Source organism: Pseudomonas sp. 3JA (assembly GCF_036961705.1).
GTDB classification, from domain to species: Bacteria; Pseudomonadota; Gammaproteobacteria; order Pseudomonadales; family Pseudomonadaceae; genus Aquipseudomonas; species Aquipseudomonas fluorescens_Q.
Genome location: NZ_JBAMDJ010000003.1, coordinates 1 through 228834, shown reverse-complemented (window position 1 = coordinate 228834; position 228834 = coordinate 1). Strand labels below are relative to the sequence as shown.

The following is a 228834-nucleotide window of genomic DNA, read 5'->3' as shown; positions in this document are numbered from 1 at the left end:
TGCAACCGCGCCTGGATGTCCTTGCCCAGCACGAAGAAGGTGCCATTGACGTTCGCCTTACGCAGGTATTCGGTTAGCCACGCAGTGTTGTCCGGCACCACGTTGGCGGCGCTGTCGAAGGTCAGCAGGAACAGGCGGTCGTTCATGTCTTCGCCGTTACGTTCGTAATCGCCGAAACGTTCGATTTCGCTGCTGGTTTGCGGAAAAAGCGCGGCTTTACGCAGCAGTTCGTCGCGGTATTGGGTATGAAAGATCTGGCTCGGCGCGGCCCACTTGATGTAGTAGGAATCGTCATCCAGATGAAACCTGCGCGCTTCTTCGCGCAGGGTCGCCATGTCCTCGACCAGGTAACAGAAGGAAGCGTCCTGATCGCAACTGCGTTGGGCAAAGTTGTAGCTGGCCAACAACCGCTGCCACAGCCGGGCGCGAAGCGCATCGATCGCAACCATGTTGACCGAGCGCAGCCCCAAGTACTGCTTGAGTGCGATTTCGTCCATGGCATCGACGTCCAGCAGGACCCGGGCGAACATCAGGATCTCGGCCCGCGAGGCCACGTCGAACAGCGTCGGGCTGGTGAGTTGTTCCGGCCAGGTGCTGCGGTCCAGGGTCGCGACATCATTGGGCGCGGGCGCGGCAATGGCACCCAGGCTCAACAGCCAGGCCGATAACACAAGAGCGATACGCAAAAGGGATGTCTCCATAACGAAACCCGCGCGGCATCATAGCCGATCCTGATGCAATACCCGCCGGCGAACGCCTCATGGCAAAGCGGCTTCTGCGGTTGGAGGATTTTGTGGTGGAAGTGCTTTTTGTGGCGAGGGAGCTTGCTCCCGCTGGGCTGCGAAGCGGCCCCCAAAATTTTGCGGTCGCTGCGCAACCGAGCGGGAGCAAGCTCCCTCGCCACAAAAGCATCACCACCGATCACCTATCACCCCAATAGCTGGAGTCCACCCGGACAACCCCCTAGAATCGCCGCACCCTCAAGGAGACGATTTCATGCTGATGGTGATTTCCCCCGCCAAGACCCTCGATTACGAAACACCGCCGGCCACCGAGCGTTTTACCCAGCCACAGTACCTGGATCATTCCCAGGAACTGATCGAGCAACTGCGCGAACTCTCCCCGGCACAGATCAGCGAGCTGATGCATGTCTCCGACAAGATCGGCGGCCTCAATGCCGCGCGATTCGGCAGTTGGACACCGGCGTTCACTCTGGCCAATGCCAAGCAGGCGCTGCTGGCCTTCAAGGGCGACGTGTATACGGGCCTCGATGCGCAAAGCTTTGGTGACGCCGACTTCGACTACGCCCAGCAACACCTGCGCATGCTCTCTGGCCTCTATGGCCTGCTACGGCCACTGGACCTGATGCAACCCTATCGCCTGGAAATGGGCACGAAGCTGGCCAATGCCCGGGGCAAGGACCTTTATGCTTTCTGGGGCACACGCATCAGCGAATGGCTGAACGAAGCCCTCGCCGACCAGGGCGACGACGTTCTGCTGAACCTGGCTTCCAATGAATACTTCTCGGCGGTCAAGCGCAGCGCACTGAAAGCGCGCGTCATCGATACCGAATTCCGCGACCTGAAAAATGGCCAGTACAAAATCATCAGCTTCTACGCCAAGAAAGCCCGGGGCCTGATGAGTCGTTTCGTGATTCAGGAACGGATCAGCGACCCTGCGGCACTCAGCCAGTTCGATGTACAGGGCTACCGCTTCAACGCCCAACAATCGAGCCGGGACAAACTGGTTTTCCTGCGCGATCACGCCCCCGAATAAGGCATGACCCTATACCGCCCCCTGATCGGGGGCTTCGATCATCTGCCTATTTGTCATCTTAGTTCATCGCCCACTTCGCCAGTTTCATGGCGCCAATAAATCGCCCCACTCCTGCGCTAACTTTTCTTTCACTCGACACTCGTCAGTTTTTTGCGTAGTGGCACCGATTTTTTTCATCGGTAGTGGCACAAAACTATCTACCCCTCCTAACTCCCCATTAATAAAGGGCAAAACGGCAAGTGCCATCATATTGAGGCCAGTGCCATCTTCGATAATATTTCGAAAAATTTCGAAAATCGCGATGAGCGGATCGGAACTATGTCAAATTGCATGGCTCATACCATCCGTAACGATTCTCGGCGAGCGTGTACGAGATAACTTACAAAGGACGTCGAACGGATTAACCAAGTTGTCACGACAACTTAGCGAAACGGTCGTCTAATTGGATCCACCCTTAAAGGATGGGAGATAAAGCACCATTACTATCCCCTACAAGGCCAAGGCTGCGCCCCTATAACGTGCTCACCCGAGCACACAAACTTTTGATTTTGTGGGCTTTTTGCCAGGGATCGGAAGTGAAGGACCTTTGCACGAGCGTCCCCGATAACGAGGACTGGCTGCATAACAGGGCAGGTCATAACAACTAGGCCACATTGCGCACAACTTGAGTGCATTTATTTAGACACTCGGAACTTAGTATGCCTGCACACGGCATTGTGGCGCCTGCATTCCACACTTCCGAGTGCACTATGACCGCTGAACACTATTAACTCCGGCCATTTAATGGCGTGAAAAACAGAGGGAAATGCGATGCGCATTAGCATATTTGGTTTGGGTTACGTCGGTGCAGTATGTGCCGGTTGCCTGTCTGCACGGGGCCATGATGTAGTTGGCGTAGATGTCGCCAAAGACAAAATCGACATGATCAACGCTGGCAAATCGCCAATCGTTGAACCTGGTCTTGGTGAGCTATTGGCGCAAGGCATTCAAACTGGTCGACTGCGCGGCACGACCAACTTCGCCGAAGCAATTCGCGATACTGACCTGTCGATGATCTGCGTCGGTACACCGAGCAAAAAGAACGGCGACCTGGAACTGAACTACATCGAAGCGGTGTGCCGCGAGATTGGTTTTGTCCTGCGTGACAAGACCACCCGCCACACTATCGTAGTTCGCAGCACCGTATTGCCGGGCACAGTGGCAAACGTTGTGATCCCAATCCTGGAAGACTGCTCTGGCAAGAAAGCCGGCGTCGATTTCGGTGTCGCGGTCAACCCTGAATTCCTGCGTGAAAGCACCGCGATCAAGGACTACGACCAGCCGCCGATGACCGTTATCGGTGAGTTCGACACCGCCTCCGGTGACGTTCTGCAGTCGCTGTACGAAGAGCTCGATGCGCCGATCATCCGCAAGGACATCGCCGTCGCCGAGATGATCAAGTACACCTGCAACGTGTGGCACGCCACCAAGGTGACCTTCGCCAACGAGATCGGCAACATCGCCAAGGCCGTCGGCGTCGATGGCCGTGAAGTGATGGATGTGGTCTGCCAGGACAAGACCCTGAACCTGTCCCAGTACTACATGCGCCCAGGCTTCGCCTTCGGCGGCTCCTGCCTGCCCAAGGACGTTCGCGCCCTGACCTACCGCGCCGGTTCCCTGGACGTGGAAGCGCCGCTGCTCAACTCGCTGATGCGCAGCAACGAATCCCAGGTGCAGAACGCCTTCGACATCGTTTCCAGCCACGACAAGCGCAAAGTCGCCCTGCTGGGCCTGAGCTTCAAGGCCGGTACCGACGACCTGCGCGAAAGCCCACTGGTAGAACTGGCGGAAATGCTGATCGGCAAGGGCTTCGACCTGAAGATCTACGACAGCAACGTCGAATACGCCCGCGTCCACGGTGCGAACAAGGATTACATCGAGTCGAAGATCCCTCACGTCTCGTCCTTGCTCAACGCCGACTTCGACTCGGTGATCGACAGCTCCGACATCATCATCCTGGGCAACCGCGACGAGAAGTTCCGCGCGCTGACCGAGAACGTACCGGAAGGCAAGCAGGTCATCGACCTGGTCGGCTTCATGTCCAAGGCCACCAACCCGAGTGGCCGGACCGAAGGCATCTGCTGGTAAGTCTGTTTGCCGGCCGGGGCATGCTCCGGCCGGCCTTTCGCCTGCCTTAACCCATCGGGCCGCCCACAAGGCCCGCCCGAGATAGAGACGGATGCAGATTATGCACAGGCTAAAGCACGGCCTGCTTCAGGCCGCCGGTTGGCTGTTTTACTTGAGTTTATTGATGGGCATCGCCATGGCGCTGCCCACGTCCACGTTCGACTCCGAATCCAAGGACTTCATCTTCCTGATCGGCGCCGTGGGCATCTGGCGTTACTCCATGGGAGCAACGCATTTCGTGCGCGGCATGATCTTCCTGTACATCGTCTACCCGCACCTGCGCCGCAAGGTACGCAAGCTGGGCAAGGCGGCGGATCCGTCCCATGTGTACCTGATGGTCACCAGCTTCCGGATCGATGCGCTGACCACCGCCCAGGTGTACGGCTCGGTGATTCGCGAGGCCATCGAATGCGGGCTGCCCACCACCGTGGTCTGCTCCATCGTGGAAATGTCCGACGAACTGCTGGTCAAGAGCCTCTGGGCCCGCATGAACCCGCCAGCGCGGGTCAAGCTGGACTTCGTGCGTATCCCTGGCACCGGCAAGCGCGACGGCCTGGCCTACGGTTTCCGCGCCATCTCCCGCCACTTGCCGGATGACCGCGCCGTCGTAGCGGTGATCGATGGCGACACCGTGCTCGCCGAAGGCGTCGTGCGCAAGACCGTGCCGTGGTTCCAGCTGTTCGGCAACGTCGGCGGCCTGACCACCAACGAGTTCTGCGAAGTGCGCGGCGGCTACATCATGAGCGAATGGCACAAGCTGCGTTTCGCCCAGCGGCACATCAACATGTGTTCCATGGCCTTGTCCAAGCGCGTGCTGACCATGACCGGCCGCATGTCGGTGTTCCGCGCCACCGTGGTCACCAACCCGGACTTCATCGCCGACGTGGAAAGCGACTCGCTGCAACACTGGCGCCTGGGTCGCTTCAAGTTCCTGACCGGCGATGACAAGTCGAGCTGGTTCAGCCTGATGCGCCTGGGCTACGACACGTTCTATGTGCCCGATGCGGCGATCAACACCGTTGAACACCCGCCGGAGAAGAGCTTCATCAAGGCCAGCCGCAAATTGATGTTCCGCTGGTACGGCAACAACCTGCGGCAGAACTCCCGGGCACTGGGCCTGGGTCTGCGCCGTCTGGGCCTGTTCACCTCGGTGGTGCTGCTCGACCAGCGTGTGTCGATGTGGACGTCGCTGCTGGGCCTGACCGTGGCACTGATCGCCAGCTTCAAGTACGGCACCGCGTTCATCCTGGTGTACCTGCTGTGGATCGGCATCACCCGGTTGCTGCTGACCCTGTTGCTGTCGTGCTCCGGACACAAGATCGGCCCTGCCTACCCGGCGATTCTCTATTACAACCAGATCGTCGGTGCCCTGGTGAAGATCTATGTGTTCTTCCGCCTCGACCAGCAGTCCTGGACCCGCCAGCCCACCTCACTGACCCGTGATCTCGCCAGCTTTCAACGTTGGTTCAACACTTGGTCGTCTCGGACCATGACCTTCTCCGCCGGCAGCATCTTTGTCGCCGTGCTGCTGACGATGGTCTGACCGGACTTGAATGAATTAACTAGGAAATCGCCCCTATGAACACCGCCGTGAATGTCAACGTAGTGCATGAATCCGAAGCCCAGCGCCAACACGCCCGGGTCAAAATCCCGGCCAAGCTGCGCTTCTTCGGCCCTGACCGTACGCCGATGGAAGTCAAGGTCCTGGACTTGTCCGCCGGCGGCCTGAGCTTCAACGCCGGCCAGATGCCCCTCAAGACCGGGGAGTCCTACAAAGGTCGCCTGCAGTTCGTCATCGACAACCTTGGCCTGGCCATGGACGTGGAGTTGCAGATCCGTTCCTACGACCGCCAGACCGGCCGCACCGGTTGCCAGTTCCAGAACCTGGAGCCGCGGGACATCTCGACACTGCGTCACATCATCACCTCGCACCTGGCCGGCGACATCGTCGGTGTCGGTGACGTGCTGGCGACCCTGCAGCGCGACAACTTCACCAAGGCCCGCAAGCAGAAAGACGAAAACGGCGGCATGAGTGCCATGGGTCGCCTACGCGCCGTGACCTTCAGCCTGGGGGTCTTCGCCGTTGGCCTGGCGGCGTTCGGTTTCATCTTCAAGTCGGTGTACGGCATGTACTTTGTCAGCCACGCCCAGGCCGGCCTGGTGAACGTGCCGGGCATGGCCATTACCATGCCGCGCGACGGCACCGTGCAGAGCCTGGTCAAGGCCGACGGCGTGGCTGCCAAAGGCGCCCCGCTGGCGACCTTCAGCACCAGCATGCTCGACGTGCTCAAAGGTCACCTGGACGACAACCAGTTGCAGCCGGCCAAGGTCGAGGAGCTGTTCGGCAAGCAAATGACTGGCACCCTGACGTCGCCGTGCGACTGCATCGTGTCCCAGCAACTGGTCGCCAACGGCCAGTACGCCAGCAAGGGTGACGTGATCTTCCAACTGGTCCCACGGGGCACCGAAGCCAACGTCGAAGCCCGTTTCTCCTATCGCCAGTTCGGCGACGTGCGCCCAGGTACGCCAGTCAACTTCCAGGTCGCCGGCGAAGACACCACCCGTACCGGCAAGATCGTCAGCAGCACCAGCCTGAAAAGTGCCGACCTGTCCTCCGATATCCGTGTGCTGATCCAACCTGACGAACCCCTGGACAGCTCGCTGGCCGGCCGGCCGGTAGAAGTCACCAGCGACCGTGGTCCGAACCTGAACTGGCTGATCGACAAAGCCATGGCCGTCGGTATTTAAGTCGAGGATATGCCCGTGACCATTATAAAAATCCTGAACACCCCACAGACTCTGTGGGAGCGAGCTTGCTCGCGAAAGGATCAACGCGGTCAGGATGCTATGCCGCAAACTCGTTCCCACATGGGAACACTGTGTGCCCTGGCGCTGGCCGTCAGCCTGGCCGGTTGTGCCGGCCTGCCCGACCAGCGCCTGGCCAACGAAGCCCTCAAGCGCGGCGACACGGCGCTGGCGCAGCAGAACTATCAGCAACTGGCAGACCTGGGCTACAGCGAAGCCCAGGTCGGCCTGGCCGATATCCAGGTGGACAGCCGCGACCCCGAGCAGATGAGAAAAGCCGAGGCGACTTACCGCGCCGCCGCCGATATCTCGCCACGGGCCCAGGCTCGCCTGGGTCGCCTGCTGGTGGCCAAGCCCGGTTCCACTGAAGCGGAAAAACACGAAGCCGAAGGCCTGTTGAAGAAAGCCTTCGCCAACGGGGAAGGCAACACCCTGATCCCGCTGGCGATGCTGTACCTGCAATATCCCCACAGCTTCCCGAACGTCAACGCCCAGCAGCAGATCAGCCAATGGCGCAGCGCCGGTTACCCGGAAGCGGGCCTGGCGCAGATTCTGCTCTACCGCACCCAGGGCACCTACGACCAGCACCTGGATGAAGTCGAGAAGGTCTGCAAGGCCGCGCTGGCGACCACGGACATCTGCTACGTCGAACTCGCCACGGTCTATCAGAAACGCGGCCAGCCGGAACAGCAGGCCGCATTGCTCAAGCAGATGCAGGACGGTCACGCCCGTGGCGTCGTATCCGCCCAGCGCGTGGACAGCGTCGCCCGTGTCCTGGCCGACGCCAGCCTGGGCAAGACCGATGAAAAGACCGCCCAGTCGTTGCTCGAAGGCATCGCTCCTGGCTACCCCGCTGCCTGGGTCAGCCTGGCGCAACTGCTCTACGACTTCCCGGAACTGGGTGACGTCGACAAGATGATGCAATACCTGGAAAACGGCCGCGCCGCCGACCAGCCTCGTGCCGAGCTGTTGCTGGGCAAGCTGTACTACGAAGGCAAGTGGGTTCCGGCCGATGCCAAGGCCGCCGAGGCGCATTTCCAGAAAGCCGTTGGCCGCGAAGTGGCTGCCGATTACTACCTCGGCCAGATCTATCGCCGCGGTTATCTGGGCCAGGTGTACTCGCAAAAAGCCCTGGACCACCTGCTCAAGGCCGCCCGCAACGGCCAGAACAGCGCCGACTTCGCCATTGCCCAGCTGTTCTCCCAGGGCAAGGGCACCAAGCCCAACCCGGTCAACGCGTATGTGTTCAGCCAGTTGGCCAAGGCGCAGAACACCCCGCAAGCCATCGAGCTTGCCCAAACCCTCGAAGCACAATTACCGCCGGAACAACTTGCACAAGCCCAACGCCTGCTACAACAAGAGCAGGCCATTCGCGGCGCAATGAGCCCCGATACGCTGGAACTGCAAGCCCTAAAAGAAGATGACGGCGAGGAACCTCTATGAAGCTTTTGAAGCTCAACCCTTTTGTGCAGGCTGGTATTGGCCTGTCGTTTGCCCTGCTGTGGTCCTGTCCGACCCTGGCGGCACTGACCGATAGCAAGAATTTCGGCCTGGAAGTGAAGATCACCGGGCAGTCCGAAGATGACCGTGATCTCGGCACCCAGAGCGGTGGCGACGTCAACGGTGTCGGCCTGGACCTGCGTCCATGGGTCTACGGTGAAAGTGAAAGCGGCGCCTGGAGCGCCTACGCCATGGCCCAGGCCGTGACGTCCAGCGACATCATCGAGACCGACACCCTGCAACAGTCCGATGGCAGCACCCAGCAAACCGACAGCGGTGACCGCGAAGCCAAGAAAAGCTACCTGGCCATGCGCGAGTTCTGGATTGGCTACCGTGGCCTGACCCCCTACCCGGGCGAGCAGTTGAAGTTCGGTCGCCAGCGCCTGCGCAACGACGACGGCCAATGGCGCGACACCAACATCGAAGCCCTGAACTGGACCTTCGACACCACCTTGCTGCGGGCCAACCTCGGCGTGGCCGAACGGTTCAGCGAATACCGCACCGACCTCAAGGAATTGTCCCCCAAGGACAAGGACCGCATGCACGTCTACGGCGACGTGGGTTACCAGTGGATGCCAGGCCAATGGGCCGGTATCCGTGCCCACCACTCCCATGACAACGGCAGCCTCGACTACCCGACCCCGGGCGAGCCCACCGATACCCTGGACAAGACCGAGAACGGTGACTTGACCTGGCTCGGCCTGGAAGCCAACAGCGACGCCTACAACTGGCGCAACACCAACACCGTCAACTACTGGGCGAGCCTCACGGGCATGACCGGTGACCGCGACACCGTCAACCCGCTCAATGCCGACGGCACCCGCCCGACAGAAGCCAAGCACAGCGATGATGTGGACGGCTGGGCCACTGACCTGGGTATCCGCCTGCGCCTTGACCCGCAATGGCAAGTCGGTGCGGCCTATGCTCGCGCCAGCGAGGACTACGAACAGAACGGCCTGCAAAGCAACCGTTCGAACTTCACCGGCACCCGTTCGCGCGTCCACCGTTTCGGCGAAGCATTCCGTGGCGAAATGGCCAACACCCAGAGCGCCAGCCTGTTCGGTTCCTGGCAACTGCGTGACGAATACGACGCCAGCCTTGTGTATCACAAGTTCTGGCGCGTGGACGGCAACAAGCCAGTGGGCAGCAACGGTATCAATGCCGTGGAAAACAACACCGACGACGTGACCGGCGCAATCCTGTCCACCTCGACCCTGCCGCTGCGTGATGGCGACAAGGACCTGGGCCAGGAAGTCGATCTGGTCGTCACCAAGTACTTCAAGCAAGGCCTGCTGCCGGCCGCGCTGAGTCAGTCAATTGATGAGCCGTCGGCGCTGGTGCGCTTTCGTGGCGGCGTGTTCAAGCCAGGCGACGCCTACGGCAAAGAGGTCGATTCGTACATGCATCGCGCCTTTGTCGACGTGATCTGGCGCTTCTGATGCGAATGGCCATGGGAGTGCCCGAAATGAACCGCTACCTCAGGAACAGCCAGGCGATGAAAGGTTCGATCAGCCTGTTGGTCGCAGCGATGCTGCTGGCCGGCTCGCCGGCGTTCGCCAACGTTGAACCGGTGGTCAAGCCGGGCAACGTGGCCAAGGAACTGCAACGAGCCAAGACCTATACCGTCAGCAGCGCGCCGACCGCACCGCTGGAACTGGCCAAGCCGACCTTGCCCGACCTCAAAGGCTATACCGCCGAAGCGGTCGCGGCCAAGATCGTGCGCACCAAGCCCGGCAAGGTCAGCGTGCGCCGGATGATGCAGGAAAACGCCTTGAAGGACTTCATCGGCGGCGACAACAAGATGGCCGAGTGGGTCGTGCGTCAGCACGGTATCCCACAGGCCATCTTCCTCGACGATGGCTACATGAACCTCAAGGACCTGGCCAAGAAACAGCCCAAGTACCTCATCGAAACTTCGCCAGGTGTCTACCTGGCGAAGATTCCGATCGTGGTTGGCCAGAAAGGCATCCTGGAAATCGACAAACAGACCCAGGAACTGCGCCTGTCCCAAGAGGGCGGCTCATTCCTGGTCAACGATGGCCAGATGTTCATCCGCGACACCAAGGTCACCGGCTGGCGCGAAAAGGACAACGGCCCTGCCACGTTCCGCTCGCCCAAGGAGTTCCGTCCGTTCCTGCTGTCGTGGGGCGGTACCGAGACCTACATCGTCAACACCAAGATGGCCAGCTTCGGCTACGCCAACAGTAAGTCGTACGGGGTGAGTATTTCCCAGTACACGCCGAACATGGCCAAGGTCCTCAAGCGCCCGGAACCGACCGGCTGGATCATCGGTTCCGAGTTCTCGGACATGTGGTACGGCTTCTACTGCTACGAGACCCGCGACTTTGTCATCAAGGGCAATACCTACAAAGACAACATCGTCTACGGCATCGACCCCCACGACCGTTCCCATCGGCTGATCATCGCCGACAACACCGTCTACGGGACCAAGAAGAAGCACGGGATCATTATTTCCCGTGAGGTCAACGACAGCTTCATTTTCAACAATCGCAGCTACGACAACAAACTCTCGGGCCTGGTGATCGACCGTAACAGCGTCAACAACCTGATCGCCTACAACGAGATCTACAAGAACCACACAGACGGCATCACGCTTTACGAGAGTGGTGACAACCTGCTGTGGGGCAACAAAGTGATCAGCAACCGCCGCCACGGTATCCGGGTTCGTAACAGCGTGAACATTCGCCTCTACGAAAACGTATCCATGGCCAACGGCCTGACCGGTCTCTACGGTCACATCAAGGACCTGTCCGACACCGACCGGGACATCAAGCTCGACCCGTTCGACGCCGAGGTCTCGCTGATCGTGGTCGGCGGCGAACTGGCTGCCAACGGCAGCGGTCCGCTGTCCATCGACTCGCCGTTGAGCGTCGAGCTGTACCGCGTGTCCATGCTCGCGCCGACCAAATCCAGCGGCATCAGCTTCACGGGAATCCTTGGCGAGCGCCAGGATGAAATTCTCGACCTGCTGGTGCGCCAGCAGAAAGCCGTGCTGATCGACCCTGTCGAACGCCAGACCGAAATGCGGGACTGAGGATGACCTTTATGAACCCACAGATGATCAAACTCCTGGGCCTGTCTGCCCTGACTGCCGGCATTCTCGCCGCTGCAAGCGGCGCCCGCGCCGATGAAATCAAGGCCCCGAGCTTCACTGCCGAGCCCTGCTGCAACCTGTGCCCGGCGGCCCATGATGCGAAGAACTACACCACGCGCTACCAGCAGAACTTCACCACGCTGGTACAAGCCCAGGGTGACTGGCTGTTCCGGACCCAGGAAGACCTGCGTACCGAATTCAACACCACCCCGGCCGGCTACAAGCGCCTGCAGCAGTTGCACGATGCGTTCAAGGCAAAAGGCGTCGAGTTGGTGCTCGTCTACCAGCCGACCCGGGGCCTGGTGAACCGCAACAAGCTCAACCCACAGGAAAAGGCCGCTTTCGACTATGAGAAAGCCCTGACCAACTACAAATCCATGCTCGGGCGTTTCGCCCAGATGGGTTACGTGGTGCCGGACCTGTCGCCGCTGACCAACGAAAACCTGCCCGAAACCCTGCCGGCCCACGATTTCTATTTCCGTGGCGACCAACACTGGACACCTTACGGCGCCCAGCGCACCGCCAAGATCGTCGCCGAGAAGGTCAAGCAGCTCCCGGCCTTCGCCGACATCCCCAAGCGTGAGTTCGAGACCAAGAAGTCCGGCCGCATGGGCAAGACCGGCACCCTGCACAACATGGCCGGGCAGCTGTGCGGCACCAGCTATGCGATCCAGTACATGGACCAATTCACCACCGAGCCCAAGGGCGAGGCGGGTGACGGTGATCTGTTCGGCGATTCCGGGAACCCGCAGATCACCCTGGTGGGCACCAGTCACAGCGGCAAGAACTACAACTTCGCCGGCTTCCTTGAAGAAGCCATCGGCGCCGACATCCTCAACGTAGCCTTCCCCGGCGGCGGTTTCGAGGGCGCGATGATCCAGTACCTGGGCAGCGAAGAGTTCCAGAAGAGCCCGCCGAAAATCCTCATCTGGGAATTCTCGCCGCTGTATCGCCTGGACCAGGAAACCATCTATCGCCAGATGATGGCGCTGCTGGACAACAACGGTTGCGAAGGCAAGCCGGCATTGATGAGCAGCAAGACCGCGCTCAAGCCGGGCAAGAACGAATTGATGGTCAATAGCAAGAACATGGATCTGCGTAACGGCAGCCACCAGGTCGACATCCGCTTCGCCGACACCTCGGTGAAAACCTTGCAAGCCACCCTCTGGTACATGAATGGGCGCCACGAGGATATCAAGATCGAAAAACCGGATACCTCCGAAACCGACGGACGTTTCGCCTTCCAGCTGCGCACCGACGAGGACTGGGCTTCGCAAAACCTTCTGGCTGTCGAAGTCCAGGGACCTGAAGCCGGTAAAGAGCCGCAGCAGATCGAAGCGAAAATCTGTAAACGCAACGCATCTCCGCAAGCCGAACAAACGGCTCAAATCGGACAATGAGGTCTCGTCTCATGACCAGTACCACGCGCACCCGAACGTTGAAAACGCTGCTGGCGCCCTCCCTGCTGACCCTGGCAATGTTCGCCGGGGCCACGCAGGCCGCGGCCCCGCTGCGCCCGCCACAGGGTTACTTCGCACCGATCGAAAAGGTCAAGGCCGGCGAAGCGGCCCAAGGCTGCGACGCCACGCCGACGCCCTACACTGGCTCCCTGCAATTTCGCAGCAAGTACGAGGGCTCCGACAAGGCCCGTGCGACCCTGAACGTGCAGTCGGAAAAAGCCTTCCGCGACAGCACCGCCGACATCACCAAGATCGAGCGTGGCGTCAGCAAACAAGTGATGCAATTCATGCGTGACGGCCGTCCCGAACAATTGGAATGCACCCTCAACTGGCTGACCGCGTGGGCCCAGGCCGATGCGCTGATGTCCAAGGACTTCAACCACACTGGCAAGTCCATGCGCAAATGGGCATTGGGCAGCATGGCTTCGGCCTATGTGCGCCTGAAGTTCTCCGAGTCCCGCCCACTGGCCAATCACCCGGAGCAGGCGCAACTGATCGAAAGCTGGTTCAGCCGGATGGCCGACCAGGTGGTCAGCGACTGGGACAACCTGCCGCTGGACAAGACCAACAACCACTCCTACTGGGCCGCCTGGTCGGTGATGGCCACCTCCGTGGCAACCAATCGCCGCGACCTGTTCGATTGGGCCGTCAAGGAATACAAGGTCGGCGTCAACCAGATCGATGCCGACGGTTTCCTGCCCAACGAACTCAAGCGCAAGCAACGCGCCCTGTCCTACCACAACTATGCCCTGCCGCCGTTGGCGATGATCGCCAGTTTCGCCCAGGTCAATGGTGTGGACCTGCGCCAGGAAAACAACGGCGCCCTCAAGCGACTGGGTGATCGGGTGCTGGCCGGGGTGGAAGACCCGGACATCTTCGAAGAGAAGAACGGCGACAAACAGGACATGAAGGACCTGAAGATCGATTCGAAATTCGCCTGGCTCGAACCGTTCTGCAGCCTCTACACCTGCAGCGAGGATGTGCTGGAACGCAAGCATGAGATGCAACCGTTCAAGACCTTCCGCCTCGGCGGTGACTTGACCCGGGTGTACGACCCTTCGCGGGAGAAAGGTGAAAAAGGAAGCTGATTCACAACACATTTCCTGTGGCGAGGGAGCTTGCTCCCGCTGGGGTGCGTAGCGCCCCCAAGCCTGACGATGCGACTGCTTCGCAGCCGAGCGGGAGCAAGCTCCCTCGCCACAGGTAAGTGTCGGAAATGTAATCAACCACCCGGTTTTCATGGGGGGGTTTGGGGGGGCTCTGGCCCTTGACTGTTGATTCAACATGGAGAGATCGGGATGGTATTTTCATCCAATGTGTTCCTGTTTCTGTTCTTGCCGATCTTTCTCGGCTTGTACTACTTGAGCGGGCAACGCTATCGCAACCTGCTGCTGCTGATCGCCAGCTACGTGTTCTATGCCTGGTGGCGGGTGGACTTCCTGGCGCTGTTCGCCGGCGTCACCTTGTGGAACTACTGGATCGGCCTGAAAGTCGGTGCCGCCGGTGTGCGGACCAAACCGGCCCAACGCTGGCTGTTGCTCGGCGTGGGCGTGGATTTGGCCATCCTGGGCTACTTCAAGTACGCCAACTTCGGCGTGGACAGCCTCAATGCAATCATCACCAGCTTTGGCCTCAACCCGTTCATCCTGACCCATGTGCTGTTGCCGATCGGGATCTCGTTCTACATCTTCGAGTCCATCAGCTACATCATCGACGTCTATCGCGGTGACACCCCGGCGACCCGCAACCTGATCGACTTCGCAGCGTTCGTGGCGATTTTCCCGCACCTGATCGCCGGCCCTGTGTTGCGTTTCCGCGACCTGGCCGACCAGTTCAACAACCGTACCCACACGCTGGACAAGTTCTCCGAAGGCTGCACCCGCTTCATGCAGGGCTTCATCAAGAAAGTGTTCATCGCCGACACCCTGGCGGTGGTGGCCGACCATTGCTTCGCCTTGCAGAACCCGACCACGGGCGATGCCTGGCTCGGCGCCCTGGCCTACACCGCGCAGCTGTACTTCGACTTCTCCGGCTACAGCGACATGGCCATCGGCCTGGGCCTGATGATGGGTTTCCGTTTCATGGAAAACTTCAAGCAGCCCTACATCAGCCAGTCGATCACCGAGTTCTGGCGCCGCTGGCACATCAGCTTGTCCACCTGGCTGCGCGACTACCTCTACATCACCCTGGGCGGTAACCGCAAAGGCACGCTGATGACCTATCGCAACCTGTTCCTGACCATGCTGCTCGGTGGTCTGTGGCACGGCGCGAACATCACCTACGTGATCTGGGGTGCCTGGCACGGCATGTGGCTGGCCATCGAGAAAGCGGTGGGCATCAACACCACGCCACGCAGCATCAACCCGATCCGCTGGGCGCTGACCTTCCTGCTGGTGGTGATGGGCTGGGTGATCTTCCGGGCCGAGAACCTGCACGTGGCCGGTCGCATGTACGCTGCCATGTTCAGCTTCGGCGACTGGTCGCTGTCGGAACTGACCCGCGCCAACCTCACCGGCCTGCAGATCGCCACGCTGGTGGTGGCCTACATCACCCTCGCCTTCTTCGGCCTGCGGGACTTCTACACCAACCGTCCGCCGGTCAAGACCAAGCCTGAGGTCAATACCGAGGCCAACGGCCCGGCCACCGCACAACCGGGGATGATCAAGGCCGTACCGGGTGACAACCCATCGACGATCCATGAGCCGGGCTACACCGTGGGTGTCGAAGCCCAGGTGCAACCGGCCTACTGGACCGTGGACTGGTCACGCTACGTGATGCGCGCCCTGGTGCTGCTGCTGTTCATCGCTTCGATTCTCAAACTCTCGGCGCAAAGCTTCTCGCCGTTCCTTTACTTCCAGTTCTGAGGGATCTGAACATGACCCGCTCATTACGCATCTTTTACATCGCACTGTTCATGCTGATCCTGACAGCGCTGGGCCTGTGGTCGATGCGCAGTTTCTTCGGCTTCAGCACCAACCCCGACGCCACCGTGCTCAACGGGCGCTGGGCCAAGGCCGTGGAAACGCACTACGACGACGAGTTCCCGATCAAGCGCCTGGGCACCAACATCTGGGCGGCGCTGGACTACAAGCTGTTCAACGAAGGCCGCAAGGGCGTGGTCCTGGGCCGTGACCAATGGCTGTACAGCGACGAAGAGTTCAACCCGATCGTCAACGAAGAGCTGAACCTGCAAGGCAACTACGCGCTGGTCGAAGGCGTGCGCCAGAAGCTCAAGGAACAAGGCATCACCCTGGTCATGGCGATCCTGCCGGCCAAGGCGCGGCTGTACCCCGAGCATCTGGGTGACGTGAAGCCATCGAGCATTCACGCCAATCTCTACCAGGATTTCCATGCTCGCGTGGCGGCCGACAAGATCCTCGCGCCTGACCTGCTCGGCCCGCTGCAACAGGCCAAGCAAGGCGGCCAGCAAGTGTTCCTGCGCACCGACACCCACTGGACCCCGGAAGGTGCCCAGGTCGCTGCCGAGAACCTGGCCAAGGCCATCGCGGAGAAGGCGCCGCTCAATGGCGAACCACAGCGCTTCGTCACTGAGCCTGCGGAAAAAATCACCCACAAGGGTGACCTGCGCCAGTTCCTGCCCCTGGACCCGCTGTTCGAAAACCTGATGCCCGCCCAGGAGCCGCTGGTCAAGCGCAACACCCGCGAAGCCGACGACCAGCCAGCCGGCGACGACGCGCTGTTCGCCGACGCCCAGGTGCCCGTGGCCCTGATCGGCACGAGCTACAGCGCCAACCCCAACTGGAACTTCGTCGGTGCACTCAAGCAAGCCCTGCACAGCGACGTCATCAACTACGCCGAGGACGGCCATGGCCCGATTCTGCCGATGCTCAGCTACCTCAAGAGTGATGCCTTCAAGAACAGCCCGCCACAGGTGCTGATCTGGGAGTTCCCTGAACGTTATCTGCCCGTGAACAACGAAATCGGCGACGCCGACCCACAGTGGGTCGCAGAGCTCAAGCAAGCCGGCGCGCGCCAACAGAACGTAGCCGCCAACACCCCATCCGAGACGCCCGACCGGGCGCAAAACTGAAAGAGAGGTCCACCATGACTTTCAACACTACTCCTCGCCGTCTCGCTGCTCGCTCCTTCAAGGCCGTTGCCCTCGTCGCCAGCATGAGCGCCCTCTCATTGTCCGCCTTTGCCGGTGACTCGGCCCTGTACGGTCCGGTCGCGCCAAAAGGCTCGAGCTTCGTACGTATCTACAACGCCAGCAACGCCGAAGTCAGCGCCACCGTCGGCAGCACCAACCTCAACGAAGTGGCCCCACTGGCCAGCAGCGACTTCAGCTTCATGCCGGGCGGTGACTACAACGCCAAGGTCGGCAGCCAGACCGTCCCGGTCAAACTGGCCCCCGATCACTACTACACCCTGGTCAACAACGCCACCGGCCAGCCTCAGTTGATCGAAGAACCGCCGTTCAAGAACAAGCAGAAGTCCCTGGTCCGCGTGCAGAACCTCACCGACAAGGCCCTGACCCTCAAGACCGCCGATGGCAAGACCGAAGTGGTACCGAATGTCGCGGCCAAGGGCCGTGGCGAGCGTGAAATCAACCCGGTGAAAGTGACCCTGGCACTGTTCGAAGGCGACAAGAAAGTCGGCGACCTCAAGCCTGTGGCCCTGGAGCGCGGCGAAGCGGCCGTACTGTACGTCACAGGCTCAGGCAGCAGCCTGTCGCCAGTGTGGGTGAAACGCCCGGTGTCGACACGATAAGAGCAGCGGCGAGCTTCTAGCTTCAAGCGGCAAGCTTTTACTTGCAGCTTGAAGCTTGAGGCTCGCCACTGCCGCAGGAACAACAACAAGAGAGTGAAACGACAGAACGCAGTAGCTCTAACAACCATTTCGCTTCAAGGAGTAACAAACATGATTCCGGTGATCTTGTCAGGTGGTAGTGGCTCACGTCTTTGGCCGCTTTCGCGCAAGCAATTCCCTAAACAGTTCCTGGCCCTGACCGGTGAACACACCCTGTTCCAGCAGACCCTCGAGCGCCTGGTGTTCGAAGGCATGGACACGCCGATCGTGGTCTGCAACAAAGACCACCGCTTCATCGTCAACGAACAGTTGAGCAACCGTAAGCTCGAAGCCCAGCGCATCCTGATGGAACCGTTCGGGCGTAACACCGCACCGGCCGTGGCGCTGACCGCGATGATGCTGGTCAACGAAGGTCGCGACGAGCTGATGCTGGTGCTGCCGGCCGACCACGTGATCGAAGACCAGAAAGCCCTGCAACGCGCCCTGGCCCTCGCTACCGTGGCTGCCGAGCGTGGCGAGATGGTGCTGTTCGGCATTCCGCCAACCAAGCCGGAAACCGGCTATGGCTACATCAAGTCGACCAACGATGCGCTGCTGCCTGAAGGTGTGAGCCGGGTTTCGCACTTCGTCGAAAAACCCGACGCCAAGCGCGCCACCGAGTTCCTGGAGGCCGGCGGTTATTTCTGGAACAGCGGCATGTTCCTGTTCCGCGCCAGCCGCTTCCTCGAAGAGCTGAAAAAACACGATCCGGACATCTACGACACCTGCCTGCTGACTCTGGAGCGCAGTGAGCAGACGGCCGACACCATTACCTTCGACGAAGCCACCTTCGCCTGCTGCCCGGACAACTCCATCGACTACGCCGTGATGGAAAAAACCCAGCGCGCCTGCGTGGTTCCCCTGGCCGCCGGCTGGAGTGATGTCGGTTGCTGGGCGTCGCTGTGGGAAGTCAACGAAAAGGACACCAACGGCAACGTCACCAAGGGCGACGTGGTGATCCAGGACAGCCGCAACTGCATGATCCACGGCAACGGCAAGCTGGTGTCGGTGATCGGCCTGGAAAACATCGTGGTGGTCGAAACCAAGGACGCCATGATGATTGCCCACAAGGACAAGGTCCAAGGCGTCAAGCAGATGGTCAACACCCTCAACGCCCAGGGCCGCACCGAGACCCAGAACCACTGCGAGGTCTATCGTCCGTGGGGTTCCTATGACTCGGTGGACATGGGCGGTCGCTTCCAGGTCAAGCACATCTCGGTCAAGCCGGGCGCGTGCCTGTCCCTGCAGATGCACCACCACCGTGCCGAACACTGGATCGTGGTCAGCGGCACCGCCGAAGTGACCTGCGACGAGAACGTGTTCCTGCTCTGCGAAAACCAGTCGACCTACATCCCGATCGCGTCGGTCCACCGCCTGCGCAACCCGGGCAAGATCCCACTGGAAATCATCGAAGTGCAGTCCGGCAGCTACCTGGGCGAAGACGACATCGAGCGTTTCGAAGACATCTACGGTCGCTCCACCCCGATCGAACGTGGCGTCTCGGTGAAGACCATCGCACAGTAACCAGCTACAACGATCAACTGTACAAGAAGCCCCCATCCAGCCCACTGCGTCCCTATCCGCAGTGAGTTGGGTGGGGGCTTTTTTTGCAGTCGGTGATGGGCAGGCATCATTGCTTCAACATTGCCCGCCCCCTTCGGTAGGATGTGCCTACGGTAACGGAGGCTTCCACCATGCTTATCGGCGTCTTGCTGGTCATCACCTGGCTCATCCTGCTGTTGCGCTACCCGGCCAAGGCCTTGCCGGTCTCCCTGGCGGCGTTCATCGGTCTCGGGCTGGTCGCTGCGTGGGTGCTCTGGCAGGAAAACCGCGAGACCCGGCAATTGGAGCGCCTGGAAATGCGCATTACCTATACCCCCGGACAATGCCCCGCCGACCGTCCGCTGTCGCTGAACCTGAAAAACACCAATGACGTGCCGCTGATCGAACTGCGCTGGCAGGTCGCGGCCTATGCGCCTGGCGACACCATCAACCTGGCCGACACCCCCTACGACGCACCGCGCTACCGGGGCCCCGGCCAATTGCAGGCCGGCGCTGACTGGCAAGACTGCCTGCCCCTGCCACCCTTGCGTCCGGGTTATCGCCCGCAGACCCTGGAGTTTCGCGCCGAGCGATTGCACGGCAGCTTTTCCAACTGATTGCTCCCCCCACTTTTTGCACAAGGAATGCGCCATGCCTGTTGCGCTGATTACCGGATGTTCCAGCGGCATTGGCCGCGCCCTCGCCGACGCCTTCAAGACTGCGGGTTATCAAGTCTGGGCCACGGCGCGCAAGGTTGAAGACGTAGCGACGCTCAGCGCTGCCGGGTTCACCGCTGTGCAACTGGACGTCAACGGCGGCCAGGCCCTGGAACAACTCAACGAACGGATCAACCAGCAGCATGGCGGCCTGGATGTGCTGGTCAACAATGCCGGCTACGGCGCCATGGGCCCTCTTCTGGACGGTGGCGTGCCGGCCATGCAGCGTCAGTTCGAAACCAACGTGTTCGCCATCGTCGGGGTCACCCGCGCGCTGTTCCCGGTGTTGCGTCGGGCCAAGGGGCTGGTGGTGAACATCGGCAGCGTTTCCGGGGTGCTGGTCACGCCGTTTGCAGGGGCCTACTGCGCCTCGAAGGCCGCGGTGCATGCCTTGAGCGATGCCTTGCGCATGGAACTGGCGCCGTTCGGCATCCGCGTGATGGAGGTCCAACCCGGCGCCATCGCCTCCAGCTTCGCCAAGAATGCCGGCCACGAAGCCGAACAGCTGATCAGCGAACAATCGCCCTGGTGGCCGCTGCGCGACAGCATCCGCGCCCGGGCCAAGGCGTCCCAGGACAAACCAACCCCGGCCAGCGAGTTCGCCGCCGGGCTGCTCAAGGCCGTGCAACAACCCCGGCCGCCCCGCCTGCTGCGCCTGGGCAATGGCAGCCGGGCATTGCCGTTGATGGCGAGCTGGCTGCCCAAGGGGTTGCTGGAGAAGGGGTTGATGAAGCGGTTTGGGTTGGGTGGACTGCTGTAACCATCAAGGGCTGGCGAGCTTTGCTGTTGTGGCGAGGGAGCTTGCTCCCGCTGGGTGGCGAAGCCGCCCCCAACCAGGCATTGCGGTGCGGCAGATCAAGGGTGGCGTCCAGGATACGACTGCTGCGCAGCCGAACGGGAGCAAGCTCCCTCGCCACAGGAATAGGGGTGACAAGCCTCTTTGTCCCCCTGCCAGCGTCGCCTCAGCGCTCGGTTTGGGGCTCGACCACCACCGTGCAAGTCATCCCCGCCGCCAGCAACACCCCGTCGGGTACTTCATCGAGATGAATGCGCACCGGCACCCGCTGGGCCAGGCGAACCCAGTTGAAGGTCGGGTTCACGTCGGCGATCAGTTCGCGGCTTTCGGGGTTGTCCCGATCGTAGATGCCGCGGGAGATGCTTTCCACATGCCCCTTGAGCATCTCACCGCTCATCAACTGCAACTGCGCTGAATCGCCGACCCGCACCTTGGGCAACTTGGTCTCTTCGAAGAAGCCATAGACCCAGAACGAATTCATGTCCACCACGGCCATCTTCGCCTCGCCGATGCGGGCGTAGTCGCCACGGTGCACATTGAGGTTGGTGACGTAGCCGTCCACCGCCGCACGGACTTCGGTGCGCGACAGGTTCAGCTCAGCGGCTTCCAATTGCGCCTGGGCCTGCTGGTAATCGGCCAGGGCCGAGTCGGCGATGTTGCTGGCGTCGTCGCGGTTTTCCCGGGAGATCACCAGGCTGTCCAGGTCGGCACGCCGATGGGCGTTGACCTTGCGCATCTCCCAGGTGGCCTTGCGCGACGCCACCAGGGAGCGCGCCTGCTTCACGGCGATTCGGTAATGCTCAGGATCGATGCGCATCAACAGGTCGCCCTTTTTCACCGATTGGTTGTCGCGCACCGGCACTTCGACCACCTCGCCACTGACATCGGCGGCCACATTGATGATGTCGGCCCGCACCCGCCCATCGCGGGTCCAGGGTTCGTTCATGTAATGGACCCATAACGTACGGCCGATCCACAGCGCCAGGGCCAGAACCAACAGCGTCGCCAGCAGGCTGAAAAACTTTCTCATCGCATCGATCTCAACGGTAGACCGTCAGCGCCAGCGCGCCGAACAGACAGGTAAATAGACTCAGGCGCAACAACGCCGGGTGCCAGAAGAAGCGGTACAGGTCCAGCCCCGACAGGAAGCGGTCCAAGGCCCAGGCCAGGCCGGCGGCGATGAAAAACATCAAGGTCATGGTGGGCATGTACACACCATGGAAGGCGATCTCACGGGGCATGTTCAGGTTCCTGGGGAAGCGGTGTGGCAGGCGGCATGGCAGGCGGTATGACATAGCCGGCCAAGGGCGATTGCGGGTCGAGCAACGAGGTGCGGATGAAATGCAGGTAGCTTTTCACGCGGCGCAGCGCCGAGGTGTCGAAATGCGGGGCGAAGGGTTCGTCGGTGGCCTGCACGCGGCCGATGGCATGGTCCACCGCCACCAGGGCACGTTCCAGATTGCTCTGGCTCGGTTGGCGGAACAACCGCACCAGCGCCCGCCCCATCACACGAATCGCCTGGCGCCACGGTTGGCGTTCGGCATACGCCGGATGCACCGGTAAAATCGCCTGTTCCTTGCGCAACTCGATAATCGCGTGGCCGACCTCCAGCACCACAAACATCCAGCGCAGCAAGTCCCGTTGCACCCGCGGCTGCCCCGCCGCCAGCCCGTAGGCCTGATGCAGCAAGTCGCGGGTACCACTTTCGAAGCTCGATGCCAGGCCCTTGAGCTTGCCACTGATGGCAAACACCACTTGCTCGCGCAAATCCTGTTCGAGCCGGCGCCACAACCAGCGACTGTTGGGCGGCAGGATGATTGCCCCGGCCGCGGCACACACCAGCATGCCGAGGATCATCGCGATGTAATCGTTGATGAAGGCGTAGGGGTTGTAGACCGTCAGGTTGTCCGGCACCGAACCGGTGCTGAAAAAGATCAGCAGCCCCAGCCCGACCCCGGCGTATTTCGGCCGCGAGCTGAGGAACGAACCGAGCATGATCACCGGCGCCAACATCACGCAGAGCAAAGGGAAGCCGTCGATCAGCGGGAAGATGAAGAACATCTCGACAAAGCCGATCAACGCCCCGAACAACGTGCCGCAGGCCATCTGGAAAGCCATGCGCTTGGGGTTCGGCGTCGCGGCCGACAAGCCCACGGTGGCGGCGGCGATCATCGTCATGGTCGCGCCGCTCGGCCAGGCCGTGGCGACCCAGTAACTGCCCAGCACCAACAGGATGAAGGCGGCGCGAACACCCGATGCCGTGGCGGCCAGCCAGTTGGTCTGCGGCACGAATGGTTCGTCCCAGCGCTCACGTTCGTGGCGATGATCGGCCAGCGAGGCGTGGGTCAGGGCATAGCCGTGCAAGTCGTCGACGAAGCGATAAAGCAGCTCGTAGGCGGTATGGAAATCCAGTTGCTGCCCATCACTGGGCGCCGTGTCCTGGAACAACGCCCGCAGCCTTCGCACCTGGGCCGGCAGCTCGGCCTTGTACTCAGCCAGCGCCGCCGCCAGACGGGCCGCATCGGCATCGGTCAGGGCGCGGCCACTGAAACCGTCGAGCAGTTCGGCCAACGTTTGCAAGCCCGGCTTGATGGCGTCTACCACATGATCCGCGGCGCTGCCGCGCAAGCGCTCCAGCAATTGGTGCAAGGCGTTGAAGCGGGTGGTGATGCCCATGAATTCGCTGTTCAAGCGACTGAGCCGGCCGTTGCGCCGACGCATGTGCGGGTCTTCGAACACGGTCACGCTGCGCAGGCTTTCCAGGCCCACCGCCTCGGCAATGAAGCCCACGTTGCGCGCTTCGAAGGTCTCGCGCTTGCTGCGCCCACGCAGGCCATCGGTGACAAACAGGGCAAATACCCCAAAGCGCTGGTACAAGGCATTGCGCATGGCGGCACTGGCGGTTTGCGGCAGGATCGCGGCGCTGACCAGGGTGGAGCAGAGAATGCCCAGGGAAATCTCCAGCACCCGCCAGACCGCGGCCATGAACGCGCCTTCCGGATGGGCCAGGGCCGGCAGGCCGATCATCGCCGCGGTGTAGCCGGCCAGCACAAAACCATAGGCCCGGAAATTGCGATATCGCGCCGCCCCTGCCGAACAAAGGCCAACCCAGGCCGCCAGGCAAGCGAGGAACGGCTCGGTGTTCTGGGCAAACAAGGCGATCAGCGCCACCATCACCGCCGAGCCGGCCAGGGTGCCAAGGAAGCGGTAGAAACTCTTGGCGAACACCTGCCCGCTCTGGGGCTGCATGACAATGAACACGGTGATCATGGCCGTGCGCGGTTGCGGCAACTCCAGGCGCATCGCCAACCACAAGGTCAGGAACGCGGCAAACAGGACCTTGAAGATATAGACCCAGGTCACCCCGTCGCTGCGGGCCCAGTCGAAGAAACCCCGGCGCCATTCAAGACGGTACAGCCAGCGTGCGAGGGCAAGTAAAGACGTCACAGGACTCAGCATCGTGGCGAGGGAGCTTGCGCCCGCTTGGGCGCGCAGCACCCACTTGAGGGGACTGCCGCGCAGTCCAGCGGGAGCAAGCTCCCTTGCCACAGGGCATGGCTCAAGTCAGGGCTGTCGTTGCCGGCTTCAAGCCCGCCGCCCAGCGCCGTCACCAGGTCGGCATGGGCGCTCAAGCGCGCCGCCTGCACTTGCTGTTGCACCTGTTGCTGCTTGAACAACAGGCTTTGGGCGTTGAGCACGTTGAGGTAGTCAGTGAGCCCGCGCTGGAACGCCACCATTGCGATGTCGTAGGTGCGCTGGGCTGCGGCCACCGATTCGGCAGCGAAAGCCTGCTGCTTGTCCATCGATTGGCGGCGGATCAGTTGGTCTGAAATGCCCTTGAGGGCGTTCACCAGTGTCTGGTTGTAGTGCGCCACGGCGATGTCATAACCGGCCGCCGCCTCACCCAGCTGCGAACGCAAGCGGCCGCCGTCGAAGATCGGCAACGTGATCGCCGGCCCGACGTTGTAGGTGAGCTTCTTGCCCGTCAAAAACTCCAGCGCCCCACCGCCAGTGGCCATGTAGCCGAGGCTACCCACCAGGTCGACATTGGGATAGAAGCCGGCCCGGGCCACATCGATACCCCGGGCCTGGGCCGCTACTTGCCAACGCCCGGCAACCACATCCGGACGCTGGCCGAGCAGTTCGGCGGGCAAGGCCGACGGCAACTTCAAGGGCGCGCCGAGGGCCAGGGTCGGACGTTGCAATTGCGCGCCCTCTCCCGGCCCCTTGCCGGCCAGGGCCGCCAACTGATTACGGCTCAAGGCGATGGCTTCGTCCAGCGCGTCGAGTTGGCGATGGCTCTCGGGCACCGGTGCCTGGGCCTGGCTGACTTCGAAATGGGTGCCGATGCCGCCGTCCAGGCGTTTCTGCGCAAGGTCGAGAATCTGCTCTTGTTGGTGGAGAGTCGCGGCGACGATATCGCGCTGGGCGTAGTGCAGCGAAAACTGGATGTAGGCACGCACGATGTTGCTTTGCAGTTCCAGTTGCGCCTGGCGCGCCTCTGCGACACTGACATGGGCCAGGTCAACCGCCCGTTCGCTGGCATTGCGCTCGCGGCCCCACAGGTCCAGGGCGTAGCTCAAGCCCAGGGCGGCATTGTTGTCCCAGGTCGTGGTGTCGGCCAGCTCGCCCGGGCCATAGAACTGATCGGTGGGCCAGTTATGGCGCTTGAGGGTCGCCTCGCCATTGATCTGCAGCGACTCGGCGGCCTCGGCAACACCGGCCATGGCCTTGGCCTGGCGCACCCGCGCGGCGGCCATGGCCAGGCTCGGGCTGTCCTGCATGGCCAGGTCGACCCAGCGATCCAGCTGCCGATCGCCATAGGCTTGCCACCACTGGCGGGTGGGCCAGCGGGCGTCGCGAGCCGCCTCGCGGATGGCGGCATCGGTCGCCAGTTGATTGGCCGGCAGTACCTGGCTTTGCGGCCCAATCCCGCCTGTCCCGATGCACCCGCTGATGGTTAATGTCAGAACCCAAACACTGAGAGTCTTCAGCTCTCTGCTGATGCAACGCGGCACTTGCGCAAAATTCCTAGGAGAGAGAGACGAAAACCTGTAGGAGCACCCTGTGGGAGCGGGCTTGCCCGCGAAGGCGGTTACCCTGGCAACATCACCGCCAACTGACCCACCGCTTTCGCGAGCAAGCCCGCTCCCACAGGTACTGCATCAGACAGCAGGGCCAGACCAGCGCCACAGTGCCGGCAATTCTAGGCATCCCCCTCCCCGCCGATAAGCCGACCTTTCTGTGAATCTTTGTTACCGTTAACGCGATAATCCATTAGTCGGGTCCCGCTGCTCTGTAACTTCGTGTCACAATTTGCCACCTCCCAAGAGAGCCCTCCATGGACACCTTGCAAAACATGCGCGCGTTCAGTTGTGTTGCCGAAGCTGGCAGTTTCACCGCTGCCGCCGCGCAACTGGACACCACGACGGCCAACATCTCGCGCGCGGTTTCCAACCTGGAAGCCCATCTGCAAACCCGCCTGCTCAACCGCACCACTCGCCGCATTGCCCTGACCGAGGCAGGTAAACGCTACTTGTTGCGTTGCGAGCAGATCCTGGCTTATGTCGAAGAAGCGGAAGCCGAGGCCAGCGACGCCCATGCCCGACCGGCCGGGCAGTTGAAGGTCCACACGATGACCGGCATCGGCCAGCATTTCGTGATCGACGCCATCGCCCGTTATCGCAAGACCCATCCGGATGTGACCTTCGACCTGACCCTGGCCAACCGCGTGCCGGACATCCTCGACGAGGGCTACGACGTCTCCATCGTGCTCGCCAGCGAGTTGCCGGATTCGGGCTTCGTCTCCCAGCGCCTGGGGATCACCTACAGCATCGTCTGCGCATCGCCCGCCTATGTGAAAGCCAGCGGCTGCCCGCAAAAACCCGGCGACCTGCTCAACCACGCCTGCCTGCGCCTGGTCAGCCCGGTCATTCCGCTGGAAAAATGGGTGTTCGACGGCCCGGAAGGCCAGGAGATGGTCACCATCCACAGCTCACCGTTCCTGGTGAATTCCGCCGATGCGATGAAAACCGCGATCACCAGCGGCATGGGCGTGGGGGTGTTGCCGGTGTACGCCGCCATCGAAGGCCTGCGCAACGGCACGCTGGTGCGGGTCATGCCCAACTACCGCTCCCAGGAACTGAACCTCTATGCCATCTACCCGTCGCGCCAATACCTGGATGCGAAGATCAAGACCTGGGTCGAGTACCTGCGAGGCTCGTTGCCTGAAATCCTCGCGGCGCACCAGTCTGAGCTGGCGGCTTACGAATTGAGTGGAAGCCTGGCAGGCGCACGGGTCGCGAACTGAAGTCGCCCCCGTGCGTGAAGGATGATGTCAGCGCTTGCCCATCGAACGACGCGTGCCGGGAGGCGCGGCGCCCGGGGTCTTGGTATGGCCATTCTTCGCGCCGTTCTTGTACCACGGCTGCTGGCCGGCGCCCTTGGCCGCAGCCAGTTCACCGGGTTTGAACGGGAATTTGAAGGCAGGGATCGCCGCTTTGGCGTCCTCGGTGCAGGAAACATCGCTGTCGGACAAATCGGCCTGTTCGCCGCCGGGGAGTTCATCCGCAGGCGAAGGTGTCGGGGAAGTCATGTGAGGCTCCGGGTCATGCATGCAAGTCGGGCCCAAAGGGCGAGCCGCGAAAGGCGGCAGTATACCTGCCCGATATCACCGCGCGCAGGGCAGTTTCATCTGGCACGACCATTCATCTGACGGCAAGCCAGGACAAAACTGACAAGCCTGTCAGTTAGCCGTCACCTTCCTGACCGGCTCGTAACGCTATATAAGAAAGCTCAAACTCCTGTGTCCCGAACCGGCCCTTCATATCCATGCACACCCAGAAGAAAACCGTCCTGCTCGTCGTGCTGTTGGTCGCCCTGGCGGCCCTTGTCCTCTGGTTCGTGTTCAGGCCCGTGACCGCCAAGCCCAGCGCTCCCGCCGCCGTTCCGGTGCGGGTCGTCAGCGTGGTGCAAAAGGATGTGCCGCGCTTTGCCAGCGGCATCGGTACGGTCCTGTCGCTGCACAGCGTGGTCATCCGGCCGCAGATCGACGGCATCCTCACCCGGCTGCTGGTCAAGGAAGGGCAACTGGTCAAGAAAGGTGACCTGCTGGCGACCATCGACGATCGTTCGATCCGCGCCAGCCTCGACCAGGCCCGGGCCCAACTCGGCGAGAGCCAGGCGCAGCTGGCGGTGGCCCAGGTCAATCTCAAGCGCTACAAATTGCTGAGCGTCGATGACGGCGTCTCGAAGCAGACCTACGACCAGCAGCAGGCGCTGGTCAACCAGCTCAAGGCCACCGCCCAGGGTAACCAGGCGGCCATCGACTCGGCTCAGGTGCAACTGTCCTACACCCAGATCCGCTCCCCGGTGAGCGGTCGCGTCGGCATTCGCAATGTGGATGAAGGCAACTTCCTGCGCACCAGCGACGCCGAAGGCCTGTTCACGGTGACCCAGATCGACCCGATCGCCGTGGAGTTCTCCCTGCCCCAGCAAATGCTGCCCACCTTGCAACGCTTGATCGCGGCGCCCGAGCAAGCCTTGGTCAAGGCCTATCTCGGTGCCGATGGCGCTAGCGGGGAACTGCTCGGCGAGGGGCGCCTGAGCCTCATCGACAACCAGATCAACGCCAACACCGGAACCCTGCGGGCCAAGGCTGAATTCGACAACGCCGCGCAACGGCTGTGGCCCGGGCAACTGGTGACGCTGAAGATCCAGACCGCCCTCGACAAGGACGCCCTGGTGGTGCCTCCCTCCGTGGTCCAGCGCGGGCTGGAGCAACACTTCGTGTACCGGATCAAGGGCGACAAGGTCGAGAGCGTGCCGGTGGTCATGGTTTACCAGGACAGCGACATACACATCATCAAAGGGGTGAACGCTGGCGATCAACTGGTGAGCGATGGTCAGTCACGGCTCAAGCCGGGCAGCCACATCCAGGTGCTCAGTGCCCCGCCCGCCCTGGCCAAGACCGCGGAGCCGCAACCGTGAAGGGCCGCGGCTCGGTTTCAGCGTGGTGCATCGACCACCCCATCGCCACGGTGCTGCTGACGTTTGCCCTGGTACTGCTGGGCGTGATCGCGTTTCCTCGCCTGCCCGTCGCGCCGTTGCCGGAAGCCGAATTCCCGACCATCCAGGTCAACGCCCAGTTGCCCGGGGCCAGCCCCGAAACCATGGCCTCGTCAGTGGCGACGCCGCTGGAAGTGCAATTCAGTGCCATCCCCGGCATCACCCAGATGACCTCCAGCAGCGCCCTGGGCTCGACCAACCTGATCCTGCAATTCAGCCTCGATAAAAGCATCGACACCGCCGCCCAGGAAGTGCAGGCGGCGATCAACACCGCCGCCGGCAAACTGCCCAACGACATGCCGAACCTGCCGACCTGGCGCAAGGTCAATCCCGCTGACAGCCCGGTGTTGATCCTCAGCATCAGCTCCTCCCTGATGCCCGGCACCGAGCTGAGCGACTACGTCGAAACCCTGCTCTCGCGCCAGATCAGCCAGATCGACGGCGTAGGACAAATCTACATCACCGGCCAGCAGCGTCCGGCGATCCGGGTCCAGGCCTCGGCTGATCGACTCGCCGCCATCGGCCTGACCCTGGCGGACATCCGCCTGGCGCTCCAGCAGGCCAGCCTCAACCTGGCCAAGGGCGCCCTGTACGGCGATTCGAGCATTTCCACCCTGTCCACCAACGACCAGCTGTTCCAGCCTGAGGAGTACGGTGAGCTGATTGTGTCCTACAAGGACGGCGCACCGGTTCACCTCAAGGACATCGCCAAGGTCATCAACGGCTCGGAAAACGCTTACGTCCAGGCCTGGTCCGACAGCGAACCAGGGGTCAACCTGGTGATCTTCCGGCAACCGGGGGCGAACATCGTCGAAACCGTCGACCGCATCCAAGCGGCCCTGCCCACCCTGCAAGCCATGCTGCCCGCTGCCATACAGGTCAAGGTACTGATCGACCGCACCCAGACTATCCGCGCCTCGTTGCACGAAGTGGAGATCACCTTGCTGATCGCGGTGCTGTTGGTCGTCGCGGTGATGGCGCTGTTCCTGCGCCAGCTCTCGGCAACCCTGATTGTCTCGGCGGTGCTGGGGGTGTCGCTGACCGCCAGTTTCGCCCTGATGTACGTGATGGGCTTCAGCCTGAACAACCTGACCCTGGTGGCAATCGTCATCTCGGTCGGGTTCGTGGTGGACGATGCGATTGTGGTGGTGGAGAACATCCACCGGCATCTGGAGGCCGGCGACGGCATGCGCGAAGCGGCGATCAAGGGAGCGGGTGAGATCGGCTTCACCGTGGTCTCCATCAGCTTCTCGCTGGTAGCGGCATTCATCCCGCTGCTGTTCATGGGCGGTGTGGTCGGGCGCCTGTTCAAGGAATTTGCCCTGACCGCCACCTCGACCATTCTGATTTCGGTGGTGGTGTCGCTCACCCTGGCACCGACCCTGGCCGCGCTGTTCATGCGTGCCCCGGTACATCATGCCCACAGCAAGATGGGATTCGGCGAGCGTCTGCTGGGCTGGTACGAGCACGGCCTGCGTCGGGCCCTGGCCCATCAAAAACTGATGATAGGCGTGTTCGGCCTGACCCTGGCACTGGCGGTGGTGGGCTACGTGTTCATCCCCAAGGGGTTCTTTCCGGTACAGGACACCGGCCTGGTACTGGGCACCAGCGAAGCCGCCGCCGATGTGTCGTTCCCGGACATGGTCGCCAAACACAAGGCCCTGGCCGACATCGTCGCCGCCGACCCGGCGGTGCAGACCTTCTCCCATTCCGTCGGTGTTTCGGGCAATAACCAGACCATCGCCAACGGCCGTTTCTGGATCGCCCTCAAGCCCCGGAGCGAGCGTGACGTGTCGGCCAGCGGCTTCATCGACCGAATCCGCCCGCAATTGCTGAAAATCCCCGGTGTAGTGCTGTACCTCAGGGCCGGGCAGGACATCAACCTCAGCTCCGGCCCCAGTCGCGCCCAATATCAATACGTGCTCAAGAGCAACGACGGGCCGAGCCTCAACGCCTGGACGCAAAAACTCACCGACAAGCTGCGCGGCAACCCGGCGTTCCGTGACATCTCCAACGACCTGCAACTGGGCGGCAGCATCACCCACATCAACATCGACCGCAGCGCGGCAGCGCGCTTCGGCCTCACCGCCACCGATGTCGACCAAGCCCTGTACGACGCCTTCGGCCAACGGCAGATCAATGAATTCCAGACCGAGACCAACCAGTACAACGTGATCCTGGAACTCGATACCGCGCAGCGGGGCAAGGCCGAAAGCCTGGCGTATTTCTACCTGCGTTCCCCCCTGAGTGGGGAAATGGTGCCGCTCTCGGCCCTGGCCCGCTTCGATGCGCCGAGCAACGGCCCGCTGTCGATTGCCCACGACGGCATGTTCCCGGCCGCCAACCTGTCGTTCAACCTGGCGCCCGGCGTCGCCCTGGGAGACGCGGTGCGCCTGCTCGACCAGGCGAAGAACGAAATCGGCATGCCCGCCGCCATCACCGGTAATTTCCAGGGCGCGGCCCAGGCCTTCCAGAGCTCGCTGGCGAGCCAGCCATGGCTGATCCTCGCCGCGCTGGTGGCCGTGTACATCATCCTCGGCGTGCTCTACGAGAGCTTCGTGCACCCGTTGACGATCATCTCCACCCTGCCCTCGGCCGGCCTCGGCGCGCTGATCATGCTCTGGCTGCTGGGCCAGGATTTTTCGATCATGGCGCTGATCGGGCTGGTGCTGCTGATCGGGATCGTCAAGAAGAACGGCATCCTGATGATCGACTTCGCCCTCGACGCCCAGCGCAACAAAGGGTTGGCGCCCCAGGAGGCGATTTTCCAGGCGTGCCTGACACGCTTCCGGCCGATCATGATGACCACCCTGGCCGCCCTGCTCGGCGCCTTGCCGCTGATGCTCGGCTATGGCCCCGGCGCGGAGCTGCGCCAGCCCCTGGGCATCGCGGTGGTGGGCGGCCTGCTGGTGAGCCAGGCGCTGACGCTGTTCACCACGCCGGTCATATACTTGTGGCTGGAGCGACTGTTCCATCGGCCCGCCCACCAGCCAGGGTCGGCGCCGACGGCGGCGCTGGCGAGCACAGACCACTGAGGCAGGGCCATGCGCGTTCTGATTATCGAAGACGAAGAAAAAACCGCGGACTACCTGCACCGCGGCCTGACCGAACAGGGCTATACCGTGGACGTGGCGCCGGACGGCATCGAGGGGCTGCACCTGGCCCTGGAAACCGACTATGCGGTGATCGTGCTCGACGTGATGCTGCCGGGCCTGGACGGCTTCGGCGTACTGCGGGCCCTGCGCGCCCGCAAGCAGACACCGGTGATCATGCTCACCGCCCGGGAACGGGTCGAGGACCGCATCAAGGGCTTGCGCGACGGCGCCGATGACTACCTGGGCAAACCTTTCTCCTTCCTCGAACTGGTGGCCCGCCTGCAAGCCCTGACCCGCCGCAGCGGCGGCCATGAACCGGTGCAGGTGAGCATCGCCGACCTGTGGATCGACCTGATCAGCCGCAAGGCCACACGGGCCGGCCAGCGCCTGGACCTGACGGCCAAGGAGTTCTCCCTGCTCAGCGTCCTGGCCCGCCGCCAGGGTGAAATCCTCTCGAAAACCGCCATTGCCGAAATGGTCTGGGACATCAACTTCGACAGTGACGCCAACGTGGTGGAAGTGGCGATCAAACGCTTGCGGGCCAAACTCGACGGGCCATTCGAACAGAAGTTGCTGCACACCATTCGCGGCATGGGTTATGTGCTGGAGAGTCGCAGCGATGACCGTCCCTGACAGCATCGCCCTGCGCCTGAGCGGCATGTTCACGCTGGTGGCGGCGCTGGTGTTCCTGTTGATCGGTGGCGCTTTATACCAGCAGGTCGGCAAGGGCCTGGGCCTGTTGCCCGAAGCCGAGCTCGATGCCCGCTACAGTGTCCTGGAGTCCACCGTTGGCCGCTACGGCACGCCTGAACACTGGGTGAAGATCAACAACAAGCTGCGACTGCTCGGTGAAGAAGACAAACGCATCCATTTCTGGATCGTCAGCGACGATCCGCGCTTTGAATACGGCGCTCCCGATGCACAGATCCGTGCCTTTGCCCAAGGCGCCCTGGGGAAGCGCGACCTGACCTTGCCCCATCGGGACTACCCGATGAAAGTATTGGTGAGCCAATTCCCGGCCAAGGACCAACGCCCGCCGCTGCGCTTCATGATCGGCATCGACACCCAGACCTTCTACCAGACCCAGCATCGCCTGCTGGTGGCGCTGGTGAGCCTGGCGATTGTCGGTGTGCTCCTCGCTTCGTTGCTGGGCTACTGGGTCGCGCGCATCGGCCTCAAACCGCTGATCAAGCTGTCCGATGAAGCCCGACGCCTGGCCCCGCCCCGCCTGTCCGGGCGCTTGCAACTGTCGCCCTTGCCGCCGGAGCTGAGCCAGTTCGTCAGTTCCTTCAACGCCACCCTCGACCGGGTCGAACAGGCTTACTCGCGGCTGGAATCGTTCAACGCCGACGTCGCCCATGAATTGCGCTCGCCCCTGACCAACCTGATCGGCCAGACCCAGGTTGCGTTGACCCGTGGACGCTCGGCCGAACACTACTTCGAAGTGCTGCAATCGAATCTCGAGGAGTTGGAGCGGCTGCGTTCGATCATCAACGACATGCTGTTCCTGGCCAGCGCCGACCAAGGCAGCAAGGCCACCAAGTTGACCAGCGCATCCCTGGCCGGCGAAGTGGCGACCACCCTCGATTACCTGGACTTCATCCTGGAAGATGCCCAGGTCCAGGTCCGGGTCAGCGGCGATGCCCAGGCCAACATCGAGATCGCCCACTTGCGACGGGCGCTGATCAACCTGCTGAGCAACGCCGTACAACACACCGCGCCCGGGCAAGTGATCGACGTGCACATCGAAGCCCTTGGCGACCAGATCACCCTCGCGGTCACCAACCCCGGCGAACCGATCGCCGGCGAGCACCTGCCACGCCTATTCGAACGTTTCTATCGCGTCGATGCCTCGCGCAGCAACAGTGGCGCCAACCATGGACTGGGGCTGGCCATCGTCAAGGCCATTGCACTGATGCACGGTGGCGATGTGTTCGTGCGCAGCGACCAGGGTGCCAACACGTTCGGGATCCGCTTGCCAGCCTGAGGCCTTCACAAGGTTCGATCTTTCCAGCATTGAATGCTGGGCGAAAGCCAACTCGATCAAAATCGACAGATCGCAGCCTTCGGCAGCTCCTACCCAGTTATTGCGCAAACACTGATTGCCCACTCTCATTGATCCAAGCACAATCAGCAAAAGGCCAGCATCTGGTTCATTGCCGGTTTGCAACCCTTTGGGACGGACCCCAGCCACATGACAATGCAGACATCGGAACCATGAGCGCGCGCAGTGCGACACCCGGCAACACCCCGCTTTCGAGACGTTCGGAACGGGTATTCGTACTGGCCAGCTCACTGGTTGTCATTGCCATCCTGAGCATCGTGACGTTTCTGTTGATCCGCGAACATGCCGCCGCACAAGAGGCGGCGACCCGTGCGGCGACCAATATCGTGCAATTGATTGACGCCGATGTGCTGCGTAACGTGGAGCTCTACGATCTGTCGCTGCAAGGTTTGGCCGCCGCCGCCAAACGCGACGACCTGAAAGACGTTTCGCCGGCGATTCGCCATCTGGCGCTGTTCGACCGCGCCACCGCCGCCCCCTACAAAGGCGACATCCTGCTGCTCGACAAGCGTGGCGATGTAATCGCCGACTCCGCCTCGCTCGAACCGCGCAAAGGCAATTACGCCGACCGGGAATATTTCCAGTCCCATGTCCAGGACCCGAGTCTGGGCATGATGATCAGTCGCCCGTTCCGCTCCAGGAGTGCCGCCCACGATTGGCGCATCAGTTTCAGCTATCGACTGAGCGACGAGCGGGGTGAGTTCATGGGCGTGGCCGAGGCCGCAATGCGCCTGAACTACTTCAGCCAGTTGTTCAAAAGCCTGAACATCGGCCACGGGACGGTCAACCTGATCAGCCGCGATGGGATTCTGTTGGCCCAGGAACCGCCCCTGGCCGACGACATGATCGGCAAGGACTTCAGCAACCGACCGAACTTCGTACGCATCCTGCGAGAAGGTAACGGCAGTTTTACCGGCATCTCCAGTGTTGATCAGACACAGCGGCTCTACACCTTTTCCCAGGTGGGCGACCTGCCATTGATTGTCGTGGTCGCGCTCTCCTACCAAGAGGTCTTCGCCTCATGGCAACGCACGGCGTTGTTGGTCAGCGGCGCCACCGGCGCGCTGTGCATCGGTTTGCTCTGGCTTACCTGGCTGCTACGCCGCGAATTGCGACGCCGCTACAGAGCTGAACGGGAACTGGCCCAATTGGCGTCCATCGACGCCCTCACAGGACTGGCCAATCGACGAACACTGGACGAGACGTTGCAACAGGAATGGCTGCGCGCCCAACGTTCGGGCCAACCGTTGTCTGTGCTGATGATCGATGCCGATCATTTCAAGGCGTTCAATGATCGCCATGGTCATCAACAGGGGGACGAGGCCCTGCGCACCTTGGCGCAATTGATCGGCCAGCATGTCCGACGCCCCGCCGACCTGGCGGCGCGCTATGGCGGTGAGGAGTTCTCGGTGGTGCTGCCGGAGACCACCACCGCTGGCGCCTTCACCATGGCCCAGCATATTCGCGACGCGGTCGAACAACTGCCACCTGTGTCCGAGGGAGGAGCGCCCATGACGGTCAGTATCGGCATCGCCACTTGGACTCAGGGACCGTACAGCGAACTCAAACAACTCTTGTTCGCTGCGGACAAGGCGCTTTACCAGGCCAAGGCCAGTGGGCGTAATCGTGTGGTTTGCGCGATGTGACACCGGAGCATCCAAAGGCGATGGGCATGACGCCCTCTGTGCATGAACATGGTGCTCTCTGTGGCGAGGGAGCTTGCTCCCGCTGGGCTGCGCAGCAGCCCCCAAGGCAGTCAACTCAATTTACCTGACACACCGGGTTGTCAGGTTCTGGGGCCGCTGCGCGCCCCAGCGGGAGCAAGCTCCCTCGCCACAGGTTCCCGCATCGCTCCCGAAGAAACACCCGACCATAAAAAAAGGCCACCCAAAGGCAGCCTTCAAAAACTAGAGAGGTTTTTTGCCTACACGGCCGCAACAGGGCGCATGTAAGAGATTGGTGCGGTGCTGGCGTCTTCGAACGTCACGACTTCCCAAGCATCTTTCTGCTCAATCAACTTGCGCAGCAGCTGGTTGTTCAGTGCATGGCCGGACTTGAAGCCCTTGAACTCACCAATCAGGCTATTGCCCAGCAGGTAGAGGTCGCCGATTGCATCGAGGATCTTGTGCTTGACGAATTCGTCTTCATAACGAAGGCCGTCTTCGTTCAATACACCATCGGAATCGACCACGATCGCGTTTTCAACACTGCCACCGAGTGCGAGGTTGTGCTTGCGCAGGTACTCGATGTCACTCATGAAACCAAAGGTACGGGCGCGGCTGACTTCTTTTACGAACGAAGTGCTGGAAAAATCCACGCTTGCACTCTGGGTGCGGTCACGGAAAACCGGGTGATCGAAATCGATCTCGAAGCTCACCTTGAAACCTTCGAAAGGGACGAAAGTGGCGCGCTTGTCGCCGTCTTCCACGGTCACTTCCCGCAGGATGCGGATGAACTTCTTGGCTGCGTCCTGCTCTTCCAGGCCAGCCGATTGAATCAGGAATACGAAGGGTCCGGCACTGCCATCCATGATCGGGACTTCGGACGCGGAGAGCTCGACGTAGGCGTTATCGATGCCCAGGCCAGCCATGGCCGAGAGCAAATGCTCCACCGTATCCACTTTGGTGTCACCGTTGACCAGAGTGGTCGACATAGTGGTTTCACCAACGTTTTCCGCGCGAGCAGGAATCTGCACCACAGGGTCGAGGTCGGCACGACAAAACACAATGCCAGTATCGACAGGCGCGGGTTTGAGGGTCAGGTAGACCTTCTCGCCGGAGTGCAAGCCGACACCTGTGGCACGGATAATATTCTTCAGGGTGCGTTGTTTAATCATGGCATGGGCCGCTTCAGCGCAAATTGCGAACTGGTATCAACAAAGGCTGGCGATGATAGCAGACCAGACCTTTGCTGAACACCAATCACCCGTATCCCCCTGATACATTTCATCAATCGGCCTGACGACGCAGGAAAGCCGGGATGTCCAGGTAATCCAGATCGTCTTGCGGATTCATCTTCGCGGCAGTCGCAGTACCGGCCTGGGCCTGGTTGCGCATGACGGTCGGACGGTCCAGGTCACGGTAGTTCACCGCAGGCGCTTCCTGACGGGCAGACACTTGTTGTTGCGGTTGCGAAGCCATGGAAGTGTGAACGGTGTTGTCGATGACCTTCACAGGCTTCTCGATTTTGGCGCCCAGACCGGTGGCAACCACGGTGACGTGCAGCTCGTCGCGCATGTCCGGATCGATAACGGTACCGACCTTGACCATCGCGTGCTCGGAAGCGAAGGCTTCGATGATGCTACCCACGTCGGAGTACTCACCCAGGGACAGGTCAGGACCGGCGGTGATGTTCACCAGGATGCCACGCGCACCTTGCAGGTTCACGTCTTCGAGCAACGGGTTGCGAATGGCCGCTTCGGTGGCCTCGCGTGCACGGTTCGGACCGCTGGCGCAGCCAGTGCCCATCATCGCCATGCCCATTTCGCTCATGACCGTCCGTACGTCGGCAAAGTCGACGTTGATCATGCCCGGACGCTTGATGATGTCGGAGATACCGCGAACGGCACCGGCCAGTACATCGTCAGCCTTGGCGAAAGCCGACAGCAGGCTGGCGTCTTTACCGAGGATGGTCAGCAGCTTCTCGTTGGGGATGGTGATCAACGAGTCGACGCTTTCAGACAGCAGACGGATACCTTCGTCGGCGATCTGCATGCGCTTGCGGCCTTCGAACGGGAACGGACGAGTCACCACCGCAACGGTGAGGATCCCCATTTCCTTGGCCACTTCGGCAATGATTGGCGCCGCACCGGTACCGGTACCGCCACCCATGCCCGTGGTGATGAACACCATGTTGGTGCCTTGCAGGACTTCAGCGATACGCTCACGGTCTTCGAGAGCGGCCTGACGACCGACTTCAGGGTTGGCGCCGGCGCCCAGGCCTTTGGTCACGCCAGTGCCCAGTTGCAGGATGGTCCGCGCGCCGATGGATTTCAGCGCCTGGGCATCAGTGTTGGCGCAGATGAATTCAACGCCTTCAATGTTGCTCTTGACCATGTGGTTGACAGCGTTGCCGCCGCCACCGCCGACACCGATTACTTTGATAACCGGGCTAGCGGGGATGTTGTCTACGAGTTCGAACATTTTCCCTCTCCTTTCATTCTCTAGTTTTTTCGCCTACTGCGTTTGCTGCGTCTTCCAGCGCCAAGCCTGAAACCTGCCGCTTGAAGCTTTGAAACTGTTTAAAAGTTGCCTTTGACCCAAGCCTGGAGCCGCTCGAACAGCGGAGCCTTCGGCTCGTCGCTGCTATAGCTGTCGCGGCTGCCGATGCCTGAGAACGAAATCCCGTCGGACTGCTTCTGCAGGCCGTACATCAACAGGCCCACGCCAGTGGAATAGATCGGATTGCGGACCACGTCATCCAGGCCCTTGACGCCATGGGGCACGCCCAGGCGCACCGGCATGTGGAAAATCTCTTCGGCCAGCTCGACCGCGCCTTCCATCTTCGACGTACCGCCGGTCAGCACGATGCCGGCCGGGATCAGGTCTTCGTAGCCGCTGCGACGCAGTTCGGCCTGGATCAGCGTGAACAGCTCGTCGTAGCGCGGCTCGACCACTTCGGCCAGGGCCTGGCGCGACAGTTCGCGCGGTGGACGGTCGCCGACACTCGGCACCTTGATGGTTTCACCGGCACCCGCCAGCTTCGCCAAGGCACAGGCGTAACGGATCTTGATTTCCTCGGCGTATTGGGTCGGGGTACGCAACGCCATGGCGATGTCGTTGGTCACCTGGTCACCGGCAATCGGGATCACCGCCGTGTGGCGAATGGCGCCTTCGGTGAAGATCGCGATGTCGGTGGTGCCGCCGCCGATGTCCACCAGACACACGCCCAGTTCTTTCTCGTCGTCGGTCAGCACCGAGTAGGCCGAGGCCAGTTGCTCGAGGATGATGTCGTCGATTTCCAGGCCGCAGCGGCGCACGCATTTCTCGATGTTCTGCGCCGCGTTCACTGCACAGGTCACCACGTGGACCTTGGCTTCCAGGCGCACGCCGGACATGCCCAGGGGCTCACGCACGCCTTCCTGGTTATCGATCACGTAATCCTGCGGCAGGGTGTGCAACACACGCTGGTCCGCCGGGATCGCCACGGCCTGGGCCGCGTCGAGCACGCGCTCAAGGTCGGCGGAGCTGACTTCGCGATCACGAATCGCCACGATGCCGTGGGAGTTCAGGCTGCGGATGTGATTGCCCGCCACGCCGACGAACGCCGAGTGGATCCGGCAACCGGCCATCAGCTGCGCCTCTTCGATGGCGCGCTGGATCGATTGCACGGTGGACTCGATGTTCACCACCACGCCTTTTTTCAAGCCACGGGACGGGTGTGTACCGATCCCGACGATGACCAGCGTGCCGTCGTCCGCGACTTCGCCTACCAGCGCCACCACCTTGGAAGTGCCGATATCAAGACCGACGATCATTTTCCCGCTTTGCACGTTTGCCATGGGTCCTGCCTCTTCTTAATTCTTCGCGACGGCGGGTTCGGCCGTCGTCGGCGCTACAGGTTCCCGCCAGCCAACGGCCAGGCCGTTGGCATAGCGCAGATCGATGCGCGCAATGTTCGTAATCTGTTCTTTGAGCGTCTTGTCATAGATGGCGATGAAGCGGCGCATCTTTTCCACCAGGTTGCCGCGCCCGAGCAACAGCTCGATGCCCGGGCCCGAGCTGCCCGCGCCAGTGGTCAGAAACCAACTGCCGCGCTCACGCAATTCCAGGCGCGCGATGGAGAAGCCCAATGGCCGCAACATCTGGCTCAACACCTGGTACTGCTGCATCACTTGCTGCTGGGCCCGCTGTGGACCGAACAGTTGTGGCAAATGTTCATAGTTGGCCAGTTCCCGCGGCGTAAACGCCTGGCCCTGGTTGTTCAACAACGACTCGTCGCCCCAACGGGCCACTGGCAATTGCTCTTCCAGGCGGATCGACACCTGGTCGGGCCACACCCGGCGGACTTCGGCGTGGGCGATCCAAGGCATCTGCTCCAGTTCCTTGCGCATGCCCGCCAGGTCGATGGTGAAGAAACTCGACGCGACGTACGGAGCGATCCGCTGCTGCACGGCCTGCTGACTGATGTAGCTCAGGTCGCCCTGGACGTTGATCCGGGCGATCGGCCGGTCGGCATAAGGCAGCAACCGTTGCGCGCCTTCATACGTACCGAACCCCAACGCCACCAGCAGCACCGGCCAGAACAAGCTCTTGAGAAAACCAAAATTGGCTTTCGGCAAGCGCGCCGACATCGGCTCTTTGGCCACCATTCGGCTGGCACCCCGCGGCACCGGCTTGCGACCGGGTGCGGATGGCTGATGACGAAGCGATGCGCCTTGCATGGCTTAACCTCTTGACTCTTGATTGCCGACACTGGCAGCCAGGATCGACAGCACCAGTTGCTGGAAATCCAGGCCGGCGGCACGGGCCGCCATCGGTACCAGACTGTGATCGGTCATGCCGGGCGCGGTGTTGACTTCCAGGAACCAGAACTGCCCATCGGCGTCCTGCATCACGTCCGCCCGGCCCCAACCGGCAATACCCAGCGCCTCACAGGCCTTGGCCGTGAGGTCCATCAGTTGTTTTTCCTTGGCGGCGTCCAGCCCGCAGGGAATGCGGTACTGGGTATCGTTGGCGACGTACTTGGCGTCGTAGTCGTAGAACGTGTGCGGGGTGCCCAGCGCAATCGGCGGTAACACCTGGTCACGCAGGGTGGCGATGGTGAACTCGGGACCGGTGATCCACTGCTCGACCAACACTTGCGAATCGTAGGAACTGGCGTCTTTCCATGCCACGGTCAACTCAGGCAGCGAAGTCACTTTCGCCATGCCAATACTTGAACCTTCATGGGCCGGTTTGACGATCAAAGGGAAGCCCAGTTCCGTGGCCGCCGAAATACAATCGGCCTCGGACGCCAGCACGGCGTGGCGCGGCGTCGGAATGCCGAGGCTGTGCCAGACCTGCTTGGTGCGCAGCTTGTCCATCGCCAGGGCGGAAGCCAGGATGCCGCTGCCGGTGTAAGGAATGCCCAGGCACTCGAGCAAGCCTTGCATGCTGCCGTCTTCACCGCCACGGCCGTGAAGAATGATGAACGCGCGGTCGATCTTTTCGTTCAGAAGGCGTTGCAGGAAATCGTCGCCCACGTCGATGCCGAAAGCGTCGACACCGGCGCTTTGCAGGGCTTGCAGCACGGCATTGCCGGACTTGAGGGATACCTCGCGCTCGGCGCTCTTGCCGCCGAACAATACGGCAACGCGGCCGAAGGCTTTCGGCTCGAGGGTCGAGACCAGGTTGGCGTAGGCAGCAGTCATTTCAGTTTCCCCTCGCTGGAAGCCACGATTGCCCCGGCGAATAACGGACTTTTCAACAGTTTCGGGGCCAGGCCACCGATGTCACCGGCACCCTGGCACAGCAGGATGTCGCCAGCGCGCAGCAGTGGCTTGACCAGCGGCGCGAGATCCACGCCGCGCTCGATGTAGATCGGGTCCAGCTGGCCGCGCTGGCGAATGCTGTGGCACAGCTGACGGCTGTCGGCGCCGGGAATCGGCTCTTCACCGGCCGGATAGACTTCCATCAACAGCAACACGTTGGCGTCGGCCAACACCTGGACGAAATCGTCATACAGGTCGCGCGTACGGCTGTAGCGGTGCGGTTGGTAGACCATCACCAGGCGGCGCTCCGGCCAGCCACCGCGCACGGCCTTGATCACCGCCGCGACTTCGGTCGGATGGTGGCCGTAGTCGTCCACCAGCATCACGTTGCCGCCGTCCACCGGCAGTTCGCCGTAAACCTGGAAACGTCGGCCCACGCCCTGGAACCCGGACAGGCCCTGGACGATGGCTTCATCGCTGACGCCTTCGTCGGTGGCGATGCAGATGGTGGCCAAGGCATTGAGTACGTTGTGGTTGCCGGGCATGTTCACCGACACATCCAACGGCTCGCGATCGGGGCGCAGTACGGTGAAGAACGTCTGCATGCCCTGCTGGCGCACGTTGATGGCGCGCACGTCGACGTCTTCGCCGAAACCGTAGGTCACGGTCGGACGCTTGATCAGCGGCAAAATCTCGCGCACCACCGGATCGTCCAGGCACACCACCGCCAAACCGTAGAACGGCAGGTTGTGCAGGAATTCGACGAAGGTTTTCTTCAGCTTGTTGAAGTCGCCGTCGTAGGTCGCCATGTGGTCGGCGTCAATGTTGGTGACCACGGCCACCAGCGGTTGCAGGTGCAGGAAGCTCGCATCGCTCTCGTCGGCTTCGGCGATCAGGTAGCGGCTGGTGCCCAGCTGGGCATTGGTGCCCGCGGCGTTCAGGCGACCGCCGATCACAAAGGTCGGGTCCAGGCCACCGGCCGCGAACACCGAAGCGATCAGGCTGGTAGTGGTGGTCTTGCCGTGGGTACCGGCGACGGCGATGCCGTGGCGATAGCGCATCAGCTCGGCCAGCATCTCGGCCCGTGGTACCACGGGGATACGGCGCTCCAGGGCGGTGGCGACTTCCGGGTTGGACGTGTTCACGGCACTGGAAACCACCAGCACGTCGGCATTGGCGGCGTTCTCGGCACGGTGGCCGATAAATATCTGGGCGCCGAAGGATTCCAGGCGCTCGGTGACCGGGGAGGCTTTCAGGTCGGAACCGGAAACCTGATAACCCAGGTTCAGCAGCACTTCGGCAATCCCGCACATGCCCACGCCGCCGATACCGACGAAGTGGATGCGACGGATACGGCGCATTTCCGGTTGCGGCATGGCTTTGCGATTCTCAACCATGGGCCACCTCCAGGCAGGTATCGACCACTTGGCTCGTGGCATCGGGTTTGGCCAGGCGGCGTGCGGCGCGGGCCATGTCTTCAAGTCGTTGCGGCTGCATCAAAACCTCTGTCAGGCGGGCGGCAAGATCCGCGGCGCCAGTCGTTCTTTGCGGCATCAGGAAGGCAGCGCCTTCACGGGCCAAATAATCGGCGTTACGGGTCTGGTGATCGTCGATGGCGTGGGGCAAAGGCACCAGCATCGAGGGCAGACCGGCGGCAGCCAGTTCACTGATGGTCAGCGCGCCTGCGCGGCAGACCACCAGGTCGGCCCAGCCATAGGCTTGGGCCATGTCGTTGATGAAAGGCTGTACTTGCGCCTCGACGCCGGCCGCGCGATAGCGCTCGGCGGTCACTTCATCGTGGTTTTTGCCAGCCTGGTGAAACACTTCCGGCCGCAGCTCGGGGGCAACCTGCGACAAGGCTTCGGGCAGCAATTTGTTCAACGGTTCGGCCCCCAGGCTTCCGCCCAGGACCAGCAAACGTGCCTTGCGTCCAGCCAGGGCCGGGCGCGGCGCATCAAAAAACAGCTCGGTACGCACCGGATTACCGGTGGTGCGGCGGCTGCCCGACAGGGTAAAGGTGTCGGGAAAGGCTTCACAGACCCGGGCGGCCAACGGCACCAGTAACCGATTGGCGGTACCGGCCACGGCGTTCTGTTCGTGAACGATCACCGGCACACCGGCCAATTTCGCCGCTACACCGCCAGGACCGGTCACATAACCGCCAAACCCGACCACGCACACCGGGCGCAACCGACGGATGATCGCCCGCGCCTGCCAGACCGACTTGAGCAGCATCAGCGGCGCCTTGAGCAACGACAACTTGCCCTTGCCCCGCAGGCCGCTGGCGTCGATCCGGTGCAGCTCAAGGCCGGCAGTTGGCACCAGTTCGTTCTCGATGCCCCGTGGCGTGCCCAGCCAGTGCACGGTGTAGCCGCGCGCCTGGAACTCCCGGGCACAGGCCAGTGCCGGGAATACGTGCCCGCCGGTACCACCCGCCATGATCAGCACGTTAGCGCCCATGAATCGGCTCCTCGGCGAAGTCGCTCTCCTGGAATTCCATCTCTTCGCTGCCCAGGTGGGTTCGGCTCTCCCATTCGATGCGCAGCAACAGGCCGAGACAGGCACAGCAGATCACCAGGGAACTGCCGCCATAACTGAGGAACGGCAGCGTCAGGCCCTTGGTCGGCAACAGGCCGACGTTCACGCCGATGTTGATCAGGAACTGGCCGATCCACAGGAACGACAAGCCATACGCCACGTAAGCGGCAAAAAACTGCTTGGCCTTTTCAGCCCACAAGCCGATGTACATGCCGCGTACGCAGACGAACACGAACAGGGCGACAGTGCACAGGGAGCCGACCATGCCCAGCTCTTCGGCCAGTACCGAGAACACGAAGTCGGTGTGGGCTTCCGGCAGGTAGAACTGCTTCTGCACGCTGTTGCCCAGGCCCACGCCCAGCCATTCGCCGCGACCGAAGGCAATCAAGGCCTGGGTCAATTGATAGCCGGAGCCGAACTGGTCGGCCCACGGGTCGGTAAAGGTGATCAAACGCGCCATCCGGTACGGTTGCGCCTGGACCAGCACGGTCACGGCCGCCACCGCCAACGCCACCATCAGGATGAAACGAAACAGCCCGACCCCACCGAGGAACAGCATCGCCGCCGCGGCGCCCATCATCACCACCGTGGCGCCGAAGTCCGGCTCCATCAGCAGCAGGCCCGCCATCGGCAGCAAGACGATGAACGGCTTGAAGAACCCCATCCAGCTCTCGCGCACTTCTTTTTGGCGACGCACCAGGTAACCGGCCAGGAAAATCACCACGAAGACCTTGGCGATCTCCGAAGGCTGAACGTTGAAGAAACTGAAGCCAATCCAGCGCATCGAGCCGTTAACCTCGCGGCCGATACCCGGCACCAGCACCATCACCAACAGGCCGAAGGCACCGAGCAGCATCATCCAGCCCAGGCGCTGCCAGGTAGCGATTGGCACCATCATGGTGACGATGCATGCGCCCAGGCCGATCACCAGGTAAATCAGGTGGCGGATCATGTGATAAAGCGTGTTGCCCGACTGCACGGCGGCCACTTCCGACGAGGCGGACGTGATCATCACCAGGCCCAGGCCCAGCAAGGCCAGGCAACCGGCAAGCATCGGGAAATCCAGGTCGATGCCGCGCCCGGTGATCAGCGGCGACGGGTACGGCTTGATGATGTTCATCAGGCTCATGCCAAGTCCTCCGCGGCCCGGGCGAACAGCTGCCCGCGCTCTTCATAGTTCTTGAACATGTCGAAACTGGCGCAGGCCGGCGACAACAGCACCGCATCGCCTGGTTGCGCAAGGGCGCGGCACTGTTGCACCGCCTCGTCCAGCGAACCGACCCGAACCAGCGGCACGGCATCGCCGAGCGCCTGGGCGATCAATTCACGGTCGCGGCCCATCAGCACCACGGCACGGCAGTTGGCCGCCACCGGGTCGCGCAGGTCCTTGAAGTCGGCGCCCTTGCCGTCGCCGCCGGCGATCAGCACGAGCTTGCCTGCGATGTCCGCCCCCAGCCCTTCGATGGCCGCCAGCGCGGCACCGACATTGGTGGCCTTGGAGTCGTTGTACCAGGCCACGCCATCGAGGTCGCGCACCCACTGGCAGCGGTGTTCGAGACCGGCAAACGTGCGCAGGGCCGAGAGCATGGCATCGAACGGCAGGCCGACCGCATGTCCCAGGGCCAACGCGGCCAAGGCATTGGCCTGGTTGTGGGCGCCACGAATCTTCAGTTCGCGCACCGGCATCAGGTTCTGGAATTCGAAGGCCAGGTATTTTTCGCCATTCTCTTCGCGCAGCCCGAAGCCTTTGAAGTCCGGCACGCCCAGGCCGAAGGACCAGCACGGCATGCCCTCGCCCAACAATGGACGAGTCAGGGCATCCTGGCGGTTGAACACCACTTGCCGGGCACCACGGAAGATCCGGTGCTTGGCCAGGTGATAAGCCGGCAGGCCGCTGTAGCGGTCCATGTGGTCTTCGCTGATGTTGAGCACGGTCGCCACTTCGGCGCCCAGGTGGTCGGTGGTTTCGAGCTGGAAGCTCGACAACTCCATCACGTACAGCTCGACGTCGTCGCTGAGCAGGTCCAGCGCCGGGGTACCCAGGTTGCCGCCCACGGCGACGCGCTTGCCGGCCGCCGCAGCCATCTCACCCACCAGGGTGGTGACGGTGCTCTTGGCATTGGAACCGCTGATGGCGATGATCGGCGCCTTGGCGTTGCGCGCGAACAGCTCGATGTCGCCGGACAATTTCACGCCACGGGCAGCGGCCGCCTGCAGGGCCGGAGTCGCCAGGGCCAGGCCGGGGCTCACGTAGAGCTCGTCGGCGCGGCACAGGAATTCGACGTCCAGCTCGCCACAACGCACGTCCACCTGCGGATAGTCACGGCGCAGCGTGGCCAGCTCAGGTGGATTTTCCCGCGTATCGGCGACGGCAAACGACACGCCCCGGCTCGCCAGGAAGCGAACCAGGGACATGCCGCTCTTGCCGAGGCCGACAACGATGCGGAAGTGGTCAGAAGCGATCAGGGACACTCGTTCTACCTCAGCTTCAGGGTGGCAAGGCCGATCAGCACCAGAATCACGGTGATGATCCAGAAACGGACGATCACACGTGGCTCGGGCCAGCCCTTGAGTTCAAAGTGGTGGTGGATCGGCGCCATGCGGAATACGCGGCGGCCGGTCAATTTAAAGGAAGCAACCTGAATGACGACTGACAGGGTCTCCATCACGAACACACCGCCCATGATGAACAGGACGATTTCCTGGCGAACGATGACCGCGATGGTGCCCAGGGCCGCGCCCAGCGCCAGTGCGCCGACGTCACCCATGAAGACTTGTGCCGGGTAGGTGTTGAACCACAGGAAGCCCAGGCCGGCACCGATCAGCGCGCCGCAGAACACGATCAGTTCACCCGCCCCCGGTACATAAGGGATCAGCAGGTATTCAGCGAATTTCACGTTACCCGACAGGTAGCAGAAGATCCCCAGGGCGCCGCCGACCATGACCGTGGGCATGATCGCCAGGCCATCGAGGCCGTCGGTGAGGTTGACCGCGTTGCTCGAACCGACGATCACCAAGTAGGTCAGCACGATGAAACCTGCGCCCAGTGGAATGCTGTAGTCCTTGAGCATCGGCAGGATCAGGGTGGTCTCCACCGGCGAAGCAGCGGTTTTATAAAGGAAGATCGCCGCGCCGAGGCCGAACACCGACTGCCAGAAATACTTCCAGCGGCTTGGCAGCCCACGGGAGTTCTTCTCGATGACCTTGCGGTAGTCGTCGACCCAGCCGATGGCCCCGAAGAACAAGGTCACCAACAGCACGACCCAGACATACCGGTTCGCCAGGTCGGCCCAGAGCAGGGTGCTGATGCCGATGGACGACAGGATCAGCGCGCCGCCCATGGTCGGGGTGCCGGATTTGGACAGGTGCGATTGCGGGCCATCGTTACGAACCGACTGGCCGATTTGCAGGTTCTGCAGAGTGCGGATCATCCAGGGGCCCAGGAACAGCGACAACGACAGCGCGGTCAGCACACCCAGGATCCCGCGCAGGGTCAGGTACTGGAAGACCGCGAAGCCTTTGTGGAACTGTTGCAGGTACTCCGCTAGCAGCAGCAGCATTAATGTTTCTCCGTGGAGGCGCCGCACAGCGCCGCGACGATGTTTTCCATCGCTGCGCTGCGTGAGCCCTTGATCAATAAGGTGGTGTTCGGATCCCGCTCGGCGCCCAGGGCCTGGATCAGCTCGGCCTGAGTGGTGAAATGCCGTGCGTGCTCGCCAAACGCGGCGACCGCATGGGCCATCATCGGACCGACCGCATACAGTGCGTCGACCTTGCCGCGCGCATAGGCACCGACATCGTGATGCCCCTGTTGCGCCCACTCGCCCAGCTCACCGATATCCCCCAGCACCAATACGGTACGGCCGGAGAAACCGGCGAGGATATCCACGGCTGCGCACATGGACGACGGGTTGGCGTTATAGGTGTCGTCGATCACGCGCATGCCATTACTGGCCAGTTGCGCAACAGAGCGCCCCTTGACCGGCTGCACGGCGTTCAGCCCGGCGACAATGCCCGGCAGCGACACGCCCAGCGCATGGGCGGCAGCCGCCGCGGCCAGGGCGTTGGCCACGTTATGCGTGCCGAGCAGGTTCAATTGCACCCGCTCGGCGCCATCCGGGCTGTGCAGGTTGAAGGCCGGGCAACCGCGGGCATCGCGGTCCAGGTCGCTGGCGTAGAAATTCGCGGCGAGGTTGCTCAGGGCAAAAGTCAGCACCTTGCGCTCGCCCGCCCGGGTCTTCCAGATTTCGAAGGCCTTGTCGTCGAGATTCAGCACAGCGACGCCATCGGCATCCAGCCCTTCGATGATCTCGCCCTTGGCCTCGACGATTTTTTCCGGGCCGCCGAACTCGCCGACGTGAGCAGTCCCGGCGTTGTTGAGCACCGCCACATGAGGCTTGGTCATGGCCACGGTGTAGGCAATCTCGCCGAGCCGCGAAGCCCCCAGCTCGATGACAGCGGCGCTGTGTTCCGGCGCCAGTTCCAGCAAGGTCAGTGGCACGCCGAGGTCATTGTTCAGGTTGCCACGGGTCGCCAGCACCAGACCGCGCGTGCGCAGGATGCTGGCGAGCATTTCCTTGACGGTGGTCTTGCCGCTGGAGCCGGTGATGGCCGCCACCGGCTTGTCAAACCCGGCGCGGTTCAACGCGCCCAGTTGGCCCAGGGCCTGACGGGTGTCAGCGACCAGCAACTGCGGCAGCGTACTGTTGGTCACTTCCCGCTCGACCAGTGCCGCGACCGCGCCTTTGGCGGCGACTTCGTTCAAGTAATCGTGGCCGTCGAAACGCGGTCCGGCCAGGGCAACGAACAGTTGACCCGGGGCAATGGCCCGGCTGTCGATGCTGACGCCATCGAAGCTGGCGTCCGCCGCGATGAGGCGCCCGTTCAGGGCGCTGGTCAGTTCGCTGAGCTTCAGCGCCTTAAGCATGAGCCACCTCCCACGCAGTCAGGGCATGATCGGCTTCCACCAGGTCGGAGAACGCATGGCGTTCGCCGTTGATTTCCTGATAATCCTCATGGCCCTTGCCGGCCAGGACGATGACATCGTCCGCCGAGGCGCTGGCGATCAACTGGGCAATGGCCTGACCGCGGCCGGCGACGAAGGTGACGTTATCCACAGCCGTAAAACCGGCGCGGATGTCGTCGAAAATCCGCTGCGGATCTTCGGTACGAGGGTTGTCGTCGGTGACCAGCACGCCGTCTGCCAACCGCTCCACGACTTCAGCCATCAGTGGGCGTTTGCCGCGGTCACGATCGCCACCGCAGCCGAACAGGCACAGCAACCTGCCCTTGGCGTGAGGACGCAGGGCCGTGAGAACTTTTTCCAACGCGTCAGGCGTATGGGCGTAATCGACCACAACCAGTGGTTGAGTCCCACCGCCCAAACGCTGCATGCGACCGGCCGGGCCCTCGAGCTTCGGCAAGACCTTGAGAACTTCGTCCAGCGCGTAGTCCAGGCCGAGCAAGGCGCCGATGGCCGCCAATACGTTGCTCAGGTTGAAGCGGCCAAGCAAAGTGCTGCGCAAGTGGTGCTCGCCCTGGGGCGTGACCAGCGTGGCGCGCACGCCTTCGTCATTGAATTGCGCCTGGCGTACATAAAGGTAGGCACTGGCATCTTCCAGGCTGTAGGTAATCAATCGCGACTCGCGCTTTTCGGCAGCCAGTTGCCGACCGAATTCGTCATCGAGGTTGATGACCCGGCACTTCAGGTCATTCCAGGCAAACAGCTTGGCCTTGGCTTCGCCATAGGCCTGCATGGTGCCGTGATAATCCAGGTGATCCCGGGACAGGTTGGTCAACACCGCGACATCGAACGCCAGCGCGGTTACACGGCCCTGGTCCAGACCGTGGGAAGAAACTTCCATCGCAACGGCCTTGGCACCGGCCTTCTTCAGGTCCGCCAGGGTCGCTTGCACGGCAATCGGGTTCGGCGTGGTGTGCAGGCCGCTTTCCAGCGCGCCATGGAAGCCGTTGCCCAGGGTCCCGACGATGCCGCAATGCTGGCCGAGCAGGTCCAGGGCCTGGGCCACCAGTTGGGTCACGCTGGTCTTGCCGTTGGTACCGGTCACGCCCACCAGGTTCAGGTGACGGCTCGGGTCGCCATAGAAACGCCCAGCGATGTCCGACAACTGGGCCGCCAGGCCCTTGACCGGAATCAGCGGAACGTCGGTGATCGGCAGCACGGTCGCCCCGGCCACTTCATACGCCACGGCAGCCGCGCCACGCTTCAAGGCATCGGCGATGTGGGCACGGCCATCGAAACGGGCACCCGGCACCGCCAGGAACAAGTCCCCGGCGCGGACATTGCGGCTGTCCAGGGCCAGTTCGCGAATCAGCAGATCGTGACCGGCGTGGGCGAAAATCTTGTTCAGGCTCAGGGACATCAGCCACGCCCTCCTTCGGCTTTCAAGGGCACGACCGGTGCGGTATTGGCTTGCTGGGTCGGCGGCAGGTTATCCGGGGTAATGTTCATCAGGCGCAGGGTGCCGGACATCACTTTGCTGAACACCGGTGCCGAGACCAGGCCACCGAAGTAGCCCGCCTTGCTCGGCTCATCGATGACCACAACGATGGCGTAGCGCGGGTCGCTCATCGGGCCGAAGCCGGCAAACAGCGAACGGTAGGAATTCTCGGCGTAGCCTTTAGTGCCCACGGAGGTTTTACGGGCGGTACCCGATTTACCTGCCACGTGATAGGCCGGCACCTGGGCGCGATAGACTCCGCGCGGGGCCTCGATCACCTGTTGCAGCATGCCCTGCATGGTCTTGGCGACGTTCTCCGGGATCACCTGGGTGGTCTGCGGCGCCTTGTCGGTCTTGATCAGGGTCAGCGGGGCGATACGCCCGTTGTTCGCCAACGCGGAGAACGCGTGGACCAGTTGGATCGCGGTCACGGAAACACCGTAGCCATAGGACAACGTAGCGGTTTCAGCCTTGCGCCAGTCCCGGTAGTTCGGCAGGTTGCCGACACGCTCGCCCGGGAAGCCCAGGCCGGTGTCCTGGCCGAGGCCGATTTTCTGGGCCAGGCGATAAATCGTCTCGCCGCCGATATCGAAGGCGATCTTGCTCATGCCCACGTTACTGGAATTGATCAGGATGCCGGTCAGGTCGAGCACCGGGCCTTCGGTCTTGGACACGTCACGAATGGTGTACTTGCCGATCTGCAGGGTGCCCGGGTACACCTCGACGGTGTCGCTTGGTTTCCAGCGCCCGGTTTCCAGGGCGGCGGCCATGGACACGGCTTTCATGGTCGAACCGGGCTCGAACACGTCGATCATCGCCCGGTTGCGCATCATCGCCGGTTGCAGGTTGCGACGGTTGTTCGGGTTGTAGGTCGGCTGGTTGACCATCGCCAGGATCTCGCCGGTCTTCACGTCCATGATCACCAGGCTGCCGGCCTTGGCACCGTTCTCGACGATGGCGTTGCGCAGTTCACGGTTGGCCAGGTATTGCAGGCGCAGGTCAATGGACAACGCCAAGGGCTTGCCGGCCTTGGCGTTTTTGGTGACTTGGACATCCTTGATCAGCCTGCCGCGCCGATCCTTGATGACTTGGCGCTTGCCGGCGACCCCGGCGAGCCATTCGTCATAGGCCAGTTCGACACCTTCGCGCCCTCGGTCATCAATGTCGGTAAACCCGACCATATGGGCCGTGACTTCACCGGCCGGATAGAAACGCCGGAACTCTTCGATGCCGTAGACACCAGGTACTTTCAGATCGAGCACGCTCTGGCCCTGTTCGGGGGTCAAGCCGCGCACCAGATAAATGAATTCCTTGTTGGCCTGGGCTTCGAGGCGCTCGGCCAGGGCCTTGGGATCCTGCCCGAGGGCAGCGGCCAATGCCGGCCATTTTTCCTTGGCCAACTGCATTTCCTTGGCGTTGGCCCACAAGGTGGTCACCGGGGTGCTCACGGCCAGGGGTTCGCCATTGCGGTCGGTGATCAAGCCACGGTGAGCCGGGATCGGAATATGCCGCACGCTGCGCGCATCGCCCTGCCCCTTGAGGAAATCACGGTCGACGACTTGCAGGTCGATGATGCGCCACGAAATCGCCGCCACCATGATCCCGAGCAAGCCCAGGACCAGACGAAACCGCCACGGGAACAGCGCCCCTTCGAGCTTCATCATGGCGCCACCATCTGCACTTCGGCGGCGCCGGGAATGCGCATTTTCAGCTGTTCGGTGGCCAACACTTCGATACGGCTATGGGCAGTCCAGGTGCTCTGCTCCAGGATCAACCGGCCCCACTCGGCCTGCGCCTTGTCACGCACGCTCAGCTCGTTGTAAAGGGAATTGAGAAGCTGCCGGTTCCAGTGCGCACTATAGGACACGGCGATGGCCGACACGAGCACGCCGATAAACAGCAGCAGCATGAAAAAGCTGCCGCCGGGCAGAGGCTTGGCGAAGAGCTTGCTCACCGCAACTTCTCCGCGACGCGCATGACGGCGCTACGGGCACGTGGGTTGGCCTTGAGTTCAGCCTCGGAGGCGAACTGCGCTTTGCCATGGATCTTGATTTTTGGCACGAAGGCTTCGAAACGCACCGGCAGGTTGCGCGGCAGGTTATCGGCTTCACCCTTGGTGAGTTTGCGCATGAACAACTTGACGATGCGGTCTTCCAAGGAATGGAAGCTGATCACCACCAGCCGACCGCCGATCTCCAGCGCTTCAAGCGCCGCTTCGAGACCGACTTCCAGATCGCCCAACTCGTTATTGACGTGGATGCGCAATCCCTGGAACGCACGGGTCGCCGGGTTCTTGCCCTTTTCCCAGGCCGGGTTGGCAACTTTCAGCACCTCGGCCAGGTCGCCGGTGCGCTCGAATGGCTTGATGTCGCGGCGTTCGACCACGGCGCGGGCCATGCGGCCGGAGAAACGCTCTTCGCCGTATTCCTTGAAGACACGGGCGATTTCTTCCACCGGGGCGGTATTGACGAATTCGGCGGCACTGATGCCACGGGACGGATCCATGCGCATGTCCAGCGGGCCGTCATTGAGGAAACTGAAGCCGCGCTCCGGGTCGTCCAGTTGGGGCGAAGACACGCCCAGGTCGAGCAGCACGCCACTGACCTTGCCGGCCAGGCCACGCTCGGCGACTTCCGAAGCCAGCTCGGCAAAACTGCGTTGCACAATGACAAAGCGGCCGTCTTCGGCCGCCAGCGCTTGCCCGGTGGCAATCGCTTGAGGATCCTTGTCGAACCCCAGCAACCGGCCACCCGGGCCGAGCTTGCTGAGAATCAACCGGCTGTGTCCGCCACGCCCGAATGTGCCGTCCAGATAGCAACCATCAGGACGTACGGCGAGAGCCTCGACGGCTTCGTCAAGCAGTACGGTGATGTGGTTAAAGCCGCTATCAATAGTCACAGGATCAAATCACGCAGTTCATCAGGCATGGCGCCCGGTTGTTGAATAGCAGCGAGGTCGGCGGCAGAAACCGCATTCCAGGCATCTTCGTCCCACAGCTGGAACTTGTTCAGTTGGCCTACCAGCATCGCGCGCTTGTCCAGCTTGGCGTATTCGCGCAGGCGCGGCGGAACCAGGAAACGACCGCTGCCATCGAGTTCGAGGTCGACGGCATTGCCGATCAGCAAACGTTGCAAACGGCGGTTTTCTTCACGCAACGAGGGCAGTGCGCGCAGTTTGGTTTCGATGATTTCCCACTCATCAAGAGGGTAAACACACAAACATGGGTCAACGGCATCGATCGTGACGATTAACTGCCCCGAACTTCGCGAAACGAGCTCGTCACGATACCGGCTCGGCATGGCGAGACGGCCTTTTGCATCGAGACTGATAGCGTTAGCTCCGCGAAACACGTCTGCGTTTCTCCACTTTTTGGCGTTTTACCTTCAAAAAAACCCACTTCATGCCACTTTCCGCCACTTGCGCACACTATAGGAATGCGCCCACCGCACCGTCAAGGCGCGGATTGAAGGAAAAGCCTTATAGATCGGAGATTTAGGAGCGTTTCAGGAGGGGTAACAAGAATCTGACGTAGGAAATTTCACCTCAACCCGAGGAAGCACAGGAGGCTGCGCGCACAAGTTAAAGTGATTTGTTAAGAGTAAGATTTTTTTGGTATTAGGAACTGCGTCTGCCAGTGATTCCAGCAGGAAGGGAAAAGGTGGAGAGTCGATCTGTAAGCCGGGTTCTGTCTTGAACAGTCATTCGTCTACGATGGCCATCACTGGACATCTTTAGCAACCTACCCGGTCCCAGCGCGGGCCACGCCTTGGGACCCTATTTGGTCTTGCTCCAAGTGGGGTTTACCTAGCCACGAACTGTTGCCAGCCGTGCGGTGCGCTCTTACCGCACCTTTTCACCCTTACCGGCGCCGAAGCGCTTAGGCGGTTATTTTCTGTGGCACTTTCCGTAGGCTCACGCCTCCCAGGCATTACCTGGCACTTCGCCCTATGGAGCCCGGACTTTCCTCCCCCCCCTAATTCTCATAGAGGGCAGCGACTGTCCGATCGACTCTCCGCCGCGAAGGTTAACGGTAGAGCGCTTGAAGAACAAGCGCTAAAAGCCTTGGGCCAGACCCACGCCTTGGTTTCACTGGCCTTTCTGTTTTTCCAGTGCGACCTGGTACAGCACATTCTTGCGCTCGCCAGTGATTTGCGCCGCAAGGGCCGCGGCACGCTTGAGCGGCATTTCCTCGAGTAGCAGGTTCAGGACGCGCATCGCTTCGCTGCTGACAGCGTCTTCACTTTCCGGGGCTGTCCACCCGGCCACCAGCACGACACACTCGCCGCGCTGCTGGTTGCTGTCGCTTTCGACGAAGGCTCGCAGCTGCGCCAACGGCAACCCCTTGAGGGTTTCGAAGGTCTTGGTCAACTCGCGAGCCAGCAGCGCCGGGCGCTCGGCGCCGAACACCAGCTCCATGTCTTGCAGGCACTCCAGAATGCGGTGCGGCGCCTCATAAAAGATCAGCGTGCGCGGCTCTTCCTTTATAGCTTCCAGGCGCGCCCGACGCCCCACCGCCTTGGCCGGCAGGAAACCTTCGAAGATGAAACGGTCCGAGGGCAGGCCCGCCGCCGACAGCGCCGCGATCAGTGCACAAGCCCCCGGCACCGGCACCACGCTGATGCCCGCCGCCCGAGCCTGACGCACCAGATGATAGCCGGGGTCGGAAATCAGCGGCGTACCGGCATCGGAAATCAGCGCGACGTTATCGCCCGCCAACAGCCGGGTAATGAAACGACTGCCTTCATCCCGCTCATTGTGTTCATGACAGGCCGCCAACGGCGTGGAAATGCCGAAATGCTGCAGCAGGCGCTGGGAATGACGGGTGTCTTCGGCTGCGATAAGGGCAACCTCTTGCAGGATTTTCAGCGCACGGGCACTGATATCGTCCAGGTTGCCGATGGGCGTCGCCACCACATAAAGCGCGCCGGCAGCGGAATTCAAAGCACCTGGAGCAGTCAAGACACATACCTCATGATCGGTAAAAACCGCCATTGTAGCGTGTGCAGGCCGTCTCGGCTGTTCACATCAGCCATTGTGGCGAGGGAGCCTGCTCCCGCTCGGCTGCGCAGCAGCCGTAAAATCTGCCAGCCGCCCCCCCCCGGATATACCGTGTTGAATGGGTTTGGGGCTGCTGCGCAGCCCAGCGGGAGCAAGCTCCCTCGCCACGGAGGGCAGTGCCTTTGTGCTGTGCCGCACTCTCTGCAATACCTAAATTGATCGATTCACACCACTAACATCGCGCCCCGGCCAGCGCTTGGGTACAATTCGACGCTAATTTGATCTCGTATCAGGAACACTTACATGATCGCTTGCCTGCGGCTGCTCTCCGCCCTCTGCCTCGCTGCCCTCCTGGCGGCCTGCGCCAGCTCGCCCTCGTCCAGCCTTGGCGAACTTCCACGCACCCCGGATGCCAGTATCGAGCAGTTGCTCGAACAGGCCACCCAAAGCAAAAATCCGGAAAAAGCCGCCCTGCTGCGCCTGAGCGCTGCCGACCTGGCCTACCGCCAGGGCAATGCCGGCCAGTCCGCACAGATCCTGCAACAAGTGCCGATGGAACAACTCAAGCCCGGCCAGCAGATTTTCGCCAGCACGCTGTCGGCTGAACTGGCGATGACCCGCAACCAGCCCAAGGCGGCACTGACCGCCCTGGCCCACCCAAGCCTGCAACACCTGAGCGAAATGCCGGTGGAGCAGCAGGTCCGTACCGGTACCGTCCGCGCCCGCGCCCTGGAGGCCGATGGCCAGACCCTGGCCGCCGCCAAGGAGCGCATTTTCATCGCGCCCCTGCTGGAAAACGACGCTGCGGCAAAAAACCACGAATCCATCTGGTCGTTGATCGCCTCGCTGCCCACCGACCAGTTGCAGCCAAGCTCCAACGACGACCTTGGCGGCTGGCTGAGCCTGGCCCAGGCCGTCAAGACCGCCGGCACCCTGGAACAACAGCAGGCGGCGATCGACCACTGGCGCGAACAGAACCCGAAGCACCCCGCCGCCCTGCAACTGCCGATACCACTGGTCAAGCTCAAGGAACTGGCGAGCCAGCCGCTGAGCAAGATTGCCCTGCTGCTGCCACAAAATGGCCCGCTGGCTGCGGTTGCCAAGGCCTTGCGTGAGGGCTTCATGGCCGCGCACTACCAGGCCCAACAGGCCGGCCAGAAGCCGCCAAGCATCCAGTTCTATGACAGTTCCAGCCTGACCTCCATGGACGAGTTCTATCGCAAGGCCCAGGCCGACGGCGTGCAACTGGTAGTCGGACCGCTGGAAAAACCACTGGTCAAGCAGATCAGCACCCGCCCGCAACTGCCGATCACCACCCTGGCGCTGAACTACAGCGAAGGTGAACAAGGGCCACCGCAACTGTTCCAGTTCGGCCTGGCACCCGAGGATGAAGCCCGCGAAGTCTCCCGTCGCGCCCGCGCCGACGGCCTGCATCGTGCCGCCGCCATGGTACCGAAGGGTGAATGGGGCGATCGCGTCCTGAAAGCCTTCAGCCAGGACTGGCAGGCCAATGGCGGCACCATCATCGCAATCGAACGAGTCGACCAGCCGGTCCAACTGGCCCAGCAGATCGCCGACATGTTCCAGCTGCGCCAGAGCGAAGGTCGCGCCAAGAGCCTGCAAAGCACCGTTGGCACCACGGTCGCAGCCCAGCCGTCCCGTCGCCAGGACATCGAGTTCATCTTCCTGGCCTCGACGCCGCAACAGGCCCAGCAGATCAAGCCCACCCTGAACTTCCAGTACGCAGGTGATGTGCCGGTCTACGCCACTTCTTCAGTGTTCAGCGCCAGCGGCGACCAGAACCAGTACAACGACATGAGCGGCATCCGCTTCTGCGAAACCCCGTGGCTGCTCGACGCCAATGACCCGCTGCGCAAGCAGGTCACCGCCCAGTGGCCCCAGGCAGGCGGCAGCCTGGGGCGGCTGTACGCGATGGGCGCGGATGCCTATCGCCTGGCACCGCGCCTGGGCCAGCTCAAGACGCTGCCGGACAGCCGCATCGAGGGCTTGTCGGGCAGCCTGGCCGTGTCTGCTACCCAGCGCGTACAGCGTCAACTGCCTTGGGCCGAGTTCGTCAACGGCCAGGTGCAGCGCCTGCCGGATACCCAGCGCTGATGCCCGACCGATCACGCCAGCAAAGCGGACGGGATGCCGAGGGCCAAGCCCTCGCGCATCTCCAGCAACACGGCCTGCGGCTGGTGGCGCAGAACTGGTTGTGTAGACGCGGCGAGCTTGATCTGGTCATGCTTGACGGCGATACAGTAGTATTCGTCGAAGTCCGCTACAGAAAAAATACTCAATGGGGTGGCGCGCTCGACAGCATTGACGAGCGCAAGCGCCAGAAGCTGGTTTTGGCCGCACAGTATTTTCTGCAAAGCGAGCCTCGCTGGGCCGATCATCCCTGCCGCTTCGACGTGGTTGCCATCGACAGCAACGCCGCCCAGCTGAACTGGCTGCAGAACGCCTTCGACAGTTGAGCGCCCATGCCGAGCCGGACACCTTCACCTAACTTTTTTGCTCTTTGCTTTGCGCGCCGCACATGTTTGTGCCGATAAGCCGCGCTACTTAAGGTCACACAGATGGACATGCAATCGCGAATTCGCCAGCTTTTTCAGGCCAGTATCGACACCAAGCAACAGGCGATGGACGTACTTGCACCGCACATCGAGCAAGCCAGCCAAGTGATGGTCAACGCCTTGCTCAACGAGGGCAAGATGCTTTCGTGCGGCAATGGCGGCTCGGCCGGCGACGCCCAGCACTTCTCTTCGGAACTGCTCAACCGCTTCGAACGCGAACGCCCGAGCCTGCCGGCGATCGCCCTGACCACCGACAGCTCGACGATCACCTCGATCGCCAACGACTACAGCTACAACGAGGTATTCTCCAAACAGATCCGCGCCCTGGGCCAACCCGGCGATGTGCTGCTGGCGATTTCCACCAGCGGCAACTCGGCCAATATTATTCAAGCGATCCAGGCCGCACATGATCGCGAAATGATTGTCGTAGCATTGACCGGTCGTGACGGCGGCGGCATGGCATCGCTGCTATTGCCAGAAGACGTCGAGATCCGCGTACCGGCCAATGTCACCGCACGTATCCAGGAAGTCCACCTGCTGGCGATCCACTGCCTTTGCGACTTGATCGACAGCCAACTGTTCGGGAGTGAAGAATGACCCCTAATCGCCTAGGCCTTCTGGCCCTGACCCTGTGCCTCGGCATCAGCGGCTGCACATCGGTGGTTAACGCCAGCCGGGAAAAGCCGATTGAAGATGACCGCGGCACCCGCACCTTCGGCAGCAAGATCGACGACTCCCTGATTGAAACCAAGGTCGGCGTGAACATTGCCAAGGCCGACCCGGACCTGGACAACAACTCGCACATCGTCGTCACCAGCTTCAACGGTGTCGTGCTACTCGCCGGCCAAACCCCGCGCGCCGACCTCAAGGCCAAGGCCGAACAGGAAGCCAGCGCCGTACAGCGGGTCAAGACCGTGCATAACGAGTTGCAAGTCCTGCAGCCCTCCTCGCTGCTGGCGCGCCAGAACGATGCGTGGCTGACCACCAAGATCAAGACCCAGATGCTCACCGACGCCAGCATTCCTGGCTCGCGCATCAAGGTTGTGACCGAGAATGGCATCGTTTATCTGCTGGGCTTGCTGACCAAGAAAGAGGCCGCCCAGGCGACCAACCTGGTGCAGGGTGTTTCCGGGGTGCAGAAGATCGTCAAGTTGTTTGAATACATCGACTAAGGGGTGGTTCGGTTGCGGGCTTTGTGAGACGCAGCTTGTTGGTCATGTTGATCATTTAAAAAAACGGCGCTTCTTCCAGGGTGGGAAGGCGCCGTTTTTTTATGGGCGGGATTTTCAGGTTTTGGGGGTATATCCGTTGCTGCGGTAACGGCCACTTAGGGTTCCGCCCTGACGGCGGGTCACTTTCGAAAAAAGCGCGAAAGTAACCAAAGCGCTCCTGCCCCACCACTCGGCACCTCGCTTAGGCTCGGTGTGCCCTCACTCCGGCATTGCTCCGTGGGCCGCCGCGAAGGGCCATCCATGGCCCAGCGCGGCTAACCCGGCATCCATGCCGGGTTGCCCACAGCGCAATGCCTGCGTTCGGCCAGCGTGGTTAATGGGGCGCCGAGATCAACGTCCACTGCGAGGCGGCCTGATAGCCGACCTGGTTCTTGATGGGGATCGCGCTCCCCCAGGTGTTTGTGTCGTGTGTAGCTGCTGTGAACACCCACAACCCCATGTGGGAGCGAGCTTGCTCGCGATAGCGATGGCCCAGCCACATAGATGCTGGATATATCCCCGCCCTTGCTTTGCTTTAGATCTTGATCTTGATCTTGATCTTGATCTTGATCTTGATCTAGGCGCCCCGTTAAACCACGCTGGCCGAACGCAGGCATTGCGCAGTGGGCATCCCGGCATGGATGCCGGGATAGCCGCGCTGGGCCATGGATGGCCCTTCGCGGCGGCCCACGGAGCAATGCCTGCGTTCGGGCATGCCGAGCCTAGGCGAGGCACCGAGTGGTGGGGCAAGAGCGTTTTGCTTACTTTTGCGCTTTTCAAAAGTGAGCCGCTGTAAGAGCGGAACCATAAGTAGCCGTTACCGCAGCAACGGATATTCACACCAATCCACCAATAAATGCAGCCAAAAAAAATGCCCACATCTCACGACACAGGCATTTTCCTCAGCGAACAGCGAACAGCGAACAGATCACCCGCTCCGCTACTTCACCACCTTAAGACTAGGCCTACCGCTAGGCCGCGGCGGCTCGTCATCCGGTGGTGGCAGGTCGTCATCCGGCTCGAACTCTTCTTCACCGTCCAACGGCGCTTCCAGCTCAAACACCATGCCCTGGCCATTCTCCCGGGCATAAATCCCCAGAATCGCAGCAACTGGCACGTACAGGGTGTGCGGCACACCACCGAAGCGCCCTTCAAAGCTGACGGCGTCATTATCCATGTGCAGGTGACGCACAGCGGCTGGCGACACGTTCAGGACAATCTGCCCATCATTGGCAAAACCCTGCGGCACCTGCACCGACGGAAATTCGGCATTGACCAGCATGTGCGGGGTGCAATCATTGTCCACAATCCACTCGTAGAGCGCGCGGACCAGATAAGGTCGACTGGAGTTCATAGCGGCTCCCTAAGCCTTAGCGCATGTCACGTTCGACACCAGACAGACTCGCCTGGAAAGCCTCACGCGCGAATTGGCGCTCCATATAATCAAGCAGCGGCTTGGCAGGCCGCGGCAGTTCGATACCCAGAATCGGCAAACGCCAGAGTATGGGCAATAGGCAGCAATCCACCAGACTTTGTTCCTCACTGAGGAAAAACGGCTTATCGACGAATAGCGGCGATACGCCAGTCAGGCTTTCACGCAATTCCTTGCGTGCCACGACCCGCGCCGGCTCCTTGGTCCGGGAATCCAGGATCAGATCCACCAACCCGCACCAGTCACGCTGGATGCGATGGATCAGCAAACGGCTATTGGCACGCGCGACAGGGTACACCGGCAGCAAAGGCGGATGCGGATAACGCTCATCCAGATATTCCATCACCACGGTCGACTCCCACAATGCCAGGTCACGATCGACCAGCGTAGGCAGGCTGCCGTAAGGGTTCACCTCGATCAGCTTCGGCGGCTGACGGCCCGCTTCGACGTAAATGATCTCGGCGCTGACACCCTTCTCTGCCAGTACGATGCGTACCCGGTGGGAATAGTGGTCGGCGGGGTCGGAGTAACAGGCCAACCGATTGGTCACGCCCATGGCGATCCTCCTCGCTTGTTGAAATTATCGAAAAACGGAAAAACGAGCGCGCCCAGAGGGCGTCTCCCGTAACACCTGGCTGGCCAGGCTCGTTACATTAGAGACGCCCTTGGGCGCGCACGATTAACAGCAACGGCTTACAGCTTTATCAATGCACGTCTTTCCAGTATTCACGCTTGAGCAGGTACGCGAATACGAAGAAGAACGCCAGGTACAGCAATACATAGGTACCGATGCGCTGATGCTCCAGCTTCACCGGATTGGCCGAGTAGGCCAGGAAGGTCACCAGGTTCTTGACCTTCTCGTCGAACTGCTCCGGCGTCAGGCTGCCGGTGTTCGGCAATACAGTCAGCTGGTCGCAGGCTTCATGAGTCAAAGCAGTGCCGGTCAGCGGGTCGAATTGCTTTTTACCGCCCTCAACGATCTGAACCTGTTTGCAGCCTACCACCTGGCGCCCCTGGAGGCCGACCAGTACGTTAGGCATGCCGACGTTCGGGAAGACCTTGTTGTTCACGCCCCATGGACGCGCAGGATCTTCGTAGAACGAACGCAGGTAACCATAAAGCCAGTCAGTCCCACGCACACGGGCGACAAGGGTCAGGTCCGGCGGCGCGGCGCCGAACCAGGTCTTGGCATCCGCAGGCTGCATGCCGATGGTCATGTGATCGCCCAGCTTGGCACCGGTGAACACCAGTTTCTCGAGCATCATTTCATGAGGAATGCCCAGGTCATCGGCAACACGCTCGTAGCGCTGGAACTTGGCACTGTGGCAACCCATGCAGTAGTTGGCGAACGTACGCGCGCCGTCCTGCATGGCAGCTTTGTCGGAAACGTCGATGTCGACCTTTTCCAGCTCTGGACCACCGTGTTCAGCCGCGAAGGACAATACAGGCATGGCAGCAAGAATCAGTACAGCAAATAGCTTTTTCATCAGCCAGTCACCCTTTCCGGAACCGGTTTGGTCTTCTCGAGCCTTGTGTAGAACGGCATCAGAATGAAGTAGGCGAAGTACAGGAAGGTGCAGACCTGCGACAGCAGCGTCCGACCCGGCGTTGGCGCCAGCACACCCAACACACCCAGGATCACGAACGAGATGCAGAACACCACCAGCCAGATCTTGCTCAGCCAGCCTTTGTAGCGCATCGATTTGACAGGGCTGCGGTCCAGCCACGGCAGGACGAACAGCACTGCGATGGCCGCGCCCATGGCGATAACGCCCATCAGCTTGTCCGGGATCGCCCGCAAAATCGCGTAGAACGGCGTGAAGTACCAGACCGGGGCAATGTGCTCAGGGGTCTTGAACGCGTTCGCCTGCTCGAAGTTCGGCTTCTCGAGGAAGTAACCACCCATTTCCGGGAAGAAGAACACGATGGAGCAGAAGATGAACAGGAAGACCACCACGCCGACGATATCTTTCACGGTGTAGTACGGATGGAAGGCGATGCCATCCAGCGGTACGCCGTTCTCGTCCTTGTGCTTCTTGATGTCCACGCCATCGGGGTTGTTCGAGCCGACTTCGTGCAAGGCCAGGATGTGCAGCACCACCAGGCCGAGGATCACGATCGGCAGGGCGACCACGTGCAGGGCAAAGAAGCGGTTCAGGGTAATGCCCGAGATCAGGTAGTCACCGCGAATCCACTGGGTCAGGTCGTCACCGATGACCGGGATCGCACCGAACAGCGAGATGATCACCTGGGCACCCCAGTAGGACATCTGGCCCCACGGCAGCAGGTAGCCCATGAAGGCCTCGGCCATCAGCGCCAGGTAGATCAGCATGCCGAAGACCCACACCAGCTCGCGAGGCTTCTGGTACGAACCGTAGAGCAAGCCACGGAACATGTGCAGGTAGACCACGATGAAGAACGCCGAAGCGCCGGTGGAGTGCAGCAGACGCAGGATCGAGCCGTACTCGACGTCGCGCATGATGTATTCGACGGAGGCAAACGCTTCTTCCGCCGACGGGGTGTAGCTCATGGTCAGCCAGACACCGGTGACGATCTGGTTGACCAGAACGAGCAGCGCCAGGGAGCCAAAGAAGTAGAAGAAGTTGAAGTTCTTCGGAGCGTAATACTTGCTGAGATGGTCTTCCCACATTTTGGTCGCGGGAAAGCGCGCATCAACCCAATCCATGAATTTGCTCATCACGCTTTCTCCGTATCGACGCCGATGACAATGATGTCGTCGGTCTCATAGGAATGCGGGGGAACTGGCAGGTTCAGAGGCGCAGGCTGCGACTTGTAGACGCGACCAGCCAGGTCGTAGTGGGAGCCGTGGCAAGGGCAGAAATAACCACCGACCCAGTCCTTGCCCAGGTCGGCAGGTGCCACTTCAGGGCGGAACGTTGGCGAGCAACCCAGGTGCGTACAGATCCCGATCAACAGCAAAACCTCTGGCTTGATCGAACGCGTTTCAGGATTGACGTATTCCGGTTGGACCGAGTTCTTGGAGGACGGGTCGGACAACTGACCCTCGATCTTTTTCAGATTCCCCAGGATTTCCTCTGTACGGCGGACGATGAACACCGGCTGGCCGCGCCACTCAGCAATCATCTGCTGGCCTGGCTCGATCTTGCTGACATTCACTTTCACCGGTGCACCTGCGGCTTTCGCCTTGGCACTGGGAAACCATGACCCCACGAACGGGACCGCAGCCCCCACCGCTCCTGCAGCACCCACCACGGATGTGGCTGCTACCAGGAAGCGACGCCGGCCTGCATTCACGCCGTCATTGCTCATTCAGTCCTCTCCCATCAGCTTTGTGGCCTGTTAGATCAGGCGTCTACTAAGTAAAAATCTGAACTTATAAAAATTTTGCCGAATGGTAATGAAAAGCCCCAATTCTGACAAGGTAATTACCAAGCGGCCAAACCGCCAAGCCTTGTAGTATAGGGGCTCTACGAATGTGGCAAGTTGTCACAGAGCAATTCTTTTGCCCATAAAAAAACGCCCAGCTCCGTGAGGAACTGGGCGCCTTTTGAAAGCGGAAGCGAAATTAACGCTTCGAGTACTGCGGACGCTTACGCGCTTTACGCAGACCGACTTTCTTACGTTCAACTTCGCGAGCATCGCGAGTTACGAAGCCGGCTTTGCGCAGAGCACTACGCAGAGTCTCGTCGTAATCCATCAGGGCGCGAGTGATGCCGTGGCGGATTGCGCCAGCTTGACCACTTACACCACCACCGATAACGGTGACGTAGATGTCGAATTTTTCGACGGTCTCGGTCAGTTCCAGCGGCTGACGAACTACCATGCGGGCAGTTTCGCGGCCGAAGAAGTTATCCAGGGAGCGGTTGTTGATGGAGATATTACCAGTGCCCGGACGCAGGAAAACGCGTGCGGTTGCAGTCTTGCGACGGCCAGTGCCGTAATTTTGAGTCGCCGACATAATGAACTATTCCGTTAAAACTTCAGTTCTTGGGGCTGCTGAGCAGTATGAGGGTGAGCAGCGCCCGCATAAACCTTCAGCTTACGATACATGTCGCGACCCAGTGGGTTTTTAGGCAGCATGCCTTTAACCGCGGTCTCGATCACGCGCTCAGGGGCTTTGGCGATCAGCTTTTCAAAGTTGATCGACTTGATGCCGCCAGGAAAACCGGAGTGGGAGTAGTACATTTTGTCAGTGGTTTTAGCGCCAGTAACACGTACTTGCTCAGCGTTGATCACGACGATGTAGTCACCGGTGTCAACGTGAGGGGTGTACTCAGGCTTGTGCTTGCCACGCAGACGGCTCGCGATTTCGGTGGCCAGACGACCCAGGGTCTGACCAGCAGCGTCGACGACAAACCAGTCGCGCTTTACTGTTTCCGGTTTAGCAGTAAAAGTTTTCATTCTTTATAGCCTCAGGGGCCGCCCTGTAAATTAGACGGCGGATCTTACTGAATAGTGCGTACTTTGACAAGTCAAAGGCAGCCGGATACAGACGCTTTCGGGGGCTCGGGTCGGCGCGTCCGTTCAACGGCAAGATTCTTCGGCGGCGGCGCATCACTTCCACTGCAGAAAGAGGTGCGCAATTATGCAGATTGCGAAAAATATTTCAACCTGCTTTTATGATTGTTTTGCCCAAGGAGCTCCCGATGGACTATCGCCCGCTAGGCCGTACCGATCTGAACGTGAGTGCCCTGTGCCTCGGAACCATGACCTGGGGTGAGCAGAACAGCGAGGCCGAGGCCTTCGCCCAGATCGAACGCGCCAAGGGTGCCGGCATCAATTTCATCGACACCGCCGAGATGTACCCGGTGCCGCCCAAGGCCGAAACCTACGCCACCACCGAGCGCTACATCGGCAATTACTTCAAGAGTCGCGGCGATCGTGCCGACTGGATCCTGGCGAGCAAGATCGCCGGCCCCGGCAACACTATCGACTACATCCGCGACAAGAACCTCAAGCACAACCGCCGCCACATCGTCGAAGCTGTGGACGCCAGCCTCAAGCGCCTGCAAACCGACTACATCGACCTCTATCAGTTGCACTGGCCGGAGCGCAGCACCAACTTCTTCGGTCAACTGGGCTACCAGCACAAGGCCGACGAAACGTTCACCCCGCTGGAGGAAACCCTCGAAGCCCTGGACGAACAGGTTCGCGCCGGCAAGATCCGCCATATCGGCCTGTCCAACGAAACGCCGTGGGGCACCATGAAGTTCCTTGCCCTGGCCGAGGCCCGTGGCTGGCCGCGAGCGGTGTCGATCCAGAACCCGTACAACCTGCTCAACCGCAGCTTCGAGATCGGCCTGTCGGAAATCGCCATTCGGGAGCAATGCGGCTTGCTGGCTTATTCGCCACTGGCGTTCGGCTTTCTGTCGGGCAAATACGAAAACGGCGCACGGCCAGCCAAGGGCCGCCTGACGCTGTACAGCCGCTTCATGCGTTACTTCAACCCGCAATCGGAAGCGGCGTGCAGCCGTTATGTGGCCCTGGCCCGCGAACATGGCCTGGACCCGGCGCAGATGGCCCTGGCGTTCGTCACCCGGCAGCCGTTCGTGACCAGCAATATCATTGGCGCCACCACGCTGGAGCAACTGGACAGCAACATTGCCAGCTTCGACCTGAAGCTGTCGGACGAAGTGCTGGCGGGGATCGAGGCGATTCACAAGGATCAGCCGAACCCGGCCCCTTGACCACCAGGTAGACAGCCCTTGGATCGTTCCCACGCTCTGGGTGGGAATGCCGCCAGGGACGCTCCGCGTTCCGCTTCTGGAGGGTGACGCAGAGCGTCACGGGATGCATTCCCACGCAGAGCGCGGGAACGATCACGCGGCATTACAGCGACCGCGCAATGATCTCCTTCATGATCTCATTGGTCCCGGCATAGATCCGCTGCACCCGCGCATCCGCCCACGCCCGGGCAATCGGGTATTCCCACATGAAGCCGTAGCCGCCATGCAACTGCACGCACTCGTCGAGCACCTTGCATTGCAAGTCGGTGCCCCAGTACTTGGCCATCGCCGCCGTCGGCACATCCAGCTTGCCTTGCAGGTGCAACTCCAGGCAGCGGTCGACGAAGACCCGGCCGATCTGGATTTCGGTGGCCATTTCCGCGAGCTTGAAACGGGTGTTCTGGAAGTCCGCGATGGATTTGCCGAATGCCTTGCGCTCGCGGGTGTAGTCCAGAGTCCATTGCAGCGCCGCTTCAGCCGATGCCAGGCCGCCGATGGCGACGGTCAGGCGCTCCTGGGGTAGCTCCTGCATCAAGTAGGCGAAGCCCATGCCGGCCTGCCCCAGCAGGTTCTCCTTCGGCACGCGGACATCCTGGAAGAACAATTCCGACGTGTCCTGGGCCTTCATGCCGACTTTTTCCAGGCGTTTGCCCTTTTCAAAACCCAGCGCGCCCGCCTCCACCAGGAACAGGCTGGTGCCCTTGGCGCCGGCCTTCGGATCGGTCTTGGCGACCACGATCACCAGGTCCGCCAGGAAACCATTGGTGATGAACGTCTTCGAGCCGTTGATGACGTATTCGTCGCCGTCCAGCACCGCCGTGGTCTTCACCCCTTGCAGGTCGGAACCGGCGCCCGGCTCGGTCATGGCGATGGCCGTGACCATTTCGCCGGACACCAGTTTCGGCAGGTACTTGTGTTTCAGCGCCTCACTGCCGTAATGCAGAATGTACGGCGCGACGATGTCGGAATGCAGCGAGAACCCGATCCCCGTCAACCCCAGGCGGCCGATTTCCTCGATCACCACCGTGCTGTAGAGAAAATCGGCGTCCAGCCCCCCATAGGCTTCTGGAAGGTGCGAGCACAACATGCCCGCCTCCCCTGCCTTGTTCCAGAGCTGGCGATCGACATGTCCCTGTTTTTCCCACTGGCTGTGGTACGGCACGGCTTCTTTTTCGAGGAAGGTTCGTACGCTGTCGCGAAACAATTCGTGTTCGGGACTGAACAGTGTTCTGGGGATCATGGCGCACCTTTGGTTTTTGTTGGGCGTGGTTATCCGACAGAGCCTAAGCCTGCGGGGTACGACAGGACACTGGACACATCCGACAAAAAATAAGACGATCCAGCCGTCTGGTGACCACTTTCCCCTATAAAAATAAAGATGAATTATGTCTATGCACGCCTCCACGCCCTTGCGGCGCGTCAGCATCCTGGCAATCGACCGGGTCTTTGCCTCGACCCTCATGCAAGCCAAGGATTTTTTCCACCTGGCCAGCCTGCGTTATGGCAAACAACTGGGCCACGGCCTGACGCCGGCTTTTGAAACCCGACTGGTCAGCCCCGATGGCAAACCGGTGAACAGCTTCAGCGATGTGATCATGCCGGTGGACGGTGGCCTGGAAAACACCGATGTCATCATCCTGCCGGCCTTCTGGGATGATTTCGCCACCCTCTGCCAACGTTATCCCCAGGTCCTGCCTTGGCTGCGAGAACAACACGCGCGCGGCGCGGTACTCTGCGGCGAAGCCACCGGGGTGTTCTGGCTGGCGGAGGCCGGGTTGCTCGACGGCAAGGAAGCCACCACCTACTGGCGCTTCTTCAATGCCTTCAAGGAACGCTTCCCCCAGGTACACCTGAACCAGGACAAGCACCTGACCGATGCCGACAACCTGTTCTGCGCCGGCGGCACGACCTCAGCCTGCGACCTCTACATTTACCTCATTGAACGCTTCTGTGGCGCCAACGTCGCCCAGGCCGTGGCGCGGGACATCTTGTATGAGGTGCAACGCAGCTATTCGCCAGGACGGATCGGCTTCGGCGGGCAGAAACTGCACCAGGACGTGATCATCCTCCAGATCCAGCAATGGCTCGAAGAGCACTTCGCCGATAAATTCCGCTTCGAGGATGTTGCCCGGGAACATGGCATGAGCATCCGCAATTTCATGCGCCGCTTCCAGACCGCCACGGGCGACAAACCGCTGCATTACCTGCAACGGCTGCGGATCGAAACCGCCAAGGGCCTGCTCTCCGGCAGCCGCAAGAGCATCAAGACCATCAGCTATGAAGTTGGCTATGACGACGCGAGCTTTTTCGCCCGGCTGTTCCGGCAACATACCGACCTATCGCCGAACCAGTATCGGCAGCAGTTTCAGCAGGCGGCATGAACCTGAGCTGAATGCAAGCCCGCTCCCACAGGGTTTTGCAGTGAACGACTGATTTCGAGCGTACAAAAAAGGCCTGCGATCGCAGGCCTTTTTTGCTTTGCGAATAGCCCTACGGCTTATGCGCCCGCGCCAGGAATTCGTGGGACTGCATTTCCAGCAGGCGACTCAGGGTCCGCTGGAACTCGAAGGTCAAGCGGCCGCCGGTGTAGAGATCCTTCAGTTCGACTTCGGCCGAAATGATCAGCTTCACGTTACGGTCGTAGAACTCATCGACCATGTTGATGAAACGGCGGGCGATGTCGTCGGTGGTGACGCTCATCTGCTCGACGCCGCTGAGCAGCACGGCGTGGAAGATCTTGCCCAGTTCGATGTAATCGTTCTGGCTGCGCGGGCCGTCGCACAGTTCGCGGAAGTCGAACCAGGCCACGTCATCGCAGGTACGCACGGCGCGGATTTCGCGATTTTCGATGACCAATACATCATTTTCCACGGCCTGGGTGCATTCCGGCGTCAGGGCGCGGAAGCTCTTGCGCAGGCTTTCTTCGGCGGCGGCATCCAACGGAAAGTGGAACAGCTCCGCTTGTTCGAGGTGACGCAGGCGGTAGTCGACGCCGCTGTCGACGTTGACGATTTCAGTGTGCTCCTTGATCAGCGCGATGGCCGGCAGGAAGCGCGCCCGCTGCAGGCCGTCCTTGTACAGGCCGTCCGGCACGATGTTCGAGGTGGCGACCAGGGTCACGCCGTTCTTGAACAGCTCTTCCATCAAGGTGCCCAGGATCATGGCGTCGGTGATGTCGGACACGAAGAATTCATCGAAGCAGATCACCCGGGTCTCGTCGGAAAACCGCTTGGCGATGATGGTCAGCGGGTTCTTCTCGCCGCCCAGGGTCTTCATTTCCTCGTGCACGCGCTTCATGAAGCGGTGGAAGTGCGTCCGCGTTTTCTCCTTGAATGGCAACGCTTCGAAGAAGGTGTCCACCAGGTAGGTCTTGCCACGGCCCACGCCGCCCCAGAAATATAGGCCCTTGACCGGTGCCTGGTCTTTTTTGCCGAACAGTTTGCCCAACAGACCCGGCTTGTTGTTCGAGGCCGCGACCAGGTCGTCGTACAGGCGCTGCAAATGCCGCACCGCCGTTTCCTGGGCTGCGTCGTGGAAGAACTCCGGGCGTTTCAGATCAGCTTGATATCGTTCTAGGGGCGTCATATTCGTTAGCAAGGCAACAAAAACGGGCCGTCACTGTAGCGACGGCCCAGAGGAATGGCAATCGGCCCTTACTCGGGCCGATGGTCGGATGACGTGCCGGGATCAGTCCTGGGCAGGCGTCAAGGCAACACGCAGCGCATCGACGGCGGCATCCCGCGCGGCGCTGTCAGCAAAGGCCGGGCTATTCGCCACGCACTCGCCGTCGAGCCAGACGCTGAAACCCAGGTCGTCGCTGCGTACATCCAAGGGCTGGCCGGACTGCAATTGCTTGGTCACCTGCCCCGCGGTCTTGCCGTCGGCAAAATGGTTCGACAGCAACAGCTGCTCGCCGTCGGCGGACAGCAGTCGGAAGCGGAAACTGCCGTCGTCTTCGCGAAAACTGACGAAGCGTGCTGTCTTGGCGGCTTTCTTCTTGGTGCTGGCGGCCATCTGGACCTGGCTGACAAACGAACGCAGGCCAACAGCCTCGCGCAGTTCGTTGAGGAACGGCGTTGCCACGGCCCGGGCTTTTTTCGCGCCCAGTTGCAGGATGTCTTCAAGGTCCGATGGGCGCTCGATGAACTGGTGATAGCGCTCGCGCGCTTCACCCAGCTCGCTGTCGAGCAACTGGAACAGGCGGTTCTTGGCTTCGCCCCAACCCAGGCCGTGCAGCAGTTCGTTGCGGAACTCGGCAGACTGTTCGGCAGTGGCGAAGGCCTGGAACAGGGTGAACAGATGCGAATTGTCCGGATCCTTGGCTTCGCCCGGGGCACGCGAGTCGGTGACGATCCGCGAGATCGCGTCCTTCATGTCCTTGGCGCTGCTGAACAACGGGATGGTGTTGTCGTAGCTCTTGGACATCTTGCGGCCATCGAGGCCCGGCAGCGTGGCGACGCTTTCTTCGATCAGCGCCTCGGGCATGGTGAAAAACTCCTTGCCCTGGCCGAACAGGTGGTTAAAGCGCTGGCCGATGTCGCGGGCCATTTCCACGTGCTGGATCTGGTCGCGACCGACCGGCACCTTGTGGGCGTTGAACATCAGGATGTCGGCGGCCATCAACACCGGGTAGCTGTACAGCCCCATGGTGATGCCAGCGTCCGGGTCTTCGCCGGCCTCGACGTTCTTGTCCACCGACGCCTTGTAGGCGTGGGCACGGTTGAGCAAGCCCTTGGCGGCGACGCAGGTCAGCAGCCAGGTCAGCTCCGGGATCTCGGGAATATCGGACTGGCGATAGAACGTCACGCGGTCCACATCCAGGCCACCGGCCAGCCACGTAGCGGCGATTTCCAGGCGCGAACGCTGGATACGCAGCGGGTCATCGCACTTGATCAGGGCGTGGTAGTCAGCCAGGAAGTAGAACGAATCGGCGTTGCTGTCGCGGCTGGCGAGGATCGCCGGACGGATGGCGCCGGCATAGTTGCCCAGGTGCGGGGTGCCGGTGGTGGTGATGCCGGTCAAGATACGGGTACGCGTCGTCATGGGTTATCGCTTGTCAGACTGCTGTCAATTCGAGAGGCGCGGCAGGATCAGATCCTTGAGATCGGTCAGCTTGCCATGAAAAAAGTGTCCGCATTCTGCCACTTTCAGCAGCTCATGGGGACGTTGGAGCGTGTCGGACCATTCGTAAACCAATTGCGGATCGACCACTTCGTCGGTTTCCGGCTGGATCACGGTCAACTGGCCGCTCATCGGTAAGGGCGACTGCTCGTCCAGGCGCATCACCGCCGGGGCCACCATGAACAGGTGCTTGACCGGCTGTCCCTGGGCTTCCAGGCGCCCGCCCAGGCTGGCGGCGACGAAGCCACCGAAGGAAAAGCCGAACAGTGTCAGGGGCAATTGCGGGTATTTTTCCCGCAGCCATTGCGCGACAGCCTGGGCGTCGTCCACTTCTCCGGTGCCCATGTCATGATTGCCGGCACTGGCACCTACGCCACGATAATTGAAACGCAACGTAACCAGGCCAGCATCGCGGGCAGTGCGTTGCAGGGTCGAGACCACTTTGTTGAGCATGGTCCCACCCTGCACCGGGTTCGGGTGGCAGATCAGCGCCAGGCCACGGGGAGCCTCGCTGTCCAGGTACAAGGCTTCCAGTTGGCCCACCGGGCCATCGATGACTACAGGGGTTTCGCGCATAAGCAAGGGAAAGAACTCCGTGACCTCGAATAGGGTCGACTCGTCTAGCTAAAGTCTGTGCCTGGCATGATTGCGATGTTCTTCGCGGTATACAGCGCAGGTCCGAGCCGTTAACGTAAAGCAAAGCCGTTTATAGAGGAAGGACTCGTGGAACACTCGCTCTTAGTTTGGTTGTTGCCGACTCTTGCCCTGGTTGCCGGTGTCGCCATTGGATTCCTGCTTGCCCGACTGCTGCCCAACGCGGTGCCCAACAGCACGCAACGTCAGCTGGACGACATCCAGGAACGTTTCGACAGTTATCAGAATGAAGTGGTCACTCACTTCAACAGCACCGCGTCCCTGGTGAAAAAACTCACCCAGAGCTACCAGGAAGTCCAGGATCACTTGTCCGAGGGTGCCAATCGCCTGGCCCTGGACGAGCAGACTCGCCAACGCCTGCTGGCTGCCCTGCACGCCGATTCGGCGCAGGCTCCACGGGAACGCCTGACCCCGCCAAAGGATCAGGAACCGCCCCGGGACTACGCCCCCAAGGCTCCGAATTCTCCCGGCATGCTCGACGAGCATTACGGTTTGAAGAAGTAATCACCAAGCAACAACCAAAAGCCCGCCCGATCACATGATCGAGCGGGCTTTTTTATGGGTTTCAGATCCGTTGTGGCAAGGGAGCTTGCTCCCGCTGGACTGCGCAGCAGTCCCAAATCAGCGAACGTGGTGTACCTGGGAGACCGAGGCGAATGATCTTGGGGCTGCTTCGCAGCCCAGCGGGGATAAATCCCCTCACCACAGGGTTTGGTGTCAGCCTGAAGGGAAATGGCAGCCATAAAAAAACGGGGACCATGTCTGCATGGCCCCCGTTTCATTTACTGCCCAGCGATCAAGGGTACTGCTGGTAAGTCTGCCCCTGCTGCTGCGGCGCCTCCTGATATTGCTGGCCCGGAATCGCCTTGAGGTTGACCTCGACACGACGGTTCTGCGCACGGCCATTGACGTCGGCGTTGCTGGCCACCGGGTTGTCCGGGCCGGCGCCACGGGCCGACAGGTTGGCACCGCTCACGCCCTGGGACGTCAGGTAGGTCGCCACGCTCTGCGCACGACGCTGGGACAGGTCCATGTTGTGCTGGCGGCTGCCGGTGCTGTCGGTGTAGCCGACGATTTCGATCTGGTTCTGGTTGAACTCCTTGAGGGAGTTGGCCAGGTTATTCAGCGGCTGGTAGAAACTGGACGCGATGTTCGCCGAGTCGGTGGCGAAGGTGATGTTGCCCGGCATGATCAGCTTGATCTGGTCGCCCTGGCGCTGCACTTCAACGCCGGTATTGGCCATGCTGGCGCGCAGCTTCTTTTCCTGCTGGTCGGCGTAGTAGCCGTAACCGGCCGCGGAAGCCCCCACCACCGCGGCACCGATCAACGCACCCTTGCCACGGTTATCGTGACCGATGGCCGCACCGGCCAACGCCCCCGCCAGTGCACCGAGGCCGCCATACTTGGCGGTTTTGCTCATGCCCGAAGATTCGGTAGAGGCCTGGCCCTGATTGTCATAGGGGTTAGGCGACGCACAGCCGGACAACAAGGCCACAGCAGTAGCGACAACGATCAAGCGACGCGAGGTGAACATGGAATGCTCCTGGTTTTTCAGTCTGAAGTGCCAGGGCGTAGGCAATCGACTCTGGCAGGCGTTGGAACACGGCAATCGTTAAAAATTCCGTCGCGCTGCGTCGCGCTTCACCCGGCTGACCGATAAAAAACCGGCGTCCGGGCGAATGCCCCTCACCCCTGCGCCAGACAGCGGCTCACGCCCCTGACAATCATCTCCACTTCTCGCCCATCGATCGTCAACGGCGGCAGCAGGCGGATGGTCTGGCCCCGAGTGATATTGATCAGCAGGCCGTGGTCCCGGGCGGCGCGAAGGGCCAGGTCGCGGACCGGTTGCTTGAGTTCGATGCCGATCATCAACCCCTGGCCGCGGATCGCCAAGACATTCGGGTTGTCCGCCAACTCGATGCGCAGCCGGCTCAGCAACTGGTCGCCCTGGTGCCTGGCGTTGTCCACCAGCGCTTGTTGCTCAATGATCTCCAGCACCGTGCAGCCGACCCGACAGGCCAGCGGATTACCGCCAAAGGTGCTGCCATGGCTGCCAGGGGTAAACAGCTCGGCCGCCTTGCCCCGCGCCAGGCAGGCACCAATGGGTACGCCATTGCCCAGGCCTTTGGCGAGGGTCATGACGTCCGGCACGATGCCCTCGTGCTGGAACGCGAACCATTGGCCAGTGCGACCGATACCGGTCTGGATCTCGTCGAGCATCAACAACCAGGCGCGCCGGCTGCACAGTTCACGCAAGGCCTTGAGATAGCCCGGCGGTGCGAGTTGCACACCGCTTTCGCCCTGGATCGGTTCTACCAGTACCGCGACGATGCGCTCGGCATGAGCTTGCTGGATCGCTTCAAACGCCGCCAGATCGCCGAACGGCACCTTGATGAAATCCCCCGGCAACCGATTGAAACCCAGCCGCACGGAGGGGCCGTCACTGGCGCACATCGTGCCCAAGGTGCGCCCATGGAACGCATTGTCCATGACCACGACCAACGGCTGCTCAATGCCTTTATGCCAACCATAGAGGCGCGCCAGTTTCAATGCGGTTTCGTTGGCCTCGGCGCCTGAGTTGTTGAAAAACGCCCGCTCCAGCCCAGACAGCTGGGTGAGCTTTTGCGCCAGGCGTTGTTGCCAATCGATGCTGTACAGGTTCGACGTGTGCAACAGCAGGCCGGCCTGCTCGCTGATGGCGGCCACCAACCGCGGGTGGGAGTGGCCGACATTGGTCACCGCCACGCCCGCCACCGCATCGAGGTACTCGCGGCCGTCCTGGTCCCACAAGCGCGTACCCAAACCATGGGTGAAACTCAGCGCCAGGGGTTGGTAAGTGGTCATCAGGCAGGCAGCGGTCATGGCATCAAGCTCCATTGGGTTGGTTTTTTCCAGTATGGTTAGCCACCAAGGCTGGATAAACGCGGCTTTACTTCAATCATTTAAAAGCCGAGCTTGATAATGGACTTGTTCCAAGCAATGACCGTTTACGTGAAGGTAGTAGAAACCGGAAGCCTGACTGCGGCGGCCCAGGCGTGCGAAATGTCCACCACCATGGTGGGTAATCATCTTCGTGCACTGGAGCAACGTCTCGGCGTGCGCCTGATCAACCGTACGACGCGGCGCCAGCGCCTGACTGAGTTTGGCTCGACCTACTATCAACGTTGCCTGGAAGTGCTGGGGCTGGTGGCCGATTCCGAGCGCCTGGCCGAACAGACCCAAGGCGAGCCCAGCGGCACCCTGCGCATCACCGCGCCGCTGACCTTTGGTACCGAACGCCTATCGCCGGCGCTGGCCGAATTCAGCCAGCGCTTCCCCCAGGTCAAGCTCGACGTGATGCTGACCAATCAGCGGCTGGACCTGCTCGAACATGGATTCGATGTCGCCATTCGCCTCGGCCATCCCGACCCGAAACTGATTGCCCGTCCGTTGGTGGACTACACCCTGACCATCTGCGCCTCCCCTGCCTACCTGGCCCGGCGCGGCACACCGGAACAACCGGCGGACCTGCAACGACACGACTGCCTGTCGTTCGCCTATTCGGCAGCAGACGAATGGCGCTTCGCCCAGGAACACTGGCCCATCAACGGCCCGGAAGGCGAGATCAAGGTCCCGGTAAACGGACCGATGCTGATCAACAGCTCCTCGGGCCTGCATCGCGCCGCCTTGGCCGGGATGGGCGTGGTGATGCTGCCCGATGCGCTGGTGGCCCAGGACCTGAAGGATGGTCACCTGGTGGCGTTGTTGCAGGACTATCAGTTGCCCCATCGCCCAATGAGCCTGATGTACGCGCAGGACCGCTACCGTTTGCCGAAACTGCGCAGTTTTGTCGAATTCGCACTGGAGAAATGGGGCAAACCCTAACCCAATGATGCTGTGGCGAGGGGATTTATCCCCGCGGGGTTGCGCAGCAACCCCAAGACTGTCGGTTCACATCGCAGGTGATGTCGGGTTTGATGACTTTGGGGGGGCCGCTACACGCCCCTGCGGGGATAAATCCCCTCGCCACCAAAGCAAACCCCGTCTGAACATCCACCGCTAGTTCCCCACACACCCATCAGCTACTCTTCCTCCTTGGACGAGCATTTTGATATCAAGGTTGATGAGGAAACGATGATGGGAGATGCCTCGAACATCGATATGCTGCGGTTCGACCTGTCCGATCTGGACGAAGGCGTACTGCACACCATCCTGGAACTGGTCAGCGATGGCATCTGGGACTGGAATGCCAACACCGGCTTCGTCTACCGCAACCCCGGCTGGTACACGATGCTTGGCTACCTGCCTCATTCACTGGACAACAACGTGCTGACCTGGGAGAGCGTGATCCACCCGGATGACTATCCACGGGTCATGGCGTTGTTCGACGACTACCTGGAACAACGCTCCCACGGTTACCAGGCCGAATACCGCTGCCGCAAGCGCGATGGGGCCTACATCTGGATCGAGGATCGCGGCTACGTGATCGCCCGTAATCCGGACGGCACGGTGGCGCGCATGATCGGCGCCCATCGCAGTATCGACGACAAAAAGCGTCTGTTCGAACAACTGGAACAGCGTAACCAATCCCTGGAAGTCATCATTGAAGAACGCACCCGCGAACTGTCCCGGGTCAACCATCAGTTGCAGATCCAGCTCGACGAGAATCGCCGGCTTGCCGAAACCGATGCCCTGACGCGGGTCGCCAACCGTTATCGCCTGGACCAGGCACTGCCGCTGGCCTGTGAGCGGGCACAGCGTTTCCGCGAGCCGTTGTCGCTGATCGCCATGGACGTGGATGATTTCAAGGACATCAACGACCGCTACGGCCACGCCTTTGGCGACGCAGCGCTGGTGCAAGTGGTGCAGAGCGTCAAGCGTTGCCAGCGCGACGGCGATTTGCTGGTGCGCTGGGGCGGTGACGAATTCATCATGATCTTGCCCAATACCACCCTGGCCGACGCCCGCCTGCTGGCGGAAAGCATTCGCCGGGGTCTGTCCGACCTGCTGCCGGTGGGCGACTTCCAGATCACCATGAGTTTTGGCGTGGTGCAGCGACTCGAGAATGAACAGCACGCGACGTTGCTGCACCGGGCGGATCAGGCGCTGTATCGCTCCAAGATGTCGGGCAAGAATGTGATTTGTGAATGAGGTCCGCCCGTGACAACACCGCCCGCGTCCAATAGATTAGGCGACCGGAAAAAAGCTCAATGCCTTTCTCGCCTCATCCCGCTAACAGAAGTAGTGAAATTTCAATGTCCGATTCCAACACCGCTGAATCCGTAGTCACCCTGTCGTCCAAAGCGGAATACGAAAACTCCATCAATCTTTCACAGCATCTGCCCCAGGCCAAAACCATCAGCGAAATGGTCCTCGATGCATTCCAGTCGAATCGCGAAAGCGACCAGATCCGCGAACTGCGCAACGCCATCCGCCAGGCTCACGATGCGTTCGACGACGACAAGGCCTACGAACTGATGGGCCAGCTCAAACAACTCAAAGACGCCGAAGCCGCCGATTTCGCGGCCCTGGAAGACCTGAGCAGCCGCTTCCCCATCAGCCGTATCCTCTCCAGCTACAAGGACGACCCGTCGTTTCAGGAACTGGTCTACGGCCTGGCCCTGAAAGTACTGAACCAGACCCATCAGGCCATCAGTAACCCGAGCGGCAGCAAGGGCAAGGCCTCGCGGGCCAAGAAAGAAGCCGAAGTGTTTGTCATCAGCAAGGACGGTATCAGCGTCACCCTGCCCTTGCGCACACCACGCTCCAAGCCGAACGTCGACCGCGAGGCCTTCGAGTTCCTGGGCTTCAACTTCGTAGGCGAAGGCGACGAAGCCGAGCTGGAAAGCGAAACCTTCCTGGACAATGACGGCACCGAACAACAGGCCACCCGCAAAAGCATCGTCACCGCCCTGCAACAGCAGAAGGCATTCGACGGCTACAGCATCGCCCAGCAATAAGCCATCGCCCAACGATCGTTCCTACGCTCCGCGTGGGAATGCCTCCTCGGACGCTCCGCGTTCGGCTTCTTGGGACGCAGAGCGTCCCTGGCTGCATTTCCACGCAGAGCGTGGGAACGATCCTCCAGGCAACGCCCATGAAAAAGCCCCGTTCTTCTCCCGAAGGCGGGGCTTTTTCATGGGAATGAGAGGATCGTCTCAAACCGCTCCGAGCCGCTCAACCATGTCTGGAAACTTCTCGACCAGCCTGATCAGAAGAGCCGCCTGGGCATTGGGTTTGGACTTCTCCTGCTCCCAGTTCCGAAGGGTGCCAGGACTGGTCCTGATGCTCTTGGCAAAAACGGCCTGAGACATATGGAGCTTGTCGCGCAACGCTACGATTTCTTGCGCCGACACCTCGGGAACCGGTTTGTCTTCGATCGATATCTGGCGAAGGGTAATCTTGCCCTCACGGTGAGCAGCCATCTCCTCGACGCCTTGCATCATCTCGGCAAACAGATCACGTTTTTTCATAAGGTACCTCGCACTTTCAACTCTGCTTCTATGGCGCGCTTGAGCGTCTTCTCTTGCTCGGAGGTGAGGTTTTCCAACTCGTCCTTGTCATAAATCGCGAACATCCAGAACTGACGATCATTCATGAGCCAATAGTAAATGACTCGCAACCCACCTCGCTTCCCTTTGCCACGGCGTTCATCGAACCAGCGCAGCTTACGAAAGCCGCCGGTACGTGGCATGACGTCCCCGACCTCAGGATGCTGCAGCATATAGGACTGAAGCAGGCGATATTCATCGTCAGTCAGGTAATGGCCAACCGTGGCGGTGAACGTAGTCGTTTCAAAAAATAGGGTACGCATGGCAGAAACTATAGGCAAATTGCTTATAGTTCAACAAACCAAAATCTATTGCGACGAATGACAGCCAATCCATGCCCCACCTAGACAAAAAACCCCGCGCTTCTCTCGAAGGCGGGGCTTTTCGTGCAGCTTCTGAAGCTTAAGGCGCGTACGTCAGCAGCAGCTCACTCGGCACTTTGAAGTCCAGGGACATCATGACGCTCAGGGCGGTGATGGTGAAGATCGAGAACACGAACAGCTTGCGTGCCCAGACCGTGTCATCCACCGCCTTGTAGCCGGTCCAGGCCATGTACAGCCAGTACATGCCCATGGCGGCGGCGACGGCGAGGTAGCTCATGCCGGCGTAACCGCTGAAAGTCAGCATCAAGGTCGCCACGAGGAAGGCCAGGATGTAGAGCAGGATGTGCTTCTTGGCCACGCGGATGCCGCGCTTGACCGGCAGTACCGGAATCGACGCTGCCAGATAGTCATTGAAGCGGAAGATCGCAATGGCGTAGGAATGCGGCATCTGCCACAGGCTGAACATCACCAGCAGCGTCAGCGCCGCCATGTCGAAGCTGTTGCTCACCGCCACGTAGCCGATCACCGGCGGCATCGCCCCCGACAGGCTGCCCACCAGCGTGCCGTGGACCGACTTGCGCTTGAGGTACAGGCTGTAGAGGCCGACGTAGATGACAAAACCGATCACCGCGAACAACGCCGCCAATGGATTGGCCACCCAGTACAACAGCGCCACGCCGGCCACGCCCAGCACCGTGGCGAATGCCAGGGCCAGTTGCACCGGAATCAGGCCTTGGACCAGCGCCCGATTCTTGGTGCGCTCCATCTTGATGTCGATATCGCGGTCGATGCAGTTGTTGAACACGCAACCGGACGCCACCACCAGGGAAGTGCCGATCATCGCCGCCAGGAAGATGGCCAGATCGACATGCCCTTTCGAGGCCAGGAAAAACCCGCCTGCCACAGAAAGCACGTTACCGAAAATGATCCCCGGCTTGGTGATTTGGATAAAGTGCTTCAGGGACATCCGGACTTTCCTCAGTGCGCCATCATGTTGGTGTGGATGCTGAACATGATCCACAACGACAGGCCGACCAGCAGGACAATCACGATCGCGGCAAAGACAAACGCGACCACGTTGTTACGTTGGGCGGCGGAGCGGTCCAGGTGCAGGAAGTACACCAGGTGCACCAATACCTGGACCACGGCGAAGATCAGGATGATCCACAGGGTCAGGCTCTTGGGCAGCGACGGATACATCACCAGACCGAACGGAATGACGGTCAGGATCACCGACAGGATGAAACCGATGGCGTAGGACTTGACGCTGCCGTGGCCGGCGTCGTGGCCATCATGGGAATGTGCGTTAGCCATTTACAGGGTCCCCATCAGATAAACAACGGTGAATACGCAGATCCACACCACGTCCAGGAAGTGCCAGAACAGGCTCAGGCAGCTCAGGCGCGTCTTGTTGGTGGCGGTCAGGCCGTTTTTGTGGACCTGGTACATCATGATCGCCATCCAGATCAGGCCGCTGGTCACGTGCAGGCCGTGGGTGCCGACCAGGGTGAAGAACCCGGACAGGAAACCGCTGCGGCTAGGACCGAAGCCTTCGGAGATCAGGATGTGAAACTCGTTGATCTCCATGCCGATGAAGCCGGCACCGAACAGGAAGGTCATGGCCAGCCAACCCAATACCTGGGTTTTCTTGCCCTTGAACAACGCCAGCATGGCGAAGCCGTAGGTGATCGAGCTGAACAGCAGCAGCGCGGTTTCGCCCAGTACGTACGGCAGTTCGAAGATGTCGTGGCCCGATGGGCCACCGGCGACGTTGTTAACCAGCACCGCGTACGCTGCGAAGATCGACGCAAACAGAATGCAGTCGGTCATCAGGTAGAGCCAGAAACCGAATACGGTCATCTCGCCCGAGTCGTGGTGATGGTCATCGTGCCCATGGTCATGACCATGGGCGTGTCCAACAGTGGTCACTAAGTTCGACATGGTTTAAGCCTGTTCCAACGAGGTTTCAACACGGGTGGCGGTGGCTGGGACTTTCCCGGCCGCTACCAGACGTTTGTGCTGCTCGGCTTCGATGCGCTCGATGACATCCACCGGCACCATGTAGCCCTGATCGTCACGGGCAGCATGGATAGCGAAATACACCACGGTGCCGACCAGGCTGGCGATGGCCAGCCACCAGATGTGCCAGATCATCGCGAAACCGAACACGGTCAGCAGCGCGCCCATGACCACACCGGTAGCCGTGTTGTTGGGCATGTGGATCGGCTCGTACTTGGCCGGGACCGGGTACGCGGTACCGTTTTCCTTGGCTTCGGTGAACGGGTCGATGACGTCTGCTTTTGGCAGCACGGCGAAGTTGTAGAACGGCGGTGGCGAAGAGGTCGACCATTCCAGGGTATGGGCATTCCACGGGTCGCCGTGTTCGCACATGTTCTCTGGCTTGTTACGATCGCGCACGCTGACATACAACTGGATCAGCTGGCAGGCGATACCAACAGCGATCATCACCGCACCGAACATGGCGACGTACAGGTACGGCACCCACTCAGGGTTGGTGGTGGTGTTCAAGCGACGGGTCATGCCCATGAAGCCCAGTACATAGAGCGGCATGAACGCGACGAAGAAGCCGGTGATCCAGAACCAGAACGCTGCCTTGCCCCAGCCTTCGTGCAGCTTGAAGCCGAACGCTTTCGGGAAGTAGAAGGCGAAACCGGCGATATAGCCGAACACCGCACCGCCGATGATCACGTTGTGGAAGTGCGCGATCACGAACAGGCTGTTGTGCAACACGAAGTCAGCACCCGGGATGGCCAGCAATACGCCGGTCATGCCGCCGATGGCGAAGGTCACCATGAAGCCCAGGGTCCACATCACGTGGCTGGTGAAACGCAGACGGCCCTGGTAGATGGTGAACAGCCAGTTGAACAGCTTCACCCCCGTCGGGATCGAAATCAGCATCGTCGCCAGGCCGAAGAAGGCGTTGACGCTGGCACCCGAGCCCATGGTGAAGAAGTGGTGCAGCCAGACCATGAAGCCCAGTACCGAGATCGCGCCGCTGGCGTAGATCATCGAGTGGTGGCCAAACAGTTTCTTGCCGGAGAAGGTCGAGATGACTTCGGAGAAAATCCCGAACGCTGGCAGGATCAGGATGTACACCTCAGGGTGACCCCAAGCCCAGAACAGGTTGACGTACATCATCGGATTTCCACCCAGTTCATTGGTGAAAATGTGGAAATCCATGTAGCGGTCAAGCGTCAGCAACGCCAGGGTGGCGGTGAGGATCGGGAAGGAAGCGACGATCAGCACGTTGGCCCAGGTGCAGGTCCAGGTGAAGATCGGCATGTCCATCAGCTTCATGCCCGGGGTACGCATCTTCACCACGGTGGCCAGGAAGTTGACCCCCGTCAGCGTCGTACCCAATCCGGAAAGCTGTAGCGCCCAGATGTAGTAATCCATCCCCACGCCCGGACTGTATTGCAGGCCCGACAGCGGCGGATAGGCAACCCAGCCGGTCTTGGCGAATTCACCAACGCCCAGGGACAGGTTGATCAGCACCACGCCGGACACCAGCAACCAGAAGCTCAAGGAGTTCAGGAACGGGAAGGCAACGTCACGGGCGCCGATCTGCAGCGGCACTGCAAGGTTCATCAGGCCGGTGAAGAAGGGCATCGCCATGAAGATGATCATGATCACACCGTGGGCGGTGAAGATCTGGTCATAGTGTTCAGGCGGCAGGTAGCCAGGCGAACCCTCGGTGGCCATGGCCAGCTGGGTACGCATCATGATGGCGTCGGCAAAACCACGCAGCAGCATGACCATGGCGACAATGATGTACATCACGCCGATTTTCTTGTGGTCGACCGAGGTCAGCCACTCGGTCCACAGGTAGGTCCACTTCTTGAAATAAGTGATGCCTGCAAACAATGCCAGACCACCGAGCGCGATGATGGCGAGGGTCACCATGACAATCGGCTCGTGGAACGGGATCGCTTCCCAACTTAATTTACCAAACATCGTTTACTCCTCTGCCCCGGCAGCTGAATGCGAGCTCATGTCCATCCCTTCCATGTTGTGAGCCACTTCCTTCTCGTTCTTCTCGTGGTGCATCGGCTTGCCCGGATTCATCCCTTCATACTTGTCGATGATGGTCTGGAACAGGTTCGGCGTAACCGACGAGTAGAGTTCGACTGGGTTGTTCTGGCTCGGCTTGGAAAGGGCTTCGTATTCAGCTTTTTCAAGCTGTTTAGGTGCCTTCTTCACATCGTTGACCCAGGCGTCGAAATCTTCCTGGGTCGTGGCGATTGCTTTGAACTTCATGCCGGTAAAGCCCGCGCCGCTGTAGTTGGCGGAGATACCGTCGAGTTCGGCGTTCTGGTTGGCGATCAGGTGCAGCTTGGTCTGCATGCCCGCCATCGCGTAGATCTGGCCGCCCAGGCCCGGGATGAAGAACGAGTTCATCACGGTGTCGGAAGTGACCTTGAAATTGATCGGCGTGTGGGCCGGGAACACGATCTTGTTGACCGTGGCGATGCCTTGTTCCGGGTAGATGAACAGCCACTTCCAGTCCATGGAGACCACTTCAATGGTGATCGGCTTGACGTCCGAATCCAGCGGACGATAGGGGTCCAGGGCGTGGGTCGACTTGTAGGTGATGTAACCCAGGGCAATGATGATCAGCACCGGAATGGTCCACACCGCCACTTCGATCTTGGTCGAGTGCGACCACTTCGGCGTGTAGGTGGCATTGGTATTGGTTGCGCGGTACTTCCAGGCGAACAGGAAGGTCATGACGATGACCGGCACAACGACCAGCAACATCAGCAGCGTAGCGGTGATGATCAGGTTTCGTTCATCCAGGCCGACCTGGCCCTTGGGATCGAGCAAGGTCATGTTGCAGCCTCCCAGCAGCAACGTGCCGAGCAGCGGCAACAAGCCTAGTAATCGGGGGTACCTGTTTTTACTCATCTCACGACCTCTAAAGCAGCTTGCGCAATGCAGTTGGGTTTTGATCGCCAACACTTCACCCTGCCAAGGGTTGGCATTTTCTTGGATTGAATAAGGGCTGCCCGTCGAACGTCAGCGGCAGTTCGACACATCCTGGGCCAGCAGTGAGTTCTTATTCGTTGGTCAAAGGCCTAGTTCAAGCCCAATTCCATTTGGTGCGGGTAGTTGGAGGCACCGACACCTGGGGTCGCATGGGGCGCTGGCGCCCTTCGACCACTCTCGTGCTCAAGCTTGAGCCGGGTCGGAAAATCGGTGCGGGCGATTGTAGTGAGCTGACGCGCTGTAGACCATGTCTCATCTCGAAATAATTTTTATCCGATCCGGCAACAATCTCTTGCCGATATTGCAACGAGCCAGCATGTTATCGAAATTCATTCTCAACAAGAACCCCAAAAAACGTAGGCCTACTACGCCCGATTTAGACAGCTCGAGAGGATCATCAAGAGGTTTTTCGCCCGGCAAGCGCCCAGTTTTCGGGGCCTGCGCCGCCTGACGTGGCGCTGTTAAAAATGCCTGCTGCAGGCGATACGCTGATTGCGAAACCAGACATTTTTTTGTTACAGGAAAGCGTGCTTTATCTCCCTCGCAAGGGCTGAGCGCCGCAAGATATGTGACAACGTGTCGCACATTGCCGCAGGTCATTCTTGCCTCGGATCAAGGACGCTCCGGCTTGAGCGTGAAACGTAAAACGCCCCGGCTCTCCAGGAGAGAACCGGGGCGTTTCATCGAGGCGTTTCAGCGAAGCGGTTTGCGGTTACGTGACACCAGCAACGGCACCAGCACCACTGTCAACACGAAGGCCACCAGTGCCCACTGTGCCAGGGACAGCCCCAGGATCGGTGGGTAGGGGGTGGAGCAAAAGCCGTCGACCTGGAATCCCAATGGAAAGATCTTCGCCAACGGCAGGTCATCGACAATCGGTTGCAACACGTCGATGCCGCAACTGACCGCCGGGAAGAACTGGGTGTACACGTGATGCCCTGCCACACCGGCACCGGCCAGGGCGCTGAGCACCACCAGGCCTTCGAAGATCGTCAGGCTGCGGCGGGTGCGCATGGCGGCGCCGATGAAGGCGAAGATTGCGATCAGCAACAGCGCATAGCGTTGCAAGATACACAGCGGGCACGGCGCCTCACCGAGGGCCACCTGCATATACAGCGCACCGCCAATCAGCGCCAGGCAGATCAGCCCCAGCAGCACCAGATAGCGCCGCTCACGCCCTAACCGCATCATTTCCTCACTCATTGCGTTTCCCTTTGTCTGCATGGATCGACGCGCGGCACGGCAACATTCGGGCGCGCGGTCGGATGCCCGAAGTCTACACGCAGACCATGACAGTGAACGAGCAGCGGGCGTCGACATTGAAGGGGAATAGACCGCAAGAAGGTTAAGTGCGGATTAATTCTGGCAGTTGGACAAGGATGGACCTGCCGTCGCCATCGCGAGCAGGCTTGCTCGCGAAAGCGATGGGTCAGCTTGCATCAATGTTGGATGTGCCGCCGTCTTCACGAGCAAGCCCGCTCACACAAGGGATCTGGCGGGCGTGGAGACCTTATTCCAGCGCTGCCGCCGGGCCGAAGAATTCGTAACGGCTCTGCTGCTCCGGCACGCCCAAGGCCTTGAGGTGACGCTTGACGGCACCCATGAAGCCCTTCGGGCCGAGGAAATAGGCGTCCACGTCACGTTGCTGCGGCAGCCATTGCGCCAGTTGTTCCTGGCTCAGCAGCCCCACCTTGTCGGCCGCCGGGCTCAAGCCGTCGTCTTCGTCGTAGCAGTAGAAGCGCTTGAGCTGCGGATGCCGCTTGGCCAGGTCGTCGATCCAGTCGCGGAAGGCATGGGCACGGCCGTTGCGCGCGCAATGGATGAAATGCACCGGCCGCTCGGTTTGGAGCGCCGCCTGCAACATGGCCAGGGTCGGGGTGATGCCGACGCCGCCACTGATCAGCACCAGCGGTTTGTCGCTGGCAGTCAGGTAGAAATCCCCGGACGGCGGGAACAACTGGATGCGGCTGCCGACGTCGAAATGATGATGCAGGTGGTTGGACACCCGCCCGCCCGGCTCGCGCTTGACGCTGATACGGTATTGACCATTGTCCGCCAGGGCTGACAGTGAGTAGTTGCGGCGTACTTCCTCGCCATCGAGCATGAGCTTCATGCCGATGTACTGGCCCGGCTCGGCCAACAGGATCGGGCCCTTGTCCGCCGGTTCAAAGTAAAACGAAGTGATCTCCGAGCTTTCCTGGACCTTGGCCGCCAGGATGAACTCACGCTCGCCACGCCAGCCGCCCGGCGCCTCGGCCTTCTTGTCGTACATGCCGGCTTCGGCACCGATCAGGATATCGGCCAATTGGTTATAGGCAGCGCCCCACGCCGCAATCACCTCGGGCGTGGCAATCTCTGCGCCCAACACCTCAGCAATGGCTCGCAGCAGGCACGCACCGACAATCGGGTAATGTTCCGGCAGGATCTGCAAGGCAACGTGCTTGTTGACGATCTTCGCCACCAGGTCGCCCAACTGGTCGAGCTGGTCAATGTGCCGCGCATACATCAACACGCCGTTGGCCAGCGCACGGGGTTGATCGCCACTGGCCTGGTGAGCCTGATTGAACAGTGGGCGCACTTGCGGGTATTCGGACAGCATCATGCGATAGAAGTGAGTGATCAGCGCTTCACCACCGCTTTCAAGCAATGGCACGGTGGAGCGAATGATGGCGCGTTCTTCTTGGCTGAGCATAAGGTGACTCCTGGCGAATGACCGATAACAGTTACCTAAGCCTTATCAGTTTCCATGCCATAAATTTTCATCTTAAATATCAGTCATTTAAAAACAATGTAGTCATATTGACACAAGTCGTTTTATAGTCGTTACGACTACATGGAGTCATTATGACCGCAACCGCCCTGCTGACCTCCCTGCTGCCACTGGTGGCCGATCTGTCCCGCGAACTGCCTGAAGGCGAACGTTATCGGCGCCTGCTCGGCACCTTGCGAACCTTGCTGCCCTGCGATGCGGCGGCGTTGTTGCGCCTGGACGGCGACTGCCTGGTGCCGCTCGCCGTGGATGGCCTGAGCACCGATACACTGGGCCGGCGATTTCGGGTCAGCGAACACCCGCGCTTCGAAGCGCTGCTGGCCAACCCACAGCCCACCCGCTTCGCCGCCGACAGCGGCCTGCCCGATCCATACGACGGACTGGTCGAGGGGCTCGCCGAGCATCTGGAGGTTCACGACTGCATGGGCTGCCCGCTGTTCGTCGACGAGCGGCCCTGGGGCCTGCTGACCCTGGATTCGCTGGATCCGGAGCGCTTCGAGCCCATCGACCTGAGTGCCCTGCAAGCCTTCGCCAGCCTCGCCGCCACCACGGTCAGCGCCGCCGAGCGCATCGAGCGCCTGGCCCTGAAGGCCGAGGACGAGCACCGCCGCGCCGAGGTCTATCGCCAGGCCAGCGGCCAGCAACCTCGCGACATGGTCGGCCAGAGCAAGGCCCACAAACGCCTGGTGGAAGAGATCACGCTGGTGGGCGGCAGCGACCTGACGGTATTGATCACCGGCGAAACCGGCGTGGGCAAGGAACTGGTCGCCCAGGCCATCCATGCCGCGTCAGAACGTGCCGAGCAGCCACTCATCAGTCTCAATTGCGCCGCCCTGCCCGATACCCTGGTGGAAAGTGAACTCTTCGGCCATGTACGAGGCGCCTTCACCGGGGCCACGAACGACCGGCGCGGCAAGTTCGAACTGGCCGACGGCGGCACCTTGTTTCTCGACGAAGTGGGCGAGTTGTCCCTGACCGTCCAGGCCAAGTTGTTGCGGGTACTGCAAAGCGGCCAACTGCAACGCCTGGGCTCGGACAAGGAACACCGGGTCGATGTGCGCCTGATCGCGGCCACCAATCGCGACTTGGCCGAGGAAGTGCGCAACGGCCGTTATCGGGCCGACTTCTACCATCGCTTGAGTGTGTACCCGCTGCAGGTGCCGGCGCTGCGCGATCGTGGACGTGATGTGCTGCTGCTCAGCGGATTTTTCCTGGAGCACAACCGCTCGCGCATGGGCCTGGGCAGCTTGCGCCTGACCGGCGACGCCCAGGCCGCGCTGCTGGCCTACGACTGGCCAGGCAATGTGCGCGAACTGGAACACCTGATCGGCCGCAGCGCCTTGAAGGCCTTGGGCCGGTGCGCGACGCGCCCGAAAATCCTCAGCCTCAGCGCCCAGGACCTGGATTTGCCCCAGGCGCCTGTGGACAACCCCACGCCTTCGTCCATCAGCCCGGCGTCGACCGCGCAGGGCGTAACGGGGGACTTGCGCGAAGCGGTGGACGAGTTCCAGCGCACGCTGATCGCTGCCTGCCTGGAGCGTCACCAACACAACTGGGCCAGCGCCGCCCGGGAGCTCGGGCTGGACCGGGCGAACCTGGGGCGGATGGCCCGGCGGTTGGGGCTGAAGTGATCGGCCCTGTGGCGAGGGAGCTTGCTCCCGCTGGAGTGCGAAGCACTCCCATCAGACGCGGTGGGAGGTCGAATTTGGCGACCGCTGCGCGCTCGAGCGGGAGCAAGCTCCCTCGCCACAAAAACGCCTCACCACCGGGATCTTGTTACAACGCCCCCTGTTATCGACAGCTTTCGCCCTAAAGCCTGCCCCCGACAAGTCGATAACCCAATATCAAAAGCTGTTTTGGCGAGCGGTATGCTCGCCCCACCTTTTTCCACAGAAGGTTTTTATGTCTTCCAACAAAGCCCGCGCAGATTCACTTTCGCTTCTGCTGTTTACCTTGCGCAGCGGCAAGCTGATGGCGATCAACCTGCTCAAGGTCAGTGAAATCATTCCCTGCCCACCGTTGACCAAACTGCCGGAGTCCCATCCGCACGTCAAAGGCATCGCCACCCTGCGCGGGACGTCGTTGTCGGTGATCGACCTGAGCCGCGCCATTGGCGAGCGACCGCTGGAAGATCCGGATGGCGGTTGCCTGATCGTCACCGATGTGAGCCGCTCCAAACAGGGCCTGCATGTGCAGGCGGTGAGCAAGATCGTGCATTGCCTGACCACCGACATCAAACCGCCGCCCTACGGTTCCGGCGGCGTGCGGGCGTTCATCACCGGCGTGACCTCGGTGGACGGCACGCTGGTGCAAGTGCTTGACATCGAAAAGGTCATCCACGGCATCGCGCCAGCGCAGATCGAAACCGCGCCGACCGAACTGAGCATGGAAGACGCCGAGGTGCTGGGCAACGCACGGATCCTGGTGGTCGATGACAGCCAGGTCGCGCTGCAGCAATCGGTACACACCCTGCGCAACCTGGGCCTGCAATGCCACACCGCCCGCAGCGCCAAGGAAGCCATCGAATGCCTGCTGGAACTGCAGGGCACTGCGCAGGAGATCAACCTGATCGTTTCCGATATCGAAATGTCGGAAATGGACGGCTACGCCCTCACCCGGACCCTGCGCGAAACGCCGGACTTCGCGCACCTCTACGTGTTGCTGCACACGTCGCTCGACAGCGCCATGAACAGCGAGAAAGCCCGACTGGCCGGCGCAAACGGGGTGCTCACCAAGTTCTCGTCGCCTGAATTGACCAAGTGCCTGATCACCGCGGCCAAGGCCGTCGCCGAACAAGGGCGCTGACCCCACCGGGAGGCTGCGATTCTCGCGGCCTCTGAACACTGTTCCGACCTCAGGCATACTCCTGTCCTGGTTCCCCTGAACAAGGACATTATTGATGAAAGCTTCTGTGCTGATGCTCCTGGGCCTCACTGCCGCCATGACCTTTCAGGCTCAGGCTTCCAGCCCCGACGCCTGGGCCGCCTACGACAAAAAAGTGCTCGCCAGTTGCCTGAAGGCCAGCGGCCTTAAAGACCCCGAACCCGTCGGCACCGCCGCGCAATTCGACGACCGGGTGGGCTACACCGCTGTGTTGCTGCAAGGCCAATACCCACAGAAACACATGAAAGGCGCAACCGGCACCGAGTTGTGCCTCTACCGCAAGAAAACCAGGACCGCCTTCGTCACCGAATGGGACTCGATCCGCTCGACCGATGCCCCTCGATGAATGGCGCATAACTTGCTTCGCAGGGCTTATCGCGGCGTTTTTCCGGCGCTGCTTTCAGCCTATTGCCTTCGGTCGATCAATGAACACAACGTTTTCCTGTGTAGGGTGCGGTAAATGCTGTACCGGCCATCACGTTCCTCTGACCCTCGACGAAGCCAGGATGTGGGCGAATGACGGCGGCCAGGTGATTGTCCTGGTCGAGGCCTTCCTGCCCAATGGCCTCGGCCTTCCGGTGGCGCAACGTGAACATGCCGAACGACGCTCGGCGGTGGTCCGTAGCGGCACGAGCGACGCGCTGGTGGCGATCACGTTCGCCGCTTATAACGTGGGTCGTTGCCATAATCTGGACGACGAAAACCTGTGCCGCATCTATGAGCGCAGACCCTTGGTATGCCGCATTTATCCCATGGAAATCAATCCACACATCCCGCTCAATCCCGCCGCCAAGGATTGCCCACCGGAGTCGTGGGAAACGGGGCCGCAGTTGATACTTGGCGGTGAATTGGTGGACCAGGAACTGGCCCGGTTGATCGAGCGTTCACGCCAGGCCGATCGTGAGGAAATCGCGATCAAGGAGCGCATCTGCATATCCCTGGGTATCCACACGACGGCGTTGAAGGGCGACGGATTCACGGCCTACCTGCCGAACATGGCTGCGTTTGCCGCCGCCATCGATCAAGCCCGCTCTCGGCCGTTGGACCAAGCGCCTGGCGAATGGCAGTTCCACCTGTCCGGCGAGGATGTGGCCAACCAGGTCTCGGCCAGCGGCGCGCGGGTGGTCACTGAAGCACCGGTCACCTACGCGTTCATTTCCCTGCGAGCCGCCTGAGTCTGTAAAGATCCCCCAGAGGACTGGCGGCGCTGCGATTACACTCTCCCCTCTCGCCTAACCCGCGCCAGGAATGTTAGCGTGCTTGGTATTCCCTGCAGATGAGCCTTGCACGATGAAAAAAACCGTACTTGCCTTCAGCCGTATCACGCCCCCCATGATCGAACGCCTTCGCCAGGACTTCGACGTGATCGTCCCCAACCCGTCGAACGGCGACATCAACGCGCAGTTCAACGAAGCCTTGCCTCACGTCCATGGGCTGATCGGTGTCGGTCGCAAGCTCGGCCGCGAGCAACTGCAGAGCGCCACGAACCTGCAAGTGGTCTCCAGCGTGTCGGTGGGCTACGACAACTATGACCTGGCCTACTTCAATGAACGTGGGATCATGCTCACCAACACCCCCGACGTACTCACCGAAAGTACCGCCGACCTGGCCTTCGCCCTGCTGATGAGCAGCGCCCGGCGCGTGGCCGAACTGGACGCCTGGACCAAGGCTGGCCAATGGCAGGCGACAGTCGGCCCGCAACTGTTCGGCAGCGATGTACATGGCAAGACCCTGGGTATCGTCGGCATGGGCAATATCGGCGCGGCCATTGCCCGGCGTGGCCGACTTGGATTCAACATGCCAATCCTCTACAGCGGCAACAGTCGCAAGACTGAACTGGAAAACCAACTGGGCGCACAGTTTCGCGAATTGGATCAGTTGCTGGCCGAAGCGGACTTCGTCTGCCTCGTCGTACCGTTGAGCGAGAAGACCCGCCACCTGATCGGCCAGCGTGAACTGGGCCTGATGAAACCGAGCGCCATCCTGGTCAACATTTCCCGGGGCCCTGTGGTCGACGAACCCGCGTTGATCGAAGCGTTGCAGAACAACCGCATCCGCGGTGCCGGGCTGGATGTCTACGAGAAAGAGCCATTGGCCGAATCGCCGCTATTCCAGCTGAAAAACGCCGTGACCTTGCCCCACATTGGCTCGGCGACTCACGAAACCCGTGAGGCCATGGCCAATCTGGCTGTGGATAACTTGCGCAGTGCCTTGTTGGGCGAGCGACCGAAGAACCTGGTCAACCCGCAAGTCTGGAAGTAAACCCTCCGCAAAAGTCCCCGGCGGAACACACCGTGGCGAGGGAGCTTGCTCCCGCTGGGTTGCGAAGCAACCCCAAGGTCTGTCTACCACCGCAAAGCGTCAGATAAACCGCAGGGGGCTGCTGCGCAGCCCAGCGGGAGCAAGCTCCCTCGCCACGGGGTTATCGCCAGGCGTTCTGTCTCAGCGGGCACCCAGCGCGACATTCGTCGCCACCGGCCGCGGCTTGCGGAACACCAGCACGTTCCCCAGCATCACCAGGACCAACCCGACCAGCGCCGGCGCGGTCCACTGATACCCTTCGGCAAACGCCGAGACATTCAACGCCACCACCGGGAACAACACGGTGCAATACGCCGCCCGCTCCGGGCCCATGCGTCCCACCAACGTCAGATAGGCCGTAAAGCCGATCACCGAACCTGGGATCACCAAGTACAACAACGAGCCGATGTAGCGCGTGTTCCATTCCATGTCGAACGGAATGCCTTTGAACGCACACCACACCGCCAGCATCGCCGCGCCATAGGCCATGCCCCAGGCGTTGGTGGTCAACGGCTTGAGGCCCGCCTTCTGCTGCAGGCTCGACAGCATGTTGCCTGCCGAGAAACACAAGGTGCCCAGCAACGCCAGCGCCAAGCCAAGCAAGGTTTGCGGGCTTGCGCTATGGCCGGCCAGTTCCGGCCAGAATAGCAGCGCCAGCCCCAGCAGCCCCAGGGCGCCCCCCAACAGCACGTTACGGGCAATCCGCTGACCGAAGAACACGCGGGCATTGAGGGCGTTCCAGAGCGTGGCGGTGGAAAACACCACGGCGACCAACCCGCTGGGAATCCACTGGCTGGCAGTCAGGAAGCACATGAAATTAATGCAGAAAAGACACAGGCCCTGGGCAACGCAAATCAAATGACCGCGCCGATTCATCACCTGCAAGCGCCGGCTGAGCAAGAGCATGGCAAACAGGATCAGGGCTGCAAGGCCGAAGCGATAGACAATCGACACGGGAATGGCGACGACGCCCAACTGCAGTTTCAGGGCGATCCAGGTGGTGCCCCAGATGAGCACGGTAAGCAGGTACAACGAGAGGTTCATGGTGACGGCTCCTGACAATGACCTTCAGTGTCACGCCGCCGCCGCTGCGGCACTTGCATAAACTTGCGGTTTTGTCGGCTGGCGGGCTGGCAGGAACGGGACGACGGAGTAGGATGCAAGGCGTTGGAGAGAACCGATCATGCCCACACTACAAAGCCTGCAAGTCTTTCAAGCCCTCAACAGCTCGCCCAATGCTCGCCTGGAGCACAGCGCCGAGCTCGGGGACGGCATGGCGGCCGCTTTGTGGAGCAACCACCACGACGCCCGGGACTACGAGGCGCCAACGCACCATACGCTGTCGTGCTACATCGCTGGCGGCACCGGTACGTTTCGCCGCGAGCGGCCCGACACCACGGGGGCACCGGACAAACTCTGCATCCTGCCGGCCGGACATGAATCGGCCTGGGTCATCAACGGCGACATTCGCCTCGCCCACCTGTATTTCAGTGCTGAACAATTTGCCCTTGGTTGCGTCACACTGCTGGACCGCGAGCCCCGGCAGGTGCAACTGCACGAAGAGACCTTCCTCGACGACCCGCGACAGGCACAGCGTTTTCGCCAGTTGATCGCGCTGAACTGGGACGAACCCGGTGAACGCCTGCTGACCACCAGCCTGGCCCATGACCTGCTCAACCACTTGCTGCTCAGCCAGGTCGGCCAGCGCCAGGGACTTCGCCTCAAAGGCGGCCTGGCCGCTCATCAGCGGCGGTTGCTGGTGGATTACGTCGACAGCCACTTGGCCGATGCCATCAGCCTCGGCCAATTGGCGGCGTTGTGTGCGTTGTCCGAATACCACTTCGCGCGGATGTTCCGCGAGAGCTTCGGGCTGCCTCCTCATCAATATGTGCTGGCCAGACGCTTGACCTGCGCGCGGCATTTGCTGCGCACCACCTCACAACCGCTGGGCGACGTGGCGCTGGCCTGCGGATTTGCCAGCGCCAGCCACTTCACCAATCGTTTTCGCCAGACCTTGGGGGCAAGCCCCGGGGAATATCGACAGGCATTCTTGCGCTAGGCACCACCGCGCTCCGGTCAAATGAAACAACCAGGCACTGATCCCGATTGCCGTAGCCACTGCCGCGCCCCTACAATGCGAACAATTCTTGTTCTCTAGCACAGCTCAGCGCTGTCGGGATGTTCCTCGTTGCCGCCTGCACACACCGTCGAAGTGCTCTACAACGCCCATCACAGTTGGCTCAACAGCTGGTTGCGAAGAAAACTCGGCTGCCCCGACAGTGCCGCCGACCTGACGCAGGACACGTTCATGCGCGTACTGACGACGCGCGATCCGCAGCCTGTCCTGGAACCCCGCGCGTTCCTTACGACTATTGCCAAGCGCGTACTGTTCAACCATTACCGCCGCCAGGACCTGGAGCGCGCCTACCTCGACACCCTCGCCCAACTGCCGGAGCAGGTGGCGCCGTCGGAGGAAGAACGGGCAATCATCCTGCAAACCCTGACGGAACTGGATCAACTGCTCGATGGGTTGCCGCGAGCGGTCAAGCAGGCGTTTCTGCTGGCCCAGGTCGATGGCCTGACCTACAACGAAATCGCCCGTGAACTGGGGATTTCCCTGGCAACGGTCAAGCGCCATCTGAACAAGGCAGCGATGCGCTGCTACTTTGCTTTATGACCCCGTCGATCAATGGCGCACCTGACGTCAGCGCCCAAGTCGCCGAGCAGGCCGTGCACTGGCTCCTGGAAATACAGCAAGGTCCACTCGACACCCGCCAGCAGCAAGCCTGGGAGCAATGGCTCGATGCCCATAGCGAACATCGCCGCGCCTGGGAACATATCCAACGGGTCAATCAACGGCTGCGTAGCGTATCCCCTGCGTTAGCCCATGCGGCCCTCAATGCACCGAAGTCCGCCATGCGGCGGCGGGCACTCAAGACGTTGCTGGTACTGGGGGCCGGCTCAACGTTGGCCTGGGGCCTGCGTGAGCGCCAATGGCTGCCACCCTTGATGGCCGATTTCCGCAGCCCGGTGGGCGAACGGCGTCGCCTGATGCTGGATGACGGCAGCCAGTTGCAGCTCAACAGCGGCAGCGCGGTCGACGTTCGCTTCGACGCTCAGCGTCGCTTGATCCGCCTGCTGGAGGGTGAACTGTTGTTGACTGCGGCCCGGGACCCCAGGCCCCTGTACGTACTGACCGCCCATGGCCGGCTGGAAAGCCGCAACGCCCGGTTCAACGTACGCGAATATCCGGAACACACCCAAGTGGCGGTGTTTGACGGCGAGGTGGACATTCGCAGCCGAAACGGCCCGTCTTCGTTGCTGGGCACATCACGGCAACTGAGCCTTGGCATCAACGGCGCCGGGCCCGTCACGGCGCTGGATGCCAACAGCGGTGCCTGGACGGAAGGCATGCTGATAGCCGCGCACATGCGCCTGGCGGACTTTCTCGACGAACTCGGCCGGTACCGCCGCGGCCAATTGCGCTGCGACGAGGCGGTCGCCAACCTGTTGATCTCCGGAACTTATCCGCTGGACAACAGCGAACGAATCCTCGATCTGCTGGAGGTCAGCCTGCCGGTAAACGTACGCCGCTTTACTCGCTATTGGGTCTCGGTCGAGGCTCGCGCTTGAACCATGATCGTCTTGCCAGAAAAAAACACGCAACCGTGAGCCGTTTTCCCGGACTCGGGTGACAGAGAAGGAAAGCCACTTCGATACAACCTTCTCGGGATCCTCATCCATGCCGCAGCAACCTACCCGCCTCACCCCGCTCGCCCGTACCGTGCGTCAATGGCTCCTGGGGGCCAGCTTGAGTTTCGTCGCACTGCCTTGCGTACAGGCTGCAGATGCCAAGGCCTATCACATCGCGCCGTCGTCACTGGAAAATGCCCTCAATCAGTTCGGGCGGGAGGCCGGGGTGTTGATTTCCTTCGGCTCGCAGACGACCGCTGGTCTGCAGAGTCGTGGCCTGGAAGGCAGCTACAACCCAGAGCAAGGGCTCAGTGCGCTGCTCGAAGGCACAGGCCTGCAAGCCCGGCCCGAGGGAGATAATGCCTTCAGCCTGCAGCCGGCCTCCACCACCGCGCTGGACATCGGCACCACCACCGTGGTCGGAGACTGGCTCGGCGACGCCGCGCAGGCCAATGTCTTCGAACACCCCGGCGCCCGTGACGTTATCCGCCGTGAAACGTTCGAACGCCAGGGTGCGACGCAGGCGCGGGATGTGCTCAATCGCATTCCCGGCGTCAATGCACCGGAAAACAATGGCACTGGTAGCCATGACATGGCGCTGAACTTCGGTATTCGCGGGCTCAACCCTCGCCTGGCTTCACGCTCCACGGTGCTGATGGACGGCATCCCGGTGCCTTTCGCACCTTACGGCCAACCGCAACTATCGTTCGCGCCGGTCAGCATGGGCAACATGGACGCGGTGGATGTCGTGCGCGGCGGCGGCGCGGTGCGCTACGGCCCGCAAAACGTCGGCGGCGTGGTCAACTTCGTGACGCGGGCGATTCCCGATGCACCCACGGTAAAAGGGGGCTTGCAGACCGAGACGAGCCCGTCCTCCAGCCATGACGGCTTCAAGACCTCCTCCAATCTGCTGGCCGGCGGCACCGCCGACAACGGCTTGGGCGGTGCCCTGCTGTATTCCGGCACCCGCGGCGGCGACTGGCGCGAACACAGCGACACACAAATCGATGACCTGATCCTCAAGGGCAACTACCAGTTGGACGAGGCCAACAGTTTCAATGCCATGGCCCAGTATTACGAAGGCGAGGCCGACATGCCCGGCGGCCTGAATGTGGCCGACTACGATGCCGACCCGTATCAATCCACGCGTCCGAACGACCGTTTCTGGGGCCGTCGCACCCTGGTCAATGTCGGCTACCGCTACCAACAGGACCGCCGGGAATTCACCGCCAGCACGTTCTTCACCAAGACCTTGCGCAGCGGCTACCTGGACCAGGGCACCTTCCTGTCCCTGTCACCTCGCGAATATTGGGTCCGCGGCCTGGAAACCCGTTTCGCCCAAGGCTTCGACCTCGGCCCCACCAGCCATGAGGTCGGCGTCGGCTATCGCTACATCAACGAGGCGGGCCATGAGCTGCGTTATCGCACGCCCATCGCCAGCAACGAATTGCCGACAACCTCCAGCCGCAACGACCGTGATACGCGCGGGGGCACCGAGGCCAATGCGTTTTTCATCGATGACCGGATCGACATCGGAAAATGGACCATCACGCCGGGTGTTCGCTACGAAATGATCGAATCCCAGCAGACCAACAACCTGACGAATGTGAAGTACAAGGGCGACTACAACACGGCCTTGCCGGCATTGAACGTGCTGTATCACCTGACCGATGAGTGGAATCTGTATGCCAACACCGAAGGCTCGTTCGGCAGTGTGCAGTACAGCCAGATGCCCAACCGTGTCAGCAGCGGCGAAGTGAAACCGGAAAAGGCCCGCACCTGGGAGCTTGGCACCCGCTATGACGATGGCAACCTGCGGGCGGAGATCGGCGCGTTCCTGATCAACTTCGACAACCAGTATGAAAGCAATCAGACCAACGATTCGGTGATCGCCCGCGGCGAGACTCGCCACCAAGGCATCGAAACCAGCATCAACTACGCCCTGGATGGCCTGAGCCCTGCACTGGCCGGTTTCGACGTGTATGCCACGTATGCCTTCGTCGATGCCACCATTCGTGAAGACGGACCGAACAAAGGCAACCGCGTGCCATTCTCTTCGAAGCACAAAGGCACACTGGGCGTGGGTTATACGGACGGGCCGTGGAAGCTGAACCTGGACAGCACCTATCAGAGCGCGCAGTTTGCCGACAACGCCAACACCCGGGCTGAAAGCGCCGACGGCAGTACCGGCAATATCCCCGGCTACATGCTGTTCAGCAGCCGCGCTGCCTATGATTTCGGCCCGCAACTGTCGGACCTGAACGTGGCGGTGGGCGTGAAGAACATCTTCAATACCCAATACTTCACCCGCTCGTTCGACGACAACAACCGAGGCAAGTACGTGGGGGAACCGCGCACGCTGTATGTGCAGACGTCCGTGGCGTTTTGATTCGGGGCTACGGTGAACCGCTGAAACAAGACGGGCCTGCGATTGCAGGCCCGTTCGGTGAGTGACTTCAAGCGATCGGGCTCAGCCGTTGAGGGCGGCCCGTTCGTTCTCCAGGAATTCTTCTTCCAATAGCGCATCGGCCAAGGCAACGGATTCGGTCGGTGTCGCAACGGCGGCGCGCTTGCCGCGCAGTTTGCCGAACAAATGCTCCAGGGCATTTTCAAGTTTGGCGGCCGCGCCTTCGATCGCCAGTTCCAGCGATTCGGCCTTGTGCGTCACGGAAATCGGCTGATGGCCCTTCGGCCGTGCTTCAAGCTGGCAACGCAGGTCATGGGGACCCGGCTTGTCGCCGTTCTCGTCCCGCAAATGAACCTCGACCCGTGTCAGGTCCTCTTCATAACGTTCGAGCGTGCTTTCGATGGTAGTACGTACCCACTCCTCCAGTCGGATGCTGCTTTGAATATGGTTATCGCTATTGACTTGGATTTGCATAGTTCATCCCTTATTTCAGCTAGCTCGCCGGGGGCCGTCGACGTTGATGCAACGGCCCCTTGAATACAGAGTCGGGCTGGCGGAAGAACAATTCAACCCCTAAAAAAAGATAAATATTCATACGCAAATAAAGCCAGACAACAGGCAAAAGCGCTGTTAATGTCGGGAGTTGCCCCCGCCCTGCCTACCCACCGTAAATCGCCTCCCCACCTGCACCGTCAGCGAACATCCGCGCGTTATTGCCCCGAAACGGGCAGCGACCACAGCCGCATTCCAGAGCGTTCGGCGCCCAGGCTCCGTGATCATTGTCCGACAGTTTTTCCGGCATGCCACTTGCTAACTCCCTGTAGGAGCTGTCGCAGGCTGCGATCTTTTGATCCGCAGATCTGCCTGGCCCCTGGAATCTTGAGCTGAACACGATCATGGAATGGCCGGTGGTCCGGCGTTGCGAACTAATCCCGATCATGGCCGGTCAACAACTGCACGTTCAATCAGGCGGTGACGCATCATGGACAACCCTTTTCAGATCATTACCGACGCCTTTGCGCCGCATTATCAAATCAACCTGAGCATTCAGGGCCTGGACGGCAGCATCATGCTGACCCTGTCCAAGAGCGGGCGCATCGTCGCCAAACGCATGATCAGCGCCCTGCAGCGCAACGACCCGGAGCGCCTCAAGCGCCTGGTGCAAAGCATTCAGTTCGGCATCGCCATTGAGCAGGGCCACAGCGCCGTGGCCATCCTCGAAGCCATGACCGGCGGTGACAGCATCAAGCTGCCACCACCGCACGCACTGGGGCCGGCGCCCTCTGCCGCCGGGATCTAGATTTCTCCTTTCTCCACCTCGGCATGTTCGCTGGAACCCGCGCCGACCTTGCGGTGCGGGTGCTCGATCTTCACCGAGGGGAACTGCGACGAAGCGTAGCGCACCACCAGGATCGCAAACGCCAGCAGCAGGATGCCACCGCACAAGTAGATGATCCCCAGGTCTGGCGGGCTGTGATGGGAAACGTTGGAAATCAGCAGCCGCGTCAGCGCCGTGATCGCCACGTAGATCAGAAACCGCACCGGCATGTGGTTGGTCTTGAAGTAGATCCCGACCATCGCCCCCAATTCCAGGTAGATGAACAGCAGCAGGATGTCATCGATCTTGATGTGTCCTGCTTCGATCATCTGCAAGAATTCCATCACCGCTGCCCACGCGGTCACCGCACCAATGGCGAACAGGGCCAGGTAATGGAAGGTCTCGACGAACAGGTTCCCCAGGGACTCGGCCAGTTGATGGACGTTCTGGCGCAGGGTCTCGGCCCAGTTGATTTTCACGATGTAGTTTCCTTAGGTCGACTCGACCGGATGATGCGGGTTGGACGTGACGGTTGTTCTGCATGCAGAAAAAAGGCCAGCGACTGAAGGTGAGATGGCGATAGGCTGGTATCCGGCACTTTTGGGAGCTTCATTCGCTGTATCGCGAGCAAGCTCCCACACCAGCTTTGCTCCCACAAGCTTTGCCCTCACATGCCGAAACCGGTCTACATTAAAAAGCCACTATCCAAAGCAACAGGATTCGCTTATTCTTTTGCCTGTATATAAATACAGTAGTCACAAAGACAACCAATGTGAAGGCATGTGAGGTGGTGAATGGCCGTCGAAGTGGTATACCGCAGCAGCCGAGATCTGGAGCGCTTGTTCATGGATAAAGCCGAAGCTGACCGTCATGACAAAATGCTGGAACTCGCCGAATTGCTGGCAGAAGTGTTGCAAAAAGCCGTTCCATCGCTGAGCGAGCAACAGGTCGAGGAAGCCGGGATCTACATGGCGAAGAATCGTGATGTGTTCGCCAAGGCGTTCAAGAGCCAGCCGGACGCCTTGTCCGAACTGCTCAATCCGTCGAACGAATAACTAAAAAGATCGCAGCCTTCGGCAGCTCACACAGGGCATACACCGTGCGGGAGCTGCCGAAGGCTGCGATCTTTTAGTAATAACGGCGCGGATCCGAATCGATCAGGCTCGCCAGCTTGGTCAGGGCGAAACGCAGTTCGTCCTGGCTGGTGGGGGACATCAACACCAGCCGTACACAGCGAGTGGTGCCTGAGCGCTCAGCCTGGAACTGGGTGCCGCTGAGCACCAATACGCCGTTGGCCCGGGCGAGCATGGTGAACTCATCGCTGGTCCATGGCTCCGGCAGCGTCAACCAGACGTGATAGGAATATGGCTGGGTCTTGAGCTCGAAATTGGCAAAGATTTCCCGGGCGATCGCTTGTCGCCCCGCCGCCTCGTTGCGCTGGATGCGAATCAGTTTCTTGTCCAGGCCTTCGGTAATCACATTGCTGGCCAACTGCGCGGTCAATGGCGACGGCATCCAGACGCTGCTGCGCACCATCGAGGTCAGGCGCGACAGCAGTTTTGGCGGGCTGTAGATATAACCGACGCGAAGCGCCGGCATGACCGATTTCGACAGGCTGGTCAGGTACACCGAACGGTCCGGCGCAAAGGCCGACAGTGGCTTGATCGACGGATCGGTGGCCAGGAAGCCATAGATATCATCGTCCAGGATGATGAAGTCGAATTCCTCGGCAAGCGCGGCGATCTGGGCCCGACGCTTCTGCGACATGATCGCCGCCGTCGGATTCTGGCAAGTCGCCACGCAGACCAGCATCGCCGGCTTCTCTCGTAGGCACAGCTCGCGCAACGCTTCGGGAATGATGCCTTCGTCATCCATTGGCACGCCACGCAGGCGACGCTCAAGACCGTGGGCCAGGGAAATGATGCCCGGGTAGCAAAGCGCTTCGCAGAGCACCAGGTCACCGGCGTTGGTCAGGGCGCTCATCGCCACCATCAAGCCATGCTGGGCCCCTGCCGTAATCACCACTTGCTGCCATTGCGCGTCGGGCAATGAATGACGCAACCATTGCGCCCCCGCCTCGCGATGCGCCGGGTGACCGCCATCCGGCGCGTAATCCAGTGCGCGAGCGAAATCGGTGCTCTTGGCCATGCCCACCAGGGCGCCACGCAACCAGTACTCCAGGGTTTCGCTGTAGGGCTTGATGATCGAAAGATCGAGCAGTTCGGATTGCCCCAGGTTCAGTGGCGCGGCGGCACTGTTGCTGGCCGGCAGCTCCAGCTGCTTCTGGTTGAGCACGTAAGTGCCACGCCCCACCTCCCCCTGCACCAACCGACGCCGATGGGCCTCGCTATAGGCCCGACTGATGGTGCCCGGCGTGACATTCAAGGTGGTGGCCAACTCCCGCAAGGTCGGCAGGCGATCGCCCTCGTTCAGCACGCCGTTGTTGATATCGCGCGCCAACGCATCGGCAATCGACAAATACATCGGTTGGCTGAACTCGCTTAGCTGGGGAACCCACATGAATGATCACTGCCCATCGTAGAAATGATGAATATCCGAGCATATCACATGGAGGTTAGGCAACTAATAATTCGACACAATCGACACATTGAATCGATTGATACGATTATTGAATCGTTTTTCAATGCGCCATGAAGAAAAATTTATTAGAAATAATATTATTTAAAATCAAATAGTTAATTCATAAAAATCGCAAAAATAGCCTGTCATGGCAGAAAAATATCTCGTAACAATCCCGCCCCCTATTGAATCAACTCAATTCATTCAAATACACTAATCTCGAATCGAAGCAATCGACTCAATCATTCACTGCGCGCTCCTGTCGCGCCAAGTCGAGACATCATGGACACATTCAGAAAGGATCTATCTCTGTCGGCGATCATCGCGGGCTTCATCGCCGTGATCATTTCCTACGCAGGCCCACTCATCATCGTGTTCCAGGCAGCCAAGGAAGCGCACCTGCCCAATGACGTGGTGTCTTCATGGATCTGGGCCATTTCCATTGGCAGCGGGATTACCGGCCTGTTCCTGAGCTGGCGCCTGCGTGTTCCGGTCATCACCGCGTGGTCGACACCGGGTGCAGCGTTACTGGTGTCGATGCTGCCCACCGTGACCCTGCCCCAGGCCATCGGTGCCTATGTGGTGGCGTCGGTGATCATCGCGTTGGTCGGCCTGTCCGGTGCGTTCGACAAACTGATGAGCCGCCTGCCCAAGGCCATTGCCGCCGCCATGCTCGCCGGGATCCTGTTCCGCTTCGGCGCCGAGCTGTTCACGTCGATCAAACTGCAGCCGGCGCTGGTGTTGGCGATGATCGCGGCGTACCTGATCTTCAAGCGCTTTTCGCCACGCTACGCGATCCTGTCGGTGCTGATCGTCGGTTGCGCGGTGGCCGCCTCGTTCGGTGAACTCAACAGCACCTCGATCACCATCGCCGTGGCCCAACCGGTCTTCATCGCCCCTGAATGGAACTGGCATGCAATCATCAACATCGGCCTGCCCCTGGCGCTGGTGACCTTGACCGGCCAGTACGTGCCAGGCATGGCGGTGTTGCGCACCTCGGGCTACAACACGCCAGCACGCTCGATCATTTCGGTCACCGCGATTGGCTCGATCCTGATGGCCCCGTTCGGTTCCCACGGTTTGAACCTGGCGGCCATTACCGCAGCGATCTGCACCGGCCGCGAAGCCCACGAAGACCGCGACAAACGCTACATGGCCGGGATCGCCTGCGGGGTGTTCTACATTCTGATGGGTACCTTTGGCGCCACCCTGGCCTCGGTGTTCTCCGCACTGCCGAAAGAATTGATCGCTTCCCTCGCCGGTCTCGCCTTGTTCGGCGCGATCAGTGCCGGGCTGACCGGCGCCATGGCTGACGAGAAACAACGCGAAGCGGCACTGATCACCTTCCTGGTAACGGCTTCGGGCATGAGTTTCCTCGGCCTGGCCGCCGCGTTCTGGGGCTTGATCTTCGGCCTCGTGGCGCACTTCGTGCTGACCTACACCCGCGAACGCAAAGCCGCCGTTATTGCCGAGGGCAGCCGACCATGACCACTCGTTACGACTTCATTGTGGTGGGTGGCGGCATCGCCGGCGTGTCTGCCGCTTATGAGTTGGCAGCCCATGGCAGCGTCTGCCTGCTCGAACAGGAACAGCAACTGGCCTATCACACCACGGGGCGTTCAGCCGCGATCTCGATGGAAAGCTACGGCAACCAACAGATCCGCTCACTGACCTGCGCATCCCGGCGCTTTTTCGAGAACCCGCCCGAAGGCCTGGCCGAGCATCCGCTATGGTCGCCCCGGGGCGCGCTGATCGTGGCCCAGGCGGCACGGGTGGACAAACTCAAAGCGCGTTTCAGCGCCGTCCTGGGGCAAGTGCCCACGGCCGAGCTGCTCGACGACAAGCAAGTGCAGGAGCTGGTCCCCTACCTCGCCGAAGGCGCCTGGAGCGCCGGGATCTACGAGCCCAGCGCCTTCGATCTGGATGTGCATGGCATCCACGGCGCCTACCTCGGTGGGCTGCGGGCCCGCGGTGGCGTGATCAAGCGCGAGACCGAAGTGCTGCGTGGCGAATATCGCGACGGGCACTGGCGCTTGCACACCCAGGACGGCCAGCAATTGCAAGCAGCCATCGTGGTCAACGCCGCCGGTGCCTGGGCCGATGAATTCGCCGAACGCTGCGGCGTGCCCAAGGTCGGTGTCCGACCATTGCGGCGCACCGTACTGGCAGTCGATCCACAGTGCGACGTGCACCACACGCCCTACCTGGGCACGGTCGACGAGGACATTTTCATCAAGCCTGAAGCCGGGCGGCTGATCGTCTCCCCCTGCGATGAAAGCCCTTCGTTGCCCTGCGACGCACTGCCGGAAGAGCTTGACCTGGCCATCACCATGGATCGCCTGCAAAACACCACGCGCCTGCGTCCGCGCTCGATCATCAACAAATGGGCGGGCCTGCGAACCTTCGTCGCCGACCGCTCGCCGGTGCTCGGCCAGGACCCACAGCAAGAGCGTTTTATCTGGCTCGCCGCCCTCGGTGGCTACGGCATCCAGGCTGCGCCCGCCATTGCACGCCTGTGCAGCCATGCGGCGCTGGGCATCGCCATGCCGGACGACCTGGCGGCGCTGCAGCTCAACTATCAGCATTTTTCCCCGGCCCGTTGCCGCGACGATGAATTTTCCAGCCAGGCCGTCAAGCAGGTTGCCGATTTGCACTAACCCCATCCCACTTAACAAGGAACGTCACTATGCAAACCACCGCTCAAATCCAGCCCGCCGCCAAACCTTTCCTGGGCGAAGAGAACGTCATTTTCACCGACAAGGCGCCATTGCCGCTGGGTACCTATTCCCAGGGCATCAAGGTCAGCCACGGGCAGACCATCTACCTGTCGGCACAGACCCCGGTCTCGGCGCTGAACAACGAAGTGCTGGCCAAGGATTTCGAAGGCCAACTGCGCCAGACCCTCGACAACCTGGTGCAAATGGCCGAAGCGGCAGGTGGCACCCTGGCGAACGTGGTCAAGGTCACGGCGTTCATCACTGACTTGAGTGAGTTCCCGACCCTCAACCGCGTCATGGAAGAGTACTTCACCAAGCCCTACCCGGCCCGCACCACCGCGGGCGCCAGTGCACTGGCACGCAACACCCTGGTTGCCATCGACGCCATCATGGTGATCTGAAACACCTTCTGTCAGCGGAGTGCCCGTCGGTCTGGTGAGCTGGACCGACGTTGGCAAGGAAAGCACCAGCACAGCGTACTTTCGGAGGGTGACATGAAAAATTCGTACAGAGAGTATGTATTGCAGTGCCTGGTTTGCGATCGAAGCTACCAGCCCCATGAGGTCAGCTATTACTGCCCTCATTGCAAAGTCGATGGTGCCCTGGACGCGCTTTACGATTACCCGGCACTCAAGCGCGAATGGTCCCGGGACAGCCTGGCCCATGACCACGCCCGTGGCATGTGGCGCTATGACCGCTTGATGCCGTTGAGCTCGACACAGTTCATTCCACCGTTACTGGTGGGCAACACGCCGCTGTACTCGCGCCCGGAATTGCTCGGCAAGGGCGCCCGGATCAAAGTCTTCGTAAAAGACGAATCGCGGCAACCGACCGGGTCGTTGAAGGATCGCGCCAGCGCCCTGGCGGTGGCCCACGCCCTGCAATCCGGTGCACGCACCGTGGCAGTGGCCAGCACCGGCAATGCCGCTTCGGCATTGGCCGGGATGAGCGCCAGCCTGGGTTTGCACAACGTCATCTACCTGCCCAAGAGCGCGCCCCGCGAAAAGCTCGCGCAGATGCAGGGCTACGGCGCCGAGATCGTGCTGGTCGACGGGCAATATGACGAAGCCTTCGAACAATGTCTCAACGCCTGCCAAGAGCACGGCTGGTACAACCGCACCACCGGGATCAACTCGTACATGAGCGAAGGCAAGAAGACCGTCGCCTTCGAGATGTGCGAACAACTCAACTGGCAAGTGCCGGACCTGGTGTTCGTGCCCGTCGGCAACGGCTGCATCCTGGGCTCGGTCTACAAAGGCTTTTTCGACTTGCTGCAATTGGGCTGGATCGAACGCATCCCTCGCCTGATCGGCGTGCAGGCCGAGCACAGCAACTTCATGTACCGCGCCTGGCGCAACGACCGCTCGATGCAGAAAACCGAGCGCCGCCCCCCCACCAGCCTGGCCAGCAGCATCAATGTGGCGCTGCCGCGTGATCGCCTCAAGGCCATGCGTGCGGTCACCGCCAGCGGCGGTGAGTTCATCTGTGTCAGCGATCCGAGCATTGTCGCCGCCGCCTCGAGATTGGCCGCCAGCACCGGCGTGTTTCCAGAAGCCGGCGCCGCCAGTGCCTTCGCCGGTCTGCTCAAGTACGCCGAAACACACCCCGACACACCGCAAACCGCCGTGATCCTGATCACCGGCAGCGGTTTGAAAGACACCTCCATTTTTCTATCCGACTCGACCAAAAGCCAGCCACGGGTGTTGCCGCATCACGTGACTGCGCCGCTGGCCGAGGCGCTTATCTAGGGAATCGCACCATGAGCCTGCAAAATTTCGACCCCACCCTTGCCCGCCTGATCGACCGCGAGCGCAACCGCCAGGAAACCCACCTGGAGCTGATCGCTTCGGAAAACTATGTCAGCGAGGAAGTGCTCCAGGCCCAGGGTTCCGTGCTCACCAACAAATACGCCGAAGGCTATCCGGGCAAGCGTTACTACGGCGGCTGCAAGGTCGTCGATGAAATCGAGAACCTGGCCATCGAACGCGCTCGCAAGCTGTTCAACTGCGAATACGTCAACGTGCAGCCGCACTCCGGCTCCCAAGCCAACCAGGCGGTTTTCCTGGCGGTACTTGAACCCGGCGATACCATCCTGGGCATGTCCCTGGCCCATGGCGGCCACCTGACCCACGGCGCCTCGGTGAATTTTTCCGGCAAGATCTACCGGGCATTTTCCTATGGCCTGGACACGGAAACCGAAACCCTCGACTACGAAGAAATGGAAGCCCTGGCCAGGGAACACCGGCCGAAGATGATCATCGCCGGGGCCTCGGCCTATTCGCGGACCATCGACTTCCAGCGCTTTCGCAAGATCTGCGATGAAATCGGTGCCTACCTGATGGTGGACATGGCGCACTACGCCGGCTTGATCGCCGCGGGCGTCTATCCGTCGCCGGTTGGCATCGCCGACTTCATCACCTCCACCACCCACAAGACCTTGCGCGGCCCGCGCGGCGGCCTGATTCTGGCCAAGGCGCAATATGGAGCCCTGCTCGACAAGACGATTTTCCCGGTGTACCAAGGCGGCCCGCTGATGCACGTCATCGCCGCCAAGGCCGTGGCGTTCAACGAAGCCTTGGGCGACGGGTTCAAGCATTACCAGCAGCGGGTGATCGACAACGCCCGCGTCATGGCCGACGTCCTGACCCGACGCGGCTTGCGGGTGGTGTCCGGCGGTACCGATTGCCACATGTTCCTGCTCGATCTGCGCTCGATGAACATCACCGGCAAAGACGCCGAAGCGTTGCTGGAAAGCGCCCATATCACCTTGAACAAAAACGCGATCCCCAACGATCCGCAGAAACCGGCCATCACCAGCGGCATTCGCATCGGCACGCCGGCGCTGACCACCCGTGGCTTTGGTGAAGCGGAATGTGCCGAAGTCGCGAACTTGATCGCCGACCTGCTGGAACAGCCGGACAACGCAGCACGCCTGGACAACACCCGGCGTCGAGTGATGCATTTGTGCGAATGCTTTCCGGTGTATCTGTTGAGGTAAGCCAACACCCGTCGGTTAAGCGCAATGCAATAGAGGCGAGCACAAACCGTGGCGAGGGAGCTTGCTTCCGCTGGGCTGCGAAGCGGCCCCATTGGATCACTGCGACCGTTCAGGCAGACCGCGCCAGCCGGTTTTACGACGGCTGCGCCGCCGAGCGGGAGCAAGCTCCCTCGCCACAGGGTTGGTGTTTTGTTGGCGGGAATAGTCAGTCTGGGAGCACCAGAAAAAACCTGTGGGAACGAGCTTGCTCGCTCCCACAATTGGCTTTTCAGCGGTACAACAAACGCTCCGCCAGCTCATCGGCCACCCGGGCCGGTGAGCGCTTCTCCGCCTGGGCATGGGCAAAGACTTCCGTGAGCCGGGCACCGATCTTCGACAAGTGCGCGGTGATCGTCGACAGCTCTTCGCCGCGATGCTTCAGGGCGACGTAGATCAGGCCACCAGAGTTGATCACATAGTCCGGCGCATAGAGGATTCCACGTCTTTCCAACTGGTCGGCCACTTGCAGGTTGCTCAACTGATTATGGGCCGAGCCGGCAACGGCCGAGCAGCGCAGTTGTGCCACGCTTTGGCTGTTGAGCACCCCACCCAGCCCGCAAGGAGCAAGGATGTCGCAGGGCGTGCTGAGCAGCGCGTCGTTGGCGATCGGATGGGCGCCGAGTTGCTCCATCGCCAATTGCACCTTGCCTGGGTCAATGTCACTGACCAGCAGCTCGGCACCTGCGGCGTGCAGTTGTTCGGCCAGGGCATAACCGACGTTGCCCAGGCCCTGGATCGCCACCCGCAGGCTTTCGAGGTTATCGCTGCCCAGGCGGGCCATGGCGGTGGCACGGATACCGGCAAAAACCCCCATTGCCGCGTGGGGCGCAGGGTCTCCCGAGGCGGTGGTGCTGGTGACATGGCGAGTCTGCTGGGCGATGCAATCCATGTCGGCCACTGACGTGCCGCTGTCGATGGCCGTGATATAGCGACCGTCCAACTGCTCGATACAACGACCAAAGGCTTCGAACAACGCTGCCCGACTCTCGACATGGGCGGGGCGCATGATCACCGCCACCCCGCCACCCACCGGCAAGCCGGCCAGCGCCGCCTTGTAACTCATGCCTTGGGCCAGGCGTACGGCATCAGCCACGGCACTTTCGTCGTCGGGGTAGGCAAGATAACGACAACCCCCCAGGGCGGGCCCCGGACGACTGCAATGAATGGCAATCACCGCCTTCAACCCGGTTGCCGGGTCTACGCTTAGGTGCAGCGATTCAAGGCGGGAGCTTTGCATGAGAGCAAACATCGAAAGGCTCCCGAATCACTTTTGTTTGTTTCGCCAGTATAGGCGTGCAGTCGAAATTTGCTGGAGCACGCAGGAATAAGTCGCCACGGTGCTCAGTCTTTTTCGGCATAACCTGTCATAGCCTCTGTCCGAGACTGGACGAAAATCCACGGCAGGGCTAAAACGGGAGCGTAGCCCGGAGAGTTCGATGAAACCGCGCCAAGCCTTTTTTGATTGTCTGCACCGCTCGCCACCGGCGCTGTTCGAAGCGGCGCTGTGGATCGCTGCCGAACATGATCGCGAGGTCGACGTACCGGCCTTGCTGAAGGATTTCAAGGAGCTGCAACAGCGGGTCAGCCATGGCCTGCCGATGCTGCCTGTCAGCGAACTGGGCCAGCCCTTGCTGCGACGGCTCAATGACTTGGGCTTCGCCCAGGACGACTTCACGCCTCTGCGACCACGAGCCGCGTTGCTGGACAAAGTCCTGGCACGCAAACGCGGGCAGCCCCTGGCTCTCGGGCTGATTGCCCTGGAACTGGCCCGAGGCCTGGAAATTCCGATGGTCGGTGTCAATTTCCCCGGACATTTCCTGTTGAAGGTACCCGGCGCCGATCACCTGCTCGATCCGTGCGGCGGCCGTCGGTTGTACCCCAATGACTGTCGGGAACTGCTACAGCGCCAATACGGCGCGAACATGCAGCTCAAGGCTGAACACCTGGTCAATGCCGAGCCGATGCAAATGCTGCAGCGCCTGTCGCGCAACCTGCGTCAACTGCATCTGGCGAACGACGATTACATCGCCGCCTTGATCGACGCCGAACGGGTACTGGAACTGGGCAACGCCAGCGCCGCCGACTACCTGGCCCGCGCCAGCCTGTACCAGCGACTCGATTGCCCCAACGCCGAACGCTTCGACCTGGAGCACGCCCTGATGCTCAGCGACGATCCGATCCAGCGAATCCGACTGACCGAGCGGCTGGGGCATTTGCCGCCGAATTCGGTTGTGCACTGAGCCGGTGAACTTTGTTCAGGAGCGATGACGGCCCTGTGGCGAGGGAGCTTGCTCCCGCTGGGACGCGAAGCGGCCCCAAGCTTTTCGGCGGTTGCTGCGCAACCGAGCGGGAGCAAGCTCCCTCGCCACAGGATCACCTGGCCTTCAGACCCCTGCGGGCCCTCAGGGGGTATCCGGCTGATTCGCCGGGTGCGCCTGTTGGAACGCTGGATGCCCAGCCGCCAATGCCGCGACCCGACGAATCCGTGGATACGCCTGCAAAGACACATTGAACCGCTCAGCCGCGTACAACTGCGGGATCAGGTACACATCCGCCAGCCCCGGCGCTGCACCGAAGCAATAGCCGTCGTCACCCATCAACTGCTCCACGGCCGCCAATCCCTGGCTGATCCAGTACCCGATCCACTCCGTCACCTGCGTTTCATCGTGGCCCCACTGCCGCAATTTGTTGAGCACGCTGACGTTGTGCAGGGGGTGAATATCGCAACCGATCAGCGCGGCGACGCCACGCTCATGGGCGCGCACCGTCAGGTCGGCGCTGAGCAGCGGCACCTGTGGATAACGTTCCTCCAGGTATTCGATGATGGCGGGCGATTGCACCAGCAACGCGCCCTCATCGGTACGCAACGCCGGTACCCGGCCCTGGGGGTTGATCGCCAGATAGGCCGGCTGGCGATGCTCGCCCCCAGGCGCAGCGATCAAGTTGACGGGCAAGGCCTGGTAATCCAGCCCCTTGAGCGCCAACGCAATGCGCACCCGATAGGACGAGGTGGAGCGGTAGTAGGTGTAGAGTTCCATGCCCTGCCCCTCAACGCGCCGGCAGGATCTTGCCCCGGCACTCGCCGAAGCCGATGGAGGCGAAACCCTCGCGGCGGCAACGGGCCCGCAAGATGATTTCGTCACCGTCCTCAAGGAATCGGCGCACTTCGCCAGACGCCAGTTCGATCGGTTTTTTACCGCCTTCGGTGATTTCCAGCAGACTGCCGAATTGATGGTTTTCAGGGCCCGACAAGGTGCCCGAGCCAAACAGATCGCCGGCCTGCAACTGGCAACCGTTGACGCTGTGATGCGCGACCATTTGCGCCACGGTCCAGTACATGTACTGGGTGTTGCTCAGGGTCAGGCGCTGGGCCGGCAGGTTTTGCTCGCCCATGGCCTCGGTCAGCAACAGGACTTCCAATTCGATGTCGAAGGCACCACCGGCCTGGTCACGCTTGTCCAGCAGATACGGCAGCGGTTGCGGATCGCCTTGCGGGCGTGCCGGTTGCGGGCGACGGAACGGTTCCAGGGCTTCAGCCGTTACCACCCATGGCGAAATACTGGTCAGGAAACTCTTCGACAGAAACGGCCCCAGGGGCTGGTATTCCCAGGCCTGGATATCCCGGGCCGACCAGTCGTTGAGCAGGCAGAACCCGCCAATGTGCTCGGCGGCATCGCCGATGGGGATCGGTTCGCCCAGGGCATTGCCCTTGCCGATCCAGATGCCCAGCTCCAGCTCATAGTCCAGCCGCGCACACGGGCCGAACGTCGGCTCGGTCTGGCCGGCCGGCAGGGTCTGGCCCTTGGGGCGGCGCACGTCGGTGCCGGACGGGCGAATGGTCGAGGCGCGACCGTGGTAACCGATGGGGACGTATTTGTAGTTGGGCAGCAACGGATTGTCGGGGCGGAACAGCTTGCCGACATTCTGCGCATGCTCGATACCGACGTAGAAGTCGGTGTAGTCGTTGATCCTGGCCGGCAGGTGCATCTGGCAGTCGGCAGCGAAGAGCAGCAGTTTCGCGCCCAGGGCTTCGACCTTGCCCCGCAGGGGGCTGTCCTCGCGCAGCAGTTCCAGCAGTCGCTCACGCAGGGCAACCCGGGCGCCTCGGCCAAGGTCGAAAAACCCATTCAACTGGCCGTCGGCCATGGCTTCGACAGCTTGGCGTGCCGCGCCGTCAAACAAGCCCGCGTGCAGCGCCGCCTGCAAATCGAAAATCCGCTCGCCAATCGCCACGCCGCTGCGCAGGGCACCGCCATCGACACTGAAGATACCCAATGGCAGGTTCTGCAACGGGAAGTCCGCATGGCCGTTGGCACAGGCGACCCAGCTACGGGCAGGGGAAAGTTGAGTCATGGGTTATCTCCGGGTCGGGTCGAACGTGACAGGCAGCGAGGCCCAACATGCATCGTAGTCGGTTTGCAGTTGCGGGCAGTCCAGGGCGAAACGGCTTGGACGCAGCACCTGGCGGGTCTCGAACATGAACGCCATGGTGTTGTCGATTTTCACCGGCTGCAGTTCAGCATTGATCGCCTTGGTGCAGGTCTCGCCGTCCGGGCCATGGGCACTCATGCAGCTGTGCAAGGACGCGCCGCCCGGCAGGAAACCTTCGGCCTTGGCATCGTAGGCACCCTGGATCAGGCCCATGAATTCGTTCATCAGGTTGCGGTGGAACCACGGTGGACGGAAGGTGTTCTCTGCCACCATCCAGCGTGGCGGGAAAATCACGAAATCGAGGTTGGCCAGGCCGTGGACGCTGGTGGGCGAGGTCAACACGGTGAAAATCGACGGGTCCGGGTGATCGAAGCTGACCGTACCGATGGTGTTGAAGCGGCGCAGATCATATTTATACGGCACGTTGTTGCCGTGCCAGGCCACCACGTCGAGGGGCGAATGATCCAGCTCGCAACCCCATAACTCACCGAGGAATTTCTGCACCAGCGAGGTGGGTTGCGCGAGGTTCTCGTAATGGGCGACCGGTGTCAGGAAGTCCCGTGGGTTCGCCAGGCCATTGCTGCCGATGGGCCCGAGATCCGGCAGGCGCAGCGGCGCTCCGTGGTTTTCGGCGAGGTAACCACGGGCCTGCGGGTCGAGCAGTTCAATGCGAAATTTCAGGCCCCGGGGCAGCACGACGATTTCCAGCGGTGCCAGTTCCAGCACGCCCAACTCGGTGGCGATCCGCAGCCGTCCCAGTTGCGGCACGATCAACCATTCACCGTCGGCATTGAAAAATACCCGCTCCATGGAACGGTTGGCCCGGTACTGATAAAGGCTGATGCCGGCCGGTTTGTCCGCACCGGCATTAGCCGCCATGCACACCAGCCCGTCGATGAAATCGGTGGGCTCGGCGGGGATCTCCAGCGGGTTCCAACGCAGGCGATTGGGCGTGACCTCGCCCAATGGGCCACCCGCCAGTTGCCGTTCGAGCTTGGTGAAGGCCGGGTGATTGGCCGACGGTCGGATGCGATACATCCAGGTACGCCGCGCTTCGCTGCGAGCCATGGTGAACGCCGTACCGGAGAACAACTCGGCATAGAGACCGTACGGGACTTTCTGCGGCGAGTTCTGGCCAACGGGCAAGGCGCCAGGCAAGGCTTCGCTGGCAAATTCGTTGCCGAAGCCTGATTGATAAGCCAGGTCCGACGCTGGGGAATCGAGGTTCATGGAGCCTCCAGGAATGCGGCCCGTCACTCAACGGAGTGGTTGAGGCGCACCGGGTTATTTTTGTCGTAATTCGATTACGCATAACGTAATTTGCTCGACGGCGACCGTCAAGCTATAAAGACGCCCATTCGCCTCTGGACCCAGCGCCGCCATGGAAACCCCGCTCAGCAACGGTAAACAGAAAGTCCGCTCGGCCGAAGTCGGCACCGACATCCTCAAGGCCCTGGCCGAACTGTCGCCCTCCACGTCGCTGTCGCGGCTGGCCGAACACGTGCAAATGCCGGCGAGCAAGGTTCATCGGTATCTGCAAGCCTTGATCGCCAGCGGGTTTGCCGAGCAGAACGCCGCCACCAACCACTATGGCCTGGGCCGCGAGGCCTTGCGCGTAGGCCTGGCAGCGCTCAACGGCATGGACGTGCTGCAAGTGGCCGCCCTGCCCCTGGCCGAATTGCGCGACGACTTGAACGAAACCTGCTTCCTGGCGGTGTGGGGCAACCATGGCGCGACCGTGGTGCGCATCGAACCCGCCGTGCGGGCCGTAACCGTGGTAACGCAACTGGGCTCGGTATTGCCACTGCTCAGTTCGTCCACGGGGCTGGTATTCAGCGCTTATCTGCCGGAGCGCGAGACCATCGGCTTGCGCGAACAGGAAGTACAAGGCACCGAGCACCACGCCCTCGCCGACGACCGCGCTTATGCCGTGTTGTGCGAGCAGATTCGCAGTCGCGGCCTGCACCATGTGCATGGCTTGCTGATGCCGGGGGTGGATGCCTTGTCCGCCCCGGTATTCAATGCCGTCGGCCAAGTGACGGCGGTCATGACCATCGTTGGCCCGACCTCGCTGTTCCATGCCGACGAGCACGGCCCGGCGGCGCAACGCCTGCTGGCAGCGACCCAGGCCGTGAGTTGGCGAATGGGCTATGAAGCGAGTTCGGAATCAGCCCAGGAAATCCGGGACAATCTTGATCATTAGATCATTGAGGTGAGCGGGGGCAAGTCGCGGATGGAGATGACGGTCATCCCCACTGAAGGGCACCATGTAAATAGCTTGGTGATCGCCTTTGGAGTGGTAGGGAATCTCATTATTGTCGAAATGGCCCAGTAGATAGTCGACCAGCGGTTCAGAAGAAGACACCACGCGCTCACCAGCGCCATGGGTAACAAAACCGGTGACGTAGACTTTATCCAGATCGACCCCGGGCAAGTGCAGTTTCAATGCACCATGAACATCCTCAACGGACAAAGGCTTGATGGAACGCCAGGATAAATCCATTGCAGGTTTTTCAGTCAGTTGGGTGACGATATCCGAAACGATTTTTTCGAACGCGATCAAATCCAGCGCCCTGACACGGTCTTCAACGGCAAAAGAATAACGCTTGTTGAACACGTTACTGACGCCTTGTTTGTAGTTGGGCACCCGCTGCTTTTCAACCCAGGCCAATGCTTCATCGAACAGGGTTTCGGACGAGCCAACTTCGGGATTCGGAAAGTCTGCCAATGTATTCAGATAACTGCTGAACGGATTGACACCCAGCGCTTCCAAATAGCGCCCCAACAACACCTGCACGGCAAAATCCACACGGGTATTCTTCAGTGCGAGCAGTTTTTCAGAGTAAGAAGAAAACAACTTGGTATTCATAAGACATCCTTGTCATGTCATAGACCGAACTTCCTGTTCGATCCGCAGGCTTAGTTATACATCAGACAAACCCCATACTGTAAAAAGACAAATGTAAGCGTGCGTAAAGACCTTCGGGAGTTGTTTTCAACCTACCCCATCACCCCCATGACTTTAGCCTTCGCAACTGCTTGAGTACGCCGCTGCACCCCCAACTTGCTATGTATGCGACGCGCATGGGTTTTTACCGTGTGCAACGATATGAACAGTTGCTCGGCAATTTGTTGATTGGAATGACCTTGTGCAATCAATTGCAGAACTTCAAGCTCTCGGTGACTGAGTAACGTATCTTCGGCGCCAGCCGTTGATGGTTCGATGGGCTCTGGCGATTGCGTCCAGTGGCCCAGCTCGGGCTGGCGCAAACGCAGCTCGCACAAGGCTTGCTGGGCCCGCCAGCACGTGACTCGCTTGAGCCCTTCTTGCAGGAGTGTCCGGGCCTGGGAGCGATCGCCGGACAACCAGACAACCTCCGTCAACACCAGATGCAGTTCGGTCTCCAGGCTATGCATTTCACTCTGCTGTGCCCGGGTGATCATGGCTTGCAGGCACGCCTGCGGCTCCTGTGCCCGTTGCAGGTAGACCTCGGCCAGCACCAGCAGGTATTCAAGTCGCGCAATCAATTCCAGCGTCGCGGGAGGCGCGTGCTTGGCCTGCGGCCCACGAAAGTGGCGCAAGACGCGGGTCAAGGCTTCATGGGCCAATTCCGCCCGCCCCTGTTGCAACCAGAACTGACAGCTGGTTTGCAATAACACGCCACGGTAAACGGTGTCGGGGATGTGCCGCTGCTGCATGATCCGCTCGGCATCGCGCAGTTGCATGAAGGCCTCGCCATAATCGCCCTGGTTGGCAGCCAGGCTGGCCTTGCCGAGAAATCCGTAGAGCACCTGTTTGTCCAGGCTGTGCAGGCCTGTTTCCAGACCCGCTTGAAACTGCTCGGCGGCGCGCTCTTCAAACCCCATGCGCAACGCCAGGCGCCCGCGCCGCAGGGCAATACGTCCCAACAACGGGGAAAAGTCCTGGCCTGGTTTATCCAGCAGCGCCTGGACAGCGGCCAGCAGATGATCGGCCCGATGAGGCGCGCCACGTTGTTCCAGGACTTGGGCGTGATCCAGTTCCAGCAATCCTTCGAACACCAGCGAACCCTGTGCGCGCGCCAGGCACAGCGCCTGGCGGTTGATCCGATGCGCGGAAGCCAGTTCGCCTTCAAGCAGCGCCTGCTGCGTCAGCCCACCCAGGCACAGCAACCGTTGGGCCCAGGCCTCGGGGTCCAGGCTGGCCTGGGCCTGGAGAAAGTGCTCGCGCGCCTGTTCGCCATCGCCCGAGAGGTGCAGCAACCAGCCTTGCAAGACCTGCCACCTGGCCAGCAGCTGTCGCTGCCGGCAGGCCGAAGGCTGCGGCATGAACCTGGCCAACTGCTCAATGCATGTCAACGCCTGGTTGAAGCGTCCGGCGAACAACAGCGCAGCGGTGACCAACCCCACCGATTGTGGCGTACAGAGGGTCAGCGCTTCACCTTGTTGATCGTGCAGGCCCAGCAACAGCACCACGTTGCGACGCTGCAAGACGTGCTCGAAGCTCAGATGCTGCAAGAAACTCACGGCAGTCTCGAACTCCTCGGCCAACATGGCTTGCTCGAACGCCATTTGCCAGTCCTGCTCGGCAGCAAACCACTGGCAGGCCCGTCGATGCCAGGAACGCCCCTGCGGCCAGGGCTCTTCACGTACCAGCCGGGCCAGCGCCGGAAAAATCTGCAACCAGTCCGACGTCTGCTCCCATGGTTCGATAAAACATCCCAGGTCCAGTAACAAGGGCAGGCATTGCACGCCCACGGTGTCGCCGAACAGATGCTCGCATAGCCGGGCATTGAAGCGCGGTAGATGCGCCAGCACATGCCAGGCCTGCGCCAGGTCTGGAGTCAGCGCGCTGAACAGTTCGTACTCCAGATAGTCGACCAAGGTCCCCGGCCGTCCGGGCGTTGCATGTTTGCGCGCCCAATCGCAACGTTCCAGCAGCGTGATGCGCACCCCGGCACACCAGCCGCCACTACGTTGAATCACCTCGCGGGCAGTGCGGGCAGCCTGGGGGCCGGGCAGATGACGCAGCAATGGCAGGACATCGTCCGGGGTAAAGAACAATGCCTGCGCATCGAACTCGTGCAGTTCGTCATCGAGCAACAGCCGCGGCCAGTTGCATTGGGGACGGCGGCGGCTATTGAGCCACAGGTGCAACGCTGGACTGCTGGTGTTCAACAGACGGTCGAGCAACTGGTCCAGTTCGGGATTCGGCACCCGGCAGTAGTCATCCAGGAACAACCACGTAGGTGTCTGCAAACGCGCCAGGTGGGCCAGCAGTCCCGCTTCATCAAGCATCGGCAACCCGAGGGCCTGGGCCAGGCGCTCGCACATTTGCACCGCGCTCAACGCCGCGCCCCCCAATGGCAACCAATGCAACCGACACCCGGCGGGAGCCTGCAAGAAGCACTCGGCGAACAATGCACTCTTGCCACTGCCCGCTGGCGCGCAAAGCAGTTTTACCCGCGCTTCGGACGTCAGCAAAGACTCACTCAGGGACCGCCGCGGCACGTGCGTCGAGGACAGGCGAGGCAACAATCCTGGACGGTCCGGACACGGGGTCATGGCGGTCATGTGGGTGATCCTGTTTATTGTTATTTCACCACCCTAGTCCTGTGTCGCCGAGCTTTGGAGAAGTATTCAGCGCGCTGATTGGCGCTCATAAAGAAACGACCGGCAGGAGCGCTGCCGGTCGTCATGTCGGGTTCAAATCAGACTCGGTCCCGTGGCGAGGGAGCTTGCTCCCGCTGGGTTGCGCAGCAGCCCCAAAACGGTCCACTCAATGCACCTGATACATCGAGCCGTCTGGTTTCAGGGCCGCTGCGCGCCCCAGCGGGAGCAAGCTCCCTCGCCACAGATGCGGTGTCCGTCCGAAGGGTTAGCGAACCCCGGTCGAGCGCAGCGCTGCCGGTGTGTAGTCGGCGGCCCGGGCTTCGAAGCCGTACTCATAGCTGTGTTTCTCTTCGTTCTTCATGCCCAGCGCGATGTAGCGGCCGGCAATGATGTCGTAGAGCGCCTCCAGGGTGTAGCCCGGGTTCTGATGGTCGTAGTAGAACTGGGCATGACCTTCGGCCACCCGCCACAACTGGCCGCGACCGTCGTAGTGATCCACCAGCGCCGCCTGCCAGCTGTCCTCGTCGATGTACATGTGGCGCTTGGCATAGATGTGCCGCTCGCTGGGCTTGACCGTGCCGACCACTTCCCAGACCCGGTGCAATTCATAGCGAGTCAGGTCCTGATTGATATGACCCGCCTTGATTACATCGTCGTACTTGAGGCTTGGCGAGTCGAGCTTGTAGCTGTTGTACGGGATGTACATTTCCTTTTTGCCGACCAGCTTCCAGTCGTAGCGATCCGGCGCACCGGAAAACAGGTCGAAGTTGTCGGAGGTGCGCAACCCGTCGGCGGCGGTGCCCGGGCCGTCGTAAGCCACTTGCGGGGCACGACGCACCCGGCGCTGGCCGGCGTTGTAGATCCAGGCCAGGCGTGGCTCCTTCACTTGGTCGAGGGTTTCATGCACCAGCAGTACGTTACCGGCCAGACGTGCCGGGGCAGTGACCTCCTGCTTGAAATAGGTCAGCACGTTGCTGGCCTTTTCCGGATCGGCGTCCTTGATCAGAAACGGCACGGCGATTTCTTCTTCGAAGCGGATCGGCGTGAAGCTGCCATTGGTCTGCGGCGTCACCTGGGTGATGACCCGGCGCAGGTTGCCGCCGTGATAACGGGTGACGTGGTTCCACAGCACTTCCACGCCGCTCTTGGGAATCGGGAAGGCGTAGTAGCGATTGCCGGTGAAATTGGCCAGGCCATTGCCGTCGTTGATGGCGTTCACGTTGAGGGCGCTGCGCTTGGCCGACTCGTAGATTTCCGGCGGCAGGCCCACGCTGCGGTGGGTCGGATAGACCGGGATCTTGTAGGTTTCCGGGTAGCGCTTGAACATCGCGACCTGGCCTTCGGACAGCTTGTCCTTGTACTTGTCCACGGTCGCGGCGGTGATGGTGAACAGCGGTTTTTCATTGGCGAACGGGTCGGCCAGAAAGCCCTTGCTGTCCACGGCACCGGCGTTTTTCGGAATGCCGCCGGTCCAGGCCGGAATCGAGCCATCGGCATTGCCGGCTTTTTCCGCGCCCAACGGCGTAAGGCTGGTACCCAGTTTATTCGCTTCATCCGGCGAGACCGCCGCCATCACGTTCGCGGCCAGCAGGCTCAGGGCCAGGGCACCGCATTGCAGGATCATCTTGCGCATTGGGTTTTCCTTGTCAGCCAGATCAGAAGTTCACGCCGAAGCTCAACGCGAGGAAGTCGCGGTCTTCGAGAACGTTGTAATCGCCGCCAAAAAAGTCGGTGTAGCTCAGGCTGGCGGTGTAGGTGTTGCGATAGTCGGCATCGACACCGACGCTGATGGCCTTGGCGCCTTCGTTGAACAGACCGTTGGGGCCATAGCCGGCCACGTCGTGGGACCAGGACATGTTGGGCTTGAAGTTCACCCCGCCGATCACGTTGGAGTAATCGAGGATCGCCCGGGCGCGATAGCCCCATGATGTCGAGGTGACGAAACCATCGGTGTCGCCCTGGAAGCCGTATTGGCCGTAGACCGAGTCACGGCCATAACGCAGCTTGTCCTTGGACTCCAGGCCACCGACATGCACGACCGCCGCTTCGCCAACCAGCGTCAGGCGATCAGCCCCCAGCACCTGATCGAAGAAGTGCGTCAGGGTGCTCTGGACCTGGGTCACTTCCTTGCGCCGGTAGCCGGTGTTATCCGCTCCGGCCGAGGTCGCGATGGGCGATGCCGCGCCACCGGCAATCGGGTTGAGCAGGGCCAGGGTCAGGTCGTTGGTATTGACCTGCACCGGTGCGTTGGGACGGTAGCTGACTTCCCCGGTCCAGGCGGTGCCGGTGGGCAGCGTCGTGGAGAAACTGGCGCCATACAGGCGGATGTCTTCCGGGTATTCAAGGTAGTACCCACCACGGCCCAGCATCACGCTTTGCGCCAGACCCGCACCGCTGCCAGGGGCCAGGCCGTTGGCGATCGTGACCATTCCCGGCAACGCCGCCAGCGTCGACAGCCCCGCCGTGGTGGTCCCGACGGTAGGCGTACGGCTGTGATAATTCATGAAGTACAGGCCGTACTCGGTATCATCGCCGAGCCAGCGCAACGCCGTACCCCACTGGCCGGAGTCGCGGGCGTCGCGGTCGCCGCCACGGGGAATGATCACCCCTTCGCTGGACACCTGGATCTCCTGGCCGAATGCCCGGGTCAAGGGCACGAACGGCGCAATCGCCGGACTGCCCACCGTGTAGCCACTGGTGCAACCATCGGCCACCACATCGTTGCCGAAGAACGTGCCGCAGTTATCCACCACGGTCTGGTCCCACTCCAACTGATAGAAGCCTTCGATGGTGAGCTTGTCGGTCAGGCCCTGGGAGGCGAACAGCATGTTCACGGGGATCAGGCCTTCCTTGATCTCCGCACCAGGGCGACGGAACGCGGACACGTCCACCGGGTTGATGCTGTTGATGGAGTTGCCGATGAAGGTACTTTCCCCCCAACTGACCACCTGCTTGCCGGCGCGCACGGTGCCCGGCAAATCGGCGATGGAATAGTTGTGATAGACGAATGCATCGAGAATCTGCGCCCCCGAGGACTTGGCGCCTTCCTTGCGATTGCTGTCGCTGATGTCCTTGAACTCGCGACCTTCATCCTTGAGCTCGAAGTCATACCAGTACTTGCCGCGCACGAACACGCCGGTATCGCCGTACTTGAGTTCAAGGTCGTGCAGGCCTTTGAAGATTTTGGAAAAGGTCTCGCCCTTCTTGAAATTCAGCCGCCCATCATCACCGGTGGACGATTGGCCCCGACCGCCGTTGACCGTGCCAACCAGGTCGTTGTCGGCATCGCGCATGCCCCAGCTTGCGCCCACGGACAACGACGAATCGAACTGACCCTCGATCTCGCCAATGTTGAATGAAACGGCCTGCGCCTGGGCACAGCAACCCAAGGCCACCGCGACGGCCAGCGCCTGCGGCTTGAAGATGGCGCGCATTGTTATTGTTGTCATGCGTCTTCCCCGGTGAGTGACAGAGGCTTCACCCTACTGCCGCACGCCAGGGGCGATAAGCGCACCAAGGAGGTATTCGCGCTGTACCTAAAAAGGATTACAGCCCATGCGGCGCAGGCCTTTGCGCCGTGCATGGATGGACTGGATGATGGGTCATCAGCGCCGCGCATACCCGTGCCCGGCCTTCGACTGTTACGCGCCCTGCAACGGTGCATGTCTGAATCCGGGCTGTTTCCCGCGGGGCTCGATGCCTATGCTGGCCGGGCTTTCAGGGCAACGGGCCTGCAAGCACAAGCCTCATGGCATCCCTCATGCCTGGCACACCGTCTTCGGATGGATTGGCGTATCGGTCCATCATCCCGTGTTTACCGACGTTGGTTTGTAGCTCCTTTGCAACGTCACGCTTAGGCCGCTGCTTTTTGCAGCGGCCTTTTTTATGTGCGCCTATTTCCGAGTTAAAACTTCTTGTTTCCTACGTTGTTGTCGGAAAGGCTCACCTGCCTGTTTTAAGAGAACGAACTTATAGTTTCCTTGGTCGCCCAGGATGGGTGACTACGCAAATAGCCATGAACGACTGCACGTATTGAATCACGGCATGGCTATTCAGATTCGATTCGAAAGGAACTCGATATGCAGCAAGAAAAAAATCTACTTGTAAATAGAGGTATACCTCGCACGCCTTCGTCACCTGACGGGTTTGGGTTTAACGCAAGGCGCGTGTCAGGCCCAGACCACTCTGATCGTGCATACGATGCCGTTGATTATGCTCTTGATTGGCTAGATGAAAGCAACACTTCTACCGAAGAGCTCTTCAAAGAAAATGTCAGGAATATCACTCATATAACCAACGCCGAACTCGCCAAAACAAGAGCAGCCGTTGCTGCGGTGGTCCCTCGTGGAACCGATGCGGCCGAAATTGAATTACGAACACTCAAGCTACAACTGTTCAAAGCGAGAAAAGATCATCAAGAACACATAGCGATAGCCAATCTTTATTATGGTCATGATCCACTGACTCACAAAACTCAAGACGCTCGTTATAAGGGGTTCGAGCTCATTGGCCGTCGTGGAGGTGAAAGGGCTTACTACAACGCAATTTCCAAGTGGAATGTTTCTTATGCTGCGGCGTACGAGGCAAAATTCCTGGCTGAGCAGATCAAGCTATTGGATGCTCGCTTAACCGCACACAACAAAGCCATTGCCCAGGCAAACGCAAAAGCAGCCGCGGAGGCTCGGGCAAAGGCTCAAGCTGAAGCCAAACGCGTGGCTCAGGAACAGGCGCGCAAGGCCGCCGAAGCCGAGGCTAAACGCGCGGCTGAAGAACAAGCACGGATTGCACGGATTGCCGCAACAGTAGCTGCTAAACAAGCCCACGATGCCGCCATGGCCTTATGGGAGGCCGAAAGGTGGGCCGCTGCTGAAGAACTGGAGGCGGAGGAAGCGAGGCGTCAGGCAGAAGTCAAAAAGGCACGTCAACCAGCCCGGGCTACCCGTACATTTCCAGTATCGGGCTCCGCCGCAGCCGCCGGCCCAGTATTTACAATCGCAGGTGGGACCTTCGCCCCCAACCGGGTGACCGCCTCGGGCATCACGGATGAGTTACGCACCGCGGTTTCGGCGATCCTAAAAACAGTTACCGCAACGGCATTACCCACTGTTGCATGGTTTGCGTCACTGATTGACCCGTCGGAGCTGGGCAACGAAGAACGCTACGCCCTGAGTGTTCCGCTGTCAGAACTAGCTCCAGCCAACACCGATGATTTGCTGGCAGTCGCAACATCGAAGGGAGAGGTCAATCTCCCGGTGGTGCTGGGTTCCATGACCACCGACGACGAGATGATGTTCGTCGTCGCGAGTGCCGACGGAACATCGGTGCCCTCCAGCGTGCCGGTCAGGCTTGCAACACTCGACCCTCACAGCAACGTCTACAAATCCTACAGTCCAGATGGCTCATCCACCTTGATGACCTGGACGCCTATCGTAAAAGAGACGGATGCATCCACGACACTGCCATCGATCGTGCCGAAGATCGACCTCTATGAGGGCGGAACCCCCTGGGCCATAACCAGAGGGGTCGATAAGGATCCAGAGCTGGAGGATTACGATTTTGGTAGTGGGTTCGTCACGGTGTTCCCGGTTGAGTCGGGTATTCCGCCCATCTATACCGTCTTTAACAACTCTTCTGAATGGGCTTCCACGGAAGAGGCACGCAAGGCAGCCGAAGCCGAGATCCTAGGCGTAGCCCAGGCACAAGCACTGGAACAAGTCCTGGCGGGCCGCGCCTATCCTATACCGGGCGCGGCGGCCGCAGCCGGTCCGGTGTTCACGCTTGTCGGCAGTAGCCTGGCCATAAGTTCGGAAGCGACCTTGGCCATCCAGGCCGCGCTACGAGCCGCAGTCGCCATGGCTGTCGAATCGCTTACCGCAGTGGCAGCGCCGACCTTGGCGGGTTTTGCGGCGCTGCTCTATTCACCCAAGCTGGCAAACGGTGAATTACCCGAGCGATATGCGTTCAGCACGCCACTCTCGGAGCTCGCACCGACACATCACCACGACTTGCATGCAATCGCGGCGGCCGACGGATTCGTTGACTTGCCGGTACGCCTCACTTCTCAAGCAACCGTGGATGGTCAATCCGAAATCCTCGTGATCAACACCGACGGTGTAACCCACCCGTCAAAAACCAGAGTGGTGCCGGTTACCTATAACGCACAACAGAACCTCTACATCGCTACAACTGAACAAACCCCACCCAGAACCTTGACGTGGACGCCGGTCGTTCAACCCGGAAACAGCTCCACGGCCCTTCCCGCCGAGCCGCCCGCCCCGCCTGTTTATACAGGCGCATCGGTAACGCCCATAGAGGGAAGGATCGATCCGTTTCCCGAAATAACCGCAAACAGCTTCGATGATTATGTTTTCGTTTTCCCAATCGACTCAGGCCTGCCGCCTCTGTACGTCATGTTCAGGGATCGACGGGAAGACCCTGGGGTTGCGCTGGGAATGGGGGCTCCGGTTTCAGGCGTGTGGACGGATGCAGCATCGAAAGGTGAAGGGGCACCCATTCCGTCGCAGATTGCGGATCAGTTGAGGGGAAAGGAGTTTAGGCGTTTCAGGAAGTTTCGGGAGGCTTTTTGGAAAGCCGTCGCTGGCGATCCTATACTTTCGCAACAATTTAATTCACGTAATCTAGTAGAAATGAAAAAAGGTCGTTCTGCCTATACCAAGGAGACTGAACAGATTGGCGCACGAACCAAATATGAGCTTCACCATAAACAATACATTTCTTTAAATGGTGGAGTTTACGACATTGACAATATCACTCTCGCCCCCCCTAAAAGACATATTGAAATTCATAGAGAGCACAAACAATGAAGAAATCGATAACCGAAATAACTGAAAAAGAATTTCTCGCCTTCATAATAAAAATTTCAGAAGGAAATTTTCCTTCTGAAAAAGCACATAACAACGCAGTCTTGGATTTCAAGCGTATCTCAGAGCACCCCGCAGGATCAGATCTTCTATTTTATCCAGAGCCTGGCAAGGAAAGCTCTGAGGCGATAGTCGACGAGATAAAAAACTGGCGTGCAGCCAACGGTAAACCAGGCTTCAAGCAACCCTGACGCTCCAGATATTTGAACGCCCCTTGCTGCTGAATAATCGGCAGCAGGGGTCTCTCGACTCCGGCGTCATGATGTACCGAACCCAGCAGCATTTTGACCATCCACTCCTCATCGGTAAGAAGCAATGCACCTCCTCTATCCTAGCGACCCATTTTATAAAAAACGTCCTGACGAGCAGTACGCTGAAGAGTACGAAGCGGTAATGACTGCGGGACTGAGGACTGTGCTGTTCTCTTTTGAAGATTTCGAAGCGGGCCTTTTCAAGACTTCTGCGTCCCTCACGCCCGGAGACTCGATTTTGTACCGCGGGTGGATGCTGACACCCGACGCTTATGCTGCTTTGGTTAACCAACTGCGTGAAAAAGGCGTCATTGAAGTCACCAACGCCACGCAATACCGACACTGTCATCACCTGCCACAGTGGTATCCGTTGTTGACTGCCTATACGAGCGAAACGGTGGTGCTGGACAGCGATGCAAACTTCGTTCAAGCGCTCGAAGACCTGCAATGGCCAGGCTACTTTATCAAGGACTACGTAAAGTCACTTAACACCGGTGGTGGCAGTCTAGTGGACACTCCCGAAGGCATAGCACCGCTTGTTGAAGAGATGCGCCAATACCGGGGGCAGATTGAAGGCGGTATATGCGTCAGGCGACGAGAGGATTACATTGAAGAAACCGAGCGTCGCTATTTTGTATTCCATGGTCAGACCTATGGCGGCACCGATGAGATTCCTGAGTTGGTGACCGAATGCGCACGGCTGATCGACAGTCCTTTTTTCTCGGTCGACGTAGTACTCAGGTCAGACGGTGTGCTGCGGGTGGTCGAGCTCGGCGACGGGCAGGTATCAGACCGCAAGGAATGGCCCGCTGAGCGCTTTGCCTGGATGTTGAGCCGTGCGGGATAGGTCTGTGCCCTATCGAGACCGCCGCGAACCTGGCGGCCCTGGTGCAAAAATATTTTCCATGAGCACGGTTACCGCAGCGGGCGACAACCGGCCCAGGTAATGAGACTTAAATGGCGTGGTGTTGCAAGTTCGCCATCATTTCTTTCAAGGCTTCCAGATTGTCATTCGGGTGCACCGCATGCTCGAAGTCGCAGATCTGCTGCCAATGGGCGGCGACGTCTTCGGGCGAAAACCCTTTGCGCGGATCAAAGCCCGCCCCCAGGCTGCGTTCCCAGCGCACCTTGCCCATCCAGCCGCCGCCCACTTCGAACAGGCCGGAGGTTTCCTGGCAGGTTTCACTGGCCAGGTACACCACCAGCGGGCTGACGAGTTCAGGTTTGAGTTGCTCGAATACCTGCGGCGGGATCAGGCCTTCGGTCATGCGCGTGCCGCCGGTGGGGGCGATGGCGTTGACCAGGATATTGTTCTTGCGCCCCTCGATGGCCAGGGTGCGGGTCAGGCCATACAGGCCAAGCTTGGCCATGCCGTAGTTGGATTGGCCGAAGTTGCCGTAGATGCCGGACGTGGACGCGGTGAAGATCACCCGTCCATAATTCTGTTCACGCAGGTGCGGCCATGCGGCGCGGGTGACTTTGTAGGCGCCTTCGACATGGACGCGGTAGACCAGGTCCCAATCGGCGTCGTCCATTTTGTGAAAGGTCTTGTCCCGCAGGATCCCGGCGTTGTTGACCACCACATCAACCCGGCCGAACGCGTCGAGGGCATTTTGTACCAGCTTGTCGCCATCGGTCACCGAGTCGTGGTTGGCCTCGGCGATGCCGCCCGCCTCGCGGATTTCGGCGACCACCCGGTCTGCTGCCGAGGCATTGGCCCCTTCCCCTTGAGCCGAGCCGCCAAGGTCGTTGACCAGCACTTTTGCGCCTTGTTTGGCGAACAGCAGCGCATGGGCGCGGCCCAGGCCCCCGCCAGCTCCCGTGACGATCACGACTTTATCTTCGAAGCGCACAGACTCACTCATGGCAGAACTCCAGCAGGCGGACAGGACAATGGGCACGAGTGTCCGGCACAAGTCGACCGGTCACAATCAACACGGTTGCAAGTGAATGGTGGGCGATAAGGTGAGGGGATGATGCGGGCCCAAGCCACAGCGGCCTATTCGATTTTCCTGCTGGCAGAGGCACCGCTATCGCAAGCAGGCTCGCGATAGCGGTCTTTCAATCAGAATAGATGCTGGATGTGCTGACGCGTTCGCGAGCAAGCTCGCTCCCACAAGGTATCGTCATGAACAGGCCATTTGTCTGTGCGGCGCGGCGATGGCTTCGCGAAACGCCAGGTAATGCTTGAGCACCTGCACCGGCGCCTCGGTGTGCGGGTAATGACCAATGTCGGGCAACAACACTGTGTCCGGGCTCGGGATCAGGGCCTCGTAGCGCGCCACCATGTGTTCTCCGGAAATCGGGTCGACCGCGCCGTCAATCACCCGCAACGGCACGTCGCCGCGCTGCATCGCCTGCACCCAGCGATCCCGCTGCACACGGCGTTCGGGAATATAGGCAATGAGCTTGTGCATGATCCGCGGACCACGATGGGCTTCTACCAGACTCCAGAAATCATCCAGCTCGCTTTCAGTGGGGGTGGTCCGGGGGCCGAAAATCTGCCGAAAGCTGCTGACCAGGCTTTCCCGGGAGAACGCCCGCCCCAGCAGCCACCCCAGGGGGCTGAGCAAAAGTTTCTGGGCCCAGACTGGGCGGTGAGTTTCCGGGAACAGGCCGCCATTGAGAAAGACGCAACTGGCGAGATGGATGCGCGCTTCGTAATGCCGCGCCAGCAGTTCCTGGGCCACGCTATCACCGTAATCGTGGGCCAACACATGCAGCGCGCCCCTCACATTCAGGTGCGCGAGCAGGGCCTGTTGCAGATCGGCTTGCTCCAGCAGGCTGTAGACGTGATCCGTCGGTTTGGCGGAGTCGCCGAAACCGAGCATGTCACACGCGATCACCCGGTAACGTTGCGCCAACGGTTGCCACAGGTAGTGCCAATCCCAACTGGCTGTGGGGAACCCGTGGATCAGCAGCAACGGCTCGCCCTGCCCGGCCACCCAGTAACGGATGGCATGACCTCGGAACATGAAGATCTGGCTGCGCTGGCGCCAGATACGCAGGGGAATCTGGGCCAGGGGCATCAGCTTCGATACCCGGCGTCTTGCTGATCGAGCTTGCGTAACAACGCCGGCCAGGCCAACGCGCCGCCCATGCCCTGGGCGCTTTTGGTCACCCCGGCGATCATCGCCCGGGCGCCAGCCAGGATCTGCGGCTCGATGGCAATCAGCTCGGCCCCGCCGCTCTGCGCCAGGACCTGGATGTCACAGGCCCGCTGAAAGGTGAACATCATCAGGAAGGTATCGGCGATGGTACCGCCGCAGGTCAGCAAGCCATGGTTGTGCAGCATCAGGAAGTTGCTCTCGCCCAGGTCCGCCTGCAGGCGAGCCTTTTCTTCGTGATTCAAGGCCACCCCTTCATAGGCGTGATAGGCCAGGCTCGACAGCACGAACAGCGATTGCTGGCTGATCGGCAGCACCCCCTGTTTCTGGGCCGATACCGCCACGCCAGCAGCGGTGTGGGTGTGCAGCACACAGGCCACATCATGGCGTACCTCATGCACCGCGCTGTGGATGGTGTAGCCGGCCGGGTTGATCTCGTAGGGGCTGTCCATCAACTTGTTGCCGGCCTGATCGACCTTGACCAGGCTCGAGGCAGTGATTTCATGGAACATCATCCCGAACGGGTTGATCAGGAAATCCTCGGTACCGGGAACCTTTGCGGAAATATGGGTGAAGATCAGGTCATCCCAACCGTGCAGCGCAACAAGCCGATAACAGGCGGCAAGGTCCACCCGGGTTTGCCATTCGGCCGCACTGACCTGATCTTTGATGCTGAGTGTCGTTTGGACGGGCGCTACGCTCACGGCTCTGACCTCTGGTTTCTTGTTATATGTTTCGATCGAAACGTCGTACGCAAGAAAATCAGTCTAGTCAGCTCTTTCAGAGGCGGTAGTTGCGTTCGCAGCCAGCTTACTGGCCGAACGAGTCAGCGCATCCGCTTCAAGGGCGCAACGTGTCAATCAACTCAGCAAGCCATGGCTCGGCGTCGGTTTCCGGCGTGACGCTCTCGCTGGCATCCAGACGCAGCATCGGCAGCACCTCACGTACGCCCAATTCGACGAACAGCTCGCACATCTGCTCGCCACCGGCGCAGAAGGTATCCCCGTAGCTGGCGTCGCCCAGGCCGATCACCGCGCCAGGCAAACCGCGAAAGAACCCGGGCAACTGGTCGCGGATGACCGAATACAACGGCATCAAATTGTCCGGCAACTCACCCATGCCGGTCGTGGAAGTCACTGCCAGCACGGCCTGCGGTGCGAATGCCTGCACATCCGCCAGGGTCGCACGAGGGTCGTGCCAGGATTCAAAGCCTGCCTCGCGAAGCAGTTTGGCGGCGTGCCGGGCGACTTCTTCGGCGGTGCCATACACTGAGCCGGAAAGAATGGCGACTTTCATCGATCTGATCCTGAACCTGAAAAAAGAGCCAGGATAGTAACAGTTGCACCTGTCAGGCTGCGAATGGCTCTCAACGGCCCTAATGGCCAGTGGACAGCCTATCGATTTCTTTTAGAATGCTGCTTCTACAAGGATGTTCAAAGGGTTCTCCCCATGATCAACGCTCAACTGATGCAACTGGTCATCAATGCTTCGAACGATGGGATTGTCATCGCCGAAAAAGAAGGTGAAGACAATATCCTGATCTACGTGAACCCGGCCTTCGAACGATTGACCGGTTATCACCGCGACGAAATCCTCTATCAGGATTGCCGGTTCCTGCAATCGGGTGATCGGGACCAGCCCTCGCTGGAGCCCATTCGCAAAGCCTTGAAAGAGGGCGGTACCTGTCGTGAGGTGCTGCGCAACTACCGCAAGGACGGCACGCCGTTCTGGAATGAGTTGTCACTGTCCACGGTAAAAAACCAGGCTGACGGGCATACCTATTTCGTGGGTGTGCAAAAAGACGTCACGACCCAGGTCAAGGCTCAACAACGCGTCGCCCAGCTGGAAAAGGAACTGGCCGAAGCGCGGCAGACCATTGCCCGACTCGAAGCGACGGACGGTTCAAACAAAACCACGAATTAATGGTCAGTCACTACAATCACCAGTGAACACGTAAATTATCATTTCGAGCAGATCATGCAGCGCGATGCCCTCCTGACGCAGGATGAACTGGATTTCATCCGGACCATGCAACACAACCCGCAGTTGAACGAGCGGGATGTCACGTCGAGCTTGCTGGTAAACGGTGGGTCGCAGATCCGTGACTTGCTGACACGTCTGGCGGCAAATGAGCAGGTTACGTTGCAAGCCAATTTCGAAAACCAACAAATGACCTTTCCGCTGCATCTGGTGGAAGACGAATTCCATGCGATGCACCTGCGCTTGGGTGTGCCAAGCATCTACGAGGACGGACCGAAAATACGCCCATGGCGCCTGGCGCTCGAAGAGCCGGTGGCGCTGGAAAACATCAAGGGTCAGCCGGGACCGCTGTGGGTCCACGAAGTATCCTGCAAGGGCGTACTGCTGGAAAACCGCAGTCGGACCAAACCGCCGAAGCAGTTTGCCTTGTGGTTCAGCCCATCAGGCTACGAGAGAATTTCGCTGCGAGGCAGCTTCGAACGGGAAACCGATCGCGGCCTGTTTGCCTACCACCTGAGCCAGAATGACCAGGACGAGACCGAGCGCCTGCGCCAGTACATCCTGCAGCAACATCGCCTGACCCATCCGACCATGCACCTCTAGTATCCTGTTTCGCAAACACGTTTCTTTTTGACGAGTGACTGGTGTCGTCAGGCAAGACGCCACGACGAGTCATAGCCTGCTATGGCGAGGAGCGGCAACGCAGCATGACGGCAACAGACGCCGTCAAAAAGGAACAGTACTTGCGATACAGGACACACCATTCAGGTATCCAGGTTGCCTGCCAGAAATTGACGCAGGCGCTGGCGCATCACTGTCCCCTCATTCCCCAGGCAACCGACCGGCGATCCAACCAGGCTCTCCTGTGCCAGATCGGATGCATCACCGGCCAGCATCAAAGGACAATCCAGGCTCATTGCCAATTTGCCCAGGCGCTTTGGCAAGTCTGGAGCCGGCGCATGATTGGAAACCAGCACCAATGCCACCGGCTGGATCTTCTGGCACACCAGGGTCAGTTCCTCGAACGGCAGGCCGATCGACAACAGCCTGACGCCCACTTCCGCCTTGGACAGGAAAAGCCCCGTGACCAGCAACTCCAGTTCATGGCAATGATCGGCAATCGCGCAGGCCAGGACACGCGGCGACGTACCTTCGCGCTTGAACAAGAGCCGCTGGATGATGCGCGAACGCAGGAAACCATCAAGAAACACCCATTCGCTGGTTTTCCCAAACGTCTGCTGGCGTTGCAATAGTTGTCGCCAAAGCGGCATCAGGATGTCCTGGAAGACGATCGGCACGGTATAGGTGGAAAAGACCTGCCCGTAGACACGATCAAGCTCCACATCGTCAAAGTTGCTAACCGCGTCCGCCACCTGTTGTTGCCAGTGGGCATGATCGGCCCTGACCTGATCGGATGAAATCAGCGTGGAGACCGGTTGCACCGACTCGGTCTTCGCCAGGATCCTTCCCACTTTGCTGACGGCCACCCCGCGCTCGATCCAAGCCAGGATGCTGCGCACTTTTTCAATATCGCCCAACGAGTAAAGGCGATGCCCACTTTCGGTGCGGGTAGGTTGGATCAAACCGTAGCGCCGCTCCCAGGCACGCAGGGTCACGGGGTTAACGCCGGTCATGCGCGCGACTTCGCGAATGGGAAACAGGTCTTCCCGTCTGAAGGCGCCTGATGCCTGGAAAACGAAGCCATCCTCTGTGATTACACTCATTTTGGCAGACAATTCCGGCTGGGAAATTGGATCCTAGTTTACCCCTCCCCGGACATGTCATGACAAGGACAAACGTACTCGATGTGCGTTTTTGTTGTTTTACGCACAATCAGGAATAATCCTTGCCTGTTTTTTGGCGACCAGACGCTGCCCACCACCCCGGGGGCGTCCCCCGCGAACCTCCTACCCGGAGTGCCGCGCCTGTCTTACGGAGATGCATAATGTCTACCTCACCCGTCACCCTGATGGTTGCCCGCCGCGTCGCCCATGGACGCTATCAGGATCTGATCGCCTGGTTGCGCGAAGGCGAACAATTGGCAACCGATTTTCCCGGCTACCTGGGCTCAGGCGTGCTCGCGCCACCGCCCCAGGACGATGAATTCCAGATTATCTTCCGTTTTGCCGACGAGCAGACGCTGCACGCCTGGGAACACTCTGCCTCCCGCACGGCCTGGCTGGGACGGGGCAGCGATCTGTTTGCCCATCCCTCCGAACACCGCGTGCGCGGCATCGATGGCTGGTTCGGCGCGGCCGGTCAGCGTCCGCCACGCTGGAAACAGGCCGTGGCCATCTGGCTGGCGTTTTTTCCCGTCTCGCTGTTGTTCAATTTCCTGTTGGGGCCGCTACTGGGCGAACTGGGCCTGTTGAGCCGCGTGTTTATCAGTACGCTGATCCTGACGCCACTGATGGTCTACCTGTTTATTCCGATGTCGACCCATCTGCTGGCGAACTGGCTCAACGGCGCGCCACAGCGGACGTTGCCGGCTACGCAGAATCATTGATGTCGCCAGCTTCAACATTGATCCCCGTGGGAGCCCCGGCTTCATGGGCGACAAAAAACCTGTGGGAGCGAGCTTGCTCGCGATGAAGCCGGTACATCCACACCAGGTATTGCCTATCAGTGCGCTATCGCGAGCAAGCTCGCTCCCACAGGGGAACTCTGGATTCAACTTTGTACATAGGAGGCGCCCCGCGTCGCTGTTATAGTTTTGCTCTAGCCGTGAACCGAGCCGTCCTATGTCCAGCGCCACCGCTCCGATCCTGATCACTGGCGCAGCCCAGCGCGTCGGCCTGCATTGTGCCCGGCGACTGCTGGAAGACGGGCAACCGGTGATCGCGACCTACCGGACCGAACGTCCAGGCGTGCAAACGTTGCGGGACCTGGGCGCGGTCATGCTGTTTGCCGACTTCTCCAGCGAAGCGGGGATCCTGGCCTTTATCGAGCAACTCAAGCAGCACACCGACCGGCTGCGGGCCATCGTGCACAACGCCTCGGCCTGGCTGGCCGAGGGCCCGGGCTGCGAAGCCGCGGCATTCAACGCCATGTTCGGCGTGCACATGCTGGCGCCTTACCTGATCAACCTGCACGGTGCCGAGCTACTGCGGCATTCAACCCCGGCGGATATCGTGCACATCAGCGATGATGTGACCCGCAAGGGCAGCGCCCGGCATATCGCCTATTGCGCCACCAAGGCCGGCCTGGAAAGCTTGACCCTGTCGTTCGCGGCCAAGTTCGCCCCCGCGATCAAGGTCAACGGCATCGCCCCGGCCCTGCTACTGTTCAACCCCGAAGACGACGCGGCTTACCGCGCCAAGGCCCTGGCCAAGTCCGCGCTGGGCATCGAACCCGGCAGCGAAGTGATCTACCAGAGCCTGCGTTATCTGCTGGACAACCCTTATGTCACCGGCACGACCCTGACCGTCAACGGCGGGCGGCACGTCAAATAGCCTTGTTTCGAGGATGCACCATGACGCTATCCCTGCCCCAGAACTACCGCGAGATCCTCATCGGCCTGGGGGAAAACCCCGAACGCGAGGGTCTGCTCGATACCCCGGTCCGTGCCGCCAAGGCCATGCAGTACCTCTGCCATGGTTATGAACAAAGCGTCGAGCAGATCGTCAACGGCGCGCTGTTCGCCTCTGACAGCGATGAAATGGTGATCGTCGCCGACATCGAACTCTATTCACTCTGCGAACATCACCTGTTGCCCTTCATCGGCAAGGCCCATGTGGCTTATATTCCTACGGGCAAGGTCCTGGGGCTGTCGAAGATCGCCCGATTGGTGGACATGTTCGCCCGCCGCCTGCAAATCCAGGAGAACCTGACCCGGCAAATCGCCGACGCGGTGCAGCAGGTCACCCAGGCCGCCGGCGTGGCGGTGGTGATCGAGGCCCAGCACATGTGCATGATGATGCGCGGTATCGAAAAACAGAACTCGACCATGAACACCTCGGTGATGCTCGGCGCCTTTCGCGACTCCAGCACCACGCGCCAGGAGTTCCTGCAATTGATTCGACGGAGCAAGTAAATGCCACAACTTCAGCCAGCCATGGCACGCATCAAGGTCAAGGACCTGCGCCTGCGCACCTTCATCGGCATCAACGAAGATGAAATCCTCAACAAGCAGGATGTGTTGATCAACCTGACCATCCTCTACGCCGCCCAGGAAGCAGTACGCGACAACGACATCGACCACGCGCTGAACTACCGCACCATCACCAAGGCGATCATCGCCCACGTGGAGGGCAACCGCTTCGCCCTGCTCGAACGCCTGACCCAGGAATTGCTCGACCTGGTCATGACTAACGAGTCGGTGCAATACGCCGAAGTCGAAGTCGACAAACCCCACGCCTTGCGATTCGCAGAATCAGTGTCGATTACGCTCGCAGCAAGTCGGGCGACTTCGTAGCAGCTGCAAGCCTCAAGCGGTAAGCTTCAAGCCTGACCACCGCAAATCCAAACTTGCAGCTTGAAGCTCGCCCCTTGAAGCTGCCTCGCAGAGATCCCCATGAACGACCAACAACGCCTCGAACTCGAAGCCGCCGCTTTCCGTCGGCTGGTTGCCCACCTGGACAGCCGCAAGGATGTGCAGAACATCGATCTGATGAACCTCGCCGGCTTCTGCCGCAACTGCCTGTCCAAGTGGTACAAGGCCGCCGCCGATGAACGCCAGATCGAGGTCAGCCTCGATGACGCCCGCGAAGTGGTCTACGGCATGCCGTACGCCGAGTGGAAAGCCCAATACCAGAAAGAAGCCAGCGCCGAACAACAAGCGGCGTTCGCCAAAGGAAAACCCGATGCCTGATCTCAATACCCTGCGTACCCGTCTCAAAAGCGGCGAACATGCCTTCGCCGACACCCTGGCCTTTATCGCCGCCGGTTACGACTACCAGCCCCAGGCCTTCAACAACGGTGGCGTGCAAAACGCCGCCGGGCAGAACGAAGGATCCTGCAAGACGCTGGGCCTGGCGCTGCTTGAGGGCTTGAGCGATGAAGAAGCGCTTCTGGCGTTTGGCGAACACTACCGTTCGGTGCTGGCCACGCCCGAAGGCAGTGATCACGGCAATATCCGTGCGCTGATGGTGCATGGGTTGGCCGGGGTGAAGTTCGAGGCGCCGCCGCTGCAACGGCGCTGATCGCCCCTTCCATTACGACGAGGCCCGCTGTTGTGGCGAGGGAGCTTGCTCCCGCTGAGCTGCGCAGCAGCCCCAAACAGTCAAACTCAATTTGCCTGACACACCGCGTTGCCAGGTTTGGGGGCCGCTTCGCGCCCCAGCGGGAGCAAGCTCCCTCGCCACAGGCTCAGTCCAAGTGAGCGGCGCCTCACCACATCCCGACTTTTAAGATTGACCCGGCAACTTTATTTCGTTTGCCGGGCCCCTCTGCTCGCGGCTTAGATAACGGACATTTCTCCATCGTCCGGGCCGTCTTCCATGAGCAGCGAAACCATCAGCCAATCGATCTCCATCGTGCATCCCGTCAGCCTCAGCCACGGCAAGAATGCCGAGGTCTGGGACACCGACGGTAAACGCTACATCGATTTCGTCGGCGGCATCGGTGTGTTGAACCTCGGCCATTGCCATCCGCGCATCGTCGAGGCGATCCGTGAACAGGCCACCCGGTTGACCCATTACGCATTCAATGCCGCCCCCCATACGCCGTACATTGAATTGATGGAACGGCTGGCGGCGTTTGTCCCGGTGGATTATCCAGTCAGCGGTATGCTCACCAACAGCGGCGCCGAGGCAGCAGAGAACGCCTTGAAGATCGTACGCGGCGCCACGGGCCGTACCGCCGTGATTGCGTTTGATGGCGCCTTTCACGGCCGCACCCTGGCGACCCTCAACCTCAACGGCAAGGTCGCGCCTTACAAGCAGAAAGTCGGCGTATTGCCCGGGCCGGTGTATCACCTGCCGTACCCCAGCAAGGACAACGGCGTCACTCGCGAAGAAGCCTTGAGGGCCATGGAGCGGCTGTTCAGCGTCGAAATCGACGTGAATGACGTGGCCTGTTTCATTGTCGAACCGGTGCAGGGCGAAGCCGGCTTCCTGGCGATGGATGTGCCCTTCGCCCAGGCCCTGCGGCAGCTCTGCGACGACAAGGGCATTGTACTGATCGTCGATGAGATCCAGTCCGGCTTCGGCCGCACCGGCCAGCGCTTTGCCTTCTCACGGCTCGGCATCGAGCCTGACTTGGTCCTGCTCGGTAAAAGCATTGCCGGCGGCGTGCCCTTGGGCGCGGTGGTGGGACGCAAGGCGCTGCTGGACAACCTGCCCAAGGGCGGCCTGGGCGGCACCTACTCGGGCAACCCCATCGCCTGCGCCGCCGCCCTGGCGACCCTGGATGAAATGACCGACGCCAAGCTGCATGCCTGGGGCTCGCAACAGGAGGAGGCAATCATCAGCCGCTACCAATCCTGGCGCAACCGTGGGCTGACGCCCTACCTGGGCCGCCTGACCGGCGTCGGCGCGATGCGCGGCATCGAGCTGACCCACGCCGACGGCACCCCGGCCTCGGCACAACTGACGCAACTGCTGGCCCTGGCGCGGGAATCGGGCTTGTTGCTGATGCCCAGTGGCAAGTCGCGACACATCGTGCGGCTGCTGGCGCCATTGACGACCGAGCCGAACGTGTTGGAGGAAGGCTTGGATATTCTGGAGGCGTGCCTGGCGAAGCTGGTCTAGACATCCCCACTCACCCTGTGGGAGCCGAGCTTGCTCGCGATGACGGCGGCACATTCAAAAATGACTGCACATGACCCACCGCGATCGCGAGCAAGCTCAGCTCCCACAGGAGACCACTGATAAACATCCCCCCATTAAAAAACCGGCCGAAGCCGGTTTTTTAATGCCTGATGGATCAGAACGAAGCGTTCTGCAGGCCATCCAGGTAGCGCTCGGTGTCCAGGGCTGCCATGCAACCGGCACCGGCCGAGGTGATCGCCTGGCGGTAGACGTGGTCGGCCACGTCGCCGGCCGCGAAGATACCTTCGACGCTGGTGGCGGTGGCATTGCCGTCGCGGCCGCCCTTGACCACCAGGTAACCGTCCTTGAGTTCCAGCTGGCCTTCGAACAGCGAGGTGTTCGGGGTATGGCCGATGGCGATGAAGACACCGTCAACCTTGATCTCGTCGAAGCTGCCGTCGTTGTTCTTCAGGCGGGCACCGGTCACGCCCATGTTGTCACCCAGCACTTCGTCCAGGGTCGCGTTGAGCTTGAGGATGATCTTGCCTTCGGCGACGCGGGCGTTGAGCTTGTCGATCAGGATCTTCTCGGCGCGGAAGGTTTCGCGACGGTGGATCAGAGTGACCGTGCTGGCGATGTTGGCCAGGTACAGCGCTTCCTCGACCGCGGTGTTGCCGCCACCGACCACCGCCACAGGCTTGTTGCGGTAGAAGAAACCGTCGCAAGTGGCGCAGGCGGAAACGCCTTTGCCCATGAAGGTTTCTTCCGACGGCAGGCCCAGGTAACGAGCGCTGGCACCGGTGGCAATGATCAAGGCATCGCAGGTGTAGGTCGCGCTGTCGCCAGTCAGGGTGTATGGCTTGGCGGCGAAGTCCACGGCATTGATGTGGTCGAAAACGATCTCGGTCTCGAAGCGCTCGGCGTGTTCCTTCATGCGCTCCATCAAGGCCGGGCCGGTCAGGCCATGGACATCGCCCGGCCAGTTATCGACTTCGGTGGTGGTGGTCAATTGACCGCCGGCCTGCATGCCGGTGATCAGCAGTGGCTTGAGGTTGGCACGGGCCGCATAAACCGCAGCGCTGTAACCGGCAGGGCCGGAACCGAGAATAATCACTCGCGAATGACGCACTTCAGACATGACCTGCTCCTGTTGACCGGACCTTGCGGGCCGGAACGCCGGGTGAGCGGCGTGAATAAAAAGGACCGTTGACGCACTTGGGGAAGGCTTGGGTTCGACAGTCCTGGAAAAGAATGGGTGCAGCGTATCGAGGGAGCGAAGATTAAGGAAATACGGTTTAACAATCCAGCTCATAGGTGAGCTCTATCCCCCGCGGCCCTTTCAATAGGCGCCTTCGCCTCAAGAAACGTTGTTACACGCCATGTCGCCGCTTTCCCGGGCGGGGCAAAGCCGGTAAGGTCGGCGCGTTCACCTTCGCTCGGAGCCACCTATGCCCGCCCCCGTCCTGTCCGGCCCGCAATATTTGCGAGAGGGCCTCAAGCTGGTCTTGAGCCCGGGCCTGCGCTTGTTTGTACTCTTGCCCCTGGCGATAAACCTGGTGCTGTTCGTCGGATTGATTTACCTGGCCGGCCACCAGTTCAGCCTGTGGGTCGATACGCTGATGCCGTCGCTGCCGGACTGGCTCAGTTTCCTCAGCTATGTCCTCTGGCCCCTGTTCGTGGTGCTCGTCGTGCTGATGGTGTTTTTCACCTTCACCATGCTCGCCAACGTCATCGCCGCCCCGTTCAACGGCTTTCTCGCGGAAAAAGTCGAAGTGGTCATCCGTGGCACCGACGACTTCCCGGCCTTCAGTTGGGCCGAGTTGATTGCCATGATCCCGCGGACCCTCGGGCGGGAAGCGCGCAAGCTTGGCTATTTCCTGCCCCGCGCCCTGGGGTTGTTCGTGCTGTCGTTCATCCCCGTGGTCAACCTGGTGGCGGCACCGCTGTGGCTGCTGTTCGGCGTGTGGATGATGGCGATCCAGTACATCGACTACCCGGCGGACAACCACAAGCTGGGCTGGAACGAAATGCTCGCCTGGCTGCGGGAAAAGCGCTGGCAGAGCCTGGGCTTTGGCGGCAGCGTGTACCTGGTGTTGCTGATCCCGGTGGTGAACATCCTGATGATGCCGGCAGCGGTGGCCGGCGCGACGTTGTTCTGGGTCCGTGAGCAAGGTGCCGAGACCGCGTTGGCCCGCCAGGGCTGAGCCAGTCACAAATCCATCATCATGGCGTCACAATGACGAAATGGCCCCGGTCGACACTGGGGTCATGACCACACCTCTGCACATTACCCTGATCACCGAAACCTTCCCGCCGGAAATCAATGGCGTGGCCAATACCCTGGGCCGCCTGTACGACGGCTTGCTCGCCCGCGGGCATCAAGTCGAGCTGATACGACCGCGCCAGGTCGACGACCAACGCCAGGCCAGTGACGAGCAGTTGCTGCTGTGCCGGGGCTGGCCGCTACCGGGCTATCCGGGTTTGCAGTGGGGCCAGGCGTCGATGCACAAACTGCTCAGACGCTGGAAACGCCATCGTCCGGACGTGCTATACATCGCCACGGAAGGCCCCCTGGGTCTGTCGGCCCTGCGCGCAGCCCGACGCCTGGGTATCTCGGTGGTCAGCGGCTTCCACACCAACTTCCAGCAATACACCCAGCAGTACGGCCTTGGGCTGTTGAGTCGCGTACTGACCCATTATCTGCGTTGGTTTCATAACCGCTCCAACCTGACCCTGGTCCCCAGCCTCAGTCAGCGCATGGAGCTGGAGCGTCGGCACTTCGAACGCGTGGCGCTCTTGTCTCGCGGCGTGGACAGCCAGCTGTTCCATCCGGCCAAGCGCTGCGCCACCCTGCGCGAAGCCTGGGGACTGGGCGACGACGACATTGCCGTGCTGCATGTCGGACGCCTGGCACCGGAAAAAAACCTGGGACTGCTCAAGCGCAGTTTCGACACGCTGTGCAGCGCTTTCCCGGGGCGACGGATGAAGCTGGTGGTGGTCGGCGACGGCCCGCAGCGGTCCGAGCTGGAACAGGAATTGCCCGAGGCGATCTTTTGCGGCTCGCAACGCGGCGAGGCGCTGGCTAGCCACTATGCGTCCGGGGATGTGTTTGTCTTTCCGAGCCTGACCGAAACCTTCGGCAATGTGGTGCTGGAGGCGCTGGCGTCCGGGCTGGGCGTGGTGGCCTACGACCAGGCCGCCGCCGCGCAGCACATTCGCCATGGGTACAACGGTGTGCTGGCAATGCCGGGGGATGAAGAAGCGTTCTGTGAGGGGGCCCGTTGGCTGCTGCAAGAGCGCGAGGCCTTGCGTTGCGTGAGGCTCAATGCGCGCCAACATGCCAGTCGCCAAGGTTGGGCGGCGGTGATCGAACAATTCGAGGCGCAGTTGCGTGGGGTTTGTGTCGGCGAATCAGTGATACCCGCTGCGCCGACAGTGCGCTGAGTCTTCGGCAATATTGAAATCGCCATCGCGAGCAAGCTCGCTCCCACAGGGGATCTTTGTCGAACACCAGACTCATGCTCGGTGAAGATTAAATGTGGGAGCGAGCTTGCTCGCGATAGCGTCAGATCAGGCGCCGCTTAAACCAGGGTCATCAACGCCTCGCGACTGAACGGCAAGATCTCCTGCTCACGCCCTTCACGGACTTTTTGTGCCCAGTCCGGATCCACCAGCAGCGCACGCCCCACCGCCACCAGGTCGAACTCCTCGTTATTCAGGCGCTCCAGCAGTTTCTCCAGGCTGGCCGGTTGCGCGACTTTGTCGGTGTTGACCATGAACTGCAGGAACTCGCCGTCCAGGCCGACGCTGCCGACGGTGATGGTGGGCTTGCCGGTGAGCTTGCGGGTCCAGCCGGCCAGGTTCAGCTCGGAGCCTTCGAACTCCGGCTCCCAGAAGCGCCGTGTCGAGCAGTGGAAAATGTCCACGCCCGCCTCGGACAATGGCTTGAGGAATTCGCCCAAGGCTTCAGGGGTTTGCACCAGACGCGCGGTGTAGTCCTGCTGTTTCCATTGGGAGAAGCGGAAAATGATCGGGAAACCCTCGCCCACCGCCGCGCGCACGGCACGAATCAATTCGATCGCAAAGCGCGAACGGTTGGCCAGGCTGCCGCCGTAACCGTCGGTGCGCTGGTTGCTGCCTTCCCAGAAGAACTGGTCCACCAGGTAGCCGTGGGCGCCGTGGATTTCCACCCCGTCCATGCCGATGCGTTGAGCGTCTTTTGCCGCCTGGGCGAACGCAGCGATAACCTCATCAATGTCCGCCTGGGTCATGCCGTGGACCACCACCTGGCCGTCCTTGAGCTTTTCGCTCGGACCATAGCCGGGCACGCTGGTGTCCGGCTCGGTGCCAATGCGTCGCACACTGCCCACATGCCACAGCTGTGGAACGATCTTGCCGCCTTCGGCGTGTACCGCATCAACCACTTTTTTCCAGCCGGCCAACGCGGCGTCACCATAGAAATGCGGCACGTTCGGGTAGCCGTTGGAAGCCTTGTGCCCCACCGTCGTGCCCTCGGTGATGATCAGGCCAACCCCGGCCGCCGCACGACGACGGTAATACTCGATCACCTTGCTGTTCGGCACGCCGCCCGGCGAAAAGGAACGGGTCATCGGCGCCATCACCACGCGGGTCGGCAGCTCGAGCGTGCCGAGGTGGAAGGGTTTGAACAGGGCTTTTACAGGCATGGGGGCACTCCACGGGACAAGGTCGCAGGTCGATATGACGGCGATAATATGTGCCGTGCCGAGTGCTGGGTAGCACTATTGATTGGAATGATTAAGGATTAAAAGGAATCGCAGCGGTGTTTGCTCAACCATGAAACCCTGTGGCGAGGGAGCTTGCTCCCGCTGGGCTGCGTAGCAGCCCTTTTCTTTGCGGTTGCTGCGCAACCGAGCGGGAGCAAGCTCCCTCGCCACAGGGGGCAGCGCCGGGCTTTCAAGCCAGCGCTTTTTCGATCGCCTGGATCACCGTGGGGTCATCCGGCGCCGTGCGCGGCGAGAAACGCGCCAGCACCCGGCCATCCTTGCCGAGCAGGAATTTTTCGAAGTTCCAGGTAATGTCCCCGGGAAACTCGGCCCCCTCGCCCGCCAGCAGGCGGTACAACTGGTGACGATCATGGCCGTTCACGTCCAGCTTGCTGGACAGCGGGAACGTCACGCCGTAGTTGAGGCTGCAAAAGTCCTGGATTTCCTGCTCGGTTCCCGGTTCCTGCCCGGCGAACTGATTGCAGGGCAGGCCCAGCACGCTGAAGCCCTTGGCCTTGTATTGCTGATAGAGATTTTCCAGCGCCGCGTATTGAGGCGTCAGGCCACATTTGGAGGCGACGTTGACCACCAGCACGACTTGCCCCTTGAACGGCGCCAGAGCAAGCTCCTGACCATCCAGGGCTTTGAGTTTAAGGTCGTGGAAAGCACTCATGACGAACTCCAGGTTTGCGGATCTTTTCGAAACAGCCATGGTTGATGCTAACAGCAACCGACTAAAAAGGCGCCGTATGGCGCCTTTCCAGTTCACTGGTCATTTGAGCGTAGCGCACAAATCAGTGGTGATGGCCGCCTTCGCCATGGACGTGACCATGGGCAATTTCTTCTTGGCTGGCGTCACGGATGTCGACGATCTTGACTTTGAAGTTCAAACGCTGGCCGGCCAACGGGTGGTTGCCGTCAACGGTGACGTCGTCGCCTTCCAAGTCGCGAATGGTGACGATCTGCATCTGGCCATCGGGGGCGGAAGCGTGGAACTGCATGCCCACTTCCAGCTCATCAACGCCTTCGAACATGCTGCGGCTCAGGGTGCTGACCAGTTCGGCGGAGTACTCGCCATAGGCGTCTTCCGGCTCGACGGTAACGTTCAGGTCGTCACCGACCGTTTTGCCTTCCAGGGCTTTTTCCAGGCCCTGGATGATGTTGCCTGCGCCATGCAGGTAGACCAGCGGAGCGCCGCCGGCAGAGCTGTCGATGACCTCACCAGCGTCGTTGGTCAGGGTATAGTCGATGGAGACAGCCTTATTGGCGGCGATCAGCATGGGGCGAGACCTTTTGCATAAGAATGAAGAACGGACAAGTCTAAACAAGGATTTGCCCGAAAGCGAACGGAACCCGGACAAACGGACTTGCCCGAACAGACCGACGGTCACCGGTTTCCATCAGGACGAGGACGGGCACTGGGTGGCCGAGCTTTCCTGTGGCCATACCCAACACCTGCGCCACCAGCCACCCTGGCAGTCCCGCGCCTGGGTACTGGACCCTGCGCAACGTATTGAAAAAATAGGCCAGCCCTTTGACTGCGGCTGGTGCGCACAGGCCCCGGTTAGCGATAACCTTGGCGACTGGAATTGATGGTAGATGACCAGTCATAGGTCACACCCTTGCCATGCTCCCTTAGAGAATCCGCATGCAAACTTTTTTTATCGCGCCCACCGATTTTGGTGTGGGCCTGACCTCCATCAGCCTCGGGCTGGTGCGTACCCTTGAACGGGCCGGGCTGAAAGTCGGCTTTTTCAAACCCATTGCCCAACCTCACCCCGGCGACACCGGGCCGGAACGCTCCACCGAGCTGGTGGCCCGCACCCATGGCCTCAAGCCGCCGCAGCCCCTGGGCCTGGCGCACGTCGAGCGCATGCTCGGCGACGGCCAGCTCGATGAGCTGCTGGAGGAAATCATTACCCTTTATCAGCAGGCGGCCATCGGCAAGGACGTGCTGGTCGTCGAAGGCATGGTCCCGACCCGCAACGCCAGCTACGCCGCCCGGGTCAACCTGCACCTGGCCAAGAGCCTGGACGCCGAGGTCATCCTGGTGTCGGCACCGGAAAACGAAGTGCTGACCGAACTGTCTGGCCGGGTAGAGTTGCAGGCGCAGTTGTTTGGCGGGCCGAAGGACCCGAAAGTTCTCGGGGTGATCCTGAACAAGGTCCGCACCGAGGAAAGCATGGAGGCGTTTTCCGCACGGCTCAAAGAGCACTCGCCCTTGCTGCGCAGCGGCGATTTCCGCCTGCTCGGTTGCATCCCGTTTCGCCCCGAACTCAATGCCCCGCGCACCCGCGACGTGGCCGACCTGATGGGCGCGCAGGTGCTCAATGCCGGCGACTACGAAACCCGGCGCATGAGCAACATCATCATTTGCGCCCGCACCATGCGCAACACCGTGGAACTGCTCAAGCCCGGCGTGCTGGTGGTGACCCCCGGCGATCGCGACGACATCATCCTGGCCGTGAGCCTGGCAGCGATCAACGGCGTGCCGCTGGCCGGGCTGCTGCTGACCAGCGACACCCTGCCCGACCCGCGCATCATGGACTTGTGCCGCGGCGCCTTGCAGGCGGGGTTGCCGGTTCTGTCGGTAAGCACCGGCTCCTATGACACCGCTAACCTGCTCAACGGCCTGAACAAGGAAATCCCCATTGATGACCGTGAACGTGCAGAGATCATCACCGATTTTGTCGCCAGCCACCTGGACGCCAAATGGCTGCACCAGCGCTGCGGCACACCACGGGAAATGCGCCTGTCGCCAGCGGTGTTCCGCTATCAGTTGATCCAGCGCGCCCAGGCCGCCAACAAACGTATCGTGCTGCCCGAGGGCAGCGAACCTTTGACCGTCCAGGCTGCCGCCATTTGCCAGGCCCGGGGCATTGCCCGCTGCGTGTTGCTGGCAAAACCGGCCGACGTCGAAGCGGTGGCCCGCGCCCAAGGCATCGAACTGCCGCCGGGGCTGGAGATTCTCGACCCGGATTCGATTCGCGAACGCTACGTCGAACCCATGGTGAGGTTGCGCAAGAGCAAGAGCCTGAACGCGCCGATGGCCGAGCAGCAATTGGAAGACACCGTGGTCATCGGTACCATGATGTTGGCCCTGGATGAAGTGGACGGCCTGGTATCCGGCGTCATCCACTCCACCGCCAACACCATCCGCCCGGCCCTGCAACTGATCAAGACCGCACCAGGCTGCTCCCTGGTGTCCTCGGTGTTTTTCATGCTGTTTCCCGAAGAAGTGCTGGTCTACGGCGACTGCGTGATGAACCCGCACCCCAGCGCTGCGGAACTGGCGGAAATCGCCCTGCAAAGTGCCGACTCGGCCGCCGCGTTCGGCATCATGCCGCGGGTGGCGATGCTCAGCTACTCCAGCGGTGAGTCGGCCAGTGGCGAAGAAGTGGAAAAAGTTCGCGAAGCCACCCTGCTCGCCCACGAGGCCCAGCACGGCCTGTTGATCGATGGTCCGCTGCAATACGACGCCGCCGCCAACGAAACCGTGGCACGGCAATTGGCGCCCAACAGCCAGGTGGCCGGTCGGGCGACGGTGTTCATCTTCCCGGACCTCAACACCGGCAACACCACCCACAAGGCCGTGCAGCGCAGCGCCGATTGCGTCAGCCTCGGGCCGATGCTGCAAGGCTTGCGCAAACCGGTGAATGACTTGCCGCGCGGCGCCCAGGTCGACGACATCGTGTACACCATCGCCTTGACCGCGATCCAAGCCGCCAACCGACCTTTGGACATTTAAATGCTGGACTTTCTGCCTGCCCCCTTGCGCGGCGTCATTGCCTCGCTGCTGCTGGCGCTGAACACCATCGCCTGCTGCACCCCACTGTTCATCGTGGCGATCTTCAAGCTGTTGCTGCCCTTCCCCGCTGCCCAGCGCTTCACCGACTGGTTGATGGGCCACATCCACGAAGCCTGGATCAGCAACAACAAGGCCTGGATGAACCTGCTGCGTCGTACCCGTTGGCACCTCAGCGGCCTGGAGGGCCTGGACTACCAGCATTCGTACCTGATCACCAGCAACCATCAGAGCTGGGTCGATATCATGGTGTTGCAGTACGTGCTGAACCGACGCATCCGGCCGTTGAAGTTCTTTCTCAAGCAGGAACTGATCTGGGTACCGGTGATCGGCCTGGCCTGGTGGGCGCTGGGCTTCCCGTTCATGAAACGCTACTCCAAGGCTTACCTGGAAAAGCATCCGGAAAAGAAAGGCAAGGACCTGGAAACAACCCGCAAGACCTGCGCGAAGTTTCGCGACAATCCGGTGGGTATTTTCAATTTCGTCGAAGGCACGCGTTTCACCGAAGGCAAGCATGCCCAGCAGCAGTCACCGTTTCGCTACCTGCTCAAACCCAAGGCCGGCGGCATCGCGTTTGTGCTCGACGCCATGGGTGAACAACTGGAGTCGATCATCAACGTGACGATCCATTATCCGGGCGGGCGTCCGGGGTATTGGGATTTGCTGTGCGGCAAGATGGGCGAGGTGGTGGTGCATTTCCAGGAACTGAAGATTCCAGCGCAGTTCATCAGGAAAAACTACGATCAGGACGGCGCGTATCGCCTGGAATTCCAAGGCTGGATCAACCAGTTGTGGCAGGACAAGGATGCGTTGCTTGCGCAGATGCACCGCGAGTATCCAGATCACCGTTAATCCCTGTGGGAGCGGGCTTGCTCGCGAAAGCGGTGTGTCAGCTCATGAAGATGTTGGATGTTCCATCGTCTTCGCGAGCAAGCCCGCTCCCACATTTGATCTAGTGCCCCTCTGGAAATGAAAAAGCCCGCAGATGATCACTCATCTGCGGGCTTTTATTTACAGCGGCGTTCCTTAGATCGCCCCACGCTTGCGCAGCAGATCCAGGACCTGCTTGACGCTCTCTTCCAATGTCAGCGACTGGGTGTCGATCACCAGGTCGGCGTCCAGCGGCACGTCGTACGGGAAGGACTCGCCCGGGATGTTGTCGCCAGCAGCGGCATACAGCCCTTGCGGATCACGCTGGGCGCACACAGTCGGCGAGGCCTGGACGTAGACCGTCAGCAGACGCTCCCGGCCGATCAGGTCTTTGGCTTGCTCACGTCCTTCGGCATTTGGCGCAACGAAGGCGGCGAGGGTCAGCAGGCCGGCTTCGTTGAACTGGCGGGCGACGTGAGCCGCACGGCGCCAGTTCTCGGTACGCCCGGCGCGATCCTGCGGCAAGCCCTTGTTCAGGTCATGACGCAGGTTCTGGCCATCAAGGACGAATACCGCACGCCCCATGTCGAACAACTTGCGTTCCACCGCATAGGCCAGCGTGCTTTTACCCGCGCCCGACAGGCCACTGAACAACACCGTGGCCGGCTGCTGGCCGAAGCGCTGGGCGCGTTCTTCCACCGACACATGGGCCAGTTTGCCGTGGTGCGTGCTGCTGCCATGGGCCAGCGGCTGGGCGACGATCATGCCGGCGCCGACCGTGCCGTTGGTCAGGCGGTCAATGATGATAAATGAGCCGGTGGTGCGGTTGCTCTCGTAACCGTCCAGGGCGATCGGCGCATCCAGCGCGATCTTCACCTTGCCGATTTCATTGAGCTGCAACGCGCTGGCCGGACCTTCTTCCAGGGTGTTCACGTCGACCTTGTTGACAATGCTGGCAATCGAGCCCGGCACATAACTGGTGGCGCGCTTGATGTCGTATTTCTTGCCCGGCAGCATCGGCTCTTCAGCCATCCACACCAGCATCGCTTCGAAGCTGTCGGTCACTGGCGGCACGTTGTCGGCATGCACCAACAGGTCGCCACGGGAGATGTCGATCTCGTCTTCCATGGTCAGCGTGACTGCCTGACCGGGACCGGCGTGTTCCAGCTCGCCTTCGAAGGTGACGATGGATTTGACGCGGCTGCTCTTGCCCGAGGGCAGCACCACCACTTCGTCGCCCTTGTGCACGATGCCGCTGGCGAGGGTGCCGGCGAAACCGCGGAAGTTCAGGTTCGGACGGTTGACGTACTGCACCGGGAAACGCAGGTCGGTGAAGTTGCGGTCGCCCGCCACTTCCACGGTCTCGAGGATTTCCATCAGCGACTGGCCGGTGTACCACGGCGAGCGCTCGGATTTGTTCACCACGTTGTCGCCCTTGAGGGCCGACATCGGCACGAAATGCATGCTGGTGGGCTTCATCTTCAAGCCTTCGGCGAACTTCAGGTAGTCGGCCTTGATCGACTCGAACACGCCCTGGTCGAAGTCCTTGAGGTCCATCTTGTTGATGGCCACGACGATGTGCTTGATGCCCAGCAACGAGGCGATGAAGCTGTGGCGACGGGTCTGGGTCTGCACGCCGTAGCGGGCATCCACCAGGATGATCGCCAGGTCACAGGTGGAGGCACCGGTGGCCATGTTGCGGGTGTACTGCTCATGGCCGGGGGTATCGGCGATGATGAACTTGCGCTTGGCGGTGGAGAAATAGCGGTAGGCGACATCGATGGTGATGCCTTGCTCGCGCTCGGCCTGCAGGCCGTCGACCAGCAACGCCAGGTCGATGTCGTCACCGGTGGTGCCGACTTTCTTCGAATCGCGGGTGATGGCTTCCAGGTGATCTTCGTAGATCATCTTGGAGTCGTGCAGCAGGCGCCCGATCAGGGTGCTCTTGCCGTCGTCGACGTTACCGCAGGTCAAAAAGCGCAGCAGCTCTTTACGCTCGTGCTGGCCCAGGTAGGCGAGGATGTCCTCGCTGATCAAATCAGATTGGTGCGACATGACAACCCCTTAGAAATAACCCTGACGTTTTTTATCTTCCATCGAGCCTGCGCCATCGTGGTCGATGACCCGGCCCTGGCGCTCGGAAGTTCGCGTCAGGAGCATTTCCTGGATGATGTCCGTCAGGCTCTCGGCCTCGGACTCCACCGCGCCCGTCAACGGGTAGCAGCCAAGGGTACGGAAACGCACTTTCTTCTTGACGATACGGGCTTTGTCTTCATCCGACAGGTGCTCGAGGATGCGCTCGTCGTCAATCATGATCAGCGTGCCGTTCTTCTCGATCACTTCACGCTCGGCGGCAAAGTACAGCGGCACGATCGGGATGCCTTCGAGGTAGATGTACTGCCAGATGTCCAGCTCGGTCCAGTTCGACAGCGGGAATACGCGGATCGACTCGCCTTTGTTGACCTTGCCGTTGTAGACGTTCCACAGCTCCGGGCGCTGGTTCTTCGGGTCCCAGCGGTGCTTGCTGTCACGGAACGAGTACACGCGCTCCTTGGCGCGGGATTTCTCTTCATCGCGACGGGCACCGCCGAACGCGGCGTCGAAACCATATTTGTCCAGGGCCTGCTTGAGGCCTTCGGTCTTCATGATGTCGGTGTGCTTGGCACTGCCGTGGGTGAACGGGTTGATGCCCTGCGCCACGCCGTCCGGGTTCACGTGGGTGATCAGGTCCAGGCCCAGTTCCTCGACCATGCGATCGCGAAACTTGTACATTTCCTGGAATTTCCAGCGGGTGTCGACGTGCATCACCGGAAACGGCAGCTTGCCGGGGAAGAACGCCTTGCGTGCCAGGTGCAGCATCACGGCGGAGTCTTTACCGATGGAGTACAGCATCACCGGGTTATCGAACTCGGCGGCCACCTCGCGGATGATGTGGATGCTTTCCGCCTCCAGCTGTTTCAGATGCGTCAGTTTGTCGACCATGGCTACTCACGAAAACTTTCTTATGAACGGCCAGCGGGCCGTGTTCGAGCGGGGAATCCTAGCACAGCGACCTCTTCTAATCAGGGCGCCAACTAGATCGAAACAGCATATGGATATGCCTGGTGGTTCGGGCACTGCAACCGCTTTTTGTGGGAGCGAGCTTGCTCGCGATAGCAGTGTATCAGTCAGCATTGAGGTTGACTGACCCACCGCCATCGCGAGCAAGCTCGCTCACAATGGTTATAAGCAGTCAAATGGGATTCGGGCAATCGATGAAGATGTGCTCCAGGGCAAAGCGTCGCGCCAGGTAATCGCCCAATGCCTGGACACCGTAGCGCTCGGTCGCATGATGCCCGGCGGCGATGAAGCTGATGCCGTTTTCCCGCGCACTGTGGAACGTCTGCTCCGACGCCTCGCCGCTGAGATACAGGTCGACGCCGGCCAATACCGCCTGATCGATATAGCCCTGGCCGCCACCGGTGCACCAGCCAACCCGGCGGATCATCTGCTCGCCTTCGATCAACAACGGCTCACGCCCCATGACTTCCTGGACCTTGCGCGCGAAATCCCGGGCCGTCATCGGTTCGGACAGGGAGCCGACCAGGCCGACGATCTTGGGATTGTCCGGATCCAGCGGTCCCTCGACAGTGATGTCCAACTGGCGGGCCAGTTGCACGTTATTGCCCACCTCCGGATGCAGGTCCAACGGCAAGTGATAGGCCAACAGGCTGATATCATGCTTGAGCAAGGTCCTGAGACGACGCTGTTTCATGCCGGTGATGCAAGGGTTTTCGCCCTTCCAGAAATAACCGTGATGCACCAGCACCAGGTCGGCCTCGGCCTCGACGGCAGCGTCAAGCAAGGCCTGGCTGGCGGTGACACCACTGACAATGCGCATCACCTGGGGTGCACCTTCGACCTGCAGGCCGTTGGGGCAGTAATCGGCAATCCGGCTGCTGGCCAGGTAACGGTCCGCTTCTTCGACCAGGGTGTTCAGGGCTACCGCCATGAAAAGACTCCTAAATATCCCGTTCAGAGGCACGCGCGGCCTCGTATAATGCGCGACATTATGGGCGGTCTCATACCGCCTGCAACCTTTGTAGGACGTGCTTAATGCTCAAGGCGCTGCGTTTTTCCGGCTGGCCGCTGTTGGCCGGCGTGCTTGTCGCTCTACTGATTATCCAGCGCTACCCGGAATGGGTCGGCCTGCCAAGCCTTGATGTCAACCTGCAGCAGGCGCCGCAAACCAAGGCTGTGCAACAGGGGCCGGTGTCCTACGCCGACGCCGTGACCACCGCCGCGCCAGCCGTGGTGAACCTGTACACCACCAAGGTCATCAACAAGCCCAGCCATCCGCTGTTCGAAGACCCGCAATTCCGGCGGTTCTTCGGCGACAACTCGCCCAAGCAGAAGCGCATGGAGTCGAGCCTGGGATCGGGCGTGATCATGAGCCCGGAAGGTTATATTTTGACCAACAACCACGTCACCAGCGGAGCCGACCAGATCGTGGTAGCCCTCAAGGACGGTCGTGAAACCCTGGCGCGAGTGATCGGCAGCGACCCGGAAACCGACCTCGCGGTGCTGAAGATCGACCTCAAGAACCTGCCGGCCATCACCATCGGCCGCTCAGACAGCATCCGCATCGGCGACGTCACCCTGGCCATCGGCAACCCGTTCGGTGTCGGCCAGACCGTGACCATGGGCATCATCAGCGCCACCGGACGCAACCAGTTGGGCCTGAACAACTACGAAGACTTCATCCAGACCGACGCCGCGATCAACCCGGGCAACTCCGGCGGCGCGCTGGTGGATGCCAACGGCAACCTCACTGGGATCAACACGGCGATCTTCTCCAAGTCCGGCGGCAGCCAGGGCATCGGCTTCGCCATTCCGGTGAAGCTGGCGATGGAGGTGATGAAGTCCATCATCGAGCACGGCCAGGTGATCCGTGGCTGGCTGGGTATTGAAGTCCAGCCGCTGACCCAGGAACTGGCGGAGTCCTTCGGCTTGTCCGGGAGGCCCGGTATCGTGGTGGCGGGAATTTTCCGCGACGGCCCGGCGCAGAAGGCCGGCCTGCAACTGGGCGATGTGATCCTGAGCATCGATGGCGAGCCGGCCGGCGATGGCCGCCGCTCGATGAACCAGGTGGCGCGGATCAAGCCCACCGACAAGGTGACGATCCAGGTCATGCGCAACGGCAAGGAGCTCAAGCTCACCGCTGAAATCGGCCTGCGCCCACCGCCGGCACCGGTGGTGCTCAAGGAAGAGCAGTAGCCGCGGGCAACTTCCCGGGTGGCCAGTCCTCCTGAATGCAGTTCATTTCAGAAAAATGATGGACCTGTGGCGAGGGAGCTTGCTCCCGCTCGGCCGCGAAGCGGTCGTAAACCGGCGGGTGCGGTGTGTCTGATGCTCCGCATTTGGCAGGTTTTGGGGCGGGTTTTGGGGCCGCTTCGCGGCCCAGCGGGAGCAAGCTCCCTCGCCACAAAAAATCCTATCCGCTCCGCCAAAGTGATCCCCCTGGCAAACCCATCCAGATTTCACTTGAAATTACAGATAGCATAAATTCTCATTAGTAGTGTTATATTGTTTCAACTATAAGATTTGGAACAACATAACATGTCATCTCTAACACGGATGTCTTTCGCCAGCCTGGCCTTCGGCCTTTTGGGCGATCCGGCCTACGCCGAAGACCTCCAGCCTCTGGAGCTGGACGCCATCACCGTGACGTCCGACTACGAATCCCCCACCGGGCCCGTCACAGGCTATCGCGCCACCCGCTCCGCCAGTGCCACCAAAACCGACACCGCCCTGCGCGACATCCCGCAATCGATCAGCGTGATTCCCGCCAGCGTGCTCAAGGACCTGGGCAGCACCAACGTCGAACGGGCATTGGAATACGCCGGCGGTGTATCGAAGCAGAACAACTTCGGTGGCCTGACGCTCTACGAATACAGCGTGCGCGGCTTCACCACATCGGAATTCTACAAGGACGGCTTCAGCGCCAACCGCGGCTATCCAAGCACCCCGGACGCCGCGAACATCGAACGCATCGAAGTACTCAAGGGCCCAGCCGCCAGCCTGTATGGACGGGGCGATCCCGGTGGTACGGTGAACATAGTCACCAAGAAACCCCAGCCCGAAGCCTTCACCACCTTGCAAACCAGCGCTGGCAGTTGGGATCGCTACCGCACTGCGCTGGACGTCAACACGCCACTGGACACCGAAGGCAACCTGCTGTCGCGGGTCAATCTGGCGGTCGAGGACAACAATAGCTTTCGCGACCATGTCGGCAGCAAACGTGTTTTCGTTGCGCCCTCCATCAGTTGGCAACTGAACCCCGATACGCGGTTGCTGGTGGAAAGCGAAATCGTGCGCCACAGCTCGACGTTCGACCGCGGCATCGTCGCTCCGAACAATCGCTGGAGCGGCGTTTCCCGCTCGACGTTCCTGGGCGAGCCCAACGACGGCGACATCGACAATCACAACAACATGCTCCAGGCCGCCCTCGAGCATCAGCTCAACGACGCCTGGCAGTTACGCTTGGCCAGCCATTACAAGCAGGGTGAACTCTGGGGATTCGCTTCCGAAGCACGCCCGTTGAATGCCGACGGCCACACGGTGAACCGCCGCTACCGCGAGCGCGACAACAATTGGCACGACAGCATCACCCAACTTGAATTGCGTGGAATGTTCGACCTCGGCCCCTGGCAGCACGAACTGTTGATCGGCACCGAATATGAGGACTATCGCAAGAACGAGCGCGTGACCACCATCAACGGCAGCGCTTATCCCATCGACATTTATCAACCGATTTACGGCCAGCCAAAACCTGATGGCAAACGCACCGGCCCCGATTTTTTCGAACATGTACAAAGCCGCGCACTGAACCTGCAGGACCAGATCGTCTTCACCGACAAGCTGCGGGGCATGCTCGGCGTGCGCTATGAGCATTTCGAGCAAAGCATCGACGACCACAACACCCACCTCACCAGCCGCCAACGCCACGACGCCCTGACGCAACGGGCCGGCCTGCTGTATCAGTTGACGCCCGAGGTCGGCCTGTTTGCCAACGCCTCCACCTCGTTCAAACCCAACAACGGCCTGGATGCCGGCGGCAAGACTTTCGATCCCGAGGAAGGGGTCGGCTATGAAGTGGGGATCAAGAGCGAGTTGTTCGACGATCGCCTGAGCACCACCCTGGCGGCGTTCCATATCGAGAAGGAAAACGTCCTGAGCCCGGTCGCCGGCACCGACTTCAGCCGCGCCATTGGCAAGGCCCGCAGCCAGGGCATCGACTTGCAATTGACCGGGCAGGTGACCGACGCCGTGCGGATGATCGGCGCCTATGCCTACATCGACGCCGAAGTGACCAAGGGTGACCCGGGAAACCCCACAGGCAGCCGGATCCTCGGCGTCGCTAAACACAGCGGCAGCCTGCTGGGGGTCTACGAATTCCAGGATGGGCACCTGCGCGGCTCGGATGTTGGCGCGGCGTTCACTTACGTCGGCGATCGCTCGGGCGAAGCCAGCAAGGATTTCGAACTGCCGGCCTACCACACCGTGGACCTGCTGGCCCATTACAAGGCCAGCGATGACGTCACCGTGGGCCTGAACCTGAATAACGTCTTCGACGAAAAATACTACGAACGCTCCTACAGCAATTACTGGGTCACTCCCGGCGATCCGCGCAACTTCACTGTCAGCCTCACCCTCGATCTATAAGGAAGTCAGCATGAAATACCCCAAGACCTTCGCCCTGCTCGGCCTGCTCCTGGCCACACAGGCCTCGGCCCATGGCCTGTGGACCGAACAGCGTCGCGGCAACGTCGAAGTGATCTACGGCCACGGCGCCGAAGACAATGCCTTCAAGGCGCAGAAAATCAGTGGTGCCTGGGCCTATGACCTGGGCGGCAAGATGATCCCCGTCACCGTAGAGCGCCTGCCGGACCACGCCCGCCTGCAACCGCTCAAGCCGCCAGCGGTGCTGGCCGTGGCGCTGGACAACGGCATGTGGTCCCAGACGGCCGACAAGAAGTGGATCAACGAAGGCCGCAGCAAAGTACCCGGGGCGATCGAATCGACCCATACGTTCAAATACAGCCTGGCGATCTATGAGCCAGGGGCGAAACTGCCGACGCTTGCACCGATCAAGTTCGTGATCCTGCCGGAAGTCGACCCACTGACCGTTGGCCCGGGCCAGTCATTGCCGGTACGGGTGCTGCTGGACGGCAAACCGGCCGCGGGTGTGAAACTGGTGGGCGACTACCGCAGCATGCCGAACACCGTATCGACTGAAACCGACGCAGAAGGCCGGGCCAAGGTGCTGGTGCGCAACGAAGGCTTGAATGTGATCGCGGCGCAGATGGAAATTGCGCTCAAGGACAACAAGGACGTGGCCACCCGTGGCGTGTTCACCTCATTGACCTTCCTGGGTGAGCCGCATCACGAGTAACGCCCAGAACCTAATGTGGGAGCGAGCTTGCTCCGAGCGGCGATCCGACGATGAGGCCGGCACAATCACCGCAACGCTCAAGCCGGAGTCAAGCACTCCGGCCCATTGAGTTTCGGATCATTGACCATATTGGCCAATACCCGCTCGCGCAATGGCGCCGGCTCGCTTGCCAGCAGCCCTTGCAAAGCATGCAGCGGTGTCTCGGGGTCGAGCCACAGGCGCTGGCCTTCTTCGTCCAGAATCAACGGCCGGCGCTGGCCCGCCGCCGGTTGAGTGATGACCGCCGTGCTCAGCCACACCTGTTCCTGCACCGGATACGCTTCCCAGATCGCGGCGAAAAACAGCGACGAACCCTCCCCCGGCGTCAACCAGTACGGACGCTTGCGCGTACCACCGCGCCATTCATAGAAACCATTGGCCGGCAGCAGGCAACGGCGCAGGCGCAAGGCCTCGCGGAACATCGGCTGCTCGGCCACGGTTTCGGCCCGGGCATGGGCCGGCGTGCGGGACAGGTCGGTCAACCAAGGCGGCGTCAGGCCCCAGCGCGCCCGGGCCAGTTCGCGCTGGCCCTCGGCGTCGGCCCGCAGGATCAGCACCGAATCGTTGGGCGAAATGTTCCATTGAGCCTTCTGATCGGCGGGAAAACCGGGCAGGGCCGCGAAGGTGGGGTTCCAGCGAAACAGGGCATAACGTCCACACATGGGGCAACACGACTCTTGATCGAACAAACGGCCGCCAGCCTAACAGACCAGCGTACCGGGATAGCTGTCCGGTTCATCGCCGGGCAACGGCAGTGCGGCATTGTACGCGGCGATCAACTCCCGGGCGTATTGCGCCTGGTCATCTTCCACCGCCAGTCCCAGCAAGCCCTGCATGGGCAACTCCCCCGCACCGCCCAGCAAATCGCGCCCCACCAGATGCGCCGTGATGCCTTCACTGGCAAGCATGCCTTGCAACAACTCGCCTTCCATCAGGTTTTCCAGCTCGTAGATTCGCTGCATCGGTGTCGCCCCGTCAGTCGTTTTCGCTGAAGACCTCGAGATGCCATTCCTCACCATGGACCTGCAACACAAAGGTGATTGGCCGGCAACAGACCTGACAATCCTCGATGTAGTCCTGATCACCGCCGGACAAGTCCAGGGATGTCTCTACGTCCTCCCCACAATACGGACATTCATAATGAGCGCTTTCCAGCATCGCGGTCTCCCAGGTGACTTGTGCGTATAATCGCCGGTCTATTTGCAGGGCTATTTTTGTCTGGCTTATCTTCCAGACCGTGCCCTGTCGTTTTTTCGTTAGAACCTTTACTTACCCTAGCCGTTTCCAACAAGAGAGCATGATGGGCGAATTCGATGCCATCCGACCTTACGACGACAGCGAAGTCCCAGCGGTGCTGGCACGACTGCTCGGCGACAAGGCGTTTCTAGATATCCTCACCCACTTCCGCTTCCCACGCCTGGCCGGCGCCTTCGGCTGGATGCTCAAACCCCTTATAGCGCAAAGATTGCGCCGTGAGTTCGCCGGAGTGACGTCGGTCGCCACGTTGCAGGACAAAGTGGAGTTCTATGTCGACCACACCATCGAGCGCGCCACCGACGGCGTGACCTATACCGGGGTGGAGCAATTCAAGTCCGGCAGTGCGTATCTGTTCATCGCCAACCACCGCGATATCGTGATGGACCCGGCCTTCGTCAACTACGCCGTATACCACGCCGGCCTGCCGACCCCGCGCATCGCCATTGGCGACAACCTGCTGCAAAAGCCCTTTGTCAGCGACCTGATGCGCCTGAACAAGAGCTTCATCGTGCACCGCTCCATCACCGGGCGGCGGGAAAAAATGGCGGCATACCAGTTGTTGTCGGCGTACATCAACCATTCGATCCGCAACGACTGCGCCTCGATCTGGATCGCCCAGGCCGAAGGACGGGCCAAGGACGGTGACGACCGGACCGAATCGGCGATCCTCAAGATGTTTCACATGAGCCGCAAGGACGAGCCGTTCGGCGAGGTGATCCAGTCACTGAACCTCACCCCGGTGTCGATCAGCTACGAATACGACCCGTGCGACCAGGCCAAGGCCCGCGAGTTGTACATCCGCGCGACCACCGGCACCTACACCAAGGCTCCGGGCGAGGACGACGTGAGCATCGCCAAGGGCATCACCGGCTACAAGGGCCGGGTCCACGTGAACTTCGCCGCGCCCATCACCGAGCTGTTCGAGGACACCAAGCAACTGGCCCAGGAGATGGATCGGCAGATTCTCGGCGGCTACCGCCTGTTCCCGGTGCACTACCTGGCTTATGCCCAATGGGCCGACGCCGACCCGCAGTTGCAGGTGCCCAAGGCGGCCGAGGTGTTCGGTGCCGAAGAACTGGCCAAGGCCCAGGAAGAATGGCAACGCCGGCTGGACGCTTGCCCGCCGGAACACCGACCGTTCCTGGTGCTGCAATACGCAACGCCGGTGCGTAATCAGTATCGGGTCAAGGCGGGGTTGGCGCTTTAAGCGTCTGAGGACACGGGTTCCCTGTGGCGAGGGAGCTTGCTCCCGCTCGATTGCGCAGCAATCGCAAAACGGGCTTGCGGTTAGTCAGAGCCTTGGGGTTGACCGTTCGAGGGGGGGGGCTGCTGCGCAGCCCAGCGGGAGCAAGCTCCCTCGCCACAAAAGCATCTCTGCCTGACAAACCTCACTTACCCTGCCACGGCTACGCAGTCAGAACTGCGTACTGATCCACGACATCAGCAACGCCAGCGCCAGGCAGCCAAAGCCAAACCGGTAGAAAAACCGGTTCATGCGCTGAGTGGCCAGATCCAGCAGCGCTTCGAAGCGTTCGTTGCCATCGCGATTGCGCGCTTCAAGGCAAGCCCGCGCCCGTTGTTCACGGCGGCGCGTCGCATGCAGCACCCAACCGCCCGGGCAGGCAAACAGCAACGCAAGCAAGTTGATCAGTTTGGCGGGGTGGGCGGCGAACAACGAAAGCAGATGCAGCGACATCACGAACCTCAAGCGAAAAACGGACAGGACACGTCCGTGGCCTACGAACAGGGCGCGGATTCTACCGAAAGCCTGCCGCCCTGCACCGTTTTTTCCGACCAGTAACGATCGGCTGGGATAATGGCCTGGTGACTTCGTGGCGAGGGAGCTTGCTCCCGCTGGACTGCGAAGCAGTCCCAAAAAAAGCTTGCACGATTAACCTGACACACCGAGACGCTAGTCGGGGGCTGCTGCGCAGCCCAGCGGGAGCAAGCTCCCTCGCCACAGGGTCCGTAATCTATCCTCGGGTTAATTTCCCCCGTCACGGTTTCGTCATCTGATTAGGCCACTCTGTCGCCCTTCAAACCTGCCCGGACCCTCTCATGTTGCACGCCGAAAACCAGGATCGCCTCTATCTCATCAGCCCAAGCGACGAACAACAGAACCTCGTCGACAGCCTGTCCTTCAACGTGCAGGACCGACATTGGCTGGTGTATTGCGCCCTCGGCGGCCATCAACATGCCGACCTTCCAGAGACCGACCTGCTGACCGGGATCAGTGTGCTGGAGTTCTATTCCCAGGCAGCCTGAGAATCTCGCTCATAAAAAAACCCCTGTGGGGCAAGCTCCCACAGGGGTTGTGAGGTTTGTTACTTATTCAGCCAGCACTTGCCCAATGGTCGGATCCTTGAACAGCCGGGTCAGGGCATCGCTCAAGACGTCGCTGACCAGCTTGGTGTTGGTGTCCTGGTTAGGCGCCATGCCGAAACGCTGGTCCAGGGAAGCACCGTAACGACCGCTGTAGCGGCGGTTGGCGTTCTGCACGTCGGAGCGGAAGGTCGCGCCGATGGTGGCTTCGGTTACGTACATGCCTTCCTTGGGCGACTGATACTTGAGCTCGGCCAGGGTTACGGTCAGTTGCGGTGCATTCAAGGCATTGGCGGTCGGCGTGAAGCCCAGCAAACGCACGGCAGCTTCAGCCTGGGCCTGCAGCTTGGGCAGGATCTGCGCGCCCTGCACCGTGATCACACTGGTTTCCGGATACAGCCCGCCACGAGTGCCGAGCGTCGGCGACGGACGACCGTCCACCACTCGCACCACCACCGGCTGGCCACGCCCCACGGGCGCCAGTTGGGCATTGAGCTTGGGCTCCGGGTTAAGTTGTTGCGGGCTGTGGGCGCAGCCGACGAGGGTCAGACTGGTCACAGCGATCAAACCGAACAACAGGCGTTGCAACATGCTCTTCTCTCCAGAATCGGGCACAAACAGGCCGGCAGTATAGCGGTGCGCCATCGCCGTGAACTAGCGTCGCACGATGAATACTGAAATGTCTGACACGGGCCGTGGTTGCCGGTTCCTGTCACCCCATTGTCACTGTCCTTACACCGGCATGTCATAGCCCGCTGTCAGGCTTGCCCCAAGCTCCCTGACCCGGTATCCGCTCATGCGCTTCCTTATTTCCCTGTTCACCCCTCGCCCTCATCACCGCAGCTTCGCCTTGCTCGATCGCAACGGTCGTTGCCAGGCGTTCAAACAGTGCAGCCTGCAACCCATGGGCGAAGGCTGGGTGGAAATCGAAGAGATCCGTCTCAACTGGCTGCACCAGCCATTGCCCGCCAGCGCCCGCGTGCAACCGCTTCCTGCCCGCGCACGTAACCGGCAGCTGTTGACCATCTGACCGGACGGCTAATAAAAGTCATTAAACACGACCATTTCCCTGCGTTTCTTCGATACAATCTCCCCCCGATTATAAGGACGTCTCCTGATCGGGCCTCGCAACACCGCTGATGCGCTGGTATTGGCAGCCCGCAACGCCCACAGAGAGCCGCCCACACAGATCGAGTGAAGCTGGCGCGCTTGCTGTTCCTCCAGGCAAATCACCACTTTTCGCGAATCTGCAGAGCTGTCATTACGCTCGGTCACTGAGCTGTCTGCCCGTTTTGCCTGTCATGTACTCCATGGGGGCAACCAAACCGGGCGCAGTGCCAGGCTGGGACAGCCCTTTTTTGAGGTTCACGTCTTCAAAAGAGCGTGAAAAAACGGGTTTTCACAACTTCACGAGAGTGTGGCGAGCAAATGAAGAGTTTTGCGTCTGAACAAGCACCATTAGCGTCTGAAACAGCCCAACGACACAGGACCGGATATCGCTCAAGAACCGGCGCCTGAAGCCTGTCCGCTACGGATTTGGTTGCACGAACGGATGTCTCGGCCATAAGTCGAATTGCCTGCCCGGCGCTTAAATGAGTTCATGTGACTCTTGAGGCCAGGCTGCATGCATCCGCAGTAGGTGCGAAAAATTGCGAAGATTCGGACATGGCGATCCTGGCCATGGATAACTGGGGCGCAACTGACCTGCCCCGCCACTCCTGGCCGCTATGCCGACAATTTGGTGCTGCAGATTTTGGAGACGCGTTAAATGGCGCATAACGAAGCAGTCGATGTAGTTCTGGTAGGGGCCGGCATCATGAGTGCCACCCTGGCCGTACTGCTCAAGGAGCTCGACCCCGCGATCTCGCTGGAAGTCGTCGAGCTGATGGATTCCGGTGCCGCGGAGAGTTCCAACCCGTGGAACAACGCCGGCACCGGTCACGCCGGGCTGTGTGAGCTCAATTACACGCCCCAGGCAGCCGACGGCAATGTCGACATCAAGAAAGCCGTGCACATCAACACCCAGTTCGAGGTGTCGAAGCAGTTCTGGACGTACCTGACCAAAAAAGGCACGTTCGGCTCCTCCAAGTCCTTCATCGCTCCGGTGCCACACCTGAGCTTCGTGCAAGGCGAGAAAGGCGTGTCGTTCCTGAAGAAGCGCTTCGAGCTGATGCGCCAGCATCACGCCTTCGCCGACATGGAATACACCGAGGACAAGGCCCGGATGGCCGAGTGGATGCCGCTGATGATGCCTGGCCGGCCGGCCGATGAGGTCATCGCCGCCACTCGCGTCATGAACGGCACCGACGTCAACTTCGGCGCCCTGACCAACCAGCTGCTCAAGCACCTGACCAGCGCCCCGGACACTCAGGTCAAATACTGCAAGCGCGTCACCGGTCTCAAGCGCAATGGCAGTGGCTGGACCGTGAGCATCAAGGACGTCAATTCCGGCAGCAGCCGCGATGTCGACGCCAAGTTCGTGTTCCTCGGTGCCGGCGGTGCGGCGTTGCCGCTGCTGCAAGCCTCGGGCATCGAGGAAAGCAAGGGCTTCGGCGGCTTCCCGGTCAGTGGCCAGTGGCTGCGTTGCGACAACCCGGAAGTGGTCAAGCACCACCAGGCCAAGGTCTACAGCCAGGCCGCCGTGGGCTCGCCGCCGATGTCGGTGCCGCACCTGGACACCCGTGTAGTCGATGGCAAAAAATCCCTGCTGTTCGGGCCATACGCCGGTTTCACCACCAAGTTCCTCAAGCACGGTTCGATCATGGACCTGCCGCTGTCGGTACGTGCCGGCAACATCGGCCCGATGCTGGCCGTGGCCCGGGACAACATGGACCTGACCAAGTACCTGATCAGCGAAGTGATGCAGTCCATGGAACAGCGCCTGGAATCCCTGCGTCGTTTCTACCCCGAGGCGAAAGCCGAGGACTGGCGCCTGGAAGTGGCCGGCCAGCGGGTGCAGATCATCAAGAAAGACCCGAAGAAAGGTGGCGTCCTGCAGTTCGGTACCGAACTGGTGGCGGCCAAGGACGGCAGCCTCGCCGCCCTGCTCGGCGCATCGCCGGGTGCTTCGGTGACCGTGTCGATCATGCTGGAACTGATCGAGCGCTGCTTCCCGGACAAAGCCAAGGGCGAGTGGGCTGCCAAGCTCGCAGAGATCTTCCCGGCCCGGGAAAAAGTGTTGGAAACCGACGCGGCGCTGTATCGAAAAATCAACGCGCAGAACAACATTGCGTTGGAGTTGGTTGAAGACAGCAAGGCTCAAAGTTACGCCTGATACTGTGTACTGATAAAAAGCCTCCCGTGCAAACAGGAGGCTTTTTATTACCCGTATTATGACTTCATACTGAACTTGACGCGTGTTCCGCCATGACGAACATAATCATCGTCATCTTCAACCTCTAGTAACTCCGCAACACAGGCACCTGCCGGTTTCGCTTCAACCCAGCGACGATAAGGCATTGTCTGTCCGTCACTCACCGGCACGCCAGGAATATGCCCGAAACTGAAATGGCAGGTGCGGTTTCCTTGGGTGTAGGTAAATGACTCCCGCTCGGCACGCGCCTGGGGCAGATAATAGGTTAGCTCCTGGCGCTCCCCAGGACTTATCGAAAAGCTGTGGCCCGCATTTTCCGGGGCCAGAGACCACGTGAAATCGCTACCCGGCACAATGACCGCAGACGTTGCGTTGAATATTTCCACATTGACGATCTCATCGAACGCATTGGAAACCGAACTTGCCAGACAGCCGATCAGGGCCAATAAACACCCGGCGATACATTTACCTTTATCTTCCATGATAAATAAAACTCCATTTAGCGATTGAAATGAAACCCCTTGGTTTCAACCCAAAAGTAATGGAAATCCAGATAAAACAAAACAGCCCGAATGGTGACATAACCTTTCGGGCCTAGTTGAGTACGTCATGAAATAATGATGCAGACATTCAAACGTCGTGACGGACGCGGACATGACATTAACGCGATCAGCCACGCGCCTTATTGATCAGTTCAATGTATTCCTCGGCGTTACGCTGGTCCTGGATCAACGCCACGAAATCCTTGCCTTGCTCATCCTTGCCATTAAGGTCGTAACCGGCCTCGACGAAAAACGTCAGGAACCGCTCGAAGTCATCGACCCGCAGCCCACGGTAGGCCTTGATCAGTTTGTGCAGCGACGGCGACGTGGCATCGACCGGTTCGAAATTGAGGAACAGCTTGACCTGTTCATCGCCAATCTCGTCGCCAATCACTTGTTTCTTGTCTTTACGCATTGCCGGCTCCAGCTCGCACAGTTCACGGGGCGGGCAGTTTACCCCCGGCAGGCCTCGCGGCTCAACGCGGGCGTTCGGCACCGGTGTGCAGGTCGGCCCAGATATGACCGTTGGCGTAGGTGAGAAACTGCACATAGACCGTGTTGTTGCGCAGCAGATCGATGACCACCCGGTACTGAGCCTGAGGATAAGACAGCGTCAGGGTCTTGCTCGCCTCGTCGAAAACCGGTTTCTTCAGGCTTTTGCTTTCGCCGTCGAAGTTAAGGATCACCTGGCTGAGGGTCGCGCCCTTGTTCATCGGCTTGCCCTTGAGACGGACCAGCAAGGGCGAAGTGACCGGAATCGGTTGCTGGTTGGACTGACGCTGGTTACCCAGCACCACCGAATACTCGGTCACTTGCAGCAACTGCTGCTGTTCAGGCTGCTCCTGGCGCACCACCAGGTCATCAGGCGGCAGGAACTGGCTGTGCATCGGTGCGGCCACGGCCGCCAAGGGCAGGCTGGAGATCAACAGCAAAGTAGCGCTACGGCGGATCGATACACGCATGACAAGCTCCGGGGTCTTGGCCGAGCACTCTAGCATGAGCCTGGATGGTAAAAATAACGATCCAGATCAATACATCCGCGCAACGAGCACGGCATACTCAAAGAGCCATCAGCCCCGGCCTACCGGCGCATGCCTTTGTGGCGAGGGAGCTTGCTCCCGCTGGGTGGCGCAGCCGCCCCATAATATTGCGAGCGCTACGCACTCGAGCGGGAGCAAGCTCCCTGGCCACAGGGCCAGTGCCAGTGTCCCCCTTGCGAGGAGTATTCATGTCTTTCTCCGCCCCACCGTTGTTTGCCGCCTGGCGCCAGGCCTGGCGCGCCGGTTACACCCTGGAGCGCCTGCGTGGCGACCTGGTGGCCGGGCTGACCGTCGGCATCATCGCCATCCCCCTGGCCATGGCCCTGGCGATTGCCGTTGGCGTGCCACCGCAACATGGCTTGTACACGGTGTTGGTGGCCGCGCCCTTGATCGCCCTCACCGGCGGCTCACGCTTTAACGTCAGCGGGCCGACGGCGGCATTCGTGGTAATCCTGCTGCCCATCACGCAACAGCACGGCCTGGGCGGCCTGTTGTTGTGCACCATGCTCGCTGGTCTGATCTTGATCACCCTGGGCCTGATGCGCGCCGGACGGCTGATCCAATACATCCCCTACCCGGTGATCCTCGGCTTTACCGCCGGGATCGGCGTGGTCATCGCCACCTTGCAACTGAAGGATCTGCTGGGGTTGACCACCGTCGGGCAAGCCAAGCACTACATCGAACAGTTGGGCGAACTGATCGTGGCGCTGCCCAGTGCCCGGCTCGGCGATGGCATCATCGGCGTCACGTGCCTGGCGGTGCTGTTTGCCTGGCCACGCTGGGTACCGCGGGTTCCCGGGCATTTGGTTGCCTTGCTGGTCGGGGCGCTATTGGGACTGGTGCTGGAGCGCGGCGGTTGGCCGGTGGCGACTTTGGGCGAGCGTTTCAGCTACATGGTCGATGGCATCAGCCACCCCGGTATCCCGCCGTTTTTACCGAGCTTCGAGTGGCCATGGAACCTGCCAGATGGCCAGGGGCATCCCTTGACGCTTTCCTATGATCTGATCCGCCAATTGCTGGGCCCGGCCTTCGCCATTGCCATGCTTGGCGCCATCGAATCGCTGCTGTGCGCCGTGGTGGCGGATGGCATGACCGGCAGCAAGCATGACCCCAACGCCGAGCTGATCGGCCAAGGCCTGGGCAACCTCGTGGCGCCGCTGTTCGGCGGTATCACCGCCACGGCGGCCATTGCCCGCAGCGCGACCAATGTGCGCAGCGGCGCCTCTTCACCGCTGGCCGCGATCATTCACAGCCTTGTGGTGCTGCTGGCGATGGTGTTGCTGGCGCCCCTGTTCAGCTACCTGCCCATGGCAGCCCTGGCGGCGCTACTGGTGATAGTGGCCTGGAACATGAGCGAAGCCGGACACGTGTTGCATACCTTGCGCATCGCCCCGCGCAGCGACGTACTGGTGCTGCTGACCTGCCTTAGCCTGACCGTGCTGTTCGACATGGTCATGGCCGTCGCCGTCGGCCTGCTGCTGGCCGCCGGGCTGTTCATCAAGCGCATGAGCGAACTGACCGACAGCGCCGAACTGCCTCGCCACTTCCACCAGGCCCTGCTGGACATGCCCGAGCATGTGCGCTGCTACGCAATTCGTGGGCCGCTGTTCTTCGGTGCGGCAGAAAAAGCCCTGGACGTGCTGCGCAAGTTCGATCCGGGGGTGCGCGTGGTGGTGGTGGAAATGAGCGCCGTGCCCATGCTGGACATGACCGCGCTGGCTGCGTTTGAGAACATCCTGAAGGATTACCGCAAGCAGGGCATCGGCCTGATCCTGGTCGCGACGGCGCCCAGGGTGCGCCTGAAGCTGCGCCGCGCCGGCATTCATCGCGAACAGCGGCAATTGGCCTATGTGCAGACCCTGGAGCAGGCGCGGGTCAAGAGTGAGCAGTGGTTGGCCGGCGGCAGCACCGCTCATCCAAGACTTGCTTGAATTGTGGCGAGGGAGCTTGCTCCCGCTGGGCTGCGCAGCAGCCCCAATTGCAGGTGGGTGCCAAGCACCCAAGCGGGAGCAAGCTCCCTCGCCACAAAATCTCCGCTGCCCTGCCTGATTCGGTGCTCAGTCGAACTGAGCACGCATCCAGGCCTGGTACTCGGCCACGCCTGGCTCGCCTTCGCGGGGCGCCCAGTGGGCCAGTTCGCCCTCGCCCACGGGCCGGTAGGGACCGGCCTTGCATTCGAACATCAGGCTGTCGGCTTCCAGCACCACCAATCCGTGATACACACCGGCCGGCAGGTCGACACCGAGGCAATCTCCACCGGCCTGCAGGATGCGCTTGTCCACCACCGCACCGGCTTCGTCGAAAATCAACACCCCCAGCCGCCCCTTGAGCACCAGCAAGGTTTCCGCCTTATCGGCGCTCAGGTGACGGTGCGGCGGGATGTAGGTGCAAGGCTGCAAGCCAACCGCCATGCGGTGGCACGGCTCATCCATCTCATGGAAATTATGGTGCTGTCGTCCGCGAGGACTGGCCGCGGCTTTCTCGGCCAATTCATCGAACAACGCTTGTTCCAGGAAACTTGGCCGAGTCATCGACTACATCCCCTTGACGGCGAAAATGCCATTGGCGTTGCGCCAGTAACCTTTGTAGTCCATGCCGTAGCCGAAAATGTAGCGGTCGATACACGGCAGGCCGACGAAATCGGCTTTCAAGTCCGGCCGCGCCTTGCGGTCGTGGTCCTTGTCGATCAGCACGGCGGTGTGCACGGCGCGGGCGCCGGCGTGTTTGCAGAAGTCGATGATCGCACCCAGGGTATGACCTTCGTCGAGGATGTCGTCGATGATCAGCACGTCGCGGTCGATGAACGAGACTTCCGGCTTGGCCTTCCAGAACAAGTCACCGCCGCTGGTTTCGTTGCGATAACGGGTGGCGTGCAGGTAGGACGCTTCCAATGGGAAGTTCAGATAGGTCAGCAGCTTGCCGGAAAAAATCAGCCCGCCGTTCATGACGCAGAACACCACCGGATTGGCATCGGCCAGCTGTTCATTGATTTGCGCACCGACACGGGCGATGGCCGCTTCGACTTCGGCTTCGGTGTACAGGCAGTCAGCCTCTCGCATGATTTGACGGATATGCTCGAGATCAGCGGACATGGCGCTCTCCAGGGGTGGCAGGGTTCGGAAAAGCCGGCAAAGGTACGCATCCCGCCCGGCCAGATCAAGCGTTTGTGGACTAACGTTCTGTATTGTCTATAGGACAACACCCTCGGATAGATTAATCTAGGCCGGTTTTTTTGCCCGCCGCCGGAGCCTTCCCCATGCCCATCCTCGAGATCCGCCATCCGCTGATCAGACACAAACTCGGCCTGATGCGCCGCGCCGATATCAGCACGAAGAACTTCCGTGAACTGGCCCAGGAAGTCGGTGCCCTGCTCACCTATGAGGCCACCAAGGACCTGCCGCTGGAGTCCTATGAAATCGACGGCTGGGCCGGTACGGTCCAGGTGGAGAAAATCGCCGGCAAGAAGATCACCGTGGTGCCGATCCTGCGCGCCGGCATCGGCATGCTCGAGGGCGTACTGAGCCTGATTCCAGGGGCCAAAGTCAGCGCCGTGGGTGTGGCTCGCAACGAGCAGACCCTGCAGGCGCACACCTATCTGGAAAAACTGGTGCCGGAAATCGACGAGCGCCTGGCGATGATCATCGACCCGATGCTCGCCACCGGCAGTTCCATGGTCGCCACCATCGACCTGTTGAAAAAAGCCGGTTGCCGGGACATCCGCGCCATGGTGCTGGTCGCCGCGCCCGAAGGCATCAAGGCCGTGCAAGACGCCCACCCGGACGTGACCATCTACACCGCGTCCATTGACCAGAAACTCAACGAGCACGGCTACATCATCCCGGGCCTGGGCGATGCCGGCGACAAGATCTTCGGCACCAAGCAGAAGGACGCTTGAGCATGCAGGATGAGTTCAACGATCCGCTCTGGCGCCAGGTGCTGTCCGGCGCGCAGATGCTGTTCGTCGCCTTCGGCGCGCTGGTACTGATGCCGCTGATCACCGGGCTGGACCCTAACGTGGCGCTGTTCACGGCCGGCCTGGGAACGATCCTGTTCCAAATCGTCACCGGGCGCCAGGTGCCAGTGTTCCTGGCTTCGAGCTTTGCCTTCATCACGCCGATCATCCTCGCCAAGGGCCAGTTCGGCCTGGCCGCGACCATGGGCGGCGTGATGGCGGCAGGTTTCGTCTACACCTTTCTTGGCCTGGCGGTGAAGATCAAGGGCACCGGGTTCATCGACCGGCTGCTGCCGCCGGTAGTGATTGGCCCGGTGATCATCTCCATCGGCCTGGCCATGGCGCCGATTGCCGCCAACATGGCGATGGGCAAGGCCGGCGACGGCACCGAGCTGATTCATTATCAGACCGCGATGATGATCTCGATGCCGGCGCTGCTCACCACCCTGATCGTGGCGGTGTTTGGCAAAGGCATTTTCCGCCTGGTGCCGATCATTTCCGGCGTGCTGGTGGGCTTTGCCATGGCGTTTTTCTTCGGCGTCGTGGACACCGCGAAAATCGCCGCCGCGCCGTGGTTCGCCCTGCCGGCCTTCACCGCACCGGAGTTCAATTGGCAGGCGATCCTGTTCATCGTCCCGGTGGCGCTGGCGCCGGCCATCGAGCACATCGGCGGCGTGATTGCCGTGGGCAGCGTGACCGGTCGCGACTACCTGAAAAAACCCGGTCTGCACCGCACACTGCTCGGTGACGGCATTGCCACCACCGCCGCCGGCCTGTTCGGCGGCCCGCCCAACACCACCTATGCCGAGGTGACTGGCGCGGTGATGCTAACCAAAAACTACAACCCGAAGATCATGACCTGGGCGGCGATCTTTGCCATCAGCCTGGCATTCATCGGCAAGTTCGGTGCGCTGCTGCAAAGCATTCCGGTGCCGGTGATGGGCGGGATTCTGTGCCTGTTGTTCGGTTCGATTGCGGCAGTGGGCATGAACACCTTGATCCGCCACAAGATCGACCTGGGCGAGGCGCGCAACCTGGTGATCGTTTCGGTCACGCTGGTGTTCGGCATCGGTGGTGTGCTGGTGGGCACCGGCACTGGGCCGGACGATTTCGGCCTCAAAGGCATCGCGTTGTGCGCGGTGGTGGCGATTGCGTTGAACCTGCTGCTGCCGGGCAATGACAGTTGGAAACACAAGAAGGCGGATGAGCCGCTGCTATAAATCAGCCTGCTCTTCTATTGTGGCGAGGGAGCTTGCTCCCGCTGGACTGCGAAGCAGTCCCGCTGTTGTGGGCGCTTCGCACCCAAGCGGGAGCAAGCTCCCTCGCCACAGGTTTTGTATTACAGCGCGATCGGCGCCCGCTCACACAGCGTGCTCAACGCCTTGGCCCACTGCGGCTCATCATTGAGGCAAGGCACCAGCACCAACTCCTCCCCTCCGGCCTCACGGAACTGCTCGCGCCCGCGATCACCGATTTCTTCCAGGGTCTCGATGCAGTCGGCAACGAACGCCGGGCACATCACCAGCACCTTCTTCACGCCACTTTTAGCCAACTCTTCCAGGCGTGCTTCAGTGTAAGGCTCGATCCACTTGGCACGGCCCAGTCGCGATTGGAACGATACCGACCAACTACCATCCGCCAGCCCCATCTGCTCGGCAAACAGTTGCGCGGTGCGAATGCACTGGGCGCGGTAACAGGTCGCCATGACCTCCGGCGGCGCGTTCTTGCAGCAGTCGGCGTCTTTGAAGCAATGAAAGCCCGTTGGGTCGAGCTTGGTCAGGTGCCGCTCCGGCAAACCATGGAAACTCAACAACAGGTGATCGTGTTCCTGCATCAGGTACGGCTTGGCGCTGGCCACCAGGGCGTCAACGTATTCGGGCTGATCGTAGAATGGCTGGAGAATCGAGAACTGCACATCGAGCCTCTTTTCCCGCACGACCCGCTTGGCCTCTTCGATCACCGTGGTCACGGTGCTGTCGGCGAACTGCGGATACAACGGCGCCAACGTGATCTTCTTGTGACCCTGGCTCGCCAGCCGCACCAACGCCGACTCAATGGACGGCTCGCCATAACGCATTGCCAGTTCTACCGGTCCCTGGGTCCACTGCGCGGTCATGGCCTGTTGCAGCCGGCGGCTGAGCACCACCAACGGCGAACCCTCCTCCCACCAGATCGAGGCATAGGCATGGGCCGACTGCTCGGGACGCTTGATCAGGATCAGCGACACCAGCAAGCGCCGCACGGGCCATGGCAAGTCGATGACATAAGGATCCATCAGGAATTGATTGAGGTAGCGGCGCACATCGGCCACCGAAGTGGAGGCAGGCGAACCCAGATTCACCAGAAGCAACGCGTGATCGGTCATGCAACGTCCTATTTCAAAAGCGGCTGGACAAGTCTTCCAAGGCCGCGGGCAAATCAGTGAACCGGAATGTGAAACCCGCCGCCTGCAATCGGGCCGGCGTGGCGCGCTGGCCGCCGAGCAACAGCAAGGACAGCTCCCCCAGCGCGACTTTCAACGCAAGCTCCGGCATCGGCACCACGGCTGGCCGATGCAATACATGCCCCAGGGCCTTGGCAAAATCGCGGTTGCGCACCGGGTTCGGAGCGCACGCATTATAAGGACCGCTGGCATCAAAGCGGTGCAGAAGAAAATCAATCAGGGCGATTTGATCGTCAATATGAATCCACGGCATCCACTGCCGACCATTGCCGATACGCCCGCCCAGCGCCAGTTTGAACGGCAGCCGCAGCCGCGACAAAAAGCCGCCCTCGGCAGACAGGACCAGGCCGGTACGAACCAGCACCACGCGTATGCCCAACGCCTCGGCCCGTTGCGCGGTTTCTTCCCAGGCGATACACAACTGACTGGCGAAATCTTCACTCACCGGCCCCGACTCCTCAGTCAACTCACGCTCGCCACCGTCGCCATACCAGCCCACCGCGGAACCGGAAATCAACACCTGCGGTTTCTGCTCGCAACGCTCCAGCCACGCTAGCAAAACTTCCGTCAACGTGATGCGACTGCTCCACAACAACATCTTGCGCTTGTGGCTCCAGGGCCGGTCGGCAATCGGCGCTCCCGCGAGGTTGACCACTGCGTCCACCGGCTCGACAACTTCATCGAGCCTGGCAACGCCTCGTACATCTGCCCCACAGATTTTCGCCACCTCTTCGGGCCGGCGACTCCATACCGTCAAGCGATGTCCCTGCCCCAACCACAGGCGGCAGAGCTGACGTCCGATCAAACCAGTACCGCCGGTCAGCAATATGTGCATGAGATGTTCCTCGCAACGCGTTTTACCCGGCCCATTAGTCTATTTTTATAAGCAGGGATTTTTCGTATCGGACAGGGTCTGTGTTTAACAATAGGACAAGCTGTCCAAACGCGAACGGTAAAACTTATACCAGAAACCCGAATTGTACAGGTTTAAACGACGGCGTAGTCTGTACAGAAAGGTAAACGAGGCCCTCATGACTGTACCTATCGCAATCATCGGCACCGGCATCGCCGGACTTTCAGCCGCCCAGGCCCTGACGGAGGCCGGGCATATCGTTCAACTCTTTGATAAAAGCCACGGCAGCGGCGGACGCATGTCGAGCAAACGCAGCGACGCCGGCGCATTGGACATGGGCGCGCAATACTTCACCGCCCGTGATCGCCGCTTTGTCACGGAGGTCCAGCGCTGGCAAACCAACGGCTGGGCGGCGGAATGGAACCCGCAACTCTACAACTTCCAGAACGGACAACTGAGCCCATCGCCGGACGAGCAGACCCGTTGGGTCGGCACGCCGCGCATGAGCGCCATCACCCGCGCCTTGCTCGACAAGTTGCAGGTGCAGTTTTCCTGCCGGATCACCGAGGTGTACCGCGGCCAGGAACACTGGCATTTGCAGGACGCCGAAGGTTTCACCCACGGCCCCTTCGGCCAGGTGGTGATCGCCACGCCCGCGCCCCAGGCCACCGCATTGCTGGCGGCCGTACCGAAGCTGGCCGCAGTGGCCGCCGGCGTGAAGATGGACCCGACCTGGGCCGTGGCGCTGGCCTTCGAAACACCGCTGGATACGCCCATGGAAGGCTGCTTCGTACAGGACAGCCCCCTGGATTGGCTGGCGCGCAACCGCAGCAAGCCGGGACGCGACAACACGCTCGACACCTGGGTACTGCACGCCACCAGCGACTGGAGCCGGCAGCACATCGACCTGTCCAAGGAAGCGGTGATCGAACACCTGCACGGCGCCTTCGCCGAACTGCTGCACAGCGCGATGCCCGCACCGAGCTTCAGCGTGGCCCATCGCTGGCTCTACGCCCGCCCCGCCGGCAACCACGAATGGGGCGCCTTGGCCGATGCCGACCTAGGCCTGTATGTGTGCGGCGACTGGTGCCTGTCCGGCCGGGTCGAAGGCGCATGGCTCAGCGGCCAGGAGGCCGCACGCCGCCTGCACGCAAGCCTGCAGTAAGCGCATCACCCATCGATATTCGCTGCTGTCGAAAGAGACAGCAGCCTGCCTGCGACACAGATTGACGTCGCCTCGCCACACAATCCGGTTGACTTGTGCACGTTCGGACCTATGATGAAAATATTGTACAGAAATACAAATCTGTACAAGATTTAGCAATCAGAGGTCGCCTATGTCCAGCACAGCCATCGCCAAACCCAGAATCGCCATCAGCGCCTGCCTGATGGGGGCTGAAGTTCGCTTTAACGGCGGGCACAAGCAATCGCAGTTGTGCAGCCGCACCCTCGTCGACTATTTCGATTTCGTGCCGGTGTGCCCCGAAGTCGCCATCGGCCTGGGTATCCCCCGGGAGCCGATTCGCCTGGTGGGCGACCCCAAACATCCCGAGGCGCTCGGCACGGTGAATCGCGAGCTCAACGCGACCCGGCCACTGGCCGACTACGCAAAGCAAATGGCTGGGGAACTGGATGACATCTGCGGCTATATCTTCATGCAGAAATCGCCGTCCTGCGGACTGGAGCGGGTCAAGGTTTATGACCACAACGGCGTGACCCAGGACGGCGGCGGCCGCGGGATCTATGCCCAGGCCTTCTGCGAACGCCACCCCGACCTGCCGGTTGAGGAAGACGGTCGCCTCAACGACCCGGTGCTGCGCGAGAACTTCCTGACCCGGGTGTTCGCCTATGCCGCCTGGCAACCTTTGCGTCGCGACGGACTGAGCCGTCGCGACCTGATCGAATTCCACTCGCGCTACAAATACCTGCTGATGGCCCACAACCCAGTGCAATACAAGGCCCTGGGTAATTTGCTGGGCAACATGGGCAAGGCCGACCCCAATGAGTTGGGCCCACGCTATTTCAGCGCATTGATGGCCGCCTTGAAGAAATGCGCCACCCGTCGCACCCACACCAACGTGCTGCAACACCTGAGCGGTTACCTCAAGCGCGCCATCGACGCCGATGACAAACAGGAAGTACAGCATCTGATCGGGCAATATCGCCTCGGCATCGTGCCCTTGGTGGTGCCACTGACGTTGCTCAAGCATCACCTGCGCCAGCACCCCGATCCTTACCTGACGCAGCAGGTCTACCTGCAACCACACCCGGAAAACCTCAGTTTGCGAAACGCTATTTGATGAAGAACGAACCCGACTCCAGCGCCAGCGAAGACCTGGGGGCCGACTTTGCCAAGGCCTTGGCGCAAGGCTGGCTGCCCATACGCGAGGTCGCCCGGCAAACCGGTGTCAACGCCGTCACGCTGCGAGCCTGGGAACGCCGTTATGGCCTGATCGTGCCGCACCGTACCCCCAAGGGCCACCGACTGTTCAATGCCGACCATGTGCAACGGATCCTGAGCATTCTCACCTGGATCGACCGTGGCGTTGCGGTGAGCAAGATCAAGCCTTTGCTGGACACACCGCAGCCACCGACCGAACCCACACAGGTGCCGGAGAATGACTGGCAGCGCCAGCGCCACGCCTTGGTGCTGGCGGTGACGCAACTGGCCGAGCGCCAGATCGATGACCTGGTCAACCAGGCGATGGCGCTATACCCACCCTGGACCGTGTGCGAGCAGTTGCTCTTGCCGTTGCTGGCCGAGTTGCACCTGCGCTGGCAAGGCCAGTTCGGTGCGCAGTTGGAACGGGTCTTCCTGTACTCGTGGCTGCGCAGCAAGTTCGGCAGCCGGATCTACCACAACAACCGTCAGTTGCGCGGCGCGCCACTGTTGCTGGTCAATCATTCGGACTCGCCCCAGGAGCCGCACTTATGGCTCACCGCCTGGCTGGCCAGCAGCGCCGACTGCCCGGTGGAAGTGTTCGACGGCCCTCTACCGGCTGGCGAACTGGCCCTGGCGGTCGAGCGCCTCAAGGCCCGCGGCGTCCTGCTGTATTCCAGTCACGCACTCAACCTGTCCCAACTGCCCAGGCTGCTGGGCGGAATCGATTGCCCGATCGTCATTGCCGGCCCGGCTGCGTCGATCCACCAAGCCAGGTTATCCACAGGCGTGTCGATGATTGACATGTCCTGGGCCGAAGACCCGTTATCGGCTCACCGCGAACTGAGTCGCCGAGAACTCCTTTAGATGGAAGACAGCATGCAACTGATCTGGCTGCGCAGCGACTTGCGCCTACACGACAACACCGCCCTCACGGCGGCCGCAGCCCAAGGCCCCTGCGTGGCGGTGTACCTGACCAGCCCCGAACAATGGCGCGCCCATGACGACGCACCGTGCAAGATCGATTTCTGGTTGCGCAACCTCAGCGCGTTGAGTGCGGCCCTGGCCGAATTGAACATCCCATTGCTGATCCGCGCCGCTGCGCATTGGCACCAGGCACCGCAGGTACTGCTCAAGCTGTGTCGCGAATTGAACGTCGACGCCGTGCATGTCAACGAAGAGTACGGCCTGAATGAAACACGACGCGACGCCGAAGTCGCCCGCACGCTGAATGACCAGGGCGTTGAATTTCACAGCCACCTCGATCAATTGCTGTTCAAGCCCGGCAGCGTGCTGACCAAAACCGGCAATTATTTCCAAGTGTTCAGTCAGTTCCGCAAAGTCTGCTACAGCCGTCTGCACCTCTCATTGCCGAGCCTGGTCGCCACGCCGGCCCGGCAGGCCTCCACCGGCATTGCCCGCGACCCGGTGCCGACACAAGTCGATAGCTTCGCCCCGCCCAGCGAAGCGCTACGAGCCCTCTGGCCCGCCGGGGAAACCGAAGCCCGTCGGCGCCTGGACACCTTCGTCGACCAGCACATCGACGATTACCAAGGCGAACGGGATTACCCCGCCAGGCCCGGCACCAGCCAGCTCTCGGCCTATCTGGTGGCCGGCGTGGTGTCGCCGCGCCAGTGCCTGCACGCCGCGCTGCAAGCCAACCAAGGTGAATTCGAGAGCGGAAATGCCGGCGCTGTGACCTGGATCAATGAATTGCTCTGGCGCGAGTTTTATAAACACATTCTAGTGGGCTATCCACGCGTGTCGCGCCATCGTGCGTTTCGCCCCGAAACCGAGGCGTTGGCATGGCGCAAGGCCCCCGCAGAATTGGAAGCCTGGAAGCAAGCACGCACCGGCCTACCGATTATCGATGCAGCCATGCGTCAAATGCTGGAGACCGGTTGGATGCACAACCGCTTGCGGATGGTCGTAGCCATGTTCCTGACCAAGAACCTGTTGATCGATTGGCGCGAAGGCGAGCGCTTTTTCATGCAGCACCTGATCGACGGCGACCTCGCCGCCAACAATGGCGGCTGGCAATGGAGCGCCTCCACCGGCACCGACTCGGCGCCCTGGTTCCGCATCTTCAATCCGTTGAGCCAGTCGGAAAAATTTGACCGCGAGGGCTTGTTCATCAAGCACTGGTTACCTGAACTGAACGATCTGGACAGGCAACAGGTCCATAGCCCAAATACCCAGGGCGGCTTGTTTGGCGCCGTGGATTATCCGGCACCGATTGTCGACTTGAGCCAATCCAGGGCGCGTGCGCTGGCAGCGTTCAGAAACCTGCCAGCGCGACAGGATGCAGCCGTTGAAGGGATGGGCGATTAGCGAACACGAAATTGCCGGTCTACGGGATACATCATTTACCCGATAACATATAGTCTTACTAATCGTACGGACTCTACTGAAAAGCCACGGATCAGTATGCTGTCCAATCGAAAGGAGAAGGGAATGGGTCTCAGACTGCCACGGCGCTATTGGCTCACCGGGGCTGGCAACGGAATCGGCGCTTCGTTGGCTGAAGCGATACTGGAGACAGGTGCATACCTGGCCGTCAGTTCGCGCTCGACCCGATCATGCGAAACCCTTTCGGTACGTTATCCAGGACAAGTGCTGGCCGTGCCCGGCAATTTGACCGACAGCCGGGCCGTGCGCGAGATCGGCGAACAGATCAGCCGGCAATGGGGCGCCCTGGATCAGGTGATCGTCAATGCCGGAACGGCTGAGTACGTTGACGGGCAGCCGGCGGATCACACATTGATCGAGCATATTGTGCGCAGCAATCTGCTGGCTGCCAGTTTCTGCATCGAAGTGGCCATGCCCTTGTTGCGCGCCGGGACCGAACCTCATCTGGTGGGTATTGCCAGCCCGGCGACTTACCTGCCGCCATCGCAAACCGTAGCGGGTGGCAGCGGGATACGTCATCTGTTCGAATCGGCTCGGGCAGACCTGGCGCGCGCGGGTGTTGACGCGACGTTGGTACACCCTGGCTACGACGGCCCATTGCAGGGGGCCGAAGACAGCTTCCCAACCCCGGCTCACTGGTCGGCGGACGAAGCAGCGCAACATGTGCTGAATCAGTTGGTCGAGCGCCCACGGGAAGTCGCGCTCCCCATTGTGTCCATGACCACACTCTGGCCTTTGCCTTCGTCGACCGAAACCGTGCCGCCCGACATTGACTCATGCCAGGCGAAAAACGGCTATCCGATCAAGGGACAACCCTGAGCCGCCGATTGCCTTACACTGCGCGCCATGAAAACCATCCCTGTCCATGAAATCCCGGCACCGGCAGTCACGTGCTCGACGTGCGCGGCGTGCTGCTGCCAGTTGGAAGTGATGCTGATCACCGACACCGGGGTTCCGGATCGTTTTATCGACACGGACGACTGGGGTGGGGAAGTGATGCTGAGGCTTGATGACGGCTGGTGCGCGGCCCTGGATCGCGACAGCATGATGTGCACCATCTACGAAAAGCGCCCGCTGATCTGCCGGGAGTTCGAGATGGGCGCACCGGAGTGCCTGGAAGAACGCCAAGGGATTGCGACGGCGTATCGGTAGGAAATAGACCCGATTTTTGTGGGAGCGGGCATGCTCGCGAAAGCGTCGGATCAGCCAGCACTGAAGCGATTGACACTACGCTTTCGCGAGAGCCCGCTCCCACAGTATTTAAGTGTTACAGCGGCATCGTGTAGTGCAGCGAGTAGCTTTCTACACCATCGTTGGTCGACTTGATGCCGGCGTTGGAGTAATGAGTGGCGCGAATGCCCACTTCATGTCCACCGTTGAAGCGCAGGCCGAAGCCGATACGATCTTCAAATTGGAAAGCCGTACCGAGCTTGTTGTCTTCCACTTCGGTATTGGCGAACAACGCCACACCGACACCCGCCTCGATGTAAGGCTTCACGTTCTGGCCGGAAAATTCATACACAAACACAGGCGAAAACGACAGGCTGTGATTGCTGGATGTCTCGTCCCCTTCCCAGTAGGTATAGGCACCGCTCCAGTAGCCGGTCAGGCGACCGACATCACTTTGCAGCCAACTCTTGTCCCAGTCGAACTGCATGCCCAGGCGATAGGTCATGGTCGAATCGCTGGTCTGGCCAACCCCAAATTCCACACCCGCTGCTTGTGCAGTGTAAGTGTGCCCCAACAATGCAGCCGCAAACGCGGCGAAGCAGAATAAGCGCTTCATTAGAAACATCCTTTTCCGAACAGACTTAGTTGATTTTGTTACAAACAGACAAAGCTATAGAAATCTGCCCCCAAACAGAAGTTCAGCCCGTTTCACACAGTTTTCACATTTTTCTTACAGATCGAAGCTTCGCACAACGCCGGACGAATGCCATAGCGTAGGTAGGATTTTTCTTAAATGTATCGGGTCTGCACTCGTCCAGAAATACGTTTCGCCGGCTGGTCCCTCAGCCAGTAGCTCTCGCTCAGCCAAAAGACGCTGAAGTTGCCGGGCCACGGCGGCACCGGTGTCGATCAGGCTGATGTGCGCCGGAATCATCCGCGCAAGCAATGGCTTGAGGAACGGATAGTGCGTGCACCCCAGGATCAGCGTATCGCAGCCGGCTGCCAGCAAGGGGTCGACGTAATGTTGCAGCAATTGATACAAGGCCGGACTGAGCAAATCACCCGTCTCGATCAGTTCAACCAGGCCCGGACACGGTTGCGTGATGACTCGCACATCGGTGGCGAAACGGTCGAGCAAAGCGGCGAACTTGGCGCTCTGCAAGGTGCCGGTGGTGGCCAGCACACCGACGATACCGCTGCGGGTCGCGGCAGCCGCCGGCTTGACCGCCGGCTCCATCCCGACGATGGGCCAATGAGGGAAATCACGGCGTAGATCGGCAACGGCAGCGACCGTTGCGGTGTTGCAGGCGACAACCAGCGCCTTGGCGCCCTGGCCCAGGAGAAAGTCGGCAATGATCGCGCAGCGTTGCCGGATGTATTCCGGGGTCTTCTCGCCATAGGGAATATGCCCACAGTCCGCCACATACAACAGCGACTCATTGGGCAGCAACTGGCGAATTTCCCCCAGCACCGACAACCCGCCGACACCCGAGTCAAGCACACCAATCGGCGCTTCACTCATGTTGGCCACCGCAGACGCTGCAACCTGGGTCGCGCTTGACCCGCAGTTCACGGAAACGCGTGCCCAGGGCATCGATCAACAGCAAGCGCCCCACCAGCGGCTCACCGAAACCGGCCAGCAACTTCAAGGCTTCAAGGGCTTGCAGGCTGCCCACCAATCCCACCAGCGGTCCGATCACACCGGCCTCGCTACAGGTCAGCTCGGCTTCGCTGCCGTGACCATAAAGGCAGTGGTAGCAAGGGCTTTCGGGGCGGCGTGGGTCGAACACCGACAACTGCCCTTCCAGACGAATCGCCGCGCCACTGACCAGCGGCTTACCCGCCGCGACACAGGCCGCGTTCACCGCTTCGCGGGTCGAGAAATTGTCCGAGCAGTCGAGCACCACATCCACTGTCGCGACTGCCGCGGCCAGGCTGTCTTCGTCCATGGCCACCCGGTGAGGCATCAGCCGAACCTCAGGGTTGATCGCCCCCAGGCGTCGCATCGCCGAATCGACCTTGCTCAGGCCGACGCTGTCAGTGTCGTGAATGATCTGGCGTTGCAGGTTGGTCAGGTCGACGGTGTCGAAATCCGCCAGGTGCATCTCCCCCACCCCAGCGGCGGCCAGGTACAACGCTACCGGGGCGCCGAGACCACCAAGGCCGATGATCAGCACGCGGCTTTGCTTGAGGCGCAATTGGCCGTCGATGTCGACGTGCTGCAACAGAATCTGCCGGCTGTAGCGCAACAACTCCTGATCGTTCAGCACGGCAGGCACCCCAGGCTGATGCGCTCATGACCACCCAGGTCCTTGCGGCTGTGGACTTCGACAAAGCCTTGGGTGCGCAGCAAATCGCGCACTGCTTCGGCCTGGTCGTAGCCGTGCTCGAGCATCACCCAGCCACCCGGCTCAAGGTGAGCCGGGGCCTGGGCAACGATCTGGCGCAAATCATCGAGCCCGTCCGGCCCGGCAACCAGGGCGCTGGACGGCTCGAAACGCACGTCACCCTCGGCCAGATGCGGATCGCTGGCTGCAATGTACGGCGGGTTGCTGATGATCAACTCGAAACGCGTGTCTTCCAGCGCACTGAACCAGTGGCTGCTCAGCACCGTGACGTTGTGCAGATCCAGGCGCTGGCGATTGCGTTCGGCCAGGGCGACGGCCTCCAGCACCCGGTCGACCGCGGTGACTTTCCAGGCAGGGCGCTCGCTGGCCAATGCCAGGGCAATCGCACCGCTGCCGGTGCCCAGGTCCAGGACCCGGGCCGGTGTGGCCGGCAACAACGCCAGCGCGGTTTCCACCAGCAGCTCGGTGTCGGGACGCGGGATCAAGGTATGAGGCGCGACTTCCAGGTCGAGTTTCCAGAAGCCCTGTTGCCCGAGGATATACGCCACCGGCTCGCCGGAGCGACGCCGCCGCAGGTATTCGGAGAACAGCAACGCTGCCTCACTGGGTACGATCCGCTCGGGCCAGGTGTGCAGGAAGCTGCGGGACTTGCCCAAGGCTGCGGCAAGCAACAACTCGGCGTCCAGCCGTGCCGTGGGCGAATCCGGCAACTCGGCGGCGCGTAACAGACTGGCGATGATGGTCATTTATTCACCTGTGCTTACTCGCCAATCGCCGCCAACTGGTCGGCCTGGTATTCGGCCAGCAACGGCTCGATCACCGCATCGACCCCACCGGCAAGGATCTCGTCCAGGGAATACAGGGTCAGGTTGACGCGATGGTCGGTGACCCGGCCCTGGGCGAAGTTGTAGGTACGGATCCGCTCGGAACGATCCCCCGAGCCCACCAGCAATTTGCGCTCACTGGCGATGGCATTGGCAGCGGCGCTGGTCTGCTGGTCGTTGAGCTTGGCCGACAACCAGGCCATGGCCCGCGCGCGGTTCTTGTGCTGGGAACGTTCTTCCTGGCACTCGACCACGATGCCCGAGGGCAAGTGCGTGATGCGGATCGCCGAGTCAGTCTTGTTGACGTGCTGGCCGCCCGCGCCGGAGGAACGGTACGTGTCGACCCGCAGGTCCGCCGGGTTGATCTCGATGGCTTCCTGCTCGTCCGGCTCGGGCAATACCGCCACGGTGCAAGCCGAGGTGTGGATGCGCCCTTGGGATTCGGTGGCCGGCACACGCTGCACACGGTGGGCACCCGATTCGAATTTCAGCTTGCCGTAGACATTATCGCCTTCGACCCGGGCGATGACTTCTTTATAGCCGCCGTGTTCGCCTTCGTTCTCCGAGAGGATCTCCACCCGCCAACCGCGACGCTCGGCATAACGCGAATACATGCGAAACAGGTCGCCGGAAAAAATCGCCGCCTCGTCGCCGCCGGTACCGGCACGGATTTCAAGAAACACATTGCGCCCGTCATTCGGGTCTTTGGGCAGCAGCATGCGTTGCAGGTTGCTTTCCAGTTCGAGCAACTGCTCCTTGGCTTCGCGCACTTCTTCCACGGCCATTTCGCGCATGTCCGGATCGCTGTCCTTGAGCAGCGCCTGGGCGCCTTCGAGGTCGTCCTGCACTTTAAGCAACTGTTTATAGGTGGCGACAATCGGCTCGACTTCCGCATATTCCTTGGAATAGGTGCGGAATTTGTTCTGGTCAGAAATGACTTCGCCGTCGCCCAGCAAGGCGGTCAGTTCTTCGAAACGGTCCTGGAGGATATCCAGCTTGTTGAGCAGTGACGCTTTCATTGCGGTTTTTTATCCGAAAAGCTATCCGGTGAGCCCTCACCGAGGGCAAAGAGTTCCTGGGCCATGGCCAGCGCATCGAGGCGGCCTTCGGCGGTCAGCTTCTTGAGCTGGACACTGGGGGCGTGGAGCAATTTGTTGGTCAGGCCGCGAGCCAGTTGCACCAGCACCTCTTCGGCACTGCCGCCGTTGGCCAGCAGGCGCTGGGCCTTTTGCAGCTCCTCGTCGCGCAGGCGTTCGCTCTGTTGACGATAGGCCTTGAGCACATCCACCGCCGCCAGTTCGCGCAGGCGGACCATGAAGTCGTCGGCGCCGATGGTGATCATCTCTTCCGCCGCCTGGGCCGCGCCTTGTCGGCTCTTGAGATTCTCGGCGACCACCTCGTGCAGATCGTCGACGCTGTAGAGATACACGTCGTCCAGCTCGCCGACTTCCGGCTCGATGTCCCGGGGGACAGCAATATCCACCATGAAAATCGGCTTGTGCTTGCGCAATTTCAGGGCACTTTCCACCGCGCCCTTGCCAAGGATCGGCAACTGGCTGGCTGTGGAACTGATGACGATGTCGCTGTGCACCAGCTCCGCGGGAATGTCCGACAACAGCACCGCATGGGCGCCGAACTGCTCGGCCAGGGTACTGGCCCGCTCCAGGGTCCGGTTGGCGACGACTATACGCTTGACCCCCAGGTCGTGGAGATGGCGGGCGACCAGGGTGATGGTCTCACCGGCACCGATCAGCAGCGCCTGGCTGCGTTGCAAATCGCTGAAGATCTGTTTCGCCAGGCTGACAGCGGCAAACGCCACGGACACCGGGTTTTCGCCGATGGCGGTGTCGGTGCGCACTTGCTTGGCGGCATTGAAGGTGGCCTGGAACAGACGGCCCAACAGCGGACCGACGGTGCCGGCCTCGCGGGCCACAGCGTAGGCCGACTTCATCTGGCCGAGAATCTGCGGCTCGCCCAACACCAGCGAATCGAGGCCCGAGGCGACGCGCATCATGTGACGAACGGCCGCATCGTCTTCATGCACATAGGCACTGGCGCGCAGTTCTTCGAGGCTCAGATCGTGATAGTCGGCCAGCCAGCGCAGAATCGAATCCGCCGAAACGTGATCCTGTTCTATATAAAGCTCGCTGCGATTGCAGGTGGAGAGGATCGCAGCTTCGCGGCTGTCGGTGAGTCGGCAGAGCTGCTGCAGGGCCTCAACCAGTTGCTCAGGCGTAAAGGCCACGCGCTCGCGGACGTCTACTGAAGCAGTCTTGTGGTTAATACCGAGTGCAAGGAAGGCCATTCAAGGTCGCTGATAGTGACGTGAAGCCGGCAATTGTCCTACTTCGTCAGATTCAGAACAACCACTCGATCTCTATCGCCCTGCCCTGGCTTGTAAATCGACGGGGCGGTTATGTTTGACCCAAGGCTTGTGTCATGATGATCCGACCGCAGGTTAGTCGTCCTCTTCCTATATGAATAGATCTTCCGCGTTGCTCCTCGCCCTTGCCTTGCTCAGCGGCTGCCAGTCCATGGCCCCCGTTTCGACGGACGGTACGCCGCCGGTCGAAGACAGCGTGCAGGCACCTGAAAAACCCAAGGTCTACGGCTCGTTCAGCGAAGAAACCATCTTCAGCCTGTTGAGCGCCGAACTGGCAGGCCAGCGCAATCGCTTCGACATTGCGCTGGACAACTACGTGACCCAGGCCATCAATACCCAGGACCCGGGAATCTCCGAGCGGGCATTTCGCATTGCCGAATACCTGGGCGCCGACCAGCCCGCGCTGGATACCGCGCTGATCTGGGCCAGGAATGCCCCCGATGACCTGGAAGCGCAGCGCGCCGCCGCCGTGCAACTGGCCCGGGCCGGGCGCTACGACGACTCCATGGTCTATATGGAGAAAGTCCTGCTGGGCAAGGGCGACACCCATTTCGACTTCCTGGCCCTGTCCGCCGCCGATACCGACCAGGAAACCCGCAACGGCCTGATGAAAAGCTTCGATCGCCTGTTGCAGCGCCACCCGAATAACGGCCAGCTGATTTTCGGCAAGGCCCTGCTGCTGCAACAGGATGGCGACACCCAGGGCGCCCTCACGCTGCTGGAAGACAACCCGCCGGAAGCCGGCGAAGTGGCGCCGATCCTGCTGCGTGCCCGCCTGCTGCAAGGCTTGGACCGCGGCGACGAAGCCTTGCCGCTGCTGGAAAAAAGCATCAAGAAATACCCGGACGACAAACGCCTGCGCCTCACCTACGCCCGCATGCTGGTGGAAAACAACCGCATGGACGACGCCAAGGTGGAGTTCTCCAGCCTGGTCCAGCAATACCCGGAAGACGACGAGTTGCGCTATTCCCTGGCGCTGGTCTGCCTGGAAGCCAAGGCCTGGGAAGAGGCCAAGGGTTACCTGGAGGACCTGATCGCCCGGGAAAGCCACGTCGACTCGGCCCATCTGAACCTGGGGCGCATCGCCGAGGAACGCAATGACCCTGAGAGCGCACTGATCGAGTACGCCCAGGTTGGCCCGGGCAACGACTATCTGCCGGCGCAGTTGCGCCAGGCCGATATCCTGATCGGCAATGGCAAGACCACCGAAGCCCAGAGCCGCCTCGCGGTGCAACGCGACTCCCAACCGGACTACGGCATCCAGCTGTACCTGATCGAAGCCGAAACGTTGTCGGCCAACAACCAGGGCAACAAGGCCTGGAATGTGTTGCAACAAGCCTTGAAGCAGTACCCGGACGACCTGAACCTGCTGTATACCCGCGCCATGCTGGCGGAGAAACGCAATGACCTGGCCCAGATGGAGAAAGACCTGCGCCTGATCATCCAGCGCGACCCGGACAACGCCATGGCCCTCAACGCCCTGGGCTACACCTTGTCGGATCGCACCACCCGCTATGACGAGGCCAAGGTGCTGATCGAACAGGCCCACCAGATCAATCCGGAAGACCCGGCGGTGCTCGACAGCCTTGGCTGGGTGAATTTCCGCCTGGGCAATCTCGACGAAGCCGAACGCCTGTTGCGCCAGGCCCTGGAGCGCTTCCCCGACCAGGAAGTCGCCGCTCACCTGGGCGAGGTCCTGTGGGCCAACGGCAAACAACGCGAAGCCCGGCAGATCTGGAGCAAGTTCCTCAAGGACCAGCCCGACAGTCCCATTTTGCGCAGCACCATCAAACGCCTGACCGGATCCGAGACTCTTTAAGATTATGTTTTTGCGCCATCTCATCGTGTTCAGCTTCATTGCCCTGCTCGCCGGCTGCGCGGGCTTCGGCGCCCGTGAATCCGTCCAGGGCCAGGGCAACCAGGCCCAATGGCGCGAGCACAAGCAACAACTGAGCGGCCTCGACGGCTGGCAGATCGACGGCAAGATCGGCATTCGCGCCCCGAAAGACTCCGGCAGTGGCACGCTGTTCTGGCTGCAACGCCAGGACTACTACGACATCCGCCTGTCGGGCCCACTGGGTCGCGGTGCGGCCCGCCTGACCGGTCGGCCGGGCCAGGTATCGCTGGAAGTCGCCAACCAGGGACGCTACGAGGCACCCACGCCCGAAGCGTTGCTGGAAGAACAACTGGGCTGGAAGCTGCCGGTTTCCCACCTGACCTGGTGGGTTCGCGGGCTGCCGGCACCGGACAGCAAAAGCCGTCTGACCCTCGATGCCGACAGCCGCCTGTCCAACCTGGAACAGGATGACTGGCAGATCGAGTACTTAAGCTATGCCCAGCAGAACGGCTATTGGCTGCCCGAACGCATCAAGCTGCACGGCAGCAACCTCGACGTCACGCTGGTGATCAAGCAATGGCAGCCGCGCAAGCTGGGGCAATGACATGAGCGCCGCACGCCTGACCCTGCCCTCCCCGGCCAAGCTCAACCTGATGCTGCACATCCTCGGTCGTCGTCCGGACGGCTACCACGAGTTGCAGACGATTTTTCAGTTCCTGGACTACGGCGACGAAATCACCTTTGCCGTACGCGACGACGGCGTGATTCGCCTGCACACCGAATTCGAAGGTGTTCCCCACGACGACAATCTGATCGTCAAGGCCGCCAAAAAACTCCAGGCGCAATCCGGTTGTACGCAGGGCATCGATATCTGGATCGACAAGATCCTGCCCATGGGTGGTGGCATCGGTGGCGGCAGCTCGAATGCGGCTACCACGCTGCTCGGTCTCAACCACTTGTGGCAGCTGGGTTGGGACGCGGATCGCCTGGCCGCCCTGGGCTTGACACTGGGCGCCGACGTGCCGGTTTTCGTGCGTGGCCACGCCGCTTTCGCTGAGGGCGTAGGGGAAAAACTCACCCCGGTGGACCCTGAAGAACCCTGGTACTTGGTACTGGTGCCGCAAGTCTCTGTAAGTACAGCAGAAATTTTTTCAGATCCACTGTTGACACGTAACTCTCCTCCCATTAAAGTGCGCCCCGTTCCCAAGGGAAACAGTCGAAATGACTGCTTACCGGTGGTAGCAAGGCGTTATCCAGATGTTCGTAACGCTTTGAATTTGTTAGGTAAATTTACCGAAGCAAAACTCACCGGAACTGGAAGTTGTGTGTTTGGGGGCTTCCCAAGCAAAGCTGAAGCTGATAAAGTCTCGGCCCTTCTGACAGAGACCCTTACAGGGTTTGTAGCAAAAGGAAGCAACGTTTCGATGTTGCATCGCAAGCTGCAAGACCTGCTCTAAAGGAATCGAGTGCTGGGCACTCGCAGCAACAGATACAGGGGCGTCGCCAAGCGGTAAGGCAGCAGGTTTTGATCCTGCCATGCGTTGGTTCGAATCCAGCCGCCCCTGCCATTTTCCTATACTCATCCAGGTATACCCTCAGCCTTCAGGTACTGCGCGTGTCCAAGATGATGGTCTTTACGGGGAACGCTAACCCCGATCTGGCTCGGCGTGTTGTACGTCAGCTGCATATCCCTCTCGGTGACATTTCTGTCGGTAAGTTTTCCGACGGCGAAATCACTGCCGAGATCAATGAAAACGTTCGCGGTAAAGACGTCTTCATTATTCAGCCGACTTGCGCCCCGACCAACGATAACCTGATGGAACTCGTCGTGATGGCTGATGCCTTCCGTCGCTCCTCGGCTACTCGTATCACTGCTGTTATTCCTTACTTTGGTTATGCCCGTCAGGATCGCCGTCCGCGTTCCGCACGTGTGGCAATCAGCGCAAAAGTCGTGGCTGATATGCTGACCGTAGTCGGCATCGACCGTGTCCTCACGGTTGATTTGCATGCTGACCAGATCCAGGGTTTCTTCGATATTCCCGTGGATAACATCTACGGCTCCCCGGTTCTGGTGGATGATATTGAAGATCAGCGCTTCGAAAACCTGATGATCGTGTCCCCGGACATTGGCGGCGTCGTGCGTGCACGAGCAGTTGCCAAATCCCTGGGCGTGGATCTGGGTATCATCGACAAACGCCGTGAGAAAGCCAATCACTCCGAAGTGATGCATATCATCGGCGACGTCGAAGGGCGCACCTGTATTCTGGTCGATGACATGGTCGATACCGCCGGCACCCTGTGCCATGCGGCCAAGGCCCTGAAAGAGCATGGCGCTGCCAAGGTCTTTGCCTACTGCACACACCCTGTGCTGTCGGGTCGAGCGATCGAGAACATTGAAAATTCCGTGCTGGACGAGCTGGTGGTCACTAACACCATCCCGCTGTCCGCTGCAGCACAAGCCTGTGTGCGTATCCGCCAACTGGATATCGCACCGGTTGTTGCCGAGGCGGTTCGCCGCATCAGCAACGAAGAATCGATCAGTGCGATGTTCCGCTAAGGGCCCTGCCCTTTCCAGGACATCTCGTTGACGAAAAGCGCCCCGCCCCGGCATTACCTGTCGGGGCGGGGCTTTTTTGCCCATATCGCCTTAAGCGCTGGTCGCAAGCGCTGGGGTGAATGTGGTTACTTTGGAGATACAACATGAACGATTTTACTCTGAATGCTGAAGTGCGTTCCGACCTGGGGAAAGGTGCGAGCCGCCGCCTGCGTCGTCTCGCAAGCCTGGTTCCAGCTGTAGTCTACGGTGGCGAGAAAGCCCCTGAGTCCATCAGCATGCTGGCCAAAGAAGTTGCCAAACTGCTCGAAAACGAAGCGGCCTACAGCCACATCATCGAGCTGAACATTGGCGGCACCAAGCAGAACGTCGTGATCAAGGCCCTGCAGCGTCACCCGGCCAAAGGCCACGTGATGCACGCTGACTTCGTACGCGTAGTCGCCGGCCAGAAACTGACCGCTATCGTGCCTGTGCACTTCGTTGGTGAAGCTGCTCCGATCAAGAAAGGCGGCGAAATTTCGCACGTTGTTTCGGAAATCGAAGTGACCTGCCTGCCGAAAGACCTGCCTGAATTCATCGAAGTCGACCTGGCTAACGCCGAAGTCGGCACGATCATTCACCTGTCCGACCTCAAGGCTCCTAAAGGCGTTGAGTTTGTTGCTCTGGCACACGGCGATGACAAGGCTGTTGCCAACGTCCACGCTCCACGTGTTGCTCCAGAAGCTACTGAAGAAGGCGCTGCAGAGTAATTTCACTCTGTCGCCGGAGTGGCCGGAAACATCGCGGACTGGAACGTAGCGAGACAGCGGGCGAGAACGCGAAGTTTACTTAACGGTAAATCCGCCATTTTCGTCCACTGCCGCAACACCGCCTGATTGCGACATCGTTATCCACACTCCAGGAAGGGCCCCTATCGTGACTGCCATTAAACTGATCGTTGGCTTGGGAAATCCAGGCGCTGAATACGAACAGACCCGGCATAACGCAGGGGCCCTTTTTGTTGAGCGCATCGCGCAAGCACAAGGCGTCAGCCTGGCAGCCGATCGCAAGTATTTCGGCCTGACCGGTCGCTTCTCGCACCAGGGTCAGGATGTTCGCCTGTTGATTCCCACCACCTACATGAACCGCAGCGGCCAGGCCGTAGCGGCATTGGCCGGTTTCTTTCGCATCAAGCCTGAAGAAATCCTGGTGGCCCACGACGAACTCGACCTGCCTCCGGGCGTTGCCAAGCTCAAGCAAGGCGGCGGCCATGGCGGTCACAACGGATTGCGCGACATCATCGCGCAACTGGGTAATCAGAATACCTTTCACCGCCTGCGGCTCGGCATCGGCCACCCAGGCGTTGCCAGTATGGTTTCAAACTTTGTCCTGGGTCGTGCGCCTCGCGCCGAACAGGAAAAACTCGATGCCAGCATCGACTTCGCCCTCGGCGTGCTGCCGGATATCCTCGCCGGTGAATGGAACCGCGCGATGAAAAACCTGCACAGCCAGAAGGCCTGACACTTATCCGAGGGGAAACACCATGGGATTCAATTGCGGCATCGTCGGCCTGCCTAACGTCGGCAAGTCCACCCTGTTCAACGCCCTGACCAAATCCGGTATCGCGGCCGAAAACTTCCCCTTCTGCACCATCGAGCCGAACAGCGGCATCGTGCCGATGCCCGATCCGCGCCTGGACGCCCTGGCGGCCATCGTGATCCCGGAGCGCGTGCTGCCGACCACCATGGAATTCGTCGACATCGCCGGCCTGGTGGCTGGCGCCTCGAAGGGTGAAGGCCTGGGCAACAAGTTCCTGGCCAACATCCGTGAAACCGATGCCATTGCCCACGTGGTCCGCTGCTTCGAAGACGAGAACGTGATTCACGTTTCCAACAGCGTCGACCCGAAACGCGATATCGAGATCATCGATCTGGAACTGATCTTCGCCGACCTCGACAGCTGCGAAAAACAGCTGCAGAAAGTCGCTCGCAATGCCAAGGGGGGCGACAAGGACGCCGTCGCCCAGAAAGCCCTGCTCGAGCAACTGATCGCTCACTTCACCCTGGGCAAGCCGGCACGCAGCCTGATCAAGAACATGGGCGCCGATGAGAAACAGATCATCCGCGGCTTCCACCTGCTGACCACCAAACCGGTCATGTACATCGCCAACGTTGCCGAAGACGGCTTCGAGAACAACCCGCTGCTGGACGTGGTGAAAGCCATCGCCGAAGAAGAAGGCGCGATGGTCGTACCGGTCTGCAACAAGATCGAAGCGGAAATCGCCGAGCTTGAAGATGGCGAAGAAAAGGACATGTTCCTGGAGGCCCTGGGTCTTGAAGAACCCGGCCTGAACCGCGTGATTCGCGCCGGCTATGAAATGCTCAACCTGCAGACCTACTTCACCGCTGGCGTAAAAGAAGTCCGCGCCTGGACCGTTCGCGTCGGAGCCACCGCGCCACAAGCCGCGGCCGTGATCCACACCGACTTCGAAAAAGGCTTCATCCGCGCCGAAGTCATCGCCTATGACGATTTCATCCAGTACAAGGGCGAAGCGGGTGCCAAGGAGGCGGGTAAATGGCGTCTAGAAGGCAAGGAGTACATCGTCAAGGATGGTGATGTGATGCACTTCCGCTTTAACGTCTAAGTTGCACGTAGTGTTGCGGGTGATGGTGTGTATATCCGTTATTTAGGTAACGGCTATACACACCACCCCAAACCGTTTCTATCGCACTCAAGAGATCAACAGCAGCCCAAAAATCATCGGCTCTTTGAAATCACGCCACCTATATACTGATTCAAATCGCGAAAATCCTTAACGCTCCAAGGATACGGCGATAGCTTCACACCATTCTCTCGCAAAGTCCTCGGAATCAAATCCCCATTGGGTCGCAGTATTATCGACGACACAATGACACCCGGATAATCACTCAGTCGTTTCTTGAAAGCGGACGTTGTAAGGTCAGGCGTAGGAGGATTGCTCTTATGAGCCAACGGCCCCGTCCCCTTGATATCCGCCCCATGACACATGGCACATCTCTGTAGATAGAGATTTTTCCCATTGGCATTATCCGCAAAGGCCAGTGATGTTTGAATGAGCGATAAAAACCCTAGCGAAGCGATGACTGATATTTTCATTATGCTTTCGGCACATGCCAATTTTTATGGGTGCAACTCCCTGCGGGAACAAACTCACTCCCACAGGTTTTAGATGCCGGGATTGTTAACCGCTCGCACAATCCGACTAGAACAGATAGCCCATGTAGATCGCCGCGCCACCACCGGCCTGCAGGCCAGCGTTCACCCCGGCCATGACCACCGCGCCCTTGGCCGAGCGTGCCAGTTGCCGGTTGACCGTGGTCGAAGCGATGAGCGAGGTGGCCGGGTTGGAGCTCAGGGCCACCGATAGCGCCAGCAACTTGGGATCGAGCCCGAACAGCAGCGCTGTCGCCGAACCGCCGATCCCCAAGCCCACGCCCACTTCGGTATACATGCAAGGGCCGGTGATATCGTCACTGGTCAGGTCGCGGTCGACCAGGGCGTCGCTGACAAACACCTTGCCGGTGCTGGGAAACGCCTCTGCCGCACCGGCCGCAGCCACACCCTTGCCCTTGATCTGGATATTGATCTTGCCGAAGCGCGGCAGCCTGGCGCCAAATCCGACACCCACGCCGACCCCGCCATAGCGGTAGCTGACGTCTTCGCCCTGGGGCGAGCGCAGGATAATCGAGCCACCACTGCCCGCCACCATGACCACGGTCAGGCCACCACCGCTAGCGGTCTGGTACTGCCAGCGACTTTCATTAACCGGGAGTGGGATGTTGTAGCTCATACGTTCAAAGTCCTTTATGTGAATGAACCGCATCGCGACCGCGTTGGCGGGTAGCTTTCAGCAGGCCGACAAGGGTGAACACCAGGCCGATAAAACCCAGTACACCGGAAGTGCCCCACAGTGCCGCCGGGGCATCGACGATGGCGCTGGCCGTCGGCTGCTCGGGCAGGTAATGCACCCGCACCGGCTGGTCCTTCTGATAGCCGAAGATAAAGCCGCCCTGGGGGTAGGAAATTTTTTCACCACTGACGGTGGTGAAGGCGATCTCGGGATGCGAACCACCGGCATTCAAGTGGCTGACGATGCCATCGACGGTCTGTGCCCGGGCGAGGAAGTCGCGACGGTCGAGGGTGAGATTGACGGCAATGCCCAGCAAGCCAATGCCGATCAGCGCAAAAAGCAGGCCCAGCAGTATCGTCCCGGTGCGTGACGGGGGGTTGTTAGCCATAGCTTGTCCCGGTATTCGTCCATGAAAGAAGACGCTCAGGGTAACAAGAAACCCTCGTGATGTGGCATCCCCCCCTTATGTGGTTTGACTGGCCAACGGTAAACTCACCACGAACTCACTCCCCTGGCCATCCCCCGAGCTCTTGCCGGTCACCGTGCCACCGTGGCTTTCGACCAACTCGCGCACCACCGTCAGACCGATGCCCAGGCCAGCGCCATTGAAACCGACGGCGTGAACGTCCTGCACAAACGGCTCGAAAATGAACGGCAGCGCCTTGGCCGAGATACCGATGCCGGTATCGCGGATGCTGAGTTCCACCGTGTCGATTTCGACGGTGACCGAAAGTACGACGGTCCCGCCTGCGGGGGTGTACTTGGCCGCGTTGCCCAGTAGATTGCCGAGAATTTGCGCGAGCCGCACCGGATCGCCGTTCACCGACAAGGCACACTCGGGCAGCTTGGTGCTGAACAGCAAATTCCCGGCGAGCATGACCGGTCGACAGATATCCATGGCCTCATGAATGATCTGAAGCAGATCGACCCTGTGACAATCGAGACGAAGCTTGCCAGTCTTGACCCGAGAGACGTCAAGCAAGTCTTCGACCAACCGGGACATATGCCGCACCTGGCCTTCGATCAACTTCTGCATGCGCGGCAGTTCCTCGCTGGGCACCCGCGCCAGTCGGCCGGCAATCATGCTGATGGGGGTCAGCGGATTACGCAATTCATGGGCCACCAGGGCGAGGACGCTACGCTGGCGCTCCAGCGCGCGTTCGGCCGAGGCCTTCAGATGTTGCGCGCTGAGGGCGGCGATGACCAATAGCTCATTGGCTTCGCGCATATCCAGATACAGCTGTTGTTGTTCTACTACCTGCGTATTTTTTGGCTTTTCAGCCTCGGACTGGGCCGACAGGATCGCCAGGACCAACTGCTGATTGGCCTCGATCAACTGCTCGATCTGCTGCTTATCGGCCAGTTGAGTGTTGGCGTCGCGTAGCTCCTTCTGCAAGGCCGCCAGCACCGCCCGCGCCTCGACGGTTTTCTGGCCAAGCAGGAACAGCTCGCGAGCGACCGTGGCCATCGCTTGCTCATTCTTGCCATTGGCCTCATCCATGATTTTGGCTCATCCACTGCCTTTGACAGCCAGTTGCCGAGTTGGCCGGCCACCGAGCAATCCTTCTTGATCTGGCAACATTTCGCCGATCTGCAAACCGTTATCGTCGATGCGATACAGGCGTAGCTCATCGGAGTGGGCGCTGGCCCGCACCTTGACCACGGCCATGATGCGCAATAGACGACTCTGCACTTCAATGTAGCGCTGAACGATGATGGCGTCGGTGAGAAAAGCTGTGCCGTAAGGGCTGAAACGCAGGTCGGTGTAACGGTCCTCCAGCTCCGAGGTCAGCAGGACACTGACACCCGCGCTGGTCAACGCGGTGACCATGCGCGAGAGTGATTCACGAAAGTCCTCGCGGAAGGTCGGCGCCAGCGCCAGTTCGAAACCCGACAGCGAATCGATGACCACCCGAGTCGCTTTCAGGCGGGCGATCTCGCTCAACAGCAACTGCACGATTTCATCGATGGACAGGTCCGGAGCGCGGCTGTCCACCAGCCCAACCTTGCCGCATTGAATCAAGTTGGCCAGGGTGGCGTTCTGGGAGTGATTGGGCCGTTGTTCGAACACCGCGATCACGCCGGTTTCGCCATTTCGCGCGCCTTCGGCGAGGAAAGATGCCGCCAGGATGCTCTTGCCCGAACCGGATGGGCCGGCCACTAACAAGGAATAACCGCACGGCAACCCACCGCCCAGCATCTCATCGAGCTGCGGCACACCCATGGCCAGGCGCTTGATGGGGAACTCCAACGGTGCTTCGACCGGGTTGAGGGGCGCGGGGGCAAAGACCTTGATCCCCGACGAGGCGATACGGAAAGTGTGCAACCCCGGCAGTGTCGGTTGGCCGCGCATCTTCATGATTTCCATCTTGCGCACCATGGAATTGCGCTGAACGCTCTGGCGCAACCAGATCAGCCCATCGGCCACGGTGAAAATCGGGTTGGTATCGGTTTCGGTGAAATATTCACCGATCAGGAACGTCGTGGCCTGCCAGGTGGTCATCAGCATGCCCAGTTGCTGGACGAACTGCGGCAGGTTGTTATTCGGGTTGTCCTGGGTCTGGCTCGCCAGCACCACCGAACGGAACGAATCCACGAACACCAGCGCCGGGGAGTGAGCCTCCACCTCGCTGACAATGCGCCGCAGCACTTCGTCCAGGTCCCCGGCCAGGGTGTCGTCAGCCAGGTTGACGTAGCGGATCGACTGGTTGATCGCCTCGCTGTCGAAGAAATCGAACTGCTGCTGGTAGCGCAGCATCTTCAGCGGCGGTTCGCCCAGTACAGTAAAAAACAGCGCGGGACGCTCGGGGGTTGCCAGGGCAAACATCATCTGGTGCGCGAGGGTGGTCTTGCCGCAACCGGGCGGACCGGCGATCAGATTGAACGAAAACTCCGGCAATCCTCCGCCCAAGACCTCGTCCAGCCCTGGCACGCCGGTGGCCAAGCGGTTGATAGTCACTTTGGTGCTCATGGCGAATTTTCCTGCGAAGGGGTGTCGCTCAAGGAAGGTTCCCACACGCCACGAAGCAAACGTGCGGTGAGCGAAGGCCCGATCAACGTGGTCAGCAACTCGTAGAAGATGGTCAGCAGCATTTCACCGAAAAACAGCGCATCGGCTTCACTTTGCTCAACGAGTACGGATTTAAGGGCAGTCAGGACCTGGCCGGCCTGCACCCTGTCGCAGGGGCCGGTCAGACGCGGATGAGTGGACCCACACAGATGCAAGCTGCGGCGATAGAGCGCGGCAACTCCTTGTTGACCAATGACGGGCGTGAGGGCCGCCTCTATATCCTGCAGAATTGAAATGATCGCGTGGGCGGTCTTTGCAATGTCAGCGTTGGGGCCAACGCGGTGCGTCAGAGAAGCTACGATCTGACGGCTCTCTTCGCTTAGCGTGGACATGGCTAACTGTTATCCGATGGGCAGGTATGGATAGTACACCCTCAGGAGCCTTATCGAGGCCCTCTCGGACAAAGCACTGCAATTGCGATCAATTACGGTCAGTCAAACCGCCCCGGCCAAGCGCAGAAACAGAAAATCCCCGTCAACATTGGCTGATACGGGGATTTTGCGTCATTACATTGCAGATTCGCCTGGAGCCGGCTGGGGAAAATTCATTAGCCTCTTTTGACTTTAAAGCGACCCAGCACACGTTGCATCAGTGAGGCCCGCTCCGAAAGATCCTTGGCTGCCACTGCGCATTCTTGTGAGTTGGACTGGTTTTTCTGCGTCACTTCATCGATCTGTTCCAAGCCGATGCTGGCCTGCTGCAAGCCGGAAGCCTGCTCGCTGGAGGCCTGGTAGATCAGCGAAACCAGGTTGGAAACCGCGCTGGTTCCACTGACGATGTTCTTCAGTGATTCGGCGGTCCGGCCGGCGATGATCATGCCACGCTGAGTCTTGCTCGATGAATCGGCGATCAGCGCGGCAGTCTGCTGGGCGGCCTCGGCACTGCGGGCGGCCAGGCTGCGCACTTCGTCGGCGACCACGGCAAAACCGCGCCCGAGCTCACCAGCCCGGGCAGCCTCGATCGCCGCGTTCAAGGCCAGCAGGTTGGTTTGTGCGGCGATGTTGTCGATGGTGGTGATGATCGCAGTGATGTCCTTGCCCGAGTTGTCGATTTCGGCCATGGCGGCAATCAGTTCGCTCATCAATTTGTCGCTTTCCCCAGCATCGGCCCGCGAGGCCTGGGATTGCTCATCGGCCTTCTTGGCGTTGGCGGCATTGTCCCGGGTCTGGGCGGCCATCTGCGTCATCACCGCGCTGATTTCGGTGATGGACGAGGCGGAATTGGAAGCTCCGTCGGAGAGTGACTGACTCAAGTCGGTGACCTGCGCCGAGCTGCCGGTGATCTGGGTGGCGCTGATTTGAACCTCGGAAATCAGCTGGTTCAGGTTGCTGACCATTTTCTCCAATGACTTGCCAAGGGTGTCATGGGGCGAAGACAAGCGGACCTCCAGATCCAGGTCACCTTCGGAAATACGCTCGGCCACCCGCACCTGCCGTTGCAGGCTTTCAGACATGTCGTTGAGGGCCGCAGACAACTGCCCGACTTCATCTTCGGATTTCTGCACCAGGCGACGAGAGAAATCCCCCAGGCTGATGGTGGCGGCCAAGGCGGCGGCTTCGCGAATCGGCCCAACGATTTTTGCCGCGGCATACCACAGGGCAGCCAGGGCCAACAACGAAATGACCAACCCTACCGATACCTGCCAGATGCTGTTGTTGAGGCTGCGCGCTTGCAGTTCCTGCTCCAGGGCGATGGCCTGGCTCATGACCACAGCCTTGGGCAGGCGAATCAATACCGCCCAGGGCTTGCCCGTGCGACCGAGCGCAATGGGCATCAGCACTTCGATGTTCTGTGTTTGCGCATTGAGCAGGCCATCACCCCGACCGCCCTGGATATCGCGGAGCACTTTTTCCCATGAGTCCGGCAACAACGCCTTGATCGGCTGGCCAATCAGGTCAGTCCGCTGGCTGTCCGCGACCACCAAGCCCTGGTTACTCAAGATCGAGACCGTGCCTTTGCCGCCGTAGAGATCGGCAGACATCTGCTCGCTGAGTTTCTGGATAAACGCGATATCGAAGTCAGCCCCGACCACGCCGTAGAACTTGCCGTTGGATACGATGGGCACCGACAAGGTGGTCAGCCAGACGTTTTTTCCCTGGACCACATAAGGAATGGGGTCGAGCACGCTTTCCTTGAGGGTGTCGCGCGGGCCGCTGTACCAGCCGCCCTTGGGCACACCGTTGGGATGGCGGTCCGGGGAGTCATACTCGACCAATGGTTGCACCGCGATGTGGCCATCGGCGCTGCGCGTCCAGTAAGGCGTGAAGCGCCCGGTCAGCGGGTTATTGCCATCCTCTGCATTGCGGAACGCCGGATCCTGCCCGTCCAACGCATTCGGTTCCCAGCAGGAATAGGTGCCGTTGAAGTCCGGGTTATCCTTGAGGACGCTGAGCAGTACGCTGTTGATCTGTTCACGGCCCAATGCCAGCGGGCTTTGCGAGGCCTTGCTGGCGGCAAAGGCATTGGCCATGGTGCGGGCTGCATCCAGCGCATTCTGCAACTTGGCCTGGATGGCGTTGGCCCGGGACTCGGCCAGGTTCTGGATTTCCCGGATCGCTGATTTTTCAACCAGTGCGCTGACCTCGGTCGAAACATATTGCTCGTTGGCCCGGGCGCTGAAGAGCCCGTAGACAATCAGACTGATGGATGAAACAAACAGGCATACGCCTGCCGTGACACAAATGCGTGCCTGCAATGACTTGAACTTCATATCATTCCCCGCCTGATTCTATTTATGGCCAACGTCAAAAGACGGCAGCATCTAACGTATGCACGACACGGCATCACAATCGATCACGGCTGCTACGCCGTCCCCGAGGCAAACACCTTGGAAGAACTTGGCGATACAGCTATTTATAAGAATTTCAATATGGCAGATGGGGGGCGCAACCCCTGTCCGCCCGCAGCGCAGAAGAGGTCATCAAACCAAGAATCGAAGGCCTTATGTCCGGGACAATAAGGGCGATAGCTGGAAAGAATGTGAAAACCTGCTTTTTCAGTCACCACAGGGGTCACCCTTGAATAATGCTGCAGATTCCCTTCTAACCATTAACCACAACAGCAAATTAACACGACCAACCTTTATACAAATACCCACTTAAGGCTTATACAAACCAGTACTTTAGTCGCAACAGCAACGTGCTCATCAAGTACAAGATTCACAGCGTTTCAAGTGTTGGACTCACTCCTTGCACGGCACTGGCCACCACCGCGCAAAAGGGAGGGCTCAGGCAAGATATGGGCGCCGGGCTACACTCCATGCGCGCCCAGCAAGGCGCAACGCTCGAACGCCTTCTTCCGCATAGATAGGGAGATTCTCATGCACCGTCTCGCAAACCACGGATATACGAAGAGACCCGCCCCCGCCATTTGTGCAGTGCTGCCAGCCACTGGCGACATTGAACGGCACCTCCCTGGCTGAGCATTCCCTCGGCTACCTCAAGTCCGGGAACGATTGATTCGCTCCGGGACTTCGCAACCCGACACTTGAAAAGACTTCCCGATCAATGCATCGGCGTAGCAGGCACCGGCGCGCCGGACTCTTGGGAGCGCAGCCGTACCCATGCACTGCGCGCCCTCACGTGCGCAAACAACCGCAAGGCGTCCACCCAATGTCGTGAAAAGGAGATCCACATGAACAACCTGAGCGATATAACGCTGGCAACATCCACCAACCCCAGCGCCTTCCTCACGGTCCCGCTCGGCGATCCGGTCCAGGCTGACAACGGCAACATTCCACCCAACACGCGGATGCTGCCCGGCCAGTGGGCGGCAGCGGCCGACAACGGCTATGTGTTGCTGCTGCAGCCTGACGGCAACCTGGTGCTGTACCAGGTCGTCACAGGCCCCGTGGCGGCCAACAGCTCGTTCACCGGTAGCGCGATCTGGGCCACAGGCACCAACAACGGTGCCTACTTCGATGTCCAGACCGATGGCAACCTGGTCCTGGGTACCAGCGACGGCAACGTGGCATGGTCACCCTACACCAACGGCATCGACCCACAGGAACTGCTCGTCCAGACCGACGGCAACCTCGTGCTGTACAACACCCTCAACCAAGCCTGCTGGGCCTCAAGCAGCAATCACTATCAGGTTTGGCCGCCGACTCGCTGGGTCAATGTACAAAGCCGCCTCGTCGCACCCGAGAAAGGCGTGCCCTTTGTACTCACCGGCAGTTCCGACGGCGTGACGCTGAGCCCTTTCGTGGCCGGTTCGCCCAACCAGATCTGGCAAGTCACCGCCGATGGACGGCTGCTCAGTGGCCTGCTCGCCGGGTTGGTGCTGGGTCAGGATGCCGGCAGCAGTACGCCAATCAACACCACGCAGAGCGTACCCGTCCCGGTCGAGCAGACCTGGCTGTGGGGAACGGGACTCGGCCCCACGGCCATCCAGAACAGCGCGTCGAATCAGTATCTGAGTGTCGATATCACGGGGGGCTCGGTACAGATGCAAGACACCGACACCTCGAGCCAATGGTACTTCATGCCTACCACGCCTCTGGACAGCATCATGGCCTTGCCGGCGTCCGACCCGGCCTTCCCGGCCTTTACACCTGACCAACAGGCTGTCTATGACTGGATCAACAACAAACTGGCGGCCATGAACAATCAGCCCCATTTGATCCTGCGCGAGCAGTACACCAACGGCGCCAGCACCCTGGACAATTACCGGCAAGACATGCTCGGCCTGGACTACAGCGCGTTCCCACCGCAAGTCTGGCACCCCGTAGTGGACCAGTTGAAGTTGGAGCTCAGCGCGGCGAGCGCCGTCAACAGCCTGTTCGCCTGCTACACCAGTTTCCACACCCTGTTGTTCGAAGACCAGGGAGCGTTGCTCTCCGAACTGGGCCTGGATGCTAGCTTCGAGGACGGTGACTCGACCAACATCGGCGGCATCATCCTGGCGGTGCTCTCGGGCGTCATCTACACCGTGCTCTCGGCTGAAACGATGGAAGGCGACATCAATTATTTCGCCGTCGCGGCCAACGTTCTCCAGAGCGGTATCAATGTGGCGGTCGCGGCCCAGACCTCGAACGTTTCTCCCAGCCTGTTCCAGGTAGCCTATGCCGACCTGTGGGGACAATTGAGCGCTACCTTCGAAGGGTTGCTGGACACGTTCGGCACCATGGAATCCACGATACTGACCGACTGGGCCAAGCTGAAAATCACCTATACGCTGATCGCTTCCACTGCGCCCGACGGGTTGTTCTGGAACTCCGGTGAAACTGGAAATATGGTGAAAGCCGCCAAGCAAGGTTACGTGCTGTCGGTGATGCAGATGCTGCTGCCGGCCAAATACCAGATCTACCAATACCTGGACGTCAACAACAACCCCATCGACGGTGTGCCCGCCTATGCGCAGTACATCACACCCGCGATCGACGGGACGTACTTCAAATACTGGATCGCCGATTCAACGGATTGGTCAATCTATCCGCAAGAAATCGCGCTCACCCAAGTCTGGGACAACGGCGGCTCGAAGGACGACTTCTTTAACAACAGGAACGGTTGGGCATTCGCCATGACGCGGCCCTACACCTACAGCGGCAACGCCGCCAATTACCTGGTAATCGCGCTTACCAACCTGAGCCCGAACACGCTGGTGGCCACGGTGTTCAATCCGTCCCCCACCTCCGCAGGGCCGTCCCCACAAACCCTGTATCCCTACGAGACCGTGTTGATCGAGGCCGAAGCAGCATTTCCTGGTGGCGTAGCGATCACGCTCTCGATCTTCGACCCTTCCCGTGGCAACTACTTCGACGAGCCAATCGCCTCGTTCGATGCCTTTCAGGATTACTCTGGGTTTGCGGCCGGTAATGTGCGCACCGCCAACGCCACGACGGCGGGCGATTATCAACTGTCGACTCCACTGTGCAACTCGGGCGGGTACAAGCAATACCCCGGCGCCATCCAGGCCAGTATCTACCGTCCTTGAGGGGTGAATCGCAGGCATGAGGAGCGGGAATTGCGCTCGAAGAAAAAGCCGTGTTGACAGGCGGGCTTGCTCCGAAGGCGCTGGGTCGGTTTGCAATGATGTTGGATGTGCCGACGCCTTCGCGAGCAAGCTCGCGTTGGCGTCGGCTCAGCTACATGGACCTTCGCGCCTCAAGCCTTTCGAGTCCTCGGCAAGAAAATCGCCAACACCCCGAACAGCGGCAGGAACGAGCACAACCAGTACACATACTCGATGCCACGGATGTCCGCCAGGTGCCCCAGCAGCGCGGCGCCAATCCCGCCGAAACCGAACATCAGCCCGAAGAACACGCCGGCGATCATCCCGACGTTGCCCGGTACCAGCTCCTGGGCATACACCACGATGGCCGAGAACGCCGAGGCCAGGATGAAGCCGATGACCACGCTGAGAATGCTGGTCCACAACAGGTCAACGTGAGGCAGGATCAGGGTGAACGGTGCCACGCCGAGGATCGAGAACCAGATCACCGCCTTGCGCCCGATCCGGTCGCCAATCGGTCCGCCGAAGAACGTCCCCGCCGCCACTGCCCCGAGAAACAGGAACAGGTGCAATTGCGAAGAGGCCACCGACAAGTCGAACTTCTCGATCAGGTAGAACGTGAAGTAGCTGGTGAAACTGGCCATGTAGAAATACTTGGAAAACACCAACAGCCCCAATACCACCAGCGCACTCAAGACCCGGCCTTTGGATAAGCCATGCGTGGCCGCTTGGCCTTGCTTGAGCTTGAACAAGTTCAGGTGGTTGGCGTACCAGCGGCTGATGCGGTACAGCACGAACAGCGCTAACAGGGCGAACAAGCCGAACCAGGCCACATTACCTTGCCCATAGGGAATGATGATCGCCGCCGCCAGCAGCGGGCCGAACGCTGAGCCGGCGTTACCGCCCACCTGGAACGTCGATTGCGCCAGCCCATAACGGCCGCCCGAGGCCAATCGCGCCACCCGCGACGCTTCCGGGTGAAAGGTCGACGAGCCAATGCCGATCAATCCCGCCGCCAACAGGATCAAGGCAAAACTGCCGACCATGGACATCATCACAATGCCGATCAACGTGCACACCGTCCCGGCCGGCAGCAGCCAGGGCTTGGGGTGCCGGTCAGTGTGATAGCCGACCCAAGGCTGCAACAAAGAGGCGGTCAACTGGAACGTCAGCGTGATCAAGCCAACCTGAGTGAACGTCAGGCCATAGCTGTCCTTGAGCATTGGATAAATCGAGGGCAGCACGGCCTGGATCAAGTCGTTGATCAGATGCGCCAGCGCCACGGCGCCGATGATCCGCATGACCAACGGGCTGCTTTGCGCAGTGGCGGCAACGACTGGGATCTCGGCCTGGGTATTGCTGATAGTCATGGGAGTTTCCATACGACAGAGGGTGCACACGGGCAAGTGCGTCAATGTGCCATTTTTCGGTGCAGCCAGGCTATCCCCTTAGCTAGCTATCGACCTCGAAAAATTGTCGAAATCCAAGGTGATAGCCCAACGCCATGGTCTGAATCTTGCCTTGTTAACGGTCTACAACACGGCTCCTTACAAAGGGGACCGAGAATGGGAAGTTTCGCTACAGAGCTGGCCTACCGAGCCGATTTGGACAAACTTTCGAGGCCTTTTAAAAGAGCACCTGTTTCGACACTTGTGTAGAAACGCACAAAAATAGTGCAAGGGTGTTCAGGGGAGTATGGGCATGCAGGCTTTTTTATCACCTGGAATCAGGTTGTTGGGGCATTTCGGCTTCGCCCGCAAATTCCAATTACTGTTCCTGCTTTTTATCCTGCCGCTCATGGGCAGCCTATGGCTTATCGGCCAGGACTATCGCGACAAACTCAGCCTGATTTCCGGGGAACGCGCCGGGGTGCGCCAATTGCTGGCCCTGGATAACCTGGACAACCTGCTCACCGCGCAGCGCAACCGCGCAGCCCGCTGGCGTGCCACCGAAACCAATCGGCAGCCGACACCCGCGACGCTGGCCGCCATGGCAGCGTATGACGCAGTGCAACCGGCCCTTACCCAGGCCGCCAGTGACCTGGGCAACGCCCTGCAAACCGAAGGCGCCGAAGCCGATACCCTCGCCCGCTATCAAGCCCTGCAAACCAGCCTCAACGGTCTGGATTCGAAAAGCCTGGGCAGCGTGGGCTGGTGGCCGGATGGCTACGACCGCTTCACCGCCGCCCTCAGCGCCCTGCAAGCCTTGCGCGAACAGATGGTCATGGACAACCGCCTGACCCTCGCCTCCTGGCTGGAAACGTATTTGCTGACTCAGATTTCCACCCAACAGACGCCGGACCTGATCGAACGGGTCGGTCGCCTGGCCAGCGTTGGACAAGCCTCCGTGGTATCAGGCCAGTTCACGTTGCAGAGTCGCCTGCAACTGCGGGACCTGCGCAGCCGTATCGGCGACGCCCGGGACCAGTTGGTCAAGACCGGAGCGCTGCTGGAAACCCGCCTTCCCAGCGATCTGCAAACCTGGGCCGGACAATACCAGGGCAGCCTCAAGCGCTTGGATGCTGGCCTGAAAGTGTTGGATGACGGCGTGTTCGGCGGTTCCATCAATCTCAAGCCCGAAGACTTCGAAAAACACATGGACGCCCTCCTCGTCGACCTGGCGACCCTGCGGCAACAGTCACTGGTGGCACTGGATAAGCGGCTGGACCACTACCACGGTTCGGCGATTCGCCAGTTCACCCTGGTGGCGACGGTACTGGGCTGCCTGCTGCTGGCGGCGCTGTATCTTTTTGTTTGCCTGCAAGCGTCGATCCGGCGCAGCGCCAGCGGCATTACCCTGCTGGCCGAAGCCCTGCGCGACGGCAATCTCAGCCTGCAAGTGCCGGTGCAAGGGCGCGATGAACTGGCGGCCATCAGCACCGCTCTCAACGTCGCCGTGGTGCAATTGCGCAACAGCCTGCTGGGGGTCGACCACGAAACGTTGCAGTTGAGCAACGCTGTACGCACCCTCAATACCCATTCCAGCGGCGCCCTGGGCGAAGTCGAGGCCCAGCAGATGCAGATCAGCCAGATCGCTGCCGCCGCGACACAACTGGCCGCCACCTCCCAGGGCGTGGCAAAGAGTTGTGAACAGGCCTCCGATAGCGCCCAGCAGACCCGCCGCATCGCCACCGACAGCAGCCACGACAGCCAACGCACCACAGCCAGCATCCAGCAGCTCAACCAGCGCCTCAACGAAACCGCCGCCGCACTGGGGCGGGTCAGCGAACAGGGGCAACAGATCCAACTGGTGGTCGATACCATTCGTGGCGTGGCCGAGCAGACCAACCTTTTGGCCCTCAATGCCGCCATCGAAGCCGCTCGCGCCGGGGAACAGGGCCGTGGTTTCGCGGTGGTGGCCGACGAGGTGCGCAGCCTGTCGCAACGCACCCAATCCTCCACACAACAGATTGCCGCCACCGTCGACAGCCTGCGCGCCACGGTCAACGAAGCCGTCAGCCTGATGGAAGCCGCCTGCGGCCAGGCCCAGACCGACGCCCAAGCCGTCACCGGTCTTGGCGAACGGCTGGGAGAAATTGCCAGCGCGGTGCAAAGCGTCACCGATACCCTGGCGCAAATCGCCACCGCCGTGGATGAGCAAGCCAGCACCGCCGACGAGGTCAGCGGCAATATCCAGCAGGTCGACCAGGCAGCAATGCGTTTGCTTGAAGGCGCAAGGGCCGTGAACCTGGCGGCGGATACCCTGAGCCAGGGAAGCCGGGCTCTGAGTGCCAACACCGGGAGATTTCAGCTCGGTTGATAGCGATTTGCAGCGAGGATTGTTAAGCGGTTGAAAGCGCAGAGAAATATTTCAGATTTACGCTTGACACATCTTCGTTACCGGCGAATAATGCGCGCCACTTGGCTACATAGCTCAGTTGGTTAGAGCATAGCATTCATAATGCTGGGGTCCGGGGTTCAAGTCCCTGTGTAGCCACCAAGTCCTGTTCAACGATGTTTTCGAACGTCTTTGAACAACAAGAAGCCCGCCTAGTGCGGGCTTTCTTGTATCTGGAAATCCATTCCGCTCTACGCGCATCCTTCACATCCTGTATGCCCCCCATGTCTGCCTCAGTAGAAAGCATACATGGATGAAGCGCAGCGATATCAAACGCCGTCCCCTCTCCGATAGCCGCCAAGAAAGCTAGGAAAGCTGCGGAGATAGAAGCCACAAACGACCCCCTCGAGGCCTTGGCTCGTAAATGGCATTCCTCTCGCTTGGGCGGCTGGGATCTCGACACAGCGAAGAGGATTCTCGGAGCCTTGGAACGTCACGTGTTCCCTTCTCTAGGAAAACGTTGATGAGGGACGTCTAAACGCCCCATGTCGCAGAGGCGAAGCTCATAGAAAGCCTTACGCCTTGAAAAAATCACAACACTGGAGATAATGATAAGAATTATCATTCAGTACACTCCAATGACCCACATTGCGCTCGCTTCTTCCAGTGCTCGGCAGACGGTTCTGCACAGTCTTTTTGGCGACCATCATGGTTGGTTGCTGAGTCGCCTGCGGGCGCGGCTTGGTTGTACTCATGATGCCGCTGACATGGCTGCCGAAGTGTTCGTTCAGGTTGTCGCTTTACCTGAGCCGCAGGCGATACGCGAACCTCGGGCGTTGCTTACGACCATTGCCAAGCGACTGATGTACGACAGTTGGCGACGGCGCGATCTGGAGCGTGCTTATCTGGAAGCGTTAGCGTTGCAACCTCAAATGTTTGAGCCCTCTCCCGAAGTACGTGCTTTGGCGATTGAAGCGCTCCTTGAAATCGATGCCTTGCTCGCCGGTCTTTCTGCGCGAGCCCGTACTGCATTTCTGTGCAGTCAGGTGGACGGAATGAAGTACGCCGACATTGCCGAGTTGATAGGGGTCTCGACCATTCGAGTACGTCAATACGTGGCCAAGGGTTTGAAACTGTGCTGCCAGAATCTGATGCGCAAATGAAGCACACACGCTCCGCAGTCGATGAAGCTATCGAGTGGACGGCCTGTATGCGCTCAGGCGAAGTCATGGCCGACGAACAAAAGGCGTTTGACGCCTGGTTTGCCAACCCGACGAATGCGCAGGCATGGGAGAAAGTTCAGATCCATTTGGAGGCAACCTTCCCACCCCTCTTGCGTGGCTCGGACTCACAGGTACGCCGGGTGCTGCAAACCCCTGATCTGCAGCGACGTCGCTTGCTTCGTGGGGCGCTGGTGTTCGGCGGTGTCGGCATCGGTGCAACACTGATTGGCCGGCAGAGTACGCTGTTCTCTACTATCGGAGCCGATTTGCGGACCGCTACGGCCCAACGGGGTGATTTCAATCTGTCGGATGGCAGCAAATTGCGGTTGGATGCACGCAGCGCGGTGGATATCAATTTTACTGATAGCGAGCGCAGCCTGCTGCTGCGTGCCGGAAAGCTGATCATTGAGGTCAGTGACGACCCTCGGCCTTTCGTAGTGCAAACGTCCCACGGATTTGCACGCGGCGCTGGCGCTCGGTTCATGGTTTCGCTGCAGGGCGATTCGACCCATGTATGGGGCATGCGGTCCAGCCTCTGCATCGGTCGCCTCAACGATCGTTGTTCAGCACTCCAAAGCGGCGAAGGTGCCCGACTCGACTCGAAAGGCATCACGCCACTGGCGGCTAATCGTAAAGGTGAGAGCAGTTGGGAGAGCGGCAAACTAAGTGTGGATGACTGGGCGCTTGGGGAGGTGATCGAGGCATTGCAGCCTTACCGACGCGGGGTGATCCGCATCAGTACGGCAGCGGCCCGGCTTCGTGTTTCCGGCCTGTTCTCCTTGGATAACAGTGAGCGTGCACTGAACTCGCTGGAGCAGATTCTGCCCGTACGCATCGAGCAGTACCTGGGGTTCTGGACCCAGATCGAACTGCTCGGCTAAGTTTTTTTCATCTGCCCTGTATCGCTTTTTCAGTCTCGTTGGACATAGGCATTAACCGCTAATAAAAGCGCAGCCGCCAACACGGAGTTACCTATGTCCAATCGTTTTAACACTACGCGCAGGCTGACGTCTGTGTGCTTTTCTGTATTGCTGGCTCAAGGATACGCTTCGACCAGCTTTGCGGAGTCGGTTTCGACGCAAAGCCAATCGCTACAAAACTTCGACTTGCCAGCCGACTCCCTGGTGGCAACCCTCGACCGCATAGCCCGCCAAAGCGGTCACGAAATCGTGTATGTGCCGAATCTCGTTGCCGGGCTACGTGCTCCGGCCATCAAGGGAACAATGAATGCCGAGCGAGCGGCACAAATCGCGATTGAAGGCAGCGGATTGTCAGTACGCACGACCTCGGATGGAACCTTGACGCTGGACGCCCTCGGCAGCATGACGCTACCGGCACAGTCGATCGTCGGAATGCAGACCGAAGCACCCACCGTGTCGGTGGGTACCAAAGTCCCGTTGCGTCTTCGAGAGGTGCCGCAGACGATCAACGTGATTGGCCAGGAGCGTATTCAGAAGCAAAATCTCTATACCCTCGAAGATGCTCTGGGCAAGGTCGGTGGTGTAACCGTGCAGCGAATCGACGCCAGCCGTCTAAGTTTTTTCTCCCGGGGTTTCGAAATGACCTCGCTGCAATTGGACGGTACGCCGACCACCATGGACAACAGGGTGTTCCTGTCACCCGACCTGACCATGTATGACCGCGTCGAGGTACTCAAGGGCCCGTCTGGCAGCCTGACCGGTGCAGGCGGCCCCGGCGGTAGCATCAACCTGATACGCAAGCGACCGTTGGCCGAGGCAGCTGCTTCGGCGGAAATCAGCGCCGGTTCCTGGGACGACTATCGGGGCATGGTTGACGTCACCGGCCCGTTGACCGAGAGCGGTAATGTGCGGGGACGCCTGGTGCTCAGCGAGCACGACGAAGGTTACTACTACGACAGTGGCGGCAAGCGAGAGTCGAATCAAGTCTATGGCATTGTCGATATAGACCTGACGCCAGACACAGTCTGGACAATCGGTGCGAGCAATCAGAACACCGACATCCGTGGCGCCCAACGCTCCCTACCGGCCTATCGTTACACTAATTCAGCCGGTGAAGCCGCGATGTCACTGCCGAATGCATCGCGCAAGAACTTTTACGGTGAAGACTGGAACCGCGACTACTTCTGGAGTACCGCAGTTTTCACCGAACTCGAGCATCAGTTGGGCGATGGCTGGAAGACCAGGTTGTCGCTGCGGCACGCCGATAACAATTACGATTTGACACAGGCTTACGCACGTAATGGCGGCGGCATCGACCCTGCGGACAACTTGGTGTCAATGAACTCGATCATGTTCGATTACCGCGAGAAACAGGACGAGGCTGACGTATATGTCGATGGTCCGTTCAACTTCCTCGGGCGTGAACATACAGTGCTGGTGGGCGCCAACTATTCGCGCTCCGAGTTCGCCTCCAACGGCGGCTACTTTTCAAATTTCCTAGGGGACGTTGATCTCGTTAACCCGCAGCCCGACTTTGCCTACCCGGCCTTTCCTGATTCGGACAAGTTGCCGACCAGTGTTGCCAACACCCGCGCAAAAGCGCTTTACAGCAACATGCGCTTGAGCCTTTCCGACCCTCTGACGCTGGTACTCGGCGGGCGCGTGACCTGGCTTGAGATGCACCGCAGTCAGCACCAACCCGAGGCCGGCTCACCGTCGGAAAAAAGCGGCGATAGTGTGTCGCAGAAGTTCACTCCGTTCTACGGGCTGATCTACGACCTCAATGATAACTACTCGGTGTATGCCAACTATTCCGGCGTATTCCAGCCACAGGCTGTCAGCAATCTGGACATCAACAACAACATCATAAAGCCGCTGGAAGGCAAGCAACATGAACTGGGTATCAAGGGCGAATTCCTCGATGGCGCACTGAACGCCTCGTTGGCAGCGTTCCAGATCGAAGAAGAGAATCGCGCAATTCCGGATATGAACGATCCGAATGCACGGGCCGTGGTTGCCAGCGGCAAGGCTCGGACCCGTGGGTTCGAGGCTGAGCTGAGTGGACAGATGACTCCCGACTGGTTCCTCAGCGCGAACTTTACCCATACCTACAAACGCTATGACAGCCCCAACGAGCAGTTGCAGACCTACCTGCCGAAAAACATGTTGCGGGTGTGGAGCCTGTACAAACTGCCCGGCGAGTTGGAGAAGTGGAGTGTCCAGGGTGGCGTCAGCGTGGTCAGCGAGACCTATAATAAGCTGGATGTCCCTGGCATCGGCATGAACGGCACCAAACTCCGCCAGGGTGGATACGCTCTGTACGATGCGGGCATTGGCTACCAGATCACGCAAAACTTCTCCGCTGATCTGCTCGGCACCAACCTGACCGACAAGAAGTACTTTCAGCGGATCAACACTTTCCAGGACGGGAATATCTTCGGTGACCCCCGTGCCGTGTCCATGACACTGCGCGCCAAGTTCTGATTACGATTGCCTGTCACTCACCCGGCATACTTCGGTATGCCGTTTTTTATCGGCTACACGCTCTGCGATCCGGGAGTTGGGGTGAGACAAACAGCGTCAAAACAACCAAGGAAAAACCTAGGCCCACAGCGTACCGCGTGGCTAGTGCTGGTGTTGCTGCTCAGTTACCTATCGTGCTGGGCGCTGAACGGCTTTTTGGCGTTGTGCCTAGTGCATTGGCGTGTGCAGCCCAGTGAAGCGGTGCTAACCAGTTCGATCACCAGTTTCTTGCTCTTTCCATGGCTGGTGTTGTGGTTGTTCAGTGCGCCACATGCAACGCGCAACGGCTTGCTGGTGGTGAGTGCACTGCTGGCGATGTGGGCAAACACCCGCTATCTGGCGGGAGGCGCCTGATGTTCACGAGTGTTCGGCAGGCGTTGCTGTGGATGCATCGATTTGTCGGCATCGGTTTTTCCGGGCTGCTGCTGATCGCATTTTTCATGGGTAGCCTGGCGGTTTATGACCGTGAGCTGGATAGTTGGATGCTGCCGCACATTCGCCTGGCACCCATTGACACGCCCTTGTCACTGGATCACCGGGTGGTCCCCCACATAGCCGGCTTGACGCAGGGCAAACCGCTGATGCAGTGGTACGTGGAGCTGCCCGATGAGCGCCGGCCAGTGGTGCGATTTCAAGCCTGGACCAAGGACCGTCAGGGCTTCAGTCGTTTTCTGGCGCCGGCCGGGGACCGCGCGCTGCCCGAAGCCGGAAGCCTCGGCGGCGACTTTTTCTACCGAATGCATTACACCCTCAATATCAACTTCTGGAACATCGGTGCGCGCCTGCTGGGCCTTGCCGCCATGCTGGGCATAATCGCGTTGATTGCCGGCGTTTGTATCCATGCGCGCCTGTTTCAGGATCTGTTTACATTGCGAGCCGATAAGTCGCCCAGGCGGCTGTTGGACATGCACAACCTGACCGGTGTGTTTACCCTGCCTTTTCAAGTGGTCATCCTGTTGTCGGGAGTGCTGATCCTGTTCCCGCTGTATCTCCCTGCCGGCATCCTGGCGGTGTACCTGGACCAGCCCGGTAAGTTCGGTCAAGAGGCGGACGCAGCCTACAGTCGCCCGGCATCGGGCATACCGGGGTCATTGGCCTCGCTGGACCGGATGATGGCGCAAGCCCGATTGCACTGGGGCGATGGCGAGCCGGCGTTTGTCCGGGTCTGGCACCCCGGGGATGCCAATGCCTACGTCGAGATCAGTCGCTCCTTGGCTGACCGCATGAGCCAGGATGGGCAAACCCTGTACTTCGATGGCGCCAGCGCAAGGCTGCTACATGAGTCCCGATTGCCGGTCGCCGCCGCGAGCTTCAAGTTTCTGGCCGGATTGCATGTGGCGCATTTTCAGCAGCAGTGGTTGCGCGCCTTGTATTTTTTTGCCGGTTTGAGTGGTTGCGTGATGCTCGGCAGTGGCCTGTTGTACTGGCTGGAAAAGCGCCGCCTGCAGCACGCTGCCGGGCAATGGGGCGTGGTGTCGATGACACTGCTCAGCAGCGCGCTGATCACTGGAATGCCACTGGCCACCCTGGCCATGCTAGTGGTCAATCGATGGCTGCCGATCGACCTGGTTGACCGGGCCCAGTGGGAAACCACAGCATTTTACTGGGTCTGGGTGCTGGCGGCTGTGCATGCCCTGTTGGTTATCTTGCGCTCGGCGCAATCACGGGCGCCATGGGCCGCGCACCTTTTGCTGATCAGCGCGTTGGCGCTACTGGCTGTGCTCTCCAATGCTTGGAGTACGGGCGATCATCTCTGGCGGGCAATGAACCAGAAGCTATCGGCGGTGGCGGGGGTGGATCTGGCGTTGATGATCATCGCGTTGCTCGCGGGAATCATGGGTAGGCGCTTGCTCCGTCACAAGCGCTCGGCAAGGTGACAAATGGCTTATTGGTTATCGAGCATCGCTGCGGTCTGCTTAATGGTATTGGGGCTCTGCGCATTGGCGCTAAGTCAAATCACTCACTTGCGCAGGGTTACGCTTCAACGACAGTTACTCGGAACACGCGTGTTACGTTGCGGCGCAACGCTGTTGCTCGCATCAAGTCTACTGATGAGCCTGTCAAGCCAAGGGTTTGTCATGGGAGCGGTAATCTGGACTCTGTCTATCGCTCCCTCAGGTATTGGCGTGACGATCATTCTCTGTTGGTACAAGCATGAGAGAAAAAAGTAGTCAAAAGGCGGCAGCTTGTAATGCCTGCATGTATGCCTGAGTAAAATTAAAAGCACTAAACTATTTAGATACAGTGCGTTTAGGAATCTTGTTCAAATGACTGTGTACACCAAGTACTAAAAAAGGGGCTGCTGCGCAGCTCAGCGGGAGCAAGCTCCCTCGCCACGGTGCAGTTGGGCAAGCCGGAAATCAAGGCGACCAGCCTCGTGTTGATTTGCGCCCCACGCCTCGCATCGCTACAGTCGTTCTCTATCCCCCCAAGTCCACGGATGGAGCGACACGTGCTTACAGATCTGAAACCGAACCTCCATCGCCTGTCAGCCGTTTCGTTGTTGGCTGTCGCTCTAACACTCGCGGCCTGTAAGGCGCCACCCTCCTCCACAGCGACACCGGCATTGCCCGCCCCACCAGAGGTCGTCTCCGGCTTCCGTACCGATCTGCAGACCCGCTACGCCGACAAGCACATGGCAGCCGCGGCCAACCCGTTGGCGGCCGAGGCCGGGCGGGAGATGTTGCGACGCGGGGGCTCGGCCATCGACGCGGCCATTGCGATGCAGGCCGTGCTGACCCTGGTGGAACCACAATCCTCCGGCATCGGCGGCGGTGCATTCATTGTGCTGTGGGACGGCAAGGCTGTGAGCACTTATGACGGGCGCGAAACGGCACCGGCTGGCGCCACCGAAAGACTTTTCCTGCAACCCGACGGCAAACCCATGCCCTTTACGGCGGCGCAGATCGGCGGTCGTTCCGTGGGTACCCCGGGGGTGTTACGCGGGCTGGAATTGGCCCATCGCAAACATGGCCGCCTCAAATGGGCGACGCTGTTCGAGCCGGCCATCACGCTGTCGGAACAGGGCTTCGCGATCTCGCCCAGACTGCACTCGCTGATCGCCGCCGACGCCTCCCTGCCGGGTTCGCCAGACATGGCCGCTTACTTTCTCAATGCCGATGGCAGCCCGAAGGCAGTTGGCACCGTGCTGAAAAATCCAGCCTTGGCCAGCGTGCTCAAGCGCATCGCCAGCGAAGGTCCCGACGCGTTGTACAAAGGCCCGATCGCCGAGGAGATCGTCGCCAAGGTGCAAGGCCACGCCAACCCCGGCAGCCTTTCGCTGAACGACCTCCAGGGCTACACCGCGCGGGAACGAGCACCGTTGTGCACCGACTACAAGCGCTGGCAAGTCTGCGGCATGCCACCACCGTCGTCGGGCGGGGTTGCCGTGGCGCAGATCCTCGGGACGTTGCAGGCCCTGGAACAGCGCGACAGCCACGCGGCCCTCGCGCCTTTGAAACCCGTCAAGACTGACAAGCCCGCCGGTATTGAACCCGCCCCCGACGCGGTGCACCTGATCGCCGAAGCCGAGCGCCTGGCCTATGCTGACCGCGCCCAATACATTGCCGACCCCAATTTTGTCGCCGTGCCGCTCAAAGGCCTGGTCGATGCTGGTTATCTGGCCAGCCGCGCCAGCCTCATCGGCCCTCGTAGCATGGGCGTCGCCAAGCCCGGCACGCCACCGGGCATCCAGATGGCCTACGCCCCGGACCGTTCACCCCTGCGTATTTCCACCTCGCAAGTGGTGGCCGTGGATGATCAGGGGGGCGCCGTGTCCATGACCACGACGGTGGAATCGGCGTTCGGCTCACACTTGATGGTCCAGGGCTTCATGCTCAACAACCAGATGACCGATTTCTCGTTCATCCCCGAAGAGAATGGGCAAAAAGTCGCCAACCGCGTCGAACCGGGCAAGCGCCCACGCTCGTCCATGGCACCGACGCTGATCTTCGATCGTCGGGGGGAATTGGTGGCCGCTGTCGGCTCCCCCGGTGGTTCTCAGATCATCGAATACGTCGCCAAGTCAATGATTGGCCTGTTGGATTGGGAACTCGACCCGCAAACCGCCATCAACCTTCCCAACTTCGGCAGCCGCAACGGCCCTACCGAACTGGAGCGGGGCCAATTCAGCCCGGCGCTGATCCAGGCGCTGAAAGACAAAGGCCATGAGGTGAGCGAAATTGACATGACCAGTGGCACCCAGGCGATTGTCCGGGTGCGCGATGCGCAAGGGAAAACCACACTGGCTGGCGGGGCGGATCCACGGCGTGAGGGTCAAGCGCTGGGGGATTGATCAACCTCGCTCTGGGGCTGATAGACCAGCAGATCGGCGGGCTGACATTGCAGATAACTGCAAATGGCTTCGAGGGTCGCCAGGCGTATACCCTTAACCTTTCCTTGCTTGAGCAAGGAAAGGTTGGCTTCGGTAATGCCTATGGCGGCGGCGAGGTCCTTGGATTTGACCTTGCGTGTCGCCAGCATTACATCGAGTTGAATCACGATAGGCATGGGGTTCTCAAACGAAAGTTCGGTTTTCTGAGTCGACTTCACTGGCTTGGGACAGGATCCGGGCAATGATCGCAATACAGGCCGCAAGAAACAAAGCCACAAAGGAGGGGGCGGTAATACTGAGGGTCAACAATCGTTGGCCAACCGGCGCATGGATTGTCATCAGCAGGCTGAGAAACGGCTCGCACAGGAAATCCAACAACACCCACAGCGCAACCGCGCGCCCGACCTTGCCCAGATAGACAGCCGCTTCGCTGGAAAAATACTGGCCATGGGCATACCGCTTGAACAACTGCCGCAAGTTGGCCAGGCCAGCCGCCAACGCCAACAAAGGAATACTCGACAGCAAAATGCCGCCTAGCGATTGCCAGCCGGTCAAGTGCAGCGCCTCTTCGGACAAACTCGACAGCTGTCGTTCGGTCAGGGCAAATCCCAGGCCGTATCGTGACGCAACATCAGGAAAGAGCCAGGCCACGGCATTGACGGCCATCATCGCGACGATGAAGAAAAGCGTTATGGCAGCCATGCGCTGGCTGTACAGGGCAAGACGATTCGTACGCATGTTGAGGCTCCAACAAAATAAGAGGAGCCCAGAACATAGCCATGAAATTATCGCAAAACAATAATTAATATGTAAAAAACAATAATACTCGAAGCTTAGGTCGATAGCTGATTGGCAAACTGGCTCACCGCATCGACCACTTTCTTCGCCCCGTCCTGGATCTCGACGATCACCGTTCCCGCCTCGGCTGCCAAGGCCAGGCCGTGTTCGGCCTGGTGCTGGCCGTCAGTCATCAGGGCCACGGCGTTGCGGGCCATGTCCTGGTTCTGACGGACCACGCCAACGATTTCATCGGTCGCCTGGCTGGTACGCGATGCCAGTTGTCGCACTTCATCGGCCACCACCGCAAAGCCGCGACCTTGCTCGCCGGCCCGGGCCGCTTCGATTGCAGCGTTGAGCGCCAGCAGGTTGGTTTGTTCGGCGATACCGCTGATGGTCTTGACGATGGTACCAATCACCAGGGATTGCTCATTCAGCGCCTCGATGCCTTCGCCAGCGGTTTGCATGTGCCGGGCCAGGTCGCGCATCACGTCCACGGCCTGGGTTACCACCGTCGTGCCGCGCTGGGCGCTGTTGTCAGTCTGCAACGAGGTGCTGTAGGCGATGTTGGCCGCCTCGGCGACGGCTTTTTCCTGGTTGACTTGGTCGGTGATGTTGGTGGCGAACTTGACCACCTTGTAAAGCCGCTCATTGGCATCGAGCACCGGGTTGTAGGAGGCTTCCAGCCAGACCTCACGACCACTGCTGTCGATACGCTTGAAGCGGCCGGCCACGAATTCACCACTGTTCAGGCGCCTCCAGAACTGCTCGTAGGCCGCGCTGTTGTATTCCTCAGGTTCACAAAACATGCGGTGATGCTTGCCCTTGATTTGCGCAAGGCTGTAACCCATGGCGTTGAGGAAACGATCATTGGCCGTCAGTACGTGACCGCCCAGATCGAATTCGATCACCGCCGTTGAACGCACCAACGCGCCAATGAGGTTTTCATGCTCGCGGGACGCCTCGATGGTGCGGGTCAGGTCATTGGAGTACATCGAAAAAAAGCGAACCCGCCCGTCAGCCCCTCGTACGGGCTGGAGGATCGAACGCAGCCAGGCTTCCTGGCCATTGCCTCGCAGCAGGCGCACGGCACCGGAAAAGTGCTCGCCACGGGTCAACGCCGACTTGAAGCGAACCTGGAACTCATTGGTTTTCAAATACCCAGGGACCAGCTCATCCACAGCCCGGCCAATCAAGTCCTGGCTCTTGTAGCGCATCTCGTCGAGAAAATTCTGATTGACCGATTGAATCCGTCCATCGGCGTCCAGGGTGAGGCCAAGCATTTCGCGATCCAGGCTTTCCTTGACTTGCACAAGGCTGGACAGTTCTTGGCGAAGAGCCAGCAGCTCCTGCTTCAGGCGGTTGTTGAACATGGGCAGCTCCGACAGCAGGAAAATTAAATGCTGTTCCCTTGCCATCGGCCCGGCGATTTTTTTCTAAAGAGCGCCTGGAGCCACCAATGAAAATATTCCAGGACACCCTCGAACCCGATAAGCCTCCCATGGTCACTGGATTGTTCTACTGTTGCGCCTGAGCCTTGAAGCCTTTGCCGCCATCAATACCCATAACCATAAAAACGAGGTAATTGCCGTGACCACCGACATCGAAGACAGCCGTTCCGCCCGCTTCGCCTTGCGCTGTTCCAGTTTCGCCGAACGCTGGTTTCCCGACTCCTGGGTCTTCGCCGCGCTGGCGGTGCTGGTGGTCGCCGTGGCGACACAATTTATCGGCGCCACGCCCACGGCGGCGGCCATGGCGTTCGGCGACGGCTTCTGGAGCCTGATCCCGTTCACCATGCAAATGGCCTTCGTGGTGATCGGCGGATACGTGGTCGCCAGTTCGCCACCGGCCGTCAAATTGATTGACCGCCTGGCACGGATTCCGACCAACGGTCGCTCCGCCGTGGCCTGGGTGGCGCTGATCTCCATGGTCGCGTCGTTGCTCAACTGGGGCCTGTCGTTGGTGTTTGGCGGTTTGCTGGTGCGCGCCCTCGCCCGGCGCACCGACTTGAAAATGGACTATCGCGCCGCCGGGGCCGCTGCTTACCTGGGCCTGGGCGCAGTGTGGGCCCTGGGCTTGTCTTCTTCGGCAGCGCAATTGCAGGCCAACCCGGCCAGCCTCCCGCCTTCGATCCTGTCGATTACTGGCGTCATTCCCTTTACCCAGACCATTTTTCTCTGGCAGTCCGGGGTCATGTTGCTGGCGCTGATCGTGATTTCCCTGATCGTCGCCTACGCCACCGCTCCCGGGCCGAACAGTGCCCGTGACGCCGCCGCTTGTGGTATCGACCCCAGTTTCAGCATGCCGGCGCTGCAGCCCCGTACCCGCCCAGGGGAATGGCTGGAACACAGTCCACTGTTGATCATCGCCCTGGTGCTGCTGGCGGCCGGCTGGCTGTTCCACGAGTTTTCGAGCAAGCCTGCGATCAGTGCCATTTCCGGGCTCAACACCTATAACTTCCTGTTCATCATGCTGGGCGCCTTGCTGCACTGGCGGCCGCGCAGCTTTCTCGACGCCGTGGCCCGTGCAGTGCCGACGACCACCGGCGTGTTGATCCAGTTTCCATTGTACGGCTCGATCGCCGCGTTGCTGACCACGGTCAAAGGCAGCGATGCCCAGACCCTGGCCCACCACATCTCGACCTTTTTCGTACAAATCGCCTCCCATGACACCTACGCCCTGTTGATGGGTGTCTATTCGGCGGTACTGGGCTTTTTCATTCCTTCTGGCGGCGGCAAGTGGATCATTGAGGCGCCTTACGTCATGCAGGTGGCCAACGACCTGAACTATCACCTGGGCTGGGCGGTGCAGATCTATAACGCCGCCGAAGCGCTGCCGAACCTTATCAACCCCTTCTACATGCTGCCGTTGCTCGGGGTCCTGGGGCTGAAGGCCAGGGACCTGATCGGTTTTTCCTTCGTGCAGTTGCTGGTGCATACGCCGTTGGTGCTGGTGCTGCTATGGGCGCTGGGGACGACATTGAGTTATTTGCCGCCAGTGATGCCATAAAGCCATAAAAAAGGGCCGAAATTTCCATCGGCCCACTTCTTCTTCGGCCCGGTCTGTTTCAGTATGGATGCGCCCTGTTTTGAGGGGCCCACACGCTGAAAAGGATCTGAGCATGTCCAAACTCGCCGTACTTTCTTTTGCCGCCCTGGCCTTCAGTGCCGCCGCCCACGCCACCGACATTGACGTACAACTGGGCAGCACCGAACGCGTCACTCGACTCTTCGCCTACCCCAACAACTGCAACGTCATCTGCTTTCGCGACTGGACCCTGGAGCAGACCGTCGAGCACTACCTGACCCAAAGCGTGCAGCGCGACGGCTACGGCACGGCCAAGGTCCACGTCAAAATCGATAATGACAAGGTCTATGCCAGCATCAGTGGCGTACCGAACAGCTACGGCCAACCGCTCAAGGCCCTGCTTGACGCCGGGGACCTGGCGTACAACGGCGCATCCAAACTCAACAGCGACAAGAAATGGTCCTATAACTGGTACCTGTTCCTGCCGCTGGGCATGGCCCTGGAAAACCGCAAGAGTGTCGAGTTGCTGCACTTCCCGCCGGATTACTCCCTGACCCAGGCCCAGGACTACCTGGAGTCGGCGACCACCGATCGTTGGGCCACACTGCTGACCGTCAACGGCATTGCGGTTGAACAGACGCCGGCCTACCAGACCATCATCGACATTGCGCCCATCGCAGCGCCGTCCAATGCTGGTAGCACATTGGAGGGGCTCTATAGCTACTTCAACGATTACCAAACCACCATGGTCACACAAGTCACCCAAACCGCCAGCGGCGCCGCATTGCCGATGGTCGCCTTCGGAGCGCCCGTTCGGAACTGGATCAAGACTCAGTACGGCCAGACCGTGAATGTGCTCAGCCTGGCGACCATCACAACCGGTAGCGGGGTCAAGGTTCCGGTCCTGGGCTCCAACCATCCGAGCTACATCTGGTACGCCGCCGACAAGGACAACTACGACGGCGACGAAGCCAAGGCTGATGCCGCCGGCCTGAAAGTCATGGGCCAGGACCTGAGTGCTGCATGCTGGCAGGCCGGCATGGGCAGTAAGCCGGGCACCGACCCGAACACCCTGCTGAACCAGTGCACGCAGACCTGGCAGGTCACGCAGAAGGAGAAAACCTGCGAGTTGTTCTACACCTCGGTTCGGAAACTGAGCGAGGAAGACGCAGCGAAAAAATGCGAAACACCGGCGATCAAGTCGCAACTTCCACAACTGAAGGTACCCATGCCGCTGCCAGCCGAGGCGGTCTAAACCTTGAGGCGTCTTCCCGCGTAGGCTGGCGCTGACGCGGGAAAGCGCCTTTGGCACCTGTCAGAGTCGACAGTAGATGACGCCCCCGACTTGGGCGAAGCTATCAAGGTTTTTTCAACGACCGCCGGCAGGATCGCCAGCGCCAGCAAGTCGAGTGTTTAGCACCGACAAGGACTGTCATGACCACGTTCATCACAGATAGCGCCTATTCACAGCACCGGGATTGCATCTACCCGGAAAAACAACTCAGCACCCGCTTGGGCTACCCCTCGGTGCGCGACTTCGAGGTGCATCACACGACCGACGGCCGCGGCAACGGCATCATCGCCCGTAAACCATTCGCTCCCATGACAAGGATGTGCAGGGTTTCGGGGCTGTTGGTGAGCCGACGGCGCCTGCACACGTTGCAGATCCTGCCGGACGTGCACATGTATGACCCACGCTTCGCCGGATTGCTGCTGCACTCCTGCAACCCGAATGTCTTCCTCGACATGAGCGAATTGTGGCTGTGGTCACTGGCCCGTATCGATGAAGGCGACTGCCTGACGATGGACTACGCCAGTACCGAACAGAAACTGTATCGACAGTTCGCCTGCCGGTGCGGTTCGTACAACTGTCATGGCTGGATTACCGGCTATGACGAACCGCCCAATGAACAGGGAATGAAGTTTCTACGGCACTGGCGCCGTCAATGTCACCGCGACTGACGAACCGGACTCAGGGCGCGCCGACCGGTCGCAGCCGATACTGCGGCGGCAGTTGTTCGAAACCGCTGATCGTGGTGTCCAGGCTCTTCCAGCGTCCGTCCTTGATGCCGTAGATGCAGCCATGGATCGACAGTTTCTGCCCGCGGTGCCAGGCGTTCTGCACGATGCTGGTATGGCCGACGTTGGCCACCTGCTGGATCACGTTCAGCTCGCACAAGCGGTCGACACGTTCCTCCTCGGTCGGCAATTGGCCCAAGGCCTCGCGATGCTCGTAGTACAGGTCGCGAATCGAGCGCAGCCAGCCGTCGATCAGGCCCAGTTGCCGGTCCTGCATCGAAGCACGCACACCGCCACAGCCATAATGGCCGGTGACCAGGATGTGTTTGACCTTGAGCACGTCCACCGCGTATTGGATCACCGACAGGCAGTTGAGGTCCGTGTGCAACACTACGTTGGCCACATTGCGGTGTACGAACAGATCGCCCGGCAGCATGCCAACGATCTCGTTGGCCGGCACCCGCGCATCGGAACAGCCAATCCACAGGTACTCCGGGGTTTGCTGACGAGCCAGCTTGGAGAAGAAGTCAGGATCTTCCTGCTTGATCGCATCGGCCCAACGCGCGTTGTTATCAATCAGATCTTGTAATTCGTTCATGCTGTCTAGCCTCGATTGAGAGTGCGCAACTATGACAAACGACCGTCGGTCAAGGTCACGTCGGCGATGCATTGGAATTCCTGGATGCGCTGCCGGTCGACACCAGTAAGGCCCACAGTATGAGGAATTACCATGAATGATTCACGACGCCCTTTCGATGCGGTGCAACCGGAACCCATCGACGACAATGAAGATCGCATGGGCTCGATGCATGAACTGGAGTTCGACGAAGATGAACCCAGCGCGAAGATCGGTGACGAACTGCCGGAAAACGAACGCGAGCACCTGATGCCTCGCGAACGCGTCCGAGAAGCCGGGATGACCGGGGCTTCGACGGATGATCACGAATCGACCGACGACGACATGAGCCCGGGAACCCTCATTCGCGAAGACGGCGCCCGGGACGCCCACGAGGTCGGGGACGACGAACAGGCGGACTGGGACCTGAGCGTGGTGGGTGAAAATGATATTGGCGGGGGCGATGGGCTGGACGAGGCGGAAATGGCCGATATCGATCCTCTGGATGGCAAGCATTGAGCCGACCCAGTGGGAGCTTGCTCGCGATAGCGGTAGATCAGTTTGCATCGATGTCGAATGTACCGCCGGCTTCGCGAGCAAGCTCGCTCCCACATGGGGTCGCGGTGCTTCAGTCCACCAACGTGCAGGCCATGACCACCGCATCCTCACGCCCGCCCACCGCCGGGTAGTAATCCCGGCGCCGGCCCACTTCATTGAAGCCATAGCGCTCATACAGCCGGAACGCCGTGCGGTTGCTGTCTCGCACTTCCAGGAAGCACTCTCGGGCCTCGGCCTTGTAGGCAATCGACATCAAGTGCTCCAACAGGCGCAGACCCAGGCCACGGCCCTGGTTTTCCGGTTTGACGGTGATATTGAGCAGGTGCGCCTCATCCAGGATGATCTGCACCACGCCATGACCCACTTGCTGCTGGCCTTCGAACATCAGCCAGATCTGGTATTTGCCCAGCCCGTCGAGAAAGATCCCGCGGGTCCAGGGATGGCTGTAGGCCGCATATTCGATTTTCAGCACAGCGTCGAGGTCCGCCTCGGTCATCGGGCGGAACGATAAAGCGTCACTCATTCGATTCTTTCCAGCGCGCCATCAGCCGGCGCATGGCTTGCCAGACATCAGCCTTGCGCTGTGGCGTTTCCATTAACAGTTCCAACCCGGGCAACGCCCAGGCCGAGCCCAGGCCTTCGACCTGCAGTTCACGATTGAACGCCTCGGCATCCGCCTCGCCGGCAAACTTCACCGCCGGCAGGCCGATCAGCCACAGGCACACGCAGGGCTCGTCTTCGAGGCGCGCCGAAACGAACCCCTGGACAAAATCCCGCGCTGCTTCGGGTCCCTGGTCCAGGGTGCCGCGCGACAACAGCGGCCAGCGCACCGGCTCGCCGATGATCTGCGGGCTATCCGGCAGACCGGCGGCGCGCAGCATGTCCTTGAGCAGCAAGTAGGCCGGATCGCGGCTTTGGAACGGCTCACCCGTGGGCAACTCCACCAACAGCAGGCAACGTCCCGCCCGCAACAACTGAAGGGCGAAACGCGGCGGTGCGACGTAGGGGGCCTTGACCGGGGCCGGCTTTTCATCGGCCTCCTCCACCGGCTTGGCGTTGGTACGGGTCGAGGCCAGGCTCGGGCGTGGCACCTCGACTTTCGGCCGCTCGGCCACCGGTTCGGCCACGGTCTTGGCCACGGGCGCCGTCACGACCGGCACACTCTCTACCGGTTCGGGCGCTTCCAACAGCTCGGGCCGCGACGGGGCGGCGAACGGCAATTCGGTACGCGGCAGCCAGTTGACCACCTGCATGGCGGTCAGATAGGCGCGGCGACGGGACTCGATAAGCAAGGGTCGGCCACTTGTGGATAACTGAAAGTGGGAGGGATTCTACCGCCCTTCGAGGCGGATCGCTTCCCTGTTGAGCCAATAGTTGATCGATAGCGAACGACAGTCCGTCCAAGGGGTGAATCGCAACCGGCTCGATGCAGTACAATCGCCGCTTTTAATTGCCAACCCGACGGCCATTGCGATGATCGAACCCAAGCGCGTCTTGCGCGCCCTCGCTGAACACTGGGCATTGCTGGAACCTTTGTGCGAGCACTTCGACCAGGGCACCCTGAGCCTCAACGAATTGCGTTCACAGCTGGCCGCCCAACAACTGGACAGCACGCCCCAGGACATCACCAGCCTGCTGGATGTGTGGATCCGCCTGGACATTCTCGTACCGGTGGCGAAGAGCCCGAACCGCTTCGAGCTCAACGCCCAGATCCATGACTTCCTCGCCTACCTGCGCCGCGAACACCGCCTGGGCCTGTGCCTGGAGATCGAAGCCTACCTACGCCATCTCGAGCGCCTGGCCGGCTATATCCAGGATGCCTTCGACATTCGCGACGGCAACGACCTGGCCCGCCAACTGCGCCTGCTGGACATGCGCGTGCGCGACGTGCTCAAGAAACTCGCCAACGACGAACAGGCCCTGGTGGCCGTGGCCGAGCGGGCCAAGACCAGCGACCGGCAGATCCCGCTGCGTCAGCGTTATGCCGAAGTGCTGGCGACCTGGGACGAATACGTCGAACCGATGATCCAACTGGTGAACGCCGACGGCGCCTTCGAGCAAGGCGTGCGCAAGGTCGAGAACGTGCTGTTGCGCATGCTCACCGAACAGCAGCGCCTCGGCCACCTGGTGGACGACGACATGCTGCTGCGCACCCACGCGCGCATCCTTGAAATGCAGACCAGCGCCCAGTTGACCCTGCGCCATGCCCGTGAACTGCTCCTGCCACTGCGCGAAGAGGCTCGCCGCCACAACGCGGTGACCCGTGGCGCCGCGTTGGCCCTGGCCGCCATTCGGCGCAAAGGCATCGATGCCGTACCGCAGGCCGCCATGCCGCTGTTCACCCGGCCGCAAAGCACCTTCCTGGGCAGCGCCAGCCAGGTCGAAGCCTATGTCTATGCCCTGGCCCGCTTCGAACCGAAACCGGCGCGTTTCCCCAAGTCCCACAAGACCCACAAGGGCGGCGAGGCGCCGCGCGCACCACGCACCGTGCGCGAGATGGTCGAGCGTTGCGAAGACGCCCTGCCGATGCCGGACCTGATGACCTGGCTGCTGGAGCAGGAACCGGACGGCGCCACCGACGAACTGCTGTACTGGTTCTCGCGCCTGTCGCGGGAAAAACGTTTCAAGCGCGAGCGTCTGGAACGCCGCGACTATCACACTCACGAGCATCAGGTCAGCCTGCGCTCCTTCGCCCTGCTCTCGGCCGGCGACACCGCCGCCGAGGATTCTGCGAGCATCCCCCATGCATCTTGATCTATCCGAACTGTCCCAGCTGGCGCCGATCTTTCGCGAGCTGTTCAAGGGTTACCACGTCAGCCGCCGCGACCCGGAGCTGTACGCGCAACTGTCGAACTTCCAGGACCAGTACCGCACGCTGTTCAAGGCCTTGGGCTTCGAACTGGTGTGCGACACCCGTGGCTTCTATTACTTCGTGCCGGACCTGGCCGCCGCGGCGGTGAACAAGACCGCCCAGCGCCTGGCCCTGTTCACCTTTATCCTGGTCGAGCACTTGGCCGACCAGGGCCGCGACCCGATTGCCGTGCTCGACGGCGGCAGCCTGGGCCGCGATGAGCTGCCTTCGCTGCTGGAAAAATACCGCGACCTGTTCATCCAGGCCGAAGTCCAGACCCAGGAAGAACTGGAAGAGAAAATCATGCGGCGCATGACCCAACTGGGTTTCGCCAGCGAAGACAACGGCGTGTACCGCTTCCTGCCGCCGATGCATCGCTTCCTCGACGTGTGCCTGTCGGTCCAGCAGGACCGCGACCTGGCCGCCAGCCTGCACAGTGTGCTGCCGCTGCCCGCGCCGGTGCTGATCGACGAAGACAGCGACGAGAAACTGCTACAGACCGATGATCCGCTGGACCTCAGCGAATTCGAAGGTGAAAGCGAAGAAGACGCACTGGCCCGTGCCATTGCCGAAGAACAGGAGACCGACGCATGAGCAAGGAACGCTACGGCATCCGCCGCTTTGCCCTTTTGAACACCGCCGGCTACAGCCTCGGTTTGTTCCCGCTGGAAGAACCGCTGTCGGTCTATGGCGCGAACAACCTCGGTAAGTCCGCCTCGATCAACGCCTTGCAGTTCCCGATCCTGGCGCGCATGTCGGACATGAGCTTCGGCAAGTACAGCCTGGAACAGTCCCGGCGTTTCTACTTTGCCTCGGACACCAGCTACATCCTGGTGGAAGTCGCCCTGCCCCACGGCCCGCACGTGATTGGCGTGGTCGGCCGCGGCCCCGGCGGCGGTTTCGGTCACCAGTTCTTTGCCTACGCCGGCAAACTGGACCTGGCCCACTATCAGAAAAATGACACCTGCCTGCGGCAGAAAGAGTTGTTCACCAACCTGGAGCGCGAAGGCCTGAAAGCCTACGAGCTCAAGCCCGATGAACTGCGGCGGCTGTTGGTAGGCGGTCATACGTCCATTCCGCTGGACCTGACACTGATCCCGCTGCGCTCCACCAGCGAGCAAAGCCTCAAGACCTTCCGCGCGCTGTTCATCAACCTGCTGCACATGCGCGAAATCACTGCGGCCAAGCTCAAGCAACTGTTCCTCGACGCGTTCGAGCACAGCCTGCGCTCCGGAAGCGTGGACTACATCGCCGCGTGCGAAGAAGCCTTCCGCGACGTACGCCGCATGGAGCAGGACTACAACTCCCTGGTCGCCGCCGGCCCGTTGGTGGAAGCCCTGGCCAATGGCGTGAAGCAGCGCGACATTCTGCGCGGCAAACTGCATCGCCTATCGCCATTGCTCGACTCGTTGCTCGGCACCTGGTCGGACTACGCCAGTGCCCGCAAGGAAGAGCTGACCATCCAGGCCGAACACTACCGCAACGAACAGGATTCGCTGCAGAACGACCAGCGCGGCGGCACTCAGGAGCTGATGCGCCTGGAACGGGAAATCAGCGGCATCCAGCGCTGGATCGGCGAGCTGTCGGTGCTCAAGCATCGGTTTGCCCTGGTGGATGACGTCAAGGTCCTGGAGCAGCAACTGCTCGCCGCCAAGGACGCCCACGACGAACTGGCCGGCGCCCTGGCCCAGTCCCGGCAATTTAGCGCCGAAGACCTGGAAGAGCGTCTGCGGGATCTGGAAAAACGCCTGAAGTCGGTCAAGCAGCAACTCGATCACGCCGACAACAACAGCTACGCCCGCCTGCGGGAAGAGTTCTCGCAGCAGGACGTCGAACGCCTGATGCGCCTGTTCAACAGCGCCCTGTTCAGCCTGCCATTGGGCGAACACGGCATCGCGCTGGACGAGAATGGCGAGTGGGTCAAATCCATGGAGCTGATCCTCGACGGCTTCAAGGGCGAGCGTTTTGAAGTGCCGGGCCTGTCCATCGACCTGTCCCACATCGAGCCACCTGCCCTGCAAGCCCTGGCCGACCGAGCCGCGCTGCGGGACCAGAAAGAACGCCTGGAAAAAGAACTCAAACAGCTCAAGACCCAGCAAGCCGTGGCCGCCGACCGCGCCGCGAGCAAGACCCAGACCGAAGCGCTGTACCAGCAGGTCCTGGATGCGCAAAAGGCCTTGGAAGACTTCCGCCGTACCCAGACCTTGAGCGCCGAGGAAGGCGAGAAGCTCGAACAGCTGGCGCAAATGGAAGCCGCCCAGGACGAACTCAAGCGCTCCAGCGATGCCTTCACCGAGCGCGTCCAGCAGTTGTCCGCCAAGTTGCAGTTGGTGGGCCGGCAGATCGCCGACATGGAAGCCAAGCAACGCACCCTCGACGACGCCCTGCGCCGCCGCCAACTGCTGCCGGCGGACCTGCCGTTCGGCACGCCGTTCATGGACCCGGTCGACGATTCCATGGACAACCTGCTGCCGCTGCTCAATGACTACCAGGACAGCTGGCAAGGGCTGCTGCGGGTCGACGGCCAGATCGAAGCACTGTATGCCCAGGTGCGCCTCAAGGGCGTGGCCAAGTTCGACAGCGAAGACGACATGGAGCGACGCCTGCAACTGCTGATCAACGCCTATGCCCACCGCACCGACGAAGCCCTGACCCTGGGCAAGGCGCGCCGTGCGGCGGTGACCGACATCGCCCGGACCCTGCGCAACATCCGCAGCGACTACGACAGCCTCGAGCACCAACTGGCGTTGTTCAACCGCGAAATCAACAAGCGCCAGGTGTCCAACCTGCAGAGCTTCCGCATCGTCCTGGCGCCGAACAAGGAAGCGCTCAAGCACATCGACCAGATCATCCACAGTGCCGGCCAGTACGAGGAAGGCGAGACGCTGTCGGTGTTCGACCTCAGCCAGAGCGCCGAGCAGGACAACAAGAACGAAGAAGCCAAGGAGTACCTGGCGCGGCTGGTGGCGGCGAACCACAACCAGCTCGGCCTCAAGGACCTGTTCGAACTCGCGTTCGAGATCACCAAGGTCAACGGCCAGCCAGTGATCCACACCGACATCGACGGCGCGGCGTCCAACGGCACTACCATGACCATCAAGGCGCTGACCAACATGTACTTGTTGCTGCACCTGATGGACCGCGAACAGGCCGGCCGCGTGCGCCTGCCGTACTACCTGGACGAAGCGGCGGACATCGACGAGAAGAACCAGGCCGCATTGCTGGAAACCAGCCTGCAACTGGGCTTCGTGCCGATCCTCGCCAGTGTGAAGCCGCAAGTCTGCGCCAGTGTCGCCATCGACCTGGAAGGCGGCAGCGGGCCGAACGGTATCTACATCGACGAAGCGGACTGGAAATACATCCGTCGTCACGATGCGGTGAAGGCCACGGTGAATGTCCAGGCCGACGAGCCGGAGCTGGATCCGGTGTGATGTGAGTAGCCGGGCATGAAAAAGGCCGCGATCTAATGGATCGCGGCCTTTTTCATGGTTAATGCATAATCTGTGGCGAGGGAGCTTGCTCCCGCTCGGCTGCGCAGCAGCCGCTGGCTTTAGGACCGCTACGCGGTCCAGCGGGAGCAAGCTCCCTCGCCACGGGTATCGCCGACCACTATGCTTACTTGCCGAGACTGATCTTCGGCGCCCAGGTCAGCCATTCATCTTCGAATTTATCGAACAGCGGGAAAGTCTGCTCCGATCGAGCCGGATTGCCCATTCGTTCGCCATCCGGCGTTGCAAACGCAATGCCGCCCTGGATAAGCGTTTCAAGCGACTCGGTTCGCACCGTCGCGCCCTTGAACAGACCGAAGTCCAGACCGAAGCCACTGCTATTCCAGAAACGCGTGCCGCTGCGCACCAGCGGCGCGTACTTGGGCTCGATCAGGATATGGATCAGCACCCGGTCCGCGGTCTGGCCCAGTTCATAACCCGTGACCTTGCCCACCGTAATCTCGCGGTAGGTCACCGGTACGCCGATCTTCAACGAACCGCGGCGGGCCGCGCTCAGCACCAGGCTCAATCCCGCTTCGGGCACAGCGCTTTGCGGTGGGTTGGCCAGGGCCACGAAGTTTTTCTGCGGCCCGAGGTTTTTCGCCGAAGGCTGCACTTCAATGTATTGGCCGGTGACCAGCGTTTCCAGGTTGGAGGTCTTCATCAACCCCAACTCCGGCTTGACCACCCAGAACTGGGACCCGACCCGGGCGATGCGCTCGGGCACTTCGGTGATACGCGCCGTGAGCAGCACCGATTGCATATCGGCACTGAGATCAACATCCTCGACCTTGCCCACATCCAATCCTTTGAATCGGATCGGTGTACCACTGCGCAAACCATCGGCGCGATCAACCTTGATCGTGACCTCAGTGCCTCGCTGTTGTGCGGCTTCGTGATCGGCGAACAGGCGGAAACGCGGAATACGTCTTTTCAGCGGCACATTCGGTTCCGGCGTTTCAAAGGCAATCCCGCCGGCCATCAGGCTTTGCAGGGACTCGCTCTTGACCTGGATCCCGCCCGTCAAACCGCCCGTGAGGGTGATCCCACTGGCGTTCCAGAACCGGGTCGAGCCGTTGACCAGCCCTTCGTACTCCTTCTCGATGTGCACACCGATGATCAGTTGTTTCTTCTTGCGGGAGAACTGATAGCTCTGCACCGACCCGACCTTGACCTGCTTGTAGAGGATCGGACTGCCGACCTCCAGCGATCCGAGGTTTTCGGTCAGCAGGACCAGGTGCAGCCCCGGGGAACGCAAGTCCAGCGGTGGAGCTTTTGCCCGAGCTTCGAACTCGCGTTGCGGCGCGCCGCCCTTGTCACCCGGACGCACGGCAATGTAATTGCCCTTGACCAAGGCTTCCAGGCCGGTGATACCTGCCAGGGAGATGGATGGCTTGACGACCCAGAACTGCGTGCCGGTTACCAGGTAATCTTCGGCCAAGGGGTCCAGGGTCAATTCAGCCGTGGCGCTGGCCAGGTCCGGATCGACCTTGAGGTTCTTCAGGCTGCCGACCTGGATACCTTTGTACATGACCGGCGTACGACCGGCCTGCAACCCTTCGAAATCGCTGAGTTTGACTTTCACTCGAATGCCCGCCGCAGCGGCGTCAAAGTCTTCGTAAAGACGGAACGGCAGGCTTGGATCCGTCGGCGGGCTGTCCTTGCGGCTTTCCGGCGTGGCGAAGGCAATCCCTCCGGCCACGATGCTGGCCAGGGACTCGCTGCGCACTTTGACGCCCGAGAGGTTGGCATCGATGCTGATGCCACTGGCGTTCCAGAAACGCGTGTGTTTGCGCACCAGGCTGGCATAGGTCGGCTCGATGAAGATTTTGATCTCGACCTTGCTCTGATCCTCGGACAGCAGGTAGCTCTTCACCTGACCGACCTGAATCTGTTTGTAGAACACCGGGCTGCCACGGTTCAGCGAACCCAACCGATCAGCCTTGAGGGTCAGGTGCAAACCCGGCTTGGCGTCCGACAGCGGCGGCTCTTCGGCCAAGGCCTTGAACTTACGGGTCGACTCCCCTTCACCTGGGCTGATAGCCACATAGTTACCCGATACCAGGGTTTCCAGACCCGTGATCCCGGCCAGGCTCACGCTCGGCTTGACCAGCCAGAAACGTGTTCCGGTCTTGAGGTATTGCTCGACGTCCTTGTTCATCTCGATGGTCGCGACCACTCCCTTGGAGTTGCCTTCGTCATCGAGGGTAAGGGCCGTCACTTTGCCGACCGTCATCCCTTTGTAAACGACTTCGGTTTTGTTGACCTGAATGCCCTCTCCGCTCTCAAAGCGCACGTTGATCTCGATTCCGGTTTCGTTATAAGCCCGCCAGCCAAGCCAGCCGCCGATGATCAAGGCAATCAACGGCAGGACCCAGATGGCCGACCAGTTCGAAGCCGGTCGAGTTTTAGCGGTAGGCAAATCAGTCATGGTCGTCATCCGACTCCGTGTTATCCCAAATCAGTCGGGGATCGAAGGTTACTGCGGCAATCATTGTCAAAATCACTACGCTGGCGAAAGCGATCGCGCCGAGACCGGCTTCAACACTGGCGAGCCGTCCGAAATTCACCACGGCCACCAAAATGGCGATCACGAAAATATCCAGCATCGACCAGCGGCCAATGAACTCGATGAAACGGTACATAAGGATGCGTTGCTGCGCCGACATAGGCTGATGCCGCTGCACGGAAAACAACAACAAGGCGATGCCCACCAGTTTGAAAGTGGGTACAACGATGCTGGCGATGAACACCACGGCGGCAATAGGAATCATGCCGTGTTGAACCAGCTCGATGACGCCAGCCATGATGGTGCTCGGGGCGCCCTGGCCCAGCGAGTTGATAGTCATGATCGGCAACATGTTGGCCGGAATATAAAGAATCGCGGCCGTGATCAACAACGCCCAGGTCCGCATCAAGCTGTTCGGGCGACGGGGGTGAACCAGCGCGCCGCAGCGAGTACAGGTTTGGTTGTCGACCTCAGCATCCTGCCGATTCAACTCGTGGCACTCCGTACAGATCAGAATCCTTGCATCAATCGCCCGCATGGACATCTTCTCCTGATAACGCCTGCCAGATCTGATGGGGTGACATCACCACCTCCAGCCAGACCTGGACCAGCAACAAACTGATGAAGCACACCAGGCCAATACCTACAGTGATGGCCGCCATGTCTGCCAACTTGACGATGGCCACCAACACGCCCATGAGGTAGACCTCAAGCATCCCCCAGTCTCGTAGATGGTGGTAAATGCGATACAGCAACAAACCGTAACTACGGCCAAAATCCAAGCGAATGGACAACAGCACCACCAACTGGCAGAGCAACTTGAGTAGTGGAATGCCCATGCTGCATAGGAACACTACTGCCGCGATGCCTTGCATGCCGGTATCAAACAGACCGACCACCCCACTCCAAACGGTGTCCTGGGAGGACTGCCCAAGCAGATTGAGCTCCATGATGGGTAAGAAGTTGGCCGGCACATATAACAGCAGGGCCGCGATAACCAAGGCAAGGCTGCGTTCAACTACATTATGCCGGTGAGCATAGAGCTCATAACCACAACGGAGGCACTCGGCTTTTTCACCATGGGCCAGTCGAGGCTTGCGCATCAACAGGTCGCACTCATGACACGCCACCAGATCGCTCAGGGGCAGATCTGACAACCTATCAATGTCTGACGGTTCGGGCATAAACAGCTCTGGCTCAGCTAAGGTGGGGCTATTCTAGTGCTCCGGCTCGGAAATAACTGTGCAAATTTATCACGAGCTTTCGCTGACTTTCTTTCAGGCA

The 228834-nt window shown here is 60.7% G+C and carries 210 protein-coding genes, 2 tRNA genes, 1 other RNA gene and 4 pseudogenes (1 of these 217 only partly in view); 108 read left to right on the top strand and 109 right to left on the bottom strand.

What is annotated here, in order from left to right; all coding sequences use genetic code 11:
- Positions 1-686, bottom strand: partial view of a polysaccharide deacetylase family protein gene (locus tag V7773_RS03960; protein WP_092146856.1) — the 5' portion only. 445 nt of this gene lie to the left of the window's left edge; only the first 686 of its 1131 coding nucleotides appear in the window; the start codon lies at positions 684-686; its stop codon lies beyond the left edge, outside the window.
- A gap of 310 nt (positions 687-996) precedes the next feature.
- On the opposite strand from V7773_RS03960, the gene yaaA reads away from it, so the two are divergent.
- The 15 genes from yaaA (at position 997) to V7773_RS03885 (ending at position 20649) form a co-directional block, all read left to right on the top strand.
- The gene (gene yaaA, locus V7773_RS03955; RefSeq protein ID WP_336072404.1) at positions 997-1776 is read left to right on the top strand and encodes a peroxide stress protein YaaA; all 780 of its coding nucleotides are present in this window, start codon (positions 997-999) and stop codon (positions 1774-1776) included.
- Between the two features lie 810 nt (positions 1777-2586).
- Entirely contained in the window at positions 2587-3903 is a 1317-nt protein-coding gene (locus V7773_RS03950; protein WP_024617609.1) for a nucleotide sugar dehydrogenase, read from the top strand.
- 100 nt (positions 3904-4003) lie between these two features.
- Complete coding sequence (gene alg8 / locus V7773_RS03945; protein ID WP_371856190.1) at positions 4004-5485, top strand: mannuronan synthase; 1482 nt, start codon at positions 4004-4006, stop codon at positions 5483-5485.
- 35 nt (positions 5486-5520) lie between these two features.
- Positions 5521-6690, top strand: a complete 1170-nt coding sequence (locus V7773_RS03940; RefSeq protein WP_063324507.1) for an alginate biosynthesis protein Alg44 — start codon at positions 5521-5523, stop codon at positions 6688-6690.
- 15 nt (positions 6691-6705) lie between these two features.
- Positions 6706-8190 carry an alginate biosynthesis TPR repeat lipoprotein AlgK gene (gene algK / locus V7773_RS03935; RefSeq protein WP_336072403.1) on the top strand — a complete coding sequence of 495 codons (1485 nt, stop codon included), beginning with the start codon at positions 6706-6708 and terminating at the stop codon, positions 8188-8190.
- Between the two features lie 5 nt (positions 8191-8195).
- Positions 8196-9686 carry an alginate export family protein gene (locus V7773_RS03930; protein ID WP_063325227.1) on the top strand — a complete coding sequence of 497 codons (1491 nt, stop codon included), beginning with the start codon at positions 8196-8198 and terminating at the stop codon, positions 9684-9686.
- A gap of 26 nt (positions 9687-9712) precedes the next feature.
- The gene (gene algG / locus V7773_RS03925) at positions 9713-11302 is read left to right on the top strand and encodes a mannuronan 5-epimerase AlgG (RefSeq protein ID WP_092146964.1); all 1590 of its coding nucleotides are present in this window, start codon (positions 9713-9715) and stop codon (positions 11300-11302) included.
- An 11-nt stretch (positions 11303-11313) separates the two neighbouring features.
- A complete protein-coding gene (locus V7773_RS03920) occupies positions 11314-12762 on the top strand; it encodes an alginate O-acetyltransferase (RefSeq protein WP_336072402.1) in 1449 nt (482 codons plus the stop codon).
- Between the two features lie 11 nt (positions 12763-12773).
- A complete protein-coding gene (locus tag V7773_RS03915; RefSeq protein WP_336072401.1) occupies positions 12774-13910 on the top strand; it encodes a mannuronate-specific alginate lyase in 1137 nt (378 codons plus the stop codon).
- A gap of 210 nt (positions 13911-14120) precedes the next feature.
- Positions 14121-15686, top strand: coding sequence for an MBOAT family O-acyltransferase (locus V7773_RS03910; RefSeq protein WP_063324503.1), 1566 nt, complete (start codon positions 14121-14123; stop codon positions 15684-15686).
- An 11-nt stretch (positions 15687-15697) separates the two neighbouring features.
- Positions 15698-16873, top strand: coding sequence for an alginate O-acetyltransferase (locus V7773_RS03905; protein ID WP_092223674.1), 1176 nt, complete (start codon positions 15698-15700; stop codon positions 16871-16873).
- A gap of 14 nt (positions 16874-16887) precedes the next feature.
- Complete coding sequence (locus V7773_RS03900; protein ID WP_092146844.1) at positions 16888-17553, top strand: alginate O-acetyltransferase AlgF; 666 nt, start codon at positions 16888-16890, stop codon at positions 17551-17553.
- Between the two features lie 150 nt (positions 17554-17703).
- Positions 17704-19155, top strand: a complete 1452-nt coding sequence (locus tag V7773_RS03895; RefSeq protein ID WP_063324500.1) for a mannose-1-phosphate guanylyltransferase/mannose-6-phosphate isomerase — start codon at positions 17704-17706, stop codon at positions 19153-19155.
- Between the two features lie 170 nt (positions 19156-19325).
- The gene (locus tag V7773_RS03890; protein ID WP_063324499.1) at positions 19326-19790 is read left to right on the top strand and encodes a hypothetical protein; all 465 of its coding nucleotides are present in this window, start codon (positions 19326-19328) and stop codon (positions 19788-19790) included.
- A gap of 34 nt (positions 19791-19824) precedes the next feature.
- Positions 19825-20649 (top strand): SDR family oxidoreductase, encoded by an 825-nt coding sequence (locus tag V7773_RS03885; protein WP_336072400.1) that lies wholly within the window; start codon positions 19825-19827, stop codon positions 20647-20649.
- A 202-nt stretch (positions 20650-20851) separates the two neighbouring features.
- Here the strand turns inward: V7773_RS03885 and V7773_RS03880 are convergent, their stop codons facing one another.
- The 4 genes from V7773_RS03880 to V7773_RS03865 are packed head-to-tail and all read right to left on the bottom strand — an operon-like array spanning position 20852 to position 25703.
- A complete protein-coding gene (locus tag V7773_RS03880; RefSeq protein WP_092223678.1) occupies positions 20852-21715 on the bottom strand; it encodes an efflux RND transporter periplasmic adaptor subunit in 864 nt (287 codons plus the stop codon).
- A 10-nt stretch (positions 21716-21725) separates the two neighbouring features.
- The gene (locus V7773_RS03875; RefSeq protein ID WP_003205331.1) at positions 21726-21926 is read right to left on the bottom strand and encodes a DUF1656 domain-containing protein; all 201 of its coding nucleotides are present in this window, start codon (positions 21924-21926) and stop codon (positions 21726-21728) included.
- Complete coding sequence (locus tag V7773_RS03870) at positions 21916-24132, bottom strand: FUSC family protein (protein ID WP_336072399.1); 2217 nt, start codon at positions 24130-24132, stop codon at positions 21916-21918. The genes V7773_RS03875 and V7773_RS03870 overlap by 11 nt, the downstream gene beginning before the upstream one ends.
- A 5-nt stretch (positions 24133-24137) precedes the next feature.
- Positions 24138-25703 (bottom strand): efflux transporter outer membrane subunit, encoded by a 1566-nt coding sequence (locus V7773_RS03865; RefSeq protein WP_336072398.1) that lies wholly within the window; start codon positions 25701-25703, stop codon positions 24138-24140.
- Positions 25704-26026: 323 nt separating this feature from the next.
- Between V7773_RS03865 and V7773_RS03860 the strand changes: the two genes are divergently transcribed.
- On the top strand, positions 26027-26995 hold the full coding sequence (locus V7773_RS03860) for a LysR family transcriptional regulator (RefSeq protein ID WP_336072397.1): 969 nt from the start codon (positions 26027-26029) through the stop codon (positions 26993-26995).
- A gap of 27 nt (positions 26996-27022) precedes the next feature.
- Here the strand turns inward: V7773_RS03860 and V7773_RS03855 are convergent, their stop codons facing one another.
- Entirely contained in the window at positions 27023-27280 is a 258-nt protein-coding gene (locus V7773_RS03855; RefSeq protein WP_063324496.1) for a hypothetical protein, read from the bottom strand.
- A 236-nt stretch (positions 27281-27516) separates the two neighbouring features.
- Here V7773_RS03855 and V7773_RS03850 point away from each other — a divergent pair, with 236 nt between their 5' ends.
- From V7773_RS03850 to V7773_RS03830, 5 genes are all read left to right on the top strand, one after another.
- Complete coding sequence (locus V7773_RS03850) at positions 27517-28674, top strand: efflux RND transporter periplasmic adaptor subunit (RefSeq protein ID WP_336072396.1); 1158 nt, start codon at positions 27517-27519, stop codon at positions 28672-28674.
- Positions 28671-31787, top strand: coding sequence for a multidrug efflux RND transporter permease subunit (locus V7773_RS03845; protein WP_336072395.1), 3117 nt, complete (start codon positions 28671-28673; stop codon positions 31785-31787). The genes V7773_RS03850 and V7773_RS03845 overlap by 4 nt, the downstream gene beginning before the upstream one ends.
- A gap of 9 nt (positions 31788-31796) precedes the next feature.
- A complete protein-coding gene (locus V7773_RS03840; protein WP_027911423.1) occupies positions 31797-32480 on the top strand; it encodes a heavy metal response regulator transcription factor in 684 nt (227 codons plus the stop codon).
- Positions 32467-33834, top strand: coding sequence for a heavy metal sensor histidine kinase (locus V7773_RS03835; RefSeq protein ID WP_336072394.1), 1368 nt, complete (start codon positions 32467-32469; stop codon positions 33832-33834). The genes V7773_RS03840 and V7773_RS03835 overlap by 14 nt, the downstream gene beginning before the upstream one ends.
- 230 nt (positions 33835-34064) lie before the next feature.
- The gene (locus V7773_RS03830) at positions 34065-35558 is read left to right on the top strand and encodes a sensor domain-containing diguanylate cyclase (RefSeq protein ID WP_336072392.1); all 1494 of its coding nucleotides are present in this window, start codon (positions 34065-34067) and stop codon (positions 35556-35558) included.
- Between the two features lie 278 nt (positions 35559-35836).
- Here V7773_RS03830 and lpxC read toward each other — a convergent pair whose 3' ends face one another.
- The 18 genes from lpxC to rsmI form a co-directional block, all read right to left on the bottom strand.
- The gene (gene lpxC / locus V7773_RS03825) at positions 35837-36748 is read right to left on the bottom strand and encodes a UDP-3-O-acyl-N-acetylglucosamine deacetylase (RefSeq protein ID WP_030139673.1); all 912 of its coding nucleotides are present in this window, start codon (positions 36746-36748) and stop codon (positions 35837-35839) included.
- Positions 36749-36860: 112 nt separating this feature from the next.
- A complete protein-coding gene (gene ftsZ, locus V7773_RS03820; RefSeq protein WP_063324491.1) occupies positions 36861-38054 on the bottom strand; it encodes a cell division protein FtsZ in 1194 nt (397 codons plus the stop codon).
- 98 nt (positions 38055-38152) lie between these two features.
- A complete protein-coding gene (gene ftsA, locus V7773_RS03815; RefSeq protein ID WP_003205342.1) occupies positions 38153-39412 on the bottom strand; it encodes a cell division protein FtsA in 1260 nt (419 codons plus the stop codon).
- Positions 39413-39427: 15 nt separating this feature from the next.
- Complete coding sequence (locus V7773_RS03810) at positions 39428-40294, bottom strand: cell division protein FtsQ/DivIB (RefSeq protein ID WP_092223686.1); 867 nt, start codon at positions 40292-40294, stop codon at positions 39428-39430.
- A 3-nt stretch (positions 40295-40297) separates the two neighbouring features.
- On the bottom strand, positions 40298-41263 hold the full coding sequence (locus V7773_RS03805) for a D-alanine--D-alanine ligase (protein WP_336072390.1): 966 nt from the start codon (positions 41261-41263) through the stop codon (positions 40298-40300).
- Positions 41260-42720 (bottom strand): UDP-N-acetylmuramate--L-alanine ligase, encoded by a 1461-nt coding sequence (gene murC, locus V7773_RS03800; RefSeq protein WP_336072389.1) that lies wholly within the window; start codon positions 42718-42720, stop codon positions 41260-41262. The genes V7773_RS03805 and murC overlap by 4 nt, the downstream gene beginning before the upstream one ends.
- Positions 42713-43783 (bottom strand): undecaprenyldiphospho-muramoylpentapeptide beta-N-acetylglucosaminyltransferase, encoded by a 1071-nt coding sequence (murG, locus tag V7773_RS03795; RefSeq protein WP_336072388.1) that lies wholly within the window; start codon positions 43781-43783, stop codon positions 42713-42715. The genes murC and murG overlap by 8 nt, the downstream gene beginning before the upstream one ends.
- Positions 43773-44990 carry a putative lipid II flippase FtsW gene (ftsW, locus tag V7773_RS03790; RefSeq protein WP_442963440.1) on the bottom strand — a complete coding sequence of 406 codons (1218 nt, stop codon included), beginning with the start codon at positions 44988-44990 and terminating at the stop codon, positions 43773-43775. The genes murG and ftsW overlap by 11 nt, the downstream gene beginning before the upstream one ends.
- The gene (gene murD / locus V7773_RS03785) at positions 44987-46333 is read right to left on the bottom strand and encodes a UDP-N-acetylmuramoyl-L-alanine--D-glutamate ligase (RefSeq protein ID WP_336072387.1); all 1347 of its coding nucleotides are present in this window, start codon (positions 46331-46333) and stop codon (positions 44987-44989) included. Before murD ends, ftsW begins: the two co-directional genes overlap by 4 nt.
- Positions 46334-46338: 5 nt before the next feature.
- Positions 46339-47421 (bottom strand): phospho-N-acetylmuramoyl-pentapeptide-transferase, encoded by a 1083-nt coding sequence (mraY, locus tag V7773_RS03780; RefSeq protein ID WP_336072386.1) that lies wholly within the window; start codon positions 47419-47421, stop codon positions 46339-46341.
- Complete coding sequence (locus V7773_RS03775; protein ID WP_336072385.1) at positions 47421-48788, bottom strand: UDP-N-acetylmuramoyl-tripeptide--D-alanyl-D-alanine ligase; 1368 nt, start codon at positions 48786-48788, stop codon at positions 47421-47423. Before V7773_RS03775 ends, mraY begins: the two co-directional genes overlap by 1 nt.
- Positions 48781-50244, bottom strand: coding sequence for a UDP-N-acetylmuramoyl-L-alanyl-D-glutamate--2,6-diaminopimelate ligase (locus V7773_RS03770; RefSeq protein WP_063324482.1), 1464 nt, complete (start codon positions 50242-50244; stop codon positions 48781-48783). Before V7773_RS03770 ends, V7773_RS03775 begins: the two co-directional genes overlap by 8 nt.
- Positions 50244-51983, bottom strand: coding sequence for a peptidoglycan D,D-transpeptidase FtsI family protein (locus V7773_RS03765; RefSeq protein WP_162893922.1), 1740 nt, complete (start codon positions 51981-51983; stop codon positions 50244-50246). Before V7773_RS03765 ends, V7773_RS03770 begins: the two co-directional genes overlap by 1 nt.
- The gene (ftsL, locus tag V7773_RS03760; RefSeq protein ID WP_072348519.1) at positions 51983-52276 is read right to left on the bottom strand and encodes a cell division protein FtsL; all 294 of its coding nucleotides are present in this window, start codon (positions 52274-52276) and stop codon (positions 51983-51985) included. The genes V7773_RS03765 and ftsL overlap by 1 nt, the downstream gene beginning before the upstream one ends.
- On the bottom strand, positions 52273-53220 hold the full coding sequence (gene rsmH, locus V7773_RS03755; RefSeq protein ID WP_003205354.1) for a 16S rRNA (cytosine(1402)-N(4))-methyltransferase RsmH: 948 nt from the start codon (positions 53218-53220) through the stop codon (positions 52273-52275). The genes ftsL and rsmH overlap by 4 nt, the downstream gene beginning before the upstream one ends.
- Positions 53217-53672, bottom strand: coding sequence for a division/cell wall cluster transcriptional repressor MraZ (gene mraZ, locus V7773_RS03750; RefSeq protein WP_003205355.1), 456 nt, complete (start codon positions 53670-53672; stop codon positions 53217-53219). The genes rsmH and mraZ overlap by 4 nt, the downstream gene beginning before the upstream one ends.
- A gap of 308 nt (positions 53673-53980) precedes the next feature.
- Positions 53981-54334, bottom strand: an RNA gene (rnpB, locus tag V7773_RS03745) — RNase P RNA component class A.
- A 74-nt stretch (positions 54335-54408) separates the two neighbouring features.
- Positions 54409-55314 (bottom strand): 16S rRNA (cytidine(1402)-2'-O)-methyltransferase, encoded by a 906-nt coding sequence (gene rsmI / locus V7773_RS03740; protein ID WP_072348523.1) that lies wholly within the window; start codon positions 55312-55314, stop codon positions 54409-54411.
- A 309-nt stretch (positions 55315-55623) separates the two neighbouring features.
- Between rsmI and V7773_RS03735 the strand changes: the two genes are divergently transcribed.
- The 4 genes from V7773_RS03735 to V7773_RS03720 all read left to right on the top strand — a co-directional run bounded on the left by V7773_RS03735 (position 55624) and on the right by V7773_RS03720 (position 59068).
- Positions 55624-57435, top strand: coding sequence for a penicillin-binding protein activator (locus tag V7773_RS03735; protein WP_336072384.1), 1812 nt, complete (start codon positions 55624-55626; stop codon positions 57433-57435).
- Entirely contained in the window at positions 57435-57797 is a 363-nt protein-coding gene (locus V7773_RS03730; protein ID WP_336072383.1) for a YraN family protein, read from the top strand. Before V7773_RS03735 ends, V7773_RS03730 begins: the two co-directional genes overlap by 1 nt.
- A gap of 102 nt (positions 57798-57899) precedes the next feature.
- Positions 57900-58493, top strand: a complete 594-nt coding sequence (locus tag V7773_RS03725) for a phosphoheptose isomerase (protein WP_007928463.1) — start codon at positions 57900-57902, stop codon at positions 58491-58493.
- Positions 58490-59068: a BON domain-containing protein gene (locus tag V7773_RS03720; protein WP_003178201.1), complete on the top strand. Its 579-nt coding sequence runs from the start codon at positions 58490-58492 to the stop codon at positions 59066-59068. Before V7773_RS03725 ends, V7773_RS03720 begins: the two co-directional genes overlap by 4 nt.
- 628 nt (positions 59069-59696) lie before the next feature.
- Here the strand turns inward: V7773_RS03720 and V7773_RS03715 are convergent.
- The 8 genes from V7773_RS03715 to rplM form a co-directional block, all read right to left on the bottom strand.
- On the bottom strand, positions 59697-59822 hold the full coding sequence (locus tag V7773_RS03715) for a hypothetical protein (protein WP_256572709.1): 126 nt from the start codon (positions 59820-59822) through the stop codon (positions 59697-59699).
- Positions 59823-60047: 225 nt separating this feature from the next.
- The gene (locus tag V7773_RS03710) at positions 60048-60461 is read right to left on the bottom strand and encodes a ClpXP protease specificity-enhancing factor (RefSeq protein WP_053124982.1); all 414 of its coding nucleotides are present in this window, start codon (positions 60459-60461) and stop codon (positions 60048-60050) included.
- A gap of 16 nt (positions 60462-60477) precedes the next feature.
- Entirely contained in the window at positions 60478-61095 is a 618-nt protein-coding gene (locus tag V7773_RS03705; protein ID WP_003178195.1) for a glutathione S-transferase N-terminal domain-containing protein, read from the bottom strand.
- 148 nt (positions 61096-61243) lie between these two features.
- Positions 61244-62026, bottom strand: coding sequence for a cytochrome c1 (locus V7773_RS03700; protein WP_109754819.1), 783 nt, complete (start codon positions 62024-62026; stop codon positions 61244-61246).
- A complete protein-coding gene (locus tag V7773_RS03695) occupies positions 62026-63237 on the bottom strand; it encodes a cytochrome b (protein WP_063324476.1) in 1212 nt (403 codons plus the stop codon). The genes V7773_RS03700 and V7773_RS03695 overlap by 1 nt, the downstream gene beginning before the upstream one ends.
- Positions 63237-63830 carry a ubiquinol-cytochrome c reductase iron-sulfur subunit gene (gene petA / locus V7773_RS03690; RefSeq protein WP_003205363.1) on the bottom strand — a complete coding sequence of 198 codons (594 nt, stop codon included), beginning with the start codon at positions 63828-63830 and terminating at the stop codon, positions 63237-63239. Before petA ends, V7773_RS03695 begins: the two co-directional genes overlap by 1 nt.
- Before the next feature lie 256 nt (positions 63831-64086).
- On the bottom strand, positions 64087-64479 hold the full coding sequence (gene rpsI, locus V7773_RS03685; protein ID WP_003228056.1) for a 30S ribosomal protein S9: 393 nt from the start codon (positions 64477-64479) through the stop codon (positions 64087-64089).
- A 14-nt stretch (positions 64480-64493) separates the two neighbouring features.
- Positions 64494-64922: a 50S ribosomal protein L13 gene (gene rplM, locus V7773_RS03680; RefSeq protein WP_003205365.1), complete on the bottom strand. Its 429-nt coding sequence runs from the start codon at positions 64920-64922 to the stop codon at positions 64494-64496.
- 245 nt (positions 64923-65167) lie between these two features.
- On the opposite strand from rplM, the gene V7773_RS03675 reads away from it, so the two are divergent.
- Positions 65168-66208: an NADP(H)-dependent aldo-keto reductase gene (locus tag V7773_RS03675; protein WP_063324475.1), complete on the top strand. Its 1041-nt coding sequence runs from the start codon at positions 65168-65170 to the stop codon at positions 66206-66208.
- Positions 66209-66350: 142 nt separating this feature from the next.
- On the opposite strand, the gene V7773_RS03670 is transcribed toward V7773_RS03675, so the two are convergent.
- A complete protein-coding gene (locus V7773_RS03670) occupies positions 66351-67487 on the bottom strand; it encodes an acyl-CoA dehydrogenase family protein (protein WP_336072382.1) in 1137 nt (378 codons plus the stop codon).
- Positions 67488-67731: 244 nt separating this feature from the next.
- On the opposite strand from V7773_RS03670, the gene V7773_RS03665 reads away from it, so the two are divergent.
- The gene (locus V7773_RS03665; protein WP_170862044.1) at positions 67732-68628 is read left to right on the top strand and encodes a GlxA family transcriptional regulator; all 897 of its coding nucleotides are present in this window, start codon (positions 67732-67734) and stop codon (positions 68626-68628) included.
- A 109-nt stretch (positions 68629-68737) separates the two neighbouring features.
- Here V7773_RS03665 and zapE read toward each other — a convergent pair whose 3' ends face one another.
- The 3 genes from zapE to V7773_RS03650 all read right to left on the bottom strand — a co-directional run bounded on the left by zapE (position 68738) and on the right by V7773_RS03650 (position 71944).
- A complete protein-coding gene (gene zapE / locus V7773_RS03660; RefSeq protein ID WP_336072381.1) occupies positions 68738-69832 on the bottom strand; it encodes a cell division protein ZapE in 1095 nt (364 codons plus the stop codon).
- A gap of 102 nt (positions 69833-69934) precedes the next feature.
- Positions 69935-71290, bottom strand: a complete 1356-nt coding sequence (locus tag V7773_RS03655; RefSeq protein WP_336072380.1) for a tryptophan--tRNA ligase — start codon at positions 71288-71290, stop codon at positions 69935-69937.
- A gap of 24 nt (positions 71291-71314) precedes the next feature.
- Entirely contained in the window at positions 71315-71944 is a 630-nt protein-coding gene (locus tag V7773_RS03650) for an alpha/beta hydrolase (protein WP_063324470.1), read from the bottom strand.
- A 147-nt stretch (positions 71945-72091) separates the two neighbouring features.
- On the opposite strand from V7773_RS03650, the gene V7773_RS03645 reads away from it, so the two are divergent.
- Entirely contained in the window at positions 72092-72526 is a 435-nt protein-coding gene (locus tag V7773_RS03645) for a YhcB family protein (protein ID WP_046063603.1), read from the top strand.
- Positions 72527-72818: 292 nt separating this feature from the next.
- Here the strand turns inward: V7773_RS03645 and V7773_RS03640 are convergent, their stop codons facing one another.
- Positions 72819-73556 carry an OmpA family protein gene (locus tag V7773_RS03640; RefSeq protein ID WP_063324469.1) on the bottom strand — a complete coding sequence of 246 codons (738 nt, stop codon included), beginning with the start codon at positions 73554-73556 and terminating at the stop codon, positions 72819-72821.
- Between the two features lie 152 nt (positions 73557-73708).
- On the bottom strand, positions 73709-74884 hold the full coding sequence (locus V7773_RS03635) for an aspartate aminotransferase family protein (protein ID WP_336072378.1): 1176 nt from the start codon (positions 74882-74884) through the stop codon (positions 73709-73711).
- A 99-nt stretch (positions 74885-74983) separates the two neighbouring features.
- On the opposite strand from V7773_RS03635, the gene V7773_RS03630 reads away from it, so the two are divergent.
- From V7773_RS03630 to V7773_RS03620, 3 genes are all read left to right on the top strand, one after another.
- Complete coding sequence (locus V7773_RS03630) at positions 74984-75886, top strand: LysR family transcriptional regulator (protein WP_336072377.1); 903 nt, start codon at positions 74984-74986, stop codon at positions 75884-75886.
- 252 nt (positions 75887-76138) lie between these two features.
- A complete protein-coding gene (locus tag V7773_RS03625; protein WP_092223715.1) occupies positions 76139-77152 on the top strand; it encodes a sensor domain-containing diguanylate cyclase in 1014 nt (337 codons plus the stop codon).
- A gap of 104 nt (positions 77153-77256) precedes the next feature.
- Positions 77257-77961 carry a hypothetical protein gene (locus tag V7773_RS03620; RefSeq protein WP_072348620.1) on the top strand — a complete coding sequence of 235 codons (705 nt, stop codon included), beginning with the start codon at positions 77257-77259 and terminating at the stop codon, positions 77959-77961.
- Positions 77962-78159: 198 nt separating this feature from the next.
- Here the strand turns inward: V7773_RS03620 and V7773_RS03615 are convergent, their stop codons facing one another.
- The 10 genes from V7773_RS03615 to hmpA form a co-directional block, all read right to left on the bottom strand.
- Positions 78160-78474, bottom strand: a complete 315-nt coding sequence (locus V7773_RS03615) for a helix-turn-helix domain-containing protein (RefSeq protein ID WP_063324464.1) — start codon at positions 78472-78474, stop codon at positions 78160-78162.
- Entirely contained in the window at positions 78471-78815 is a 345-nt protein-coding gene (locus V7773_RS03610) for a toxin (RefSeq protein WP_092223719.1), read from the bottom strand. The genes V7773_RS03615 and V7773_RS03610 overlap by 4 nt, the downstream gene beginning before the upstream one ends.
- Before the next feature lie 139 nt (positions 78816-78954).
- Positions 78955-79842 (bottom strand): heme o synthase, encoded by an 888-nt coding sequence (cyoE, locus tag V7773_RS03605; RefSeq protein ID WP_003178131.1) that lies wholly within the window; start codon positions 79840-79842, stop codon positions 78955-78957.
- Positions 79843-79853: 11 nt separating this feature from the next.
- Positions 79854-80189 carry a cytochrome o ubiquinol oxidase subunit IV gene (cyoD, locus tag V7773_RS03600; protein ID WP_014340102.1) on the bottom strand — a complete coding sequence of 112 codons (336 nt, stop codon included), beginning with the start codon at positions 80187-80189 and terminating at the stop codon, positions 79854-79856.
- Positions 80190-80816: a cytochrome o ubiquinol oxidase subunit III gene (locus V7773_RS03595; protein WP_063324462.1), complete on the bottom strand. Its 627-nt coding sequence runs from the start codon at positions 80814-80816 to the stop codon at positions 80190-80192. It abuts the gene before it with no gap.
- A 3-nt stretch (positions 80817-80819) separates the two neighbouring features.
- Positions 80820-82850, bottom strand: coding sequence for a cytochrome o ubiquinol oxidase subunit I (cyoB, locus tag V7773_RS03590; protein WP_057451772.1), 2031 nt, complete (start codon positions 82848-82850; stop codon positions 80820-80822).
- A gap of 3 nt (positions 82851-82853) precedes the next feature.
- Entirely contained in the window at positions 82854-83801 is a 948-nt protein-coding gene (gene cyoA, locus V7773_RS03585; protein ID WP_057451773.1) for a ubiquinol oxidase subunit II, read from the bottom strand.
- 333 nt (positions 83802-84134) lie between these two features.
- Positions 84135-84482 (bottom strand): hypothetical protein, encoded by a 348-nt coding sequence (locus V7773_RS03580; protein ID WP_336072376.1) that lies wholly within the window; start codon positions 84480-84482, stop codon positions 84135-84137.
- Positions 84483-84575: 93 nt separating this feature from the next.
- Positions 84576-85085 carry a disulfide bond formation protein B gene (locus V7773_RS03575; RefSeq protein WP_033062546.1) on the bottom strand — a complete coding sequence of 170 codons (510 nt, stop codon included), beginning with the start codon at positions 85083-85085 and terminating at the stop codon, positions 84576-84578.
- 307 nt (positions 85086-85392) lie between these two features.
- Positions 85393-86574, bottom strand: coding sequence for an NO-inducible flavohemoprotein (gene hmpA, locus V7773_RS03570; protein WP_063324461.1), 1182 nt, complete (start codon positions 86572-86574; stop codon positions 85393-85395).
- A 152-nt stretch (positions 86575-86726) separates the two neighbouring features.
- On the opposite strand from hmpA, the gene norR reads away from it, so the two are divergent.
- The 5 genes from norR (at position 86727) to V7773_RS03545 (ending at position 91797) form a co-directional block, all read left to right on the top strand.
- A complete protein-coding gene (norR, locus tag V7773_RS03565) occupies positions 86727-88283 on the top strand; it encodes a nitric oxide reductase transcriptional regulator NorR (RefSeq protein WP_336072375.1) in 1557 nt (518 codons plus the stop codon).
- Positions 88284-88554: 271 nt separating this feature from the next.
- On the top strand, positions 88555-89457 hold the full coding sequence (locus V7773_RS03560) for a chemotaxis protein CheV (RefSeq protein WP_072388262.1): 903 nt from the start codon (positions 88555-88557) through the stop codon (positions 89455-89457).
- Positions 89458-89551: 94 nt separating this feature from the next.
- A complete protein-coding gene (locus tag V7773_RS03555) occupies positions 89552-89881 on the top strand; it encodes a hypothetical protein (RefSeq protein WP_336072374.1) in 330 nt (109 codons plus the stop codon).
- A 79-nt stretch (positions 89882-89960) separates the two neighbouring features.
- A complete protein-coding gene (locus V7773_RS03550; protein ID WP_336072373.1) occupies positions 89961-90710 on the top strand; it encodes a YkgJ family cysteine cluster protein in 750 nt (249 codons plus the stop codon).
- Positions 90711-90825: 115 nt separating this feature from the next.
- Positions 90826-91797: a 2-hydroxyacid dehydrogenase gene (locus V7773_RS03545; RefSeq protein ID WP_063324456.1), complete on the top strand. Its 972-nt coding sequence runs from the start codon at positions 90826-90828 to the stop codon at positions 91795-91797.
- A gap of 180 nt (positions 91798-91977) precedes the next feature.
- Here V7773_RS03545 and V7773_RS03540 read toward each other — a convergent pair whose 3' ends face one another.
- A complete protein-coding gene (locus V7773_RS03540; RefSeq protein WP_336072372.1) occupies positions 91978-92880 on the bottom strand; it encodes a DMT family transporter in 903 nt (300 codons plus the stop codon).
- 139 nt (positions 92881-93019) lie between these two features.
- Between V7773_RS03540 and V7773_RS03535 the strand changes: the two genes are divergently transcribed.
- The 4 genes from V7773_RS03535 to fecA all read left to right on the top strand — a co-directional run bounded on the left by V7773_RS03535 (position 93020) and on the right by fecA (position 97918).
- Positions 93020-93895, top strand: a complete 876-nt coding sequence (locus tag V7773_RS03535; protein ID WP_336072371.1) for an AraC family transcriptional regulator — start codon at positions 93020-93022, stop codon at positions 93893-93895.
- A gap of 129 nt (positions 93896-94024) precedes the next feature.
- The gene (locus V7773_RS03530) at positions 94025-94513 is read left to right on the top strand and encodes a sigma-70 family RNA polymerase sigma factor (protein WP_092149430.1); all 489 of its coding nucleotides are present in this window, start codon (positions 94025-94027) and stop codon (positions 94511-94513) included.
- The gene (locus V7773_RS03525) at positions 94510-95469 is read left to right on the top strand and encodes a FecR domain-containing protein (protein ID WP_336072370.1); all 960 of its coding nucleotides are present in this window, start codon (positions 94510-94512) and stop codon (positions 95467-95469) included. Before V7773_RS03530 ends, V7773_RS03525 begins: the two co-directional genes overlap by 4 nt.
- A gap of 109 nt (positions 95470-95578) precedes the next feature.
- Complete coding sequence (gene fecA / locus V7773_RS03520; RefSeq protein ID WP_336072369.1) at positions 95579-97918, top strand: TonB-dependent Fe(3+) dicitrate receptor FecA; 2340 nt, start codon at positions 95579-95581, stop codon at positions 97916-97918.
- Between the two features lie 81 nt (positions 97919-97999).
- Here fecA and V7773_RS03515 read toward each other — a convergent pair whose 3' ends face one another.
- A complete protein-coding gene (locus V7773_RS03515; RefSeq protein ID WP_092149421.1) occupies positions 98000-98410 on the bottom strand; it encodes an HPF/RaiA family ribosome-associated protein in 411 nt (136 codons plus the stop codon).
- Positions 98411-98918: 508 nt separating this feature from the next.
- On the opposite strand from V7773_RS03515, the gene V7773_RS03510 reads away from it, so the two are divergent.
- Complete coding sequence (locus V7773_RS03510) at positions 98919-99236, top strand: DUF3509 domain-containing protein (RefSeq protein WP_336072368.1); 318 nt, start codon at positions 98919-98921, stop codon at positions 99234-99236.
- Here V7773_RS03510 and V7773_RS03505 read toward each other — a convergent pair.
- Positions 99233-99733, bottom strand: a complete 501-nt coding sequence (locus V7773_RS03505; RefSeq protein WP_063324448.1) for a phosphate-starvation-inducible protein PsiE — start codon at positions 99731-99733, stop codon at positions 99233-99235. The genes V7773_RS03510 and V7773_RS03505 overlap by 4 nt on opposite strands.
- 315 nt (positions 99734-100048) lie before the next feature.
- On the opposite strand from V7773_RS03505, the gene V7773_RS03500 reads away from it, so the two are divergent.
- Positions 100049-100309, top strand: coding sequence for a YebG family protein (locus V7773_RS03500; protein WP_063324447.1), 261 nt, complete (start codon positions 100049-100051; stop codon positions 100307-100309).
- Positions 100310-100382: 73 nt separating this feature from the next.
- Here V7773_RS03500 and V7773_RS03495 read toward each other — a convergent pair whose 3' ends face one another.
- Positions 100383-101774 carry an aminotransferase-like domain-containing protein gene (locus tag V7773_RS03495; RefSeq protein WP_058543599.1) on the bottom strand — a complete coding sequence of 464 codons (1392 nt, stop codon included), beginning with the start codon at positions 101772-101774 and terminating at the stop codon, positions 100383-100385.
- A 342-nt stretch (positions 101775-102116) separates the two neighbouring features.
- Between V7773_RS03495 and V7773_RS03490 the strand changes: the two genes are divergently transcribed.
- The 5 genes from V7773_RS03490 to glyA all read left to right on the top strand — a co-directional run bounded on the left by V7773_RS03490 (position 102117) and on the right by glyA (position 107549).
- Positions 102117-103322, top strand: a complete 1206-nt coding sequence (locus tag V7773_RS03490; protein ID WP_072344330.1) for a benzoate/H(+) symporter BenE family transporter — start codon at positions 102117-102119, stop codon at positions 103320-103322.
- The gene (locus V7773_RS03485) at positions 103319-104491 is read left to right on the top strand and encodes an NAD(P)/FAD-dependent oxidoreductase (RefSeq protein WP_336072367.1); all 1173 of its coding nucleotides are present in this window, start codon (positions 103319-103321) and stop codon (positions 104489-104491) included. Before V7773_RS03490 ends, V7773_RS03485 begins: the two co-directional genes overlap by 4 nt.
- 29 nt (positions 104492-104520) lie before the next feature.
- On the top strand, positions 104521-104952 hold the full coding sequence (locus tag V7773_RS03480; protein WP_003205417.1) for a Rid family detoxifying hydrolase: 432 nt from the start codon (positions 104521-104523) through the stop codon (positions 104950-104952).
- A gap of 93 nt (positions 104953-105045) precedes the next feature.
- Positions 105046-106299 carry a threonine synthase gene (gene thrC / locus V7773_RS03475; protein ID WP_336072366.1) on the top strand — a complete coding sequence of 418 codons (1254 nt, stop codon included), beginning with the start codon at positions 105046-105048 and terminating at the stop codon, positions 106297-106299.
- 11 nt (positions 106300-106310) lie between these two features.
- On the top strand, positions 106311-107549 hold the full coding sequence (glyA, locus tag V7773_RS03470) for a serine hydroxymethyltransferase (protein WP_063324443.1): 1239 nt from the start codon (positions 106311-106313) through the stop codon (positions 107547-107549).
- Between the two features lie 268 nt (positions 107550-107817).
- Here glyA and V7773_RS03465 read toward each other — a convergent pair whose 3' ends face one another.
- Positions 107818-108837, bottom strand: a complete 1020-nt coding sequence (locus V7773_RS03465; protein WP_003205422.1) for a Glu/Leu/Phe/Val dehydrogenase family protein — start codon at positions 108835-108837, stop codon at positions 107818-107820.
- A gap of 187 nt (positions 108838-109024) precedes the next feature.
- Between V7773_RS03465 and V7773_RS03460 the strand changes: the two genes are divergently transcribed.
- Positions 109025-109828: a SirB1 family protein gene (locus V7773_RS03460; RefSeq protein WP_063324442.1), complete on the top strand. Its 804-nt coding sequence runs from the start codon at positions 109025-109027 to the stop codon at positions 109826-109828.
- A gap of 162 nt (positions 109829-109990) precedes the next feature.
- Here V7773_RS03460 and maiA read toward each other — a convergent pair whose 3' ends face one another.
- Genes maiA through hmgA form a run of 3 tightly spaced genes read right to left on the bottom strand, consistent with a single transcriptional unit; the run spans position 109991 to position 113249 of the window.
- On the bottom strand, positions 109991-110626 hold the full coding sequence (maiA, locus tag V7773_RS03455; protein ID WP_092149406.1) for a maleylacetoacetate isomerase: 636 nt from the start codon (positions 110624-110626) through the stop codon (positions 109991-109993).
- Positions 110627-110636: 10 nt separating this feature from the next.
- Positions 110637-111941 (bottom strand): fumarylacetoacetase, encoded by a 1305-nt coding sequence (fahA, locus tag V7773_RS03450; protein WP_336072365.1) that lies wholly within the window; start codon positions 111939-111941, stop codon positions 110637-110639.
- Between the two features lie 3 nt (positions 111942-111944).
- Positions 111945-113249 (bottom strand): homogentisate 1,2-dioxygenase, encoded by a 1305-nt coding sequence (hmgA, locus tag V7773_RS03445; RefSeq protein ID WP_336072364.1) that lies wholly within the window; start codon positions 113247-113249, stop codon positions 111945-111947.
- A gap of 151 nt (positions 113250-113400) precedes the next feature.
- Between hmgA and V7773_RS03440 the strand changes: the two genes are divergently transcribed.
- Positions 113401-114222, top strand: a complete 822-nt coding sequence (locus tag V7773_RS03440) for an IclR family transcriptional regulator (protein ID WP_092149397.1) — start codon at positions 113401-113403, stop codon at positions 114220-114222.
- Here the strand turns inward: V7773_RS03440 and V7773_RS03435 are convergent.
- The 4 genes from V7773_RS03435 to V7773_RS03420 form a co-directional block, all read right to left on the bottom strand.
- Positions 114187-114888, bottom strand: coding sequence for a hypothetical protein (locus V7773_RS03435; protein ID WP_336072363.1), 702 nt, complete (start codon positions 114886-114888; stop codon positions 114187-114189). The two genes, V7773_RS03440 and V7773_RS03435, sit on opposite strands and share 36 nt — an antisense overlap.
- 131 nt (positions 114889-115019) lie before the next feature.
- Positions 115020-117572 carry a helix-turn-helix transcriptional regulator gene (locus V7773_RS03430; RefSeq protein ID WP_336072362.1) on the bottom strand — a complete coding sequence of 851 codons (2553 nt, stop codon included), beginning with the start codon at positions 117570-117572 and terminating at the stop codon, positions 115020-115022.
- A gap of 304 nt (positions 117573-117876) precedes the next feature.
- Entirely contained in the window at positions 117877-119244 is a 1368-nt protein-coding gene (locus V7773_RS03425; protein ID WP_063324435.1) for a DUF1329 domain-containing protein, read from the bottom strand.
- 22 nt (positions 119245-119266) lie between these two features.
- Positions 119267-121060 carry a DUF1302 domain-containing protein gene (locus V7773_RS03420; RefSeq protein WP_336072361.1) on the bottom strand — a complete coding sequence of 598 codons (1794 nt, stop codon included), beginning with the start codon at positions 121058-121060 and terminating at the stop codon, positions 119267-119269.
- A gap of 630 nt (positions 121061-121690) precedes the next feature.
- Between V7773_RS03420 and V7773_RS03415 the strand changes: the two genes are divergently transcribed.
- The 3 genes from V7773_RS03415 to V7773_RS03405 all read left to right on the top strand — a co-directional run bounded on the left by V7773_RS03415 (position 121691) and on the right by V7773_RS03405 (position 125590).
- Complete coding sequence (locus tag V7773_RS03415) at positions 121691-124435, top strand: S-type pyocin domain-containing protein (RefSeq protein ID WP_336072360.1); 2745 nt, start codon at positions 121691-121693, stop codon at positions 124433-124435.
- Complete coding sequence (locus V7773_RS03410) at positions 124432-124683, top strand: bacteriocin immunity protein (RefSeq protein WP_092149382.1); 252 nt, start codon at positions 124432-124434, stop codon at positions 124681-124683. Before V7773_RS03415 ends, V7773_RS03410 begins: the two co-directional genes overlap by 4 nt.
- A gap of 124 nt (positions 124684-124807) precedes the next feature.
- Positions 124808-125590: an ATP-grasp domain-containing protein gene (locus tag V7773_RS03405; protein ID WP_092223756.1), complete on the top strand. Its 783-nt coding sequence runs from the start codon at positions 124808-124810 to the stop codon at positions 125588-125590.
- Between the two features lie 106 nt (positions 125591-125696).
- Here the strand turns inward: V7773_RS03405 and V7773_RS03400 are convergent, their stop codons facing one another.
- From V7773_RS03400 to V7773_RS03385, 4 genes are all read right to left on the bottom strand, one after another.
- Complete coding sequence (locus tag V7773_RS03400; RefSeq protein ID WP_092149376.1) at positions 125697-126608, bottom strand: SDR family oxidoreductase; 912 nt, start codon at positions 126606-126608, stop codon at positions 125697-125699.
- 261 nt (positions 126609-126869) lie between these two features.
- Complete coding sequence (locus V7773_RS03395; RefSeq protein WP_063324431.1) at positions 126870-127772, bottom strand: alpha/beta fold hydrolase; 903 nt, start codon at positions 127770-127772, stop codon at positions 126870-126872.
- Entirely contained in the window at positions 127772-128554 is a 783-nt protein-coding gene (locus V7773_RS03390) for a class II aldolase/adducin family protein (RefSeq protein WP_063324430.1), read from the bottom strand. Before V7773_RS03390 ends, V7773_RS03395 begins: the two co-directional genes overlap by 1 nt.
- A 136-nt stretch (positions 128555-128690) precedes the next feature.
- Positions 128691-129146 carry a flavodoxin gene (locus V7773_RS03385; protein ID WP_063324429.1) on the bottom strand — a complete coding sequence of 152 codons (456 nt, stop codon included), beginning with the start codon at positions 129144-129146 and terminating at the stop codon, positions 128691-128693.
- A gap of 153 nt (positions 129147-129299) precedes the next feature.
- On the opposite strand from V7773_RS03385, the gene V7773_RS03380 reads away from it, so the two are divergent.
- Complete coding sequence (locus V7773_RS03380) at positions 129300-129773, top strand: PAS domain-containing protein (RefSeq protein WP_063324428.1); 474 nt, start codon at positions 129300-129302, stop codon at positions 129771-129773.
- A 54-nt stretch (positions 129774-129827) separates the two neighbouring features.
- Positions 129828-130433 carry a hypothetical protein gene (locus V7773_RS03375; protein ID WP_092149373.1) on the top strand — a complete coding sequence of 202 codons (606 nt, stop codon included), beginning with the start codon at positions 129828-129830 and terminating at the stop codon, positions 130431-130433.
- Positions 130434-130594: 161 nt separating this feature from the next.
- Here V7773_RS03375 and V7773_RS03370 read toward each other — a convergent pair whose 3' ends face one another.
- A complete protein-coding gene (locus V7773_RS03370) occupies positions 130595-131554 on the bottom strand; it encodes a MerR family transcriptional regulator (RefSeq protein ID WP_092223760.1) in 960 nt (319 codons plus the stop codon).
- 221 nt (positions 131555-131775) lie between these two features.
- Between V7773_RS03370 and V7773_RS03365 the strand changes: the two genes are divergently transcribed.
- From V7773_RS03365 to V7773_RS03335, 7 genes are all read left to right on the top strand, one after another.
- Entirely contained in the window at positions 131776-132336 is a 561-nt protein-coding gene (locus V7773_RS03365; RefSeq protein WP_336072358.1) for an antibiotic biosynthesis monooxygenase, read from the top strand.
- A 235-nt stretch (positions 132337-132571) separates the two neighbouring features.
- Entirely contained in the window at positions 132572-133282 is a 711-nt protein-coding gene (folM, locus tag V7773_RS03360) for a dihydromonapterin reductase (RefSeq protein ID WP_336072357.1), read from the top strand.
- Positions 133283-133302: 20 nt separating this feature from the next.
- Positions 133303-133863, top strand: coding sequence for a GTP cyclohydrolase I FolE (folE, locus tag V7773_RS03355; RefSeq protein ID WP_336072356.1), 561 nt, complete (start codon positions 133303-133305; stop codon positions 133861-133863).
- Entirely contained in the window at positions 133864-134244 is a 381-nt protein-coding gene (gene folX / locus V7773_RS03350; RefSeq protein ID WP_063324422.1) for a dihydroneopterin triphosphate 2'-epimerase, read from the top strand.
- 99 nt (positions 134245-134343) lie between these two features.
- Complete coding sequence (locus tag V7773_RS03345) at positions 134344-134640, top strand: DUF1244 domain-containing protein (protein ID WP_063324421.1); 297 nt, start codon at positions 134344-134346, stop codon at positions 134638-134640.
- Entirely contained in the window at positions 134633-134971 is a 339-nt protein-coding gene (locus V7773_RS03340) for a HopJ type III effector protein (RefSeq protein WP_175456253.1), read from the top strand. The genes V7773_RS03345 and V7773_RS03340 overlap by 8 nt, the downstream gene beginning before the upstream one ends.
- A 297-nt stretch (positions 134972-135268) precedes the next feature.
- Positions 135269-136519 (top strand): 2-aminoadipate transaminase, encoded by a 1251-nt coding sequence (locus V7773_RS03335; RefSeq protein ID WP_336072355.1) that lies wholly within the window; start codon positions 135269-135271, stop codon positions 136517-136519.
- A gap of 175 nt (positions 136520-136694) precedes the next feature.
- Here V7773_RS03335 and trxB read toward each other — a convergent pair whose 3' ends face one another.
- The gene (gene trxB, locus V7773_RS03330; RefSeq protein WP_030139882.1) at positions 136695-137657 is read right to left on the bottom strand and encodes a thioredoxin-disulfide reductase; all 963 of its coding nucleotides are present in this window, start codon (positions 137655-137657) and stop codon (positions 136695-136697) included.
- 310 nt (positions 137658-137967) lie between these two features.
- Here trxB and cysZ point away from each other — a divergent pair, with 310 nt between their 5' ends.
- On the top strand, positions 137968-138723 hold the full coding sequence (gene cysZ / locus V7773_RS03325) for a sulfate transporter CysZ (RefSeq protein ID WP_063324418.1): 756 nt from the start codon (positions 137968-137970) through the stop codon (positions 138721-138723).
- Between the two features lie 40 nt (positions 138724-138763).
- Complete coding sequence (locus V7773_RS03320; protein WP_092223764.1) at positions 138764-139963, top strand: glycosyltransferase family 4 protein; 1200 nt, start codon at positions 138764-138766, stop codon at positions 139961-139963.
- A 137-nt stretch (positions 139964-140100) separates the two neighbouring features.
- On the opposite strand, the gene V7773_RS03315 is transcribed toward V7773_RS03320, so the two are convergent.
- From V7773_RS03315 to V7773_RS03305, 3 genes are all read right to left on the bottom strand, one after another.
- Complete coding sequence (locus tag V7773_RS03315) at positions 140101-141204, bottom strand: NADH:flavin oxidoreductase (RefSeq protein ID WP_336072354.1); 1104 nt, start codon at positions 141202-141204, stop codon at positions 140101-140103.
- A 250-nt stretch (positions 141205-141454) separates the two neighbouring features.
- Positions 141455-141937 (bottom strand): glutathione peroxidase, encoded by a 483-nt coding sequence (locus tag V7773_RS03310; RefSeq protein ID WP_072344396.1) that lies wholly within the window; start codon positions 141935-141937, stop codon positions 141455-141457.
- Between the two features lie 121 nt (positions 141938-142058).
- Entirely contained in the window at positions 142059-142544 is a 486-nt protein-coding gene (locus V7773_RS03305) for an FKBP-type peptidyl-prolyl cis-trans isomerase (RefSeq protein ID WP_003205467.1), read from the bottom strand.
- Here V7773_RS03305 and V7773_RS03300 point away from each other — a divergent pair.
- The 3 genes from V7773_RS03300 to V7773_RS03290 are packed head-to-tail and all read left to right on the top strand — an operon-like array spanning position 142513 to position 145921.
- Positions 142513-142857 carry a DUF3565 domain-containing protein gene (locus V7773_RS03300; protein WP_072344588.1) on the top strand — a complete coding sequence of 115 codons (345 nt, stop codon included), beginning with the start codon at positions 142513-142515 and terminating at the stop codon, positions 142855-142857. The genes V7773_RS03305 and V7773_RS03300 overlap by 32 nt on opposite strands.
- 55 nt (positions 142858-142912) lie before the next feature.
- On the top strand, positions 142913-145012 hold the full coding sequence (gene pta / locus V7773_RS03295; RefSeq protein ID WP_336072353.1) for a phosphate acetyltransferase: 2100 nt from the start codon (positions 142913-142915) through the stop codon (positions 145010-145012).
- Complete coding sequence (locus tag V7773_RS03290; RefSeq protein WP_336072352.1) at positions 145013-145921, top strand: acyltransferase; 909 nt, start codon at positions 145013-145015, stop codon at positions 145919-145921.
- A gap of 174 nt (positions 145922-146095) precedes the next feature.
- Here the strand turns inward: V7773_RS03290 and cysN are convergent, their stop codons facing one another.
- From cysN to V7773_RS03275, 3 genes are all read right to left on the bottom strand, one after another.
- Positions 146096-147994, bottom strand: coding sequence for a sulfate adenylyltransferase subunit CysN (gene cysN, locus V7773_RS03285; RefSeq protein ID WP_025211877.1), 1899 nt, complete (start codon positions 147992-147994; stop codon positions 146096-146098).
- A 9-nt stretch (positions 147995-148003) separates the two neighbouring features.
- On the bottom strand, positions 148004-148921 hold the full coding sequence (gene cysD / locus V7773_RS03280) for a sulfate adenylyltransferase subunit CysD (protein WP_003178041.1): 918 nt from the start codon (positions 148919-148921) through the stop codon (positions 148004-148006).
- Positions 148922-149171: 250 nt separating this feature from the next.
- Positions 149172-149930 (bottom strand): Nif3-like dinuclear metal center hexameric protein, encoded by a 759-nt coding sequence (locus V7773_RS03275; protein WP_092149529.1) that lies wholly within the window; start codon positions 149928-149930, stop codon positions 149172-149174.
- 104 nt (positions 149931-150034) lie between these two features.
- Here V7773_RS03275 and algW point away from each other — a divergent pair, with 104 nt between their 5' ends.
- From algW to V7773_RS03260, 3 genes are all read left to right on the top strand, one after another.
- Positions 150035-151195: a Do family serine endopeptidase AlgW gene (gene algW, locus V7773_RS03270; protein ID WP_014340162.1), complete on the top strand. Its 1161-nt coding sequence runs from the start codon at positions 150035-150037 to the stop codon at positions 151193-151195.
- 342 nt (positions 151196-151537) lie between these two features.
- Complete coding sequence (locus V7773_RS03265) at positions 151538-153643, top strand: TonB-dependent siderophore receptor (protein ID WP_336072351.1); 2106 nt, start codon at positions 151538-151540, stop codon at positions 153641-153643.
- Positions 153644-153653: 10 nt separating this feature from the next.
- Positions 153654-154373: a DUF4198 domain-containing protein gene (locus V7773_RS03260; RefSeq protein WP_092223770.1), complete on the top strand. Its 720-nt coding sequence runs from the start codon at positions 153654-153656 to the stop codon at positions 154371-154373.
- Between the two features lie 77 nt (positions 154374-154450).
- Here the strand turns inward: V7773_RS03260 and V7773_RS03255 are convergent, their stop codons facing one another.
- Genes V7773_RS03255 through V7773_RS03245 form a run of 3 tightly spaced genes read right to left on the bottom strand, consistent with a single transcriptional unit; the run spans position 154451 to position 155570 of the window.
- Complete coding sequence (locus V7773_RS03255) at positions 154451-155074, bottom strand: SOS response-associated peptidase (protein WP_063324407.1); 624 nt, start codon at positions 155072-155074, stop codon at positions 154451-154453.
- Between the two features lie 39 nt (positions 155075-155113).
- Entirely contained in the window at positions 155114-155374 is a 261-nt protein-coding gene (locus tag V7773_RS03250) for a putative signal transducing protein (RefSeq protein WP_092149538.1), read from the bottom strand.
- A 13-nt stretch (positions 155375-155387) separates the two neighbouring features.
- The gene (locus V7773_RS03245) at positions 155388-155570 is read right to left on the bottom strand and encodes a CPXCG motif-containing cysteine-rich protein (RefSeq protein WP_092149541.1); all 183 of its coding nucleotides are present in this window, start codon (positions 155568-155570) and stop codon (positions 155388-155390) included.
- A gap of 139 nt (positions 155571-155709) precedes the next feature.
- Here V7773_RS03245 and V7773_RS03240 point away from each other — a divergent pair, with 139 nt between their 5' ends.
- A complete protein-coding gene (locus tag V7773_RS03240; RefSeq protein ID WP_336072350.1) occupies positions 155710-156876 on the top strand; it encodes a 1-acyl-sn-glycerol-3-phosphate acyltransferase in 1167 nt (388 codons plus the stop codon).
- A 207-nt stretch (positions 156877-157083) separates the two neighbouring features.
- Here the strand turns inward: V7773_RS03240 and V7773_RS03235 are convergent, their stop codons facing one another.
- Positions 157084-157365 carry a hypothetical protein gene (locus tag V7773_RS03235; RefSeq protein WP_063324405.1) on the bottom strand — a complete coding sequence of 94 codons (282 nt, stop codon included), beginning with the start codon at positions 157363-157365 and terminating at the stop codon, positions 157084-157086.
- Positions 157366-157727: 362 nt separating this feature from the next.
- Here V7773_RS03235 and V7773_RS03230 point away from each other — a divergent pair, with 362 nt between their 5' ends.
- Positions 157728-157934: a hypothetical protein gene (locus V7773_RS03230; RefSeq protein ID WP_003185312.1), complete on the top strand. Its 207-nt coding sequence runs from the start codon at positions 157728-157730 to the stop codon at positions 157932-157934.
- 63 nt (positions 157935-157997) lie between these two features.
- Here the strand turns inward: V7773_RS03230 and V7773_RS03225 are convergent, their stop codons facing one another.
- Positions 157998-158582 (bottom strand): YajG family lipoprotein, encoded by a 585-nt coding sequence (locus V7773_RS03225; protein ID WP_003205489.1) that lies wholly within the window; start codon positions 158580-158582, stop codon positions 157998-158000.
- Between the two features lie 205 nt (positions 158583-158787).
- Here V7773_RS03225 and V7773_RS03220 point away from each other — a divergent pair, with 205 nt between their 5' ends.
- Together V7773_RS03220 and mqo are read left to right on the top strand one after the other, a co-directional pair.
- Entirely contained in the window at positions 158788-159021 is a 234-nt protein-coding gene (locus tag V7773_RS03220; protein WP_072344449.1) for a hypothetical protein, read from the top strand.
- 738 nt (positions 159022-159759) lie between these two features.
- Positions 159760-161265 carry a malate dehydrogenase (quinone) gene (gene mqo / locus V7773_RS03215; protein ID WP_063324403.1) on the top strand — a complete coding sequence of 502 codons (1506 nt, stop codon included), beginning with the start codon at positions 159760-159762 and terminating at the stop codon, positions 161263-161265.
- Positions 161266-161321: 56 nt separating this feature from the next.
- Here mqo and V7773_RS03210 read toward each other — a convergent pair whose 3' ends face one another.
- The 3 genes from V7773_RS03210 to V7773_RS03200 form a co-directional block, all read right to left on the bottom strand.
- A complete protein-coding gene (locus V7773_RS03210) occupies positions 161322-161786 on the bottom strand; it encodes a hypothetical protein (RefSeq protein WP_063324402.1) in 465 nt (154 codons plus the stop codon).
- A gap of 187 nt (positions 161787-161973) precedes the next feature.
- Positions 161974-162261: a PA4642 family protein gene (locus V7773_RS03205; RefSeq protein WP_092149547.1), complete on the bottom strand. Its 288-nt coding sequence runs from the start codon at positions 162259-162261 to the stop codon at positions 161974-161976.
- Between the two features lie 61 nt (positions 162262-162322).
- Positions 162323-162808: a hypothetical protein gene (locus V7773_RS03200; RefSeq protein WP_092149550.1), complete on the bottom strand. Its 486-nt coding sequence runs from the start codon at positions 162806-162808 to the stop codon at positions 162323-162325.
- Between the two features lie 266 nt (positions 162809-163074).
- On the opposite strand from V7773_RS03200, the gene dauA reads away from it, so the two are divergent.
- Positions 163075-164817, top strand: a complete 1743-nt coding sequence (gene dauA / locus V7773_RS03195) for a C4-dicarboxylic acid transporter DauA (protein ID WP_336072349.1) — start codon at positions 163075-163077, stop codon at positions 164815-164817.
- Positions 164818-164943: 126 nt separating this feature from the next.
- Here the strand turns inward: dauA and V7773_RS03190 are convergent, their stop codons facing one another.
- Both V7773_RS03190 and V7773_RS03185 read right to left on the bottom strand, forming a co-directional pair.
- Positions 164944-165417: a WbuC family cupin fold metalloprotein gene (locus V7773_RS03190; protein WP_336072348.1), complete on the bottom strand. Its 474-nt coding sequence runs from the start codon at positions 165415-165417 to the stop codon at positions 164944-164946.
- Positions 165418-165420: 3 nt separating this feature from the next.
- Positions 165421-165978, bottom strand: coding sequence for a hypoxanthine-guanine phosphoribosyltransferase (locus tag V7773_RS03185; protein WP_053125250.1), 558 nt, complete (start codon positions 165976-165978; stop codon positions 165421-165423).
- Positions 165979-166142: 164 nt separating this feature from the next.
- On the opposite strand from V7773_RS03185, the gene upp reads away from it, so the two are divergent.
- Positions 166143-166781 (top strand): uracil phosphoribosyltransferase, encoded by a 639-nt coding sequence (upp, locus tag V7773_RS03180; RefSeq protein WP_003185330.1) that lies wholly within the window; start codon positions 166143-166145, stop codon positions 166779-166781.
- A 2-nt stretch (positions 166782-166783) separates the two neighbouring features.
- Positions 166784-168058 (top strand): uracil-xanthine permease family protein, encoded by a 1275-nt coding sequence (locus tag V7773_RS03175; RefSeq protein ID WP_092149559.1) that lies wholly within the window; start codon positions 166784-166786, stop codon positions 168056-168058.
- Between the two features lie 119 nt (positions 168059-168177).
- Here V7773_RS03175 and hemH read toward each other — a convergent pair whose 3' ends face one another.
- Positions 168178-169203 carry a ferrochelatase gene (hemH, locus tag V7773_RS03170; RefSeq protein ID WP_092223775.1) on the bottom strand — a complete coding sequence of 342 codons (1026 nt, stop codon included), beginning with the start codon at positions 169201-169203 and terminating at the stop codon, positions 168178-168180.
- A gap of 13 nt (positions 169204-169216) precedes the next feature.
- Positions 169217-170116 (bottom strand): TIGR01777 family oxidoreductase, encoded by a 900-nt coding sequence (locus V7773_RS03165; RefSeq protein ID WP_336072347.1) that lies wholly within the window; start codon positions 170114-170116, stop codon positions 169217-169219.
- 196 nt (positions 170117-170312) lie between these two features.
- Between V7773_RS03165 and V7773_RS03160 the strand changes: the two genes are divergently transcribed.
- The 6 genes from V7773_RS03160 (at position 170313) to V7773_RS03135 (ending at position 176075) form a co-directional block, all read left to right on the top strand.
- Complete coding sequence (locus V7773_RS03160) at positions 170313-171299, top strand: NAD(P)/FAD-dependent oxidoreductase (protein WP_063324394.1); 987 nt, start codon at positions 170313-170315, stop codon at positions 171297-171299.
- A gap of 172 nt (positions 171300-171471) precedes the next feature.
- Entirely contained in the window at positions 171472-172434 is a 963-nt protein-coding gene (locus tag V7773_RS03155) for a YbgA family protein (protein WP_336072346.1), read from the top strand.
- Positions 172434-173381 carry a MerR family transcriptional regulator gene (locus V7773_RS03150; protein ID WP_336072345.1) on the top strand — a complete coding sequence of 316 codons (948 nt, stop codon included), beginning with the start codon at positions 172434-172436 and terminating at the stop codon, positions 173379-173381. The genes V7773_RS03155 and V7773_RS03150 overlap by 1 nt, the downstream gene beginning before the upstream one ends.
- A gap of 12 nt (positions 173382-173393) precedes the next feature.
- Positions 173394-174845 (top strand): deoxyribodipyrimidine photo-lyase, encoded by a 1452-nt coding sequence (phrB, locus tag V7773_RS03145; RefSeq protein WP_336072344.1) that lies wholly within the window; start codon positions 173394-173396, stop codon positions 174843-174845.
- Positions 174846-174968: 123 nt separating this feature from the next.
- Positions 174969-175742: an SDR family NAD(P)-dependent oxidoreductase gene (locus V7773_RS03140; protein WP_336072343.1), complete on the top strand. Its 774-nt coding sequence runs from the start codon at positions 174969-174971 to the stop codon at positions 175740-175742.
- A 27-nt stretch (positions 175743-175769) separates the two neighbouring features.
- On the top strand, positions 175770-176075 hold the full coding sequence (locus V7773_RS03135; RefSeq protein WP_336072342.1) for a YkgJ family cysteine cluster protein: 306 nt from the start codon (positions 175770-175772) through the stop codon (positions 176073-176075).
- A gap of 115 nt (positions 176076-176190) precedes the next feature.
- On the opposite strand, the gene V7773_RS03130 is transcribed toward V7773_RS03135, so the two are convergent.
- The 6 genes from V7773_RS03130 to hemA form a co-directional block, all read right to left on the bottom strand.
- Positions 176191-176709, bottom strand: a complete 519-nt coding sequence (locus tag V7773_RS03130; RefSeq protein ID WP_092149578.1) for an acyloxyacyl hydrolase — start codon at positions 176707-176709, stop codon at positions 176191-176193.
- 114 nt (positions 176710-176823) lie between these two features.
- Complete coding sequence (gene murI / locus V7773_RS03125; protein ID WP_336072341.1) at positions 176824-177615, bottom strand: glutamate racemase; 792 nt, start codon at positions 177613-177615, stop codon at positions 176824-176826.
- Entirely contained in the window at positions 177608-178363 is a 756-nt protein-coding gene (locus V7773_RS03120; protein WP_092223827.1) for a molybdopterin-synthase adenylyltransferase MoeB, read from the bottom strand. Before V7773_RS03120 ends, murI begins: the two co-directional genes overlap by 8 nt.
- Positions 178357-179187 carry a peptide chain release factor N(5)-glutamine methyltransferase gene (prmC, locus tag V7773_RS03115; protein ID WP_092346068.1) on the bottom strand — a complete coding sequence of 277 codons (831 nt, stop codon included), beginning with the start codon at positions 179185-179187 and terminating at the stop codon, positions 178357-178359. The genes V7773_RS03120 and prmC overlap by 7 nt, the downstream gene beginning before the upstream one ends.
- 14 nt (positions 179188-179201) lie before the next feature.
- On the bottom strand, positions 179202-180284 hold the full coding sequence (prfA, locus tag V7773_RS03110; RefSeq protein WP_092346070.1) for a peptide chain release factor 1: 1083 nt from the start codon (positions 180282-180284) through the stop codon (positions 179202-179204).
- Positions 180281-181570, bottom strand: coding sequence for a glutamyl-tRNA reductase (gene hemA, locus V7773_RS03105; protein ID WP_063324386.1), 1290 nt, complete (start codon positions 181568-181570; stop codon positions 180281-180283). Before hemA ends, prfA begins: the two co-directional genes overlap by 4 nt.
- Positions 181571-181742: 172 nt before the next feature.
- Between hemA and V7773_RS03100 the strand changes: the two genes are divergently transcribed.
- From V7773_RS03100 to ychF, 8 genes are all read left to right on the top strand, one after another.
- A complete protein-coding gene (locus V7773_RS03100) occupies positions 181743-183467 on the top strand; it encodes a tetratricopeptide repeat protein (protein ID WP_336072340.1) in 1725 nt (574 codons plus the stop codon).
- A 4-nt stretch (positions 183468-183471) separates the two neighbouring features.
- Positions 183472-184089: a lipoprotein insertase outer membrane protein LolB gene (gene lolB / locus V7773_RS03095; RefSeq protein ID WP_003205525.1), complete on the top strand. Its 618-nt coding sequence runs from the start codon at positions 183472-183474 to the stop codon at positions 184087-184089.
- Between the two features lies 1 nt (position 184090).
- Complete coding sequence (ispE, locus tag V7773_RS03090; RefSeq protein ID WP_092149596.1) at positions 184091-184942, top strand: 4-(cytidine 5'-diphospho)-2-C-methyl-D-erythritol kinase; 852 nt, start codon at positions 184091-184093, stop codon at positions 184940-184942.
- Positions 184943-184978: 36 nt separating this feature from the next.
- Positions 184979-185053: transfer RNA gene (locus V7773_RS03085), tRNA-Gln, on the top strand.
- A 47-nt stretch (positions 185054-185100) separates the two neighbouring features.
- On the top strand, positions 185101-186042 hold the full coding sequence (locus V7773_RS03080; protein WP_003205529.1) for a ribose-phosphate pyrophosphokinase: 942 nt from the start codon (positions 185101-185103) through the stop codon (positions 186040-186042).
- Positions 186043-186185: 143 nt separating this feature from the next.
- Positions 186186-186788: a 50S ribosomal protein L25/general stress protein Ctc gene (locus tag V7773_RS03075; RefSeq protein WP_014340196.1), complete on the top strand. Its 603-nt coding sequence runs from the start codon at positions 186186-186188 to the stop codon at positions 186786-186788.
- A gap of 166 nt (positions 186789-186954) precedes the next feature.
- Positions 186955-187539 carry an aminoacyl-tRNA hydrolase gene (gene pth / locus V7773_RS03070; RefSeq protein ID WP_003205533.1) on the top strand — a complete coding sequence of 195 codons (585 nt, stop codon included), beginning with the start codon at positions 186955-186957 and terminating at the stop codon, positions 187537-187539.
- Between the two features lie 22 nt (positions 187540-187561).
- Positions 187562-188662 carry a redox-regulated ATPase YchF gene (gene ychF, locus V7773_RS03065; protein ID WP_092149599.1) on the top strand — a complete coding sequence of 367 codons (1101 nt, stop codon included), beginning with the start codon at positions 187562-187564 and terminating at the stop codon, positions 188660-188662.
- A gap of 113 nt (positions 188663-188775) precedes the next feature.
- On the opposite strand, the gene V7773_RS03060 is transcribed toward ychF, so the two are convergent.
- The 8 genes and pseudogenes from V7773_RS03060 to V7773_RS30375 form a co-directional block, all read right to left on the bottom strand.
- Positions 188776-189153: a cytochrome c gene (locus V7773_RS03060; RefSeq protein ID WP_336072339.1), complete on the bottom strand. Its 378-nt coding sequence runs from the start codon at positions 189151-189153 to the stop codon at positions 188776-188778.
- 106 nt (positions 189154-189259) lie between these two features.
- Entirely contained in the window at positions 189260-189847 is a 588-nt protein-coding gene (locus V7773_RS03055) for a hypothetical protein (RefSeq protein WP_014340199.1), read from the bottom strand.
- A 4-nt stretch (positions 189848-189851) separates the two neighbouring features.
- Positions 189852-190295: a DUF3592 domain-containing protein gene (locus tag V7773_RS03050; RefSeq protein WP_063324376.1), complete on the bottom strand. Its 444-nt coding sequence runs from the start codon at positions 190293-190295 to the stop codon at positions 189852-189854.
- A gap of 75 nt (positions 190296-190370) precedes the next feature.
- Positions 190371-191408 carry a sensor histidine kinase gene (locus V7773_RS03045; RefSeq protein ID WP_336072338.1) on the bottom strand — a complete coding sequence of 346 codons (1038 nt, stop codon included), beginning with the start codon at positions 191406-191408 and terminating at the stop codon, positions 190371-190373.
- Between the two features lie 9 nt (positions 191409-191417).
- A complete protein-coding gene (locus V7773_RS03040; protein WP_336072337.1) occupies positions 191418-192878 on the bottom strand; it encodes an ATPase domain-containing protein in 1461 nt (486 codons plus the stop codon).
- Complete coding sequence (locus tag V7773_RS03035) at positions 192875-193309, bottom strand: hypothetical protein (protein ID WP_025215473.1); 435 nt, start codon at positions 193307-193309, stop codon at positions 192875-192877. Before V7773_RS03035 ends, V7773_RS03040 begins: the two co-directional genes overlap by 4 nt.
- 215 nt (positions 193310-193524) lie before the next feature.
- Positions 193525-194313: a methyl-accepting chemotaxis protein gene (locus V7773_RS30380; RefSeq protein ID WP_371914172.1), complete on the bottom strand. Its 789-nt coding sequence runs from the start codon at positions 194311-194313 to the stop codon at positions 193525-193527.
- Positions 194314-194424: 111 nt separating this feature from the next.
- Positions 194425-195447, bottom strand: a pseudogene (locus V7773_RS30375) (PDC sensor domain-containing protein); the annotation flags it as partial.
- A gap of 1163 nt (positions 195448-196610) precedes the next feature.
- Here V7773_RS30375 and V7773_RS03025 point away from each other — a divergent pair.
- The gene (locus V7773_RS03025) at positions 196611-198911 is read left to right on the top strand and encodes a hypothetical protein (protein ID WP_336072335.1); all 2301 of its coding nucleotides are present in this window, start codon (positions 196611-196613) and stop codon (positions 198909-198911) included.
- A 170-nt stretch (positions 198912-199081) separates the two neighbouring features.
- Here V7773_RS03025 and V7773_RS03020 read toward each other — a convergent pair whose 3' ends face one another.
- Positions 199082-200299, bottom strand: a complete 1218-nt coding sequence (locus V7773_RS03020; RefSeq protein WP_072344551.1) for an MFS transporter — start codon at positions 200297-200299, stop codon at positions 199082-199084.
- Positions 200300-200630: 331 nt separating this feature from the next.
- Here V7773_RS03020 and V7773_RS03015 point away from each other — a divergent pair, with 331 nt between their 5' ends.
- The 10 genes and pseudogenes from V7773_RS03015 to ggt all read left to right on the top strand — a co-directional run bounded on the left by V7773_RS03015 (position 200631) and on the right by ggt (position 211666).
- The gene (locus V7773_RS03015; protein ID WP_336072334.1) at positions 200631-202688 is read left to right on the top strand and encodes a methyl-accepting chemotaxis protein; all 2058 of its coding nucleotides are present in this window, start codon (positions 200631-200633) and stop codon (positions 202686-202688) included.
- Positions 202689-202791: 103 nt separating this feature from the next.
- Positions 202792-202868 (top strand) — tRNA-Met (locus V7773_RS03010).
- 182 nt (positions 202869-203050) lie between these two features.
- A pseudogene (locus tag V7773_RS30370) lies at positions 203051-203227 on the top strand (phage integrase central domain-containing protein); the annotation flags it as partial.
- A 117-nt stretch (positions 203228-203344) separates the two neighbouring features.
- Positions 203345-203869: a sigma-70 family RNA polymerase sigma factor gene (locus V7773_RS03005; RefSeq protein WP_092149682.1), complete on the top strand. Its 525-nt coding sequence runs from the start codon at positions 203345-203347 to the stop codon at positions 203867-203869.
- Positions 203866-204810 (top strand): FecR domain-containing protein, encoded by a 945-nt coding sequence (locus V7773_RS03000; RefSeq protein WP_336072333.1) that lies wholly within the window; start codon positions 203866-203868, stop codon positions 204808-204810. The genes V7773_RS03005 and V7773_RS03000 overlap by 4 nt, the downstream gene beginning before the upstream one ends.
- A 93-nt stretch (positions 204811-204903) precedes the next feature.
- Positions 204904-207333 carry a TonB-dependent siderophore receptor gene (locus V7773_RS02995; RefSeq protein WP_336072332.1) on the top strand — a complete coding sequence of 810 codons (2430 nt, stop codon included), beginning with the start codon at positions 204904-204906 and terminating at the stop codon, positions 207331-207333.
- A gap of 36 nt (positions 207334-207369) precedes the next feature.
- On the top strand, positions 207370-207726 hold the full coding sequence (locus tag V7773_RS02990) for a hypothetical protein (protein ID WP_256572681.1): 357 nt from the start codon (positions 207370-207372) through the stop codon (positions 207724-207726).
- Positions 207726-209249 carry a PepSY-associated TM helix domain-containing protein gene (locus tag V7773_RS02985; protein WP_336072331.1) on the top strand — a complete coding sequence of 508 codons (1524 nt, stop codon included), beginning with the start codon at positions 207726-207728 and terminating at the stop codon, positions 209247-209249. Before V7773_RS02990 ends, V7773_RS02985 begins: the two co-directional genes overlap by 1 nt.
- 3 nt (positions 209250-209252) lie before the next feature.
- Entirely contained in the window at positions 209253-209543 is a 291-nt protein-coding gene (locus tag V7773_RS30365; RefSeq protein ID WP_092346084.1) for a DUF3325 family protein, read from the top strand.
- 269 nt (positions 209544-209812) lie between these two features.
- Positions 209813-211666 (top strand): gamma-glutamyltransferase, encoded by a 1854-nt coding sequence (ggt, locus tag V7773_RS02980; protein WP_336072330.1) that lies wholly within the window; start codon positions 209813-209815, stop codon positions 211664-211666.
- On the opposite strand, the gene V7773_RS02975 is transcribed toward ggt, so the two are convergent.
- The 4 genes and pseudogenes from V7773_RS02975 to V7773_RS30355 form a co-directional block, all read right to left on the bottom strand.
- The gene (locus V7773_RS02975) at positions 211648-211881 is read right to left on the bottom strand and encodes a helix-turn-helix domain-containing protein (RefSeq protein WP_063324371.1); all 234 of its coding nucleotides are present in this window, start codon (positions 211879-211881) and stop codon (positions 211648-211650) included. The two genes, ggt and V7773_RS02975, sit on opposite strands and share 19 nt — an antisense overlap.
- A gap of 7 nt (positions 211882-211888) precedes the next feature.
- The gene (locus V7773_RS02970) at positions 211889-212443 is read right to left on the bottom strand and encodes a DUF2975 domain-containing protein (RefSeq protein WP_336072329.1); all 555 of its coding nucleotides are present in this window, start codon (positions 212441-212443) and stop codon (positions 211889-211891) included.
- 95 nt (positions 212444-212538) lie between these two features.
- Positions 212539-212970: pseudogene (locus V7773_RS30360) on the bottom strand (methyl-accepting chemotaxis protein); the annotation flags it as partial.
- 108 nt (positions 212971-213078) lie between these two features.
- Positions 213079-213765 (bottom strand): annotated as a pseudogene (locus V7773_RS30355) (PAS domain-containing protein); the annotation flags it as partial.
- Positions 213766-214072: 307 nt separating this feature from the next.
- Between V7773_RS30355 and V7773_RS02960 the strand changes: the two are divergent.
- The 3 genes from V7773_RS02960 (at position 214073) to V7773_RS02950 (ending at position 217471) form a co-directional block, all read left to right on the top strand.
- Positions 214073-215491, top strand: coding sequence for a short-chain fatty acid transporter (locus tag V7773_RS02960; protein WP_336072415.1), 1419 nt, complete (start codon positions 214073-214075; stop codon positions 215489-215491).
- Positions 215492-215603: 112 nt separating this feature from the next.
- Complete coding sequence (locus tag V7773_RS02955) at positions 215604-216764, top strand: hypothetical protein (protein ID WP_336072327.1); 1161 nt, start codon at positions 215604-215606, stop codon at positions 216762-216764.
- A 179-nt stretch (positions 216765-216943) separates the two neighbouring features.
- Complete coding sequence (locus V7773_RS02950; RefSeq protein WP_336072326.1) at positions 216944-217471, top strand: lysine methyltransferase; 528 nt, start codon at positions 216944-216946, stop codon at positions 217469-217471.
- Between the two features lie 10 nt (positions 217472-217481).
- Here V7773_RS02950 and can read toward each other — a convergent pair whose 3' ends face one another.
- Positions 217482-218126, bottom strand: coding sequence for a carbonate dehydratase (gene can / locus V7773_RS02945; protein ID WP_058546018.1), 645 nt, complete (start codon positions 218124-218126; stop codon positions 217482-217484).
- A 132-nt stretch (positions 218127-218258) separates the two neighbouring features.
- Here can and V7773_RS02940 point away from each other — a divergent pair, with 132 nt between their 5' ends.
- Complete coding sequence (locus V7773_RS02940) at positions 218259-218663, top strand: serine kinase/phosphatase (RefSeq protein WP_336072325.1); 405 nt, start codon at positions 218259-218261, stop codon at positions 218661-218663.
- Between the two features lie 109 nt (positions 218664-218772).
- Here V7773_RS02940 and rimI read toward each other — a convergent pair whose 3' ends face one another.
- Both rimI and V7773_RS02930 read right to left on the bottom strand, forming a co-directional pair.
- On the bottom strand, positions 218773-219225 hold the full coding sequence (gene rimI / locus V7773_RS02935; protein WP_336072324.1) for a ribosomal protein S18-alanine N-acetyltransferase: 453 nt from the start codon (positions 219223-219225) through the stop codon (positions 218773-218775).
- Positions 219218-219994: an energy transducer TonB gene (locus V7773_RS02930; protein ID WP_336072323.1), complete on the bottom strand. Its 777-nt coding sequence runs from the start codon at positions 219992-219994 to the stop codon at positions 219218-219220. Before V7773_RS02930 ends, rimI begins: the two co-directional genes overlap by 8 nt.
- A gap of 181 nt (positions 219995-220175) precedes the next feature.
- Here V7773_RS02930 and mksB point away from each other — a divergent pair, with 181 nt between their 5' ends.
- From mksB to mksF, 3 genes are read left to right on the top strand one after another with little or no spacing between them, the layout of a single operon-like run.
- Positions 220176-221456, top strand: coding sequence for an Mks condensin complex protein MksB (gene mksB, locus V7773_RS02925; protein ID WP_063325220.1), 1281 nt, complete (start codon positions 220176-220178; stop codon positions 221454-221456).
- Positions 221446-222147: an Mks condensin complex protein MksE gene (gene mksE / locus V7773_RS02920; protein ID WP_063324364.1), complete on the top strand. Its 702-nt coding sequence runs from the start codon at positions 221446-221448 to the stop codon at positions 222145-222147. Before mksB ends, mksE begins: the two co-directional genes overlap by 11 nt.
- Positions 222144-224984: an Mks condensin complex protein MksF gene (gene mksF / locus V7773_RS02915; protein WP_336072322.1), complete on the top strand. Its 2841-nt coding sequence runs from the start codon at positions 222144-222146 to the stop codon at positions 224982-224984. The genes mksE and mksF overlap by 4 nt, the downstream gene beginning before the upstream one ends.
- A gap of 184 nt (positions 224985-225168) precedes the next feature.
- On the opposite strand, the gene V7773_RS02910 is transcribed toward mksF, so the two are convergent.
- The 3 genes from V7773_RS02910 to V7773_RS02900 are packed head-to-tail and all read right to left on the bottom strand — an operon-like array spanning position 225169 to position 228734.
- Positions 225169-227472, bottom strand: a complete 2304-nt coding sequence (locus tag V7773_RS02910; protein ID WP_336072321.1) for a PqiB family protein — start codon at positions 227470-227472, stop codon at positions 225169-225171.
- A complete protein-coding gene (locus V7773_RS02905) occupies positions 227465-228088 on the bottom strand; it encodes a paraquat-inducible protein A (RefSeq protein ID WP_336072320.1) in 624 nt (207 codons plus the stop codon). The genes V7773_RS02910 and V7773_RS02905 overlap by 8 nt, the downstream gene beginning before the upstream one ends.
- Positions 228075-228734 carry a paraquat-inducible protein A gene (locus tag V7773_RS02900; protein WP_336072319.1) on the bottom strand — a complete coding sequence of 220 codons (660 nt, stop codon included), beginning with the start codon at positions 228732-228734 and terminating at the stop codon, positions 228075-228077. Before V7773_RS02900 ends, V7773_RS02905 begins: the two co-directional genes overlap by 14 nt.
- Positions 228735-228834: the final 100 nt, after the last annotated feature.

What these genes read in the sequence shown, in the direction of transcription:
- V7773_RS30365 (WP_092346084.1), top strand. Translation starts at nt 209,253, where the DNA reads ATGGCTTATTGGTTATCGAGCATCGCTGCGGTCTGCTTAATGGTATTG.
- V7773_RS03230 (WP_003185312.1), top strand. Translation starts at nt 157,728, where the DNA reads ATGTTGCACGCCGAAAACCAGGATCGCCTCTATCTCATCAGCCCAAGC.
- V7773_RS03495 (WP_058543599.1), bottom strand. Translation starts at nt 101,774, where the DNA reads ATGTGGGTTCCCCAGCTAAGCGAGTTCAGCCAACCGATGTATTTGTCG.
- V7773_RS03400 (WP_092149376.1), bottom strand. Translation starts at nt 126,608, where the DNA reads ATGAGTGAGTCTGTGCGCTTCGAAGATAAAGTCGTGATCGTCACGGGA.
- V7773_RS03375 (WP_092149373.1), top strand. Translation starts at nt 129,828, where the DNA reads ATGCAGCGCGATGCCCTCCTGACGCAGGATGAACTGGATTTCATCCGG.
- V7773_RS02955 (WP_336072327.1), top strand. Translation starts at nt 215,604, where the DNA reads ATGTCCAAACTCGCCGTACTTTCTTTTGCCGCCCTGGCCTTCAGTGCC.
- V7773_RS03885 (WP_336072400.1), top strand. Translation starts at nt 19,825, where the DNA reads ATGCCTGTTGCGCTGATTACCGGATGTTCCAGCGGCATTGGCCGCGCC.
- V7773_RS03205 (WP_092149547.1), bottom strand. Translation starts at nt 162,261, where the DNA reads ATGCGTAAAGACAAGAAACAAGTGATTGGCGACGAGATTGGCGATGAA.
- V7773_RS03395 (WP_063324431.1), bottom strand. Translation starts at nt 127,772, where the DNA reads ATGCCCCTGGCCCAGATTCCCCTGCGTATCTGGCGCCAGCGCAGCCAG.
- V7773_RS02940 (WP_336072325.1), top strand. Translation starts at nt 218,259, where the DNA reads ATGAATGATTCACGACGCCCTTTCGATGCGGTGCAACCGGAACCCATC.
- cyoE (WP_003178131.1), bottom strand. Translation starts at nt 79,842, where the DNA reads ATGTCCCTGAAGCACTTTATCCAAATCACCAAGCCGGGGATCATTTTC.
- V7773_RS03300 (WP_072344588.1), top strand. Translation starts at nt 142,513, where the DNA reads ATGGAGACAGCCTTATTGGCGGCGATCAGCATGGGGCGAGACCTTTTG.
- V7773_RS03265 (WP_336072351.1), top strand. Translation starts at nt 151,538, where the DNA reads ATGTCATCTCTAACACGGATGTCTTTCGCCAGCCTGGCCTTCGGCCTT.
- V7773_RS03200 (WP_092149550.1), bottom strand. Translation starts at nt 162,808, where the DNA reads ATGCGTGTATCGATCCGCCGTAGCGCTACTTTGCTGTTGATCTCCAGC.
- V7773_RS03440 (WP_092149397.1), top strand. Translation starts at nt 113,401, where the DNA reads ATGGAAACCCCGCTCAGCAACGGTAAACAGAAAGTCCGCTCGGCCGAA.
- petA (WP_003205363.1), bottom strand. Translation starts at nt 63,830, where the DNA reads ATGAGCAATGACGGCGTGAATGCAGGCCGGCGTCGCTTCCTGGTAGCA.
- V7773_RS03915 (WP_336072401.1), top strand. Translation starts at nt 12,774, where the DNA reads ATGACCAGTACCACGCGCACCCGAACGTTGAAAACGCTGCTGGCGCCC.
- V7773_RS03425 (WP_063324435.1), bottom strand. Translation starts at nt 119,244, where the DNA reads ATGCGCAAGATGATCCTGCAATGCGGTGCCCTGGCCCTGAGCCTGCTG.
- prfA (WP_092346070.1), bottom strand. Translation starts at nt 180,284, where the DNA reads ATGAAAGCGTCACTGCTCAACAAGCTGGATATCCTCCAGGACCGTTTC.
- hmpA (WP_063324461.1), bottom strand. Translation starts at nt 86,574, where the DNA reads ATGCTCAGCCAAGAAGAACGCGCCATCATTCGCTCCACCGTGCCATTG.
- V7773_RS03575 (WP_033062546.1), bottom strand. Translation starts at nt 85,085, where the DNA reads ATGAGTGAGGAAATGATGCGGTTAGGGCGTGAGCGGCGCTATCTGGTG.
- V7773_RS03225 (WP_003205489.1), bottom strand. Translation starts at nt 158,582, where the DNA reads ATGTTGCAACGCCTGTTGTTCGGTTTGATCGCTGTGACCAGTCTGACC.
- mqo (WP_063324403.1), top strand. Translation starts at nt 159,760, where the DNA reads ATGGCGCATAACGAAGCAGTCGATGTAGTTCTGGTAGGGGCCGGCATC.
- V7773_RS03485 (WP_336072367.1), top strand. Translation starts at nt 103,319, where the DNA reads ATGACCACTCGTTACGACTTCATTGTGGTGGGTGGCGGCATCGCCGGC.
- V7773_RS03045 (WP_336072338.1), bottom strand. Translation starts at nt 191,408, where the DNA reads ATGGATGAGGCCAATGGCAAGAATGAGCAAGCGATGGCCACGGTCGCT.
- V7773_RS02900 (WP_336072319.1), bottom strand. Translation starts at nt 228,734, where the DNA reads ATGCCCGAACCGTCAGACATTGATAGGTTGTCAGATCTGCCCCTGAGC.
- ftsZ (WP_063324491.1), bottom strand. Translation starts at nt 38,054, where the DNA reads ATGTTCGAACTCGTAGACAACATCCCCGCTAGCCCGGTTATCAAAGTA.
- V7773_RS03405 (WP_092223756.1), top strand. Translation starts at nt 124,808, where the DNA reads ATGCACCTCCTCTATCCTAGCGACCCATTTTATAAAAAACGTCCTGAC.
- can (WP_058546018.1), bottom strand. Translation starts at nt 218,126, where the DNA reads ATGAACGAATTACAAGATCTGATTGATAACAACGCGCGTTGGGCCGAT.
- V7773_RS03540 (WP_336072372.1), bottom strand. Translation starts at nt 92,880, where the DNA reads ATGAACCTCTCGTTGTACCTGCTTACCGTGCTCATCTGGGGCACCACC.
- murC (WP_336072389.1), bottom strand. Translation starts at nt 42,720, where the DNA reads ATGGTTGAGAATCGCAAAGCCATGCCGCAACCGGAAATGCGCCGTATC.
- V7773_RS03035 (WP_025215473.1), bottom strand. Translation starts at nt 193,309, where the DNA reads ATGTCCACGCTAAGCGAAGAGAGCCGTCAGATCGTAGCTTCTCTGACG.
- folE (WP_336072356.1), top strand. Translation starts at nt 133,303, where the DNA reads ATGACGCTATCCCTGCCCCAGAACTACCGCGAGATCCTCATCGGCCTG.
- trxB (WP_030139882.1), bottom strand. Translation starts at nt 137,657, where the DNA reads ATGTCTGAAGTGCGTCATTCGCGAGTGATTATTCTCGGTTCCGGCCCT.
- V7773_RS03415 (WP_336072360.1), top strand. Translation starts at nt 121,691, where the DNA reads ATGCAGCAAGAAAAAAATCTACTTGTAAATAGAGGTATACCTCGCACG.
- V7773_RS03275 (WP_092149529.1), bottom strand. Translation starts at nt 149,930, where the DNA reads ATGGCGGTAGCCCTGAACACCCTGGTCGAAGAAGCGGACCGTTACCTG.
- V7773_RS03465 (WP_003205422.1), bottom strand. Translation starts at nt 108,837, where the DNA reads ATGTTTGCTCTCATGCAAAGCTCCCGCCTTGAATCGCTGCACCTAAGC.
- V7773_RS03175 (WP_092149559.1), top strand. Translation starts at nt 166,784, where the DNA reads ATGCAGGATGAGTTCAACGATCCGCTCTGGCGCCAGGTGCTGTCCGGC.
- V7773_RS03875 (WP_003205331.1), bottom strand. Translation starts at nt 21,926, where the DNA reads ATGCCCCGTGAGATCGCCTTCCATGGTGTGTACATGCCCACCATGACC.
- V7773_RS03340 (WP_175456253.1), top strand. Translation starts at nt 134,633, where the DNA reads ATGCCTGATCTCAATACCCTGCGTACCCGTCTCAAAAGCGGCGAACAT.
- V7773_RS03075 (WP_014340196.1), top strand. Translation starts at nt 186,186, where the DNA reads ATGAACGATTTTACTCTGAATGCTGAAGTGCGTTCCGACCTGGGGAAA.
- V7773_RS03420 (WP_336072361.1), bottom strand. Translation starts at nt 121,060, where the DNA reads ATGACAACAATAACAATGCGCGCCATCTTCAAGCCGCAGGCGCTGGCC.
- V7773_RS03365 (WP_336072358.1), top strand. Translation starts at nt 131,776, where the DNA reads ATGTCTACCTCACCCGTCACCCTGATGGTTGCCCGCCGCGTCGCCCAT.
- V7773_RS03370 (WP_092223760.1), bottom strand. Translation starts at nt 131,554, where the DNA reads ATGAGTGTAATCACAGAGGATGGCTTCGTTTTCCAGGCATCAGGCGCC.
- hemH (WP_092223775.1), bottom strand. Translation starts at nt 169,203, where the DNA reads ATGACCGATCACGCGTTGCTTCTGGTGAATCTGGGTTCGCCTGCCTCC.
- V7773_RS03880 (WP_092223678.1), bottom strand. Translation starts at nt 21,715, where the DNA reads ATGAGAAAGTTTTTCAGCCTGCTGGCGACGCTGTTGGTTCTGGCCCTG.
- V7773_RS03060 (WP_336072339.1), bottom strand. Translation starts at nt 189,153, where the DNA reads ATGAAAATATCAGTCATCGCTTCGCTAGGGTTTTTATCGCTCATTCAA.
- V7773_RS03535 (WP_336072371.1), top strand. Translation starts at nt 93,020, where the DNA reads ATGCCCACACTACAAAGCCTGCAAGTCTTTCAAGCCCTCAACAGCTCG.
- V7773_RS03430 (WP_336072362.1), bottom strand. Translation starts at nt 117,572, where the DNA reads ATGACCGCCATGACCCCGTGTCCGGACCGTCCAGGATTGTTGCCTCGC.
- V7773_RS03640 (WP_063324469.1), bottom strand. Translation starts at nt 73,556, where the DNA reads ATGTTCACCTCGCGTCGCTTGATCGTTGTCGCTACTGCTGTGGCCTTG.
- V7773_RS03675 (WP_063324475.1), top strand. Translation starts at nt 65,168, where the DNA reads ATGGACTATCGCCCGCTAGGCCGTACCGATCTGAACGTGAGTGCCCTG.
- V7773_RS03515 (WP_092149421.1), bottom strand. Translation starts at nt 98,410, where the DNA reads ATGCAAATCCAAGTCAATAGCGATAACCATATTCAAAGCAGCATCCGA.
- murI (WP_336072341.1), bottom strand. Translation starts at nt 177,615, where the DNA reads ATGAGTGAAGCGCCGATTGGTGTGCTTGACTCGGGTGTCGGCGGGTTG.
- V7773_RS03720 (WP_003178201.1), top strand. Translation starts at nt 58,490, where the DNA reads ATGACCCCTAATCGCCTAGGCCTTCTGGCCCTGACCCTGTGCCTCGGC.
- maiA (WP_092149406.1), bottom strand. Translation starts at nt 110,626, where the DNA reads ATGGAACTCTACACCTACTACCGCTCCACCTCGTCCTATCGGGTGCGC.
- V7773_RS03005 (WP_092149682.1), top strand. Translation starts at nt 203,345, where the DNA reads ATGACCCACATTGCGCTCGCTTCTTCCAGTGCTCGGCAGACGGTTCTG.
- zapE (WP_336072381.1), bottom strand. Translation starts at nt 69,832, where the DNA reads ATGACGCCCCTAGAACGATATCAAGCTGATCTGAAACGCCCGGAGTTC.
- V7773_RS03135 (WP_336072342.1), top strand. Translation starts at nt 175,770, where the DNA reads ATGAAAACCATCCCTGTCCATGAAATCCCGGCACCGGCAGTCACGTGC.
- mksE (WP_063324364.1), top strand. Translation starts at nt 221,446, where the DNA reads ATGCATCTTGATCTATCCGAACTGTCCCAGCTGGCGCCGATCTTTCGC.
- V7773_RS03810 (WP_092223686.1), bottom strand. Translation starts at nt 40,294, where the DNA reads ATGCAAGGCGCATCGCTTCGTCATCAGCCATCCGCACCCGGTCGCAAG.
- V7773_RS03155 (WP_336072346.1), top strand. Translation starts at nt 171,472, where the DNA reads ATGTCCAGCACAGCCATCGCCAAACCCAGAATCGCCATCAGCGCCTGC.
- cysZ (WP_063324418.1), top strand. Translation starts at nt 137,968, where the DNA reads ATGCCCGCCCCCGTCCTGTCCGGCCCGCAATATTTGCGAGAGGGCCTC.
- fecA (WP_336072369.1), top strand. Translation starts at nt 95,579, where the DNA reads ATGCCGCAGCAACCTACCCGCCTCACCCCGCTCGCCCGTACCGTGCGT.
- V7773_RS03260 (WP_092223770.1), top strand. Translation starts at nt 153,654, where the DNA reads ATGAAATACCCCAAGACCTTCGCCCTGCTCGGCCTGCTCCTGGCCACA.
- V7773_RS03510 (WP_336072368.1), top strand. Translation starts at nt 98,919, where the DNA reads ATGGACAACCCTTTTCAGATCATTACCGACGCCTTTGCGCCGCATTAT.
- V7773_RS03910 (WP_063324503.1), top strand. Translation starts at nt 14,121, where the DNA reads ATGGTATTTTCATCCAATGTGTTCCTGTTTCTGTTCTTGCCGATCTTT.
- V7773_RS03235 (WP_063324405.1), bottom strand. Translation starts at nt 157,365, where the DNA reads ATGTCGCTGCATCTGCTTTCGTTGTTCGCCGCCCACCCCGCCAAACTG.
- pta (WP_336072353.1), top strand. Translation starts at nt 142,913, where the DNA reads ATGCAAACTTTTTTTATCGCGCCCACCGATTTTGGTGTGGGCCTGACC.
- glyA (WP_063324443.1), top strand. Translation starts at nt 106,311, where the DNA reads ATGAGCCTGCAAAATTTCGACCCCACCCTTGCCCGCCTGATCGACCGC.
- V7773_RS02985 (WP_336072331.1), top strand. Translation starts at nt 207,726, where the DNA reads ATGTTCACGAGTGTTCGGCAGGCGTTGCTGTGGATGCATCGATTTGTC.
- V7773_RS03695 (WP_063324476.1), bottom strand. Translation starts at nt 63,237, where the DNA reads ATGAGCAAATTCATGGATTGGGTTGATGCGCGCTTTCCCGCGACCAAA.
- mraY (WP_336072386.1), bottom strand. Translation starts at nt 47,421, where the DNA reads ATGCTGCTGCTGCTAGCGGAGTACCTGCAACAGTTCCACAAAGGCTTC.
- rsmI (WP_072348523.1), bottom strand. Translation starts at nt 55,314, where the DNA reads ATGGCGGTTTTTACCGATCATGAGGTATGTGTCTTGACTGCTCCAGGT.
- cyoB (WP_057451772.1), bottom strand. Translation starts at nt 82,850, where the DNA reads ATGTTTGGTAAATTAAGTTGGGAAGCGATCCCGTTCCACGAGCCGATT.
- V7773_RS03525 (WP_336072370.1), top strand. Translation starts at nt 94,510, where the DNA reads ATGACCCCGTCGATCAATGGCGCACCTGACGTCAGCGCCCAAGTCGCC.
- V7773_RS03185 (WP_053125250.1), bottom strand. Translation starts at nt 165,978, where the DNA reads ATGTCCGCTGATCTCGAGCATATCCGTCAAATCATGCGAGAGGCTGAC.
- V7773_RS03835 (WP_336072394.1), top strand. Translation starts at nt 32,467, where the DNA reads ATGACCGTCCCTGACAGCATCGCCCTGCGCCTGAGCGGCATGTTCACG.
- mksB (WP_063325220.1), top strand. Translation starts at nt 220,176, where the DNA reads ATGATCGAACCCAAGCGCGTCTTGCGCGCCCTCGCTGAACACTGGGCA.
- dauA (WP_336072349.1), top strand. Translation starts at nt 163,075, where the DNA reads ATGTCTTTCTCCGCCCCACCGTTGTTTGCCGCCTGGCGCCAGGCCTGG.
- V7773_RS03220 (WP_072344449.1), top strand. Translation starts at nt 158,788, where the DNA reads ATGCGCTTCCTTATTTCCCTGTTCACCCCTCGCCCTCATCACCGCAGC.
- lolB (WP_003205525.1), top strand. Translation starts at nt 183,472, where the DNA reads ATGTTTTTGCGCCATCTCATCGTGTTCAGCTTCATTGCCCTGCTCGCC.
- V7773_RS03480 (WP_003205417.1), top strand. Translation starts at nt 104,521, where the DNA reads ATGCAAACCACCGCTCAAATCCAGCCCGCCGCCAAACCTTTCCTGGGC.
- ftsW (WP_442963440.1), bottom strand. Translation starts at nt 44,990, where the DNA reads ATGAGCCTGATGAACATCATCAAGCCGTACCCGTCGCCGCTGATCACC.
- V7773_RS03940 (WP_063324507.1), top strand. Translation starts at nt 5,521, where the DNA reads ATGAACACCGCCGTGAATGTCAACGTAGTGCATGAATCCGAAGCCCAG.
- rpsI (WP_003228056.1), bottom strand. Translation starts at nt 64,479, where the DNA reads ATGTCGGCGACTCAAAATTACGGCACTGGCCGTCGCAAGACTGCAACC.
- V7773_RS03615 (WP_063324464.1), bottom strand. Translation starts at nt 78,474, where the DNA reads ATGAAAAAACGTGATCTGTTTGCCGAGATGATGCAAGGCGTCGAGGAG.
- rplM (WP_003205365.1), bottom strand. Translation starts at nt 64,922, where the DNA reads ATGAAAACTTTTACTGCTAAACCGGAAACAGTAAAGCGCGACTGGTTT.
- V7773_RS03380 (WP_063324428.1), top strand. Translation starts at nt 129,300, where the DNA reads ATGATCAACGCTCAACTGATGCAACTGGTCATCAATGCTTCGAACGAT.
- V7773_RS03860 (WP_336072397.1), top strand. Translation starts at nt 26,027, where the DNA reads ATGGACACCTTGCAAAACATGCGCGCGTTCAGTTGTGTTGCCGAAGCT.
- phrB (WP_336072344.1), top strand. Translation starts at nt 173,394, where the DNA reads ATGCAACTGATCTGGCTGCGCAGCGACTTGCGCCTACACGACAACACC.
- V7773_RS03255 (WP_063324407.1), bottom strand. Translation starts at nt 155,074, where the DNA reads ATGTGTGGACGTTATGCCCTGTTTCGCTGGAACCCCACCTTCGCGGCC.
- V7773_RS03670 (WP_336072382.1), bottom strand. Translation starts at nt 67,487, where the DNA reads ATGATCCCCAGAACACTGTTCAGTCCCGAACACGAATTGTTTCGCGAC.
- folM (WP_336072357.1), top strand. Translation starts at nt 132,572, where the DNA reads ATGTCCAGCGCCACCGCTCCGATCCTGATCACTGGCGCAGCCCAGCGC.
- V7773_RS03920 (WP_336072402.1), top strand. Translation starts at nt 11,314, where the DNA reads ATGAACCCACAGATGATCAAACTCCTGGGCCTGTCTGCCCTGACTGCC.
- V7773_RS02910 (WP_336072321.1), bottom strand. Translation starts at nt 227,472, where the DNA reads ATGACTGATTTGCCTACCGCTAAAACTCGACCGGCTTCGAACTGGTCG.
- V7773_RS03160 (WP_063324394.1), top strand. Translation starts at nt 170,313, where the DNA reads ATGACTGTACCTATCGCAATCATCGGCACCGGCATCGCCGGACTTTCA.
- V7773_RS03900 (WP_092146844.1), top strand. Translation starts at nt 16,888, where the DNA reads ATGACTTTCAACACTACTCCTCGCCGTCTCGCTGCTCGCTCCTTCAAG.
- V7773_RS03725 (WP_007928463.1), top strand. Translation starts at nt 57,900, where the DNA reads ATGGACATGCAATCGCGAATTCGCCAGCTTTTTCAGGCCAGTATCGAC.
- prmC (WP_092346068.1), bottom strand. Translation starts at nt 179,187, where the DNA reads ATGACCATCATCGCCAGTCTGTTACGCGCCGCCGAGTTGCCGGATTCG.
- V7773_RS03040 (WP_336072337.1), bottom strand. Translation starts at nt 192,878, where the DNA reads ATGAGCACCAAAGTGACTATCAACCGCTTGGCCACCGGCGTGCCAGGG.
- cysD (WP_003178041.1), bottom strand. Translation starts at nt 148,921, where the DNA reads ATGGTCGACAAACTGACGCATCTGAAACAGCTGGAGGCGGAAAGCATC.
- fahA (WP_336072365.1), bottom strand. Translation starts at nt 111,941, where the DNA reads ATGACTCAACTTTCCCCTGCCCGTAGCTGGGTCGCCTGTGCCAACGGC.
- alg8 (WP_371856190.1), top strand. Translation starts at nt 4,004, where the DNA reads ATGCACAGGCTAAAGCACGGCCTGCTTCAGGCCGCCGGTTGGCTGTTT.
- V7773_RS03830 (WP_336072392.1), top strand. Translation starts at nt 34,065, where the DNA reads ATGAGCGCGCGCAGTGCGACACCCGGCAACACCCCGCTTTCGAGACGT.
- V7773_RS03140 (WP_336072343.1), top strand. Translation starts at nt 174,969, where the DNA reads ATGGGTCTCAGACTGCCACGGCGCTATTGGCTCACCGGGGCTGGCAAC.
- V7773_RS03100 (WP_336072340.1), top strand. Translation starts at nt 181,743, where the DNA reads ATGAATAGATCTTCCGCGTTGCTCCTCGCCCTTGCCTTGCTCAGCGGC.
- hmgA (WP_336072364.1), bottom strand. Translation starts at nt 113,249, where the DNA reads ATGAACCTCGATTCCCCAGCGTCGGACCTGGCTTATCAATCAGGCTTC.
- V7773_RS03015 (WP_336072334.1), top strand. Translation starts at nt 200,631, where the DNA reads ATGCAGGCTTTTTTATCACCTGGAATCAGGTTGTTGGGGCATTTCGGC.
- folX (WP_063324422.1), top strand. Translation starts at nt 133,864, where the DNA reads ATGCCACAACTTCAGCCAGCCATGGCACGCATCAAGGTCAAGGACCTG.
- V7773_RS03950 (WP_024617609.1), top strand. Translation starts at nt 2,587, where the DNA reads ATGCGCATTAGCATATTTGGTTTGGGTTACGTCGGTGCAGTATGTGCC.
- V7773_RS03320 (WP_092223764.1), top strand. Translation starts at nt 138,764, where the DNA reads ATGGCCCCGGTCGACACTGGGGTCATGACCACACCTCTGCACATTACC.
- V7773_RS03890 (WP_063324499.1), top strand. Translation starts at nt 19,326, where the DNA reads ATGCTTATCGGCGTCTTGCTGGTCATCACCTGGCTCATCCTGCTGTTG.
- V7773_RS03460 (WP_063324442.1), top strand. Translation starts at nt 109,025, where the DNA reads ATGAAACCGCGCCAAGCCTTTTTTGATTGTCTGCACCGCTCGCCACCG.
- V7773_RS03545 (WP_063324456.1), top strand. Translation starts at nt 90,826, where the DNA reads ATGAAAAAAACCGTACTTGCCTTCAGCCGTATCACGCCCCCCATGATC.
- yaaA (WP_336072404.1), top strand. Translation starts at nt 997, where the DNA reads ATGCTGATGGTGATTTCCCCCGCCAAGACCCTCGATTACGAAACACCG.
- V7773_RS03000 (WP_336072333.1), top strand. Translation starts at nt 203,866, where the DNA reads ATGAAGCACACACGCTCCGCAGTCGATGAAGCTATCGAGTGGACGGCC.
- V7773_RS03730 (WP_336072383.1), top strand. Translation starts at nt 57,435, where the DNA reads ATGCCCGACCGATCACGCCAGCAAAGCGGACGGGATGCCGAGGGCCAA.
- V7773_RS03410 (WP_092149382.1), top strand. Translation starts at nt 124,432, where the DNA reads ATGAAGAAATCGATAACCGAAATAACTGAAAAAGAATTTCTCGCCTTC.
- V7773_RS03630 (WP_336072377.1), top strand. Translation starts at nt 74,984, where the DNA reads ATGGACTTGTTCCAAGCAATGACCGTTTACGTGAAGGTAGTAGAAACC.
- V7773_RS03305 (WP_003205467.1), bottom strand. Translation starts at nt 142,544, where the DNA reads ATGCTGATCGCCGCCAATAAGGCTGTCTCCATCGACTATACCCTGACC.
- ftsA (WP_003205342.1), bottom strand. Translation starts at nt 39,412, where the DNA reads ATGGCAAACGTGCAAAGCGGGAAAATGATCGTCGGTCTTGATATCGGC.
- V7773_RS03500 (WP_063324447.1), top strand. Translation starts at nt 100,049, where the DNA reads ATGGCCGTCGAAGTGGTATACCGCAGCAGCCGAGATCTGGAGCGCTTG.
- V7773_RS03710 (WP_053124982.1), bottom strand. Translation starts at nt 60,461, where the DNA reads ATGAACTCCAGTCGACCTTATCTGGTCCGCGCGCTCTACGAGTGGATT.
- V7773_RS03240 (WP_336072350.1), top strand. Translation starts at nt 155,710, where the DNA reads ATGATGGGCGAATTCGATGCCATCCGACCTTACGACGACAGCGAAGTC.
- V7773_RS03345 (WP_063324421.1), top strand. Translation starts at nt 134,344, where the DNA reads ATGAACGACCAACAACGCCTCGAACTCGAAGCCGCCGCTTTCCGTCGG.
- V7773_RS03055 (WP_014340199.1), bottom strand. Translation starts at nt 189,847, where the DNA reads ATGAGCTACAACATCCCACTCCCGGTTAATGAAAGTCGCTGGCAGTAC.
- algW (WP_014340162.1), top strand. Translation starts at nt 150,035, where the DNA reads ATGCTCAAGGCGCTGCGTTTTTCCGGCTGGCCGCTGTTGGCCGGCGTG.
- algG (WP_092146964.1), top strand. Translation starts at nt 9,713, where the DNA reads ATGAACCGCTACCTCAGGAACAGCCAGGCGATGAAAGGTTCGATCAGC.
- V7773_RS03775 (WP_336072385.1), bottom strand. Translation starts at nt 48,788, where the DNA reads ATGCTTAAGGCGCTGAAGCTCAGCGAACTGACCAGCGCCCTGAACGGG.
- ispE (WP_092149596.1), top strand. Translation starts at nt 184,091, where the DNA reads ATGAGCGCCGCACGCCTGACCCTGCCCTCCCCGGCCAAGCTCAACCTG.
- V7773_RS02905 (WP_336072320.1), bottom strand. Translation starts at nt 228,088, where the DNA reads ATGCGGGCGATTGATGCAAGGATTCTGATCTGTACGGAGTGCCACGAG.
- V7773_RS03805 (WP_336072390.1), bottom strand. Translation starts at nt 41,263, where the DNA reads ATGACTGCTGCCTACGCCAACCTGGTCTCGACCCTCGAGCCGAAAGCC.
- V7773_RS03625 (WP_092223715.1), top strand. Translation starts at nt 76,139, where the DNA reads ATGGGAGATGCCTCGAACATCGATATGCTGCGGTTCGACCTGTCCGAT.
- V7773_RS03635 (WP_336072378.1), bottom strand. Translation starts at nt 74,884, where the DNA reads ATGACCGCTGCCTGCCTGATGACCACTTACCAACCCCTGGCGCTGAGT.
- V7773_RS03610 (WP_092223719.1), bottom strand. Translation starts at nt 78,815, where the DNA reads ATGCGTACCCTATTTTTTGAAACGACTACGTTCACCGCCACGGTTGGC.
- V7773_RS03895 (WP_063324500.1), top strand. Translation starts at nt 17,704, where the DNA reads ATGATTCCGGTGATCTTGTCAGGTGGTAGTGGCTCACGTCTTTGGCCG.
- V7773_RS03595 (WP_063324462.1), bottom strand. Translation starts at nt 80,816, where the DNA reads ATGTCGAACTTAGTGACCACTGTTGGACACGCCCATGGTCATGACCAT.
- V7773_RS03715 (WP_256572709.1), bottom strand. Translation starts at nt 59,822, where the DNA reads ATGCCCGAACGCAGGCATTGCTCCGTGGGCCGCCGCGAAGGGCCATCC.
- V7773_RS03770 (WP_063324482.1), bottom strand. Translation starts at nt 50,244, where the DNA reads ATGTCCCTGAGCCTGAACAAGATTTTCGCCCACGCCGGTCACGATCTG.
- cyoA (WP_057451773.1), bottom strand. Translation starts at nt 83,801, where the DNA reads ATGAGTAAAAACAGGTACCCCCGATTACTAGGCTTGTTGCCGCTGCTC.
- V7773_RS02950 (WP_336072326.1), top strand. Translation starts at nt 216,944, where the DNA reads ATGACCACGTTCATCACAGATAGCGCCTATTCACAGCACCGGGATTGC.
- V7773_RS03025 (WP_336072335.1), top strand. Translation starts at nt 196,611, where the DNA reads ATGAACAACCTGAGCGATATAACGCTGGCAACATCCACCAACCCCAGC.
- V7773_RS30380 (WP_371914172.1), bottom strand. Translation starts at nt 194,313, where the DNA reads ATGGTCAGCAACCTGAACCAGCTGATTTCCGAGGTTCAAATCAGCGCC.
- V7773_RS03620 (WP_072348620.1), top strand. Translation starts at nt 77,257, where the DNA reads ATGTCCGATTCCAACACCGCTGAATCCGTAGTCACCCTGTCGTCCAAA.
- V7773_RS03700 (WP_109754819.1), bottom strand. Translation starts at nt 62,026, where the DNA reads ATGAAAAAGCTATTTGCTGTACTGATTCTTGCTGCCATGCCTGTATTG.
- V7773_RS03735 (WP_336072384.1), top strand. Translation starts at nt 55,624, where the DNA reads ATGATCGCTTGCCTGCGGCTGCTCTCCGCCCTCTGCCTCGCTGCCCTC.
- V7773_RS03550 (WP_336072373.1), top strand. Translation starts at nt 89,961, where the DNA reads ATGAACACAACGTTTTCCTGTGTAGGGTGCGGTAAATGCTGTACCGGC.
- cyoD (WP_014340102.1), bottom strand. Translation starts at nt 80,189, where the DNA reads ATGGCTAACGCACATTCCCATGATGGCCACGACGCCGGCCACGGCAGC.
- V7773_RS03705 (WP_003178195.1), bottom strand. Translation starts at nt 61,095, where the DNA reads ATGGGCGTGACCAATCGGTTGGCCTGTTACTCCGACCCCGCCGACCAC.
- ychF (WP_092149599.1), top strand. Translation starts at nt 187,562, where the DNA reads ATGGGATTCAATTGCGGCATCGTCGGCCTGCCTAACGTCGGCAAGTCC.
- V7773_RS03655 (WP_336072380.1), bottom strand. Translation starts at nt 71,290, where the DNA reads ATGACGACGCGTACCCGTATCTTGACCGGCATCACCACCACCGGCACC.
- V7773_RS03840 (WP_027911423.1), top strand. Translation starts at nt 31,797, where the DNA reads ATGCGCGTTCTGATTATCGAAGACGAAGAAAAAACCGCGGACTACCTG.
- V7773_RS03905 (WP_092223674.1), top strand. Translation starts at nt 15,698, where the DNA reads ATGACCCGCTCATTACGCATCTTTTACATCGCACTGTTCATGCTGATC.
- V7773_RS03290 (WP_336072352.1), top strand. Translation starts at nt 145,013, where the DNA reads ATGCTGGACTTTCTGCCTGCCCCCTTGCGCGGCGTCATTGCCTCGCTG.
- V7773_RS03315 (WP_336072354.1), bottom strand. Translation starts at nt 141,204, where the DNA reads ATGCCTGTAAAAGCCCTGTTCAAACCCTTCCACCTCGGCACGCTCGAG.
- V7773_RS03245 (WP_092149541.1), bottom strand. Translation starts at nt 155,570, where the DNA reads ATGCTGGAAAGCGCTCATTATGAATGTCCGTATTGTGGGGAGGACGTA.
- V7773_RS03150 (WP_336072345.1), top strand. Translation starts at nt 172,434, where the DNA reads ATGAAGAACGAACCCGACTCCAGCGCCAGCGAAGACCTGGGGGCCGAC.
- V7773_RS03310 (WP_072344396.1), bottom strand. Translation starts at nt 141,937, where the DNA reads ATGAGTGCTTTCCACGACCTTAAACTCAAAGCCCTGGATGGTCAGGAG.
- ggt (WP_336072330.1), top strand. Translation starts at nt 209,813, where the DNA reads ATGGAGCGACACGTGCTTACAGATCTGAAACCGAACCTCCATCGCCTG.
- V7773_RS03385 (WP_063324429.1), bottom strand. Translation starts at nt 129,146, where the DNA reads ATGAAAGTCGCCATTCTTTCCGGCTCAGTGTATGGCACCGCCGAAGAA.
- V7773_RS03250 (WP_092149538.1), bottom strand. Translation starts at nt 155,374, where the DNA reads ATGCAGCGAATCTACGAGCTGGAAAACCTGATGGAAGGCGAGTTGTTG.
- V7773_RS03850 (WP_336072396.1), top strand. Translation starts at nt 27,517, where the DNA reads ATGCACACCCAGAAGAAAACCGTCCTGCTCGTCGTGCTGTTGGTCGCC.
- V7773_RS03190 (WP_336072348.1), bottom strand. Translation starts at nt 165,417, where the DNA reads ATGACTCGGCCAAGTTTCCTGGAACAAGCGTTGTTCGATGAATTGGCC.
- V7773_RS03130 (WP_092149578.1), bottom strand. Translation starts at nt 176,709, where the DNA reads ATGAAGCGCTTATTCTGCTTCGCCGCGTTTGCGGCTGCATTGTTGGGG.
- V7773_RS02970 (WP_336072329.1), bottom strand. Translation starts at nt 212,443, where the DNA reads ATGCGTACGAATCGTCTTGCCCTGTACAGCCAGCGCATGGCTGCCATA.
- V7773_RS03210 (WP_063324402.1), bottom strand. Translation starts at nt 161,786, where the DNA reads ATGGAAGATAAAGGTAAATGTATCGCCGGGTGTTTATTGGCCCTGATC.
- thrC (WP_336072366.1), top strand. Translation starts at nt 105,046, where the DNA reads ATGAAAAATTCGTACAGAGAGTATGTATTGCAGTGCCTGGTTTGCGAT.
- V7773_RS03650 (WP_063324470.1), bottom strand. Translation starts at nt 71,944, where the DNA reads ATGCGCGAAACCCCTGTAGTCATCGATGGCCCGGTGGGCCAACTGGAA.
- V7773_RS02975 (WP_063324371.1), bottom strand. Translation starts at nt 211,881, where the DNA reads ATGCCTATCGTGATTCAACTCGATGTAATGCTGGCGACACGCAAGGTC.
- V7773_RS03765 (WP_162893922.1), bottom strand. Translation starts at nt 51,983, where the DNA reads ATGAAGCTCGAAGGGGCGCTGTTCCCGTGGCGGTTTCGTCTGGTCCTG.
- V7773_RS03580 (WP_336072376.1), bottom strand. Translation starts at nt 84,482, where the DNA reads ATGACCTGCGGCAATGTGCGACACGTTGTCACATATCTTGCGGCGCTC.
- lpxC (WP_030139673.1), bottom strand. Translation starts at nt 36,748, where the DNA reads ATGATTAAACAACGCACCCTGAAGAATATTATCCGTGCCACAGGTGTC.
- hemA (WP_063324386.1), bottom strand. Translation starts at nt 181,570, where the DNA reads ATGGCCTTCCTTGCACTCGGTATTAACCACAAGACTGCTTCAGTAGAC.
- V7773_RS03165 (WP_336072347.1), bottom strand. Translation starts at nt 170,116, where the DNA reads ATGCACATATTGCTGACCGGCGGTACTGGTTTGATCGGACGTCAGCTC.
- mksF (WP_336072322.1), top strand. Translation starts at nt 222,144, where the DNA reads ATGAGCAAGGAACGCTACGGCATCCGCCGCTTTGCCCTTTTGAACACC.
- V7773_RS03435 (WP_336072363.1), bottom strand. Translation starts at nt 114,888, where the DNA reads ATGAATACCAAGTTGTTTTCTTCTTACTCTGAAAAACTGCTCGCACTG.
- V7773_RS03560 (WP_072388262.1), top strand. Translation starts at nt 88,555, where the DNA reads ATGTCTTCCAACAAAGCCCGCGCAGATTCACTTTCGCTTCTGCTGTTT.
- V7773_RS02995 (WP_336072332.1), top strand. Translation starts at nt 204,904, where the DNA reads ATGTCCAATCGTTTTAACACTACGCGCAGGCTGACGTCTGTGTGCTTT.
- V7773_RS03855 (WP_063324496.1), bottom strand. Translation starts at nt 27,280, where the DNA reads ATGACTTCCCCGACACCTTCGCCTGCGGATGAACTCCCCGGCGGCGAA.
- rimI (WP_336072324.1), bottom strand. Translation starts at nt 219,225, where the DNA reads ATGAGTGACGCTTTATCGTTCCGCCCGATGACCGAGGCGGACCTCGAC.
- V7773_RS03335 (WP_336072355.1), top strand. Translation starts at nt 135,269, where the DNA reads ATGAGCAGCGAAACCATCAGCCAATCGATCTCCATCGTGCATCCCGTC.
- norR (WP_336072375.1), top strand. Translation starts at nt 86,727, where the DNA reads ATGACCGCAACCGCCCTGCTGACCTCCCTGCTGCCACTGGTGGCCGAT.
- V7773_RS03555 (WP_336072374.1), top strand. Translation starts at nt 89,552, where the DNA reads ATGAAAGCTTCTGTGCTGATGCTCCTGGGCCTCACTGCCGCCATGACC.
- V7773_RS03050 (WP_063324376.1), bottom strand. Translation starts at nt 190,295, where the DNA reads ATGGCTAACAACCCCCCGTCACGCACCGGGACGATACTGCTGGGCCTG.
- murG (WP_336072388.1), bottom strand. Translation starts at nt 43,783, where the DNA reads ATGGGCGCTAACGTGCTGATCATGGCGGGTGGTACCGGCGGGCACGTA.
- V7773_RS03020 (WP_072344551.1), bottom strand. Translation starts at nt 200,299, where the DNA reads ATGACTATCAGCAATACCCAGGCCGAGATCCCAGTCGTTGCCGCCACT.
- V7773_RS02990 (WP_256572681.1), top strand. Translation starts at nt 207,370, where the DNA reads ATGCCGTTTTTTATCGGCTACACGCTCTGCGATCCGGGAGTTGGGGTG.
- cysN (WP_025211877.1), bottom strand. Translation starts at nt 147,994, where the DNA reads ATGTCGCACCAATCTGATTTGATCAGCGAGGACATCCTCGCCTACCTG.
- V7773_RS03490 (WP_072344330.1), top strand. Translation starts at nt 102,117, where the DNA reads ATGGACACATTCAGAAAGGATCTATCTCTGTCGGCGATCATCGCGGGC.
- upp (WP_003185330.1), top strand. Translation starts at nt 166,143, where the DNA reads ATGCCCATCCTCGAGATCCGCCATCCGCTGATCAGACACAAACTCGGC.